The 194,034-nt window shown below is 57.6% G+C and carries 202 protein-coding genes, 3 tRNA genes and 1 riboswitch; of the genes, 85 read left to right on the top strand and 120 right to left on the bottom strand.

Annotation, left to right across the window (positions count from 1 at the left end; genetic code table 11):
• Positions 1-302 precede the first annotated feature (302 nt).
• The 9 genes from tnpB to K5Q35_RS15195 form a co-directional block, all read right to left on the bottom strand.
• Entirely contained in the window at positions 303-515 is a 213-nt protein-coding gene (tnpB, locus tag K5Q35_RS22940; protein WP_374758635.1) for an IS66 family insertion sequence element accessory protein TnpB, read from the bottom strand.
• 473 nt (positions 516-988) lie between these two features.
• On the bottom strand, positions 989-1,111 hold the full coding sequence (locus tag K5Q35_RS22935; RefSeq protein WP_374758634.1) for a hypothetical protein: 123 nt from the start codon (positions 1,109-1,111) through the stop codon (positions 989-991).
• Between the two features lie 305 nt (positions 1,112-1,416).
• Positions 1,417-1,932 carry a chemotaxis protein CheD gene (locus tag K5Q35_RS15225; RefSeq protein ID WP_013962479.1) on the bottom strand — a complete coding sequence of 172 codons (516 nt, stop codon included), beginning with the start codon at positions 1,930-1,932 and terminating at the stop codon, positions 1,417-1,419.
• Positions 1,929-3,062 (bottom strand): chemotaxis-specific protein-glutamate methyltransferase CheB, encoded by a 1,134-nt coding sequence (cheB, locus tag K5Q35_RS15220; protein WP_220800154.1) that lies wholly within the window; start codon positions 3,060-3,062, stop codon positions 1,929-1,931. The genes K5Q35_RS15225 and cheB overlap by 4 nt, the downstream gene beginning before the upstream one ends.
• A gap of 127 nt (positions 3,063-3,189) precedes the next feature.
• The gene (locus tag K5Q35_RS15215) at positions 3,190-4,338 is read right to left on the bottom strand and encodes an acyl-CoA dehydrogenase family protein (protein WP_220800153.1); all 1,149 of its coding nucleotides are present in this window, start codon (positions 4,336-4,338) and stop codon (positions 3,190-3,192) included.
• Between the two features lie 79 nt (positions 4,339-4,417).
• Entirely contained in the window at positions 4,418-5,467 is a 1,050-nt protein-coding gene (locus K5Q35_RS15210) for a lipocalin-like domain-containing protein (protein ID WP_220800152.1), read from the bottom strand.
• The gene (locus K5Q35_RS15205; protein WP_220800151.1) at positions 5,457-7,829 is read right to left on the bottom strand and encodes an ABC transporter permease; all 2,373 of its coding nucleotides are present in this window, start codon (positions 7,827-7,829) and stop codon (positions 5,457-5,459) included. The genes K5Q35_RS15210 and K5Q35_RS15205 overlap by 11 nt, the downstream gene beginning before the upstream one ends.
• Positions 7,826-8,518 (bottom strand): ABC transporter ATP-binding protein, encoded by a 693-nt coding sequence (locus K5Q35_RS15200; protein ID WP_220800150.1) that lies wholly within the window; start codon positions 8,516-8,518, stop codon positions 7,826-7,828. Before K5Q35_RS15200 ends, K5Q35_RS15205 begins: the two co-directional genes overlap by 4 nt.
• A 179-nt stretch (positions 8,519-8,697) precedes the next feature.
• On the bottom strand, positions 8,698-9,669 hold the full coding sequence (locus tag K5Q35_RS15195; protein ID WP_220800149.1) for an NAD(P)/FAD-dependent oxidoreductase: 972 nt from the start codon (positions 9,667-9,669) through the stop codon (positions 8,698-8,700).
• 941 nt (positions 9,670-10,610) lie between these two features.
• On the opposite strand from K5Q35_RS15195, the gene K5Q35_RS15190 reads away from it, so the two are divergent.
• The 5 genes from K5Q35_RS15190 to K5Q35_RS15170 all read left to right on the top strand — a co-directional run bounded on the left by K5Q35_RS15190 (position 10,611) and on the right by K5Q35_RS15170 (position 15,227).
• The gene (locus K5Q35_RS15190) at positions 10,611-11,249 is read left to right on the top strand and encodes a LysE family translocator (RefSeq protein WP_220800148.1); all 639 of its coding nucleotides are present in this window, start codon (positions 10,611-10,613) and stop codon (positions 11,247-11,249) included.
• A gap of 849 nt (positions 11,250-12,098) precedes the next feature.
• Positions 12,099-12,254: a light-harvesting antenna LH1, beta subunit gene (gene pufB / locus K5Q35_RS15185; protein ID WP_011569637.1), complete on the top strand. Its 156-nt coding sequence runs from the start codon at positions 12,099-12,101 to the stop codon at positions 12,252-12,254.
• Positions 12,255-12,266: 12 nt separating this feature from the next.
• Positions 12,267-12,623 (top strand): light-harvesting protein, encoded by a 357-nt coding sequence (locus K5Q35_RS15180; protein WP_013962488.1) that lies wholly within the window; start codon positions 12,267-12,269, stop codon positions 12,621-12,623.
• A 100-nt stretch (positions 12,624-12,723) separates the two neighbouring features.
• The gene (locus K5Q35_RS15175) at positions 12,724-14,181 is read left to right on the top strand and encodes a PucC family protein (RefSeq protein WP_220800147.1); all 1,458 of its coding nucleotides are present in this window, start codon (positions 12,724-12,726) and stop codon (positions 14,179-14,181) included.
• Positions 14,178-15,227 carry a PucR family transcriptional regulator gene (locus K5Q35_RS15170; RefSeq protein ID WP_220800146.1) on the top strand — a complete coding sequence of 350 codons (1,050 nt, stop codon included), beginning with the start codon at positions 14,178-14,180 and terminating at the stop codon, positions 15,225-15,227. Before K5Q35_RS15175 ends, K5Q35_RS15170 begins: the two co-directional genes overlap by 4 nt.
• A gap of 153 nt (positions 15,228-15,380) precedes the next feature.
• On the opposite strand, the gene K5Q35_RS15165 is transcribed toward K5Q35_RS15170, so the two are convergent.
• The 8 genes from K5Q35_RS15165 to K5Q35_RS15130 form a co-directional block, all read right to left on the bottom strand.
• Positions 15,381-15,770, bottom strand: a complete 390-nt coding sequence (locus K5Q35_RS15165) for a Na+/H+ antiporter subunit G (RefSeq protein WP_220800145.1) — start codon at positions 15,768-15,770, stop codon at positions 15,381-15,383.
• A complete protein-coding gene (locus K5Q35_RS15160) occupies positions 15,767-16,054 on the bottom strand; it encodes a K+/H+ antiporter subunit F (protein WP_013962492.1) in 288 nt (95 codons plus the stop codon). Before K5Q35_RS15160 ends, K5Q35_RS15165 begins: the two co-directional genes overlap by 4 nt.
• Positions 16,051-16,551, bottom strand: a complete 501-nt coding sequence (locus tag K5Q35_RS15155; RefSeq protein ID WP_013962493.1) for a Na+/H+ antiporter subunit E — start codon at positions 16,549-16,551, stop codon at positions 16,051-16,053. The genes K5Q35_RS15160 and K5Q35_RS15155 overlap by 4 nt, the downstream gene beginning before the upstream one ends.
• A gap of 1 nt (position 16,552) precedes the next feature.
• A complete protein-coding gene (locus K5Q35_RS15150; RefSeq protein WP_220800144.1) occupies positions 16,553-18,094 on the bottom strand; it encodes a monovalent cation/H+ antiporter subunit D in 1,542 nt (513 codons plus the stop codon).
• Positions 18,091-18,453 carry a Na+/H+ antiporter subunit C gene (locus K5Q35_RS15145; RefSeq protein ID WP_013962495.1) on the bottom strand — a complete coding sequence of 121 codons (363 nt, stop codon included), beginning with the start codon at positions 18,451-18,453 and terminating at the stop codon, positions 18,091-18,093. Before K5Q35_RS15145 ends, K5Q35_RS15150 begins: the two co-directional genes overlap by 4 nt.
• Before the next feature lies 1 nt (position 18,454).
• Positions 18,455-21,328, bottom strand: coding sequence for a monovalent cation/H+ antiporter subunit A (locus K5Q35_RS15140; RefSeq protein WP_220800143.1), 2,874 nt, complete (start codon positions 21,326-21,328; stop codon positions 18,455-18,457).
• A 211-nt stretch (positions 21,329-21,539) separates the two neighbouring features.
• Complete coding sequence (locus tag K5Q35_RS15135) at positions 21,540-21,854, bottom strand: hypothetical protein (RefSeq protein ID WP_245538058.1); 315 nt, start codon at positions 21,852-21,854, stop codon at positions 21,540-21,542.
• A 23-nt stretch (positions 21,855-21,877) separates the two neighbouring features.
• A complete protein-coding gene (locus K5Q35_RS15130; RefSeq protein WP_013962498.1) occupies positions 21,878-22,117 on the bottom strand; it encodes an Lrp/AsnC family transcriptional regulator in 240 nt (79 codons plus the stop codon).
• Positions 22,118-22,261: 144 nt separating this feature from the next.
• Between K5Q35_RS15130 and hisB the strand changes: the two genes are divergently transcribed.
• Together hisB and hisH are read left to right on the top strand one after the other, a co-directional pair.
• Positions 22,262-22,849, top strand: a complete 588-nt coding sequence (gene hisB / locus K5Q35_RS15125; protein WP_220800142.1) for an imidazoleglycerol-phosphate dehydratase HisB — start codon at positions 22,262-22,264, stop codon at positions 22,847-22,849.
• A gap of 2 nt (positions 22,850-22,851) precedes the next feature.
• The gene (gene hisH, locus K5Q35_RS15120) at positions 22,852-23,490 is read left to right on the top strand and encodes an imidazole glycerol phosphate synthase subunit HisH (protein WP_013962500.1); all 639 of its coding nucleotides are present in this window, start codon (positions 22,852-22,854) and stop codon (positions 23,488-23,490) included.
• 24 nt (positions 23,491-23,514) lie between these two features.
• Here the strand turns inward: hisH and K5Q35_RS15115 are convergent, their stop codons facing one another.
• Positions 23,515-24,306 (bottom strand): hypothetical protein, encoded by a 792-nt coding sequence (locus tag K5Q35_RS15115; protein ID WP_013962501.1) that lies wholly within the window; start codon positions 24,304-24,306, stop codon positions 23,515-23,517.
• An 87-nt stretch (positions 24,307-24,393) separates the two neighbouring features.
• Entirely contained in the window at positions 24,394-24,780 is a 387-nt protein-coding gene (locus K5Q35_RS15110) for a DUF2147 domain-containing protein (RefSeq protein WP_013962502.1), read from the bottom strand.
• A gap of 158 nt (positions 24,781-24,938) precedes the next feature.
• On the opposite strand from K5Q35_RS15110, the gene hisA reads away from it, so the two are divergent.
• From hisA to K5Q35_RS15095, 3 genes are all read left to right on the top strand, one after another.
• Positions 24,939-25,658: a 1-(5-phosphoribosyl)-5-[(5-phosphoribosylamino)methylideneamino]imidazole-4-carboxamide isomerase gene (gene hisA, locus K5Q35_RS15105; RefSeq protein ID WP_013962503.1), complete on the top strand. Its 720-nt coding sequence runs from the start codon at positions 24,939-24,941 to the stop codon at positions 25,656-25,658.
• A 75-nt stretch (positions 25,659-25,733) separates the two neighbouring features.
• Complete coding sequence (hisF, locus tag K5Q35_RS15100) at positions 25,734-26,495, top strand: imidazole glycerol phosphate synthase subunit HisF (RefSeq protein ID WP_220800141.1); 762 nt, start codon at positions 25,734-25,736, stop codon at positions 26,493-26,495.
• Entirely contained in the window at positions 26,492-26,809 is a 318-nt protein-coding gene (locus tag K5Q35_RS15095) for a phosphoribosyl-ATP diphosphatase (protein WP_013962505.1), read from the top strand. Before hisF ends, K5Q35_RS15095 begins: the two co-directional genes overlap by 4 nt.
• A 9-nt stretch (positions 26,810-26,818) precedes the next feature.
• Here the strand turns inward: K5Q35_RS15095 and K5Q35_RS15090 are convergent, their stop codons facing one another.
• The 3 genes from K5Q35_RS15090 to rlmB all read right to left on the bottom strand — a co-directional run bounded on the left by K5Q35_RS15090 (position 26,819) and on the right by rlmB (position 28,613).
• A complete protein-coding gene (locus K5Q35_RS15090; protein ID WP_220800140.1) occupies positions 26,819-27,289 on the bottom strand; it encodes a CoA-binding protein in 471 nt (156 codons plus the stop codon).
• Positions 27,290-27,497: 208 nt separating this feature from the next.
• Positions 27,498-27,812, bottom strand: coding sequence for a hypothetical protein (locus K5Q35_RS15085; protein ID WP_013962507.1), 315 nt, complete (start codon positions 27,810-27,812; stop codon positions 27,498-27,500).
• Between the two features lie 27 nt (positions 27,813-27,839).
• On the bottom strand, positions 27,840-28,613 hold the full coding sequence (rlmB, locus tag K5Q35_RS15080) for a 23S rRNA (guanosine(2251)-2'-O)-methyltransferase RlmB (protein ID WP_220800139.1): 774 nt from the start codon (positions 28,611-28,613) through the stop codon (positions 27,840-27,842).
• 111 nt (positions 28,614-28,724) lie between these two features.
• Between rlmB and K5Q35_RS15075 the strand changes: the two genes are divergently transcribed.
• Positions 28,725-28,808: transfer RNA gene (locus tag K5Q35_RS15075), tRNA-Tyr, on the top strand.
• 124 nt (positions 28,809-28,932) lie between these two features.
• On the opposite strand, the gene K5Q35_RS15070 is transcribed toward K5Q35_RS15075, so the two are convergent.
• The 16 genes from K5Q35_RS15070 to K5Q35_RS14995 all read right to left on the bottom strand — a co-directional run bounded on the left by K5Q35_RS15070 (position 28,933) and on the right by K5Q35_RS14995 (position 46,201).
• Complete coding sequence (locus K5Q35_RS15070; RefSeq protein ID WP_220800138.1) at positions 28,933-30,588, bottom strand: Na/Pi cotransporter family protein; 1,656 nt, start codon at positions 30,586-30,588, stop codon at positions 28,933-28,935.
• 28 nt (positions 30,589-30,616) lie between these two features.
• A complete protein-coding gene (locus K5Q35_RS15065) occupies positions 30,617-31,408 on the bottom strand; it encodes a phosphodiesterase (protein WP_220800137.1) in 792 nt (263 codons plus the stop codon).
• Positions 31,405-32,214, bottom strand: a complete 810-nt coding sequence (locus K5Q35_RS15060) for a carbohydrate ABC transporter permease (RefSeq protein WP_011569662.1) — start codon at positions 32,212-32,214, stop codon at positions 31,405-31,407. The genes K5Q35_RS15065 and K5Q35_RS15060 overlap by 4 nt, the downstream gene beginning before the upstream one ends.
• Positions 32,211-33,104, bottom strand: coding sequence for a carbohydrate ABC transporter permease (locus tag K5Q35_RS15055; RefSeq protein ID WP_013962511.1), 894 nt, complete (start codon positions 33,102-33,104; stop codon positions 32,211-32,213). Before K5Q35_RS15055 ends, K5Q35_RS15060 begins: the two co-directional genes overlap by 4 nt.
• Before the next feature lie 64 nt (positions 33,105-33,168).
• Entirely contained in the window at positions 33,169-34,437 is a 1,269-nt protein-coding gene (locus K5Q35_RS15050; protein WP_013962512.1) for an ABC transporter substrate-binding protein, read from the bottom strand.
• Positions 34,438-34,484: 47 nt separating this feature from the next.
• On the bottom strand, positions 34,485-35,504 hold the full coding sequence (locus tag K5Q35_RS15045; RefSeq protein WP_220800136.1) for an ABC transporter ATP-binding protein: 1,020 nt from the start codon (positions 35,502-35,504) through the stop codon (positions 34,485-34,487).
• A complete protein-coding gene (locus K5Q35_RS15040; protein ID WP_220800135.1) occupies positions 35,501-36,280 on the bottom strand; it encodes a DeoR/GlpR family DNA-binding transcription regulator in 780 nt (259 codons plus the stop codon). The genes K5Q35_RS15045 and K5Q35_RS15040 overlap by 4 nt, the downstream gene beginning before the upstream one ends.
• Positions 36,281-36,469: 189 nt before the next feature.
• Entirely contained in the window at positions 36,470-37,270 is an 801-nt protein-coding gene (locus tag K5Q35_RS15035; RefSeq protein ID WP_013962515.1) for an inositol monophosphatase family protein, read from the bottom strand.
• Positions 37,267-38,046: a metallophosphoesterase gene (locus tag K5Q35_RS15030; RefSeq protein ID WP_220800134.1), complete on the bottom strand. Its 780-nt coding sequence runs from the start codon at positions 38,044-38,046 to the stop codon at positions 37,267-37,269. The genes K5Q35_RS15035 and K5Q35_RS15030 overlap by 4 nt, the downstream gene beginning before the upstream one ends.
• Positions 38,047-38,059: 13 nt before the next feature.
• Positions 38,060-38,872: a carbohydrate ABC transporter permease gene (locus K5Q35_RS15025; RefSeq protein WP_013962517.1), complete on the bottom strand. Its 813-nt coding sequence runs from the start codon at positions 38,870-38,872 to the stop codon at positions 38,060-38,062.
• A complete protein-coding gene (locus K5Q35_RS15020) occupies positions 38,869-39,744 on the bottom strand; it encodes a carbohydrate ABC transporter permease (RefSeq protein WP_220800133.1) in 876 nt (291 codons plus the stop codon). Before K5Q35_RS15020 ends, K5Q35_RS15025 begins: the two co-directional genes overlap by 4 nt.
• 72 nt (positions 39,745-39,816) lie before the next feature.
• Positions 39,817-41,097 carry an ABC transporter substrate-binding protein gene (locus tag K5Q35_RS15015; protein ID WP_013962519.1) on the bottom strand — a complete coding sequence of 427 codons (1,281 nt, stop codon included), beginning with the start codon at positions 41,095-41,097 and terminating at the stop codon, positions 39,817-39,819.
• Positions 41,098-41,147: 50 nt separating this feature from the next.
• Entirely contained in the window at positions 41,148-42,206 is a 1,059-nt protein-coding gene (locus K5Q35_RS15010; RefSeq protein ID WP_220800132.1) for an ABC transporter ATP-binding protein, read from the bottom strand.
• Positions 42,203-42,982: a DeoR/GlpR family DNA-binding transcription regulator gene (locus K5Q35_RS15005; RefSeq protein WP_220800131.1), complete on the bottom strand. Its 780-nt coding sequence runs from the start codon at positions 42,980-42,982 to the stop codon at positions 42,203-42,205. Before K5Q35_RS15005 ends, K5Q35_RS15010 begins: the two co-directional genes overlap by 4 nt.
• Before the next feature lie 222 nt (positions 42,983-43,204).
• A complete protein-coding gene (locus tag K5Q35_RS15000; RefSeq protein ID WP_220800130.1) occupies positions 43,205-45,667 on the bottom strand; it encodes a PAS domain-containing hybrid sensor histidine kinase/response regulator in 2,463 nt (820 codons plus the stop codon).
• A gap of 39 nt (positions 45,668-45,706) precedes the next feature.
• Positions 45,707-46,201, bottom strand: a complete 495-nt coding sequence (locus K5Q35_RS14995; RefSeq protein WP_220800129.1) for a molybdopterin-dependent oxidoreductase — start codon at positions 46,199-46,201, stop codon at positions 45,707-45,709.
• Between the two features lie 267 nt (positions 46,202-46,468).
• On the opposite strand from K5Q35_RS14995, the gene K5Q35_RS14990 reads away from it, so the two are divergent.
• The 4 genes from K5Q35_RS14990 (at position 46,469) to K5Q35_RS14975 (ending at position 49,844) form a co-directional block, all read left to right on the top strand.
• Positions 46,469-47,083, top strand: coding sequence for a response regulator transcription factor (locus tag K5Q35_RS14990; RefSeq protein ID WP_220800128.1), 615 nt, complete (start codon positions 46,469-46,471; stop codon positions 47,081-47,083).
• A 163-nt stretch (positions 47,084-47,246) separates the two neighbouring features.
• Entirely contained in the window at positions 47,247-47,810 is a 564-nt protein-coding gene (locus K5Q35_RS14985; protein ID WP_220800127.1) for a hypothetical protein, read from the top strand.
• 237 nt (positions 47,811-48,047) lie between these two features.
• A complete protein-coding gene (locus K5Q35_RS14980) occupies positions 48,048-48,599 on the top strand; it encodes a histidine phosphatase family protein (RefSeq protein ID WP_220800126.1) in 552 nt (183 codons plus the stop codon).
• Between the two features lie 927 nt (positions 48,600-49,526).
• A complete protein-coding gene (locus K5Q35_RS14975) occupies positions 49,527-49,844 on the top strand; it encodes a hypothetical protein (protein ID WP_148264356.1) in 318 nt (105 codons plus the stop codon).
• A 170-nt stretch (positions 49,845-50,014) separates the two neighbouring features.
• On the opposite strand, the gene K5Q35_RS14970 is transcribed toward K5Q35_RS14975, so the two are convergent.
• Complete coding sequence (locus K5Q35_RS14970) at positions 50,015-50,755, bottom strand: GntR family transcriptional regulator (protein ID WP_259650550.1); 741 nt, start codon at positions 50,753-50,755, stop codon at positions 50,015-50,017.
• 208 nt (positions 50,756-50,963) lie between these two features.
• On the opposite strand from K5Q35_RS14970, the gene K5Q35_RS14965 reads away from it, so the two are divergent.
• The 7 genes from K5Q35_RS14965 to K5Q35_RS14935 all read left to right on the top strand — a co-directional run bounded on the left by K5Q35_RS14965 (position 50,964) and on the right by K5Q35_RS14935 (position 57,902).
• Positions 50,964-52,151, top strand: coding sequence for an ABC transporter substrate-binding protein (locus K5Q35_RS14965; protein ID WP_220800125.1), 1,188 nt, complete (start codon positions 50,964-50,966; stop codon positions 52,149-52,151).
• A gap of 92 nt (positions 52,152-52,243) precedes the next feature.
• Positions 52,244-53,113, top strand: a complete 870-nt coding sequence (locus K5Q35_RS14960) for a branched-chain amino acid ABC transporter permease (RefSeq protein ID WP_011567149.1) — start codon at positions 52,244-52,246, stop codon at positions 53,111-53,113.
• A 7-nt stretch (positions 53,114-53,120) separates the two neighbouring features.
• Positions 53,121-54,098, top strand: coding sequence for a branched-chain amino acid ABC transporter permease (locus K5Q35_RS14955; RefSeq protein ID WP_013962532.1), 978 nt, complete (start codon positions 53,121-53,123; stop codon positions 54,096-54,098).
• A complete protein-coding gene (locus tag K5Q35_RS14950) occupies positions 54,095-54,877 on the top strand; it encodes an ABC transporter ATP-binding protein (RefSeq protein ID WP_011567151.1) in 783 nt (260 codons plus the stop codon). The genes K5Q35_RS14955 and K5Q35_RS14950 overlap by 4 nt, the downstream gene beginning before the upstream one ends.
• Positions 54,878-54,889: 12 nt before the next feature.
• Positions 54,890-55,603 (top strand): ABC transporter ATP-binding protein, encoded by a 714-nt coding sequence (locus tag K5Q35_RS14945; RefSeq protein WP_374758633.1) that lies wholly within the window; start codon positions 54,890-54,892, stop codon positions 55,601-55,603.
• Between the two features lie 6 nt (positions 55,604-55,609).
• Positions 55,610-56,293: an aspartate/glutamate racemase family protein gene (locus K5Q35_RS14940; RefSeq protein ID WP_220800124.1), complete on the top strand. Its 684-nt coding sequence runs from the start codon at positions 55,610-55,612 to the stop codon at positions 56,291-56,293.
• A 316-nt stretch (positions 56,294-56,609) separates the two neighbouring features.
• Entirely contained in the window at positions 56,610-57,902 is a 1,293-nt protein-coding gene (locus K5Q35_RS14935) for a sorbosone dehydrogenase family protein (RefSeq protein WP_220800123.1), read from the top strand.
• Between the two features lie 450 nt (positions 57,903-58,352).
• Here K5Q35_RS14935 and K5Q35_RS14930 read toward each other — a convergent pair whose 3' ends face one another.
• Complete coding sequence (locus K5Q35_RS14930) at positions 58,353-58,550, bottom strand: hypothetical protein (RefSeq protein ID WP_148264357.1); 198 nt, start codon at positions 58,548-58,550, stop codon at positions 58,353-58,355.
• A gap of 52 nt (positions 58,551-58,602) precedes the next feature.
• On the opposite strand from K5Q35_RS14930, the gene K5Q35_RS14925 reads away from it, so the two are divergent.
• A complete protein-coding gene (locus tag K5Q35_RS14925) occupies positions 58,603-59,139 on the top strand; it encodes a PA2169 family four-helix-bundle protein (protein WP_259650549.1) in 537 nt (178 codons plus the stop codon).
• 178 nt (positions 59,140-59,317) lie between these two features.
• Positions 59,318-60,295, top strand: a complete 978-nt coding sequence (locus K5Q35_RS14920) for an ABC transporter ATP-binding protein (protein WP_259650548.1) — start codon at positions 59,318-59,320, stop codon at positions 60,293-60,295.
• Between the two features lie 194 nt (positions 60,296-60,489).
• On the opposite strand, the gene K5Q35_RS14915 is transcribed toward K5Q35_RS14920, so the two are convergent.
• Positions 60,490-60,579: transfer RNA gene (locus tag K5Q35_RS14915), tRNA-Ser, on the bottom strand.
• A 196-nt stretch (positions 60,580-60,775) separates the two neighbouring features.
• On the opposite strand from K5Q35_RS14915, the gene K5Q35_RS14910 reads away from it, so the two are divergent.
• From K5Q35_RS14910 to K5Q35_RS14880, 7 genes are read left to right on the top strand one after another with little or no spacing between them, the layout of a single operon-like run.
• On the top strand, positions 60,776-61,618 hold the full coding sequence (locus tag K5Q35_RS14910) for an SPOR domain-containing protein (protein ID WP_220800122.1): 843 nt from the start codon (positions 60,776-60,778) through the stop codon (positions 61,616-61,618).
• Between the two features lie 20 nt (positions 61,619-61,638).
• Positions 61,639-62,808 carry a D-alanyl-D-alanine carboxypeptidase family protein gene (locus K5Q35_RS14905; protein WP_013962540.1) on the top strand — a complete coding sequence of 390 codons (1,170 nt, stop codon included), beginning with the start codon at positions 61,639-61,641 and terminating at the stop codon, positions 62,806-62,808.
• Positions 62,805-63,443, top strand: a complete 639-nt coding sequence (gene tmk / locus K5Q35_RS14900; RefSeq protein WP_220800121.1) for a dTMP kinase — start codon at positions 62,805-62,807, stop codon at positions 63,441-63,443. Before K5Q35_RS14905 ends, tmk begins: the two co-directional genes overlap by 4 nt.
• Positions 63,440-64,546, top strand: a complete 1,107-nt coding sequence (locus tag K5Q35_RS14895) for a DNA polymerase III subunit delta' (protein WP_220800120.1) — start codon at positions 63,440-63,442, stop codon at positions 64,544-64,546. Before tmk ends, K5Q35_RS14895 begins: the two co-directional genes overlap by 4 nt.
• A gap of 33 nt (positions 64,547-64,579) precedes the next feature.
• Positions 64,580-65,386: a TatD family hydrolase gene (locus tag K5Q35_RS14890; protein WP_220800119.1), complete on the top strand. Its 807-nt coding sequence runs from the start codon at positions 64,580-64,582 to the stop codon at positions 65,384-65,386.
• Positions 65,386-66,186: an MBL fold metallo-hydrolase gene (locus K5Q35_RS14885; RefSeq protein WP_220800118.1), complete on the top strand. Its 801-nt coding sequence runs from the start codon at positions 65,386-65,388 to the stop codon at positions 66,184-66,186. Before K5Q35_RS14890 ends, K5Q35_RS14885 begins: the two co-directional genes overlap by 1 nt.
• Before the next feature lie 59 nt (positions 66,187-66,245).
• Positions 66,246-67,181 (top strand): AEC family transporter, encoded by a 936-nt coding sequence (locus K5Q35_RS14880; protein ID WP_220800117.1) that lies wholly within the window; start codon positions 66,246-66,248, stop codon positions 67,179-67,181.
• On the opposite strand, the gene K5Q35_RS14875 is transcribed toward K5Q35_RS14880, so the two are convergent.
• The 3 genes from K5Q35_RS14875 to K5Q35_RS14865 are packed head-to-tail and all read right to left on the bottom strand — an operon-like array spanning position 67,178 to position 70,121.
• Complete coding sequence (locus K5Q35_RS14875) at positions 67,178-67,930, bottom strand: Asp/Glu racemase (protein ID WP_220800116.1); 753 nt, start codon at positions 67,928-67,930, stop codon at positions 67,178-67,180. The genes K5Q35_RS14880 and K5Q35_RS14875 overlap by 4 nt on opposite strands.
• Positions 67,927-69,084 carry a Xaa-Pro peptidase family protein gene (locus K5Q35_RS14870; RefSeq protein ID WP_220800115.1) on the bottom strand — a complete coding sequence of 386 codons (1,158 nt, stop codon included), beginning with the start codon at positions 69,082-69,084 and terminating at the stop codon, positions 67,927-67,929. Before K5Q35_RS14870 ends, K5Q35_RS14875 begins: the two co-directional genes overlap by 4 nt.
• Positions 69,081-70,121 carry a pyridoxal-phosphate dependent enzyme gene (locus tag K5Q35_RS14865; RefSeq protein ID WP_220800114.1) on the bottom strand — a complete coding sequence of 347 codons (1,041 nt, stop codon included), beginning with the start codon at positions 70,119-70,121 and terminating at the stop codon, positions 69,081-69,083. Before K5Q35_RS14865 ends, K5Q35_RS14870 begins: the two co-directional genes overlap by 4 nt.
• A gap of 124 nt (positions 70,122-70,245) precedes the next feature.
• On the opposite strand from K5Q35_RS14865, the gene doeA reads away from it, so the two are divergent.
• Complete coding sequence (gene doeA / locus K5Q35_RS14860) at positions 70,246-71,421, top strand: ectoine hydrolase DoeA (RefSeq protein ID WP_220800113.1); 1,176 nt, start codon at positions 70,246-70,248, stop codon at positions 71,419-71,421.
• 4 nt (positions 71,422-71,425) lie between these two features.
• Positions 71,426-72,421 (top strand): N(2)-acetyl-L-2,4-diaminobutanoate deacetylase DoeB, encoded by a 996-nt coding sequence (doeB, locus tag K5Q35_RS14855; RefSeq protein ID WP_220800112.1) that lies wholly within the window; start codon positions 71,426-71,428, stop codon positions 72,419-72,421.
• Here the strand turns inward: doeB and gph are convergent.
• The 13 genes from gph to K5Q35_RS14790 form a co-directional block, all read right to left on the bottom strand.
• A complete protein-coding gene (gene gph, locus K5Q35_RS14850) occupies positions 72,418-73,077 on the bottom strand; it encodes a phosphoglycolate phosphatase (protein ID WP_220800111.1) in 660 nt (219 codons plus the stop codon). The genes doeB and gph overlap by 4 nt on opposite strands.
• Positions 73,078-73,160: 83 nt before the next feature.
• Positions 73,161-74,624 (bottom strand): mannitol dehydrogenase family protein, encoded by a 1,464-nt coding sequence (locus K5Q35_RS14845; RefSeq protein ID WP_220800110.1) that lies wholly within the window; start codon positions 74,622-74,624, stop codon positions 73,161-73,163.
• Between the two features lie 177 nt (positions 74,625-74,801).
• A complete protein-coding gene (locus K5Q35_RS14840; protein WP_220800109.1) occupies positions 74,802-75,806 on the bottom strand; it encodes an ABC transporter ATP-binding protein in 1,005 nt (334 codons plus the stop codon).
• 11 nt (positions 75,807-75,817) lie between these two features.
• Complete coding sequence (locus K5Q35_RS14835) at positions 75,818-76,648, bottom strand: carbohydrate ABC transporter permease (protein ID WP_013962554.1); 831 nt, start codon at positions 76,646-76,648, stop codon at positions 75,818-75,820.
• A gap of 12 nt (positions 76,649-76,660) precedes the next feature.
• Complete coding sequence (locus K5Q35_RS14830; RefSeq protein WP_013962555.1) at positions 76,661-77,527, bottom strand: carbohydrate ABC transporter permease; 867 nt, start codon at positions 77,525-77,527, stop codon at positions 76,661-76,663.
• Between the two features lie 112 nt (positions 77,528-77,639).
• Positions 77,640-78,953, bottom strand: a complete 1,314-nt coding sequence (locus K5Q35_RS14825; protein ID WP_013962556.1) for a sugar ABC transporter substrate-binding protein — start codon at positions 78,951-78,953, stop codon at positions 77,640-77,642.
• A 94-nt stretch (positions 78,954-79,047) separates the two neighbouring features.
• Positions 79,048-80,079 carry a LacI family DNA-binding transcriptional regulator gene (locus tag K5Q35_RS14820; RefSeq protein WP_220800108.1) on the bottom strand — a complete coding sequence of 344 codons (1,032 nt, stop codon included), beginning with the start codon at positions 80,077-80,079 and terminating at the stop codon, positions 79,048-79,050.
• 80 nt (positions 80,080-80,159) lie between these two features.
• Positions 80,160-80,519, bottom strand: coding sequence for a hypothetical protein (locus K5Q35_RS14815; protein ID WP_220800107.1), 360 nt, complete (start codon positions 80,517-80,519; stop codon positions 80,160-80,162).
• 17 nt (positions 80,520-80,536) lie between these two features.
• A complete protein-coding gene (locus K5Q35_RS14810; RefSeq protein WP_220800106.1) occupies positions 80,537-81,463 on the bottom strand; it encodes a hypothetical protein in 927 nt (308 codons plus the stop codon).
• Positions 81,464-81,860: 397 nt separating this feature from the next.
• A complete protein-coding gene (locus tag K5Q35_RS14805) occupies positions 81,861-82,853 on the bottom strand; it encodes a FecCD family ABC transporter permease (RefSeq protein WP_374758632.1) in 993 nt (330 codons plus the stop codon).
• Positions 82,854-82,912: 59 nt separating this feature from the next.
• Positions 82,913-83,854, bottom strand: a complete 942-nt coding sequence (locus K5Q35_RS14800) for an ABC transporter substrate-binding protein (protein ID WP_220800104.1) — start codon at positions 83,852-83,854, stop codon at positions 82,913-82,915.
• Positions 83,855-83,866: 12 nt separating this feature from the next.
• Positions 83,867-84,649 carry an ABC transporter ATP-binding protein gene (locus K5Q35_RS14795; RefSeq protein ID WP_220800103.1) on the bottom strand — a complete coding sequence of 261 codons (783 nt, stop codon included), beginning with the start codon at positions 84,647-84,649 and terminating at the stop codon, positions 83,867-83,869.
• Complete coding sequence (locus K5Q35_RS14790) at positions 84,646-85,050, bottom strand: DUF1636 domain-containing protein (RefSeq protein ID WP_220800102.1); 405 nt, start codon at positions 85,048-85,050, stop codon at positions 84,646-84,648. Before K5Q35_RS14790 ends, K5Q35_RS14795 begins: the two co-directional genes overlap by 4 nt.
• 103 nt (positions 85,051-85,153) lie before the next feature.
• Positions 85,154-85,374: riboswitch (cobalamin riboswitch) on the bottom strand.
• 159 nt (positions 85,375-85,533) lie between these two features.
• Between K5Q35_RS14790 and K5Q35_RS14785 the strand changes: the two genes are divergently transcribed.
• Positions 85,534-85,959: a hypothetical protein gene (locus K5Q35_RS14785; protein WP_013962564.1), complete on the top strand. Its 426-nt coding sequence runs from the start codon at positions 85,534-85,536 to the stop codon at positions 85,957-85,959.
• On the top strand, positions 85,952-87,187 hold the full coding sequence (locus K5Q35_RS14780; RefSeq protein ID WP_013962565.1) for an HlyD family secretion protein: 1,236 nt from the start codon (positions 85,952-85,954) through the stop codon (positions 87,185-87,187). Before K5Q35_RS14785 ends, K5Q35_RS14780 begins: the two co-directional genes overlap by 8 nt.
• Before the next feature lie 96 nt (positions 87,188-87,283).
• On the opposite strand, the gene K5Q35_RS14775 is transcribed toward K5Q35_RS14780, so the two are convergent.
• The 3 genes from K5Q35_RS14775 to K5Q35_RS14765 all read right to left on the bottom strand — a co-directional run bounded on the left by K5Q35_RS14775 (position 87,284) and on the right by K5Q35_RS14765 (position 89,349).
• Positions 87,284-88,336, bottom strand: a complete 1,053-nt coding sequence (locus K5Q35_RS14775; RefSeq protein WP_220800101.1) for a permease — start codon at positions 88,334-88,336, stop codon at positions 87,284-87,286.
• A 54-nt stretch (positions 88,337-88,390) separates the two neighbouring features.
• Positions 88,391-88,705, bottom strand: a complete 315-nt coding sequence (locus K5Q35_RS14770; RefSeq protein WP_220800100.1) for a helix-turn-helix transcriptional regulator — start codon at positions 88,703-88,705, stop codon at positions 88,391-88,393.
• 269 nt (positions 88,706-88,974) lie between these two features.
• Complete coding sequence (locus K5Q35_RS14765; RefSeq protein WP_013962568.1) at positions 88,975-89,349, bottom strand: hypothetical protein; 375 nt, start codon at positions 89,347-89,349, stop codon at positions 88,975-88,977.
• Between the two features lie 75 nt (positions 89,350-89,424).
• Between K5Q35_RS14765 and K5Q35_RS14760 the strand changes: the two genes are divergently transcribed.
• From K5Q35_RS14760 to K5Q35_RS14740, 5 genes are all read left to right on the top strand, one after another.
• Positions 89,425-90,180, top strand: coding sequence for an alpha/beta fold hydrolase (locus K5Q35_RS14760; RefSeq protein ID WP_220800099.1), 756 nt, complete (start codon positions 89,425-89,427; stop codon positions 90,178-90,180).
• 97 nt (positions 90,181-90,277) lie between these two features.
• The gene (carB, locus tag K5Q35_RS14755; protein WP_220800098.1) at positions 90,278-93,637 is read left to right on the top strand and encodes a carbamoyl-phosphate synthase large subunit; all 3,360 of its coding nucleotides are present in this window, start codon (positions 90,278-90,280) and stop codon (positions 93,635-93,637) included.
• Positions 93,638-93,702: 65 nt separating this feature from the next.
• Positions 93,703-93,879 (top strand): hypothetical protein, encoded by a 177-nt coding sequence (locus K5Q35_RS14750; RefSeq protein WP_220800097.1) that lies wholly within the window; start codon positions 93,703-93,705, stop codon positions 93,877-93,879.
• A 98-nt stretch (positions 93,880-93,977) separates the two neighbouring features.
• On the top strand, positions 93,978-94,280 hold the full coding sequence (locus tag K5Q35_RS14745) for a hypothetical protein (protein WP_013962572.1): 303 nt from the start codon (positions 93,978-93,980) through the stop codon (positions 94,278-94,280).
• 107 nt (positions 94,281-94,387) lie between these two features.
• A complete protein-coding gene (locus tag K5Q35_RS14740) occupies positions 94,388-95,512 on the top strand; it encodes a beta-ketoacyl-ACP synthase III (RefSeq protein ID WP_220800096.1) in 1,125 nt (374 codons plus the stop codon).
• An 18-nt stretch (positions 95,513-95,530) separates the two neighbouring features.
• Here the strand turns inward: K5Q35_RS14740 and K5Q35_RS14735 are convergent, their stop codons facing one another.
• A complete protein-coding gene (locus K5Q35_RS14735) occupies positions 95,531-95,995 on the bottom strand; it encodes a hypothetical protein (protein ID WP_013962574.1) in 465 nt (154 codons plus the stop codon).
• A gap of 281 nt (positions 95,996-96,276) precedes the next feature.
• Here K5Q35_RS14735 and K5Q35_RS14730 point away from each other — a divergent pair, with 281 nt between their 5' ends.
• Positions 96,277-96,858: a thymidine kinase gene (locus tag K5Q35_RS14730; protein WP_220800095.1), complete on the top strand. Its 582-nt coding sequence runs from the start codon at positions 96,277-96,279 to the stop codon at positions 96,856-96,858.
• On the opposite strand, the gene K5Q35_RS14725 is transcribed toward K5Q35_RS14730, so the two are convergent.
• The 5 genes from K5Q35_RS14725 to K5Q35_RS14705 all read right to left on the bottom strand — a co-directional run bounded on the left by K5Q35_RS14725 (position 96,855) and on the right by K5Q35_RS14705 (position 100,066).
• Complete coding sequence (locus K5Q35_RS14725) at positions 96,855-97,793, bottom strand: D-glycerate dehydrogenase (RefSeq protein ID WP_220800094.1); 939 nt, start codon at positions 97,791-97,793, stop codon at positions 96,855-96,857. The genes K5Q35_RS14730 and K5Q35_RS14725 overlap by 4 nt on opposite strands.
• A gap of 11 nt (positions 97,794-97,804) precedes the next feature.
• The gene (locus tag K5Q35_RS14720) at positions 97,805-98,143 is read right to left on the bottom strand and encodes a tRNA-binding protein (RefSeq protein ID WP_220800093.1); all 339 of its coding nucleotides are present in this window, start codon (positions 98,141-98,143) and stop codon (positions 97,805-97,807) included.
• Positions 98,136-98,951, bottom strand: a complete 816-nt coding sequence (proC, locus tag K5Q35_RS14715; RefSeq protein ID WP_220800092.1) for a pyrroline-5-carboxylate reductase — start codon at positions 98,949-98,951, stop codon at positions 98,136-98,138. Before proC ends, K5Q35_RS14720 begins: the two co-directional genes overlap by 8 nt.
• A gap of 41 nt (positions 98,952-98,992) precedes the next feature.
• On the bottom strand, positions 98,993-99,493 hold the full coding sequence (locus K5Q35_RS14710; protein ID WP_013962579.1) for a YbjN domain-containing protein: 501 nt from the start codon (positions 99,491-99,493) through the stop codon (positions 98,993-98,995).
• 330 nt (positions 99,494-99,823) lie between these two features.
• Positions 99,824-100,066 carry an accessory factor UbiK family protein gene (locus tag K5Q35_RS14705; RefSeq protein WP_013962580.1) on the bottom strand — a complete coding sequence of 81 codons (243 nt, stop codon included), beginning with the start codon at positions 100,064-100,066 and terminating at the stop codon, positions 99,824-99,826.
• 93 nt (positions 100,067-100,159) lie between these two features.
• On the opposite strand from K5Q35_RS14705, the gene lgt reads away from it, so the two are divergent.
• From lgt to K5Q35_RS14685, 4 genes are all read left to right on the top strand, one after another.
• Positions 100,160-101,044: a prolipoprotein diacylglyceryl transferase gene (lgt, locus tag K5Q35_RS14700; RefSeq protein WP_220800091.1), complete on the top strand. Its 885-nt coding sequence runs from the start codon at positions 100,160-100,162 to the stop codon at positions 101,042-101,044.
• Entirely contained in the window at positions 101,041-102,099 is a 1,059-nt protein-coding gene (locus K5Q35_RS14695) for a class I SAM-dependent methyltransferase (RefSeq protein ID WP_220800090.1), read from the top strand. The genes lgt and K5Q35_RS14695 overlap by 4 nt, the downstream gene beginning before the upstream one ends.
• The gene (gene pgeF, locus K5Q35_RS14690) at positions 102,096-102,851 is read left to right on the top strand and encodes a peptidoglycan editing factor PgeF (protein ID WP_220800089.1); all 756 of its coding nucleotides are present in this window, start codon (positions 102,096-102,098) and stop codon (positions 102,849-102,851) included. Before K5Q35_RS14695 ends, pgeF begins: the two co-directional genes overlap by 4 nt.
• Positions 102,852-103,117: 266 nt before the next feature.
• Complete coding sequence (locus K5Q35_RS14685; protein ID WP_220800088.1) at positions 103,118-103,861, top strand: Hint domain-containing protein; 744 nt, start codon at positions 103,118-103,120, stop codon at positions 103,859-103,861.
• Positions 103,862-103,873: 12 nt separating this feature from the next.
• Here the strand turns inward: K5Q35_RS14685 and K5Q35_RS14680 are convergent, their stop codons facing one another.
• Positions 103,874-104,371 (bottom strand): Lrp/AsnC family transcriptional regulator, encoded by a 498-nt coding sequence (locus K5Q35_RS14680; RefSeq protein WP_220800087.1) that lies wholly within the window; start codon positions 104,369-104,371, stop codon positions 103,874-103,876.
• Positions 104,372-104,570: 199 nt separating this feature from the next.
• Between K5Q35_RS14680 and trxB the strand changes: the two genes are divergently transcribed.
• The gene (trxB, locus tag K5Q35_RS14675) at positions 104,571-105,551 is read left to right on the top strand and encodes a thioredoxin-disulfide reductase (protein WP_013962586.1); all 981 of its coding nucleotides are present in this window, start codon (positions 104,571-104,573) and stop codon (positions 105,549-105,551) included.
• A gap of 151 nt (positions 105,552-105,702) precedes the next feature.
• Positions 105,703-107,022, top strand: coding sequence for a cytochrome P450 (locus K5Q35_RS14670; protein WP_220800086.1), 1,320 nt, complete (start codon positions 105,703-105,705; stop codon positions 107,020-107,022).
• Between the two features lie 62 nt (positions 107,023-107,084).
• On the opposite strand, the gene K5Q35_RS14665 is transcribed toward K5Q35_RS14670, so the two are convergent.
• On the bottom strand, positions 107,085-107,309 hold the full coding sequence (locus K5Q35_RS14665) for a DUF1150 family protein (RefSeq protein ID WP_013962588.1): 225 nt from the start codon (positions 107,307-107,309) through the stop codon (positions 107,085-107,087).
• Between the two features lie 4 nt (positions 107,310-107,313).
• On the bottom strand, positions 107,314-107,727 hold the full coding sequence (locus tag K5Q35_RS14660; RefSeq protein ID WP_013962589.1) for an Hsp20 family protein: 414 nt from the start codon (positions 107,725-107,727) through the stop codon (positions 107,314-107,316).
• A gap of 159 nt (positions 107,728-107,886) precedes the next feature.
• Here K5Q35_RS14660 and K5Q35_RS14655 point away from each other — a divergent pair, with 159 nt between their 5' ends.
• From K5Q35_RS14655 to K5Q35_RS14645, 3 genes are all read left to right on the top strand, one after another.
• The gene (locus K5Q35_RS14655; RefSeq protein WP_013962590.1) at positions 107,887-108,111 is read left to right on the top strand and encodes a YdcH family protein; all 225 of its coding nucleotides are present in this window, start codon (positions 107,887-107,889) and stop codon (positions 108,109-108,111) included.
• Positions 108,112-108,192: 81 nt separating this feature from the next.
• Positions 108,193-108,681 (top strand): 5-(carboxyamino)imidazole ribonucleotide mutase, encoded by a 489-nt coding sequence (purE, locus tag K5Q35_RS14650; RefSeq protein WP_013962591.1) that lies wholly within the window; start codon positions 108,193-108,195, stop codon positions 108,679-108,681.
• Complete coding sequence (locus tag K5Q35_RS14645) at positions 108,674-109,741, top strand: 5-(carboxyamino)imidazole ribonucleotide synthase (RefSeq protein ID WP_220800085.1); 1,068 nt, start codon at positions 108,674-108,676, stop codon at positions 109,739-109,741. Before purE ends, K5Q35_RS14645 begins: the two co-directional genes overlap by 8 nt.
• Positions 109,742-109,745: 4 nt before the next feature.
• Here the strand turns inward: K5Q35_RS14645 and K5Q35_RS14640 are convergent, their stop codons facing one another.
• Positions 109,746-110,891 carry an alpha-D-ribose 1-methylphosphonate 5-triphosphate diphosphatase gene (locus tag K5Q35_RS14640; protein ID WP_259650547.1) on the bottom strand — a complete coding sequence of 382 codons (1,146 nt, stop codon included), beginning with the start codon at positions 110,889-110,891 and terminating at the stop codon, positions 109,746-109,748.
• Positions 110,878-111,675, bottom strand: coding sequence for an esterase/lipase family protein (locus tag K5Q35_RS14635; protein WP_374758629.1), 798 nt, complete (start codon positions 111,673-111,675; stop codon positions 110,878-110,880). Before K5Q35_RS14635 ends, K5Q35_RS14640 begins: the two co-directional genes overlap by 14 nt.
• Before the next feature lie 72 nt (positions 111,676-111,747).
• Between K5Q35_RS14635 and K5Q35_RS14630 the strand changes: the two genes are divergently transcribed.
• Positions 111,748-112,203 carry an NUDIX domain-containing protein gene (locus tag K5Q35_RS14630; protein WP_220800083.1) on the top strand — a complete coding sequence of 152 codons (456 nt, stop codon included), beginning with the start codon at positions 111,748-111,750 and terminating at the stop codon, positions 112,201-112,203.
• On the opposite strand, the gene K5Q35_RS14625 is transcribed toward K5Q35_RS14630, so the two are convergent.
• The 4 genes from K5Q35_RS14625 to K5Q35_RS14610 all read right to left on the bottom strand — a co-directional run bounded on the left by K5Q35_RS14625 (position 112,169) and on the right by K5Q35_RS14610 (position 116,124).
• A complete protein-coding gene (locus K5Q35_RS14625) occupies positions 112,169-113,017 on the bottom strand; it encodes a DMT family transporter (RefSeq protein ID WP_220800082.1) in 849 nt (282 codons plus the stop codon). The two genes, K5Q35_RS14630 and K5Q35_RS14625, sit on opposite strands and share 35 nt — an antisense overlap.
• Positions 113,018-113,263: 246 nt before the next feature.
• Positions 113,264-114,907 (bottom strand): chaperonin GroEL, encoded by a 1,644-nt coding sequence (groL, locus tag K5Q35_RS14620; protein ID WP_013962597.1) that lies wholly within the window; start codon positions 114,905-114,907, stop codon positions 113,264-113,266.
• A gap of 54 nt (positions 114,908-114,961) precedes the next feature.
• On the bottom strand, positions 114,962-115,273 hold the full coding sequence (locus K5Q35_RS14615) for a co-chaperone GroES (RefSeq protein ID WP_013962598.1): 312 nt from the start codon (positions 115,271-115,273) through the stop codon (positions 114,962-114,964).
• Between the two features lie 182 nt (positions 115,274-115,455).
• The gene (locus K5Q35_RS14610; protein ID WP_013962599.1) at positions 115,456-116,124 is read right to left on the bottom strand and encodes a DUF2161 domain-containing phosphodiesterase; all 669 of its coding nucleotides are present in this window, start codon (positions 116,122-116,124) and stop codon (positions 115,456-115,458) included.
• Between the two features lie 318 nt (positions 116,125-116,442).
• Between K5Q35_RS14610 and K5Q35_RS14605 the strand changes: the two genes are divergently transcribed.
• The 6 genes from K5Q35_RS14605 to K5Q35_RS14580 all read left to right on the top strand — a co-directional run bounded on the left by K5Q35_RS14605 (position 116,443) and on the right by K5Q35_RS14580 (position 121,353).
• Positions 116,443-117,363: a manganese-dependent inorganic pyrophosphatase gene (locus K5Q35_RS14605; RefSeq protein ID WP_220800081.1), complete on the top strand. Its 921-nt coding sequence runs from the start codon at positions 116,443-116,445 to the stop codon at positions 117,361-117,363.
• A gap of 87 nt (positions 117,364-117,450) precedes the next feature.
• Complete coding sequence (locus K5Q35_RS14600; protein ID WP_220800080.1) at positions 117,451-118,323, top strand: TIGR01459 family HAD-type hydrolase; 873 nt, start codon at positions 117,451-117,453, stop codon at positions 118,321-118,323.
• Between the two features lie 89 nt (positions 118,324-118,412).
• A complete protein-coding gene (locus K5Q35_RS14595) occupies positions 118,413-118,856 on the top strand; it encodes a MaoC family dehydratase (protein WP_011569617.1) in 444 nt (147 codons plus the stop codon).
• Between the two features lie 60 nt (positions 118,857-118,916).
• Positions 118,917-119,849 carry a bifunctional riboflavin kinase/FAD synthetase gene (locus K5Q35_RS14590; protein ID WP_220800079.1) on the top strand — a complete coding sequence of 311 codons (933 nt, stop codon included), beginning with the start codon at positions 118,917-118,919 and terminating at the stop codon, positions 119,847-119,849.
• Positions 119,846-120,316, top strand: coding sequence for a YcgN family cysteine cluster protein (locus tag K5Q35_RS14585; RefSeq protein ID WP_220800078.1), 471 nt, complete (start codon positions 119,846-119,848; stop codon positions 120,314-120,316). The genes K5Q35_RS14590 and K5Q35_RS14585 overlap by 4 nt, the downstream gene beginning before the upstream one ends.
• Positions 120,316-121,353: a low specificity L-threonine aldolase gene (locus K5Q35_RS14580; protein ID WP_220800077.1), complete on the top strand. Its 1,038-nt coding sequence runs from the start codon at positions 120,316-120,318 to the stop codon at positions 121,351-121,353. Before K5Q35_RS14585 ends, K5Q35_RS14580 begins: the two co-directional genes overlap by 1 nt.
• Here the strand turns inward: K5Q35_RS14580 and K5Q35_RS14575 are convergent.
• On the bottom strand, positions 121,339-122,121 hold the full coding sequence (locus K5Q35_RS14575) for an alpha/beta fold hydrolase (protein WP_220800076.1): 783 nt from the start codon (positions 122,119-122,121) through the stop codon (positions 121,339-121,341). The two genes, K5Q35_RS14580 and K5Q35_RS14575, sit on opposite strands and share 15 nt — an antisense overlap.
• Positions 122,118-122,717 carry a 2-hydroxychromene-2-carboxylate isomerase gene (locus tag K5Q35_RS14570; RefSeq protein WP_220800075.1) on the bottom strand — a complete coding sequence of 200 codons (600 nt, stop codon included), beginning with the start codon at positions 122,715-122,717 and terminating at the stop codon, positions 122,118-122,120. Before K5Q35_RS14570 ends, K5Q35_RS14575 begins: the two co-directional genes overlap by 4 nt.
• Before the next feature lie 114 nt (positions 122,718-122,831).
• Between K5Q35_RS14570 and K5Q35_RS14565 the strand changes: the two genes are divergently transcribed.
• Positions 122,832-123,851 carry a ribose-phosphate pyrophosphokinase gene (locus tag K5Q35_RS14565; protein WP_013962607.1) on the top strand — a complete coding sequence of 340 codons (1,020 nt, stop codon included), beginning with the start codon at positions 122,832-122,834 and terminating at the stop codon, positions 123,849-123,851.
• Between the two features lie 21 nt (positions 123,852-123,872).
• Here the strand turns inward: K5Q35_RS14565 and K5Q35_RS14560 are convergent, their stop codons facing one another.
• The 8 genes from K5Q35_RS14560 to K5Q35_RS14525 form a co-directional block, all read right to left on the bottom strand.
• Positions 123,873-124,448 (bottom strand): hypothetical protein, encoded by a 576-nt coding sequence (locus K5Q35_RS14560; RefSeq protein WP_220800074.1) that lies wholly within the window; start codon positions 124,446-124,448, stop codon positions 123,873-123,875.
• 185 nt (positions 124,449-124,633) lie between these two features.
• Positions 124,634-125,257 (bottom strand): LysE family translocator, encoded by a 624-nt coding sequence (locus K5Q35_RS14555; RefSeq protein ID WP_220800073.1) that lies wholly within the window; start codon positions 125,255-125,257, stop codon positions 124,634-124,636.
• 188 nt (positions 125,258-125,445) lie between these two features.
• The gene (locus K5Q35_RS14550; protein ID WP_013962610.1) at positions 125,446-125,862 is read right to left on the bottom strand and encodes a F0F1 ATP synthase subunit epsilon; all 417 of its coding nucleotides are present in this window, start codon (positions 125,860-125,862) and stop codon (positions 125,446-125,448) included.
• A gap of 12 nt (positions 125,863-125,874) precedes the next feature.
• Positions 125,875-127,299, bottom strand: a complete 1,425-nt coding sequence (gene atpD, locus K5Q35_RS14545; protein WP_013962611.1) for a F0F1 ATP synthase subunit beta — start codon at positions 127,297-127,299, stop codon at positions 125,875-125,877.
• 19 nt (positions 127,300-127,318) lie between these two features.
• Positions 127,319-128,194, bottom strand: coding sequence for a F0F1 ATP synthase subunit gamma (locus tag K5Q35_RS14540; protein ID WP_220800072.1), 876 nt, complete (start codon positions 128,192-128,194; stop codon positions 127,319-127,321).
• 14 nt (positions 128,195-128,208) lie between these two features.
• Positions 128,209-129,747: a F0F1 ATP synthase subunit alpha gene (gene atpA / locus K5Q35_RS14535; RefSeq protein WP_013962613.1), complete on the bottom strand. Its 1,539-nt coding sequence runs from the start codon at positions 129,745-129,747 to the stop codon at positions 128,209-128,211.
• Positions 129,748-130,308: a F0F1 ATP synthase subunit delta gene (locus tag K5Q35_RS14530; protein ID WP_013962614.1), complete on the bottom strand. Its 561-nt coding sequence runs from the start codon at positions 130,306-130,308 to the stop codon at positions 129,748-129,750.
• A 287-nt stretch (positions 130,309-130,595) separates the two neighbouring features.
• Complete coding sequence (locus K5Q35_RS14525; protein WP_013962615.1) at positions 130,596-131,330, bottom strand: hypothetical protein; 735 nt, start codon at positions 131,328-131,330, stop codon at positions 130,596-130,598.
• Between the two features lie 63 nt (positions 131,331-131,393).
• Between K5Q35_RS14525 and gloB the strand changes: the two genes are divergently transcribed.
• Together gloB and clpA are read left to right on the top strand one after the other, a co-directional pair.
• Entirely contained in the window at positions 131,394-132,161 is a 768-nt protein-coding gene (gene gloB, locus K5Q35_RS14520; RefSeq protein ID WP_220800071.1) for a hydroxyacylglutathione hydrolase, read from the top strand.
• 175 nt (positions 132,162-132,336) lie between these two features.
• Positions 132,337-134,658 carry an ATP-dependent Clp protease ATP-binding subunit ClpA gene (clpA, locus tag K5Q35_RS14515; protein WP_013962617.1) on the top strand — a complete coding sequence of 774 codons (2,322 nt, stop codon included), beginning with the start codon at positions 132,337-132,339 and terminating at the stop codon, positions 134,656-134,658.
• Positions 134,659-135,243: 585 nt separating this feature from the next.
• Here the strand turns inward: clpA and K5Q35_RS14510 are convergent.
• The 3 genes from K5Q35_RS14510 to K5Q35_RS14500 all read right to left on the bottom strand — a co-directional run bounded on the left by K5Q35_RS14510 (position 135,244) and on the right by K5Q35_RS14500 (position 139,013).
• Positions 135,244-137,223, bottom strand: a complete 1,980-nt coding sequence (locus tag K5Q35_RS14510) for a peptidoglycan -binding protein (RefSeq protein ID WP_220800070.1) — start codon at positions 137,221-137,223, stop codon at positions 135,244-135,246.
• Complete coding sequence (locus tag K5Q35_RS14505; protein WP_220800069.1) at positions 137,223-138,407, bottom strand: biopolymer transporter ExbB; 1,185 nt, start codon at positions 138,405-138,407, stop codon at positions 137,223-137,225. Before K5Q35_RS14505 ends, K5Q35_RS14510 begins: the two co-directional genes overlap by 1 nt.
• A 75-nt stretch (positions 138,408-138,482) precedes the next feature.
• Entirely contained in the window at positions 138,483-139,013 is a 531-nt protein-coding gene (locus tag K5Q35_RS14500) for a gamma-glutamylcyclotransferase (RefSeq protein WP_220800068.1), read from the bottom strand.
• A 65-nt stretch (positions 139,014-139,078) separates the two neighbouring features.
• On the opposite strand from K5Q35_RS14500, the gene K5Q35_RS14495 reads away from it, so the two are divergent.
• Positions 139,079-140,083 carry a DUF2125 domain-containing protein gene (locus tag K5Q35_RS14495; RefSeq protein WP_220800067.1) on the top strand — a complete coding sequence of 335 codons (1,005 nt, stop codon included), beginning with the start codon at positions 139,079-139,081 and terminating at the stop codon, positions 140,081-140,083.
• On the opposite strand, the gene K5Q35_RS14490 is transcribed toward K5Q35_RS14495, so the two are convergent.
• Genes K5Q35_RS14490 through hisC form a run of 3 tightly spaced genes read right to left on the bottom strand, consistent with a single transcriptional unit; the run spans position 140,080 to position 142,852 of the window.
• Positions 140,080-140,859, bottom strand: coding sequence for an extensin family protein (locus K5Q35_RS14490; protein ID WP_220800066.1), 780 nt, complete (start codon positions 140,857-140,859; stop codon positions 140,080-140,082). The genes K5Q35_RS14495 and K5Q35_RS14490 overlap by 4 nt on opposite strands.
• Positions 140,856-141,776, bottom strand: coding sequence for a prephenate/arogenate dehydrogenase family protein (locus K5Q35_RS14485; RefSeq protein ID WP_220800065.1), 921 nt, complete (start codon positions 141,774-141,776; stop codon positions 140,856-140,858). Before K5Q35_RS14485 ends, K5Q35_RS14490 begins: the two co-directional genes overlap by 4 nt.
• The gene (gene hisC, locus K5Q35_RS14480; RefSeq protein ID WP_220800157.1) at positions 141,773-142,852 is read right to left on the bottom strand and encodes a histidinol-phosphate transaminase; all 1,080 of its coding nucleotides are present in this window, start codon (positions 142,850-142,852) and stop codon (positions 141,773-141,775) included. Before hisC ends, K5Q35_RS14485 begins: the two co-directional genes overlap by 4 nt.
• A gap of 299 nt (positions 142,853-143,151) precedes the next feature.
• On the opposite strand from hisC, the gene K5Q35_RS22695 reads away from it, so the two are divergent.
• Entirely contained in the window at positions 143,152-144,384 is a 1,233-nt protein-coding gene (locus K5Q35_RS22695) for an acyltransferase (RefSeq protein WP_259650546.1), read from the top strand.
• Positions 144,381-145,118 (top strand): SGNH hydrolase domain-containing protein, encoded by a 738-nt coding sequence (locus K5Q35_RS22690; protein WP_259650545.1) that lies wholly within the window; start codon positions 144,381-144,383, stop codon positions 145,116-145,118. The genes K5Q35_RS22695 and K5Q35_RS22690 overlap by 4 nt, the downstream gene beginning before the upstream one ends.
• Positions 145,119-145,181: 63 nt before the next feature.
• Here the strand turns inward: K5Q35_RS22690 and rpsD are convergent, their stop codons facing one another.
• Both rpsD and K5Q35_RS14465 read right to left on the bottom strand, forming a co-directional pair.
• Complete coding sequence (gene rpsD / locus K5Q35_RS14470; protein ID WP_013962626.1) at positions 145,182-145,802, bottom strand: 30S ribosomal protein S4; 621 nt, start codon at positions 145,800-145,802, stop codon at positions 145,182-145,184.
• 132 nt (positions 145,803-145,934) lie between these two features.
• Positions 145,935-146,507: a DNA-3-methyladenine glycosylase I gene (locus K5Q35_RS14465; RefSeq protein WP_220800064.1), complete on the bottom strand. Its 573-nt coding sequence runs from the start codon at positions 146,505-146,507 to the stop codon at positions 145,935-145,937.
• Between the two features lie 129 nt (positions 146,508-146,636).
• Here K5Q35_RS14465 and K5Q35_RS14460 point away from each other — a divergent pair, with 129 nt between their 5' ends.
• The 4 genes from K5Q35_RS14460 to K5Q35_RS14445 all read left to right on the top strand — a co-directional run bounded on the left by K5Q35_RS14460 (position 146,637) and on the right by K5Q35_RS14445 (position 150,906).
• Complete coding sequence (locus K5Q35_RS14460) at positions 146,637-147,479, top strand: EAL domain-containing protein (RefSeq protein ID WP_220800063.1); 843 nt, start codon at positions 146,637-146,639, stop codon at positions 147,477-147,479.
• A 159-nt stretch (positions 147,480-147,638) separates the two neighbouring features.
• Complete coding sequence (locus K5Q35_RS14455) at positions 147,639-148,814, top strand: acetyl-CoA C-acetyltransferase (RefSeq protein ID WP_220800062.1); 1,176 nt, start codon at positions 147,639-147,641, stop codon at positions 148,812-148,814.
• Positions 148,815-148,932: 118 nt separating this feature from the next.
• Positions 148,933-149,655: an acetoacetyl-CoA reductase gene (gene phbB, locus K5Q35_RS14450; protein ID WP_220800061.1), complete on the top strand. Its 723-nt coding sequence runs from the start codon at positions 148,933-148,935 to the stop codon at positions 149,653-149,655.
• 318 nt (positions 149,656-149,973) lie between these two features.
• Complete coding sequence (locus K5Q35_RS14445; protein ID WP_013962631.1) at positions 149,974-150,906, top strand: transcriptional regulator GcvA; 933 nt, start codon at positions 149,974-149,976, stop codon at positions 150,904-150,906.
• Between the two features lie 54 nt (positions 150,907-150,960).
• Here the strand turns inward: K5Q35_RS14445 and K5Q35_RS14440 are convergent, their stop codons facing one another.
• The 3 genes from K5Q35_RS14440 to K5Q35_RS14430 form a co-directional block, all read right to left on the bottom strand.
• Positions 150,961-151,125: a YdcH family protein gene (locus K5Q35_RS14440; protein WP_083825466.1), complete on the bottom strand. Its 165-nt coding sequence runs from the start codon at positions 151,123-151,125 to the stop codon at positions 150,961-150,963.
• A 111-nt stretch (positions 151,126-151,236) separates the two neighbouring features.
• Complete coding sequence (locus K5Q35_RS14435; protein WP_220800060.1) at positions 151,237-151,977, bottom strand: tRNA1(Val) (adenine(37)-N6)-methyltransferase; 741 nt, start codon at positions 151,975-151,977, stop codon at positions 151,237-151,239.
• On the bottom strand, positions 151,974-152,189 hold the full coding sequence (locus tag K5Q35_RS14430) for a DUF2007 domain-containing protein (RefSeq protein WP_013962633.1): 216 nt from the start codon (positions 152,187-152,189) through the stop codon (positions 151,974-151,976). Before K5Q35_RS14430 ends, K5Q35_RS14435 begins: the two co-directional genes overlap by 4 nt.
• Before the next feature lie 56 nt (positions 152,190-152,245).
• Between K5Q35_RS14430 and K5Q35_RS14425 the strand changes: the two genes are divergently transcribed.
• Positions 152,246-153,247: a polyprenyl synthetase family protein gene (locus K5Q35_RS14425; RefSeq protein WP_220800059.1), complete on the top strand. Its 1,002-nt coding sequence runs from the start codon at positions 152,246-152,248 to the stop codon at positions 153,245-153,247.
• Here the strand turns inward: K5Q35_RS14425 and K5Q35_RS14420 are convergent.
• The 4 genes from K5Q35_RS14420 to soxR all read right to left on the bottom strand — a co-directional run bounded on the left by K5Q35_RS14420 (position 153,240) and on the right by soxR (position 158,259).
• Positions 153,240-154,133, bottom strand: a complete 894-nt coding sequence (locus K5Q35_RS14420) for a 4-(cytidine 5'-diphospho)-2-C-methyl-D-erythritol kinase (RefSeq protein WP_220800058.1) — start codon at positions 154,131-154,133, stop codon at positions 153,240-153,242. The two genes, K5Q35_RS14425 and K5Q35_RS14420, sit on opposite strands and share 8 nt — an antisense overlap.
• Positions 154,134-154,144: 11 nt before the next feature.
• A complete protein-coding gene (locus tag K5Q35_RS14415) occupies positions 154,145-155,854 on the bottom strand; it encodes a tetratricopeptide repeat protein (RefSeq protein ID WP_220800057.1) in 1,710 nt (569 codons plus the stop codon).
• Positions 155,855-155,999: 145 nt separating this feature from the next.
• Positions 156,000-157,649, bottom strand: coding sequence for an electron transfer flavoprotein-ubiquinone oxidoreductase (locus K5Q35_RS14410; RefSeq protein WP_220800056.1), 1,650 nt, complete (start codon positions 157,647-157,649; stop codon positions 156,000-156,002).
• A gap of 163 nt (positions 157,650-157,812) precedes the next feature.
• Positions 157,813-158,259 carry a redox-sensitive transcriptional activator SoxR gene (gene soxR / locus K5Q35_RS14405; RefSeq protein ID WP_013962638.1) on the bottom strand — a complete coding sequence of 149 codons (447 nt, stop codon included), beginning with the start codon at positions 158,257-158,259 and terminating at the stop codon, positions 157,813-157,815.
• A 78-nt stretch (positions 158,260-158,337) separates the two neighbouring features.
• On the opposite strand from soxR, the gene K5Q35_RS14400 reads away from it, so the two are divergent.
• The 3 genes from K5Q35_RS14400 (at position 158,338) to K5Q35_RS14390 (ending at position 160,404) form a co-directional block, all read left to right on the top strand.
• The gene (locus K5Q35_RS14400) at positions 158,338-158,718 is read left to right on the top strand and encodes a VOC family protein (protein WP_220800055.1); all 381 of its coding nucleotides are present in this window, start codon (positions 158,338-158,340) and stop codon (positions 158,716-158,718) included.
• A 154-nt stretch (positions 158,719-158,872) separates the two neighbouring features.
• Positions 158,873-159,343 carry a transcription elongation factor GreA gene (gene greA, locus K5Q35_RS14395; RefSeq protein ID WP_013962640.1) on the top strand — a complete coding sequence of 157 codons (471 nt, stop codon included), beginning with the start codon at positions 158,873-158,875 and terminating at the stop codon, positions 159,341-159,343.
• Between the two features lie 14 nt (positions 159,344-159,357).
• Positions 159,358-160,404 carry a hypothetical protein gene (locus tag K5Q35_RS14390; RefSeq protein ID WP_013962641.1) on the top strand — a complete coding sequence of 349 codons (1,047 nt, stop codon included), beginning with the start codon at positions 159,358-159,360 and terminating at the stop codon, positions 160,402-160,404.
• 5 nt (positions 160,405-160,409) lie between these two features.
• Here K5Q35_RS14390 and glp read toward each other — a convergent pair whose 3' ends face one another.
• The 4 genes from glp to K5Q35_RS14370 are packed head-to-tail and all read right to left on the bottom strand — an operon-like array spanning position 160,410 to position 164,459.
• Positions 160,410-162,479 carry a gephyrin-like molybdotransferase Glp gene (gene glp, locus K5Q35_RS14385; protein ID WP_220800054.1) on the bottom strand — a complete coding sequence of 690 codons (2,070 nt, stop codon included), beginning with the start codon at positions 162,477-162,479 and terminating at the stop codon, positions 160,410-160,412.
• Positions 162,476-162,970, bottom strand: a complete 495-nt coding sequence (mobB, locus tag K5Q35_RS14380; RefSeq protein WP_013962643.1) for a molybdopterin-guanine dinucleotide biosynthesis protein B — start codon at positions 162,968-162,970, stop codon at positions 162,476-162,478. The genes glp and mobB overlap by 4 nt, the downstream gene beginning before the upstream one ends.
• Positions 162,967-163,575, bottom strand: coding sequence for a molybdenum cofactor guanylyltransferase MobA (mobA, locus tag K5Q35_RS14375; RefSeq protein WP_220800053.1), 609 nt, complete (start codon positions 163,573-163,575; stop codon positions 162,967-162,969). Before mobA ends, mobB begins: the two co-directional genes overlap by 4 nt.
• The gene (locus K5Q35_RS14370; RefSeq protein WP_220800052.1) at positions 163,572-164,459 is read right to left on the bottom strand and encodes a formate dehydrogenase accessory sulfurtransferase FdhD; all 888 of its coding nucleotides are present in this window, start codon (positions 164,457-164,459) and stop codon (positions 163,572-163,574) included. The genes mobA and K5Q35_RS14370 overlap by 4 nt, the downstream gene beginning before the upstream one ends.
• Before the next feature lie 50 nt (positions 164,460-164,509).
• Between K5Q35_RS14370 and K5Q35_RS14365 the strand changes: the two genes are divergently transcribed.
• Entirely contained in the window at positions 164,510-165,241 is a 732-nt protein-coding gene (locus tag K5Q35_RS14365; protein WP_220800051.1) for an AzlC family ABC transporter permease, read from the top strand.
• Complete coding sequence (locus K5Q35_RS14360; RefSeq protein WP_220800050.1) at positions 165,238-165,564, top strand: AzlD domain-containing protein; 327 nt, start codon at positions 165,238-165,240, stop codon at positions 165,562-165,564. The genes K5Q35_RS14365 and K5Q35_RS14360 overlap by 4 nt, the downstream gene beginning before the upstream one ends.
• Before the next feature lie 6 nt (positions 165,565-165,570).
• On the opposite strand, the gene K5Q35_RS14355 is transcribed toward K5Q35_RS14360, so the two are convergent.
• The 5 genes from K5Q35_RS14355 to K5Q35_RS14335 all read right to left on the bottom strand — a co-directional run bounded on the left by K5Q35_RS14355 (position 165,571) and on the right by K5Q35_RS14335 (position 169,688).
• Positions 165,571-166,179: a hypothetical protein gene (locus tag K5Q35_RS14355; RefSeq protein ID WP_220800156.1), complete on the bottom strand. Its 609-nt coding sequence runs from the start codon at positions 166,177-166,179 to the stop codon at positions 165,571-165,573.
• 5 nt (positions 166,180-166,184) lie between these two features.
• A complete protein-coding gene (locus tag K5Q35_RS14350) occupies positions 166,185-166,319 on the bottom strand; it encodes an aa3-type cytochrome c oxidase subunit IV (protein ID WP_013962649.1) in 135 nt (44 codons plus the stop codon).
• Between the two features lie 163 nt (positions 166,320-166,482).
• Entirely contained in the window at positions 166,483-166,944 is a 462-nt protein-coding gene (locus K5Q35_RS14345; RefSeq protein ID WP_220800049.1) for a DUF6173 family protein, read from the bottom strand.
• A 3-nt stretch (positions 166,945-166,947) separates the two neighbouring features.
• Complete coding sequence (locus K5Q35_RS14340) at positions 166,948-167,994, bottom strand: MBL fold metallo-hydrolase (protein WP_220800048.1); 1,047 nt, start codon at positions 167,992-167,994, stop codon at positions 166,948-166,950.
• On the bottom strand, positions 167,994-169,688 hold the full coding sequence (locus K5Q35_RS14335) for an acyl-CoA dehydrogenase (protein WP_220800047.1): 1,695 nt from the start codon (positions 169,686-169,688) through the stop codon (positions 167,994-167,996). The genes K5Q35_RS14340 and K5Q35_RS14335 overlap by 1 nt, the downstream gene beginning before the upstream one ends.
• A 120-nt stretch (positions 169,689-169,808) precedes the next feature.
• On the opposite strand from K5Q35_RS14335, the gene K5Q35_RS14330 reads away from it, so the two are divergent.
• Complete coding sequence (locus K5Q35_RS14330) at positions 169,809-170,753, top strand: L-threonylcarbamoyladenylate synthase (protein ID WP_220800046.1); 945 nt, start codon at positions 169,809-169,811, stop codon at positions 170,751-170,753.
• Between the two features lie 107 nt (positions 170,754-170,860).
• Here K5Q35_RS14330 and K5Q35_RS14325 read toward each other — a convergent pair whose 3' ends face one another.
• Complete coding sequence (locus K5Q35_RS14325) at positions 170,861-171,415, bottom strand: YqgE/AlgH family protein (protein WP_013962654.1); 555 nt, start codon at positions 171,413-171,415, stop codon at positions 170,861-170,863.
• A gap of 149 nt (positions 171,416-171,564) precedes the next feature.
• On the opposite strand from K5Q35_RS14325, the gene K5Q35_RS14320 reads away from it, so the two are divergent.
• Complete coding sequence (locus K5Q35_RS14320) at positions 171,565-172,371, top strand: protein-disulfide reductase DsbD domain-containing protein (protein ID WP_220800045.1); 807 nt, start codon at positions 171,565-171,567, stop codon at positions 172,369-172,371.
• Here the strand turns inward: K5Q35_RS14320 and K5Q35_RS14315 are convergent.
• The 5 genes from K5Q35_RS14315 to K5Q35_RS14295 form a co-directional block, all read right to left on the bottom strand.
• The gene (locus K5Q35_RS14315) at positions 172,368-175,757 is read right to left on the bottom strand and encodes an efflux RND transporter permease subunit (protein WP_220800044.1); all 3,390 of its coding nucleotides are present in this window, start codon (positions 175,755-175,757) and stop codon (positions 172,368-172,370) included. The two genes, K5Q35_RS14320 and K5Q35_RS14315, sit on opposite strands and share 4 nt — an antisense overlap.
• A 3-nt stretch (positions 175,758-175,760) precedes the next feature.
• Positions 175,761-177,218, bottom strand: a complete 1,458-nt coding sequence (locus tag K5Q35_RS14310; protein WP_220800043.1) for an efflux RND transporter periplasmic adaptor subunit — start codon at positions 177,216-177,218, stop codon at positions 175,761-175,763.
• A gap of 94 nt (positions 177,219-177,312) precedes the next feature.
• Positions 177,313-177,855 (bottom strand): molybdenum cofactor biosynthesis protein B, encoded by a 543-nt coding sequence (moaB, locus tag K5Q35_RS14305; RefSeq protein WP_013962658.1) that lies wholly within the window; start codon positions 177,853-177,855, stop codon positions 177,313-177,315.
• A gap of 1 nt (position 177,856) precedes the next feature.
• Entirely contained in the window at positions 177,857-178,468 is a 612-nt protein-coding gene (locus K5Q35_RS14300; RefSeq protein WP_220800042.1) for a LysE family translocator, read from the bottom strand.
• On the bottom strand, positions 178,461-179,240 hold the full coding sequence (locus tag K5Q35_RS14295; protein WP_220800041.1) for a uracil-DNA glycosylase family protein: 780 nt from the start codon (positions 179,238-179,240) through the stop codon (positions 178,461-178,463). The genes K5Q35_RS14300 and K5Q35_RS14295 overlap by 8 nt, the downstream gene beginning before the upstream one ends.
• Positions 179,241-179,357: 117 nt before the next feature.
• On the opposite strand from K5Q35_RS14295, the gene K5Q35_RS14290 reads away from it, so the two are divergent.
• The 5 genes from K5Q35_RS14290 to K5Q35_RS14270 are packed head-to-tail and all read left to right on the top strand — an operon-like array spanning position 179,358 to position 183,034.
• Positions 179,358-180,302: an aspartate carbamoyltransferase catalytic subunit gene (locus tag K5Q35_RS14290; protein ID WP_013962661.1), complete on the top strand. Its 945-nt coding sequence runs from the start codon at positions 179,358-179,360 to the stop codon at positions 180,300-180,302.
• On the top strand, positions 180,299-180,868 hold the full coding sequence (locus K5Q35_RS14285; RefSeq protein WP_220800040.1) for a hypothetical protein: 570 nt from the start codon (positions 180,299-180,301) through the stop codon (positions 180,866-180,868). Before K5Q35_RS14290 ends, K5Q35_RS14285 begins: the two co-directional genes overlap by 4 nt.
• Complete coding sequence (gene pyrC, locus K5Q35_RS14280; RefSeq protein WP_220800039.1) at positions 180,868-182,148, top strand: dihydroorotase; 1,281 nt, start codon at positions 180,868-180,870, stop codon at positions 182,146-182,148. Before K5Q35_RS14285 ends, pyrC begins: the two co-directional genes overlap by 1 nt.
• The gene (gene plsY, locus K5Q35_RS14275) at positions 182,148-182,756 is read left to right on the top strand and encodes a glycerol-3-phosphate 1-O-acyltransferase PlsY (RefSeq protein ID WP_220800038.1); all 609 of its coding nucleotides are present in this window, start codon (positions 182,148-182,150) and stop codon (positions 182,754-182,756) included. The genes pyrC and plsY overlap by 1 nt, the downstream gene beginning before the upstream one ends.
• 23 nt (positions 182,757-182,779) lie before the next feature.
• A complete protein-coding gene (locus K5Q35_RS14270) occupies positions 182,780-183,034 on the top strand; it encodes a hypothetical protein (RefSeq protein WP_220800037.1) in 255 nt (84 codons plus the stop codon).
• Here K5Q35_RS14270 and K5Q35_RS14265 read toward each other — a convergent pair.
• On the bottom strand, positions 183,031-183,417 hold the full coding sequence (locus K5Q35_RS14265; protein WP_013962666.1) for an ectoine synthase: 387 nt from the start codon (positions 183,415-183,417) through the stop codon (positions 183,031-183,033). The genes K5Q35_RS14270 and K5Q35_RS14265 overlap by 4 nt on opposite strands.
• A gap of 76 nt (positions 183,418-183,493) precedes the next feature.
• Here K5Q35_RS14265 and K5Q35_RS14260 point away from each other — a divergent pair, with 76 nt between their 5' ends.
• Both K5Q35_RS14260 and K5Q35_RS14255 read left to right on the top strand, forming a co-directional pair.
• A complete protein-coding gene (locus tag K5Q35_RS14260) occupies positions 183,494-184,435 on the top strand; it encodes an aldo/keto reductase (RefSeq protein ID WP_220800036.1) in 942 nt (313 codons plus the stop codon).
• 55 nt (positions 184,436-184,490) lie between these two features.
• Entirely contained in the window at positions 184,491-185,138 is a 648-nt protein-coding gene (locus tag K5Q35_RS14255; protein ID WP_220800035.1) for a DUF938 domain-containing protein, read from the top strand.
• Here the strand turns inward: K5Q35_RS14255 and K5Q35_RS14250 are convergent.
• From K5Q35_RS14250 to K5Q35_RS14235, 4 genes are all read right to left on the bottom strand, one after another.
• Complete coding sequence (locus tag K5Q35_RS14250; RefSeq protein WP_220800034.1) at positions 185,135-187,636, bottom strand: FAD-dependent oxidoreductase; 2,502 nt, start codon at positions 187,634-187,636, stop codon at positions 185,135-185,137. The genes K5Q35_RS14255 and K5Q35_RS14250 overlap by 4 nt on opposite strands.
• A 115-nt stretch (positions 187,637-187,751) precedes the next feature.
• A complete protein-coding gene (locus K5Q35_RS14245) occupies positions 187,752-189,146 on the bottom strand; it encodes an FAD-binding oxidoreductase (RefSeq protein ID WP_220800033.1) in 1,395 nt (464 codons plus the stop codon).
• 30 nt (positions 189,147-189,176) lie between these two features.
• Positions 189,177-190,955 carry a gamma-glutamyltransferase gene (gene ggt, locus K5Q35_RS14240; protein WP_220800032.1) on the bottom strand — a complete coding sequence of 593 codons (1,779 nt, stop codon included), beginning with the start codon at positions 190,953-190,955 and terminating at the stop codon, positions 189,177-189,179.
• A gap of 29 nt (positions 190,956-190,984) precedes the next feature.
• Positions 190,985-191,971, bottom strand: coding sequence for a D-glycerate dehydrogenase (locus K5Q35_RS14235; RefSeq protein ID WP_220800031.1), 987 nt, complete (start codon positions 191,969-191,971; stop codon positions 190,985-190,987).
• 96 nt (positions 191,972-192,067) lie between these two features.
• Between K5Q35_RS14235 and K5Q35_RS14230 the strand changes: the two genes are divergently transcribed.
• The 3 genes from K5Q35_RS14230 to K5Q35_RS14220 all read left to right on the top strand — a co-directional run bounded on the left by K5Q35_RS14230 (position 192,068) and on the right by K5Q35_RS14220 (position 193,843).
• Entirely contained in the window at positions 192,068-192,604 is a 537-nt protein-coding gene (locus K5Q35_RS14230) for an SH3 domain-containing protein (RefSeq protein WP_220800155.1), read from the top strand.
• A gap of 70 nt (positions 192,605-192,674) precedes the next feature.
• Entirely contained in the window at positions 192,675-193,667 is a 993-nt protein-coding gene (locus K5Q35_RS14225) for an NADPH:quinone reductase (protein ID WP_220800030.1), read from the top strand.
• A gap of 101 nt (positions 193,668-193,768) precedes the next feature.
• Positions 193,769-193,843 (top strand) — tRNA-Gln (locus K5Q35_RS14220).
• Positions 193,844-194,034 lie beyond the last annotated feature (191 nt).

Raw genomic sequence — 194,034 nt, 5'->3', positions numbered from 1 at the left:
ACCAAAACCCGAACAGAGCTAACGTAAATTAGCGGACTCAAAGGGGAGCAGGTCAAAGGTTGCATCAGAGAGGCGCGGATGATGACGCAACGTAGGCGTCGCAAATTTCTATGGTGTTCGTTCACACTGCCCCTCATTGATGGGCGTTTCATCTTGTTCGGCCACAGAAACCGGCAGATCTTCGAGCCATAGCTCCTGTCTCTGCATCGCGTTCGATCTTTCCCGAAGGTTTGCTTAATGCCAGTTTCTACAACTTAGTGATCCGCAAACCAAGCGTTTGAGTAGCAAAGAATAAGGTCAGATCACCACGTAAACAATGCGAATGGGGGCGCTAGACCACCCGACATATGCAGGCGGTGCACCCCGTTTAAGACGCTGTCAATGATCCTCTCCCAAAGCATCGAAAGCTGTGGGCAGGTCAGGCGGACAGAGCAATCTTTTGCGCTCGGCCATGAACACCGGCTCCGTTGCAGAACATTATAAATCAGGCAGAAGCCTTGGCCATCCCAATACAGCAGTTTGATTCAATCGCCGCGTTGGCCCAAGGACGCAACTACCGCCCGTTGGCCGGCAACGACACCTACGACCACCAGCCGCTTCTGCGCGAAACTCAATCGTACCACCCAACGAGAAACTCCCTTAATTCCATGAGGAACAAACTCGTAGAAAGCACACGGCTTCGAATGGTGTGGTCTAATCCATGGATACAGCTGTGCGAGAAGCAATAATCTGTCTACAATATCATAGCTTTATGTCGAGGCCTCCGTGGCGAGGGCAGTGTTGGTGAACTTTGCCACCGGGTGTAGCACAGACTAAGCATTCACTACAGTTGACTTGAGACCCAACTCTTCTCGATCGTGGCGGAGACTCCGATTGCTGAACTTCGACCCCATGCGGCCTGCTTTTACAACTTGGTATTGCGCACGAACTCCGCGGGTATGAGATCGCTCAGCGACGGATGCAGCCAGATTTTTTGCTCCTACTTTCATCATGTGATCTTTGATCGGGTTGATGCGAGAGACAAGAAATGGGTCTCGTTCACGTCTGCGTTACGAAAGCTGCCGTTGGAATTCTGAATGAAAGCGTTCTGTGTCAGCTTGCCCGGAACAATATTTTCAATCGATTTTCGTTTTCTGACATCATTTCAGCACCGCTGACCATGCGCTTTCCGCCAGGTTATCACTGACAATTGCTTATGACATTCTGCGCGCCCAAATGACTGCTTTCAGCGCGCGGGTACGTGCACCCGGGACAACAATGTATCTGGAAAAATTGCCATACGCACCCGGCTGAAATCATCCACTACGGTCAGCAGACGGAACCGACATCAACACTCGGTAACATTCGGTTCATGATATCCGTGTCGTTGGTACTGACAGTGCCGGCACCCTTGCCGTTTCCAAGTCGATTGCCAGATCAAAACAGCTCCAAATCGTTTCCGCTCGGCTGGGATTGGACAGGTACTTCTTTGGGTAAAGCCTCATCCGCTCGTACTTTTTGCATGACACGACCCGACGCAGGCCAGAACATGATGTGACGTGCCGAGTCTCCTCCAAGCGAGTGCCCTTCACAGGCAATGCTCTCTTGTCGAAGAAAGTCCAATGTAAACTGACTATTGAGCAACCCGACATCACTGAGCCCGGCCACCATGCGAGCGCCACCAAAGGCTTTCGCGCGCAGCCGACTTCGTGCGCCACCAAGCTTGAGAATATCGTTTATCAGCAGTTCCATGGCGTTGATGCCTGCCAGATTACAAGCACCCGAGCTTCTGGTGCTGACCGTCAAGAGCATGTGGTTCATACCACCTACTTTGGCAACAGGATCCCAAAGACAACACGAGACACAAGATCCCAAAATTGTTGATATCGCCCGCTCAGGATCAGCTGAGACAGCCCACTCACCCTGCGTTATATGTTTGCGGTTTTTTGTCATTGCAAAGGCACCTTGGTCGTTCTGTGGGACGTCTTCGCCGTTCTGTTTTTACTCTCACGAAGCGCGTCACCGATTTTGTGTATTGGTAGTTGATGCTGAACAGCGCCAAGACTGAAGGCCACGCGCGGCATACCGTAAACCACTGACGTTTCTTCATCTTGACCGAATGTAATGGCGCCACCCTCTGCGAGTTCGAGCAGACCTTGCGCGCCGTCCCGACCAAGGCCAGTCAGGATCGCAGCCGAGACATTTTTGGCCTCTGAGGTTGCAGATAAAAACAAGGTGTCAACAGACGGGCAGTGTAAGGCAGCAGGCTCATTCTCGACGAACCGGCACTGCCAGCCATCTACCCTCCTAACGACCTGTGTATGCTTGCCGATCCCCGGCGCAAGGATCACATCTCCTCGACGCAGCGGCACACCTTCTTGGGCGAGTTTTACGTTTTGAGGCAGTTGTCTTTCCAGCCTTTGGGAAAAGCTTTCCAGAAAGTTGCCGGGCATGTGTTGTACGATGACGACGGGCGGCCCGTCGGGTTCAAGCTGGGGCAATACGGCCTCGAGCGCGGAGACACCGCCCGTCGATGCGCCAATCAATATCAGCGAGCCACGGCGACAGCTCTGGCCCAGTGCCGGCGCATGGCGCGCAACAGCCTGTCGACCGGGTTGCACCGCACCCTCCCCAGCGCTTGTGCGGGCGGGGCGCGTGCAGGCCGCCTGAAAAACACGCTCACAAATGTCGCGCGACAGATCCAGATCGTACCCGTCTGTCGGTTTCAAAATACAGTCAATTGCGCCTCTTGAAAGCGCTTGAATGGCGGCGTCGCTGCCTTTGCTTGTCAGACTGGACAACATCACGACGGGCATCGGGCGCGCTCGCATCAGGCGCGTCAGAAATTCCAGACCGCTCATGCCCGGCATTTCAATATCTAGCGTCACGACATCTGCGGCATTGGCCCGTAAAAAATCGCGCGCCTCTACGGCGTCACTTGCCTCTCCCACAACCTCAAGGCGTCTGTCCGAAGCCAATACAGTGCGCAACCACATCCGGATCACCCGCGAATCATCAACGATCAAGACCTTCTTGACCGATTCGTTGGATTGATGCCCGTTCGTATCGCTGTGCAAAACCATGCTCTGTTCCGTTTGGAGACCCGCAGCGCGCCCTACCTCAGACGCGCCTTTCCCAGATATGCCGCACAGATGTAAATTGAGGCTTAATGGCCCACGACCGCTTTTCAAAAAATCGCTGAAGCGAACGTCAGGTGCCGTGCTCGGCGATCATCTGGCGCGAAATAATGACGCGCATGACTTCGTTGGTGCCTTCAAGGATCTGGTGCACACGCAGATCACGCACGATTTTTTCGATACCATAATCGGCCAGATAGCCATATCCGCCATGGAGTTGCAGCGCATCGTTTGCGACATCAAAAGCAACGTCCGTTACATACAATTTTGCCATCGCACAGTATTTAGTAGCGTCCGACGTCTTGTTATCCAGTTTTGAGGCCGCCTGCCGCAGGAATATCCGTGCGGTCTGCAACTTGACTTCCATATCCGCCAATTTGAACTGCAGCGCCTGAAACTGATCCAGCCGTTGCCCGAAAGCCTTGCGCTCAGCGGTATAGGACAGGGCCGCATTCAGGGCCGCCTGCGCGCCACCAAGGGCGGATGCGGCGATGTTCAGTCTGCCTCCATCAAGGCCCGCCATCGCATAGGCAAACCCCTGCCCTTCCTCCCCGACCAGATTGTCCGCCGGGATCGCACAGTCATCAAACTGCACCTGTGCTGTGGGTTGCGCGCGCCAGCCCATCTTGTTTTCAAGAGCGCCAAAGGACAGACCCGCCCGCCCGTTTTCGATCAGCATGGCGGAAATACCCTTGGGGCCTGCATCCCCTGTGCGCACCATCGTCAGATAGGCGTCAGAATATCCGCCACCGGAAATAAACGCCTTCGTGCCGTTCAACACATAGCCTGTGTTACTGCGCTCCGCACGCGTGCGCAGAGCGGCGGCGTCCGACCCTGATCCGGGTTCGGTCAGGCAATAGGAAAACACGGTTTCCATCGCACATAGTTTGGGCAGCCAATGTGTTTTCATGGCGTCAGAGCCATAGGTGTCGATCATTCCGCCGCACATGTTGTGGATCGACAGAAAGGACCCGACCGAAGGGCAGGCCATGGCCAGCGCTTCGAAAACCAGCGTGGCATCGAGCCGGGACAGCCCCGAGCCGCCGTGCTCTTCTGACACATAAATCCCGGCAAGGCCGAGTTCCGCGACCTTGGGCCACAGCGCCTTTGGAATGGTTCCGGCGGTTTCCCATTCTTGGGCAAAGGGTGCGATGTTTTCCTGGCCAAAAGCATAGGCCATGTCGAAAATCGCTTGCTGTTCCTCGGTGAGCGAAAAATCCATTGGCGTCCTCACGTGATCTGCTGGCCTGACGAGACCCTGCAAAGGCATATCATCCCAGTCGGACGCTGCAAGGGGCCGCTCAGTACCCCGTCATCTCAAGATAGCCGCGCCCGCTGTGCGATCCCGTGATCTGAACGGGGCCCTCCCAATAGGGAATGGACGTGGTCATCCATGCCGCGCCGTTCAAAGCCTCCACCGTGACATCGACGCCTTTTTGCGGCAGTTGCGCGCGCCATTTGGTCGGCACGGCCCGACCCGCCACATCCGTGGTGGCCAGCGCGGTTGCCGAAAACGCGCCATCGGGAAAGGCGGTGGTGGTGCCATCCGGTTCGATCCAGGTCGCTTGCGTGTAATCGCTGCCATCCTCGTCATGCAGCGTGAACCCCATGAGGCGGACCCCGTCGTCAAAGACCATCGAGAACCAGTCCCAGCTGACCTGCGTGGCGGCCAAGGGCTGCGAGGCCCATTCGCGGTCCAGCCATGCGGTGCCTGTCACCTCAACCGGACCTTCCGGCAGAAACAGCGTTCCGGCGACGGTATAAAACGGCTGTGAATAGTAGTAACTGGCCCGCCCGCTTGCGGATTTCTGCGAATAGCCCGCCTCGCCATGAAAGATCAGCGGGCCTTGCGCGGTCAGTGTGACCTCATAGCCGAAATCAGGGCCGGAGGCGCGCATCGCAACCTCGTCGAGCGTATCGCCAGACATGTACCAATCATCAATCCATGCGCTGAAGGGTGCGGCGATCACACCCGCCTGCCCGACCCCGCCGCGCGCAATCCGTTCGGTTACGAAATGCGCGTCCTCAGTGGTGAGTGCCGCGTGACCCATCCACAGTTGCGGGCTGGCCCAGCCGGGTTTTTCTTCGGGTGCCATGGCGGATCGGAACAATGTCCATTGCAGCCCCATGTCCCGCCCGGCGGCATCGGTCAGGTTTGCCGTGACATACCACCACTCAATCTGGAAATCCGGATGCGCGCCGTGATCTTCGGGGAAGGAAAACACATATCCGCGCTCGGGTTGGCTGAAGGTGTTGGCGTCCCGCCCCAAACCCGCAAAACCCTGTGCTGCGGCCTGCGCGGCCACCACGATGCCGATGCAAAAGATCGACAACCAAAATCTAACGTTCATTGCTGAATACCTTCAAAAGAGATTGCGGATCGGTGCGCCCAAGCCGGATCGCGGGCCAAAGCGCAGCCAGCAGTGCCGCAACAATCGTCAGCAGGCCCAAGCGCAGATAATCCAGCGGAAAGACATACATCGGCAACCGCCAGCCGAAGGCTTCGACATTGACGACGGCCAGCAAAACCCAGGCCAGCATCAAGCCAACAGGTAATGCCAGCACACCGGTCAGGGTCGCAAGACAGACCGCGCGCACGACCTCAAGCCGAGACAGCGCGCTGCGTGTAAGCCCCAAGGCCCAGACAGGCGCCAGTTGCGGCAAGCGCATCGTCGCCAGTGTCAGCAGGCTGATCAGGATGGCAAGCCCGGCCACAGAAAGCGTCAGCACATTCAGCGCCGCCGTCACGGAAAACGTGCGCTCAAAGACCTGCATGGAAAATTGTTTGAGATCGGCCTGATTGATCAGCGCATCCTCCCCCAGCCCAAAGCGGTCGCGCAAATCGTCGGCCAGCGCCTCGGGCGTGTCCGTGCGCACCCCGAACCGCAGGCGTGGCACATCCGGGTAACGCATCGAGAACAGATCCTCGCCCAGCACCAGTTGGCCCACGGCATTCCCGTAATCGCTGTAGATACCGATCAGACGATCCCCGGTGGGCAATGTATCCCCCACCTGCCAGTCCTGCCGCCGGGCCAGTTGTTCATTGACCAACGCGCCCTGCCCGGCGGCGAGCAAATCCCACACCTCAGGCTGCGCACTCAGCAGCGGCCAGTTTTCGCGGTAGGTGGCATGATCACGGATGCCAAAGACTTCAGCCGGAAGCCCGCCGAGCCGCGTGTCAATCGACACGATTGGCAAGACCGCCTCCGCCTTGTCCTCAAGATAGGCCCCCAAGTCCGCAGCTTGCTCTGTATCCTGCGCATTGACGTAAAGCTCCGAGGCCAGCCGCTGGTCAAGGTAGTCCACGAAGGTCAGCCGAAAACTGGACACCATGGTGGAGACCCCGATATTGGCCGCCATCGCCAACAGCAAAGCCATCAGCGCCATCGACAGCCCCGGCAATTGCTGGCGGCTGTCCGCCCAGAACCACTGCACCAAGGCGCGTTTGCTGTGGCGCTCGGCGAAACTCAGACATTGCGCAAGCAGAAAGGGCAGCAACAGCGCAGAGCCGATGAGCAAACAGGCCAGCAAGGCAAAGCCAGCAACCAGACCCTGCCCTAAAGTGGCAATCGCAACGCCTGCAATGAAAAGCCCAGCCGTGATCAGCGCCAACCACTGCCCGGCGGCGAAAGCCCCGATGCTCATCGCGCGCGGGTGGTTAAATGAGAGCAACGGCATATAGGCCAGCTTTGTCAGGGCCGCTGCCGCCGCAATCGCCGTGCCCCCCAGCGCCATGGCCAGCCCCGACAGCCACCACGCTGCGCGCAATTGCAACTGTCCCGCGACTTCGGCCCCGTAAAGACCGCGCAAGGTCGCCGCCACATCCGGTAACAAGGCCGCCGCGATCACATAGCCCAAAGCCACACCTGCGCCACCAGCCAAGAGGGCGAACACCCCCAACTCCAGAATAAGCAGCAACATCAACCGCCTGAGCGGCATACCCAAAGCGCGCAGGGTCCGGAATACCGCCCGGCGCTGTTCAAAGGCCAGCCCAACCGCGCCGTAGACGATGAAGATCCCCACAGCAAAGGACAACAGACCGAAGGCCGTGAGGTTAAGATGAAAGCTCTGCGTCAGGCGCGCCACATCCGCCTGCACCGAAACCTCGGCAATGCGATAGGCGTCCGGCAAGGCCCCAAGGCCCCAGGGACGCTGGTTACTGACCAGCAGCCGCCTGATGTCCCCCTGTTCGCCCAGCAATCGGTCCGCCTGCGCGATGTCCATGAGGATGTTGCCGCGTGGTCGATTTTCATCCACCCGCAAGGTCATTCCCGGCAGCGTCAGCTCCACATCATCCGGATGGGCAAAACCGACCGGATCATCGCCGATCATGTCAGGAAACCCACCATCCTCCGAAACACTTGCGGGCAAGGCCACAGGAAAGCTCAGCGGGTCGATGCCGACGATGCGCAGTTTAGCACCGGCAATATCAACCGTGCCTTCCAGAACCGGGCTGACCGGCCAGCCAAGCCTGCGCAGAGTCACATACTCCTCGACCGTAAAGCTGCTGCCATCTTGTTTGAGGATGCGGTTTGTGTCGCCCGCCCCCAAGACATCGGAGGCAGAGGCGTAGCTCGCGCGCGCTTCGGCGTTGATCGCCTGCACACCGGACCACAGCGCCGTGGACAGGGCCAACCCGGCCAGCAAGGTCAGCAATTGCCACGGATTGCGCCGCCAGTGGGACCAAAGTGCAAGAAACCCTTGCCGCGTCATGGCACCGCCACGGGTCGCATAGGCGCGTTCGCATCCTGCACAACTCCATGCGACAGACGAATACGCCGTCCCATCCGGGCCGCCTGACGGGGGGAATGCGTGACCATCAACACCGCCGCACCCGCCTCCGCCGCGCTTTCCAGCATCAGGTTCAAAACCGTATCCGCCGTGTCCTCATCCAGATTACCCGTTGGCTCATCCGCGAGGATCAGGCCGGGGCGCGCGGCAAGGGTGCGGGCAATGGCCACACGCTGTTGCTGCCCGCCGGAAAGCGCCTCGGGGTATTTGGTCATATGGTCTGCCAGCCCGATCTGTTCAGCGACATGACGTGCCCATTCCGGGTCGAAGCGTTCGCCAAGTCGGGCATGAAACGCGATATTCGCCCCGACGCTCAGGCTGGGGATCAGGTTGAACTGCTGAAAGATAATCCCGACCGTTGTGCGGCGCAGCTGTGCAGATTTTGCATCCGACAGACCAGCGACCTCTAGCCCGTCCAGCACAATGCTACCGCCCGTTGGCACATCCAGCCCGGCGATCAGGTGCAACACCGTGCTTTTCCCACTGCCGGATTCCCCTTCGAGCGCCAGCGTGCCCGCGCGCGGCACCTCAAAACTCACATCCCGCAGAACCGGCACTGAAATGCCGCCAGTCTCATATTCTTTGGCAAGGTGGCTGACCGTCAAAACCATCGGTGTGTCCCATCAAGACTGCGTTCAGATCAAGAGATGTAGCACCAAGCGCGTATCGCAAGGGCCTATGGGCAAACCATCTGCGAAAATGGAATGAAAGGGTCGGGAAATCAGTCCAGATTATGCAATTACTCTTTATGTTTTGATCCAAGTACGCTGCGCAAATATTTGCTCGCACATCACCTAAGGTTCAGCCCTCGCGCAAGTGCCGTCGCACTGTCAAATCCGGCCTCGACGCGGCCCGCACCGCACCAGTCGCCAAATGCGCCCAGTTTGTTTTCTGTATCCAGCAAGAACGGCTCGTCCGTAGGGCGTTCGACTTTGGCGAAGCGCCATTTGTGCAAGCTGACATATTGTGCCTCTTCAACAACCAGACCTGTGGTCTCCTGCACTGCCTGTGCCAGACTGGCGCGCACCTCGTCGGGGTCCGCCTCAATATGCGCTTGGGCCCAGTCATTGCTGGATTGGCAAAGCACACTGAAACCCGTGCTGCGGTCTGGTTTCGTGCTGTTGACGGCCACCCAGGCCAATGGGCTGTTCAGGACAGTCGCAGCGTCCCAAGCCAAATCCGGCGCAGCGTCAAACCCGAGCATCAAGCTGTAACAGCCAAGCATTCTGGCATGCTCCAACGCCGGCAGATGCGAAAAACAGGCCGGCATCAGCGCGGCAGATTGTTCAGCGGGCGCAGAGGAGAATACCCAATCGTAGGGGCCCAACACCTCACCCGCCACAGACCGAAGCTGCCAATGATCATCTCTACTTTCGAGGCTCGCGACACGGGTTTCGCGCAGCACCTCGATATCGCTGGCCATCGCTTTACACAGCGCGTTCATCCCCGGCACGCCAACATAGCGTGGTGCCGTCCACTGCGGAATAGTTCCCCCAAAACACGTCAATCGAGGACGCCACGCCCTGACAACGCCACGCTCAATATGAGGTGCAATAAAGCGCTGGAAATCCTCGCCCTGTGCTGTGAAATACTGCGCACCGTGGTCAAATTGGAAGCAATCCGCGCGCCGGGTCGACATTCGGCCACCAATCCCGCGTGATTTTTCCAAAACCATTACATCGGCCGTGGGTGATAACAGTTGCGCGAGACGCAGCCCGGAAATGCCAGCGCCTATGATCGCAATACGTGGTCGTGATGTCATGTTCTTGACCTTTTGATCCGCATGACTGGGGATTTAGGTCATGCGATCTGCGTTGCCAACACTCATCGATCCGGGAGTATCGTCGCGGCTGCGATTAAAACGGTATCTGTCATGGGAATTCTATCAAACCGTGTCAGACAGGTGCCATCGGTATCTCACGAGGACCATTGTTCTGGTATCAGGTTTTTCTGAAATTCGTGAATAAACCTCACGAAAACCAGTTGGTTATATCACTCTGAACCCTGCTGAGCCACGTGGCGTCTATGTGCACTTTTCAATCATATCCGCCGTTACGCCTGGCCTGCTTTCTTTCAGCAGATCACACGACCTGTCGTCGTCAATGAGGTCGATGGCAATGGCACGGTCTCGTGTCGCTCCATCATTTGCCGGGCTCGTGAACCTTCCCGCGGCTGTGAATAGCCCTTTGTCAGCTCGACCTTACAACGCCCCTCTGAAGTCTTGAATTTCTTTTGACCCCACGCCCCCTTCCACTTTTTGCACTGGAGGTAGGTTTGGAACGAAACAAGCTTACCGCGTGGCACGCCGACACCATCAAGGCCACTATCACTGGTCTTTCCCCTCACTTCTGAAATCGTAAGCAGCGGACGCCCTTCCGACTGTTGTGCAGTTCAAGCGAAGGCTTCACGAACGTCAGAAAGCCCGCGTCTCTGATCTGCAGGATCACCCCTCTTATGAACCCCTATCGAACGCCGGCTCTGTGGGCGACCGCGTGGGAGCGCTGTGCCGGGCGTCTTTCATGGGCCTTCACCCGCACAGATTAGGCCGATGAACCAAATGCTACCTTTGCTCCGAGGTTCGGTTTCAGCCTAACGTACCGATGCTGCGACTTCTCTGGATGTGAGCTGCCATTGACAGCGCCCTTGCCAAACTAGCGCTGTTCGAAAAAGATGTAGCAAACAGTTTCAAGGAACTTGCTCATCATGTTTTCGATTTATGCATTGACCTGGTTAGGTGTTCTCGCAGCCCAGATTGCTCCCGGCCCCAATCTTGCCGCGGTTGCTTCGGTCGGGTTGGCGCAAGGTCGACGGCCCGCGCTATTCGTGGTGACCGGCATTTCTTCGGGTATGCTTGTTTGGTCGATGGCAACGGCTTTGGGCCTTGGCGTTCTTGTTGAAGCGTTTCCGCTGTCGCTCTTATTTTTGAAGTTTCTGGGTGGTAGTTATCTCCTCTTTCTTGGCATCAAAGCGGCACGCGCGACGCTAAAAGGTGGAGGCAAGACAACATTCGCACCGGATGCCCGACCACTGACAGATGCCCTTGCATGGCGTCGTGGCGTTCTTGTTCTGCTCACCAACCCCAAAGCCGCGTTGATGTGGGCTGCGGTTGCGTCTTTTCTATTCGGTCAAGGGCTGAGCGCATGGCACGTCCTGGCTTTCGGCCCAATGGGCGCTTTGTCGGGGTTGGTTATCTATGGAACATACGCATGGCTGTTCTCCACTGGTGCGGCGATGCGGGGCTACTCGCGTTTCGCCAGGTGGTTCGAAGGGCTCTTTGCTGCGGCGTTTGGAGCCATGGGTGCAAGCCTGATTTGGGCCGGGATACGGGAAGTTCGCAACTGATTTCCCAGTCGGCAAAGCGCCGGAAACCTAACTGAGCAAAGTTTCGAGATCTGCATGTTTTTCTGATGGTCGAGGTGTTGGATGCTGCGCCGCAATGTTTCAAACCGGAAGATCGCGGGGAGTGTGGGGACCGGAATAATCGGTTGAGGCTCAGAGAACGGTTGTCATGTTGAAGCAGTGAATATTGAGGCTCTAACGTCTTAATTTACCAGAAACCCGTCAGTTCCGGTGACTGCATTCAAATCCTTACGGCCAAATCGGGTCTTCCTCGCCGCCGGCTTTCATCGGTGTGCGCCCCAATCGCTGAGCATTAAATCAACCATCTCGGTGTGCTTTTGCCCGGCCGGTATGCTGCCATGGCATCATATCTGCACTTGCCGACGTTCGTCATAGCACCTTCCACGGACATACTGCCCACAGAACCACCGTGGAAACACTGATTTATCCAAGCCCAAGCGACAGCTGGCGATTTCAGGTGACGGCGTTCACCCAGATAAATCCTTAAGTGACAGCAACCCTCTTGACTTGTCCGGGATTCGCCTGCGCCGATCCTCGGCTCGCCGCGTTTCTTGCACCAGCTTCAACGCCGATTTCCAGCGTATTTCACGGCGCTGTACTGTCGCTTTGGGCAAATATGTCAGCGAAATCATGCGTTAAGAGACGATCGCTGCAATGCACGCACAACCAGAAAGTAAAGATAAATTGACACTTGTAATGTCAACATTTTCTGACACAATGGAGGGACGGTCCGAGTGTGCGCGTCGCGACCAATGAGCTGCATAGCAACACCCCGTTTTTAAATCGGATGCTGTCTATGTACTTGGTTAGAAGCTGAATTGGAGAACCATTATGTCCGACGACCCAGACAAAGTTTGGCCGACCGGTCTTACACTACTCGAAGCCGAAGAAGTTCACAGTTACCTGATTGATGGTACCCGTGTCTTTGGTGCAATCGCACTTGTTGCGCACATGCTCGTCGCTGCGTCGACGCCGTGGCTCGGCTAAGGGAGAAAAAACATGAACAATGCAAAAATGTGGCTTGTTGTTTCCCCCTCTGTCGGCGTTCCAGTATTTCTGGGCGCAGTCGCTGTAGGCTCATTCGCAGTACACGTTGCTGTCCTGAGCAATACCACCTGGGTATCTGACTTTTTGTCAGGCAATGAACTTGGAAGCGGCGCTGCACAAGAAGCGTCAGCAAAAATCCTGGAAAACGCAGACAAAGACGTGGCAAACGCCTCTTTCGTTCTTCCATCTGCGGAAGGTGGCCAGCAAGTTCTTGTGGTTATGCCAGACGGCACGACGGCAATGGCGATGTTGCAATCACCGGCTCTCGTACAGGCAAGCGCTACGCAGCCTGTAACGATAGAACAATAACGCAAGGTCCCTCGTCGCTACGGCGAGGGACTTGCGGCACCCATACCTGCGGGGTCATTGCGCCAGTGGGTTCAATTTGAATTAGAATGGCGGGAGGATAATGTTCGAGTATCGCGCATTTGCCTTACGAAAGCTGGTATCGGTCGCCCCGCGTTATTTACCATTCGCGGATGTCGCCACCGAAGAAGTACCGCTTTCCCGCTTACTTCGGCTATCTCTGTTCCAAGTCACCGTTGGCATGGCCATCGTGCTGCTTGTCGGAACTTTAAACCGCGTCATGATCGTCGAACTCAGCGTTCCGGCGACGCTCGTCGCGATGATGCTCGCCCTGCCCTTGCTGTTTGCCCCCTTCCGCACGTTGATCGGCTATAAATCCGATGTGAACGTTTCCGCGCTTGGGCTACGGCGGGTCCCGTTCATCTGGAAAGGGACGCTTTATCAATTCGGTGGTTTTGCCATCATGCCTTTCGCCCTGCTTGTCTTGTCTGGCTACGGTGAGGCGGTCGATGCGCCACGCTGGATGGGGCTGTCGGCGGCAGCGCTGGCGTTTCTGCTGGTTGGGGCCGGTGTGCATATGGTGCAGACCGTGGGCCTTGCGCTGGCCACCGATCTGGTCGCGGACGAAGATCAGCCAAAAGTCGTGGGACTGATGTATGTCATGCTGCTGGTCGGCATGGTGCTCAGCGCGCTGGCTTTTGGCACACTACTGGAAAACTATTCGCCCGGGCGCCTTATTCAGGTCATTCAGGGCGCGGCAGTTGTGACCGTCGCCCTGAACCTTCTGGCGCTTTGGAAGCAAGAGGCCCGCGATCGGGTCCGTGCCCAGAAAATGCAAACAGCGCAGCACGCACCTTTCCGTGAAACACTGGCCGAACTTGTCAAGAAGCCCGGTCGCAAGCGGCTTTTGGTGGTTATTGCGCTTGGCACCTTTGGCTTTGGGGCGGCCGATGTGCTGCTTGAACCTTACGGCGCACAAGCACTTGGTTTTTCCGTGGCCGAGACAACACGGCTGACCGCCCTTCTGGCGGGAGGCACATTGATCGGCTTTGGCATCGCCTCACGCGTTCTGAGCACGAATGGCGCACCGACCCGTCTTGGGCTGATCGGTGCATTAATCGGCATACCGGGGTTTTCCGGGATCATCCTGTCGGCCTTTGGCGGCGGCGCGCCTTTGTTTCTTGCCGGAACGCTTGCAACCGGCATTGGCGCAGGCCTCTTTGGGCACGCCACTTTGACCGCAACCATGCGCTCGGCTGAGCGTGATCAGGTTGGCCTTGCACTGGGCACCTGGGGTGCGGTTCAGGCAACGGCAGCTGGTGTCGGTGTGGCGCTTGCAGGCATTGTGCGCGACGTCATCGTCAACATGTCCGCATATACAGACCTGCCCGCACATACCCCTTACAACGCGGTTTTCCTGATCGAGATTGTTTTCTTGGCGCTGGCATGCGCTACACTTATACCCCTGTGCGGCAAAGCAAACAGTACGCAGCACCCAAATATACACCAACCCAAGCGGTCCATACCGGATTCGCATCCTAAATCGGCGGAGGCATCATGACACAAGTCATTACGCGATATTTTGAAAACGCGGCACAGGCGTCAATGATAAAACGAACGCTCGTAGTGGAACGTTTTCCCGGGCGAGACCTGAAAGTCTATACCGAGCCGAAGTGTCTGGTCGAAGCACTGAGCGCTGAAAACGTCGATCCTGAAACTGCCAAAGCATACAAAAAGAAAATGGCATCCGGCGGCGCGGTTCTGTTGGCCAAAGCAACCTATGTGCCTTTGGGCGCTGCAAGGATGACCCGCGAAATCACTGCCAGAATGGGTGCGGCCGACATGGGCGATTTGACCGAAGAGGTCTACGTCAAGGATCCCCCCGGCAGAACTGCCAGCGTGCTGAGCGGGCACCCTCATATGTTGTCGCGCAGACGCGACCCTGACTCCAAGACCTATCACATGGCAGATTGGCCCATCCCCCTGATCAGCCGTCGCAAGCCCTCCGATGAATTTGCCATTCCGCGGCATGGGCGCATGGCCAATTTTCCCATCCCCCTGCTCAGCAAACGCAAGCCGAAAGACAACTTTGCCTTTTCGCGCCACGCGCGCATGGCCAATTTCCCTATTCCATTGTTGAGCAAACGCAAACCTTGGGAGGGCTTTGCATTTCCGCGCCATGCCCGGATGGCCAATTTCCCAATCCCGCTGCTGAGCAAGCGTAAGCCCTATACCGGATCAATGATCGGGCGTCACCAGCGTATGGCCAACTGGCCCTTCCCCCATCTGATCAACGGAAAAACGGGCACGAACTCCTTAATTCCGGGCGCGCCCCGGATGGCGAATTTTCCCATTCCCCTGCTCAGCAAGCGCAAGCCTGCGGACAAGTTTGCGTTTGACCGTCACGCCCGGATGGCAAATTTCCCGCTGCCACTGCTGAGCAAGCGAAAGCCCGTTGATAAATTCGCGTTCCCGCGTCATGCGCGGATGGCGGATGCGATATTGCCGCTGATCGTGCGACGTGCCGATACCGAAACCACCGAGGCAGATGCCGCGCGTTTCTCATTCTCCAAGCTGTTTGGGTTTCCAACGCTGCTGCGTCGCTGACGCGCCAACCTGTCATCTGCGCGGGCTTGCAGAAGCCTGAGAAACACGCGCATAGCTGTCATTCCCAAACGGTCTGATGCAGCAGAGACTGAAAACAAAAGGGCTGATCCGCGAGGATCAGCCCTTTGCCTTTTCAGCTGCCATCGGACCACATTACGGGTTGGGCCGAACCTCGATGTCTCTGTCACCCTCCGGCACGTCCATGGTCGACCACATCGCGTCTTTTGTGGGAGCATCCGGCATGTCGCACGACCGCTTGTGAATGTTCACCTTGGCAATGAAGTTCGCCGAAATCGGGGCCGTCACAAACAGGAAGGCAAGGATCAACACCTCGTGAAACGAACCCTCTGATGTAGCGAAGGAATAAGACATCGACGCCAGCAGAAAGGACCCGATGCCCAGCGTCGCGGCTTTGGTCGGGGCGTGCAGGCGCGTCATCGGATCACCGAGTTTCAGCAAGCCAATCGCCGCCACCATGGTGAAGACAGCGCCAATCAGTAAAAACGCAACAGTGATGTAGAGTTCAATAACCTCAAAGTTCATTCGATGATGTCCCCCCGCAATACAAACCGCGCCAGCGCCACGGTCGAAACAAAGCCAAGCATTGCGATGATCAGGGTCACTTCGAAATAGACACTTGTGCCCTGCGTGATCCCCAGCAGAACGATCAACCCGATCGCATTCATCACCATCGTATCAAGCGCGAGGATCCGGTCCCCTGTGCTGGGCCCGATCACCAGACGCACCATCGCCATCAGCTGGCTGATGGCCAGAACGGCGAACCCGAGATAGAGGGTCATTTGTATCAGTTCCAGTGCGAAGGTCATTGGAAAATCTCCTTCAGACGACGCTCATAGCGGTTTTTGATTTCATCGCGCACAGCGTTCGCATCCTCTGCATCCAGCGCATGCACCAGCAGGCTGCGGCCCTCGTTGGACAGATCAGCCGACACCGTCCCCGGCGTCAACGTGATTGTCCCTGCAAGGATCGTGATCGCTTCGGGCTGGCGCAGATCAAGCGGCACCTCCACCCATTTCGGCCTCAGCTTGGCATTCGGCTTGGTCAAAATGATCCACGCCACCTCGATATTTGCGATAATGATGTCCCACAAAACGATCAGGCAATAGACCAGAAACTTGCCTGCCCGAATGCCTTCGGGACGGCCCGGCCACCAGACGGCGGTTGCGCGCGGAATGATGATCCCCAGAATGACACCAAAGACAACCATGCCAGCCGAGACTTCATTCTGAAGCATGACCCAGACGATTGTGAGGATGACTGTCAGCAGCGGATGTGGAAAAAGCCAGTGCAATGCACGTCCCATGTCAGTTCCCCTCCTTCGGTTTGCTCAACTTGCCCGGCGTGTCCAGCACGGTTGCGATGTAAGGTGCGGGCGCGAACAGCTGTGCGGCTGTGGTGGTCATATAGCCGTGGATCGGCCCGGCAAATACAGTATGCGCCGTCAATAGCGCCAACAAACCACCCACAGCGACACAGGACAGGGCCGGAGGCTTTTGAGGCGCAGGCGCATCTGCGGCGGGTGCGACGCTTTTTGCTTTCCAGAAAACGATACTGCCCGCCCGCGATAGCCCGACAACATTCACGAGGCTAGCGATCAGGACCGTCGCAAAGACCCAGGTCATCGCATCGGTTGAAAAGGACGCCTGCAGGATCAACAGTTTTCCGATGAAGCCGGATAGGGGCGGCAGCCCCGCCATGGCAATGGCACCTGCGAAAAACAGCGCGGAAACCAGAACCGCCCCGCCGATGGCCGGTGTTGGCGTCAGTTCAAGGTGTGGGCGGCTGGATTTCACCAGATCAACAATCAGGAACAGCGTTGCCGCCGCCAATGTCGAGTGGATGATGTAATACAGCGCCGCCGCGATGCTTTCCGGGGTGAAGAGTGAGATCGTCACCATTACCATCCCCATCGAGCTGATCACCGCAAAGGTCACCATCCGGTCCAGCTTTTGGGCCGCCAAAACCCCAGCGGCACCAAGCGCAAGCGAGAGCAGCGCAAAGGCCAGCAGCCAGTCGCCATGCAGGCCCACGGTCGCCTCAAACTCAGGCGGGAAAACCATCGTGTAGACCCGGATAATCGCATAGGCGCCGACCTTGGTCATGATCGCAAAGAGGGCCGCCACAGGGGCCGGTGCTTCGGCATAACTGGAAGGGAGCCAGAAGTGCAGCGGCACAAGTGCTGCCTTGATGGCAAAGACCAGCAGCAACAGCACGGCGGCCACCCGGATTCCAACCGTTTCAGAGACGTCAATCGCCTGCACCCTCTGGGCAAGGTCTGCCATATTAAGTGTACCGGTTTCGGCATAAATCGCCCCGAGCGCAAAGAGAAACAGCGTCGATCCGATCAGGTTAAAGAGCACGTATTGCACCCCTGCCCGCAATCGCGCGTTGCCGCCCGAGTGGATCATCAACCCATAAGAGGCGATCAGCAAAACTTCGAAGAAAACGAAAAGGTTGAAGAGGTCACCTGTCAGAAAGGCCCCCATAATGCCCATCAGCTGAAACTGAAACAGCGCATGGAAATGACGACCCCGATCGTCCCAGCCCGACCCAATGGCGTAAAGCAAGACCATCAATGCCAGGACGGCAGTCAGCAGCACCATGATCGTCGACAGACGATCCCCCACGAGAACAATGCCGAAGGGTGCTGCCCAATCACCAAGCTGGTATAGCGTGATCGTGCCATCGGATGCCTGCCATGCCAGTCCAGCAGCCACGGCGATCAATGCGAGAACACCAGCGATCGAAAAAACCCGCTGTATGCCGATGTGATAGCGCGCAGCCAGAATGATAAAGGGTGCAACAAGGGCCGGCAGCATCACCGGTAAAATGATCCAATGGCTCATGTCGCGTCCTCCGCGCGTTTGCTCGAAGGCTCAACAGCGTCGTTCACTTTGTCATCATCCCCGCCCAGATATGCGCCCAATGCAATCATCACGACCACCGCCGTCATCCCAAACGAGATCACGATCGCGGTCAGGACAAGCGCCTGCGGCAGAGGGTCGGAATAGATCACGCCCTCCACCCCTTTTTGCAGGATCGGCGGTGCGCCAGTGGACAATCGCCCGGACGCAAAAAGGAAAACGTTCACGGCATAGGTCAGCAGCGAAATACCAAGGATCACCGGAAAGGTGCGCATACGGAACAACAGATAAAGACCCGCAGACGTCAGAACACCGATGGCAGAAGCAACCAGAAACTCCATGTTACAATTCTCCCTTCGCGGTCATACTCGACGGTATATCTTCGCGCGACGGATCAATATCCATCGGATGTTCCGCATCCGGCATCTGCTGTCTGCGCGCCAGTCGTGACAGGCTTTCCAGCGCCAGCATCACCGCGCCCACAACAGCAAGAAACACGCCCAGGTCAAAGAAGGCTGCAGTCGCCAGCTCGAACTCGTTGAACGGGGGAATGCGCACATAGGTGAAATCAGACGTCAGGAACGGTTTGCTCACGAACCACGATCCGATGCCTGTGAGACCAGCGATCAGGACACCCGCCCCGATCACACCGTGGTACGGATAGCGCAGCCGCGCGGTTGTCCAGTTAAAGCCGCTGGCCATATATTGCATCACCACACCAATCGACACGACTAGCCCCGCGATAAAGCCACCGCCGGGTTCGTTGTGACCCCGCAGGAAGATGTAGAAACCGACCAGCATCACGATAGGCATCATCACCCGCGTCAGCACCACCATCATCATCGGATGCATGTCACCGGCCCTTGGCTGATCGGGCTTGCGGTTCAAAAGACGCGCCCGCACCGGCCCGCCGAGCAGCGATTCTGTCAGCGCATAGATCAACAACGCCGCGATCCCCAGAACGATGATTTCGCCATAGGTATCAAAGCCCCGGAAATCGACCAGAATGACGTTGACCATATTGGTCCCGCCACCGCCCTTGTACGAATTCTCGACGTGGAAGGCCGAGATGGTTGGCTGCACCGCATCCCGCAAAAGGTAGTGGTAGGTCAGCGCAAAAGTCGAAAGACCACCAACCACAGCCACTGCGATGTCACGACTGCGTTGAAACGCAGAGCTTTCAATCGGCGATCTGTTGGGCAGGAAATTCAGCGCCAGCAGCAACAGAATAATCGTCACTGCCTCGACGGTGAATTGCGTCATCGCAAGGTCCGGCGCGCTGAAATACACAAAACCAACCGAGACCATCAGCCCGCATATCCCCATCAGGATCAGCGCCAGCAAACGGTTCCTGTGCAGGAAAACCATTGCAATTGCCGCAGCAACAAGCATCAGCCAGCCCGCAATCGGGACGATCCCGGCAGGCTGCATGGTGCGCGTGGCCTCACCGACCGTGCCCGTCATCCAGGCGTAGATGCCTGCGCCCACAATGGCGACTGCGGCGAAAAGCGAATAGCGCGTGAACGAGCCATCATGCAACGGGCGCACCAGCCTTTGGGACAGCGCGACGATGGCCTCAACCAGACCTTCAAAGATCACTTTGGCTTCCGGCCGCGGGGCGGCGTCCCACCCTTTGAGCAGCGGATTGAATATCGCCAGAACGATCAAGCCACCAACGGTCGCAATCACGGACATATAAAGCGCCGGGACCAGCCCGTGCCATATCTTGAAATAGGCTTTTGGCACGTCAACCACGCCGCCCAGAACTGAGGCCGTGACCGTTTTGATAAAGGGTTCGGCCACAAACGGGGCCACGCCGATGACAACAACCAGAACCACCAGAATGGCGGGCGGCATCCACAGCCCGGCACCCGGATCATGCGGCGTGGCCGGATAATCGTCGCGCTTGGGGCCAAGGAAGGTGTGCGCGATCAGCCTGAAGCAGTAGGCCGCTGAGAAAAGCGAGCCCAGAACCGCAAGGCCGGGCACAAGCCAGACCGAGCCGAAGAGTTCCGTGCGGTAGACCTCTTCGAGCATCATTTCCTTTGACAGGAAACCGTTCAGCAACGGAATACCTGCCATGGACAGCGCCCCGAGCGTCGCAATCACAAAGGTAATGGGCATCAGGTGGCGCAAGCCACCGAGCTTGCGAATGTCGCGCGTATGCGTCTCGTGATCCACGATGCCCGCAGACATAAAGAGCGCCGCCTTGAAGGTCGCGTGGTTGAGAATATGAAACATCGCCGCCATGGCACCAAAGGCCGTGCTGGTACCCAGCAGCATCGTGATCAGCCCCAGATGACTGACGGTTGAAAAGGCCAGCAAGGCCTTGAGGTCATGCTTGAACAAAGCAATGACCGCGCCCAGCACCATCGTGATCAACCCCGCCGTCGTCACAATCGCGATCCATTCCGGCGTGCCTGACAAGACCGGCCACATCCGCGCCATCAGGAAGATCCCGGCTTTCACCATGGTGGCCGAGTGCAGATAGGCCGAGACAGGCGTCGGTGCGGCCATCGCGTGGGGCAACCAGAAGTGGAACGGGAACTGTGCAGATTTGGTGAAACAGCCCAGCAGAATAAGCAAAAGCGCCGGCAGATAAAGCGGGCTTTCCTGAATAAGTTCGCGGTTCTGCAGGATAACGCTGAGGTCGTAGCTGCCCGCGATCTGGCCAAGGATCAGCATTCCCCCGATCATCGCCAGACCACCCATACCGGTCACGGTCAGCGCCATACGCGCACCCTGACGACCTTCGGGCAGATGTTTCCAATAGCCGATCAGCAGGAATGACGACAGCGACGTCAGTTCCCAGAAAACAAGCAAAAGCAGGATGTTATCGCTCAGAACGATCCCAACCATCGCGCCCTGAAAGAGCAGCAAGTAGGTAAAGAACTCGCCCATATTATCGTCTCGCGACAGATAAAACCGCGCATATGCAATAATCAGCAGGCCAATACCAAGGATCAGCAAGGCAAAGAAAAAGCCAAGCCCGTCCAGCATCAGGTTGAAATTCAAACCAAGGATCGGCAACCAGTCAACGCCGACGGTCACGACCTCGCCTGCGAGAACTGCAGGCGCATTGGTCAACAGTCCGATGAATGCGGAGAGAGACACCACGAAGGTGATACCTGCGCAGGCCTGACGACCCGCTGAATTCATAAGCCCGGGCAAAAGTGCGCCCAGGAAAGGCAAGGCAACGATAAGGAAGAGGGACACGCGAACTCCTGATCTTTGGGGCCTGAAAAGGTCCCCCCTAATGTGGCAGATTCATCCGAACCTCAAGAGAAACCCGCCAAAATCATCGTCGATATGGTCATTCTTCGCAAATACGCGCGCGAAAACTACGTGACTGCGGCCAGATATCGCATCCGGGTGTCAGATCGCCTTGACAGATCGCATTTGAAACGGCTCCACGCGCGTTTTTCTGTCAGTTGATCGGATACTCACGAAGACATTGTTCCGCCAGCCGTTCAAAATCATCCAGCGTCTCCTGAACACCGCGACGATCACGCACGACTTCGAGGGCTGCTTTCTTTTCGGCCCATGTGCCGGAGACATGCTCCTGCAGGATGAGAAACGAAATACCAATCATCACATCTTTTTCCGGCTCCCCCATCCGGTCGGTGTCCGACAACACGATCGCGGTCAGCGCCATCATGTTTGCACAGCGCAACGCAGCGGCCTCTGCCCCTTCGTAGACGCGTGTTTTGGCATTGGCAGCCGATGCGCAAAAGACAACCAACAAAAGCGCTGAGCAGGCGCGCCTCAAAAGACCTTGAACGTCATGGTCGACATTGACCTTTCGATCCCTTTGATATTCAGCAGGTTTTCGTTGATGAACTTACCCACATCCGCGTCTTTCGGAATGTACATCTTCATCATCAAATCATACTCACCGCTGGTGGAATAGAGTTCGGAATGTATCTCACGCAGGGCGATTTCTTCGGCAACCTTGTATGTGGTGCCGGGCGTGCAACGGATTTGAACAAAGACGCAAGTGGTCATGAAACGGCTCCTTCGGGGCGTCATGCCCATGGCGCAGGCTGGCATATCAGGCACACGGGCCGCAATCCCTGAATGTGGCATCTTTCACTGCTGCGCGAGCCTGCTATAAGGACCGCGACGTTGACAGGTGCGGAGACCCCTTCCATGCGCAGCCATTCCATCACCCGCAGCACAGCGGAAACCGACATCGAGGTGAGCGTTCAACTGGACGGCACCGGGCGCTATGACAATCAGACCGGCGTCGGGTTTTTCGACCACATGCTGGATCAGTTGGCGCGCCATTCACTGATTGACCTGAGTGTCAGGGCCAAAGGCGATCTGCATGTGGATGATCACCACACGGTCGAAGACACAGGCATCGCCATCGGGCAAGCGCTAGCTGGTGCATTGGGCGACAAACGCGGCATCCTGCGTTATGGCTCCTGCCTGTTGCCGATGGATGACGCGCTGGTGCGCTGTGCGCTTGACCTGTCCGCACGGCCCTATCTGATCTGGAACGTCGACATGCCCACGGCCAAGATCGGCACATTCGACACCGAGCTGGTGCGTGAATTCTTTACCGCGCTTGCCACCCATGGCGGCATCACGCTGCACATCGACATGCTGCACGGGATCAATTCCCACCATATCGCCGAGGCCACGTTCAAATCTGTCGCGCGCGCCCTGCGTCAGGCGGTTGAAACGGATCCGCGTAAATCTGACGCGATCCCATCCACCAAAGGCGCACTCTGAGCGTGCTGACGGCGATTATCGACTACGAAAGCGGAAACCTGCATTCCGCGCACAAAGCCTTTGAACGCATGGCCAATGAAACCGGGGGCGGCGACGTGGTTGTGACCGGCGATGCGGATGTGGTGGCGCGTGCAGATCGCATCGTGTTGCCCGGCGACGGGGCATTTCCCGCCTGCATGGCAGCGCTCAAGGGTCACTCCGGGCTCTACGCCGCGATGATCGAAGCGGTGGAGGGCAAAGGCCGCCCCTTCATGGGAATTTGCGTCGGCATGCAGCTGATGGCCACTCTGGGGCGGGAATACCGCAACACGGAGGGGCTGGATTGGGTCAGTGGCGAAGTGATCAAAATCACGCCGCATGATTCGTCGCTGAAAGTGCCCCATATGGGCTGGAACGATCTGATTATCGATGCCCCACATCCTGTTTTTGAAGGGATCACAACCGGGGATCACGCCTATTTCGTCCACAGCTATCATATGGATGTATCAAACGACGCTGAACGGCTGGCACATGTTGATTATTCGGGCGACGTCACAGCTGTGATCGGGCGGGACAACATGATCGGCCTGCAATTCCACCCGGAAAAGAGCCAATCCGCCGGGCTGCGCATGATCGCGAACTTTCTGGCGTGGCGGCCTTGAGAAACCAAGCCACGCAGAACGGCATCAGTTTTCTTTGCTCATCGACGTCAGAAGCTCTTGCATCGGCGTCTGGTCACTTAACAGGAACCCATGCCTTGGATTATCCAAATCCGTGATCAGCGTGATAACGCTCGCGAAGGCAAACACCATGCCCGGCAATAGTTCGGATCGTCTGCCAAAGCTGACACCGAACCGATAGCTTGTCGTGGCAAGTCCGATGGCAGACACCACATAAAGCGCCAGCCATATGGAGGGCGGAATAGCGTAGCGCACACCGACCGCGACGCGCGTTGTATGGATATCAATCACATCATTGATCGCAGTCACAGCCACTGCATGAGTTGGTGTGGGGTTCGCGCGCGCTGCTGCGACGACCGTCTGCCACATGTCAGAGTGCAGCCGCTCTGACGCGCGGATCACTGAAAAATACTCCGCGACCTTTGTTTCAGGCTGGATGATTTCAACGCGGATGCGGGTGTATTCTGCCAGCAATTCGCGCAGCTTCGAGCGGTCTTCTGCTTCAAGAAGGTCAGCCCGCAGGAACGCCGTGCCGATGGAGTTTGCCTCATCCAGAACCACGCCGCGCCGTTCGGAATAATTGGTTGCTGCAATGCCAAAGGTAAAGGCGAGCAAAAAGCTGACCAGCCCAAGAATCGACCCGGTGACAATCCCGGTTGAACCGCTTTCGACAAAATCCGCATGCTCTCGCCGACGCAGGCCAATGCGAAAACCGATTTCGGTAGCCGCAAAGAAAATAGCAAGACTGAGTGCGAATGTGCCCCACAAAGGTAAAACGTCGAAAGTTGAATTGATCATGCTGCTACTGAATTCTGCCGCCTGCCGTTGTGACACGGTAGCAGCACAATTCAGGCAGCGCCAGAACCGCGTTGCAATGGATTTGTCTCAGTTCACACGCGCCCAGCTCTGTTTAGAGCACAAAAGACCGCCCGCGACACAGCCTGACAATCGCATATCATCCCCATCAAGCGCGATTTTACCGCGGTAGATTTTATCGTTGCTGGGGCGCCAGACCTCTCCGGTGTATTTTCCACCGCCCTGAGGGGCCATATCGATGACCAGAGTTTTACCTTTGTTGGGTGAGGTATATTCAGAGCCACCTTTGAACGTCCGCTCGATCGTGCCGCAGAAATTCGCACCACAAGGCGCTATGACAACATATGCATAGGCCCCATCGTCCGGCTCGGTCTGCCATGTTCCCACCAATGGGTCCGCCATGGCCGTACCGCCTGCACATGTCAGTGCCGCAATTGCCAGAATGATACTACGCATCGTTATGCCTCCCTTTTGACGCGAAACTACCCTGCCCTTTACGCTGGCAATCTGGCAAGCATGACCACACGTCGCGTTGCATATCGCCTGCGCGCAGTGCAAAAGCCAAGTTAACACGACGCACCGCGCCAAGGCGCGCCCAGACCGGAACTCACGACATGATCCTATACCCTGCAATTGATCTCAAAGATGGACAAGCTGTCCGGCTGGTACACGGGGACATGGACCGCTCAACGGTCTTTAATGACGACCCGGCGGCTCAGGCCAAATCCTTTGTCGACGCGGGCTGCAGCTGGCTGCATCTCGTCGATTTGAATGGTGCGTTTGCGGGCGAGCCCGTAAATGCAGCTCCGGTAGAGGCGATCCTCAAGGCGTGTCCGGTCCCCGCCCAGCTTGGCGGTGGTATCCGCGACATGGCAACGATTGAACGCTGGCTCGACAAAGGCTTGGCCCGCGTCATTCTTGGCACCGTCGCGGTGGAAAACCCCGGTCTGGTCCGCGAGGCCGCGCGCGCCTTTCCCGATCAGGTGGCTGTGGGCATTGATGCGCGCAACGGATTTGTCGCAACAAAAGGCTGGGCCGAGGAAACCGACGTGCAGGCCACTGATCTGGCAAAGTCGTTCGAAGACGCAGGTGTCGCAGCAATCATCTACACGGACATCCTGCGCGACGGCGCGATGGGGGGCCCAAACACGCAGGCAACGGCAGACCTCGCCCGCGCAGTCAGCATTCCCGTGATCGCTTCAGGTGGGGTTTCCTCGCTTCAGGACCTGCTGGCACTGCGAGCGACTGGCGTGATTTCCGGCGCGATATCAGGTCGCGCGCTCTATGATGGGGCGATTGATCTGGCGCAGGCTCTTGAGGCACTCAAAACGTGATGCAGCAAGCCTCGCGCTGATCACGACAGCACCGACCCACTTGCTCAGCAGCGCATGAAAGCATAGAGGTGTCGCATGTTAAAAACCCGCATCATACCCTGTCTGGACGTGGCTGACGGCCGCGTCGTCAAAGGCGTGAACTTTGTTGACTTACGTGACGCAGGGGACCCGGTCGACGCCGCCATCGCCTATGATGCGGCAGGCGCGGATGAGCTTTGTTTTCTGGATATCACCGCAACACATGAAAACCGGGCGACCATGTTTGATGTCGTCACACGGACAGCCGAACACTGCTATATCCCGCTCACCGTCGGAGGAGGCGTACGCACCGTTTCAGATGTGCGTGCGTTGCTTTTGGCAGGCGCTGACAAGGTGTCTTTCAACTCTGCCGCTGTGGCCGACCCGGACGTCGTTGCACAGGCGGCGGACCAGTTTGGCAGCCAATGCATCGTTGTAGCCATCGACGCCAAGACAGTCTCCCCCGGCAAATGGGAAATCTTTACCCATGGCGGGCGCAAACCGACCGGCATTGATGCCGTGGCCTTCGCGCAAACAGTGACTGCAAAGGGCGCAGGGGAAATCCTGCTGACATCGATGGATCGCGATGGCACGCGCGCGGGTTTCAACCTGCCCCTGACCCGCTCCATTTCCGACGCAGTGGCGGTGCCGGTTATCGCCTCTGGCGGCGTCGGGACGCTCGATCATCTGGTCGAAGGCGTAACAGAGGGCGGCGCATCAGCAGTCTTGGCCGCGTCGATCTTCCACTTTGGAGATTATACGATCGCACAGGCCAAACAGCATATGGCAAATGCTGGTATTCCAATGAGGCTCGCATGACACTCGACGCCCTGTTTGCCACGATTCTGGCACGCAAAACCGCCGATCCCACCAGCAGTTGGACAGCGCAACTACTTTCCAAAGGGCCGGAAAAATGCGCGGAGAAATTCGGGGAAGAGGCGATTGAGGCCATCATTGAGGCCGTCAAGGGCGACAGCGACGCCCTGACTGGTGAGGCCGCGGACGTGCTCTATCATTTGCTGGTCATGCTCGCCGCCTGTGATGTGGATTTGAAAGACGTGCTGGCGGAACTTGAGCGGCGACAAAATACATCTGGGATCGCTGAAAAACAGGCCAGATCCAAGGCGCCGTAACCGTCAGCCTCAGGTCAGGCGCGAGGATATCATGCCAGTCGAAAAACCGCCCATGCGCAGTTCGCCGAACAGCCTTTGATACTCAATCTTGGGACAACGGTTCTGAATGACGGTGATGCCGCGCGTCTGTGCTTTTTGCGCTGCGGCCTCGTGCGATACACCGATTTGCATCCATATGGTTTTGAGATCCGGCAGCGCCGCCAAGGCTTCGTCGACGATCTGCGGCACGGCCTCTGAACGTCGGAAGATGTCGACCATGTCAACCGGTCGATCAATATCGCTCAGCGTCTCGTGCACGACCTCGCCAAACAGTGTCTCGCCCGTGTGCATTGGATTGACGGGCAGCACTTTGAACCCCTTGAGGTTGAGATAGCGCGCAACAAAATAGCTGGGCCGCACAGGGTTCATGGACACACCGACGACAGCGATCGTCTTGGTCTGTTGCAATATGTTTTTGAGCGAAGCGTCCGAATAGTCCATGCGGCACCCTAGCCCAGCATCCCGCTGAAAAAAAGAGCGTCCAGTGCCTGAGGCAAAGGACGCTACAAGGTACGGAACGAGGGACAGTCTAGCTTCAAAAGGCGTTCCGAGCCTTTTGACATGACACAAAGATAGGTGCTCCGCATCGCAGTTCCAGACGGGCTCTCTATTCTGTGAAGAAAGGGTAAATTTGTCGCAGCCGCGCGCATCAATCGAAAATATCTTCGATCACGTCAAAGGCTTCTTCCAAGATATGTCGCATCAACCCCTTGCGCCGCTTCACGGGTTTGCGGCGCTGTGCATAATCCGCCTGATACTTGCGCTTCTTGGATTTTTTTAAGGGTTTTGACGGTACATACCCACGCTCTTGTCTGTCGGTGGAACGTTCTTGTTTTAAACGTTTCATGTCATGCAAAGGGGCACCGCAATTGGCGCAAGTCAGTTCATGGCGGTCTTTGCCAAGCACAAGTGCCGCGCGCGATCCGCAATAACAACAGGTGGCGATTTTAGTCGGATATCCCATTTCAGCCCTTTTCGGTCCGCGCTGTTTTCAGACCCTTCGTGTGGCATATAAGGCGATTGCCGCCGCATTCGATACGTTAAGCGATCCAAATTGGCCTGCCGCATCAATCCGCACGAGAGAATCGACAGTCTCTTTGGTTTTTTCGCGCAATCCCGGCCCTTCTGCCCCCAGAACCAGCGCAATCGGACGGTCCCGCTTGCCTTCAATGGCTTGTTCCAGCGTGTCGCGGGCTTCGCCGTCCAGACCCAGCACGATGTAACCCATGCCCTGTAAAGCACGAATCGTATCCGCCAGATTGCGGACCCGCAAATAGGGCTGCCGTTCCAGAGCCCCACTGGCAGATTTCGCCAAGGCCCCGGTCTCAGGTGCTGAATGGTGACGCGTTCCGATCACGGCAGACGCGCCAAACACTTCGGCAGAGCGCAGGATCGCGCCCACATTGTGCGGGTCCGTCACCCGGTCGAGCAACATGACGCGCGGGTGCTCAGAGCCGACGCACACGTCTTCAAGGCTGCCCCAGTTCAGCGGCTTGACCTCCAGCGCCGCCCCCTGATGCACCGAACCGGGATCGAGCGGTGCATTGAATTTTCGAGGGTCCACCACTTCGGGCACGATTCCGGACGTTTCAATCGCATCGGCCAGCTTGGCCTGCGCATTCAGCGTCACGATCAATTGCAATTTTTCACGCGCAGCATTCTCCAGCGCATCGCGCACAGCATGCAGTCCAAAAAGCCAGATTGTCTCGCGATTTTCCGTTTTTTTGTCCTGCTCCTTGCGCACGACCCATTTTGGTTTTTTCATTGTGGGCTTCCAACTGATTTTAGACGCACAAAAGCGACGGTTTTCGCCTTGACGGCTCAGGACACCGCTTGTAATCACGCCTTCACTGTTTATGCAATGCATGAGCAGAGTGGGCGACAGGCCGCAAGGTGTGGCAGGGGACTGTAACTCCCTCGCGGAGACGCACGCCTGGTTCGATTCCAGGGTCGCCCACCACTTCCTCATCTCTTATGTTTGTGGCGGTAACGTGCTCAGAAGCGTTTAGTGACCAGGCGTGCCTAGACCACGCACAGACCGAGACTTAGTGTTCGATCGATACCGTCCAAGGCAGCCGGGAACGTTAAGCGAGGCGGCTCTTCAGCAAGTCACCGGATTTGAGAAGAATGGGATGCCCGACCATCGAAAAAGCCGTGTTCACCTGTTTCAAGGCTCTGAGCGTTTCCTGATGGATATTGCTCGTCTCGATGCTTTCAGCCAGCCCTTCACGTAGACGGCCGATATGGCTGCGTTGCAGCTTTTGTTCCACCTTGCGCACTTTTTCCTTAGCGGCCACCAGTTCGCGTGCCTCGGCCGGGTTCTGGTTCATCATGACATTCAGCGCCAGCTGCACATTGCTTTGAACCCGGTCCGCAAAATCGCGGATCTCCTCGCGCCCTTGCGGTGAGAATTGCAAACTTTGCTTGTCCAGACGTCTGGCCAGTTCCACCATTATCCGCGCAATCGCATCGGAGGCGGAATCAAGGCTTGATGATATGGATGCCAGTTCCATTGATCGACGGCTCAGGTCTTCGTCCAGACCCGTCTGACCGAGGCGCGCAAGATAGAGCTTGATATCAAGATGCATTGTCTTGGTGGCTTTTTCCTGATCGGCGATCTGCTTTGCCGTCACGCTGTTCCACTGGTCATAAAGGGGTTCGACCGCGATCAGCATTTGTTCGATCTTTTGACCCATGCCAAGCAATTCGCGCGCCGTGCAATCAAGAGCCCGCTGAGGTCGATCCAGCAAAGCCGGATCAAGCGCGCTTGTGACTTCTAATGCACCATTCATGACAGGTTTCTCAGTCATGAGATGTGACAGAGCGGCAGTAATCAGACCCACAAACGGCAGTGCTGCGACTGCCAAAACAAGATTAAAGACCAGATGCAGGTTTATGGTTTGCCGCGCCGGGGTTTCGCCGAGATGGCTTAAAAGTTCCGGCAGGGCAGAAATCAAGACCAAGGCAAGGGCAGCCCCCCCACCGCGCAAGACAAGGTTGGCCATGACCATCCGCCGCGCCGCGGCGGGGGCCGTATAGGTCAGCAGGAATGCGATCAGGCCACCGCCCAGATTGGCACCCAGTATCATCGCTGCTGCGGCATGGATCGGCAGGATGGATTGCCCCGCAAGCGTTACGAACAACAAAACCGCCGCGACGCTTGAATGCACGCCCCAGGCAAATACCGCGCCAATCACGAAGGCAGTTAAAAGGTCACGGCCAAGATAGGTCATCACGACCTGCGTGCCCGGGTTGGATATCATCGGCTCGGTTGCGGCGCGTATCATGTCCAGTGATACAAAGATCAGCGCGAGCCCGATCATGATGCGACCAATCTGGCGCGTGCTGCTGCCTTCACCACGCAGAAACACCATGACGCCGACAAGCAGCAACAGTGGGATCAGGATGGGCTGACGCACCATCAAAAGCTGCGTGACGATGGCGGATCCCACATCCGCCCCCAGCAGGATCGCAAGCCCGGTCGCGGTGGCAAGCCCACCTTTGGACACGAAATTGGACACCAGAACAGCAACTGCAGTAGAGCTTTGCAAGAGCACAGCCGCACCCATGCCGGTGCCAGCAGCAAGCAAACGGTTCTTCGCAGAATGACGCAGCCAAATACGCATTGGGGCTGCAAACCCGCGCTCAACCCCGGTACGCACCAAACGTACGGCCCAGATCAAAAGCGCTGCAGCGCCTGCGATCTGCACGAGGACTTGGAGAATGTGAGGTTCGTTCAACGGGCGGACTTTCGTTCAGGGGACGTCATCAAAAGGGAAAAGGGCCTGCGCCAGCGACTGGCCCAATACGGATCGTTTGAAAGCCCCCGTCCCAGCGATGCAACAGGCAGCCGTCTTCTTGTAACATATACCCCGTCGGGGCGTCAGGGCGACAGTCATAGGCAAAACTACTGCAGGGCGAGGGACATGAGATCGCAATATGCCCCCCCACATCGCTGATCATCATGCTATGGATGTGACCGCACAGCAGGCGCAGCGGTCCGGGGTAGCCCGCCACGATCTCGCTTAGCGCGTTTTTGTTGCTTAGCCCGATGGCGTCCATAAAGCCGATGCCACAGAGAAAGGGTTGATGGTGCAGCGCCAGCAAGACCGGCGCGCCCCTTGCCTGCGACAGGGCGCCTGACAGAAACGACAGGCTCTCAGGCGCAAGCGTACCCCCGCCCTGCCCCTCTACCAATGTATCAAGGCCAATCAGGTGGAGACCGCCAATAGACCGGGTCCAGTTAAGTGAACCGGTCGGCGCAAACTGATCGGCAAAGGCGGCACGCAATGTCGCGCGCCCGTCGTGGTTGCCGGGGATCACATGGATGGGCAAGTCCAGCGGAGCCATCAGCTTTTTGAACCGCGTATAGCTTTCTGCAGTGCCATCATCGCTCAGATCACCACTGACAAGCACCGCGTCCACCGCGCCGAACTGATCGCGGACGCTGTTGATCCGCGCCACCAATCGTTCCAACGCATCCGCAGTATCCAGCCGCCCCGACACAAGCGCGCCCTCCGGCACGATATGGGTGTCCGTGATTTGCAGGATCGTCGTCATTTGATCCCTGCGCGCAAGAATGCCTGAACGAACTGGCGCTGGAATATCAGGAAGGCGATCAGCAAGGGGGCCACCGACATGAGTGTCGCAGCAGAAATGATGCTGATATCAACGCCGTTTTCCGGCGCACCAAAAATCGACAGACCCACGGTCAGGGGCCGCGTATCGGGCGAATTGGTGACGATCAGCGGCCACAGGAAGTTGTTCCAATGGGTAGAGACAGAGACCAGCGCATAGGCCAGATAGGTCGGTTTTGCCAAAGGCACATAGACCCGCCACAAGATACCCAGCAGGCCACAGCCCTCGATGCGCGCCGCCTCATGCAGCTCAATCGGGACCCCTTTGAACGCCTGCCGCATCAGAAAAATGCCGAACGCGCTGGCCATATAGGGCATGCCCACGCCCAGAATGGTGTCAAACAGCCCAAGGCGCGACACCATCGCATAGTTTTCCACGATCAGGACTTCGGGCAGGATAAAGAGCTGCATCAGCACCAGAATGAAGACGAAATCCTTGCCCGGAAACTGCAACTGCGCAAAGGCAAATCCGGCCAGTGTTGTCAGGAAAAACTGCCCGATCAGGATCACCGTCACCAGCAGGAAAGTGTTGAGGAAATACTTCAACCAAGGCGCCCCGGCCCATGCCACGCGAAAATTTTCCAGCGTCCACGGGGAAAACAGGTTCAGGTTGACCGCGTCGGACGTGGAATGCGTGGCGGCCCAGAACGCAAAAAGCAAGGGTGCGACCCAGATGACCGCCAGCAGGATCGCACCGAAACTATCCATGAAGTTGCTCAGGCTCTTCATTGGTAATGCGTCCTTTTATCAAGATAGCTGAACTTGATCGCCGCCACGATGGCCAGCACCACGATGACCATGATGGTCATGGCAGCCGCACTTGGCGCATCAAAGAAGGCAAAGGCCATTTCCCAGATGTAATAGAGCAGCAGTTTGGAGGCGTCCGACGGCCCCCCCTTGGTGAGAATAAACAGATGGTCGATCAGTTTGACCGAATTGATCAGCGCATTGACCGCAATGAACACTGTCGTGGGCATCAGGAGCGGCAACACGATACGCCGCGTATAGGTCCAGCGGCTTGCACCCTCAATGTCTGCGGCTTCTTTCAAATCCTCGGGGATCGTCTGCAATGCCGCGAGGTAGAAGATCATGAAAAACCCCGCCTCCTTCCAGATCGTCACGATGATGATCGCCCAAAGTGCCGTTTCAGGTTGCCCCAGCCAGTTCACTGACGGCAGACCAAACAGGCTGCCGATCTGGTCCAGCACGCCAAGACCGGGGGTGTAGAAGAACAGCCACAGGTTTGCCGCTGCGATCATCGGCAGCACTGTCGGGGTGAAATAGGCGGTGCGCACAAAACCGCGCGCGCGGATTTTTCCGTTTGCCCAAAGCGCCATGGCCAGCGCAATGCCCATCGACACAGGGATCGTGACCCCGGCGTAAATCAGGTTGTTCTTGACCACGAGCCAGAAGGTCGGATCGGCAAATAGGTCAGTATAGTTCTCAAGACCCACATATTCGACGGGTTTGCGGCGTGTGCCGCGCGAAAACAGGCTCGTCCAAAGGGTTGCAATGCTTGGATAAAACGCAAAGGCAGACAGCAGCACCAACGCCGGAGACAGCAACAGCCAGCCATAAATGGCCTGCCTGCGACGTTCAAGGTTGGCATGTTCTGACATCGTGCCGCTCCGCTTTGGGAAAGGTCGGGCCGATGCGCTTTGTGCATCAGCCCGACCGGGGGTGTTATTGGTAGTCGCGCAGCAAACGTTCGGCGGCGGCTTGTGCCTCGGCCAAGGCGGCCACTGGTTCTTTCGCGCCGGTCAATGCGGACTGGATCGCGTTGTTCAGACCATCGCGCACGCGCGCCGTCTCGAAGGTCGAGAACTCGGCCACGGCGTTTTCCAGTTGGTTGCGTGCAACCAGTGCAGGCGGGAATTCTTCTGTGTAGGCCTTGAGCGCCTCGGTCTCATAGGCGGCTGGCGACACACCCATATACCCTGTGCCGATGGACCATGCCGCCGCCTGCTCTGGTGCCGTCATGAACTGCATCAGCTTGAGGGCCGCCGCGCGCTCTTCGTCTGTTGTGTCCTTGAACAGGTAGAAGTTGCCGCCCCCCGTGGGGGACCCTTTGCGCACATTCGCGGGCAATTCGGCCACACCGAAATCAAAGCTCGCGCCATTTTTCACCGCCGTCAGGTTACCGGTTGAGTGCCACATCATTGCTGTCTGACCCTCAAGGAAGGCCTGTCGCAATGTGCCCCATTCGACAGTGCCCGTTGGCATGATCCCATGCTCGGCAGAGAGCGACTTCCAGAACTCCAGCGTTTCCACAACGGTCGGGTCGTCGAAATAGGTGGTCAGACCATCGCCCGACATCACCTCTTTGCCGTTCTGGATCGCGAGGGCCTGAAACATCCAATAAGGATAGCCGGTGGACGGGATCATCAAACCGTAGGTGTCGTCATTCGTCAGGGCCTTGCCCATCTCGATCATCTCGTCCCAGGTGGTGGGTGGTGCTTCGGGATCAAGGCCCGCAGCACGGAACAAATCCTTGTTGTAATAGGCCACGATGGTGGATCGCTGGAACGGGATGCCCCACGTCTGTCCTTCGATTTTGCCATTGGCCATCAGTGCCGGATAAAAACTGTTCAGCCATGCCTGATCCGCCTCGGTGGTAGCGACCTCTTCGAACGGGATGATGAGTTCCTGCTCGATCAGGTCATAGGCGTCGATGGAAAACATCACCGCAAGCTGCGCAGGCTCGCCGGATGCAAGAGCGGACAAGGCGCGCACACGCGTGTCATCATAATTGCCCGAATAGATCGCATTAACCTTGATGTCCGGGTTTGCAGCCTCAAAATCCGCAACGATTCCGTCCACCACTTCGGTCAACGCTCCGCCGACCGCAATCGGGTAGTACATCGTCAGTTCGGTCTCGGCCGTTGCTGGCACGGCAAGCCCCGCCGCCATGGCCGTGGCCAATCCAAGCCCTGTTGTCGAAAAGTGTCTCATTGTTCTCTCCCTTGATTTCACTGGTGAATTTCGCCGTCCGGCAGGTGTTACCCTGCCAGCCGATGGCCTGCCGCGTCAAAAACATGCAGGTTTTGGTCGTCAAACGTAATGTCGATTTCATGGCCCTCCGCCATCATCGAAAGTCCGGGCTTCAGCACGCATAAGCCCGAGGCATCCGCATGATCCAGACCGATCAGGGTCTCTGCCCCCAAAAATTCACTTTCACTGACCCTGCATTGCATCCGGCCTTGCCCTTTTGGCACGATCTGGATGTTTTCGGCCCTGATCCCAATGGTCTTATCCGCGCCAAAACCGCTGAAAACATGCGACGCAATCAGGGCCATGGGCGGCGCGCCGACAAATTCCGCGACGAATGTATTCTTTGGTCTGCTATAGAGGTCTTCGGGCGTGCCGACCTGCTGGATATGGCCATCCTTCATCAGGACGACGGTGTCCGCCATGCTCATCGCTTCGGTCTGATCGTGGGTAACGTATACAACCGTGATGCCCAGATCACGCTGCAGTTTCTTGATGTCCTTGCGCACCGCATTGCGCAGCTTTGCATCAAGGTTCGACAGAGGTTCATCCATCAGACACAACCGTTGCCCCGCCACAATCGCGCGCGCCAAGGCGACGCGCTGGCGCTGGCCGCCGGATAATTCGCCCGGTTTGCGGTCCTCCAGCCCAAGCAACCCGGTGATTTCCAGCGCGTGGTACAGTTTCTCTTGCCGCTCTTTCTTGGGCACGCGCCGCACCTTCAGACCGAAAACCACATTCTCAGCGACCGACAGATGCGGAAACAACGCATAAGACTGAAAGACCATCGACAGGTTCCGGTCAGACGCAGCACTGGTCGTGACGTCCCGGCCGTCAATCCAGATTTTGCCCTCATCAGGCAATTCCAGCCCGGCCAGCAAGCGCAGCGTCGTCGACTTGCCACACCCCGACGGCCCCAGCAGCGCGGTAAAGCTGCCCTGAGCAATATCAAGGCTGATCCCTTCGACCCCAAGCTGACCGTTCCAGCGTTTTGCCACGCCATCGAGTTTCACAAACGGTGATGTCATCATGTTCCATCCCCTCCCGCCACAAGCAGCTTGTCATTGATCCGGGTCAGCAACGGCGCAAATGCATCGCCTGGCCGTCGATCCGTGATGATCTGATCCATGTCTGCAATATTATCGCCCAACGCCGGTGCTTGCCGCCCGAATTTCAGCCAATCGACGACCAGCAAGGCCTGTTGCGCATTTTCCCGAATGACTTGCCGCGCGCGCACTTCGGTCGGGAAAAAGTCGAGCAGCCCGCCATCCTCCGCAACACCAGCCACGCCGAACACCGCATATTCAGCCCTGAAGCGCCCGAAGAAATCCAGCACCTCATTGCCCAAGATATCCCGATCAGGCAGGCGCATTTCCCCTCCGGGTATCAGGATACGGTTGGACACTTCTTCGCTTAGCGCCATGGCAGCGCTGAGGTTATTGGTAATGACCGTCAGCCCTTTGCGCCGTCGCAGAGATTGCGCAACGCGCAAGGGCGTCGAACCGATGGAAATGAAGACGGTTGAATCGTCCGGGATCAGATCCGCCGCGGCCTCGCCAATCATTTGCTTGCCGGGGTTGTTTGTCTCTGTGCGCTGATCAAACGGTGTATTCAGGAACTCGCGGCTCAGCTCAATCCGACCATGTCGCCGGTGCAGCATTTCACCTTCGCACAGCGCATCCACATCGCGGCGGATCGTTTGCATGGAAACGTCAAACCGCTCAGCCAGAGACCCGACAGCCACCGCGCCCCGTTCCAGAACAAGCTCAGAGATCGCCGCCCGCCGTTTGCGCTTCTTCGATGACATCCTGCCTCCCCAAGCTGACTTCCTGATGACGTTAGAACAACAAAAGCAACAAAACAACATTTATGATATAGGGAATTGTGAAGTTTTTCTGACAAACTCCCGTCCCTGTAGTTCTCCGCCCCTAGAACAATTCAAAATATGTTGCTTTGTTGCTTTTTTGCCTTACCCAACCCCTCGCCGTTGGATCGGTTAAAGCGTCGCCCCGAATGGCACGATCGGCGCAACGGCTTCGAGGAATTCTGGCGTGCCGCAAGCGAAACGTATTTTGGCATTGAGCTCGATTGCGCTCCAATCCACAGTGCTGACGATGCCGATCTGTTCAAGGATGGGGAGTGCTGCCATCAGATCCCACGTGGATTCGCCCGTGCCAAGGTATCCATCGACCTGACCCAGCGCGACCTCGATCAGGGAAATCGTCGCCGAACCGCAGCAACGAAACGACATGCGGGCATCCTCCAGTACAAACTGCAGCGTATGTAGACGCTGCGCCACCGGAATGACGGGATGGAAGCCGACGCCGCAGGCCGCCCGATTTTCATCCAGCCCCGCGCGCGCCGCCATTGGCACCCCGTTCAGCGTGGCGGGCACACCGTCGCCCCCCACAAGGGTCTGGTCGCGCACCGGCGCATGGATCACACCAAAGCTGGGCCGCCCACCCTGATACAATCCGATCGAGATCGCCCATTGGTCGCCCCCGCGCACAAAATTGAACGTGCCATCAATCGGATCAATCACCCACGTGCGCCCGCTCGTTCCCTGGTGGGCAGCACCCTCTTCGCCGAAAACGCCATCATCGGGGAAATCGCGGATCAGGCGCTTGGTGATAAATGCCTCCACCTCCTGATCGGCGGCTGTGACCAGATCAAGATGCCCCTTGGATTCGACAGATACCGTTGCCAGTGTCCGGAAATGAGAGAGCGCTAACGCCCCTGCATCCCGCGCCAGGCGTTCGATCTTGCTCGCTTCGTCGTCGGATACGGTCAGGGTCACAGTTCTACATACCTTGTGTGAATGGACACCGATGTTGAGCCGGTCATCCGGTGAATGAAATAGGCATAGGGTTCGCGCACGATACCCGGCTCCGTGGTGTCCGTGCCAAGCGCCAGTTCATGCTGGAACGCGGGGCCACCGCTGACCGCACAAAATGCGCCATGCCACAGGGTTTGAAACGGTCGGTGAATGTGCCCCGCCAAAATCCGCAGCGGCCCGTCATAGGCGGCGATCAACTGCTCGAAGCCATCGCGCCCTTCCTGCAGTGTCATCGCATCCAGCGCCGCCATCTGCGAGGGAAACGCAGGGTGATGCATCAGGATCAGCGTCAGCCCATCGTGACGCTCACCAAGCCGCGCCGCGAGCCAGTCGAGTTGCGCGCTGTCAAGCCGCCCGGCCACATGCCCGTCCCACAGGGTATCCAGCGCGAGGATGCGGATTTCCCCCACCCGCGCCTGATAATTCAGAAACGGCCCCGCCCCGAACGGCAAGGTATCGCCAAAAGCTGCGCGCAGGCCGGGGCGCGCATCGTGATTGCCGGGCACGACGAAAATCGGCACGTCAATCGGCGACAGGATATCCTGCAACAGCGCGTAATCCTCTGCCGACCCACCGTCCGTCAGATCGCCGGTGAACATCACCGCGTCAATCCGGGGCGCGAAACCAGCGACATCGGCCACCACCTTGCGCGCCGCATCCGCCGCATCCGCGCGCACCACCGAGGTTTCCGGCGCCTTGGCGAAAACGTGGAAATCAGAGATATGGGCGATCAGCATTCTGCGCTCCGGCTCATTTGATGCCTGCGCGCATGAAGTTCGCGACAAACTGGCGCTGAAACAGGATGAACGCGATGATCAGCGGCGCGGTTGTCATCAGCGTCGCGGCATTGACCAGCGACCATTCCACACCGCTGTCGACCGTGGCGAAAACGCTCAGGCCCACCGTCAGCGGGCGCACTTCGGGGGAGTTGGTGACGATCAGTGGCCATAGGAAGTTATTCCAGTGAAAGCTGACAGAGACCAGCGAATAGGCCAGATAAACCGGCCACGCGAGGGGTACATAAATGTTCCATAGGATGCGCCATGCACTTGCCCCTTCGATCTGGGCCGCTTCATCCAGTGACTTGGGCACGGTCATAAAGGTCTGGCGCAACAGAAAAATACCAAAGGCCGATGTCAGGTAAGGCAGCGCAATGCCGATGATCGTATCCGTAAGGCCCACGCGCGACAGGATCAGATAGTTTTCGACAATCAGAATTTCGGGCGAGATCAACAACTGCACCATGATGAGCGCAAACAAAATCCCGGCCCAACGGAAGCGGTAGCGCACAAAGGCATAGGCGACGAGCGTGCACAGGATCAGGTTTGCGACCAGAACGATGGTGATCAGGATCAGGGTGTTGGCGAAATACATCGCAAAGGGCGCCGCATGCCAAGCCTCAATGAAATTGACAATTGTCCAGGGCGCGTCCCATTGGAAATTGGCCGCATAGCGTTCGTCGTGAAAGGCCGTCCAGACCGAATAGATGAATGGCAGCCCCCAAAGGGCGGCCGCGACAGATGTCAGCGTGCCCAGCAGAATTTTATTCAGACCCCGGTTCATTGGTAATGCGCCTTTCGGTTCAGCACCCAGAACTGGATGATCGCAAGAAAGCCCAGCAGCACCACCATCAGAACAGTCAGCGTCGCGCCGTAAGCGAAATCGCGTTGCCGGAAGGTAACCTCGTAGATGTAGTAGAGCAGCAGCGCGCTGGAATTATTCGGCCCGCCTTCGGTCATCACCACCACATGGTCAACCAGCCGGAAGGCGTTGATCAGCGCATTGACCGCCACGAAAATCGTCGTCGGGCGCAGGAGCGGCAGCACCACGTCGATGAACACGCGCACGCGGCCGGCCCCTTCGAGTTTTGCCGCATCCTTGAGGTTGGTCGGGACGGATTGAAGGGCCGCGAGGTAAAAGATCATGAACAACCCCGCTTCTTTCCAGATGGCGACGAACATCATTGAGCCCAGCGCGGTTTCCGTCTGCCCCAGAAAGTTGATCGACGGCAGGCCGAACAGCCCCAGAATTTGCGAGGCAAGCCCGATGCCGGGCGCGTAGAAAAACAGCCAGATATTGGCGACCGCGATCATCGGGAGCATCGTGGGCAAAAAGAATGACAGCCGCATGAAGGCCGTCCCCGGCAGCCGTGAATTCACCAAAAGCGCCATGCCAATCGCCAACCCGATGGCCAGTGGCACCGTGCCGACCGCGTAAATCGTGCTGTTGATCAACACCTGCATCAGGCGGTCGTCTTCGAGCATCGCCTGATAATTGTCGGCCCCGACAAAGCGCGAAGGGCGGCGCGAACTTGCGTTATTCCAGAACGAATTTATCAGCGCCATGATGGCCGGATAATGGGTGAACGCCACCAAAATGGCACAAGGGATCACCAGCATGATAATGGCTGGCCCTGTGGTCAGTTTTTTATTCATGTGACTTTACCTTGATGCCGGATGAATGCGCGCGCGCCCCGCGCCAATGACACGCGGGGCGCGCGCGATGGCTTAGTTATATTCGCCAAGCACGTCATCCGCGCCTTCTTGCGCCTTCTTCAGTGCTTCGGCGGGTTCAGCGTTGCCAGTGACGACGCTTTCGATGGCATCCACCAGATATTGCGTGACCTTAGCGCGCTGGAAGGTGGCGAACTCACGCTCGGCATAGGGCAGTTGTTCAAGGGCGACCAGCGCCTGCGGCAAACGCTCAACGTAGGCTTTCATCTCAGGCGTTTCCCATGTGTCTGGGCGCGGAGCGACATACCCTGTTGCGATGCTCCACTTGGCAGCACTGGCGGGGGAGGACATGAATTTGATGAAATCAAGCGCGGCTGCGCGTTCCTCATCTGTGGTGTCCTGGAAGATATAGAAGTTGCCGCCGCCGATGGGCGCGCCCGGCCCGTCACCACCGGGCAGGAACCCGACGCCCCAATCAAATTCGGCGTTTTCCTCGATGAAGGCGAGGTTCCCTGTCGAGGTCCAGATTGATGCCGTCTGCCCTTCGAGGAAAGCCTTGGGCGTGTCGCCCCAGCTGATGCCACCGGGGGCCATCACGCCCTCATTGGCCAGATCCAGCAAAAACTCAAGCGAGGCGACGGTCGCGGGCGTATCCATGCGCGCCTCGGTTCCGGTATCGGTTGTCAGAACATCGCCTTTGGACACAACCAGACCACCAAAGAGCCACGCGCCACCAAGGCCCAGCGTCGGAATGCGCGTGCCCCATTGGGTGACGTTGCCATTGTCGTCCTTGACGGTCAGCTTCTTGCCGACCTCAATCATTTCGTCCCATGTGGTGGGCGGCGCTTCCGGGTCGAGGCCCGCCGCACGAAACGCGTCCTTGTTATAGTAGAACACCGGGGTCGAGCGCTGGAAAGGAATGGCATAGGTTTTCCCCTCAAACTGCGAATCCTTCATGAAACTGGGGTAAAACCCGTCGATCCATGCCTTGTCTTCATCGGATGTGGCGATATCCGAGATCGGCAAAATGACGTCTTCCTCGACCAACGTGAACAGATCAATCGACAACAGAACCGCCACTTGCGGTGGGTCACCGGCATTTGCAGCCGTCAGGGCCTTGGTTGTCGTTTCCTCATAGTTGCCGGCATAGATGGCTTTGACCGTGTGCTGCGGGTTCATCGCGGCCCATTCATCGGTCAACTCCTGAATTGTGGCCACAGCCGGGGCGTTGACTCCAACCGGAAAATAGAACTCTAGGTCGGCAGCACTCAGGGCCGTGGCCCCCATCAATGCGGCGATGCCAAATGGGATCGCTGTCTTTGTTTTAAAGGTCATTTTTCGTTCTCCTCCTGCAAGTATTAAACGGCACGTGGTACACCGTTGCGTTATGGGTCAGGCGCAATGCGCTGGCCGGTCGATTTCGAAAACAAATGGGTTTCGGCGCGGGTCCAGCCCACGGTGATTTCATCGCCCTGGGCAGGCACGTCCTGCCCCGCATAGGACAGGATGAAGGGCGATCCGGAGGGCGACATCAGGTGCACGAGAAACACACTGCCCTCATATTCGACGCTCGCCACATGGCAGGTCACGGACAATGCCATCCCCTGCCCCGGCACGGTCATGGCTTCGGGCCGCACACCGATCAAAACATCCGCCACATCCAGACCCGCCCCGATATCGCCGTTAAGTGCAACGTCAGATGCAGGCAGCAGGTTCATCGGCGGTGTTCCGATGAACCCGGCGGCAAAGACGGTCGCAGGCGCGTCGTATAGCTCTTTGGGGGTGCCGATCTGTTCGGCCCGCCCCGCGTTCATCAAAACCACCGTGTCCGACATCGACAAAGCTTCGCTTTGATCGTGGGTGACATAAACGATGGTGATGCCCAACTTTTTGTTCAGCGCCCTGATTTCGCTGCGAATTTCCACCCGCAACTTGGCATCCAGATTCGAGAGTGGCTCATCCATCAGGACCAACGGACGCTCAGACACCAAGACCCGCGCCAAGGCGACACGCTGTTGCTGCCCGCCCGAAAGCTGCGCAGGTTTACGCTCCAGCAGCGGCCCAAGCGCCATCAGATCAGCGACCCGTGCGACCGACGCGATACGCGTGGCTTTGGCCACTTTACGCACCTTGAGACCGTAGGCGATATTGTCGCGCACGGTCATATGCGGAAACAGCGCGTAGTTTTGAAACACCATCCCTATGTTGCGCTGATCGGCGGGCTGTTGGGTGACCTCCTTGCCCTCGATCAGGATATTGCCGTCACTGACCTCATCAAGACCCGAGATCAGCCGCAAGGCCGTGCTTTTTCCACAGCCCGACGGCCCCAGCAGCGTCAGGAACCCACCCGGCGCAATATTGAAATCGACGCCCCTCAAAACCTCTGTCTGACCCCAGGTTTTGCGCAGGTTTTGTACATCAAGCGAGACGCCGGTTTGTGTCATACCAAGACAAGCTCCAGATCGGCGTCTTTGACATCGGCGATCGTGCCTGCATCAAGTTCGCGGTTGGTAATGATGCCCGTTATCTGATCGAAACATGACGTGCGCATGAAGGCATTGGGTTTGAACTTGCTGGCATCCGCGATGACAAAGCAGCGGCGGGTATTGAGGATGACCTCTTTTTGAACCTGCGCGTAAACTTCGCTGGCGACGCTGATGGACCGTTTGGGAACATCTACCGCCGAGCAGCACAAAAAGGCGATATCAAAAGACAAGGACCGCAAGGCCGATATCGCCAAGGTTCCCGCGAATGAATCGTTCACCGGCTCGTAGGAGCCTCCGATCATGTAGAAATTCACGATCCCCTGCGCTTGCAACTGATTGGCCACGCCCAGCGAAGTCGTGACATAGGTACAGCGTGATTTTTTATGGGCATGGGCCGCCACGGCATGCGCAGTTGTGCCTGCATCCAGAAACACCACCTCATCGTCAGAGAGCATTTCGATTGCAGCCTCGCCGATCCGTCGCTTTTCTGCCGCGCCGACAGCTTTGCGCTCTTCATTCGGCAGATCGACCCGGACGTTGGCGTTCATCAAAACGCCGCCATGTGTCCGCACAACAATGCCTTCATCGTCCAGCGTCTTGAGATCCCGTCGAATTGTTGCCTCTGATACACCGAATTGCAGACCAAGATCACGAATGCCCATGGCGCCACGCGCTCTGACCAGCTCCGCAATTTTGCGCCGTCGCACGGCTGCGAGATCAAAATTTTCTGACATCTACCCCCCCAGCAGACCGGCGCTCGCACCAAGGCTAACGCTCACATCCAATCACATATGGACATAAATGTGCATAACTGATCACAACACGCCGGGCAACACATTTCTTGATGACGCCTTAGCTGACCCGCGCCCTGCGGATTGCCCGCAGGGCGGCCAACAAAGACGTCCTCGCACTAGCCCTACGTTGGGCAAACGACTTTTCTTGCTAAAAACGCGCTGTCAGATACCGCCGGAGGTCTCGAAGAGCTGCACTTTCAATTCAAGCCAAGCCTCTGCATGGCAGTGCTCGATGGCTTGTAAATTTGCGTGCGTCGCGCTTTGTCCCAGAACCGCGGCTGATCCGCTGAGTTTGTGCGCTTTACTGCGAGCTTCGTCCGTCAAAGCGGCCAAGCCTTCAAGCTCTGCATGCAATTCATCCAGCTCGGCTCTGAATGATTTCAGGGCCTCTTGATACTTGACCGCGCCAAACCGCGCCTTGAAATCCGCACCGTTAGTTTCCGACGCCGAAATAGGAGCGTTGCCTTGATCCCGTGCCAACACTGACGCCAGTTTGGCCTGAATTTCTCTTGGGTGAACGGGCTTTACCAAAAGGTCAAGAAATGACGCCTGCATGATCGCATGATGGTCTTTGGGCGCAGCATGGGCCGTTACCGCGATGGCGGGCAGATTGCGCCAGTCCACCTTGAGTTGACGTATGCGGTTCAGGGTTTCGATCCCGTCTATCCCCGGCATGCTGATGTCCAGAAAGACAATATCAAAAGGTTTTTCCGATATGAGGTTTATCGCCTCAATCCCGTCGGCGGCCTCTTCCACGCACAGCCCGGCTTCCTGCAGCATTTCACAAAGGATCATCCTGTTGATTTCGTTGTCATCCACAACGAGGGCGCGATGTTCCTGCGATAGGTTTCTTTGCGTTTTAACCGAGTGTTGTGTCCCTGTGCGGGTCTCAAACGGTACGGCGGGCAATGGGATGCGCAAGGTAAACAAGCTGCCCTCGCCCAGCAGGCTGTCCGCTTCGATTGTGCCCCCCATGATCTCGACGAGGCGTTTGGTAATCGCAAGGCCCAGCCCGGTACCCGCGTTCTGACGGGAGTAGGCCGTGTCGATGGTTACAAACTCGTCAAATATCCGGTCCATGTTTTCCGGTGCAATACCAACGCCAGTGTCCGAAACGCGAATTTCCACAAGATCGCCGCCGTTCAACCGCTCAGCCTCAACCGAGATTTCACCGCTCGCCGTGAACTTGATGGCGTTGCCGAGAAGATTGACCAGGCACTGTTGCAGCGAACGTTTGGCACCGGTGACGCTTGCCAGACCCTCCGACAGACAGGTGAACGACAAGCTGTTGCCCCGCGCCTCGGCATTGGCCATGAGGCTGTCTGTCACTTGCCGCAACAAGTCCGTGATGTCGAAGATCACCTTTTCTCGGGGCGACGTCTCTTTTTCAAGGCTGGACAGATCAAGCACATCATTTACGTGTGACAATAGCAATTCACCAGACACGGAAATCGAATTCAAGAGCCGCTTGTGACGGTCATCAAAGCTGTCCTTGTCGAGCAAAGCGAGAGATCCCAGAATGCCATTGAGCGGCGTTCGCATCTCGTGACTCATGACGGTCAAGAGGTTGGACTTGGCCCTTTCGCCCTCCTGTGCTTTGTCTCGGGCGGCGCGCAATTGCGCCTCTGCCTCCAACTCCCCGGTAATGTCTCGCAGAAAGGATACGAATACCCGTTCACCGTTTACTTCGGAAAGCGAGATAGACAGTTCAACCGGGAAAACCGCGCCGGATTTTCGCAACGCTTCCAATCGGACGCGACCTGCGCCGACGATCTTTTGGTGACCTGTCTCAAGAAAACGCGCCATCCCCTTGCGGTGCATGTCGCGCATGTGTTGCGGTACGATCATCTCGGCCATATCACCGCCCAAGGCTTCGGCACGCGTGTAGCCAAAAACTGTTTCCGCCGCACCGTTGAAGTCTATGATCGAGCCGTCTGTGTCCACAACCAGTACAGCATCAAGTGACGAGGCAATCGCGGCTTCAAAGCGGGATCGCAACACCTCGCTCTCGTGCGCAACTTGCTGTCCCTTGCGGTGCAACTTGAGCAGCGTTGCAAGCGCAAACAAAAGAAACACGATCAATCCAAAGATTGAAGCCGCCAGTTTCACAAGCGTCTGCGAGAATGCCGCACGTCGCTCTGCATCTTCCCTCGCGAAAACCTGTATGCCCGCCAACGACAGGTCCCTGACCTGAGGCCGCAATTCCTCTACCCGGCGCTGGATATCGGGAAGCGCGGCACGCAGGCCCGCATCAGGGCCGTCAACAATCGGCGTTATGCTGTTGATAAAGTCGGTGATCGCTGCCAACCCGATCTGCGCATCCGGGTCCTTTTTTATGACCTTGTAAAATGCGCTTTGCGTCAGCATTCTGACACGGCTGTAATAGATGTCATACCGCTTGCGAAAACTGGAAAGATCGCTGTCATGGCCATGAACCGCGTCATGGGTTGCACTGTCGAGATTGAGCGTCTCAATCTCAAGCTGCGACATGTTCCAACTGATGTCGTCATGGCGCGCCGTGGACAGGGCATCAAGATCGCCCACGACAGTGCGTCCCAGGTAGGTGATGAAGGTAACACCAACCACCAGAAAACACGCAAAGAATATGACGGAAATCCGACCCATCACAGGCGGCTGAGAACGGTTAGCTGTGACATCGTCAGTCTACTTTTCTGTGATGACCTCAATCCGGTCGAGTTGCCAGATACTACGTGAATAATACTCTTCAGACTTATAAATTTCGTTACCATCAAACGGATATATGATCCACAAGGGGCCTTTATTTCGGATCGACATTTCCGATCCATTTTGCGCATAGGCCACCACCGCCCCCCCCGCGACTGCATCAGCCATGGGAATAGACACAGCATAATCATTCAGCGCGACAGCCCGGATTGAACTTCCCGTCGCGCCCACATGCGCCAACAGATCGACCAGAGAGACACCTTCAAAGGTCTGAGTGCCGGTCGTCCAGATTGTCGTTGTTTCGATACGGGCAGCGGGCAACTGCCTGAGAGATGCCATGTCGAAAGTCCACGCCTCCCCTTCAGCTGGCTGTGCAACCGCACCGGTGACGGTCAGAATCGTCTCATCCGCCAAAACCGGCGCGGCAAGTGACATAAAGAAAATGAGCGCCGCGTGGCGAAGAGGGGCAAACATGATGATTTCTCCTTAGAGGGACAGGTTCGTGCAGTATTCCTATCGCATGATCGCGCTTCACCGATCTTGCGCAGGGGTTCAGCCCGCTATACTTTGGTATAGTTTAAATAAACTAAAGCACGTTAACACCTTGCTGGGCGCTATGCCTTAAGACATCGAGGTGACATGATGACAGGGGCGGTGCAAAAAGAAATAATCCCGACGCATCGATCCCGCGCGCGTGCGCTATGTGATGTATACGGTCAAAGAACTTAGCAGGTAACGGTAATGCGGATATTGTTGGCAGATGATCACGGGCTGGTCCGCGACACGATCTCGGCCTATCTGGAGGCGGAAGGGCGCGCGGCTGTAATCGCCGTTGAAGACTATGCCGAAGCGATGAAGGTGCTGAGCAACAAGGGACCCTTCGATCTGGTTCTTCTGGATTTCGGCATGCCCGGCATGAATGGGCTGGATGGTTTGTCCGATGCGATCAAGAAGCATCCAAATCAGTCGTTTGCGATCCTGAGCGGCACCGCCCCGAACCGAATTGCACAACAGGCGGTCGAGCGTGGCGCCATCGGATATCTGCCCAAATCAATGGGCGCAAAATCACTGGTCAATGCGGTGCGGTTTATGATTGCCGGGGAAACTTATGTACCGGCCTCCCTTATGGGAGAGAGCGGCGAGACGCCCGAAACCGAGTTTAGCAGGAAACTGAGCCAGCGGGAAAGACAGGTATTGAGCGGGTTGTGCGCCGGCAAATCAAACAAGGAGATCGCGCGCGATCTGGATCTGCAGGAAGTCACGATCAAGTTGCATGTGCGCACCCTGTGCAAAAAGCTCGACGCAAAGAACCGCACGCAGGCCGCCATGATTGCGCGCAACGCAGGGTTTGAATAAGCCGCCTTCCTGATGGACGAAACTGTCAAACTGCACCTATCCTTTTGGTCATAGTGCACCTCTTTTTTGTGCGTGACCCATCCCTCCGCATGCGGGTGCTGGCCGTCTTGGATCGCTAGATAACATCTCAATTGAAGTTAAGTGACCAGTGATGGAGTCGACGATGAATACCCCCGAGCGCCCAAAAGGCGGCAGTTCCTTTTTGATTGCAAACTGCGTTTTGCTGCTTTGCACTATCACGGTGGCTTTTGTCGCAAGTCTGTTCGTGATCTCGCAAGCTTCTGCCGTGACGCATGTCCAAGCCCCCGTGCCGCCGCTGGTAAAGCTGGACGATCAGATTGCCCATCTTTTGCACGCGGCAAAGAATGAGCTTGTTGAAAAAGACAAGGCCCTCGAAGCGCTGCGCGATGAGCTCAACAATGGGTATGTCGTTGCAAAAGACATCGACGTCACCGAAAGCGATCAAGCCTATTGGCTGTCAGAACCAAAGTTGATGTTGGGCGTGAACCGTCTTTCGGGCGGCAGTCTCCTGATCAGCTTCGCCGATCAGCAGGAGATCATCTCCATCGGTCAGCGCATCGACTTCAAGGTTGACGGCTGCGACTGTTTCCTGCTCCTGAAGTCGAGCACCTTTGGCCATGCCAGCTTTCGATATGCCTGTACTCCGGCCACGCAGGAACCGGTCCGCGATGTGCGAAACACATTCATCGACGCAAAGCTGAACTGAACCTTGACCGGTCCTTTAGAGCGTCTGACGAAATACCAGAAACATGAAGTATCACGTAACGCGTTGAAATCCTTGATTTCAGGCAGCGCTACGTGATTCAGCTTTTTCGCATGACGCTTTAGGCTGCGAGCAACGCGCGTTTCAAAAACCAGACCCTGCATGAATGCATCCGCTTGCGGTTGGAAAACCTGTGGGCTGTGGATATAGATGCAAAGGGCTGGAAACGGAGCGAAGAGCATGCAGACATTTCATTTAATCCGACACGCGCAATCGATGCATAACGCGTTGCAGCAAGCAGGACAGCCTGATCCGATGGTGCATGACGCCGCGCTGACCGAACTGGGTCTGGAACAGGCGCAGCGGCTGGGGACCGAGATCGCGGAGGCACCGGCCTTTGATCTCGTCGTGGTCACGCCCTTCACCCGCGCCTTGCAAACTGCCTTGCGGGTCTTTGGCCAGAGCACGGCCCCGCGCATGATCCTTGATCTGCACCGCGAATATCTGGAAAACTATTGTGACGTGGGCCGCAGCCCCGACCACCTTGGCAAGCTCTTTCCGATGTTCGACTTTGCGCACCTGAGTGACCCTTGGTGGTATGTGGATCACACCTCGGATGCCGTTTACGAAAAAGAGCCTGCATCGATTTCAGCTCAGCGGGTGGAAGATTTCAGCGCATGGCTCAAAGCGAGACCGGAACAAACCATTGGCGTCGTCGGCCATGGCACGTTTCTGCATGCTTTGACCGGCCAAAGGTTCGACAACGCGGAACGCCTGATCACCAGTCTCTGAACCCGTTCTCAGTAGCGGGCAGCAGGTGAAGCCCCGCCCGGTATGTTTCCAATCGACAGTTTTTACCCCAGCTCAATTCCGGCCGCCTCCTGATCCGGCAACAGGGTTTTGACCTCACCCATCGCGAGGTCAAATCTCACTGCGGTTGTCGCGCCGAGGAAGGAAACCGTTGCCACGGTCGCACGAAATCCTTGCCTGGGCAGGCGCAAGATGACGGAGACATCGCCGCCCGGCATGTCCTGACTGTGCTGAAATCCGGCATCATTGAGCGAGGCATCCGCCCCGCTTCAATTACCCTCAAGCACGACCCGCTCCATCCACTTGGCGCGAAACGATCATCACCGACAGGATTAGGATCAACAGCCCAAAGATCAGCACCGTCGCCAGCGCCGTTAGCCCGGCCTCAAAACTGCGCGGTAGTTTCAGGAAGGGCCCCTACGCAGGATTACCTGTGAGCGTTGTGAACCCTTTGGTGCCTAGAATGATCCGGCTTGCGATAAACATCAGCCCGACCAGCACCAGCAGGACAACACTTTAGACTGAGGCCTCGGGCGGCGAATATCACCCGGTCAATTGGGTGCGTTGGCCCAGCAGCGCCAGCGTAAAGCCCAGCATCGTCGCCCCGGGTGCCACGATCAACGCAAACAGAAGGGTCGAGGGCAAGGCGCCACTGCCCCAGATTATGATCCCGACGGCGCATCCCGGAACCGGCGCGTGTATAGGTCGCCATCAGCTTCTTGACGCAGGGCCGCCCATATATAAAGCGCGGCCAATTGATTTACCTTGCCCGCACAGATACCGTCACATCTCATGCACAATCAGCTGCGGAACGCTGCGCAGGCCATGCTTTTTCTGGCAGTTCAATCTGAACGAACACGGCGGTTGCCTGGCTCCGACATTCGCAAGTACTGCGGAAAGGAACGACAAATGAAACTGAAAGCACTCTCCCTTGTTTTCGCAGTATGCGCCTCAAGCGCGGCCGCCGACCTGATTGTCATTAACGACCGATACGTGGTTCCAAAAGAGGATGTGCGCGGATATTTCTACCGTGACCGCGACAGTTTGACGGTTTTTGACATCCGCTGGAGCGACTGGTCGACGCAATACAGATGCGCGGACGAATACGACCGCGCCAGCGTGACAGCGGCGTCGCTGAACCTTGTCGTGCAGATGAAAGACGCCCTGTCCCTCGACTTCGGAGAGTTTCTGGAAAGCGAAGGATTCACCGATTGCCGCAAGTTTTGACGAAACCGTTAAGGCCGATTTGAAGTGCGGGGATCGTCCTGAAATGAGCGACGAGGATGCCGTTCAGAAGCGGCACTTGATACCGGTTTTCTCTAGCGGGTGAGATGTTTGCAGCCGGGCAAGCGTTTTTACAGCCCGGTTTTCGTTTCATGAAGCCACACGGCAGATGATTACACGTCGCCCAGAATAGCTGCCAGATCATCCTGAGGTTCCTGACGCGCCTCCATGTTGAGGCCCGCCTGAATGTGCGTGAGGTGCGATATCAACAGTTGTTCGGCCAGTTCCGGGTTCTGTGACCGGATCGCCTCGAGGATGTTACTGTGTTCGTCATCCGGGCAACTGACTTTTTCTGATGACCCGAACAGGCCGACGATCAGTGACGTTCTTGTGACAAGCTCGCGCATCATGCGAAACACGAATTTGTTGCCGGTCGCCTCGGCCAGCTTTGTGTGGAATTCACCTGACAACCGAATGACTTCGGTACGCTGTTTTTGCGCGCGGGCCTTGTCCTCCAGAGCGATATGTTGGGTGAGCAGCGTCAGATCAATATCACCGGCGTTTTGTGCCAGTTGACGCACCAAGGGCGGTTCGATCAGCAGCCGGGCCGCGAAAACGTCGTTCGCCTCGGATTTATCCGGACAGGCGACATAGGCCCCTCGATTTGACTGCAGCTCTATAAGGCCCTGACTCGACAGCAGCAAAAGCGCCCGTCGGACCCGCATCCGCCCTACCCCAAAAGTTTCACACAAGCGCGCTTCGCTCAACTTTGTGTTCGGGGCCAGCCGTTGCTCCATCACTGCTTTGTAGATGCGCTCAACGATGAAATTCTCATCCGTTCCCGACTTAGGGTCTGATGTTGCACCGCTTTTCTGTTGCGGGCTGGAGGACACAGGATCACTTTCGAGACGCATTCTTTTTACCACTTCGGCTGCTCGCCAACGCTTAAACCTTCATCATTGTTAGGCCAAGCATCAGAACTTGTCGACAGATTTGACAAAAGTGTTGACAATTATTGTTAACAATCGTGAAGTGACGCTGCGGCACGCGTGGAGTTTCCATTCAACTGCCGGCCAAGAACGGCGTGGATCACGCCAAGTTAGATTTCAACGGGAGTTAAGAATGCAACGAAGATCACTAATGAAGGCAGCTGCGACAGCTGCAACTCTGGCAGTATTTGGTGCAACCACAGCCGCGGCCGAGAATCCGGTTTTGAAAATCGGCTTTGTGGGCGTGACCAGTGGCCCAGCTGCTGCATGGGGTATTTCCAACCAACGCTCAATGGAGGCCCGCGCTGCCTGGATCAACGAGACCGGCGGCTACACGATTGGTGATACCACCTACGATATCGAGATCGTGTCGTTTGATGACCAGAAAGACCCCAAGCGCGCCATCGCGGGCATGGAAAAAATGGCCCAAGAGGGTATTCACTATGTCGTTGGGCCAAACGTTGATGATGGCGCGGCCGCTGTTCGCCCCGTCGCCGAAGCAAACGACATCATGTATTTTCCATATGCGTTCCCGAAGGAGTTGTATTCCGCGCCTGCGTCAAACGCCGTGCTGGGTATGATCGCCAACTATCAATCAGGTCCCGCGATTTATAAGCACCTGATGGAGAACGAAGGCGTCAAAACGGTTGCTTTCATTGCCGCCAATGAATCTGATCCACTGAGCCAGCGCGAAAGTGGCGTAGCTGCAGCAAAAGAGCTGGGTCTCGAAGTCGTTTCTGACAACGTCACCTATCAGGTGGACACCACAGACTTCACACCTGTGCTGACGCCGATCCTGCGTGCCCGCCCTGACCTGCTTGTGCTGTCGGGTGTGTCGCCTGCCAACGCGCCACAGCTCATCCGCTCCGCACGTGAGTTGGGTTTTCAAGGCATGATCTCGACCGAAACCGCACAGGATGCAGGCGTTCTGGCCGAAGGTGCCGGTGATCTGGCCAATGGCTTTATCTCGGTAGGTGGCGCGTCCACACCAGAGCTGGCGTCCCCGATGATGAATGAATTCGTCGAGCGCTACACAACCATGTTTGGTGAGTACAACGACGAATCCAACACCAAGGTCTACGCGCTTGAGTATATCCTTGAGACACTCAAAGCCACGCCCGGCGCCATTGAAGATGTGGCTGCATTTCAGGCGTCCATGGACGATTTCTCAGCGCCAAACCCCTATATGAACGGCGACGAGCAACTGACCTATGTGGGCATGACCTCCTTCGGTCAAAAGCGTCAGATCGCTGTGCCCCTTGTTGTCAACGTCTATCAGAACGGTGCGTTTGCAACGATGTTCATCGCGCGCGTCGACTAAACCATCACTCACGATACACTGCTTCCGGCATTGCCCGGAAGCAGTTCCCACCCGACGGATCGTTCGGGGTTAACCACAGAAAGAAAGTGCTCATGGAACAGGTAATGGCCAATGGGGTCTATCTGGGATCTCAGTATGCGATGATCGCACTCGGATTGACCCTGATTTTCGCCTTGATGAATGTTCTCAACTTTGCCCATGGGCAGATGTATGTCATCGGCGGGTTCGTCACATATACATTTTACGGACAATGGGGCGTGCCGTTTGTACTGGCCCTGTTCATGTCCTGCATGACGCTGGCTATCATCGGCGCGCTGATTGAACGATACCTATTCGCCCCGGTGATCAAGGGCTCTGCGCGGGAAGAAAGCACGATGCTGCTCGCGGCGGGTATCGCGTTTTTGCTGGATGCGCTGATACTGTTGATCTTTGGCGAAAAGCAACGCGGTGTTCCCAAGATCGTCGACGGAGTCTTCAACTGGGATTTCCGCCTGATCATGCCCTATGACCGTATATTGATCTGCGTGCTCGCCATTCTCTCAATCGTCGCCTTCATCGCCCTGATGCAATATTCCAAGACGGGCCGCGCGCTGCGAGCGCTGGCGCAAGACCGCACAGCCGCGCAATTGATGGGCGTCAATGTTGACCGCTATTCGATGATCGGTTTCGCGCTTGGTGCCATGCTGGCGGGACTGGTCGGTGGCTTGCTGGTCACGATCACCGGCGTCAACCTTGGCATGGGCGGTCCGACCTCGATCAAAGCCTTCATGATGGTGATGATTGGGGGCGCTGGTGTGATTTCGGGTGCGATCTGGGGCGGGTTCATCCTCGGCTTCATGGAAGCCTTCGGCCTCGCTTACCTGTCGCAATACGGTGACATCACATATCTGCTGATCTTTGTATCGCTGATGATTTTCCTCGCGATCCGGCCTCAGGGCCTGATGGGCAAACCCTGGGGGTGATGGCGTCATGAACTTTTCAAAAATCCAAATCCTCGGCGTTCTGGCCTTTCTGGCTGTGGTCTTCGTGGGCATCCCCATCTTCATCGCAGCAACGGGCCGGTGGGACTTTTACTTCACGCTGACCTCTGTCGCGCTGCTGGCGATTGCAAGTGCGGGCGTCTGGCTGACCTTCTATATCGGCCGGATCAACATCGGACAGGGCGCATTTGCGCTGGTCGGGGCCTATGTCTCTGCGATCCTCGTGGTCAAGGCGGGGTGGTCCTTTTGGATCTCGCTGCCAGCGGCAGGGCTCTTCGCGGCCTTGGTTGCGGTTCTGATTGGCCTGCCGATCCTGCGCCTGCGGGGGGTCTATTTTGCGATGATCACCTTGGTGTTGACGCAGGTGGCGACGTTGACTGCACTGGCCCTGCCCATCACGAACGGGGCCAAGGGCATCACCAATATCCCCCTGCCCGGCGCGATCTCGGTCTTTGGCATTCCGCTGGTTCCTGATTTCGCCACGTTGGAAAACTCCCGGATGGCGTTCTATTTCACGGCAGTCATCCTGATGGTCATCACTTACGCCGCACTTTACCGGCTCGTGAACTCGCGTCTGGGGCACCTGTGTCGCTCCATGCAGCAGAACGAGGAGCTGGCCAGCTCCATCGGGGTGAACATCACCTACATCCGCATCCTGATCTTTGCGATCTCCAGCTTCTTCGGGGGCGTGGGGGGCGCGATGTTCGGGTCGATCTCGCAGTCGGTCTACCCTGCGACCTTCGTGGTCAAGGACTCGGTTGATTTCATGCTGAACTGCTTCCTCGGCGGCCTGGGCTTTGTCTTTGGCCCCATGCTCGGGACACTGGTTCTCTATTTCGGCTGGGACCTGCTGTTTGAATTCGGAAAGTATCAGATGCTGATCTATGCAACGCTGCTGATCCTGATCATCCGGTTTCTGCCAAACGGGTTGCTGAGCCTTCGTTTCGGTAAAGGAGGTGGCAAATGAGCGCGCTTCTTCAGGTCAAGGACGTCACCAAGAAATACGGCGGCCTGATCGCCAACAACGCGATCAGCTTCGATGTGGCGGAAAACGAAATCCTGTCGGTGATCGGGCCAAACGGGGCTGGCAAATCAACCCTGTTCAAGATGATATCTTCGTTCACGCCGACTTCGTCTGGCGAGGTGCTCTATCGGGGCGAGCGTATCTCCAACCTCAAACCCCATATCGTCGCACGCAAGGGCGTGGTGCGGACCTTTCAGGAAACTACGATTTTCAAAAGCATGACCGTGCGCGAAAGCGTTGTCGTGGCCCAGCACCTGCGTGCCAAGGCGTCCCTTGCGGGATACTTCTGGGGCTCGAAAGTCGCCCATGACGATATCACGGCCTTTGAGAAATACGCCGACGAACTCCTCGAATTTCTGGGAATGAGCGAGATCAGCGCCGAACAGGCCAGCAACCTGCCGCAAGGTAGTTTGCGCGCGCTTGGCATTGCAATCGGGCTTGCGACAGACCCAAAGGTCTTGTTGCTTGATGAGCCTTTCGCGGGCATGAACCATGATGAGACCATGCGCATGGTCGATCTGGTGCGCTCCGTGCGCGATGAGCGCGGCGTGACGGTCATGCTGGTCGAACACGACATGCCAGCGGTCATGACCATCTCGGACCGGATTGTCGTGTTGAACTTTGGCGAAAAGATTGCCGAGGGCACACCGTCCGAAATCCAGAACAATGAAAAAGTCATCGAGGCCTATCTGGGCAGCGCCGACGACGAAATCGGGATGTAGACCATGACAGCCATGTTGGATTTCAAAGACGTCGAACTTTACTATGACCATGTCTATGCGCTGAAAGGTGTCTCGCTGACCGTCAATCAGGGTGAAACCATCGCGTTGATCGGCGCCAATGGGGCGGGCAAATCCTCGATCCTGCGCGCCATCACGGGGCTTGCCAAACCGGCCAAAGGTTCGGTGAGTTTTGAGGGCGAGCGTGTCGATGGCACCGACCCCTCCGATATCGTGAAACGCGGCATCGCGATGGTTCCCGAAGGACGCCGTGTCTTTCCCTATATGTCGGTCAAGGACAACCTGATGATGGGGGCCTTTACGCGCAGCGATAAATCCGAAATTCAGGACACGCTCGACAGTATCCTGACCCGTTTTCCCCGCCTCAAAGAGCGGTATTCACAAGCCTCGGGAACGTTGTCCGGCGGTGAGCAGCAGATGATGGTGATCGGACGCGCCCTCATGGCAAAACCCAAGCTGTTGCTGCTGGATGAACCCAGCCTTGGCATCGCGCCCAAACTCGTGCAGGACATTGCGCGCTCGATCGTGGCAATCAACCGGGATGAAGGTGTCTCCGTGTTGCTGGTCGAACAGAACTCGCGCATGGCGCTGAGCATCTCACACCGGGCTTATGCGATGGCGACCGGTAATGTGGTGATCGAAGGCAACTCCAAGGATCTTTTGCATGATGACCGGATCAAAGCCGCATATCTTGGCGGCGAGGTCTGACTGCGCATGAAAATCCTGATTATCAATCCGAATACAACAGCCTCCATGACCAAAAAGATCGGGGTGGCGGCGCGCGCGGTTGCACGCCCGGACACCGAGATTGTCGCGACCAATTCGCAATCCGGTCCTGCCAGCATTCAGGGGTTTCTGGATGTGGCAACCTGTGTGCCGGGGCTGCTCGAAGAGATCGCGCGCCACCCGGATGTCGACGCCATCGTCATCGCCTGTTTTGACGACACCGGGCTTGACGCTGTGCGCACGCAAGTCTCCGTGCCGGTCCTTGGGATCGGCGAGGCCGCTTATCACGCCGCCAGCATGATCGCCAACAAGTTCAGCGTGATTACCACCCTGTCCCGGTCCGTACCCGGCTTGGAAAACAACCTGATGAAATACGGGCTCGCTCAGAAATGCGCGCGTGTTCGGGCAACGGATATCCCCGTGCTCAAGCTCGAAGAAGGCGATCCGGCCACACTGTACAAAATCCGCTCGGAAATCCGTGTGGCCATTGAACAGGACGGCGCAGAGGCGATCGTTCTGGGATGCGCAGGCATGGCGGACCTGATGTCAGATCTGAGCGCTGAGTTCGGCCTGCCCGTTATTGACGGGGTCGCCGCCGGCATCACCTTCGTTGAAGCTTTGGTGAACAACGGGCTCAGCACTTCGAAAATCGGCGCATACGCCAGCATGTAATCGGTATTGGCCTGCGCGTTCCGCGGCGGCCAATACCAGACCCGAAACGTCGCACCCCGACATCAAACCAAGTGCCTGTTGGGGTGTTTTATCTGACGACGTCGTCGCCAACCTCTTGAAGCGTTCGGCGTCGGATTTCGAGCGACCTCACCCCTATAACGTCTTGCTATACCGAGAATTTCTACCAGAGAGGGAGAAATTCATTGACCGTTCGACAGACCGACACCTAAGGTTAACGTCTCGGCGCGTCCGAGCAGAGACTGCTCAGGGAGGGCCTTCCCGGGCAAGCTAAGACTTTAAATTCTGGGAGGAAAAAATGGCTCATTACACATCTATCTCCGCGCTGTCTGTTGGTGCGGCACTTCTCGCGGGAACGGCGCTGCTACCCGCGTCCGCTTTTGCGCAAAACGGCATGAACACCACGAGCCTGCAGTATGAGGTCGTGCTGGAGGGGCTGAACGAGCCATGGGACATGGCCTTCCTTGATGATGGCACAATGCTGTTCACCGAGAAATGCTCGGGCCTGTCGGTGCGCCTGCCCGACGGGTCGGTCAATGCGCTCTACGGTGTGGGTGAGACCGCAGGCTATGCCTCAAATGGCGCGGACCTCTTTTGCGAAGGTCAGGCAGGCATGATGGGCGTCGCCTTCGATCCGGATTTCGCCGACAACCGCCGCATCTATGTCTATTCGACGTCGAATATGTCGGACCCGCACACCAACCGGCTGATGCGTTTCACGCTGAGTGAGGATTTCACGGCAGTTTCGGATCGAACAGACATTGTCGATGACGTGCCGTATAAAATGGCGGCTTCGGATCACCCTTTTGGCGGCCCCGGCGCACATAACGGCGGGCGTGTGCGGTTTGATGCCAATGGTCACCTTTTCCTGACCACGGGCGACACCCACAACGGTGAAGTTCCGCAAAGCCCGACGAAGATGGGCTCGAAAGTTCTGCGCATGGATACGGATGGGAACGCGATCGCTGAAAACAGCCCCCCCGACGGTTTTGACGCACGAACCTACACCTACGGCCATCGCAACGTTCAGGGGATCGCGTTTCACCCCGAAACAGGCACCGCAATCGCAGCTGAACACGGGCCATGGCATTCTGATGAGATCACGGTCCTCGAAAATGGCGGCAATGCTGGCTGGGACCCTCGGCCAAACATGGCAGGCCGTGGCGACTGCCCGGACAACTATTGCGGCTATAGCCCCAATCAGGAAACCGGTATGAACCGCTATGAACGGGCGGCCTCCATGCCAATGACGGATTTCGACACATATCCTGACGCGATGGCGCCGATCTGGAACAACAACGGCTGGTCGCAGGGCACCTCGTCGGCTGCGTTTCTGGAAGGTGAGGCCTGGGGCGACTGGGACGGCGCGATGGTCGTCGGGATCATGGGCATCGGCTTCGGCGGCACCCCCATCGGCCAACGCATCGATGTTATCATGTTCAATGACGACAACACGGATGTTGAGGACGTCACTGAGATGACCCTCCCTATGGAATCGGGACGCTTCCGCTCGGTCGTCATGGGTCCTGATGGCAGCCTTTACACGGCCATCGATGAAGGTGAGATCTACAAGCTGACACCCGGCGGGTAGTACCTCGTGTAACCATGCGGTATCGGCGCATGGTCCAAATTAAGTTGATCAACGCTTCCCCAATGTCGGAGCGTTGATCGCGCCCCCTGTAGAGTAAAAGACCGCTTCACTGCCGGGCACGGTGCGCCTTTAACGCTTGCGAACCGTCGATTTTGCAGAACTGCACGGAGGCCAAGGATGGTGCCTTTCGTGCTCGCAACGCCACTCAAGTCTTCCTTATCGAAAGCACGATCTTGCACCAACGGGGCGTTGAAGCAGGATGAGGATAAAAGCGTTCGGTTCTGCCGATCGGCTGAGTTGCTGGGCCGCTGTATCTTTGCCCAGCAGGGGCCGCTTTGTCGCACACGCTCAGGTGCCGGCGCGCCAGAACGATGGCGAGAGGGGTTTCCAGGGGACGACCCAGACCACCAACTGGGGGTTCAGCGGCACGATGGGCTGGGTCTTCAGACCTTAGGAACGCTTTGTCACGCCATATGGGTCCGTCACAGATTGGTCTGGCTTTAATCTGGGGTCAGGCGTCGTGCGCGCAAGGCTGGAGGGCCGGTCGTTGTCGCTGTCCAACTCACGCTCTGTACGCCATTTGCTCCATAGCGCGAATGCGATGGCGGCACCCAGAGTGGCAAAAGTAAGGATTGGTAATAGTCCCATTGTGTATCTCCTCTTAGCTACATCGTTGCGGTGACAACGCGCCATCCGTTCCATGGTTCCACCGCAGCACGACTATTTTTCTTGGAACGTTTTACCTGTCACTGCGTTGGTCAGCCAAGCAACCAATGGAGGATTTTCGATGAATATCAAATCAAGCAACGGAATTTTCGGAGACGACGCTGAGCGCGCTTTGCAAACTCTTATGACCCGGTTGAAGGACGTAAAGAACGGGTTTGAAAAATTGGTTTCAGAGGCGCAGGAAGACCTCGAACCTATCGCTCGCGAGTTTAAGGCGCTGCACGACAAACACATCGACAAACTGCGCGGCAAGCTGGAAGAACACGGCTACGACGTCAGCGAAGATGGCTCTTTCATGTCGCAGGTAAACGAAGCAGTGATTGCAGCGCGATCTTACTTCGGAACGGTGGATGAGAACGTGATGGCGTCGGTGCGCAATGGTGAGCAGCACGTGATCAACGCCTTCGATGACGCCATTAACAAAGTAGAAAACAGTAAGCTTTGTGACGAACTTGGCGCGATGCGCAGCGAACTGCGCGACTGTGTCGAGCGGACGCGCCATATCGGCTAAGTCTCACCAGATCACCGGGCGGTCCTCGCCCGGCACCCAACCTTGTGAACAGGTTTATCATAACTGGTGCACCTTGTTCGGGGTTGGGCCTTTCCAGCATATTTTTGAATGGTTCGCATACGTCCCCGACGTGGTGAAGGGAACATCGGTCGTTTCAATACGTTGACCGGCTGCATTAATGAAAGCCATTGAAATGATCACATCAGGATTTACGCAAAAACCGCGCGAAGTTGTAAAAACTGGAGATGACAGCGCGGCCTCGTCACTTCTGACCTACGTGCGGCGCATGACCGGATGGCATCAAGTCGCGGTGTGTACTCTGGCAGCCTTCGTTGCGCTCCTCAATCTCGCGCCGATTGAGTTACAACGCCGCATTGTGAACGAAGTGGTTGAAACACGCGATGTTTCGGTTCTGGTGCAATTCGGCATCGCCTACTCCGTGATTATCTTGATGCACCAAGCTTTCAAATACGCCTTGTGGCTTTATCAATCATGGCTCACCGAAAGCACCAACCGGTACACCCGCGCTCACCTTCTCACACTATATGGCGACAAAAGCAGCTCCGCCGAGGACGGCACTGGACGCGCTGTGTCGGTGGTGGGTGCAGAGGTTGAAAAGCTGGGTGGATTTGCAGGCGAAGCGCTTTCGGGTGCCTGCGCCAACGGTGCCATGTTGATTGGTATTGCCGCCTACATGCTCTACGTGGAGCCGCAGATTGCCGTTTTCGCACTTGCATTCCTGATCCCCCAGGTGGTGATCACGCCTTTTTTACAACGTAAACTCAACGTGTTGATCGAAGAGCGTGTCGTGCTGTTGCGCGATCTCGGGGACGGCATCTCAGGCATGAAGACAGACGCAAGCTCGGACCCTGACCATGTTGTGAACAGCATCTTTACAAATCGGATGCGGTTTTTTGTCTTAAAGTTCGCAATGAAATCCGCTTTGAATTTGCTCAACGCTTTAGGACCGTTGACCGTTTTATTGCTCGGCGGGTATCTCGCCATGCAAGGCGACGTTCAGCTTGGCGTCATTGTCGCTTTCATTTCTGGCTTCGAGAAAATCTCATCGCCACTGCGCGAGCTCATCGGGTTCTACCGGATCACGGCTCAGGCGAATGTGCAGCACCGTATGATCGCTAAGTGGATGGCGTCGTAAATCATTATGGGCTCCCTCAATCCGTTGGCCGCCGAGCAAGAAATCGGTGAGCAACGCGGAGCCAAGCGTTGGATTGCGCAGTAGACGCCGAGCAATCGTGGAGTAAATTGTGGAATACTGTGAAGGAGAAGAAAGCACGTAATTCCCTCGCATCCCTTCTACTTGGATTACATCTCTGGAATACCCAAGAAAGATGGCGGAGGAGGTGGGATTCGAACCCACGGTACGCTTTCACGCACGCCGGTTTTCAAGACCGGTGCATTCGACCACTCTGCCACTCCTCCGGTGGCACCCTCCTAGTGGGTGATAACCGATTCTGAAACCATGAATTTTCATTGCTGACGGATCGGGGATTATTGCCAGTTTGCCCTGTTTCACCTTCCCAGAGCGTTGATCCCAAGCTAAGTTAGCCCAAAGACCCTGTTCAAATCGGGGCGATGAGGTAACTCGCCCGTGCGGCAATCAGGCTAGGACAGCAAAATGAGCATATCTCAATTCCCTCCTTTTATGGCGATTTGCGGCCTCAGACTTCCCGCTATGATTGCGCTCAGCGTTTTATTGTCTGGCTGTGACGACGCAGGTTCCTTCGATGTGCAAAGTGTTTTCAAGGCTGGTCAGGATGAGGCGAACACCACCCCTGAACCCACTGCGAATACAGACTTCACAGAAAAAGATGTTGAAGCCCCCGAAGTCTTTTCGGCTCAAGAGGCCGGTTTGTGGGATGGGCGTCCGTCGTTGGGCGGCGTATGGGTCGCGCACCCGGATGTCGCGGAGCCTGAACGCGTGTTGATCCGCAATCAGGTGAATGGGCAATCGGTCGTGGGCGCGCTATTTCGCAGGGAACGTGACATACCGGGCCCGCGCTTGCAGTTGTCGTCTGACGCAGCCGAAGCGCTCGGCGTACTGGCAGGCGCACCGGTTGAGTTGAATGTCGTGGCCTTGCGCAAAGAAAAAGTTGCCGTATCCCCACCCGAACCGCAAACACCACAAACCGAAGAGACGATCACCGAGACGCTGGACCCGATCGCAGTCGCCAGTGCCGCCATTGACGCAGCCGAACCGGTACAATCCAGCTTGCCTGTATCGTCGCTCGACAAACCCTATGTTCAGGTTGGCATCTTCAGCGTCGAGACAAACGCAGAGCGTGTCGCACAACAAATGCGCAGCGCTGGAATGGTGTCATCCGTGCGCGCACAGGAATCCAGCAGTAAAGCGTTTTGGCGGGTGTTGGTCGGGCCGGCCAGCACGGCATCAGAGCGCAAAAAACTGCTCGCACAAATCAAGGCAGAAGGCTATTCAGACGCCTATGCCGTAACAAATTGATCCGTCAGCGAGGAAAAAATATGTTTCGTATCGTTCTTGCCGCTTTTGTTCTGGTCGCATCAACATTGAGCGCAGCCGCCTTTGAAACCAGAGCCGGTGCTGCCTTTGTGATGGATCAGACGACCGGCACCGTGCTGCTCAATAAGAATGCCGACGCGCCCTTGCCGCCGGCCTCCATGTCGAAATTGATGACGCTTTACATGGCATTCGAGGCCGTGCGGCGGGGCAAAGCCGACGGCGGGCTGGACCTGAATGAGCTCTTACCCGTGTCAGAACACGCACAGTCCTATGGCGGTTCCAGCATGTTCTTGCGCTCGGGCGAAACGGTCAGCGTTGAGGATTTGTTGCGCGGTATCATCGTGGTCTCCGGCAACGATGCCTGCGTGGTCATTGCCGAAGCGCTTTCCCCCGATGGAACGGAATACGGGTTTGCACGCATGATGACACAACGGGCACAGCAACTTGGCATGAACAATTCCACCTTCATCAATGCAAGCGGGTGGCCGCAAACCGGGCATGTGATGTCCATGCGCGATCTCGCCATTCTTGCAGACCGGCTGATCACCGATTTCCCTGAGTTCTACCCGATGTTTGCAGAAACCGAGTTTCCATTCGACAACCGCGTGCCCAGCAACAGCCGCAATCGCAACCCGGTCCTGACCATGGGCATTGGGGCGGACGGGCTTAAAACCGGCCACACGCAAGAGGCCGGATACGGTCTTGTCGGGTCGGCCAAGCAGGGCGACCGGCGGGTTATCTTTGTGATCACCGGGTTGGAGACTACAGCGGCGCGTGCGCAGGAAAGTCAGGCCATCGTAAACTGGGCCTTCAGACAGTTCGCCATGCGCGACATTGGCAAGGCAGGTCAGGAATTTGCCAAGGCGGACGTCTGGATGGGCAGCAGCCCACAGGTCGGGCTGGTCGCAGCCGAAGACATGAACGTGTTGATGCCCGCCCTTGCGGATCGTGAAATTGAGGCCGAGGTCGTATTTACCGGACCGATCGAGGCCCCAATTGCCAAAGGCGATCCGCTGGGAGAGCTCGTTTTCACCCCCGAGGGGTTGCCGGAAATGCGCCTGCCGCTTGTGGCCGATCAAGACGTGCCGAGTGGCGGTTTTGTCAGCCGCATGATGACAGCAGCCATGGTTCTGGTCACGACGCTGATACAGGGGCCAGAGGGGCAGTCGTGATATCGCGCGCAGGCGACACCGGACTTTTCATCACCTTTGAGGGCATCGACGGGTCGGGCAAATCCACCCAGTCCAAAAGGCTTGCCGAACACTTGCGCGTCAGGGGCCACGAGGTCGTCGAAACCCGCGAACCGGGTGGCTCTCCGGGGGCGGAGGAAATCCGCGCGCTTGTCTTGCAGGGCGATCCCGACCGCTGGTCCGCTGAAACGGAGATCCTGTTGTTTACAGCCGCACGGCGCGACCACATGGAGAGGTTGATCCTCCCGGCCCTTGCGGATGGGAAAATCGTCATATGTGACCGGTTTGCCGATAGCACGCGCATGTATCAGGGCCTCTCGCGCGGGGATTTGCGACAGGTCGTGGATACGCTGCATGATCTGATGATTGGCCGAGAGCCTGACCTCACCGTACTGATTGATATGGACCCGGCCATTGGACTGTCCCGGGCGCTATCGCGGCAAACAGCCGATGAGCGTTTTGAGGCCTTTGGCGAGGATTTGCAGGCCAAGATGCGCGCCGGTTTTCTGGCACTGGCGCAAGAGTTCAAGGCGCGTTTTCGCCTTGTGGATGGGGGGCGTGATGCGGACAGCGTCACCCAAGACGTGATCAACGTCGTCGATCAGGCGTTGGCATGACAGCCCCGGATCAAATCGAAGGGGCACCGCACCCGCGCGACACGCTGCAGGTTTTTGGTCAGGCGACTGCCGAGCAGACCTTTCTGGATGCCTTTGCCACGGGGCGGCTTCATCACGCGTGGTTGCTGACTGGGCCACGCGGGGTCGGCAAGGCGACACTGGCATGGTCCATTGCGCGGTTCCTGCTGGCCACGCCGCTGCAAGAAGACGATGGCCTTTTCGGTGCACCACCGGCCCCCACATCCCTCGCGATTGACCCCGAGCATCCTGTCGCAAGACGGATTGTAGCGGGCGCAGAACCGGGTCTGAAATCCATCATTAGGTCCGAAAATGAAAAAACCGGGCGGATGCGTGATGTCATTTCTGTCGACGACATCCGCAGCCTGTCTTCGTTCTTTCAACTTTCCGCCACAGATGGCGGGCGGCGGGTGGTCATCGTGGATGCTGCGGATGACATGAACCCACAGGCCGCAAACGCCCTGTTGAAGATGCTTGAGGAACCCCCGGCGCGCGCCACGTTGATCCTGATCAGCCATCAACCCTCCAGTCTTTTGCCCACGATCCGCTCTCGGTGCCGCGTGTTACGCTTGGGCACGCTGCCGCCCGACGACATGCAAAAAGCCTTTACGCAGGCGGGGATTGATCCTGGCGGGAACGCACCTGCATTGGCCGAACTGTCGGGCGGGTCGGTTGGGGCGGCTGTACGACTGTCAAACCTCGATGGCCTAAAGACATATGCCGAGCTTGTTCAACTCATCAACGCGCTGCCACAGTTCGACCGGGTGCGCGCATTGAAACTGGCCGAAGCGGCCGCCGCGCGCGGGGCTGAGACCAAGCGTGATCTGCTGTTCGTGCTGCTCGATTTGCTTATGTCGCGTCTGGCGCGCGCCGGGGCAACTGGCCTGCCCCCTTCGGTCGAGGCCACGCCCGGCGAGGCGGCAACCTTGATGCGGCTCTCGCCAGACCCTGCCGCCGCGCGCGCCTGGGCCGAGATCGCGCAGGAGACCGGCGCACGTGCGCGCCATGGACTTGCAGTGAACCTTGACCCTGCGGCTCTCGTCCTAGATACCCTCATCAAGATCAGCCAAACACGTGTGACCTAGCACACGATGCGCGGTGGCAGTATTGAGCAGACCATGAGCACGCAACCACATATCACCGACAGCCACTGCCATCTGGATTTTCCCGATTTCGAAGGGCGCATCGACGAGGTTGTGGCCAATGCCGCCGAGGCTGGCGTCATGCGCATGGTGACGATCTGCACCAAACTAAAGAACGAACCCGATGTGCGCGCCATCGCAGAGGCACATGCACCGATCTTTTATGCCGCCGGAACGCACCCGATGAGCGCCGCAAGTGAACCGCTGGCGAGCGTTGATGAGCTTATCACGCTTGCGCAGCATCCAAAGTTTGTGGGTATCGGCGAAACCGGACTCGATTACCACTACACCGCCGAGAGTGCGGAGGTGCAGAAAACCTCGCTCCATACCCATATCGATGCGGCGCGGGAAACCGGTTTGCCACTGATCATCCACGCGCGTGATGCGGATGACGATATGGCCCGCATCCTGCGCGCGGAATATAATCGTGGCGCATTCACCTGTGTGATGCATTGCTTTTCATCCTCTGCCGAATTGGCCACAGCAGCGCTTGATCTGGGGTTTTATCTTTCGATGTCGGGCATCACGGCCTTTCCCAAATCTCAGGCCCTGCGCGACATTTTTGCCGCCGCCCCGCTTGATCGCATTCTGGTAGAAACCGACGCGCCTTATCTGGCGCCCCCACCCCATCGGGGCAAGCAAAACGAGCCTGCCTATACCGCCCACACAGCGCGGCGGGCAGCGGAAACCTTCGGGATGGACTACACCGAATTTGCAGCGCAACTTGAGTTGAATTTCGACCGCCTATTCGCCAAGGCCGCAGCCTTTGAGGCCGCCGCATAATGAATGAAATACAATTCACCATATTAGGATGCGGATCATCCGGCGGTGTGCCACGGCTCGGTGGCCTCTGGGGTGATTGTGATCCGAACAATGCCAGAAACCGGCGGCGGCGGTGTTCATTATTGGTCGAACGCATTGGCGCTGATGGCAAAACCACCGTGCTGATTGATACATCCCCTGACGTGCGCGAACAGCTTCTGGGTGAAAACATCGGGCGACTTGACGGCGTTGTCTACACCCACAGTCACGCCGATCATGTACACGGTATCGACGATTTACGCATGATCGTTTTCAACATGCGCGCGCGCCTGCCCGTCTGGGCTGATATCCCGACAAAAGACGCGTTGATGCAGCGCTTCAGCTATGTTTTTGTGCAACCGGAAGGGTCGAATTACCCGCCCATCCTCGATATGAACATTATTGACGGGGATGTGACGATTGACGGTGCCGGGGGCCCTGTGACGCTATCGCCGTTTTTGGTTGGACATGGCGGCATGGACGCGCTGGGGTTTCGGATCGGTGATGTCGCCTATCTGCCGGATGTGGCGCATATTCCGGATGACGTCTGGACCAAATTGGACGGTCTGGACTGCTGGATCGTAGATGCGCTGCGGCGCGACCCGCATCCAACCCATTCCCATCTGGCGCAGACGCTTGAATGGATTGAACGGCTCAAACCGAGGTCTGCCGTGCTCACGAATATGCATATCGACCTTGACTACGAAACGGTGATGGCGGAAACGCCGGATCACATACAACCGGCCTATGATGGCCTGCGGCTGACCTACCCCGTTACCTAGGCGCACCCTTATTTTGACCACCCTCGCCGCCCAGACCCGCAGCGGCATAAAGAGGCACCATGCAAACCCTTCTTGATGTCATCCTGCCCGTCTTTCTCGTAATCGGGTTCGGATATGTCGCCGTGTGGAGAGGGTTCTTTCCGGTATCCGGCATAGACGGTGTCATGCGGTTTACCCAAGGGTTCGCTATCCCCTGCCTGCTGTTCAAGGCCATCGCAGAAATAGACCTGAGCAATTCCTTTGACCCCGGCCTTTTGGTAAGTTTCTACGCCGGGGCCACATTGTGTTTTATTGCAGGCATGGCTGGTGCACGCCTGTTGTTCAAGCGCGACTGGGAAGACTGCGTTGCCATCGGCTTTTGCTGTTTGTTTTCGAACTCGGTGCTGTTGGGCTTGCCGATCACGGAACGCGCCTATGGGGCGGATGCGCTCACCGGGAACTTTGCAATCGTCGCGCTGCATTCGCCCTTTTGTTACGGCCTTGGCATCACCGTGATGGAGATTACCCGCAACCGGGGCAAATCCCCGCTGCTGATGGCCCGTTCGGTGGGTCGTGCGATGTTTCGCAACGGACTGGTCATCGGGATTGCGCTGGGGTTTTTGGTCAATGTCACGGGCACGCCGATACCCGGTGTGGTCAATGACGCGCTATCGCTGATCATTCAGGCGGCGTTGCCTGCGGCCCTTTTCGCCTTGGGCGGCGTTTTGATACAATACAAACCCGAAGGCGATCTGCGCGCCATTGCCATGGTTTGCGTGATCGCTCTGATCCTGCACCCTGCCCTGATGTGGGGGTTTGGCACAACACTGTCGGTGCCGCCGGATGCTTTCCGCTCGGGAGTGCTGACAGCAGCCATGGCACCGGGGTTCAACGCCTATATCTTTGCCAACATGTACGGTCGCGCCCGGCGGATTGCGGCCTCTTCGGTCTTGCTGGCAACACTCGGCTCAATTTTCACGGTATGGGTCTGGTTGATGCTGTTGCAAGGTATCTAGGCGCGCGTCTGGTCAAATAGCCTGCCCGGGGCCTGTGTCGATGCCTGCACACCTGCAAGCTTCATCATATGCCACGCCAGAACCTGATTGCTGCTCAGAACTGGCAGATCAAGGCCGGTTTCAAGCCTTTCAATCACATCCAGCGTGCGCAGGTTTGTGCAGGACAAAAACAAACCATCCACGTCGGCCTGTTCCATCAAGGTCATTGCGGCACTTTCCACGGACGCAGGGTCAATCCGGACGACCGCTGACTCAGTGCTGACCTCGAAACTACCGACCACATCTGTCGTGATACCGCCATTCGACAGGGCCGCGCGCAGCGTCTCTGACACCACCAGCACATAGGGCGACAATAGAGCCAAACGCTTGAGCCCGAGGTATTCGCAGGCTGCAAGCAGGCTTGAGAGAGGCTGCGTTACGGCCCGCGTGTCGATGCTGTCGCAGATACGGGACGCCACGTTGTCCACGCCAATCTGTGCTGTGCCCGACGTACATCCGTAACCCACAGCATCGAAGCTCAAACCAGCGGGCAAGAACCCTGCCGCTGTGCTCAGGTGCGCTTCCATGGACGCGAGCGTATCGCGCGTCACTTCCGGATCTGACGGGACACGGCTGACCATGAGTTGTGCATCTTGCGGCAGCAACCGGCGCATATCGCGTTCAATGGTCTCATCAGATTGCAACACAATCAAACCAAGACGCGCGCCGCTCGGCTCGCTGAGGTCGTAGGGGAAAACCTGCGGGGTCATGCGGGCAGTACCATCATCTCGGGACCTGCAGGCGTTGACAGCCATTCAGCGCAGTCCTCCCGGATCACGATGTTTTCCTCATGCACAAGGATCCGCCCGTCACCCAGATCAATGCCGGGTTCCAGCGTCAGGACCATTCCGGCCTGCAGCACCGTGTGATCCTGCGCGATCAGCGAAGGCGGTTCTGTCAGTTGCAGACCTAGCCCGTGACCAAGCCGCCCCGCATCCGATCCGCCCTGCCCGTCCGTTACGATATCATCCATCACCCTGAAAAGATCAGCGGCGGTGCAGCCAGCTTTGGCCACATCAAAAGCCGCCTGTGTCGCCGCAATCAAGCGTGCATGGGCCGACATAGTGGCAGGCGACGGCGGCCCGATCGAGAAATTACGGTCAAAATCGCAAAAGTACCCATCCCGCACCAATCCTGTGTCCAGCATCAGAACATCGCCTGTTTGCAGAGGGTTGTCAGTCGCGGGCGAGATCACATCGCGCACCCCGCCCGGCCCCGCACCCCCTGCCAGATAGGGCACCCAATCGGCCCCCTCGTCGAGGCACAGCATCTGAAACCGCCGGAAAACATCACGCAAAGACGTGCCTGCCGATGCAATTTCCGGCACACGGGCAAAGGCGCGATCCGCCACGCCACAGGCCTTTGCGATACGCGAGATCTCCGCTTCTGATTTGACCATCCGCTGCGCTGCCATCAGATCGCCGTCACCCACGAACACCCGCCCGGCGGCGGCTGCTTGCAAGCGCTGCCAGTCTTGCAGCGGCATCCGCAACTGCGTTCCGCCGCCACCCGGCACTGCAATGCGCGCGCCCTTGGGAACCGTTTCGCAAAGCGTTTGCGCCAGCAACGTAACGCCGTCATCCTCGTAATTCGGGGCGCGCCAACTGCGAATTTCACTGATCCAAGTGGTTTTCATGAGTGCTTTGCCGATGGACGGGATGACAGCAATCGGAACACCTGTCGCCGGGACAATCACGAACCACGGGCGCGTCGGACTTTCCCAAAATCGCGTCATGAAACCCGTGATATACCGCACATCAGCCTCAGTGGTGAGGAGCAGGGCGGCAATATCCAGCGACGCCATGCGGTTTTGCACCTGCTCTGTGCGCAGCCGGTATTCACTGGTTTCGAACGCCGCGCTCACGCGGGTTCAGGCTCTTCACTCAGGATCAGCAGTACGCGAGACGTCTCGTCCAGCTTTAACGCGCCCGCGCCGGACAAAAGCCCAGCCAACCCAGCTGCCCCCGAAGGCGTCGAGGCAAAGCCCTCTTGTGCGGCGCGCGCAGCGCTCGCCAGCCCTTCGGCTTCGGAAATCGTCATGAAACAATCCGCATCCCGCGAAAGGCTTTTGAGCGCTATCAGCGAAGGCTCCTTGCAATCCAGACGCCCCATCGCTGACACACCACCCTTGGCAACAATCGGGCCGCCCGCTTGGATGGAAGCGCTGAGCGCGGGCGCGCGGTCAGGTTCAACCACCACAATGTGCGGAGCATCCCCCCAAACCTCTCGTGCATGTGCTGCAGCTGCCCCCGCCAATCCGCCGACACCGGCTTGCAAAAAGATATGCGTGGGCACATGGGGGATCTGCGTGACAGCCTCCGCCATCAAAATGAGATACCCCTCCATCAGGCGATGCGGCCGAGTGCTGTAGCCGGGCCATGAACTGTCCGACAATAGAATATAGCCATTGTCGGAAGCGGCTTTTGCAGCAGCCGCCATGCTGTCTTCGTATACTGCCCCCTCGCGGACCACCTGCGCGCCATGGCTGCGCAGCCTTTCGGCAAAGGCCTCGGGAACTGTCTCTGCGATATAGACACAGGCCTTGGCCCCAAAGGCCGCAGCCCCCGCCGCAACCGACAGCCCATGATTGCCCGCACTGGCGGTGACATAGGTTTTGCCCTGTGCGTCACCAGATTGCGCATCAGAGGCAATCACATAAGCGGCCCCAAGTGCTTTGAAGCTGCCCAACCCCATACGCCGCCGTTCGTCCTTGATGTGAACAGATGCAACACCAATGGCCTTGGCCAATGCTGCAGCGTCGCGCAGCGGTGTTTCGGCGGCTTTGGGACAGCGCGCGACCAGATTAACAGGCCGTGCCGCATCCGCAGCAGTCCAAGGCATGTCATCCAGATCGGGGTGCAAAAGACCTGAGCCGCGGTACGGGTTTTGAACAATTTTCATGCGGTCCATTGCTACGGCAATCCCAATCGACGTCAATGCTCTCAAAAACAAACGATCACGCAAAATCGCTGGTGAGTGTGCCAAGTCATGCTAACCTCATCGCAACCGACCCTTTGGAGGGCCTATGCCCAAGCTCCCCTTTAGTCGCGCGGAATATGACGCGCGCCTGACCAAAACACGCAACGAGATGGCGCGCCGGGGTCTCGACGCGCTCTTTGTCACTGATCCGTCGAATATGGGTTGGCTGACGGGATACGATGGTTGGTCTTTCTACGTGCATCAAGGTGTTCTGTTGACGCTGGAGGGAGAGCCGATCTGGTGGGGCCGGGCCATGGACGCCGTCGGGGCTGGCCTGACCACCTATATGACCGCTGAGAATATTCGCGGATACGATGACACATACGTCCAGAACCCGGACAAACACCCGATGGAGGACCTTGCGCATTTGATCCGCGAACAAGGCGCTGAGACCTTTTCCATCGGGCTTGAGTTGGACAATTACTATTTTACCGCAGCGGCTTACCTGACTTTGCAGCAGTCTTTGGGCCGCGCAACATTCAAAGACGCCACGGGTTTGGTGAATTGGCAGCGCGCCGTCAAATCAGATACTGAAATCGAATACATGCGCCGGGCCGCGCGCATTGTTGAGCACATGCACGGCGTGATCCGCGCGCGTGCCGAACCCGGAATGCGCAAAAACGACCTGATTGCAGATATCTATCACGCCGCCATCTCGGGCGCTGAGGGTCATTGGGGCGACTACCCGGCGATTGTGCCCATGGCCCCATCCGGCATGGACGCCACGGCCCCCCATCTGACATGGGACGACAGCCCGCTGCGCGCCGGGGAAAGCACGTTTTTTGAGATTGCCGGAGCGTATAAAAGATATCAATGTCCGCAATCGCGCACGCTGTTTCTGGGCAAGCCACCGCAAAAATATCTCGATGCGGAGAAAGCCGTACTCGATGCCATCTCTGCGGGACTGGAACAGGCAAAACCCGGCAACATGTGCGAGGATATCGCGCATGCGTTCAACCAAACACTCGATAAACACGGGTTCAAAAAGGACAGCCGCTGCGGCTATGCTATCGGCTTGTCCTATCCCCCCGACTGGGGCGAACGCACGATGTCCTTTCGCACCGGCGACAAGAGCGTGTTGGAGCCGGGGATGAGTTTCCATTTTATGCCGGCCCTTTGGCTCGAAGATGGCGGTTTGGAAATAACCGAACCGATTGTGATCACACAAACCGGTGCGGAATGCCTGTGCACCACGCCGCGCGCGCTGGTCATCAAGGAGTAAACGGATGCAGGACACGCAGGTGCATGCCACAATCGATTATGACGCAGACGGCGTGCAGCACGGCTATCTGCGCCTGCCCTATAGCCGCGATGACAGCGCGTGGGGCTCAATCCTGACCCCGATCTGCGTGATCAAAAACGGGGCCGGTCCGACCGCAGTATTGACCGGTGGCAATCACGGCGATGAGTACGAAGGACCGATTGCGCTGCATCATCTGGCACGCGCGCTGGACCCTTTGAAAATATCCGGGCGCGTTATCGCCATTCCGTCAATGAACCACCCGGCCGTTATGGCAGGCACACGCACCTCACCTATTGATGGCGGCAATATGAACCGGTCTTTCCCCGGCCGGGCCGATGGGACCCCGACACAAAAGATGGCCGACTATGTCCAGCGATACCTGCTGCCCATGGCAGATCTGGTGCTGGATTTTCATTCCGGGGGCAAAACGCTGGATTTCCTTCCGTTTGCCGCGTCGCACATTCTCGACGACAAGGCGCAAGAAGCACGTTGCCGGGCAGCCCGCGATGCCTTTAATGCACCCTATAGCATTGAGATGCGCGAAATAGAGTCCCGCGGCATGTATGATCACGCAGCGGAAAGTCTGGGTAAAACCTTTGTCACGACCGAACTGGCCGGGGGCGGAACAGCGACGCCCGACACGGTCATGATTGCGAAAAACGGCATACGCAACCTGCTCATCCACACCGGAATCTTACAAGGAACGCCGACGCGCACTCCCAGCATAACCCTGACACAACCGGATGATGAGTGCTTTCATGTCACCGAAACCGGCGGCTTGGTCGATTTCAAGATACGGCTTGGACAACATGTCACCAAAGGCGATCTGATTGCCGAGATCTGGCACCTTGGCTCGACAGGGCGCGCGCCCTTTCAGGTCTTTGCGCAGCGCCCCGGCCTACTGGTCGCGCGCCATCATCCGGGTCTGATCCAGCCGGGCGATTGTCTGGCTGTTCTGGCGGTAGAAGACGCAGACTAACGCTCCAGTACAAAGTCGACCTGTGCCCAGTCATCGAACCGGTGCGCAGGATCCAGATCAGGCAGCGGCCTGTTCAGATACCCTTGCGTATAAAGCCGAAAAGGCACCTGTGCCGCGCGTGCCGTGTCATAGTCCACCGCGCTGTCGCCTACATAAACCGTGCTTGCCGGATCACCACCCAAGGCGTCGATCACGGCCAAAAGGGGTGCCGGGTCTGGTTTCTTTGGCACATCGGGCAGCGCCCCGCTGATCACACCGAAATACCCATCAAGGCCCATCACCTCGCAAATCTCATTTGCGGGCCCGTGTGGTTTGTTGGTGCAAAGACCCATTGGTATTCCCGCCTCTTTCAGCCGGTCCAGGCATTCGAAAACGCCCGGAAAGGGCCGGGTCAACGTTGTTTTGTCTTTGGCATAAGCCTGCAAGAACAGTTCAAGCGCGCGCGGGTGCAGCTGCGCCTCGGCACCACCGGTGGCCGCAAGACTGCGGGCCACAAGTTTCTCAACGCCATTGCCAATGAACCCGATAACAGTTTTCAGGTCGAGCGGCTGGCGCCCAAGTTCCACCAAAACTACGTTCATCGCGGCCCTCAGATCAGGGGCGCTGTCGATCAATGTTCCATCAAGGTCGAATATTATCTGCTTCAGCTTGGCCATTCGTTTTCCGGTTCAATCCCACAATGCGCGGGTTCACCTATGGCCCTGTTGCTCGTGCAACACAAACAGGTTTCGCACGGACCTCAAGTGGCGAGATATCGATCAAGCGCTGCGCGTGCACCATCGCGCCAGATCAGCGTCAGCCAGTCATCAAATGCCGCTTTGAAAGCCATATCGTCGGCGACACCAGCATAGAAAACGGATTGTTCAAGCCATGCACCAGGGTTACTGCGCGCTTTTACAGCAGCCTCCGTCAGCGCCGTCCAATGCGGATCGTTTGGCTCAATCACACTGCCATCCTCGCGCAGGCCAGCACACATACGCGCCCAAAAGGCCTCAACAAGGGCCAAACCGACGATACTTCCTTTTGCTTCAATCGCATCCTGCAGGATTGGAATAACAAATCCGAAATGGCGTGATGAACCGTCAAACGCGACGCGTCGGGTCGTATCGCGAATTGCGGCATTCGCAAAACGCTTCTCAATCAACGCCAGGTATTTCTGGGGCGACAAGTCGGGTACAGCATCAACGTAAGGAGCGATTTCCTCGGTTTGGACCTTTGAGAAAAACGCGGCGACCTGCGCATCCTGCATACAAGATGATATCGTTGGCAAGCCCAGTATTTCACCTACATTGGCCAAAACCTGATGGCCTGCATTCAGCATTCTGATCTTCATGCTTTCATAAGCATGCACATCCTGCGTGAGCGTAGCGCCTACGTTCTCCCACGGGGGGCGGCCTGCGCAAAAGCGATCTTCGATAACCCACTGACGGTAGTTTTCATGCGTTACGGGCGCGGCATCATCAATGCCGATCTTATGGACAAGGTCGCGTTCCGCCTGCCCGGTTGCTGGCACGATGCAATCGACCATCGCATTTGGAAACGCCGCGTTTTCGTTGATCCAATCCGCGAGGTCCGGGGCGCTGAGTTCTGCAAGACCGATGATCACCTGCCGTAAAATCTCGCCGTTGTTCTGCAAATTGTCACAACACTGACAGGTAAACGGCATAAGACCTCTGTCGCGGCGTGCCTTGAGCGCGGCAATTATAGCGCCAAAGGCCGTTCGTGGGGCGTCCGGGTATGTGGCATCATGGATAATGTCGCCGTGGCTCGTGTCCAACGCACCAGACCCATCCAGGAAATACCCCCCTTCCGTCACCGTCAATGACACGATCCGGATCGCGGGATCCGTCATTGTCGTGATCAGTGTGGCATTGTTTTCTTCGACCGGCAGAAAGTCGATCATGGCGCCGGTGACCTCTGCCGATGTCCCCGATGGGTCAAGTTCGATCAGCGTTGTCAGACAATCCTGCCCCAGTAGTTTGTCGCGCATGGCTGCATCGCCGGGCCGCACGCCTGCCCCGATGATTGCCCAGTCCAACGCCTCGCCTTGCTGCATCAGACGGTGCAAATACCATGCCTGATGCGCGCGGTGAAAATTGCCCAGACCGATGTGAACAATGCCAGCCGTCAGTTTTGACCGATCATAGCGCGGTCGTTCCACGCCTGTTGGCAGTGTTGCCAACGTCTTGTTGCCCAAGCTCATCGGGAGGGATCCTTGCACCAAATCATCCATCAGCTCATCCAGTTTTCGCCATCTGTTCTATACGTCCGCGCCACAGTGTGACCTACGTATTGCGCAACCGGAAAAAACGCCATCGCTGTCATATCTTCCGGCTGCACAACATGTCAAAAAGGGGAGCGGCCCTTGCTGCACGTCGCCTTATTCGATGCGCAGTCCGGTATCGCCAAACTTGTGAATAACATCCGAGCGCGGCGTCATGTAAACCCGGTCCCCGTGGCGGAAACCAACTTCTCCACCCGCGCGCACCGTGATGGTATCAGCCAATCCGCTGTCCTGAATGTGGAAGAATGTATCAGAGCCCAGATGCTCTGACACCCCGACGGTACCCGACCACTGCCCGCTTTCAGCCGAAATCTCGATATGCTCAGGGCGTACGCCGATTGTATGCGCGTTGTGTTTGGCCGCCTCTTCGCCCTCGATCAGGTTCATCTTGGGTGAGCCGATGAAGCCCGCAACAAAGACGTTCCGTGGTGTCTTATACAGCTCCAGCGGTGTGCCGACCTGTTCGACGTGGCCCGCGCGCAGAACGACGATCTTGTCGGCCATCGTCATCGCTTCCACCTGATCATGGGTCACATAAATCATGGTGGTTTTGAGCTTTTCATGCAGTTCCGAGATTTCCATCCGCATGCCCACACGCAGCGCAGCATCAAGGTTGGAAAGCGGTTCATCAAAGAGAAACGCCGATGGCTCACGCACAATGGCACGGCCAATGGCCACCCGTTGTCTCTGACCACCCGACAATTGGCCCGGGCGGCGGTCCAGATAATCGGTGAGGTTCAGTGCTGCGGCGGCCTGCTTGATCCGGCTATCCTGTTCCGCCTGATCAATCCCAGCCATCCGCATCGGAAATGCGATATTCTTGCGCACCGTCATATGCGGATAAAGCGCGTAGGATTGGAACACCATCGCCAGACCGCGCTTGGCAGGCGGCACGTTGGTTGCTTCTTTGCCGTCAATCCGCATGACGCCGGATGACACATCCTCCAGCCCGGCAATCAGGCGCAAAAGTGTGGACTTACCACAACCTGACGGACCTACGAAAACTGTAAACTCGCCATCTTCGATCGTGAGGTCGAGGGGTGGAATGACTTCTGTTGCACCGAAACTCTTGGTGACTTTCTCGAGAGTAATCTGTCCCATGACAATGCTCCTTACTTAACCGCGCCAAACGTGAGGCCGCGTACGAGTTGTTTCTGGCTGAACCAGCCGAGGATGAGAATTGGCGCAATGGCCATGGTGGAAGCTGCCGACAGCTTTGCGTAAAACAATCCTTCCGGACTGGAATAGCTGGCAATAAAGGCCGTCAACGGGGCTGCTTTTGCTGCTGTCAGGTTCAGAGTCCAGAAGGCTTCGTTCCAGGCAAGAATAAAATTCAGCAGCATTGTAGACGCAATCCCCGGCACCGCCATTGGTGTCAGCACATAGAGGATTTCCGATTTCAACCCGGCACCATCCATACGCGCCGCTTCCAGAATTTCGCCCGGAATTTCGCGGAAATACGTATAGAGCATCCAGATGATGATCGGCAGGTTGATCAGCATCAGGATAATCGTCAGACCGATAATGCTGTCAAGCAGACCAAATTGGATGAAGATCAGATAGATCGGATAGAGAACCCCAACCGCCGGCAACATCTTGGTGGAGAGCATCCACAGCAGGATGTCTTTGGTCCGCTTGCTGGGCACAAAGGCCATGGACCAGGCAGCAGGTACAGCCACGAGCAATCCAAGAAGGGTTGAACCCCCTGCGATAATGATGGAGTTCCACAAGAAACGGCCATAGTTGGAGCGTTCCTGAACCACGGTATAGTTCTCAAGCGTCCAGTCGAAAAAGAGGAACACAGGTGGGTCCGCGATTGCCGTGGCTTCGGTCTTGAAGCTGGTCAGAATGGTCCACAGGATCGGAAAGAAGATCAACAGACCAATCGTCCAGGCGATCGCGGTATTGAGCGCTTTGCGGTTGTTTGTAACAGCACGAGCCATATCCGGTCCTCCTTAGTTGTCGAGGTTTTTGCCGACGATGCGCATCAGGAAGATGGCAACGATATTGGCAAGTATGATTGCATAGACACCACCCGCAGACCCAAGGCCGACGTTCTGACTTTCAAGCACGCGCTGGAAAATGAGATAGGACAGTGTTCTGGTGCCGAAGGACCCACCCGTGGTCACAAAGATTTCCGCAAAGATCGACAAAAGAAAGATCGTCTGGATCAGCACGACAATTGTGATTGCGCGGGCAAGATGCGGCAGGATGATATGGATGAACCGGCTATAGAACGGCGCGCCATCCATTTCGGCAGCTTCCAGTTGCTCGCTGTCAAGCGACTGCACGGCGGTGAGCAGGATCAGCGTCGCAAAGGGCAACCACTGCCAGCTGACAATAAGCACAATCGATTCCAGCGGCGCCTGACTGAGCCATTGTATGGGTTCGGCGCCAAAGAACTTCCAAACATGCGCAAAAAGACCGTTCACAGGATCCATGAACATGTTTTTCCAAACAAGTGCGGAAACGGTCGGCATTACGAAGAAGGGCGCGATCACGAGAATGCGCACAATCCCCTGCCCCCACATCGGCTGATCAAGCAACAGGGCCAGAACGACACCGAGCACAATCGTGATAACAAGCACACCACCAACAATGGTCAGTGTTGCCATAACCGAAGGCCAAAAGGCGCTGGAACTCACAAATCGGACATAATTGTCGAAACCAACCCATCCCAGATCACCGCCGCGCAGCGGCAGATACTTCTTGAATGAGAACATCAGCGTCATGGTCAGCGGCACCAGCATCCAGCCCAAAAGCAGGATTACAGCCGGGGCCATCATTATTCTGGCTGCTGATCGGGATTGCTGCGTAGCCATTGGATGTACCTCTCCCGTTAACGGACAAGCCGTTTCAATGCGTGTGAATTATAGAGATTTCAGTGTATCCGGGGGGCATGGCTGCGGCCAGCCCCCCGGCAGAAAGACGCGGTTAGTACCCGGCGGCTTCCATGACATCAGTGGCAATCGCTTGTGCTTTTGCCAGTGCTTCGTCAGCGGTTTGCTGACCGGCAAGAGCTGCTGAGAACTCCTGACCGATTTCTGAACCCATACCGGCCCACTCAGGGATCGCGGCGAACTGTACGCCGATGTATGGGACCGGATCGATTGTTGGGCTGTTCGGATCTGCCGACAGGATGCTCTCCAGTGTCATCTTGGCAAAGGGAACGTCCTGATAGTTCGGGTTCTCATACAACGATGTCCGTGCGCCCGGTGGAACGTTGGCCCAGCCTTCGTTTTCCGCAACAAGCTCTATATAGCTGGTCGAGGTCGCCCATTCGATGAACTCTTTCGCAGCGTCAGCCTTTTCGGTGCCCGCAGGAATTGCCAGCGCCCAGGCCCAAAGCCAGTTGGATCGTTTGCCCAAACCATTGTCCGGTGCCAGCGCAAAGCCGACCTTGTCCGCAACAGTTGAATCGTCCGGGTTGGTCACGAAAGACGCAGCAACTGTCGCGTCAATCCACATGCCGCACTTGCCTTGTTGGAACAGCGACAGGTTTTCATTGAAACCATTTGTCGAAGCACCGGGAGGGCCCGCGTCATTCATCAGATTGATGTAGAAGTTGAGCGTGTTGGACCATGCATCGGAATCGTACTGAGGTACCCAGTTTTCATCCACGATCCGCGCGCCAAAGGAGTTGGACATCGCCGTCAGGAAGGCTGCGTTTTCGCCCCAACCAGCTTTTCCGCGCAGACAAATACCGTATATCTCGTTGTCCTTGTCCGTCATGGCGCGTGCGGCTTCCCCGATGAAGTCCCAAGTGGGCGCGTCGGGCATTTCCATGCCTGCGGCTTCCATCAGGTCGGTACGGTACATGACCATTGACGATTCACCATAAAATGGTGCCGCATAGAGCGTGCCATCGAGCGACAGGCCACCGCGCATTGCGGGCAGAATATCGTCAATGTCGTATTCTGCGGACAGATCATCAAGAGAGATCAGCCAGTCGTTCTTGGCCCAGATGGGCGTTTCGTACATGCCGATGGTCATGATGTCGAACTGACCACCCTTGGTGGTGATGTCCGTTGTTACGCGTTGACGCAGAACGTTTTCCTCCAAGGTGACCCATTCTACCTGATGGCCTGTTTTCTCGGTGAAATCGTCTGTCAGACCCTGCATGCGGATCATGTCGCCATTGTTGACAGTTGCGATGGTGAGTGTGGTTGCATGGCCGTCAGCGAATGCGCTGCTTGCCGTGATGAGCGACATAGCAGTCGCCGCACAAAGTGCGTGTCTCAAAGACATCCGTGTCCTCCCTATGGTTGGATGTTGTCCAATCAAGCTAGTCGCATTGTATACGTCCGGTCAACAAAAAAGTTTACGCGCGTAAACTTTTAACTCACGCTGAGTCGCGAATTATCAGACGCGCGGGAAAAAGCGTTTCCGGTCTCGCCCCCGAATTTCCGCCATTTTCAATACATTGGAACAAAGTCTCGACCGCGTGCTCGGACACAGAAGCATAGTCATGTGCAGCGGTGGTCAGTGACGGGCAGGCAAAACGTGATAGTGGATGATCGTCATGTGACGCCACACGCAGATCACAAGACGCATCTCGTCCGACTCGCACGCCCCGGTCATAGCAAGCGGACAGAAAGCCAATAGCAAGGCGGTCGTTGCTGCACAAAACCGTATCCGTCTTTAGTATCTTTTCATCAAGCAGTTTGAAGCCGCCATTGCGACCGATCTCTTCAAACGCCCAACCCTCTCCGTCAATCTTGATAACCTGTGTTTCCAGACCCAGACGCTCCATCATTTGCAAATAGGCGCGCCGACGTTTGTTGGCGTTCGGGTTTGCAGGCGTCCGCATCTCCAGAAAACATGGCGGCTCTCCGGTTCTGCTAAGGTATTCAACAGTTTGCGACACGAAACTGTAATTGTCAGAACCCACGAAAGCATCGCCTATACCATCAAGATTACTATCGAACAGGACCGTCGGGACATCACGGCAGAACTTCTCAATCATCGACGTGTCGGACAGCCGACCCAGTGGCGCCAGCAAAACGCCCGCCGGTTTCAACGACCGCAATCCATCCAGAATATCGTTTTCCTGCGATGCCTCACCATGAGAATTAAACAGGTTCGGCGCATAGCCCGCCTCAATGCAGCGCCGCTCAATCACGCGCGATATTTCCGAAAAGAAAGGATCGGCCAGATAAGGCACCACGATTCCGATGTTCTTTGTCAGGCGCCGATTCTGGTTGATCGCATAGATGTTCGGGCGATAATCGTGATGCTCCAGCGCTTCTTCGATACGCTTGCGCGTCGTGGCGCGCACGCTTTGCGGGTCGTGGAAGTACTTTGACACCGTCGGCCGTGAAATCCCACTGACCGCCGCGAACTCTTCCATATTTCTGATCTTGGTATTGCTCATCTCTCGTGCGCTACAACTCTCTGTCTGTCAGAGTCGCATTGTACAAATTTTTTTAACGCGCGCAAATTTATGTAGGCAGATTACAGACCGGCGAACAACCCGACCAGTTTCGACAGCTTTTTGACAAGGCGCGTAAGGTCGTCAAGGCGGTCCGTCGCATCTTTGATACGATCGGTTTCTTTCTTGATATCGCGAGATGCCGCCGCGATATCCTCAAGAAGCGTTGAATTCGCTATCTCCAGATCAATCTGGCGCAAACCACTTAAAGCGTGAACCTGCATGCTTTTGAGCAAGTCGTTGATGTTGTCGGAGAACTCTTTTTCCGCTGCTGAACCCGGTGTCTGGCGGTTTCGGGATTCGATATTGTAACCAAGGTTAACCGCAATGGCGTTACGGGTTTGTTGCCAGGAACCCCAGTTGCTTAAACGCGCTTTGGACATCTAACATTCCTTTGTCATCAAAATGGGTCGGCGGACTCCGAAAGGAGCTTGACCAGCTTGGACAACTCCACAATCGAGCCTTGCAAATCCTCTTTGCTGGCGCTGTCTCGGGATGCCTTGGCCAGTTTGGCATGTGTCTGGCCGATATTGGCATATGCATCTCTGGCCGCCGCGCTGCGTTTCAGCGCCGCCACCTCATCGAACAGCCTGTCCTGCAAACGCTGCACATCGCGCGTTGATGCATTGTTGGCATAGGCCGCCGCAAGCGCGCGTTCCGCACGTTCCACACGCTGCAGGGATGTGGTGACTTCGCTCAGGGTCAGCGCTTGCGAGGCAGCACTGAGCACCCCGGTGGCCTGCTGAATTTGCGGATCGACCGCCACGATGATCTCGCGCAGCTTGGAGGTGCGCGCGCCTGCAAATGTTGCGGTGCCAATGCCCCCGAATGCCGCCCCCACCGCTTCGAACTGATCTTTCGTCCCTGCCCCGCCCAGCGCCGAGCTTAGGCCCTCGACGGACACTGCAAGGTTGGTCAACGACGTGTTGAACGCGGCGCCGTCTTGTGCTGCATCGGCCGCAAGGGCCGCAAGGTTCGCGCCATATTCCCCCATGGCCTTGTTGAGCGCCGCGATGGAGGCAAAGCTTTCAGGGTTTTCTATTGGCGCACCGTCGCGCCGCACCACCTTGCAATCCTCAATCGAAGACCCCGGCACGGCAAGCAAGGCACATTCCGGTGCATAGGCCAGAAAAACCCCATCTTGTGCGAGGTCGCCGCGAATGTCGGAAATCTGGTTTTCTGACAATGTACCGAGCCGTTTGGTCTGCGCCTGCGCGGCCGCTTCCGTCGCCTCGCCAAAAGACGCGACAGAGCCGCGGTACACTGGCGATGAACATCCAGCAACAACCGCCAACGCCATCACCGGCCAGATCGATCGAAGTGTCATGATGTGTCCAGTTCTGCAAACTTCATCAAAATGCGCCTTGTCCTTGCGGCCCAAGAAAACCGCAATAAATGCACGAGAAATCAGCGCGGTGGCCCCCTGGCGCCTGCCGTCCACAGGCGCCGGGGCTGGCGCTGAAAAGGTCTTTTTAGTCCAAATTCACTTCTACAATAGCGAGAAGACTAGCAATACAATTTTGATCTGTCGACACGCTATGCTTGAATTTCAGCATTTTTGCCCTGAAGGACCTGACATTTTCCAACAATTACGGCCGGCATCGCCGAGAAAAATAGCCCTTGGGCGTTTCAGCCAAAGGTTTTGATCCATTGCGGTGAATGTCTGAGACGCAGCCAGGTTTGCAGCGCGTCCAAGCGGCCCGGCTATATTTCGGACCGTCCCCTCAGCGCTGTCTGCGGCGCAACAACCAGACAAAAAAGGTGCCGCCTGCAAGACCGGTGACGATACCGATCGGCATGTCCTCAGGGGCCATGACCGTGCGTGCGACAATATCCGCCCAAAGCAGAAATACAGCCCCCAGCAAGGCCGACGCTGGCAAAACGCGCGCGTAATCCCCGCCAACGATCAACCGCACGATGTGGGGCACCATCAGTCCGACAAAACCGATGATGCCGGAAAACGCGACCATCACCCCCGTGATCAACGCGCCGATGAAAAAGATCGACAAGCGAAAGCGTGCCACGTTGAGGCCAAGCGTTGCCGCGGTTTCATCCCCGACTGTCATTGCATTGAGGTTACCCGCATTGATCCGCAGATAGACGCCACAGAAAACCAGAATGATCAGCGGAAAGATAAGCTGGTTCCATTGCGCCAACCCCAGGCCCCCAAGCATCCAGAACACAACCGTATGGGTCGCGCGCGGGTCACCAAGGAAAATCAGCACATTCGCCATCGACATCACGATGAATGATACGGCAACCCCGGCAAGCACAAGCCTGTCCGCACTGGTTGCCGCGGCGAATTGCGAGACTGCCAGCACCAGTAGCGTCGCGCCCAAGGCCCCCGCAAAGGCCAACAGAGGCACCGTCAGCAGTCCAAGGAACAATCCGGTGTGCAACAAGGCAAGAATGGCGCCAAAAGCCCCGCCCGCAGAAATCCCCAACAGATGCGGATCCGCAAGCGGGTTGCGCGTGACGGCCTGCAGACTTGCGCCCACCATCGCCAGCCCCGCGCCGACGAAACAGGCCAGCAAAGCGCGTGGAAACCGGATGTCCCAAACAATTGCTTCGCGTCCTGCTGACCAGTCGCCGACAAAAGACGTGTCAATTGTATTATTCACCACCACCCCCCAGACTGTCGAAAAGGGGATCGAAACAGCGCCAATGCTGACCGCCATCGTCAGCGATAGCAGCAAAAGGATCCAACCGCACATCATTGCGACAGGATAGACCGCAGATTGCCCGGATCGTGCTGCTGCGGTCTTTGCCATAGGGTTCACTCCGCCCGTAAAGCCGCAGCAAGCGTTTTGACGGCGGCGATGTTGCGTGGACCCGGTGTCGCCTCGACATATTCCAGCGTTACGAAACGGTCGTTCCTGACCGCATCAAGCTGTGCAAAAGCAGGATTGGACATCATGAACGCGCGTTTTTGCGCCGCCGTGACATCGCCGTAGTTGACGATAACGATCACTTCGGGGTTGCGCTCGACAACGGTTTCCCATCCAACCGCCGCCCAGCTTTTCTCCAGACCGTTCATGATATTGACCCCACCGGCAGCCTCGATCAGCGCATTCGGCATCGCATAGCGCCCGGCGGTAAAGGGCACGTCTTCGCCGCTGTCATAGACAAATACGCGCGGCGGGGTGCTGAGGGGCGACAATGACGCGGTGAAGCTGTCCAGTTCCGCGCGGTAGCCTGCCACCAGTGCCTCCGCCTTTTCGGATACATCAAAGATCGCGCCGAGGTTCAGCAGATCGGCATACATATCTTCCATGCTGACGGCGGCTTTCTCACCGATGTGAATGCAGCTTTCGGTAAGCTCGTAGACCTTGATGCCAAAGGGCTCCAACGTTTCGGGCGTCACTTCACCGCCCACTTTCATGCCGTAGTTCCAACCTGCAAAGAAGAAATCAGCATCCGCCCCGATCAGCACTTCCTTGCTGGGGTATTTGGCGGATAATTCGGGCAGGGCTTCGACACCCGCCGTCATTTCCGCATCCAGCGTTTTCCAGCCGGAGATACCCGTATAACCCACCATCCGGTCCGCCAGCCCAAGGACCAGCATCATCTCGGTCAGGTTGACGTCGTTGGAAATCGCAGCCTTCGGCGGCGCGTCGAAGGTGACGGTTCGATTGCAGCTTTGCACCGTTGTCTGCGCCAGCGCGCCGGTGCCCATCAGGATCATAAACAGGGAAGAAAGTATACGTGTCGGCTTCATCGTGTGCTTGCCTTAATGCGGAAGGTGGAAGGATAAGTGTTTGGTCTTGCTCGGACTAAGCTGTTCTGCGCGCGCCTCAACCGCAAATACGTTCGAAACACTATGCGCAGTGAGCACCGCATCAGGCGGCCCCACGCCACGCGTATGTCCGTTTTCGAGCAGCAGAATGGTATCACAGACATCCGCCGCGACATTCAAATCGTGCAGAGAGACGATGATCGTCACATCCAGCGCGCGAATGAGGGCGAGCACCTCAAGCTGATGGCGGATGTCCAGATGGTTGGTCGGCTCATCCAGCACCAGCACCTGAGGCTCTTGCGCTAGGGCGCGGGCCACCATGACCCGCTGGCGTTCACCGCCCGACAGGTTGGCGAGGTCCCGATCTGCCAAATCGCTCAGGTTCAGCGTATCAAGTGCGGCCTCAACGATCTGCGCATCTTTTGCGCCTGCGGTGGCAAAACCAAGGCGGTGCGGTGCGCGACCCAGCGTCACGATTTCGCGCACTGTCAGTCCAAAGGACGACGGCTGTTCCTGCAAAACCGCCGCAACCTTTCGCGCAGCGGCGCGCGGTGGGATCGACCAGATGTCGTCTCCACCGATCCTGATTTGGCCACTCAGCGGCGCCTGATACCGGTAGAGCAGACGCAACAGCGTGGATTTACCCGCCCCATTTGGGCCGACAACGCCCATCACGCTGCCGGGTGCGGCGCGAAAACTGGTCGGTTGCAGCAAGAGCGGCTCTTTGCGGCGCGGCGCCCAACTGATGTTCTCTGCGACGAGGTCCGTGGCGTTCATGAGACACGCACATCGCTGTCTTCCAGCGCAATGATGGCCGCAGGCACACGCGCAAGCGTGGATTTACGTAATTTGCCAGGACGATCAACCGACGAACACCACCCGTCCTCCAGCAGTGCGTAATCACGTGCAAAACGGACCAGATCAGCGATATCCGTCTCCGGCTCTATGTCGCCAAAAAGATAGGTCGCCTTGCGCGTCCCATGATAGGCAACCGTGCAGGGGCGATCACAGCCTGCCATACAGGCAACGCCGGAAATCTCGAACTCTTCGGTGACGCTGTCACCCGCAGCAGCAATCGCCGCGCGCAGTCTGGCAATCAGCTCATAGCCCGGTTTACAGTCGGTGGCTTTATGTCGGCAGGATGTGCAGATTGTTATTCTATGTGTCGGTGTTCCCATGTCGCCCTCCGCGATTGCGCAGGGTGCACTTTGGGACATGTACTTTTCAACGGGTTGGCCCGTAAATCCATCATGACCTCCTGTCCGGACACCCCGCCCGGGTTGAAGTTACATCAATGATGGCAGGTCTCCTGACTCGCGGGTCGCAGCTTGCCCGATCCTTCCCGGATGCAGATGCATCCAGTGGTGATCATCGGGGTCGCTCGCCGCTTACAGTTGCGGGGGCAGTCACGGATTTGGCGTCTGCTAAGAACGCCGCACCGTATTCCCTTTTCAGTCCGGTTTGCTTTTGACTTGCCGAACACCATCTCCCAACCCTTCCCCGAGATTCCGACCCGCGTCAAGCTAAACTCTGTGCGGGTTACCGTGTCGTGCGGGCAACCCGAGACGCGGCATTGCAATGCCAGCAGATTTCTCGCTATGTAGGTTCTGGTATCTTGGGCCCGAAGTGGTCTGCGTCTGTGGTACCACTTTGGAGAACGCATGGAACCTGCAACGCTTCACCCCATGGCGACCGGGCATATTCCCAAATATGTAGCGGCGGCTGACGGCAGTGATTACCTTTTTACTTTCATGGTCATTTTTACGGTCGGTGTCGTAATCCTGATCGGTGTGGCCTATTTCACGCTGCATGCGATACCGGAAAAGCTGGCGCATAAATCGAACCACCCGCAGTTCCAACTGGTTGGCATCTTGTCCTTGCTTGCCCTGTTTACGCATAACGGGCTGTTCTGGGTGGCCGCGATCCTTGTGGCCGGTTTCCAGTTTCCCGATTTCAGCAGCCCGCTGCGCGCCATTGCCGATGCGATTGATCGAAACGGGTCGCGCGATGCGGCGCCCAACGCGCAAACATCCCAAAACAGCGAAACGCCGGTGACGCCGACCCCGAAAGAAACCTCTGATGCTTGAGACACTGATCTGCGCGCTGTTCACGATCTTGCCTGATTATCTTTACCGCCGGTTCCGGCAGGGCAAGAGAATAGGCATCGAAATCAACCTCTTCAGTGTCTGGTATGAACTCAGGTGGGGCATAACCGGATGCGCGATCATGGCACTCACCGTGATTACGACGCTGTTTTATTTTCACCCGGCCACAAATTCCGTTGTGTCCTATTTTCGCACCGTCACGATATTGCCGCAGGCCGGGGGCCGGGTATTGGAAATCTACGTCAAGAACAACGAATTGGTGAACCTCGGCCAGCCGATATTCCGGTTGGAAGACCACTCGCAACGCGCACAGGTCGAAGCCGCAAAGGCAATGATTGCTGAGGCTGATGCGTCCTTGAAAGTGGCGCAAACCGATTTGACCGAAGCGATTGCATCCATCGCCGGGGCCACCGCGGCCCTGAGGCAGGCGGAAGAGGAATTAGAGCGCAATGTGACCCTGCGCGATCAGGGTTCGACCGCCGTGCGCCTTGCTGAAATCGACCGCTTTGAAAACCTTGTCGCGCAACGCTCAGCGCAGCGTGATGCCGCCATCGCGCAACAGGCCGAGACGCAGGAACGGATCGATTCCCTGATACCGGCGCAGAAAGACAACGCGCTGGCACAGTTTGATGCGGCCAACGCCGAACTGGAAAAAACCGTGGTCTATGCGGGTGTGACCGGTCGGGTTGAGCAACTCAGCCTGCAGGTTGGCGACTATATCAGCCCGGTCCTGCGACCGGCAGGCGTGCTGGTGCCCGTGACGTCTGGGCGAAGCCGCTTTCAGGCAGGTTTCAACCAAATGGCCGCGCAGGTCATCAAGCCGGGTATGATTGGTGAAATCGGTTGCATGACCAAGCCCTTCACCGTCATTCCGATGGTGGTCGTGGCGGTTCAGGATGTGATCCCGTCCGGGCAGGTCCGACCCAGCGACCGGCTTCTGGATCCACAAAACAACCAGCAGCCGGGCAGCATCATGGTGTATCTGGAACCTCTCTATGACGGGACCGCCGAGGCGCTGCCGCCGGGCAGTAACTGTATCGCAAATGTCTACACGGACAATCATGAACGGCTCGAGGATGAGAGCTTGAGCACCCCGCATAAAATAGCGCTGCATGTAATCGATACCATTGGTGTCGTCCATGCGGCGGGGCTGCGGCTCAGGCTGTTGCTGATGCCGGTGCAGACCCTTGTGTTCAGCGGCGGCCATTGATTCAATTCAGAGCAGGAACAGGCTGCTCTGAGTTGTTTCGTGCTGCCTTTGGCGTTCAGCGCAGCATGCCCTTGCGCCGCCGATGCGCCCGGACCCTTAAAACGATGTCCATATATGAAAGAGCAATCCCGCGACAAAGGACCCGGTCAGCGCGATCCCGACATAAAGGAAGAAGACACGCCGCTTGACCAATGCCCAGACGGCAATGGCCGCCGGTAACGATGTCACCCCACCCGCCACCAGAAAGGCAAGCCCTGCCCCCGGCGCCATACCCTGCTCAATCAGACCGCCCACGAGGGGGAGCGCTGCATAACCGTTGAGATAGGCCGGTACACCAACCACTGTCGCAACCGCGATGGGCGCAAGTCCGGAGCCGCCGAGCGTCTGCGCAACAAGATCCGCAGGAAGCCACGCCAGCATCAGGCTCTCCAGTAAAAACGCAAGTGTCAGCCATTTGGCAAGGAACAGGGTGGTCTTTATCCCCTCCCGCCAGAACTTCGACGTCCGTTCGTCGTCATGCCAGAATTTCCAGACCACGTCTTTTGGTGCGCGCACCGAAGAGCCGCAGCATCCGCCATTCCCGACCCCCTCGCGCAGGGGATTTGTCAGCCCGCCTGCCTTGCTCATGATGATAACTACAGCCCCGCCCGCGATACCCAAGCCCACGGCAGCCATCGTTTTGGCAATCGCGAACTCAAGCCCAATAACGCCCGTTGTCAGCACAAACATCGAAGGGTCCATTACCGGAGACGCCAGCCAGAATGCCATTACCGCCGCAAGTGGCACGCCCATCGCCAAGAGCGCCGCGATCAGCGGGATGACACCGCAGGAACAAAAAGGGGATAGGCCACCGGCAAGTGCGGCAATGACGATCATGACAAGCGGTGACCCGGTGAACGCACGGGCAATCAGACCGTCCGCCCCGGTCGCGCCTGCATAAGCGGCAATCCCAATAGACAAAACAAGGAACGGCGCCACATTGATGAGGTTTTGAGCCGCAAAGGCGGCGCTGGTCGCGCCCTGTTCCGGCGCAATCAGAAACAAAACAGCGAGAAGGCTGGCAGAAACCAACCAAACTCTTTCTTCACCCCACAATCTGTGAACCAAATCAGCTGCCCAGGATCGAACACTCAGCGCAAGTTCAGTCATAGCGATATCCTTAGATTTATCGTTTCTTTTGGGTTTGAAAAATGCTGCCTATTTTCATGCAGCATCCTCCCGGGTGAGTTTGACACCGATGCAGCATTCCGATGTCAGGAAAGACACGATCTGGTGCATGGCATCGTATTTTACGCTGTTCACAATCTGGCGTCCCTGTCGTTCTTGCCTGACCAGTCCCGCATCCACCAAGGCCTTCAGATGATGCGCCAGAGTTGACGGCGCCATGTTCAGATGATGGCCGATTTCGCCGACGTTCAGACCCTCATCACCGGCGCGCACGAGCAGTCGAAACACCGAAAGACGTGTGGCATGGCCCAAGGCCGCAAGAGCGGTGGCGACAGATTCGTTTATATCCATGCACACATCATAACTATAAAACTAGTTTTGTAAATTGGTTTCTCTGTCTTGGTATGCTTTAAGATTCACAAGGTGATGAAAGCAGCCCTTTGCGCGACGACGCGGTGTCCTTGCTGCGCGCGCGCCCAGTGACTTTTAGATACATGGGCGTATTGCATTGATCCCTGTGGGGCGGGCGCAAGATTTTGCACGGTCTTTTCAGTGATACCGAATTCAAAAAGCAAGTTGTGCCACCGCCTGACAGCCAACCCGTGCGATGCGCCGTGTCGTCACACAAGACCTTGCCACCACAGGAACAACAAAGCCAATCCACCAAAGATCAGCAGGTTCAGCACGATACCCGCAAGCATATTCAACAGACGACCCCACCGTTTGTCCGCAAGATCAATGGCCTCCAAATGGTCGGCAAGTTCCACATAAGCGCTGTCCAACGCCCCCATGTCGAGCCGCCGTGCCAGTTTCGGGTTAAGTGCCATGGTCTCGGCTTCGGCCAGCATTTTGGCCTTGGCGCGCAGGCTTTGCGGTAATTGTCGCCGGGCCCGATGCGCAGCTCTTGCCAAGGTCGGCGCTCTGATACCCATGTGTACCCGAAAAAGATCACGCAGCGCTTTGACCTTTTCTGCAATTTGCTCGGCTTCCTGCATCACTCGCCTCTCTGTCGGGGTATCTTACAGGGAATGGTTCTGGCAGAGCGCAACAAAATCCGCTAGCCCTTGGCCATGTTGAACGTGAACGAATTTGGCGCAGCAACCGCCCCCGCCGTGATGATTGTCCATGGCCTTTACGGCTCTGCGCGCAACTGGGGTGTGATCGCCAAACGGCTTTCGGACAGTTTTCGTGTTTATACGGTTGATCTGCGCAACCACGGCTTCAGCCCGCACACGGATACGCACAGCTATCCCGAAATGGCCGCGGATCTTGCCGAAACAATCGATAATCTGGGCGGTCCCATGCAGCTGGTCGGTCACTCAATGGGTGGTAAAGCGGTAATGACGCTGGCGCTGACGCGTCCGGACATTGTGAGCCGCATGATCATCGCCGACATCGCGCCAGTCGCTTACACGCACAGTCAACTGCCGTTTATTCACGCCATGAAAGCGGTCGATCTGACAAAGGTGGCGCGCCGATCGGATGCAGAGGCGCAATTGGCAGAGCTTGGGGTTGAACCGGCGCTATGCAGTTTTTTCACGCAGTCGCTTGATCTGGCCGAAAAAAGATGGCGGCTCAATCTGGAGACGCTGGAAATCGATATGGATAAGATCATGTCTTTCCCGCAGCTTGATGGTCCTTTCGAGAGCCCGACCCTTTTCCTGAGCGGGGCAACGTCGGAGTATGTGCAGCCACAGCACCGTACTTTAATCAAAACACTTTTTCCGCGTGCAAAGTTTGCAAAACTGCGGGGTGCGGGCCACTGGTTGCATGCCGACAAACCGCGTGAATTCGAAGCGGCCGTGCGCAGCTTTTTCGTCGGCTGATCCGCAAACGCCTTTCCCCCTTGCACCGCAGCCCGGCTTGCCTATAACGCAGAACAATTTGAACGCACACGGCGTTCTTGAAACTGGGGGCCCGATCATGCCGAAAAGAACCGACATCAACTCCATCATGATAATCGGTGCCGGCCCTATCGTGATCGGTCAAGCCTGTGAATTCGACTATTCAGGTGCGCAAGCCTGCAAGGCGCTGAAAGAAGAAGGCTACCGCGTCATCCTCGTGAATTCCAACCCCGCGACGATCATGACCGACCCCGAACTGGCGGACGCCACCTACATCGAACCGATCACCCCCGAAATGGTCGCCAAAATCATCGAAAAAGAGCGTCCCGATGCGCTGCTGCCCACCATGGGCGGGCAAACGGGATTGAACACGTCACTGGCGCTCGAAGAAATGGGCGTTTTGGACAAGTTCAACGTCGAGATGATCGGGGCGAAACGCGAAGCCATCGAAATGGCAGAAGACCGCAAGCTGTTCCGCGAGGCGATGGACCGGCTGGGTATCGAAAACCCCAAAGCCGCGATCGTGACCGCCCCAAAGGATGCCAAAGGCAAGAAAGATCTGGCGGAAGGCGTGCGTCTGGCACTTGAAATCCTTGAAGAGGTCGGCCTGCCCGCGATCATCCGCCCCGCCTTTACGATGGGCGGCACAGGCGGCGGCGTGGCGTATAACCGCGACGACTATGAAGCAATCTGCCGTTCGGGCATGGATGCATCACCCGTCGGCCAAATCCTTGTGGACGAAAGCCTTTTGGGCTGGAAAGAGTTCGAGATGGAGGTGGTGCGCGACACTGCCGACAACGCCATCATCGTCTGTTCCATCGAGAATGTGGACCCGATGGGTGTGCACACCGGCGACAGTATCACCGTTGCCCCTGCCCTCACGTTGACGGACAAAGAATACCAGATCATGCGCAACCACTCGATTGCGGTCCTGCGCGAGATCGGGGTCGAGACGGGTGGGTCGAACGTGCAGTGGGCGGTCAACCCTGCGGATGGCCGGATGGTCGTGATCGAAATGAACCCCCGCGTGTCCCGTTCGTCTGCTTTGGCGTCAAAGGCGACAGGTTTTCCGATTGCCAAAATTGCCGCCAAGCTCGCGGTCGGCTACACGCTGGATGAGTTGGACAACGACATCACCAAGGTGACGCCTGCCAGTTTTGAGCCGTCAATTGATTACGTCGTCACCAAAATCCCCAAATTCGCTTTTGAGAAATTCCCCGGCAGCACCCCGAACCTGACCACGGCCATGAAAAGCGTCGGCGAGGCGATGTCCATCGGGCGCACCATTCACGAGAGCATGCAAAAAGCGCTGGCCTCGATGGAAGAGGACCTGACAGGCTTCAACGAGATAGACATTCCCGGTGTTGGTGTCAGTCATTGGGTCGACGAAGGGGCCAATCGTGCCGCAATCGTCAAGGCCATAAGCCAGCAGACCCCACAACGGTTGCGCACAATCGCACAGGCTATGCGCCACGGGCTGTCTGATGAGGACATCCATGATGTGACCATGTTCGACCCGTGGTTCCTTGCGCGCATTCGCGAGATCATCGAGACAGAAAAAGACCTGCGCGCACAAGGGCTTCCTGCGAGCGAAAAAGCGCTGCGCCATCTCAAGATGCTGGGCTTTACCGATGCGCGCCTTGGCGAGTTGACAGACCGCGACGAAACGGACATCCGACGCACCCGCCTGGACCACGGTGTGGTTGCAGTCTTCAAGCGCATTGATACCTGCGCCGCTGAATTCGAAGCGCAAACACCTTACATGTACTCGACCTATGAGGCACCCGTCTTTGGCGAAGCCGAATGCGAGGCCCGCCCGACCAATCGCAAAAAAGTTGTCATCCTTGGCGGCGGCCCGAACCGGATCGGCCAAGGGATCGAATTCGACTATTGCTGTTGTCATGCCTGCTATGCCCTCACCGAAGCGGGCTATGAGACGATCATGATCAACTGCAATCCCGAGACGGTCTCGACAGATTATGACACTTCTGACCGGCTGTATTTTGAGCCGCTGACCTTTGAGCATGTGATGGAAATCATGCGGGTTGAGCAAGAAAACGGCACGTTGCACGGTGTGATTGTGCAGTTTGGCGGCCAAACCCCGCTCAAGCTCGCCAATGCGTTGGAAGAAGCCGGTATTCCGATTCTCGGAACGACCCCGGACGCCATCGATCTGGCCGAAGACCGCGAACGTTTCCAGCAGCTGGTGCAGGGTCTGGGTCTCAAACAGCCGAAAAACGGCATCGCCCACTCTGATGCTGAAGCCTTGGAGATTGCGCAGGAAATCGGCTTTCCACTGGTCATCCGCCCGTCCTATGTGCTGGGCGGTCGCGCGATGGAAATCGTGCGTGATCAGGCCAGTCTTGAGCGCTACATTTCCGAGGCGGTCGTGGTCTCGGGCGACAGCCCCGTGCTGCTCGACAGTTACCTCACAGGCGCGGTTGAGCTTGACGTTGATGCGCTGAGTGATGGCACGGACGTGCACGTGGCCGGCGTGATGCAGCACATCGAAGAGGCGGGCGTGCATTCCGGCGACAGTGCCTGTTCGCTGCCGCCCTATTCGCTAAAATCCGAAATCATTGAGCAGGTCAAAGAGCAGACGTACGCCCTGGCCAAAGCGCTCAATGTGGTCGGACTGATGAATATCCAATTCGCGGTCAAAGACGGCGAGATTTACCTGATTGAGGTCAACCCCCGTGCCTCGCGCACGGTGCCCTTTGTCGCCAAAGCCACGGATTCGGCCATCGCCTCGATCGCCGCGCGCATCATGGCTGGCGAGCCGCTCAGCAATTTCCCGCTGCGCCCCGCCTATGACGCAGATGCGGCCTACGAAGACGTCTTGCCGCTGGGTGATCCCATGACGCTGGCCGACCCGAACATGCCGTGGTTCTCGGTCAAGGAGGCTGTGTTGCCCTTTGCGCGTTTCCCCGGCGTGGACACCATTCTGGGACCGGAGATGCGTTCCACCGGTGAGGTGATGGGTTGGGATCGTGATTTCCCCCGGGCCTTCCTCAAGGCGCAGATGGGCGCTGGCAATCCGCTGCCCTCGGATGGCTGTGCGTTTATCTCGATCAAGGATGCGGACAAGACAGACGACATGCTGAGCGCTGCACGGATTTTGCTCGAGCAGGGCTTCACGCTGGTCGCCACCCGTGGGACCGCAAAATGGCTGAACGAACACGATATGGCCTGCGGCATCGTCAACAAGGTCTATGAGGGTCGCCCCGACGTAACCGATATGATGAAGGATGAGGCGATCCATCTGGTCATGAACTCGACCGAAGGCGCACAAGCCGTGGACGACAGCAAGTCGATCCGGTCAATCGCGCTCTATGACAAGATACCGTATTTCACGACGGCGGCTGGCAGCTATGCAGCAGCCCTCGCCATCCGCGCGCAGGCCGATGGGGATGTGGGCGTCAAAGCACTGCAAGGGTGATAAATCGCACTTCTATGGTGACCAAAATCGCCACCTAAACCTTTGATTATGTGACTTTTCATTGCGTGCGGCACAGTGCCAACCGCTATGGGTCCACAGAACTTTCCCTGACGCCAGATGGCGCTTTGGTAATCGAAACAAACACGGGCTGCGCCTTTGACCTGATGCAGATTGCGACCGGCACGGGGATGCTGACGAAAGAAATTCTTGGGTTTGTCCGCACAGCCGGTGCGAAGATCTGACATGGCTTTGCACGATCTCGTGTTTTAAATACTTGCGCCATCGTGCGTTAGATGATGATCTGAGCGCAAACAGGTCGTCACAAATTTCGAGGTTTTGAATGCGCATTTATATTTGCCTGATCGCCACAGCGTTGGTCTGCGCGTGCGCGCCCTTGATACAGCCTTCGGCGCCATCCGAAACAACCCTGCCCTTTTTTGGCTCAGGATATCCATCTGACGGTGATCCTTGCCGCCGGTTGGGTGAATCCGCTGAAACGATTGATTACCTTGATCATACCGCCGTTCTGGTCGGATGTCCCGTAAACCTGAGCACATTGGATGAATTCGCCCTGAATACGGGCGCAACTGAGGTTTTCCGGCAAGACGGCTTTGTGGTCTACTCCGTCCCGACCGGCCAATAGGCGCGAAAGCCCCCACCGTATCGCACCAACGCTGCGTCTTCTCATGTCGGTATGCTTGACCCAGGTGAATATATCCGGTCTCACTTGGGGACGCGTCGGAGGACCAAATGCACAGACCAGCCATAACCGGAACCGGTGTTTTTACGCCTGAAAATGTCATAACCAACGCGGAACTGGTCGTGGCCTTTAATGCCCATGCGGACCTCTATAACGCGGAAAATGCGGCTGCGATTGCTGCGGGCGAGGTGCCCGCCAAGGAGCATTCATCCGAAGACTTTATCGTCAAGGCATCCGGCATCAAACAGCGCTATGTCATTGACAAAGAAGGTATTCTTGACCCTTCGATCATGCACCCGCTGCTGCGGCAACGCCGTGATGACGAACCCTCGCTGATGGCGGAAATGGGCGTTGATGCGGCGCACAAAGCGCTCTTGCAGGCGGGCAAGGACGCTGGCGGGGTTGATCTCGTTATTTGCGCGGCTTCCAATATGGAACGCGCATACCCCGCAATTGCCGTCGAAATTCAAAGCCTTCTGGGCGCGGGCGGTTTTGCCTTTGACATGAATGTGGCCTGTTCGTCGGCAACCTTCGGCATCCAGACAGCGGCCGATATGATCCGGTCGGGCAGCGTGCGTCGCGCGCTGGTGATCAATCCTGAAATCTGCTCAGCGCATCTGGAATGGCGGGACCGCGACTGCCACTTCATCTTTGGCGATGTGGCCACCGCCACACTGATCGAACGGGCAGATGACGCGACAGCTGGATATTTCGAAGTAAAGTCAACACGCTGCGCGACGGAATTCTCAAACAACATTCGCAATAACAACGGTTATCTGCGCCGGTCCCGCCCTGCGGGAATGGCAGACCGGCGCGACATGCAATTCATGCAAAACGGGCGCAAAGTATTCAAGGAAGTGCTGCCGATGGTGTCTGAACACATCAGTGCGCATCTGACATCCGAGAACGTGGTCGCAGCAGATCTGAAACGCCTTTGGCTACATCAGGCCAACAAGACCATGAATGACTTCATCGGGCGCAAGGTGCTCGGACGCACCCCACAACCGGCAGAGCAGCCGAATATCCTGCAAGACTATGCCAATACCTCATCGGCAGGCTCCATCATCGCATTCTCAAAATACTCGGATGACTTACAGGCGGGTGACCTGGGGCTGATCTGTTCTTTCGGGGCCGGATACTCGGTCGGGTCTGTCCTGCTCAAGCGTCACATTTAACGCGGTTTTCGTCTGCGTTCACGCCCCGCCGTGATCGTTTTCCAGATGCAGCTTCATGTCTATCAGAACCTGTTGCAGCATCGTGGTTTCTTTCAGAAGGCGTTTCGCTTCATTGACCGTGATTTTCCCATCTTCCATGGATTGCTGGTATTCGCCCATCAACATTGCAAACCGTTGGCTGAGGGCAATCACATCCGCATTCACACCGCCCGGACGTTCCTGATTGGGGCGCCGCTCGTCATATTGCAGCGACGATCCTGACAATTCGGCCAAGGCCCCTGTTACATGCGGATAGCTTGCAGCCTTTTCCAAAAGCGCGACAGCCTCGATCGGCATGAACCGATCTGCGTGTTCGTCGTGGTCGGAATAATACCGCCCAAGGGTCGCCTTTGATTTACCCGTGACGATGCAGGCCTGTTCGACGCCGACATCTTTGACCAGCGCTTCAGTATGTTTCTTTAGGTATCTGCCGACAGCTGTCATTTAAGGCTCCTTATCGGTTTCGGTATCTTCCTGCCCCAACGGGGAACACCAAACGGTTTTTACCCATTAATCAGATGTTTGGGAAATGTCATTTATAAAAGCACTCCCAACTGTTCGGGGGATGATGAGTAGCCGGCGCCCCCAACGCCGGTTTTGGTGAGGCCGAATGTGTACCACCGTCAGGGAAACGGTGGGTCAGCATCTGCTGACAGCAGCACATTGGCCCTTTTAGGGCTGCTTTGGTCTATTGCAGCGCAAACCTGCAAAGCCTATCAAACCGCATGGCCAAGCTTTACTTCAACTACTCCACAATGAACGCCGGAAAATCGACCGTTCTGTTACAGGCCGCGCATAACTACAAAGAGCGCGGCATGGTGCCATTCCTGATCACCGCACAAGTGGATGACCGGGCAGGCGACGGTCGTATTGCCTCGCGCATTGGAATCGGTGAGCCAGCGGACACGTTCACGACAGGAGAGAACCTTTTCTCCAAAATCGCAAACCGGCTGAAAGAAGGCCCGGTTGCGTGCGTGTTTGTGGATGAGGCGCAATTTCTCAGCGCAGAACAGGTGTGGCAACTGGCGCGCGCGGTGGATGATCTGGGCGTGCCCGTCATGTGCTTTGGGCTGCGGGTGGATTTTCGCGGCAAACTGTTTCCAGGGTCCGCAACACTGCTGGCGCTGGCAGATGAAATGCGCGAGGTGCGCACCATTTGTCATTGCGGCAAGAAAGCCAGCATGGTCATCCGCAAGGACGAAAACGGGACCGTTCTGCGCGATGGCGCACAAATACAGGTCGGCGGCAACGAGACATATGTATCACTGTGCCGCCGCCATTGGCGCGAAGCTGTCGGCGACCGCTAAACCGCGTTCGGCAACGGGGTGCCTGCAAAAAACGCCTTGAGGTTATCAACACTCATCATCCCCATGTCTTCCCGCACCTCCAACGCTGCGGTACCGAGATGCGGCAAGAGGGCGACGTTTTCCATGGCGATCAGGGCCTTGGGCACTTCGGGCTCGAATTCATAGACATCAAGGCCCGCACCCGCGATCTGCCCCGCCTGCAGCGCTGCAATCAACGCTGATTCCTCGACGACATTGCCACGCGCGATGTTCACGAGATGCGCATGAGGTTGCATCGCGGACAGCACCTCGGCGTTGATCAGGTGATGGGTCTCTGCCCCGCCGGGCACGGCAATCACCAACACGTCGACGCGCGCGGCAAGCTCCAGCAGACTGCCCTTGCACTCAGCCTCGAAATCAAGCTCTTTTGGCGACCGGCTGTGATAGGCAACCCGCATCCCGAAGCCATGGCTGCAGCGGCGTGCAATTGCCTGTCCGATCCGTCCCATGCCGACGATCCCGACCGTTCTGCCACCAAGATGCATCCCCAACAGCTGCGTCGGATGCCAACCTTCCCACTGTCCCGCGCGCAACAGCCGCTCACCTTCACCGGCACGGCGCGCACTCATCAGCATCAGGCACATGGCCGTGTCTGCAGTGGCATCCGTGACCGCACCGGGCGTGTTGCTCACGGCGATCCCGGCCGCCTTTGCCGCCGCGACGTCGATGTGATTGTACCCGACGCCAAAATTCGCCAGCACCTGACACCTTGGCTTGGGCACATCCGCAAAGACCTCAGCGGTGAACATGTCGCCAAGCGTTGGCACAACGCCATCGAACTCAGAAAGCGCCATGCGCATTTCCTCACCCGTCAGCGGGGTGGTGATCTCGCGGACGGTCACATCAAATTGAGCGCGCGCGGCCTCCTGAACACGTTTCGGCAGTGGTCTCGCCATATAAATTCTGGTCAATGCATCCGTCCTCCAGTTGGTACGTCTTGGTCGGGGCTGATCAGAACAACCGCACCCTGTTCATCCGGCACACCCAAAACAAGTACTTCGGATATAAATGGCCCGATCTGGCGCGGCGGAAAGTTCACCACTGCCATAACCCTTTTCCCGACAAGGCTTTCGGGTGTGTAATGAACGGTGATCTGTGCAGATGTTTTTTTCTCACCAATGTCAGGCCCGAAATCGATCCACATCTTGATGGCGGGCTTGCGGGCCTCGGGAAACGGTTCTGCGCGCACAACGACACCAGTACGGATATCCACCTTCATGAAATCGTCGAAAGCAATCTCACTCATTGGCAAGCTCTCGCGATCTGTCTGCCGCTGCTTTGACTGCGCGCGCCATGAGGGATGGGAAACCGGTGCTTTCATCCATCAAGACTTCCAACGCGGCCTGTGTGGTCCCGTTCGGTGACGTCACATTGATCCGCAGCTGTTCCGGTGTCTCTTCGGAGGCCATCGCCAGCGCACCTGCCCCGGCGACCGTCGCCTTGGCCAGCCGCATGGCCGTTTCAGCGTCCAGCCCCTGCGCCTGCCCGGCCTGCGCCAATGTTTCGATCATGTGAAATACATATGCCGGGCCCGAGCCGCTGACACCTGTTACGGCGTCAATCTGGCCCTCATCCGGCAAATGCACGACCTCGCCCACAGCCTGCAACAGGGCCTCAGCCTCACCCAGATGCTGCGCGCTCGCAGCATCGTTGCCCACGATTGCGGTAATGCCCCGCGATATGGCCGCCGGTGTGTTCGGCATGGCGCGCACGATCGGCGTCTGCTCACCCAAAATCTTTTCAAAAGCAGTCAGTGTTATGCCCGCAGCAACGCTGATAAAAAGCGTATCGCCATTTCCCATGCGCTTTAAAAGCGGCAACGCCTGCGCCATCATCTGCGGCTTGACGGCAACCAGAACGAAGGCGGGCGCCTCCGGCAGTGTCCCGCTGAGGTCTACGCCAGTTCCCGACAACCAGTCAGAGGGGTTAGGATCCACCACCCAGACGGAATTTGCGGGCAATCCGGCCTCCAGCCACCCGGCCAGCATCGCCGACCCCATCTTACCACAGCCCAAGAGCACAAGGCCCTCGGTGGCAACCCGACTGTCATGCATGATGTGATCTCCCCCGGAAGTATCTTGTCCCGAGGTGTGTTTTACGCGCGTCCGTAAGCCTCTGCAATGGCGACCTCAAGCGCCTGCTTCGGGCTTTGGTTTCCCCAAACCAGCAATTGCATCGCAGGATAGTAACGCTCCGCACTCATGACGGCAGCGCTGATCATCGTATCTATCTGTTCTGTACTGGCGACGTTACCGCCTGCAAGCACCAGACCGTAGCGATACACCATCAGCTTCTGCTCATCCCAATAGGTGAACGCCCCCGCCCAGCACTGATCATTTACATTGTTCAGCAATTCATAAAGTGCTGCGTGCTTTTCTTCCGGTGGCTCCATATCAAAGGTACACACCATCCGCAGCGTTTCGTCATAGGCCGACCACGCAAGGGTCAGCGAATACGTGCGCCACTGGCCCTCGACGGCCATGGCGATTTGCTCATCAGAAATCCGGTCGAAATCCCAATCGTGATGGGCAGCCAGATGTTCAACTATGTCGATGGGGTGAATGTCGTCTTCAAGATACTGCTCGGACAAGGCCATGGTGTTACCTCTTTTTATCGCTCTAGCGAAGGAGGTCTCAAATAGCCCCCAAGGCTAGGTGCCTGCTCTACAGAGCGGGGCGAGCCCCCGCGTCCATACCAGATATGGTGCGGTGCGAATGCGGCTCTGGCAACCCCTATTCTTGGGGTAACCTACAATAACTTGTGGATACTTTGAATTTGGGCCCAATTTCTTGGCGTCTGTTAACAAATGCCGACGGACGACCGGGTGCGTCAACCGACTGTTAACACACTGCGCCGGTTTCAGGCCCGTTCCTTGGCACATCGCGCCAAATAAAAGATGGAATGGCGCGTCAGCGCCGCCTTTGGATCAGCTTTTGGCTTCAAGCGAATCGAGGCGCGCTTTGAGCGCTTCGTTCTCTTCACGCGCCTTTTGCGCCATCGCGCGCACTGCATCGAACTCCTCACGGGTCACAAAATCGCGATCCGCAAGCCAGCGATCCATCATGCCCTTCACCGCGGTTTCCGCCTCATCGCGCGCGCCTTGGGCCACCCCCATCGCATTTGTCATCAACTGCGAGATATCATCAAAAATCTTATTGCGCGTCTGCATCTGTTTTCTCCGCTTTGCTTACCCTTTATATGGACCCGCCGACCCTGCTCTGCAAGGTTGACTTCCTACAAGTCGCAAGGGCATGCATGCGACATGCGCGCCACCATTCCTTTTCCAGATATTTCACCAGAGATATTTTCGATCTCAGTCTTCGGGTTCGAACTCGCACTGCGCTGGTATGCATTGGCCTACATCGTCGGCATCGTTTTAGGCTGGCGGCTGGTGGTGCGCGCCGTCAAACAACCCGATCTATGGCGCAATGAGCAACCCGCAATGACAGCCGCCCAAATAGAAGACCTGCTCACATGGGTCATTCTGGGCGTGATCCTTGGGGGCCGGCTGGGATATGTATTCTTCTATCAGCCCGGCTACTACTTGCAGAACCCGTCCGAAATTCTGGCCGTCTGGCAGGGGGGCATGGCTTTCCATGGGGGGCTGCTGGGTGTCGTTGTCGCGGGCTTCATCTACACATGGCGGCACAGGATCGCACGGCTCAGTGCTGCAGATATCATGGCGCTTGGTGTGCCGCCGGGACTGCTGCTGGGACGATTGGCCAATTTCATAAACGCCGAGCTTTGGGGCCGACCAACAGATATGCCTTGGGGCGTTGCTTTTCCCGGCGCGGCAGCACAGGATTGCCCCGGCATTGAGGGAATATGCGCACGCCACCCGTCACAGCTTTACGAGGCCGGGCTTGAAGGTCTGATACTGAGCGCTTTGCTGATCTGGATCGTCTGGCGACAGGACGCGTTGAAAACACCGGGCCGCGTTGCAGGTGTCTTCTTTGCCGGATACGGGGTTTCGCGCTTTCTCGTGGAATTCTTCCGACAACCCGATGCCCAATTCATATCCGCCGGTAATCCGCTCGGTCTTGCGTGGCAAATCGACGGCTGGGGGCTCACCATGGGGCAATGTCTGTCCGTTCCGATGATCATTCTCGGGCTTTGGCTTGTGGCTCAAGCCAAGCGACGCCCGTGACCCTTAAGGACCAACTTATCGCGCGGATCACCGCGCATGGGCCGATGTCGGTTGCAGAGTACATGGGCGAGTGCCTGCTCCACCCCACGCTTGGATACTACACGAGCCAGATGCCCTTTGGCAGCGCAGGTGATTTCACCACTGCCCCTGAAATCAGCCAGATGTTTGGTGAGTTGATCGGCCTTTGTCTTGTGCAGACATGGATAGATCAGGGTCAGCCGACGCCTTTTTCCCTCGTGGAACTTGGGCCCGGACGCGGAACACTGATGGCTGATGTTTTACGCGCAGCCTCTCAGGTTCCGGCCTTTTTGCACGCCGCGGAAATCATCCTTGTCGAAGCATCACCAAGGCTGCAGTCTATCCAGTGCGATACCCTCAAAGACCATGACATTGCATTTGTGACTGAAGTATCCACGCTACCGCAACAGCCCTTGTTCGTGATTGCCAATGAGTTCTTTGACGCCCTGCCCGTCCGCCAGTTTGTAAGGTCAGGCGCGCATTGGCGCGAGCGTCAGATCGGGAGCGATGGCGACGAACTCATATTTGGGCTGGGCGCAGAAACACCTCAACCCGCATTGAATGACCGCCTGTCAGACACAAAAGACAACGACGTTGTCGAATACACTCCCGCCGCCGCACCCATTCTTTCGCAGTTGGGTGGCCGCATCGAAGCCGACGGGGGCGTGGGTCTGATCATAGACTACGGCGATTGGCACAGCCTCGGCGATACGCTGCAAGCCGTGCGTCGCCATCAGTTCACAGGCATTCTGGATCACCCGGGCGAAGGCGATCTGACCGCGCATGTAGATTTTGAAGCCCTCGCGCAGGCGGCCCCTTGCGCCTATTCGCGGCTGACACCGCAAGGTGTGTTTCTGGAACGTCTGGGCATTGCACAACGCGCGCAGCACCTTGCGCAAAACCTGTCCAAAGAGCAGCTCGAAATCCACATTCAGGCACATCGCCGCTTGACGCACCCGGCGGAAATGGGAAACCTGTTCAAAGTGCTCGGTCTCTTTCCGCATGGAAAGGCACCCCCCGCGGGATTGGAAATATGACCCTTGAAATACTGACAGCCGATAGCCTCTTCCCAATACAACACGGCTTCTTTACGCGTCGTGGGGGGGCGTCTTCGGGTGTCTTTGCCGGGCTGAATTGTGGGTATGGCAGTTCCGACCAGTCGGAAATCGTAGCGATCAACCGCAAGAGGGTGTCAGATGCACTATCGGTTCCGCCCGATTGCCTGATCGGTGTCCACCAGGTCCATTCAGCTGAGGCGGCAACCATTGACCAGCCTCATCAGGGCACGACCCGCGCCGACGCGCTGGTGACTTCAACACCCGGCATCGCGATTTCAGTTCTGACAGCGGATTGTCAGCCCGTCCTTTTCGCCGACAAGGACGCAGGCGTGATTGCAGCAGCGCATGCGGGCTGGCGCGGCGCTTTGGAAGGCATTTTGGAAGCAACCATTGATGCGATGATTGAACAAGGGGCACGGCGCGACAATATCGTTGCCATTATCGGCCCAAGCATTTCCCAACCCGCCTACGAAGTTGGGCCGGAATTCTTTGATGCATTCATGTGCGAGGATCAGCAGTACGCCCGGTTTTTTGCCGGTGGCGCCGAGGACCGGATGCAATTTGACCTGCCCGGCTTTGGACTGCACCGCCTGCGAGAAGCAGGCGTCGGCCATGCAGAGTGGACCAGACATTGCACCTACGCCGACCCTGAGCGTTTCTATTCCTACCGCCGGTCCACGCATGCCAAAGAGGCTGACTACGGGCGCCTGATCGCTGCGATTCGCCTCTAGCGCGTCACAGTCTTTGATCAGTGCGCTCCGAAGAAAGCGCGTCCCCATTCAATGCAAAATTGCGGCCGCAGGTTCGAGGTTGGTGAAACAAACCGCAGAAGCAGACCTGTTAATACTACGTCGGTGAACAATCCCAGCGATTTTTTGACCGGACCGCTGGCATGTGCGATGCTGAAAGCTCCTGAACGGGAAAGAACTGTAACTGTCCTTTCCGTGCTCGTCGGTGGGGGCCGACACGGGGTGTGACCAAACGCAAGGGTTACCCTATGAAACTGTCGCCTTTCGTGCCGCCTGCGGTAGCCGTCAGCCGGGATTGTGCGCATCACCCCGCGCCATCAGCTAAAATCAGGCCCGATTTCGGCGTTCGCATCGCTGACGTTGCGGCACTGGCTGACGACGGTCGTGTTGTTGCAAGGCAGCGCCGCGTCCCGACGTTGCCAGAATTTGATCGGGTGTTTGCAGCTTTCGCACAGGGCACACTCTTGCAGTCAAAACAGCAATATATCGCGATCGAAGATCTGCGCCCCGGCGATGTGCTGAAAACGGCAGAAGGCACATTTGAGCAGGTCACCTGGATCGGCTCCACCCTCTTTGCGCCCCGAGACAGTGGTGCACGACTGCGTCTCACCCGTATCATGGCGGATAGTTTCGGTATGAACCGCCCGGAAAACTCTGTCTGCCTTGGGCCGGCGGCGCGCGTGTTGCAAACACCGCCGGACCTGCGCAACACAGCATCACCTCAACAACTCATGTCGCCCGTAAACAGGTTTCTCGACGGCGTGAATGTGATCGAGACAATGCCCCCCTCAACTATCCGCCTGTTTCATATCGGACTGCGAAATCATGGGGCCGTGATCGCAAGTGGCCTGCAAATCGAGAGCTTTCACCCGGGCACCGACCCGGTTGCGCATTTTTCACAAACGCTGCGTGATGCCTATCTGTCGCTGTTTCCGCATGTCGAACATCTGAGTGCTTTTGGATCACGCCGATACCCACGCGTGTCGAACTGAACGGCGCGCCTATCAGGCTGTTTCGGCCAGACGTTCCTCAAGGACGTCAAAAGATACACCCGGGTCATCTTTGGCCACCCGGATCACAAGCGAAGTTTTGACGCTCGCCACATTATGCGTCGTCAAGAGGTCACCGGTCAAAAAACGCTGAAAACTGGATAAATCCGGGGCTGCGCATTTCAGGATGAAATCCACCTCACCGTTGAGCATGTGGCACTCGCGCACAAGCGGCCAGGCGCGGCAGCGGTCCTCGAAAGCCGTCAGGTCCGATTCTGCCTGACTGGCCAGACCGACCATCGCAAAAACCTGCACCTCGAAGCCCAGTTCGCGCGCATCAACATCGGCATGATAGCCCTTGATGTAACCGGCTTCTTCCAATGTGCGGACGCGACGCAGACAAGGGGGTGCCGAAATGCCGACACGCTTTGCCAGTTCCACATTCGTCATGCGTCCGTCAGCTTGCAATTCTGCAAGAATTTTACGATCTATCTGATCCAAACGCATTGGCATTCATGCTCCCTCTTTTTTGCGTTTGTTATATCACCGATGCAGCATGCGCAATAATATTTCACAGTTGCGCAAGATTCTTTCCTTCACATCTGAGTAACCGCGCGTGTTTTGCACAGGATGCGGGCAGATGAGGGGTTTAAGACACCCTGATGCATCTATATATCCAAAACCGCTGCAATGAGTGAGATCGGGGATTCTTATGGGCGAAACACGCCACACACGCGTTCTAATCATCGGGTCCGGACCTGCCGGATATACCGCTGGCGTTTATGCCAGCCGCGCGATGCTGGAACCCATTCTGGTGCAGGGCATTGAACCGGGCGGACAGTTGACCACAACCACCGAAGTCGAAAACTGGCCCGGCGACAGCGAAGTTCAGGGGCCGGACCTGATGATCCGCATGCAGGATCACGCAAAGGCCGTGGGCACCGAGATCATCGGCGACATCATTACCGACCTGAACCTTGAGCAGCGCCCGTTTGTCGCAAAGGGCGACAGCGGGACGACCTATATCGCTGACGCTGTCATTCTGGCGACCGGTGCACGGGCGAAATGGCTCGGGTTGCCGTCAGAGGAAAAATTCAAAGGATTTGGCGTTTCCGCTTGTGCGACCTGCGATGGTTTTTTCTACCGTGGCCAAGAGATTGTCGTCATCGGCGGGGGCAATACCGCCGTGGAAGAAGCGCTGTTTTTGACAAACTTCGCCTCCAAGGTGACGCTGGTCCACCGCCGGGATGAATTGCGGGCTGAAAAGATACTGATTGACCGGTTGATGAAAAACCCCAAGATCGAACCCCTGTGGTTCCATGAACTGGATGAAGTCGTCGGCACGGAAAACCCGCTCGGCGTCGAAGCGGTGCGCGTTCGGAACACCAAAACGTCGGAAATCACGGAAATCCCTGCAAAGGGTGTTTTTGTGGCCATCGGACATGCCCCTGCCAACGAACTGGTAAAGGACGTGCTTGAAACGCATATGGGCGGCTATGTCGTGACCAAACCGGACAGCACCGAGACGTCAATTCCCGGCGTCTTTGCAGCGGGCGATTTGACGGACCATATTTACCGCCAGGCTGTCACCTCAGCCGGGATGGGGTGTATGGCGGCGCTTGAAGCGGAAAAGTTCCTCGCTGAAAACGAAACTGTCGCGCGCACCGACGAAAAAGTCGCCGCTGCCGAATAGGCTTTGGCGCCACCAAAGTGCACATGCAGCAGCCCTCTGGGGTGTTGCGTGCGTACGGTGGATTAAGGGCACACTCACCTGCCTTATGGATAACGCTTGATATGCCGCTTTTGTGGCCCGGTCACTTACACCGTTTCAAGCGAGGTCCATCATGCCAACCCGAGCCGCCCTGTCCCATATTCCCGGCCCCCCAACGCCCCCCCTGATCGGCCACACGCTGAAAATCGCCAAGGACAGCTATGGCACGCAGCAAGAATACATCAAGCGTTATGGCTCTGTTTACAAAACCAAAATGCTGGGCGTGTGGCGGGTAAACCTATGCGGACCAGACGCATTGGAACATGTGCTGCTCGACAAGGAAAAGATCTTTTCCTCTGCGGGCGGGTGGGACGCGTTACGGCGCATCTATCCCGGTGGGCTTATCCTTCAGGACTTTGACAAGCACCGACAGGACCGCCGGATTCTGACCGCTGCCTTTCGCGCCTCGGCCATTCGCGATTACCGCGTTCGGATGGGGGCGATCATGCTTGATCTGCTGCAGCACTGGCCCAAGGACGCCCCTTTCGACTTTTACGAGGCCATCAAAGACCTGACGCTGCGCATGGGGGGGGCGGTATTCATGGGTCTGCCGCTGGACGGTGATCTGGCCAAACAGATCAACCGTGCGATCACCGACGAAATCCGCGCCTCGGTCACACCGATCCGGGCTCCGATCCCGTTTACGCCGATGTGGCATGGTGTGCGCGGGCGTGATTTTCTGCGCGAAACCTTTCGCAAACTGATCCCAGAGAGGCGCAAAAACGGGGGCGATGATTTCTTTTCGCAAATGTGCATGGCCACGGACGAAGACGGTAAAGGCTGGAGCGAAGACGAAATTCTGAATCATTTCAATCTGTTGATCATGGCCGCACATGATACCACGGCAACGTCTCTGACGGTGATCATGGCCGCCCTCGGGACGCATGGCGAGTGGCAACAGCGCCTGATCGATGAGGTGAACGCCCTGGGGGATGCAGAGCTGAACGAGGATGCGCTGGGTCAGATGAAAGAGACGGACAAGGTATTCCGCGAAGCCCTGCGTCTGGTGCCGCCGGTCCCGTTTATTCCCCGCATGGCCACACAGGATTTTCACTGGCAAGGCTATGATATCCCGGCCGGGACCTCTCTTGCGCTGAACCCCGGCGTCACAATGCTCTCACCAGAGCTGTTTACAAACCCGACCCAGTTTGACCCCGACCGCTTTGCACCAGACCGGGCGGAGGACCGCATCCATCGCTTTGCCTGGACGCCCTTTGGTGGGGGCGCACACAAGTGCATCGGCATGCATTTTGCTACAATGCAGGTCAAGCTGTTCATCGCCACACTTTTGCGTCAACGCAAAATAGAACTGCCCGGCGGTCCGCCCGAATGGCACAGAATGCCTATTCCGAAGCCAAAGGGCGGGTTACCAATTCTGCTGCCTGCGCGGTAAGGTGGAAAAAGAAAAAGCCGCGGAAATGTCCGCGGCTTTTAAACAAGGTCCATCGCCGTGCGTTAGTGCACAGGCACCGGCGCATAATCATTCTGGCGCGCGAGCACAAAGGCCAGTTTTCTGTCCGCGACAAGCGCCAATTGCTGCCCGTCACTGTCATGAACCGCATAAAGCTGTTCAAGTCCTTCGATCTTGCCCTGCACTTCGGTCGGCAGATCGCTGACATCAACTGCTTTGACGTAAACGATACGGTTGTCCCGTGTTGATGTTTCAAACGGCTCCTGCATGGTCTTACCCCTTTTTGATGTTGATGGTCTGAACGACGGTTGGTGTTTTTTCGCGGCTGAGGTCCAGATGAAGCAGACCGTTTTCCATCACGGCCTCCCCTACATCCACACCTTCCGCCAGCACAAAGCTGCGTTGAAATTGCCGTGCGGCAATGCCTCTGTGCAAGAACACACGCCCTTCGCTGTCATCTGTCTGCCGCCCCCGGATGACCAACTGGCGGTCCTCAACGGTGATCGACAGATCGTTCTCGGAAAAACCGGCAACGGCCAATGTGATGCGGTATGAAAACTCCGACGTCTGTTCGATGTTAAACGGCGGATACCCTTCGTTGCCTGATTTCGCAGTGCGTTCCAGCAAACGTTCCAGTTGTTCAAATCCCAACATATGTGGGTATGAAGCCAGCGTCATTTTTGTCATGCGACACGTCCTTTTAGGATTAAGCGACAGTCAGCGCCGGCCCCTTTAAGGCGACCGACAATAATGAATATGGGAAGGCTTGCCGCGCAAAGCAAGGGCTATGCGCTCAAAGGGTTATCGCTTAATGTGAAATCAGACAATTAACGGAATCACAGCCCTATGAACGCGCCCACCGATCTGTCGATGAAAACGGATGAAGTCCTGCGGGTGGAGCTTGCCGTTTTTCGCCGTGAGCACCGCGATCTAGACGATGCAATTCATGCGCTTGCTGAGCAGGCAACTGCGGATCAGCTGACCCTGCAACGTCTGAAAAAGCGCAAGCTGCTGTTGAAAGATATCATCGCGCGGATCGAAGACCGTCTGACCCCGGATATCATCGCCTGAGGCGCGCCCGGTGCATTGCGCACCCCATCCGTTTGATTATAGTCCGGATCTAGCAATATCAGGCGCAAGGGGCCCTTTCACATGACACTTCCCTCTGTCGGAATAATTATGGGCAGCCAGTCGGATTGGCCGACCCTGCGTGAGGCCGCACTGGTGCTGGATGATCTCGGCGTTGCGTATGAAAAACGTATCGTTTCGGCCCATCGCACACCGGATCGACTGTGGGACTATGGCGTGAACGCTGTGGACCGGGGGTTGCAGGTGATCATCGCCGGTGCCGGTGGTGCGGCCCATTTGCCGGGCATGATGGCGTCAAAAACACGCGTGCCGGTCATCGGTGTCCCCGTGCAGACACAGGCCCTTTCCGGTGTTGATTCGCTCTATTCGATCCTGCAAATGCCGCGCGGCTATCCGGTCGCGACCATGGCCATCGGCGCCGCCGGTGCCAAGAACGCAGGGCTGATGGCCGCTGGAATCCTTGCATTGCATGATGCTGAGCTCGCGGCGCGTCTGGACGCATGGCGCGCTGCACTTTCTGCCTCCATCCCTGAGGAACCTGTTGATGAATGAACCCTTGAAGACCGGATCCACCATCGGAATCCTTGGTGGTGGGCAGCTGGGCCGGATGCTGGCCGTGGCGGCGTCCCGTCTTGGCCTCAAGACGCATATCTTTGAGCCCGGTTCTGAGCCCCCCGCCAGCCACACTGCCCACCGGCTCACAACGGCAGCTTACAGTGACACTGAGGCGTTGATCGCATTTGCCCGCTCGGTCGATGTGGTCACATATGAGTTCGAGAACATCCCGACCGAAGCGCTGGATACGATCGAGGCCATCACCCCGATAAGACCGGGGCGCGAAGCCTTGCGCGTCAGTCAGGACCGCCTGATCGAAAAGGCATATCTTGAGGGTCTGGGCCTGCAGGTAGCACCCTTTGCACCCGTGCATGATGCCGAAAGCCTGCAAAAGGCGGTCCATCAGATCGGCACCCCCTCAATCCTCAAAACATGCCGCTTCGGCTATGATGGTAAAGGACAGGCCAAGCTGAACACGCCCGAGGATCAATCCGCAGCACTGGCGGCGATGGCGGATCAACCTGCCGTGCTCGAAGGGTTTGTAACCTTCAGTCGCGAAGTCTCAGTCATCGCCGCGCGCAGCGTCAATGGTGATGTGGCCTGTTTCGACCCCGGCGAAAACATCCACAAAGACGGCATTCTGCACACGACAACCGTCCCTGCATCCCTTAGCGCAGCACAGCGCACAGACGCGGTGTTGATGGCGGCCAAGATATTGAACGCCCTCGATTATGTTGGCGTGCTGGGGGTTGAGCTTTTTGTGACGCCCCAAGGTCTGATCGTGAATGAAATCGCGCCACGGGTGCATAATTCAGGGCATTGGACGCAAAACGGCTGCGCCATCGACCAGTTTGAGCAGCATATCCGCGCCATCGCAGGCTGGCCTTTGGGCGACGGGACGCGCCATTCGGATGTGGTCATGGAAAACCTGATCGGCGATGATATGGACCGCGTCGCAGAAATTGCACGGGAAAGCGGCGCAGCCTTACATCTTTATGGCAAGGCTGACGTCAAACCGGGGCGCAAAATGGGCCATGTGAACCGTATCGCGTCCTGATCACTCAGGCCGCGAAAAAGCGGGTCGCGACATCGCCTGCCATATGGCTGATCCGCCCTTTGACCAGTGTCGCCGCCACGCGCCGGGTTTCGCTGTCAAGGATCACCAGATCAGCGCGTTTTCCGGGCGACAGCACGCCGCGATCCTCAAGCCCCAGAACCTTTGCGGGACCGGATGACACAAGCCCCCACGCATCGGCAAAAGAGGCAAGCCCGGTTTTCGCAAGCATCAGCGCCGCGCGCCGCGGACTGGGATAATGGTAATCTGACGCGATGGCATCACACAGGCCAAGCGCGATCAGATCAACGGCGCTGGCGTTGCCCTTGTGTGAGCCCCCGCGCACCACATTCGGTGCGCCCAGAACCACAAGGTCACCCTTGGCTTTCGCGGCCTCCGCCGCCTCAAGCGTTTCGGGGAATTCGGCGATATGCGCACCGCGATTATGCCAGTCATCGCGTGTTGGTTTTTGCGCATCGTCATGGCTGCCCATGCGGATACCCTGCGCGCTCAGTTGCGCACAAAGTCCATCCAGCGCCACTGGCACATCGTCTGAGTGCGCATGCAAATCCATCATCATCTGAAAATGCACATCCGGGTTACGCCCGGCCTTGAGCGCCTGCCCGACCATGCGTGGCGGTTGACGACCCTGCGCCAAACGCGCATGCGGCAAGTGATCGTTGAAAACGATGTATTCAACGCCCCACTGCATCATCTTTTCCGGAATATCCGGATAAAGATCGAGCAAATGGGTCTCCAGCCGCAATTGCGCCCGCAGGTCCGTGACCAGCTTGGGCGCCGTCTCCTTTATCGCAAGAAACACCTGATCTGCGAAGGTGAGACCGCGCAAACCGCCCTCCCAACTCACAAATTGCGCCAGTACCCCCGTCGTGATCCCATTGGCGGCCAGTTCGGTTTCCGTGGCAATCAACCCTTCGGCCATTTCCTTCATCGCGCCACGACGCGGCGCGAGGTGACGTTCAAAACCGTCGCCATGCACGTCGATGATACCCGGCAGCACCATATAGCCGCTGAGGTCCACGTCACGGCCCGCCCCTTGCGCGCAGATCATGCCATCACTCACGCAAAGCGGATCAGTATGCATGCCCGCCGGACCCAGCACGTCGCCGCCGACAAATCTAAGGTCTTCCAATCTGATCCCCCACACCCGGCACGCAGCTGCCATCCGGACAGCCCAGTTGATCCAGTATCGTGTCAAACCACGTAATGCTCTGATCAAAAGCGCCTGTGTTCAGAAACGCCATGACCTGTCCAATGACCGTCGGGCTGTTCATCATGAAGGTATGTGTGACAGGCAGAATGATGTGATCCTTCATGCCCGTCACACGCGTTGAATAGACGGCGACCTTGCCGTCATCCGCGCCGGGCAAGAGCGTCGAAAAATACGGGTTGATCGTCTGATCCCCGGCGATGACGCCCAATTCAAACGTCACAGATGGCAAGCTGCGTGGCAGATCATTCGGACCGGTGCCGAGCTGCTCTCCGGCTGGGCCGTTGATCCAGCCAAAGGCCTCGATATCGTCAAAGGCATCGACCACCTCGCTGCCTTGATTGGGCGGGCCAAGCATCACGACGCGGCCAATCCTGTCCGAGCCGACCTCGGCGGCCCATTGGCGCAGCAAAATGCCACCCATCGAATGGGTCACAAAATCGACACGGGGCACATCACCGCAGGCGGCAACCGCATCCGGCAGGGTTCTCGCAACCAGTTCTTCGACAGGTGCTTCGGTTGAGGGGTATCCGGGGCGCACCACGCGGTAGTTTTCTGAGGCGAGGGCCGCCTCCATCAGCGCAAAGGAAAGCTCGGTTCGGGCCAACCCATGCAGCAAGACGACACATCGGTTTTGCACCTGCGCCACGCCGAGCGTCGCCCAAAAGGTTGCCATCACCAAAACAGAAAAGAACACGCGTTTCATAGGCTGTCAGATAGAGCTATTGTGCCCCATTAAAAAGGACGACGTAACGCTATTTGACAGGAAATTGCACGAATGCGACCAAAATCACCAAGAATTGCTGCACGCGCGATCATTACGAAGGACAATCGTATTCTGCTGGTAAACGCCTGGCCTGATGGCAAAAGCACGCTGCTTTGTGCCCCCGGTGGTGGTGTGCATGTGGGAACCTCTCTGCCGCAGAACCTTGCGCGCGAGGTTTACGAGGAAACAGGCTTGCGCATTGAGGTCGGCGCCCCCTGTCTGGTCAACGAGTTTCACGACCCCGATACGGGCTTTCACCAGATCGAGGTGTTCTTTCGGTGCACCTTGTCAGGCAGCGACACGATTGACCCCGACTGGCATGATCCCGAAAACATCGTGTCAAAGTGGGTTTGGGCCTCACAAGCGGACATGAAAAACCACAGGATCAAGCCGGATAGCCTGCCTCAGGTGGCGTTCGGGGGCGAGTTCGCGTTCAGCTACGATCCCTTGGAGACGATTGTTTTGTGACCGCCAGACCAATGCCGGCAACAACAAGCGCCGCCGCCACTGCAATTTCGAGGCTGAGGCGTTCATTCAGCACGAGCGCCCCGGCGAGGATCGCAATGATCGGCACGCTCAGTTGAACGACCGCAGCCACGCTTTGCTGCAGGTTCGGCAAGACACTGTACCACAGCGCATAGCCCAGACCGGAGGTCAGCGCCCCGCATAGGACCGCCAGTAAAACGCCAATGCCCGAAGCCTGTTCGATAAACGCGAAGGTCAGGATAAATAAAAACGGCAGGCAAATCAGAAAGTTCGCAGCCGTCGCTGCCAGCGGGTTGGCTTCGGCTTTGCCGCTGATCGTATAGGCGGCCCAGCCAAGCCCGGCACAGATCATACTGGCAGCCCCCATTATCCCGCCGCTGTCACCCGGTTCCGGCCAGAGCGCGACAACCAGCCCCAGAAAGGCAATCCCCGCGCCAATCAACTGGCGCAGGGTCGGTGTGACGCCATAGACAGCCCCGTAGGTGAACATGGAAATCTGCACTACACCAAAGAGGATGAGCGCGCCAAGACCCGCATCAAGCGTGATATAAGCCACTGAAAAGCCGATCATATAGATGCAAAGACTGGCGGCTCCAATCAGGCGCGCACGGCCGCGTATTGGTACCGACGCCCCTTTCATCAGAACCAGAGCACATAGCAACGCCGCCCCGGCAAGAACCCGGATCAAAGCAAAGCTGACCGGATCAATATACCCCGGTTCAATCGCCATACGCGTCAGGATGGAATTTGAAGCGAATGCGAGCATCGTAAAACTGGTTACAAGAAACAAGCGCATGTCTATTCCTTACTGGTGAACCTGCGGTCCGTTGATGCGCATTTGCATTGGCAACTGCATATATTGGAAGCAAATCAAGGGGAAGAGTGGGAAAGGGTTGCCTGCCGACCAACTGCTGGCGTTTGCACAGAACCCACCATTCACACGCTATTTCGACATAGATCGACCGAACGCATGCGTTGAACAAAAAAGAGGCCCGCCATAACTGGCGAGCCCCGGTAACTCATACCGCAAGGTATGGCATGATTACATCATGCCGCCCATGCCGCCCATGTCGGGCATGCCGCCGCCTGGTGCTGCACCCTCTTTCGCGGGCTTATCTGCAACCATGGCTTCGGTTGTGATCAACAGACCTGCGATAGATGCCGCGTCCTGCAGAGCAGTCCGAACAACTTTCGCCGGGTCAATCACACCAAACGCGAACATGTCACCATATTCTTCAGTCTGGGCGTTGAAGCCGAACTTCAGGTCGTCGCTTTCACGGATTTTGCCTGCAACGACGGAACCGTCGACGCCTGCGTTTTCCGCGATCTGACGCAGAGGTGCTTCGAGCGCCTTGCGCACGATGCTGATGCCAACGTTCTGGTCGTTGTTGTCACCGGTCAGACCCTCAAGGTGCTTGCCAGCCTGAACCAGCGCAACACCACCGCCAACGACGATGCCTTCTTGTACAGCAGCGCGTGTGGCGTTCAGGGCGTCATCGACGCGGTCTTTACGCTCTTTCACTTCTACTTCGGTCATGCCGCCAACGCGGATCACAGCAACACCGCCTGCCAGTTTGGCAACACGTTCCTGCAGCTTTTCACGATCGTAGTCAGATGTGGTTTCTTCGATCTGTGTACGGATCTGGGAAACACGCGCCTGAATTTCGGCCTTCTCACCAGCGCCATCAACGATTGTTGTTTCGTCTTTGGTGATCTGGATCTTCTTGGCAGAACCCAGCATGTCCATTGTGACGGACTCAAGCTTCATGCCCAGATCTTCGGAGATGACCTGACCGCCTGTGAGGATCGCGATGTCCTGCAACATGGCTTTGCGGCGATCGCCGAAACCAGGTGCTTTGACAGCTGCGATTTTCAGACCGCCGCGCAGTTTGTTGACAACAAGAGTTGCCAGCGCTTCGCCTTCCACGTCCTCAGCAATAATGAGGAGCGGTTTTTGCGACTGGATGACCTGCTCGAGCAGGGGAACCATTGGCTGGAGAGACGACAGTTTCTTTTCGTGCAACAGCACGATGCAGTCTTCCAGCTCTGTGGTCATTTTGTCGGCGTTGGTGACAAAGTAAGGGGAGAGGTAGCCACGGTCGAACTGCATGCCCTCGACCACGTCTGTCTCTGTTTCCAGACCTTTGTTTTCCTCGACGGTGATAACACCTTCGTTGCCAACTTTTTGCATCGCATCAGCGATCTGCTGACCGATTTCAGCTTCGCCGTTGGCCGAGATCGTGCCGACCTGTGCAACTTCTGCGCTGTCGCTGACTTCACGCGAGGCTTCTTTGATCGCAGCAACGACTTTGACTGTCGCCAGATCAATACCGCGCTTGAGGTCCATCGGGTTCATGCCAGCGGCAACCGACTTCAGGCCTTCTTTGACGATCGCCTGAGCCAGAACAGTCGCGGTTGTTGTACCGTCGCCTGCTTCGTCGTTGGTGCGGGAAGCGACTTCCTTCACCATCTGTGCGCCCATGTTTTCGAACTTGTCTTCCAGTTCGATTTCTTTCGCCACGGATACACCATCTTTGGTGATGCGCGGTGCGCCGAAAGATTTGTCCAGAACGACGTTACGGCCTTTTGGGCCAAGTGTAACTTTAACCGCGTCGGCCAGGATGTTTACACCCCTGAGCATACGGTTACGGGCATCGGTGTCGAATTTGACGTCCTTAGCAGCCATTTTTGTTCTCCGTTTATAAAATTGTTCAGCGTTGGATCAGACGATCCGGGGCTTTCAGGCCGCCTTGGCTTCTGCCGCGGCTGCGATGATCCCGAGGATGTCGCTCTCTTTCATGATCAACAGTTCTTCCCCATCGAGGGTAACTTCTGTTCCGGACCATTTGCCGAAGAGGATTGTGTCACCTTCGGATACGGCCATCTCGATCAATTCGCCGCTGTCTTTGCGCGCGCCTTCGCCGCAGGCAACAACTACGCCCTCTGCCGGCTTTTCTTTTGCGCTTTCGGGGATGATCAATCCGCCGGAAGTTTTCTCTTCGCTTTCAACGCGGCGCACCAAAACACGGTCATGAAGTGGTTTGAATGTCATCTTTGCAGCTCCTTAAGGCTCAAAGTTTCTCCCAGACGGCATCCTCATTTCTCCGGGGTGCCGCCGTTATCACTCTTTGTGTTCGAGTGCTAACGACGTGTAGTTAGGGACCCGCGCGAGCCGAGTCAACAGCGACATATGCAAAATTTTCTCCAGACCACGCACTTCAGCTTTCTTATAGCTCAGTCGCCCAGAACCCGGGGTGTCAACGCCACGGCCTCCGCCCCAGCAGAGGTCAGGCCATAGACACCTGTGGCGACTTTTTCGAACCAGTGATAGTGGTCGTCCCGCATGATACGCGTTGCATTCACGACCCCTGTTTCCCGCGCAACTTCCGCCCCTTTGGACGCGCCGGCCTCGAACAGATAAAGCGCGATCTTGGTGGCATCCTGACGATAGGCGGTAATCAACCCTGCGCGCGTTTGCCCCCCCTCATTCGGATCACCCTTGCGTTTTGCAAATTCGCGCAGCAATGCGTTTTGGCGCTTCTTCGATTTGCGTGGCTTGTAGGGTCCGGGGTCGCAATGCACCTCAACCAGACCATCAGACAGGCGCACCGTGATGACGCCGAGCGACAAACGCCGCGCCAAGGTAACATTCTCTTTCAGCGATCTGGCAAACCGCTTGCCAGTCAACCTTGGAACCGCAAGGTACACATCATCCGTCACCGCCTGCCGCGCGATGCATTGATGAAATAGCGTCAATGCAAAACCCGTTTTCATTTCCACGACAACTGGTGCTTCACCCCCGCGCAATGCAACCACGTCAACGGCACCGATTTCGGATTTGACCTCATATCCCTGCCCTTCCAGAAAGGATTTTATCGGCGGATACAATTCAGTCTCTCGCATGTTTCTCCTTGCGACACATGACATGCGCCTGCGTACGCCCATCATGGCTGATGGCACCAATACCAGCCACGTCCATCACAGATGGATTGCACACAATACCGCCCCTTTCAACTTTGCGCGACCCGCTGTTGAGTGGTTTCCCTCTGTTTCTGACCCGCGCGCTGCATTTAAACAATCGCGTCACCGTTAAGGCGCTGATCATGCGTGCCGAACATACCCGCCAGCAAAATGCCGCAGCGCAGCACGAACGGGGTGACAAGCCGCCGGACAGTGTTATAAGGCGCGCAACACTCAAATTGCGTATGAATGGATCACCTCATGACAACCCTCGTTTTTGGCCACAAATCCCCTGACACCGACAGCACCGGATCCCCTATCATCTGGTCGTGGTACCTCAACACCATCAAGGGAACAGAGGCCAAGCCGGTTCTGCTGGGGGAACCAAACACCGAAGCGCTCTTTATGTTGGACCACTGGTCGCTCGATAAGCCGGACATCATTTCGGAATTGGCAAGCGATACGCCCGTTGTCATCGTTGACACCAACAACCCCGCTGAGCTGCCTGACAACATTAACGACGCAGATATCACGCAGATCATCGATCACCATAAACTCGTCGGCGGCCTTGAAACCAAGGGTCCGATTGATATCAGAATTGAACCGCTGGCCTGCACCGCGACCCTGATGTGGAAGATGATTGGCAAGGACATGGCCCAGATGCCGACGTCGATCAAAGGCGCGATGCTGTCCTGTATCCTGTCAGACACACTCGAATTCCGCAGCCCCACCACGACGCAGGAAGACAAGGCCATCGCCCATGATCTGGCCAAAGAGCTGGGCGTCGATATCGCGACCTACGCAAGCGAGATGTTCGCCGCGAAATCCGACGTCTCCGCCTTTTCCGAGGCCGAACTGCTGCGTATGGACAGCAAGGAATACGCCGTCGGCGGTAAGCAATTCCGTGTCTCCGTGCTGGAAACCACGTCGCCCGCACAGGTCCTTGATCGCAAGGATGCGCTGATGGCCGCAATGCCCGGTGTCGCCAAAGAGGACAGCGCAGACGAGGTTCTGTTGTTCGTCGTGGACATCCTCAATGAAGAAGCAACGCTTCTGGTCCCGAACGACACAGTGAAAACCGTCGCGGAAAAGAGCTTTGGCGCAACGGTCAATGCGGATACGGTCGTCCTGCCCGGCATCATGAGCCGCAAGAAACAGATCATTCCGAACCTGAAAGTCTGATCACAGGGCCGCGCGCCTTTCACTTGTCGGCCAGCGTCGGTTCGCCCGCGCTGGCCGCCAGTCTTTTTATCTGCAAAGGATCTGACCATGACACGCATTATTTCGGCCCTTTCGGATATATCGGCGCAGTATGACGCGCTTTTCGTCGACCTCTGGGGCTGTGTCCATAACGGTGTGCAGGCCCTGCCCGAAGCGGTCGCGGCCTTGCAGGAATACCGCGCGCAGGGGGGCAAGGTCGTGCTTGTCACCAACTCGCCCCGCCCGCGTGCCGGTGTTCAGAAACAGCTTACCCATTTTGGCGTGCCGGACGATTCCTGGGACACGATCGCGACCTCGGGTGACAGCGCGCGCGCCGCTCTTTATCGCGGTGTCGTGGGTCAGAAGGTCTGGCACATCGGCCCACCCACGGATCTGAAGTTTTTCGAACCACTGCACCTGTCGGAGACCCCGGTCGATATCGAACGCGTCGCGCTTAACGAAGCCGAAGGTATGGTTTGCACCGGCCCCTTCGACAGTCTGGCCGACCCTGCGGTGATGCGCCCGCAGTTTCTGATGGCCAAGCAGCTTGGGCTGAAACTGCTCTGCGCAAACCCCGATATCATTGTTGATCGTGGCGAGACGCGCGAATGGTGTGCCGGGGCGCTCGCCAAGCTGTACGAGGAAATGGGCGGAGAGAGCCTGTATTTCGGCAAACCGCATCCGCCGATCTATGATCTGGCGCGCCGCCGTCTGGCCGAGTTGAACGTCGATATCCCCGACGGTCGCATTCTGGCCATCGGCGATGGCGTTCTGACAGACATCGCGGGGGCCATGGGCGAAGATATTGATTCTCTGTTCATTTCAGGCGGATTGGCAGCGCGGGAAACCAAAACCGTGCAACAGCCCGATGCGCAAGCCCTTGAAACCTACCTGAATAACGAAAAATCCAACCCAACCTTCACAATCGGCTTCCTGCGCTGAAGTCTTTTTGCTTGATTTTCTGCGCGCGCAAAGTAATAAAGTTTCAAGACTTATCGCTTAGCTGTTAGAAAATTACCGGAAGGGTCATCATGTTGGACAATCTGCCACGCGGAACAATCTGCATTGAAGACATTGAAATGGGCATGTCGCGCCACCTGAACAAGGTTGTGACCGATGAAGATATCGAGATGTTCGCGCAGATCTCAACCGACCGTAACCCGGTGCATCTTGATGATGATTACGCCCGCGACACGATTTTCGAGGGTCGCATCGCGCACGGTATGCTGACCGCAGGTCTGATTTCAGCCGTGATCGGGGAACAATTGCCCGGGCACGGCACGGTCTATCTGGGGCAATCGCTCAAGTTCCTCGCGCCCGTGCGTCCCGGCGATATGGTCTACGCAGAGGTCAAGGTCATTGACATCGACCCCGCAAAACGCCGGGTCAAAATGGAGTGTCACTGCGCGGTTGATGGCAAAAAGGTGCTGGTCGGCGAAGCGACCGTGATGGCGCCTTCACGCAAGTTCGACTAAGCATCACGCGCACCCCGCACGGCGCTTGCGTGTTTTCACGCTGCGGGCTACGCAGGGCGCATGAAAATACTGCGCGATTATCAATTTGTTGAACCCGAGCATCGTGGCGCAAGCGCTGCCGTTGGAAATTTTGACGGCGTGCACCTTGGGCATCAATCCGTTATCGACCTTGCGCGCAGCGTCGCGCCGGATGCGCCTTTGGGCATCTTGACGTTTGAGCCACACCCGCGCGCGTTTTTTGCCCCCGACGCACCGCCGTTCAGGCTGATGAGCCGCGAGGCCCGCGCCAGCCGGTTGGACAAGCTCGGTGTGGATATCCTGTACGAAGTGAACTTCAACGCCGCCCTCGCCAGCCTGACCCCGGAAGACTTCGCCGCGCGCGTCATCCATGAGGGGTTCGGGTTGAAACATGTCATCGTCGGCGCGGATTTCTGCTTTGGCAAAGGGCGCAGCGGGACGGCTGATGACCTCAAGCGTTTCGGCCAAAGCTTGGGTTTTGACGTCACGGTTGCACCTTTGATGGCACGTTCCGACATCACCGTGTCCTCGACGGCCATCCGCAGCGCGCTGAGTGCGGGCAAGCCGCGTGAGGCCGCCGAGATGCTTGGCCACTGGCACCGGATCGAAGGCCCTGTGATCGGCGGAGAACAACGCGGCCGTGAACTTGGCTATCCGACCGCGAATATGTCGATTGACGGGCTGCATCCCCCGGCCTTTGGTGTTTATGCTGTGCTGGTTGACGTGCTCGACGGGGCGCATGCGGGCAGCTATCACGGCGTTGCCTCAATGGGCGTGCGCCCCATGTTTGGCGAAAACCGCCCCAATCTGGAAACCTTCATCTTCGACTTTTCGGGCGATCTTTACGGCACGCCCTTGTCGGTTGCATTGGTGGAACATCTGCGGCCCGAACTCAAATTCGACGGGCTGGATGCGCTGATTGCGCAAATGGATCAGGACAGCATCGCCGCGCGCACTATTCTGGGCGCTTTATGAGCGACCCGATTGACCGCAAGGGCCTCAAGGATCGCTATTGGGAGCGCAAGCCGCTGTCCGCGATGAACCAGCGCGAGTGGGAGGCGCTGTGCGATGGATGCGGGAAATGCTGCCTGAACAAACTTGAGGACGAAGACACCGGCGAGGTGGCCCTCACGCGCATTGCCTGCCGTCTGCTGGATGATGACAGCTGCCGCTGCGCGCATTATGAAAACCGGCACCAATTCGTGCCCGACTGCATTGTTCTCAAACCTGACAATCTCGACACCCACGCCTATTGGATGCCCGAAACCTGCGCCTATCGCCTCTTGTGGCAAGGCGATGCGCTGCCTGACTGGCACCCGTTGATCACAGGCACAGCGCAATCCGTCCATGACGCGGGCATCTCAGTGCGCGGCATCACGCTGAGCGAATTCGATGTCCCGCAGGACGAATGGGAAGAACATATCATTGAGGAGCCGTCCTGATGTATCTCGCCTCTGACAACACCGGCCCCGCACACCCGCAGGTGATGGAACATGTCCTGGCCGCCAATGAAGGCTACGCCATGCCCTACGGCGCGGACCCGATCATGGAACGCGTGCGCGACAGGGTGCGCGATGTCTTTGAAGCCCCGGATGCGGCGGTCTATCTGGTCGCCACCGGAACAGCAGCCAATGCGCTGGCGCTGGCGTGCTATGGTCAGCCGTGGCAGACGGTTTTCTGCTCACCGGTGGCGCATATCCACGAGGATGAATGCAACGCGCCTGAATTTTACAGCGCGGGCAGCAAACTCACGCTCGTGCCCGGTTCGGACAAGATGACACCGGATGCGCTGCGCGCATCAATCGAAACAGAGGAAAGCCGCGGCGTGCACGGGCCGCAGCGCGGTCCCGTCTCGATCACACAGGTCACGGAACGCGGCGGTGTCTACACCCTTGATGAGATTAGCGCCCTCACGGATGTTGCAGAACACTATGGTCTACCCGTGCATCTGGACGGCGCACGGTTTGCAAATGCCATGGTGGCGCTGGAATGTTCGGCTGCTGAAATGACGTGGAAACGCGGCGTCGATGTTGTCAGCTTTGGGGGTACGAAAAACGGCTGTATGGGGGTGGAGGCCGTTGTTTTCTTTGACCCTGACAAAGCCTGGGAATTCGAATTGCGCCGAAAACGGGGTGCGCATCTTTTCTCAAAACACCGCTTTTTATCTGCCCAGATGCAGGGGTATCTGAAAAACGATATCTGGCTGGATATGGCGCGCCAATCCAATGCGCGCGCCGCACAGCTCAGCGCGGGGTTGGTGGAAAAAGGCGCGCATTTCCTCCATGCACCTGACGCCAATATGATTTTCGCAAGCTTTCCACGCCAGATACACCAACGCCTGCATGACGCGGGCGCGAAGTATTACATCTGGTCCGGAAATCTGGAGGGGGACGACCCGGACGCGTTGCTCGCCGCCCGCCTCGTCTGTGATTGGTCCCTGAGCGAAGCACACATCACTGAGTTCCTAAGCCACTTTTAGAAACGACAGGAGCGCTTGCCCGACGGCTTCAGGGTGTGTGATCGGCGACATATGCCCGGCCCCTGCAATCGTCACGCTGCGCGCATCGGGCAAACGGTGCGCCAGCGCATCGACGATCGAACCCGCGATTTCCGGACTTTGTGCCCCCTTGATCAGCAACACCGGCATCCGCGCCCGCGCCAAGCGCCCGGGCGCAAGAAGCGCATGGCTATCGTCAAGAATGGCAGCATGCTGTGCAGGGATAAGATGCATACGGTCGGTCATATAGCGCCGGGTCGCAGCTGGAATATCCGCCCACGCAACGCCACTGCCCCAAAGCCGGTTGAACGCACGGGCCGCATCCTCCCAATCGCCCTTGTGCAGCGCCGCTTCATAGGGTTTTGAAACATGCATGAACCGTGCCAGCGCGTCCGGCGCATCCACTTTGGTGACCGCAAAGAAGACGGGTTCGATGAGGGTCAGCGATCTGACCATTTCCGGCCGCGACACAGCCAGCAACAGTGCAACGACAGCCCCGTAGGAATGGCCAATCACATCGACCGGTTCAGTGAGATATGGCGCGGCATCACTGAGCGACAGGGCGGTTAAATCACGTTGCTTGTCCCACGCGAGGCTGGTTCCGTGCCCCGGAAGATCAATCGCGGTCAGGGACAGTTTTTCCCCGATGCCCTGCCCCAAACCCCGCCACGCGCCAGAATGCGCGAGGCTGCAATGGATGGCCAGCGCTTTGCGCGCCCCGTCACCAAAACGTCTTGTACCTGCGCTCACATTTTTCCCGCAAGCACCGCATCCAGATCGTCAATCCGGTCCTGCCCCCAGAAACGCTGATCACGATCCGTGATGTAAAAGGGGGAGCCAAACACGCCCCGTTCCACCGCCTCTTCGAGATTGGCCGCGTATGTTTCGGCCCCCTCAAGCAAGCCGCTGTCCGCAAGAGCTGGGTCAAACCCGGCCTCGGAGAGACAGCTGCGCACCACGCCGTCCTCGGCAATGTCCTTGTTCTCGGCCCAGACGGCACGCGTAATCGCGAACATAAGCTTGCCGAGATCGCCGCCCCCTGCGTTTTGTGCCGCGATGAACGCGTAGGACGACGGCGCACCATTGGTGGGCCAATGCGCAGGCTTGAGGTTGAAGGCAAGATCCAGCTTGGTGGCTTGGCGCACCAGCTCCTGCGCGCGGTATTCCACACGGCTGGCGTGCCGGTCTTTTGGCGCTGTCCCGCCTGTGCGCGCGAAAAGCGCCATAATGTCGAGCGGTTTGTAGGTAATCGTCGCGTTGTGTTTTGCCGCAACCTCTTCGGCGCGATTCCCGGCCAAGTAGGCATAGGGCGACAGTGTTGAGAAAAACAAATCGATATGTGCCATTTTTACGTTTCCTTGTGGCCTTGGGTTCTTTGCCGATTGGTAAGGCCGTGTTAGGTGAAGTCAACATCACGAATCTGTCACAATTCCCTCTTCCTAATCTCGGAAACACCTCCCATGCCACATGTCCAAGAACCCAAGCTGATCTCTGGAAATGCAAATATGCCCCTTGCACAAGGTATCGCGCGACGCATGAGCATGCACCGCGGCGTTCCTGTCGGACTGGTGGACGCTCGGGTTGAGCGGTTCAACGACGGTGAAATTTTTGTCGAAGTGTTCGAGAACGTGCGTGGCGAGGATATGTTCATCCTGCAGTCAACGTCCAACCCAGCCAATGACAACCTGATGGAATTGTTGATCATGGCAGATGCCCTGCGACGCTCTTCAGCGGCGCGGGTCACAGCGGTACTGCCCTATTTCGGCTATGCACGGCAAGACCGCCGCACAAAAGCACGCACACCCATCACCGCCAAACTCGTTGCCAACATGCTGGTCGGGACAGGTATCGAACGGGTCTTGACCATGGATCTGCATGCCGCGCAAATTCAGGGGTTTTTCGATATTCCGGTCGATAACCTTTATGCCTCACCGATTTTCGCCCTTGATATCAAAAGCGAGTTCAAAGGCCGGATGGATGAGCTCATGATCGTATCGCCTGACGTCGGGGGCGTGGCCCGCGCCCGTGAATTGGCCAAACGGATCAATTCCCCCCTCGCGATCGTGGACAAGCGGCGTGAAAAGCCGGGCGAGATTGCAGAAATGAAAGTAATCGGCGACGTTACGGGGAAAACCTGCATCATTGTGGATGATATGTGCGATACGGCCGGTACGCTTTGCAAGGCAGCGCAGGTTCTGATCGAGCATGGCGCGAACGAAGTGCATTCCTATATCACGCATGGCATCATGTCCGGCCCAGCCGTCGAACGTGTGACAAACTCGGTGATGAAATCGCTGGTGATCACAGACACCATCGCCCCCACAGATGCGGTCAAGGCCGCCCCCAACATCAGGATTGTACCAACGGCGCCTGTCTTTGCGCAGGCCATTCTGAATATCTGGAATGGGACATCTGTGTCATCTCTGTTCGAAGCTGAAACGCTTGGCCCGATTTATGATGGGATGTATGCGGCTGAATAAAGCTTCGGGACCGGCGTCGGTTTAATCCGGGGCCGGGCCGCCCTTGCGCTCCAGCTTGGCCTGGTACTTGCGTTCAAGAACAAGCTGCTGCGGCTCCCAGAAATAGCGTTGATCGTCCAGCGTTGGCGACCAATAAAGCAAACCACCCCTGCGCCATGGGTCCAATACGACGCCGTCGTTCATCGTGTCGCCCCGCGCGCTGATGATTGCCGTGCTGTGGTCGATCCGAAGCTCACTACCTTCTGCAATCGCGCGGTGCATTTCAAGTGTCTGAAAACCTTCAGCATTCAAGCGCTTTTGGATATCCTCAGCCCAATGCACGCACAACCCACGCGCGCGCCAACCATTATTGACCTTTGCGTTGTGGATGATCGGGTTGTCGGTGACGTTATACTCTTCGGCCAGCTGCAATGAATAGGTATAGGCAATAAAAGCAGCGCGGTCTGCCTCAGCGGGGTCAACTTCGGGGCTGAGGTTGCGAATCTCACGGGCGAGCATGTTTATATCGTCTTGCGTCACGTCTCTGGGAGCGGGTGAGCAAGCGGCCAGAAGAACAGCCACCCCTATCACAGTTACGAAAGAAAAAACCCGCGTCATGTCTTGCCTCATTGGTCTGAACACAACGACAGGCTACGGTATTCACCGCCAGAGCGCAGCCGCAAAGTGAATATGAGCACGTAGAATTGACCTATCGGTCGCGTGTTCTTTATTGCCTTAGTTAATGGCCATGTTGCGGGACAAAGCCCCCTTTCGCTGCGGGTGCGCCAACAGCTGATTATCGGCTAACTCGATGGGATCGAGCGATAGCCTTTGATCACCATAGCGACGCCGACGCCCGTTAAACCCAAGCCACTAAGAAAATCTCCGCTGAGCCAGCGTGATGTGGTTTTTTTAACGGCGGCGGTCGTTAATAGCGCATAGGTTAGGATGGACAAAGCATCCAAAACGATGAAGATCCCGCCATAAACTGCACCTTGAAGAGAGACGTTGTGTTCCGGTGAAATGAAAGCTGGAAAGAGTGCAACGAAGAATACGATGGCTTTGGGATTGGTCACACATGCAAAGAAACCCGCCCAAAAGGTAGCTTTGTCTGACGGGGTCGGCGCATAATCCGCTGGTTTCCCAATATTCTTAAACGCAGTCCGTGCCATCCAAAGGATGAAAATTCCGCCAAGAATTTGAAGGAACGGCAGGATCAGTTCGGACAATGCAACCAGCGCGGTAAGGCCCACAACCGCCACAGTGACATGAACCATCGTGCCAAGTGCGTCGCCTGCAACCGCCACATAGGCGGCCCTTGGTCCATGTCGGAGGGCCTGCGCGGTGGCAAATGCCACTGAAGGTCCGGGCACCGCCAAAAAGACAAGAGTCGTCGTCAGAAAAGCCAAGAAAAGTATCGGGTCCATAGGTCAAGTCCACTCATCACTGATTGGTTAATCAGCACATTATCAACTGATTGAGCTGTGTCGAGCTTAAACAAACTGCCCTTTGTTCCCTGCCCAGCATCGGTCAAAGTGGGCTAGAAGCTGACCGTCGCGACAAAAAAAAGGCCCCGCAGATCAGCGAGGCCTTTACAGTATTCTACCCGAAGCGATCAGAGTGTGATGTGGTCACCGACTGCGACCATATCCGCCAACAATTTGGCCGCATCATCGACTGGGCCAGGTTCGTTCGAGAAGGCCTCTTTGGCCTTGGCAAGCGCTTCTTCGGCTTCTTTCACCATCGCGTCATGATCCGCCTTGGTGACTTCCGTCTTAGGGATTGCACGCTCGGCCAGAACAGAAATACTGCTTGCGGTGATTTCAGCGAAACCGCCTGTGACGACGTATTCCGACGTACCATCAGGGCCTTCGGTCACCAGCAGGCCGGGGCGCAGGGTGGTGATGGTCGGCGCATGGTCAGGCATCGCTGTCATGTCGCCATCGGCACCCGGAATCTGCACTGCCGTCACCTGCACGGAGGCAAGCAAACGTTCAGGCGAGACGAGGTCGAATTGGACTGTATCTGCCATTGATCAGGCTCCTTAAGCGGCGTCTGCCGCCATTTGTTCAGCTTTCGCTTTCACTTCTTCGATGCCACCGACCATGTAGAACGCACCTTCGGGCAAGTGGTCATACTCGCCAGCCACAACCGCTTTGAAGCTCTCGATTGTCTCGGTCAAAGGAACCTGCTTACCGTCAGAACCGGTAAAGACCTTCGCAACGTCGAACGGCTGGGACAGGAAGCGCTGGATTTTCCGGGCACGGGCCACGGTCAGTTTGTCTTCTTCGCTCAATTCGTCCATGCCAAGGATCGCGATAATGTCCTGAAGCGATTTGTAGCGTTGCAGAATACCCTGCACGTCACGCGCCACATTGTAATGCTCCTCCCCCAAAACCTGCGGGTCCATCAAACGTGATGTGGAATCGAGCGGGTCAACCGCCGGATAGATGCCGAGTTCGGAGATCGCACGCGACAGAACCGTTGTCGCATCAAGGTGCGCAAAGGACGTTGCAGGCGCGGGGTCGGTCAAGTCATCCGCAGGCACGTAAACCGCTTGCACGGAGGTAATCGATCCCGCCTTGGTGGATGTGATGCGTTCCTGCATCTGGCCCATGTCGGTGGCCAGTGTCGGCTGATAGCCCACAGCGGAGGGGATACGACCCAAGAGAGCGGAAACCTCGGAACCCGCTTGCGTAAAGCGGAAGATGTTATCCACGAAGAACAGAACGTCGGTACCGGACTGGTCGCGGAACTGTTCTGCCAAGGTCAGGCCCGTCAAAGCCACACGCATACGCGCACCGGGAGGTTCGTTCATCTGGCCGTAGACCAGCGCCACTTTGGACTCGGTCAGGTTGTCAGGAACAATAACAGCGGATTCGATCATCTCGTGGTAAAGGTCGTTGCCTTCACGGGTCCGCTCCCCCACGCCGGCGAATACGGAAAAGCCCGAGTGCACTTTGGCGATGTTGTTGATGAGTTCCATGATGAGAACGGTTTTACCAACGCCGGCACCCCCGAACAGACCAATCTTACCGCCCTTTGCGTAAGGGGCCAGAAGGTCAATCACCTTGATGCCGGTTTCCAGCACTTCGGAGGATGTGGATTGTTCGGCGAAAGCCGGTGCTTCCTGGTGGATTGAACGTTTCTCGTCCGATTCAACCGGGCCCTTTTCGTCAATGGGCTCGCCCACGACGTTCATGATGCGACCCAAGGTTGCGTTCCCTACCGGGATCGAAATCGGGCCATCGGTGTCGGTCACAGTCTGACCGCGGACCAACCCTTCTGTCGCGTCCATCGCGATGGCACGTACGGTGTTTTCACCAAGGTGCTGTGCCACTTCGAGCACCAGACGGTTGCCATTGTTGTCTGTTTCCAGAGCGTTCAGAATCTCCGGCAGGTGATCCCCGAACTGAACGTCAACGACCGCGCCGATGACTTGTGTGATTTTGCCGACTGCATTTGCCATGTCGTTTCTCCGATTTGTTCTACAGCGCTTCCGCGCCGGAAATGATTTCGATCAACTCGTTTGTGATGACGGCCTGACGTGAACGGTTGTACTCGATGGTCAGGTTGTCGATCATCTCGCCCGCGTTGCGCGTCGCGTTGTCCATTGCAGACATCCTTGCGCCTTGCTCGGATGCGCCGTTTTCGAGCAGTGCCGAGAATATCTGCGTCGCGACACCGCGTGGCAGCAGATCAGCCAGAACGGCCTCTTCATCCGGCTCGTAATCGAACAGTGTCGAGGCCTCATCGCCCTCTTGCTCTTCGAATTTGGCCGGGATGATTTGCTGCGCTGTCGGGATCTGGCTGACAACATTCACGAACTTCGCATAGAAGATCGTCGCCACGTCAAATTCGCCCACATCAAAGCGGTTCAACACATCTTTTGCGATGCCTTGCGCGTCAACATAGCTGACACGCTTGATCTCGGTGAGATCAACGTGCCCAATGAAAAGTGAGCCGAGTTCGCGTTTAAGTTGATCACGCCCTTTTTTGCCGACCGTAAGGATTTTGACTTCCTTACCTTCACCCTGCAGCTTTTGGGCATGCGCACGGGCCAGCTTGGCGATGTTGGTGTTGAAACCACCACACAGTCCGCGCTCGGAGGTCATGACGATCAACAGCTGAACCTTGTCGCTGCCCGTACCGGACAGCAACTTCGGAGCGGAATCAGACCCGCCAACCGAAGACGCCAACCCTGCCATGACCGCGTTGAAGCGCTCGGTGTAGGGACGCGATTGCTCCGCCGCTTCCTGCGCGCGGCGCAGTTTCGCCGCGGCCACCATTTGCATGGCTTTGGTGATCTTGCGGGTCGATTTGACCGACGCGATCCTGTTTTTGAGATCCTTGAGATTAGGCATTGCCTTGGGTCCCCTTACGCGAAGTCAGAGGCGAATTCACTTATCGCAGCTTTAAGCTTGTCTGCCGCATCACCCTTGATCTTGGGATCATCGTTGGTAATCCAATCAAGCACATCGCTCTTCTTGGCGCGCATGAAGTTCAGCAACCCGGTTTCAAAACGGCCCACGTCTTTGACGTCGACTTTGTCGAGGAAGCCATTGGTTCCTGCGAAAATGACGCATACGATCTCGGCGTTTGTCAAAGGCGAATACTGCGACTGCTTCATCAACTCGGTCAGGCGCGCGCCACGGGCAAGCAGCTGCTGAGTAGACGCGTCGAGGTCGGACCCGAACTGCGCGAAGGCCGCCATTTCACGGTACTGAGCCAAGGACAACTTGACCGGTCCAGCAACAGAAGACATCGCCGATGTTTGCGCCGAGGATCCAACCCGCGATACCGAAAGACCGGTGTTCACCGCTGGGCGGATACCCTGATAAAACAGTTCAGTTTCGAGGAAGATCTGACCATCCGTGATCGAAATCACGTTTGTCGGAATAAAGGCCGAAACGTCACCACCTTGGGTTTCGATGATCGGCAGAGCTGTCAGCGAGCCATTGCCCGCCGCATCACCAAGTTTAGCGGACCGTTCAAGCAAACGGGAGTGAAGATAGAAAACATCACCGGGATAAGCTTCACGGCCCGGTGGACGGCGCAGCAACAGGGACATCTGGCGATAGGAAACCGCCTGTTTGCTGAGGTCATCATACACGATCAGCGCGTGGCGGCCATTATCGCGGAAATGCTCAGCCATCGATGTTGCGGAATAAGGCGCAAGGAACTGCATCGGTGCAGGCTCGGAAGCTGTCGCGGCCACAACGATGGAATAGTTGATGGCGCCGGTTTCTTCGAGTTTCTTGACCAACTGCGCAACAGTCGAGCGCTTCTGACCAATCGCAACGTATACGCAGTAGAGTTTCTTGCTCTCGTCGTCGCCCGCAGCGTCATTATAGGACTTCTGGTTCAGGATCGCGTCCAGAGCAACGGCGGTTTTGCCGGTCTGACGGTCACCAATGATCAACTCACGCTGACCACGGCCAATCGGGATCATCGAATCGACGGCCTTGAGACCAGTCGCCATCGGCTCATGCACCGATTTACGCGGGATGATGCCCGGCGCTTTGACGTCCGCAACAGAGGATGTCTTGGCGTTGATCGGACCTTTGCCGTCAATCGGATTGCCGAGGCCATCGACCACACGGCCCAAAAGCTCGTCACCGGTCGGCACGGACACGATCGAGTTCGTGCGCTTGACGGTGTCACCTTCTTTGATGTCCCGGTCGGAGCCGAAAATAACCACACCGACGTTGTCGGACTCAAGGTTCAGCGCCATGCCCTGAATACCACCGGGGAATTCGACCATTTCACCAGCCTGAACATTGTCCAGCCCGTAGACCCGCGCGATCCCGTCACCGACGGAAAGCACACGACCAACCTCGGCCACTTCAGCTTCTTGACCGAAATTCTTGATCTGGTCCTTCAGGATCGCAGAAATTTCTGCTGCTTGGATACCCATTTATCCGACCTCTTTCATTGCATTCTGGAGGGAATTCAGTTTCGAGCGGATTGACGTATCAATCATGCGCGAACCGACTTTAACGACGAGACCGCCGATGAGGCTTTCATCAACGGACGCATTCAATGTGACAGTTTTGCCTGTGGAGGCTTTGAGCGTTTTGGCCAGCTTATCGGCCTGTGTTTTCGTCAGCGCTTTGGCCGAGACCACATCGGCGGTTACTTCGCCTTTATCCTCTGCGATGATCGCACGCAGCGTGGACAGCAGTTGAGGGACAACGAACAGTCTCCGCTTCTGAGCCATCAGGGACAATGTGCTCGCCATTGTCGTGCTCAGCCCCATTTTTGATGCAAGCGCCGTAATAGCGGCTTCCTGCTCTTCTCTGGTGTAGATTGGAGAACTCAACAAAGCACCGAAATCAGCGCTTTCTGAAAGTGCGCTTTGCAAGACGTTTATATCATCTTCCAGCGATTTTACTGATTTTGAGTCTTTTGCAATATCATAGACAGCCGTTGCATAACGCGCAGCAATGCTAGTGGAAATCGAAGCTGGTTCTGACACGTCCACCCTTCCGATGTTCTGGTCCCGACGTACGCGCAACAACCGCGAGGTCTAAGAAGTTGGTGCGGTCAAAGTTGCCTCTAACCGACGAAATCAGCGGTGATGTAGCAGAGGAGGTTCCACCCCGCAACATGTCTTAGCATTTGTTCATTTCAGCGGTTTTCCCATGTTTTCAGGTGCTTGGCTAAAGTGCGACGGTTTGGCCCGGCAAAAAGTTTCGTTTTTGCGAGGTAAAGCAGGTCAGATTGCGATTCTGCAGTGCCGAAACTTTCATCAGTTGATGTAAATCAGACTGGTTTGACGGACGGTTTCAAAACACTAACCGGGGCGACGCGACGTTTTGGTTCAACTTTGCCCTTCGGTGGGTAGACCAGTTTGGTCGCCTCGACCATGAAAGCACCGCTGGCAATAAATGTCGGCATGCGGCGTCCGATTTTCTCAAGTGCCGCGCCTGATTTCATCCACAACCGTTGCGATGATGGCACCTGATAAAGCGCGCCGAGGTGACGTTCAGGTAAAAACTGATGTTTGCGCAGCTGTGTTTCAAGCTGGCTGGTCGAATAGGGTCTTCCATAGCCAAAAGGCGTGCGGTCGCGCCGCGCCCACAACCCCGCTCGGTTCGGCACAATAAATAAGGCGCGCCCGCCGGGACCCAGCACCCTCCAGCATTCCTCTAGCAGATCGGAGGCCCGTTCCGACGTCTCAAGACCGTGCAGCAAAACCAGCTTGTCGACATGACCGGTTTCGATGGGCCAGGCGACTTCTTCGGTCAGCACAGAGACATTGGGCAAGCCCGACGGCCATGGCATGACCCCTTGGGGGCCCGGCATCAAGGCCATCACCCGGCGCGCGTCTTTGAGATAAGGGCGCAACAAGGGCGCAGCAAAACCGAACCCAACCACGGTCTGCCCCTTCGCCTCGGGCCAGATTTCCATCATTCTGCTGCGCAAAGACATCTGCGCCGCCCGCCCCAGAGCACTGCGGTAGTAGAAATTTCGCAGGTCCTGTACGTCCAGATGCATTGCAGGCAGCCTCGTGATCGGTCACTCTTGTAACCAGTGTCGCAAAGCCGGAGGAAAATGACCATGCCCCTTGAGATCCTGACCATTCCCTGCCTGAGCGATAACTACGCTTATCTTGTGCATGATGATGCGACAGGACAAACGGCATTGATTGATGTTCCTGAGGCGGATGCGATCCTCAAGGTGCTGGCGGACAGGCAATGGCACTTGTCCGAGGTCTGGATCACGCACCATCATGCAGACCATGTTCAGGGCCTTGCCGACGTTCTAACTGCGCATCCCGCCAAAGTTCGGGGCGCGGCGGACGATTCGCACCGGTTGCCAGCATTGGACTTTGCGTTGGGCGACGGCGAAAGTTTTGATTTCGCGGGCCACGAGGTAAGGGTGATGGATGTATCCGGCCACACCATCGGACACATTGCGTACTATTGTGCGGACGCCAAGGCTGTGTTCACCGCTGACAGCCTGATGGCGTTGGGCTGTGGGCGCCTGTTTGAGGGTACAGCAGATCAGATGTGGAAAAGCCTGAGCAAACTCGCCGCATTGCCGCCCGATACGCAGATATACTCAGGTCATGAATACACCGCCGCCAACGCTAGGTTTGCGTTAACCATTGACCCGCATAATTCTGACCTTATATCGCGATCACAGGGCATAGCGGCGTCGCGCACGGCGGGAAAGCCCACAGTTCCATCAAGCTTGGCGACAGAAGCCGCGACAAACCCCTTTCTGCGCGCCGCCGACCCGACCATCCGCGCGCACTTGAATATGCAGCACGCGAGCGACAGCGAAGTTTTTGCTGAAATTCGAGCCCGCAAAGACGCATTCTAACGCCCACAACGTGACCGGAACGCAGCCGGAATCGCAAATTGTGAATGGAAAAATGAAGAAAAAACTTGAAGCTGCGCTACGATCAACCAAACTCTAACTTAATGAGGCTATGGTTGGATGATGGGCTGATATCCTTTGGCTCTGATACCGACCCCGATCAGAAGGAGCACACAACGTGCCTTCATTTTCAACGACACTGGAACAGGCAATCCATTCGGCATTGGCACTCGCAAATGCGCGTCGCCACGAATTTGCCACGCTGGAACATTTGTTGCTGGCACTGATTGACGAGCCTGACGCGTCCCGCGTTATGAAAGCCTGCAGCGTGGATACGGACGATCTTCGCAGGACACTCGTTGAGTTTGTCGACGAGGATCTGAGCAATCTGGTCACCGATATAGACGGATCCGAAGCGGTGCCGACCGCCGCGTTTCAGCGCGTCATTCAGCGCGCCGCGATCCATGTGCAATCCTCTGGCCGCACAGAAGTGACCGGCGCGAATGTGCTCGTTGCGATTTTCGCGGAACGGGAAAGCAATGCAGCGTATTTCCTGCAAGAGCAGGATATGACCCGCTATGATGCGGTGAATTTCATCGCGCATGGTGTTGCAAAGGACCCCGCATATGGCGAACCGCGCCCCGTTTCCGGCGCGCCAGAAGCTGAAGAAGAGACGCAGGGTGTTACCGAGGGCGAAAAGAAAGAAAGCGCTCTTGAAAAATACTGCGTGGATTTGAACGCCAAGTCCCGCGAGGGCGATATCGATCCCCTTATCGGGCGCGCCTCCGAAGTGGAGCGTTGCATTCAGGTCTTGTGCCGCAGACGCAAGAACAACCCGCTTCTGGTCGGCGACCCCGGCGTTGGAAAAACGGCAATTGCCGAAGGGTTGGCACGTAAAATCGTTGCTGGCGAGACACCCGAGGTCCTTGCAGAGACGACCATTTACTCGCTCGATATGGGCGCGCTGCTGGCCGGAACACGATATCGTGGCGATTTCGAAGAGCGCTTGAAGTCCGTGGTGTCCGAATTGGAAGATCACAAAGACGCCGTTCTTTTCATTGACGAAATTCACACTGTGATCGGCGCGGGCGCGACGTCAGGCGGCGCGATGGACGCGTCCAACTTACTGAAACCCGCTTTGGCCGGTGGTAAGCTGCGCACGATGGGATCGACCACCTACAAAGAATTCCGTCAGCACTTCGAGAAGGACCGCGCATTGAGCCGTCGTTTCCAGAAAATCGATGTCAATGAGCCTTCTGTTGAAGACGCAGTCAAGATTCTGCGGGGATTGAAGCCCTATTTTGAGGATCACCACTCCGTAAAATACACAGCGGACGCCATCAAGACGAGCGTCGAACTGGCATCACGCTATATCAACGACCGCAAACTACCCGACAGCGCCATTGACGTGATCGACGAAGCCGGCGCTGCACAGCACCTGGTCGTCGCCGCGAAACGTCGCAAAACGATTGGCACGAGAGAAATTGAAAACGTCGTGGCGAAAATCGCGCGTATTCCACCTAAAAATGTGTCGAAAGATGATGCAGAGGTGCTCAAAGACCTCGAGGGGTCGCTGAAACGCGTCGTGTTCGGTCAAAACGCAGCCATTGAAGCCCTGTCATCCGCCATCAAGCTTGCCCGGGCGGGTTTGCGTGAGCCAGAAAAGCCCATCGGTAACTATCTCTTTGCCGGACCAACCGGGGTTGGCAAGACTGAAGTTGCCAAACAACTGGCAGACACGCTGGGCGTGGAGCTTTTACGCTTTGATATGTCCGAATATATGGAGAAACACGCCGTTTCACGACTGATCGGTGCCCCTCCCGGATACGTGGGTTTCGACCAAGGCGGCATGCTGACAGATGGCGTTGACCAACATCCCCACTGCGTCTTGCTGCTGGACGAGATGGAGAAAGCCCACCCGGATGTGTACAACATTCTCTTGCAGGTCATGGATCACGGCAAATTGACGGATCACAATGGCAGAACCGTTGATTTCCGCAACGTTGTATTGATCATGACCTCCAACGCGGGTGCCGCTGAACAGGCGAAAGAAGCAATCGGGTTCGGTCGTGATCGACGTGAAGGCGAAGACACAGCCGCAATTGAACGCACATTCACGCCTGAATTCCGCAACAGACTGGATGCGGTGATCAGCTTCGCTCCATTGCCGAAAGAGGTAATCTTGCGTGTAGTCGAGAAATTCGTGCTGCAACTCGAAGCCCAGTTGATGGACAGAAACGTTACAATCGAATTGACGAAACCCGCAGCAGAATGGCTCGCTGACAAAGGCTACGATTCCAAAATGGGTGCGCGCCCGCTCGGTCGCGTCATACAGGAGTACATCAAGAAGCCGCTGGCAGAGGATTTGCTCTTCGGCAAACTTGCAAAAGGCGGCGTCGTCAAAGTGGGCGTCAAAAATGGCGAAATCGATCTGCAGATCGAAGGGCCTGACAAACCGCGGCTGGCTGGGGATAAACCTCCTCTTCTGACCGCCGAGTAAGGCGTCTTCGTTCGAAACGCTAAATTAAACCTCTCCGCTGTGAACGGAGAGGTTTTTTGCTTTTACAGCATCGGATCAACTAACCCGGGAAAATGGAGTAGCGCTGGTCTGCATGGCATAAATAACGAGCGGTCCGATCTGAAACGGCTCTCAAAAAGCTGGAAATGGATTAGGCAAGTGCTGAAAGCGATCATGCACGTCCGTTTCATGGCGACCTGCACTAACCTTAGAAAGACGTAAGCAAAATCCTGAACACCTGTGTTAAATTCCTCAAACATGAGGCTAATCAGCCGAACCAAGTCGCAGAGTCAGTTCCGCCTCTCAATTTCCCGCTTGGGACATATGTCCAATGATATTTCCGGTTGCTTCGCATTTACTCTCTATTCAACCAATACTGAGGCACCGTTTGCGTTTGGTGTATGACGCCAATGGGCCGGCACGGGGCACCCCATTTTTGATTACTTTGAAACCAAAACCCAGCCACGGGAGCTGGTAAGCGCGCAAACATACTTCAACGTGACAGCCAACCAACGACTGTCACATCCTACCTGAAAGACTACACGCCAAAACCGAACCGCTGGCGTTCTAGCGCTCTGTAAACTTCAACTCGATCCGACGGTTTTGCGCCCGTGCTTGCGGGGTGTTTTCCACTGCCACAGGCTGAAACTCACCAAACCCGTTCGCCGCAAGACGGTTCGGCGGAATACCAAGGCTTTCCACCATGTATTTCACAACGGACAATGCGCGCCCCTGACTTAACTCCCAATTGTCGGCAAACTGTCCGACACCGGAAAGGGGCAAGTTATCAGTATGACCGTCCACGCGAATGATCCAGTCAATTTCCGGTGGAATTTCATCTGCGATGCTTGAAAGAATCCGTGCAACCTTCGCGATTTCCTGCTGACCTTCGGCAGACAAATCCGCGCGCGCGGGCTCGAACAGCACCTCAGAAGAGAAAACGAAACGGTCGCCTTCAATTCGAACGCCTTCTTGCCGCCCCAGCACATCCCTCAACCGTCCAAAAAACTCTGAGCGGTATTGCTCCAGGTTCTTTGTCTCGGCGGTCAGACGCGCGGCCTCAGCCTCAAGGCGCGCCTTTTCTTCCTGCAATCTTAAGCGTTCGGCCTCTTCCAACTCCGCCCTGCGGCGTTCTTCGGCGGCCACACGTGCCAAGGCCGTGTTCAATTCCGAACCGAGCGACTGCAGTTGCACCTGTTGCGCAGTATCACGTTCTTTTGCATCGTCCAGCACCGCCTGCAAATCACCCAACTGAGTCCGCAATGCGGCAACCTGTTGGTTTAGCAGCTCTGTCTGCCGCTGCGCCCGCTCGCTGATCTGTTCCTGTTGCGCTAATTCGTTACGCGCCTGCGCCAAAAGAGATGCGCGACGCTCCGCTTCAGATGAGGTGTCAGCCGCCAGTGTTTCCGCAGCCTGCTTTGCCGCCAGCGCCGCCGCAAGTTGAGCGCGCAGTGCAGCGGCACCAGATTCGGCGTCCTGTTGCGTCTCTAAGGCCAAAGCCTCTACTGCCGCCCGCGCAGCTGCTTCCAACGCAGCCGTCCTCTGCGCGGCATCCAAGTCGGCCAAAACCTGCGCGAGCCGCGCCGCGATCAGGTCTTGCTCTGTTTGCGACGCCCTCAAAGCCTCTTGCACCGCTTGAGCCTCAGCCTCTTGCGCCTCAAACCCGTCGATCGCGAGCAACGCTGCGGCAAGTTCCTCATCCAAGTCCGCTTCTGCCGCCCGTGCCGCGGCCAATAGGGTCAGCGTCTCTTCTGCCTCTTGTCGCTGGCGTTCTAACGCCAAGGTCATTGTGGTGAGTTCAGCGTCCGCATCCTGAAGGCGCGCGCGCAGCAGTTCTGCGGCAGCAGCCTCGGCCAGCCGCCCTGCTTCCTCTTGTGACAACGCCTGAGCCGCGTCATCCACCTGCGCGGTCAATTCCAGAATCTGACCCTGTGCTTGTGTATTCTGCCCTTCGAGGTCCGCCACGAGCGCTTCAAGCGCTTCACGACGGGCCGCGGCCAACCGGGCCTCTTCCGCTTGCAAGTCAACCTCTGAGCGCGAAGCCGCCAGAGCCGAATTCAAAGCGTCCCGTTCACTGGTCAGCTCGGCTTGCGCCGCCTCCAGTGCCGCACGGGCGTCCTCCAATGAGGAAACAGTTCCCAAGGCTGCGTCCCGCTGCGTTATCAATGCCGCGACCTGCGCCTCAAAATCCGTGATCCGTGTCTGTGCTTGCGACAGGGCTTGGGCCTGCGCGTCGCGCGTCGTGGTTAAGGCCGCGATGCGCGCTTGTGCATCACCTAATGTCGCATCCAACTCACCGACACGACCCCTTAGTTGTGCACTCGTCTGCTCTTCCAAACCGAGGGCCTGCGCGAGTGCTGCAACTTCACCGGCCAGTTGGTCCAATTCGGTTTCCTGACCGGTAATGCGCTCGGTCAGGACGAATTGCACTACCATGAAAATGGTCAGAACGAACATCAGCACCAGCAAAAGACCCGTCATAGCGTCGACAAATCCGGGCCAGATCGACGCCTGAAACCGAGCACCTGTTCGCCGCGACAGCGCCATCAGCCGTCTCCGGGTGTGGTTTTACCCAAAGACCTTGGTGCGCGCGGCTTGATCGCTTCGGCGAGGCGATTGATGTCTGCGCGCAACTCGGCAAGGCTCTCTTGGCGTCCGGCAGAAATCTCTTCGAGAATGCGCAGCATCTGCACGTCAATGGACCGCAGCCGCATTCTGCTTTCCGCATCGATCCCATCGCCCTGCCCTTGCATTTCAATCAGAGCAATTAGCCTTTCCTGACCCGCAGCAACCCGTTCGAGCGCTGCACTTGCAGGATCAGACCCTTCCATCCTCTGTGTCAGCTTATCAAGCGAAGCGGCCAAACCACCAAGGGTTTGGTTTACTTCGTTTCGGCCCTGATCTGCGTGCAGGAACATTTGCTGCAGGGCATCCATCTGCTCGGTCATGTGATCGACAACACCCGCAAAGCCATGCTGATCGCCGGACGCCTCATCCCCGGAAGTAAATCCAACCCGTGTGATTGAACTGAGCCACTCTTCGAGCTCGCGGTAAAAACGGTTTTGCCCATGGCCTGCAAAAAGTTCGAGCAGTCCGACAATCAGCGACCCGGCCAGCCCCAACAGGGACGATGCAAAGGCAACGCCCATACCGTCCAGCTGGTCTTGCAGCCCGCTCATCAGCCGGTTGAAGACCTGTACACCACCCTCCCCGTCCTGCGGGGCAAGGCTGCCTATGGTCTCCACAAGGGCGGGCACAGTTGTAGCCAGCCCGTAGAAAGTACCCAAAAGACCAAGGAAAATCAGCATGCTGACGATGTAACGCGTGATTTCACGCACTTCTTCGATCCGCGTCGCTACCGATTCAAGGATGGAGCGGGACGACGAGGCATTGACCTGCATCCGTGCGCCACGCTGACGCAACAGCGACGCGAGCGGCGCCAGAAGTTGCGGTGCCTTCGTGCTGGAATCCAATGTGCCCGTCGCAAACCCTTCGATCCAGCGCACGGAACCGATCAATTGCAATACCTGATAAAAACAGGCCACAACGCCAATGGCGAAAACAAAAATGATGAAGCCGTTCAGGTAGAGATTGGCCTGAAACACGGGCAACACGCTGGGCAGTGCCAGAAAAACACCAAAGCCGGACAGTCCCAGCACAATCAGCATCAAAGAGATTTGTCTTACCGGCTGGGAAAAGACAGGTCTGGTTTCTAGGTCTGGTAACGCCATGCGTCCCCGCTCCTGACCGTTATTGTTCTGCTCTACGCGTAGTTTACACAGAAACGTAAAGGAAGTGCCAAGGATTTATGATGTCAGCGCACGAACCCGCTGACTGAGCCACTCAAGGTCAGGGTCATGCAGCCCGATCTCGGTCAAATGTTGTGCGGTGTTATAAAGGTATTCCGTGTTTGGCCCCATCCCACCGACCGCTGACGAAATGATCTGCGCCTGTTCCTCAAGGGGCAATCCACCGCAGTATTGCACATGGCCCGGATTGATCACATAGGCTACCGCTGTCACCCGGCGGCCATCGATCAGATCGACATCAAGCTCGCGTTCGAGGTAGGCCGAGGAAATCAGCTCACGCTCGCGCAGATAGGCCAGCGTCTCAGCTTCAGTACCCCCTTTGACCGCAAGTGCCACGCCCTCGCAGGCATGCGCAGGCTCTTCGTCCAGCGCCAAGACAAGACCGGGGTGCGTTTCCGAGCCACGATGGTGAATGGAGCGCATACAAAAAGAGCGCGCATAGCCGGGCAAGGTCGCCACAACCTGTTCCGCTACCTCAAAACCCGGGTTCCACAGCAGACTGCCATAGCCAAATACCCACATCGTCATTGCACTGGTTCTCCTTGCCTGCTTTGCGTAAACCCCAAAATGGCAGGAGATAAAAGAGGTATACGATGCGGCGTCTGGTTTGGTTGGGTGTTGTCTTTGCCGTGTTATGGAGCGGATGGTGGTTTTTTGCCGCCTCAGGCTTGCAGTCGGGATTGACGCGCTGGTTCGAAGATCGACGCAGCGATGGCTGGCAGGCCGAAATAGCGGACACAGCGCTTTCCGGGTTCCCTTTGAAACTGGATGTAACGCTGGAGCGGCCCATGCTGGCAGATCCCGAAACCGGCGTCGCCTTTGAGGCCTCCACAGTCATGATCAGCGCGCCGACCTATTGGCCGGGCTATGTGTCGTTGTTTTTCCCGCAAGACGAGATGCTGTTTGCCAGCCCATCTGGTCGCAGTACCTTAACGGCCGATACGGCGGTCGCCAATCTGCGCCTGCATCCGGGTGCTACATTGGAAGTGGAAGAACTGGCGCTGACGTCCGGGCCGTGGCGTCTCGACACGCCTGGCGGCAGCCTGATGTCAGCACAAGGGCTGTCTGTCGGCATGCTGCAGGACGTCGAAAACGCAAACCGGTATGCCGTGACATTGGATGCGCCCTCTTTTCAACCGGGCAGCGTGCCGCGCGCCGCCTTGCGTATCCCCACGGATTGGCCGATCGCCTTTGACAGCCTGACGATGGACATGACCGTCACCTTTGATCGCCCGTTTGACCGCAGCACACTTGAAACACAACGACCGCAGCCGCGCAGAATTGATCTGTCACTGGCACAGGCCGCATGGGGCACGTTGTTGTTGCGCGGGGCCGCAGATCTGGATGTCAGCGCCACAGGCGCCATGACCGGTGAGATTTCTTTGCAGGCAAAAAACTGGCAGGAAATGCTGGTCTTGGCCGAAACTGCGGGTATTTTGCCCCCAGCCCTCAAGCCGCAGGCAGAGAACATTCTGCAGGCACTCGCACGTGGCAGCGGAAATCCGAATTCAATAGATGTTACCCTGTCACTGCGCGACGGGACGATCTTTCTGGGCTTTATACCGTTGGGGCAAGCCCCCCTGCTCATTCTGCGTTAACGGCAGTAGGGGCCACTGCGATACCGGGCTGTGTCAAAGTGAAAGTGATCCCGGTGAAACCGATCTGATTCCGGCCCAAGCACTGTACCGAATGGCCCACATGCGCCCCTGTGCAACTGACGCATTGCTTTCGATGTGGCCGGATCATTCCATCCGCTGCGCACCGTGACCAATGTGCCGTCGCGCATCTGCAAACCTGAAATATCGATGGCGCGCCCTTTACCATGTTCAGAAATGCGCCCACCCGGTCGGTTGTTGCGTGTTCGGCACGCGTAATGCGCCGCCACGCGGATGTTCTTCAACCCGCCCCCTTTGCGCGAAAAAGCAGGTTTGGCCGTATCATCAATCCATGTTTTCAACGCCTTGGCCGTGCCGCAATCCATCACGGAATGTTGGCTCAACGCGATGCCGGACACGGCGCGGATGCGCACGGCATCTGCGACGCCGCATCCCGTCTTTGAACCGGGCACACGGCCCACAACCACGCCCTGAATATCAACATCGCCGCAGACCGCGCCTTTCTTGCGCAGCCGTTCTTGTGCGCGGGCAATGCGGCGAAACTTTCGCGGTCGCACTTCTGGTCGGCGTGACTGAGCAAGCCCGCGTCCACTCCCAACGGCCTCTCGTGCGGCGGCATCTCTTGGGCGGGGGGTGATGGCACCGGACGCCTCCAGTTGCGGTCCCGCGCTGTCTCGTTGAACAGGGCGCAAAGACGTATCCGGCGCCGCAATCGCGCCCCCGGCTAACATCGCAAAGGCAAAGACCAGCGATTTCATGGGCCGGATTTCTTGCGGCCAAAGTCCGGCGCATCCGTGTCCTGCCCCGCTTCGATAATGCCGCGGCGAATGGCCCGCGTTCGCGTAAAATACTCATGCAGATGATCGCCATCCCCGGTGCGGATCGCGCGTTGCAGCGCGAACAGCTCTTCGGTGAAACGTCCGAGTATTTCCAGCGTCGCGTCTTTGTTGGACAAGAAAACATCGCGCCACATGGTCGGATCGCTCGCCGCGATGCGGGTAAAGTCCCGAAAACCGGCAGCGGAGTATTTGATCACCTCCCGGTCGGTCACCCGGCTGAGGTCATCGGCCACGCCCACCATCGTATAGGCGATCAGGTGTGGCGCATGGCTGGTGACGGCGAGGACAAGGTCATGATGGTCTGCCTCCATCTCCTGCACGTTACTGCCAATGCCTTCCCAAAAACTGCGCAATCTATCGACGGCCGCTCGGTCTGAGCCCTCAACCGGGACCAGCAAACACCAGCGTTGGTCAAACAGTTCCGCAAATCCGGATTCAGGGCCGGAGTGTTCGGTTCCCGCCAGCGGATGTCCGGGGATGAAGTGGACGTTTTCAGGCAAATGCGGTCCAACACTGTCGATCACGTCGCGTTTGACCGATCCCACATCCGTCACGGTCGCCCCCGGTTTCAAATGGGGAGCGATTTCAGCGGCAACCTGCCCCATCACCCCGACCGGCACGCAGAGCACCACGAGATCGGCGCCCGCGACGGCGTCAGCCGCGCTGTCGTAGACATGATCACACAGGCCAATACGCCGGGCGGTCTGACGCGTCGCATCAGATCGCGCATAGCCCGTCACTTCACCAGCGAGCCCCTTGCGCTTGATGGCCCAAAACATGGACGACGCAATCAGGCCCAGCCCGATCAAGGCCACCCGGTCGTAAATCACGCTCATGAAACCCCCTTAAAGCGCGCCAAGGCATCGAGCACACGCGTCACATCATCGGAGCGGCCCACGGTGATACGCAACGCTTCGGGAAAACCGTACCCTTTCACGATGCGCACCAGAATGCCCTCGTGCTTGAGATGCGCATCTGCCGCCAATGCTTCGGCCTCGTCAGCAAACCGTGCAAGCACAAAGTTGGCATGGCTTGGATCGCAGGCGATGCCAAGCTGGTTCAACCCGCCCATGAGCCGCACCCGCTGCGCCGCGTTTTCCTGCAGGCATGTCTCAACAAAGGCACGGTCGTTCACCGCAGCCTCGGCCCCTGCCAGCGCGACCGAAGACAGGTTGAACGGACCGCGCACACGGTTGAGCACGTCGATCACCTCTTGCGTGGCATAGGCCCAACCGACACGCAGACCACCAAGGCCATAAAGCTTTGAAAACGTGCGGGTCATCACCACATTGTCGAATTCATCGACCAAAGATGCGCCCCCATTATAGCCCTCGAAAAACTCGGCATATGCACCATCCAGCACCAAAAGACATGTGGGCGGCACCGATTGCGCAAGGCGTCTTAACAAATCCAGTCCAATCGCCGTCCCCGTCGGATTGGCCGGGTTGGCAATATAGACCAGACGTGTGGCCGGGGTCAGCCGGTCGATGATCGCGTCGATATCCACGGTTCTGTCTGCTTCGGGCGCCACAACAGGCGTCGCCCCTGCGGACAAGGCAAAAATGCGGTACATCGAGAACCCATGCTCGGTATAAAGCACTTCATCGCCCGGCCCGGAATAGGCCATCGCGAGCAAGCTCAGCAACTCGTCAGAGCCGACGCCGCAAATAATGCGCTGCGCATCAAGCCCGTGCGACTGCCCGATGGCCATCCGCAGTGCGCTGTGATCCGTTGAGGGGTAGCGGTGCAGATTAAGCGCTGTTTCAGCGACTTTCGCACTGGCTGCCGGACTGCACCCGGATGGGTTTTCATTCGAGCTGAGCTTGAGAGGCTCTGCCTGCCCGTCAATTTTGGATGCCCCGCCCTGATACAGTGCAATATCCATAATACCTGGCTGAGCGGTAATCCTCATCGTCATTGGGTTATCTCCTGTCGCGCTGACAGATGGCGCGTTTGCGGGGCAGATAGCAACTGCAAAAGGGCTTCGCAAATGCAGACAGGGGATGCAATATCCTGAATTCACAACATCAGACAATTTTCCCCCAACGGGTGATGATCCGTTGAAAACCGCACGTCCAGACCACCTGGGATCGACCATCGCTGCGGTGCATCCCAGCTTGATTGTTTTTTCATCACGCTTTTCAACTTTATCGGAGTAGCTCGTGGCACCGGCAGTTGAAATCCCACCCGATTAAGTGAGAGTTGCACGTTATGCAGTATCGCGCCGATATTGATGGTCTTCGCGCCATCGCCGTTTTGCCCATCGTTCTGTTCCACCTGGGCGTTACCTCGCTCTCTGGGGGGTTCGTGGGTGTTGATGTATTCTTTGTGATCAGCGGGTATCTGATCACGTCGCTGGTGCTGAATGATATCGACGCAGGCAGGTTTTCGTTCAAAGCGTTTTATATGAAACGCATTCGAAGGCTGGGGCCCGCGCTGCTTGTGACTTTGCTTGCGACGCTGCTGGTCGGCATTTTTATTCTATCGCCTTCTCTATTAGAGGCATTGGCAGAATCGTCCCTTGCGGCGCTGCTATCGGTATCGAACATTCTATTCTGGTCGGAAGCTGGTTATTTTGACGCCGACGCCATCTATAAGCCTCTGTTGCACACCTGGTCACTTGGGGTGGAAGAGCAGTTCTATGTGGTTTGGCCTGTGCTGCTTTTGCTCGTTTCGCACTTTGGGCGCAAAGCGCTGGGGGCGCTTTTGCTGGCGTTATCTGTCGCCAGCTTGATCGCCTCAGAAATGATGCTCAACACCGCGCCGGAAACCGTATTCTTTCTCGCCCCGTTTCGCATATTTGAATTTGCCTTTGGTGCAGGCCTCGCCCTTTTCCCGGTGCGTAACACAGGCACATCTTTCCTGCGATCCTCAGCGTCCGTCACAGGCCTTATTGCAATCCTTGCATCTGCATTTCTTTATACGAAAGAGACGCGCTTTCCCGGAATTGCAGCCCTTGTGCCTTGCGTTGGCGCAGCACTTATCATCTGGGCCGGTCCGGCGGGTTGGATGAACAAGCGGTTGACGCTCGCACCTTTGGTTTACATTGGCCGGATCAGTTATTCGCTTTATCTGGTCCACTGGCCTGTGGTTGTTAACTATGCGTATTTGTACCAGATGCCTGAAAACCCCACCGAAGTCATCGGCTTGATTGTCTTCGTCCTGGCGCTGGCCAGCGTGATGTATTTCGCGGTCGAGCAGCCCTTTCGGAAAAAACGCCAAGTCGCCGCGAAAGCAACTTTCCGGGTTGGAAACCGCGCAGTGGTCTTTAGTCTCATGGCTGCGAGTGCCACTCTTGTGAGCACGGCAGTTTTTGTGGATCAAAAGGACGGGCTACAGGACTGGTTACCTGCAGAAATGATCGCTTTTGAAGAAACCCTTCGCCTCAAAAAAAAGCACGTCGAAAAGCCATTCGACAGGGGACCTGTCATTTTACAGACATGAGCCGTCAGGAATACGTGGATGCGCTGGACGCCTGCGCACCCGAAGCGCTTGATAATCTGATCGTGGTTTACGGAGACAGCCATGCAGCGGGCATATGGTCGGCCCTGTCCCGCGGCTTGCCCGACCGGAATGTCATGCAGATTACAGCGGCAGGATGTTCTTATGGGGGCCTCAAGAAGACCTCAAAAAAGTGTACGGATTTTGCAGAGATCGCATCAAAGTGGATCATAGATCATGCAGATAATATTGAAGTAGTCGTGTATTCTCAACGTGCCAAAAGCTTGCTTAACGGTGCCCCAGAAGAAAATCTGACGACCTTAACGGTGGCGTCTGGCGCGCTTGAAAACGTACGAAAAAGCCTGGAAGCCATCCAAAATACGGGCACATCTGTGATCTATTGGGGTCCGCGACCCGAATTTCATCCCGCTCTGGGGATTGCACTTGGCACGGTTCAATCGATTGAGCATCTAAAAGCCCGATACGCCTTGCTCGATATGAGTGCATTTTTGGAGCTTGATACCGCGCTCAAGGCTGAGTTCAAAGACTCGCCCGTGACCTACATCTCCAGCTACGATGTGATTTGCGCGCCCACATGCACTTTCCTGAGCGAGGATGGAGGGCCACTGATCGTAGACTACGGCCATTGGACAACGACAGGCGGTGACGAGGTCCTGCGTGCAATGCGCAAAAAGCACAACATCCTTGGCGAATTGCTAAACCAGCAAAAGATGTGAGCGCAAAAAAATGGCCGCGCCGGATTTGCCAGCGCGGCCATTTTTTGATCTCTTCGAAGAACTTTAGTTCTTGGCGTAGAATTCGACCACGAGGTTCGGTTCCATCATCACCGGATAAGGCACATCGCCCAATGCCGGGGTGCGCACGAATTTCGCGTGCATTTTGGAATGATCCGCCTCGATATAATCTGGCACGTCGCGCTCGGCGAGTTGTGTGGCTTCGATCAGCGCGGCCATCTGTTTGGAGCGGTCACGCACTTCGATCACGTCGCCTTCTTTTACGCGGTACGATGGGATGTTCACGATCTGGCCGTTCACACGGACGTGCTTGTGGTTCACGAACTGACGGGCAGCGAAAACGGTTGAGACGAATTTTGCACGGTACACAACGGCGTCAAGACGACGTTCCAGCAGACCGATCAGGTTTTCACCCGTGTCACCTTTTACACGCTCTGCTTCCGCATAGATGCGGCGGAATTGCTTTTCCGTCAGGTCGCCGTAATAGCCCTTGAGCTTTTGCTTGGCGCGCAGCTGGATGCCGAAATCGGAAATTTTACCCTTGCGGCGCTGACCGTGCTGGCCGGGGCCATATTCACGGCGGTTCACGGGGGATTTCGGACGACCCCAGATGTTTTCGCCCATGCGACGGTCAATTTTATGTTTGGCAGACGTGCGTTTGGTCACGGCTGATCTCCTTCTTAAGGGCCCGTTCGGGCGATGAAGGGCGTTGTCCTCTGGCTTGCGCCCGACAGGTCACCCCTCGCGGAGGCCACCAACACCAATGAAGTCGCGCTTATACTTGCCTAATGACCCGTGTCAACGGCCCATTGCCGATACATCTTCATACCGATGACAAGTGACGAGATGATCGTTCACCATTCCCACCGCTTCCATAAAGGCATAGACGATCGTGGGACCGCAAAATTTAAACCCTTCCGCTTTGAGGTCCTTTGAAATCTGCACCGACAATGGCGTTTGGGTCGGCACCTCTGACTGCGTCTGCCACGCGTTCTGCAGCGGTTTGCCATCAACATATTTCCACAAAAAGGTATCGAACCCTTCGCGGGCTTGAATTTCCTGCCAGGCGCGGGCGTTGGAAATCGTGGCTTCAATCTTGCCACGGTGTCGAATGATGCCGGTATCCGTCAGCAGGCGTTCGACGTCCGCCTCCCCCCATTCTGCGATCACATCAGGGTCGAAACCCACGAATGCAGCCCTGAAGTTCTCCCGCTTCTTGAGGATGGTGATCCAGCTCAACCCGGCCTGGAAACCGTCGAGAATCAGTTTCTCCCAAAGGGCGCGACTGTCGTACTCCGGGACCCCCCAATCGGTATCGTGATACTCCAGATATATCTGTTCGGGTCCGGCCCAGTCGCAGCGTGATGTCATTTTTTCTTTTCTTTTCAGTATTCTTAGCTTCTGTAAACCACATCTAAAATTGGAACAAAATGAGAATATTAACCAGCTTTTAGCATATGTGGTGGCAATATGGCACAAACCGAGAACGTTAGGAACAACATGCCTGCTTCAATCAATCGCGTCGTGGCTGACGTCGCTCCGGGAAGCGACAACCCATTGAATTTTGCGCTCACAAAGCGGGATCAAAGGACCATTGATATGGTTGCGGCAGCTGTCAGACAAAAGCAAGTCTTGTTAGCGTATCAGCCGATCATGCAGGCGCGGGATCAAAGCAAGGTTGCCTTTTACGAGGGTCTGATCCGCGTTCTGGATGAGACCGGGCGGGTTATTCCGGCGGGAGCGTTTATGGAGGCGATCGAAAACCTGGAACTCGGGCGCCAATTGGACACGCTGGCGCTGGATGAGGGTCTGCGCGCCTTGCACGAAAATCCGGAATTGCGGTTATCGATCAATATGTCGGCACGTTCCATCGGGTATGAGCCATGGAACCGCGTGCTCGACAAATGGCTCAAGCAGAATGAACTCATCGGCGAGCGATTGATTCTTGAGATCACCGAAAGCAGCGCAATGGGTGTACCTGAACTGGTTGTGGACTTCATGGACCGGCTTCAGCTGAGGGGTATTTGCTTTGCCATGGATGACTTTGGCGCAGGATACACCGCGTTGAGGTACTTCAAGGAATTCTGCTTTGATGTGATCAAGATTGACGGGCAGTTCATCAAAGGCATCGCGGACGACCCCGACAATCAGGCAATGACCTCCGCTATGATCTCCATCGCGAAACACTTCGACATGCTGACGGTGGCAGAATTTGTGGAATGTGAAGCGGATGCGCAAAAACTCGTGAGCCTCGGGGTCGACTGCTTGCAGGGGTATCACTTTGCGGCCGCCACGACCCGCCCCGCTTGGCTGCGCGACAAGCACCTCAGTCAAGCCGTTTAACGATTCAACTTCTTTGTGTTTGCGGTGCTGTGTCACAGCTTTCAGATGTTGCCCGGTTCTTTATGTTACGTTAACAGTTGCCCGTATCGCAGAAGGGGCTAAGTGATAACGGTTTTCCGCGCTTGGTCTTTTCGAGAACTGGCAAAGGATCAAAAAACCATGACGAACGTCGTAATCGCCTCCGCCGCAAGAACTGCCGTCGGCAGCTTTGGCGGGTCATTCGCTACCACTCCGGCTCATGATCTCGGAGCAGCAATGCTCAAAGAAGTCGTGGCGCGCGCGGGCGTCGATCCTTCGGAAGTATCCGAAACGATCCTCGGTCAGGTGCTGACGGCTGCTCAGGGGCAGAACCCGGCGCGGCAGGCGCATATCAACGCGGGTCTGCCACAAGAAAGCTCGGCCTGGACGATCAATCAGGTTTGTGGGTCCGGTTTGCGCACCGTTGCCCTTGCCGCTCAGCACATCCAATTGGGCGATGCCTCGATTGTTGCCGCGGGCGGTCAGGAAAACATGACACTGTCCCCCCATGCCGCCTCGCTGCGCGCAGGCCACAAGATGGGCGACATGAAATATATCGACACGATGATTCGTGACGGGCTGTGGGATGCGTTCAACGGCTACCACATGGGTCAAACCGCCGAAAACGTCGCTGAGAAATGGCAGATCAGCCGTGAGCAGCAGGATGAATTTGCGGTTGCCTCCCAAAACAAGGCAGAGGCAGCTCAAAAGGCCGGTAAATTTGACGACGAAGTTTTCGCCTATACCATCAGCACGCGCAAAGGCGACATCGTCGTCGACAAAGACGAATACATCCGCCATGGCGCCACGATGGAAGCCATGCAAAAGCTGCGCCCTGCCTTTACAAAAGACGGCTCAGTTACCGCGGCGAACGCTTCGGGCCTGAACGATGGCGCAGCCGGTGCGTTGCTTATGTCTGTCGATGAGGCCGCAAAGCGCGGCATCGAACCTCTCGCGCGCGTTGCAAGCTATGCGACTGTGGGCCTCGACCCGTCGATCATGGGCGCAGGACCCATCTTTGCCAGCCGCAAAGCGTTGGAAAAGGCCGGCTGGAAAGCAGAAGACCTAGACCTTGTCGAGGCCAACGAAGCCTTTGCAGCGCAAGCCTGTGCGGTCAACAAAGACATGGGCTGGGACCCTGCCGTGGTAAACGTCAACGGTGGCGCCATCGCCATCGGGCACCCCATCGGTGCATCCGGTGCGCGCATTCTCAACACGCTGCTGTTCGAAATGAAACGCCGCGACGCCAAGAAAGGTCTCGCGACACTGTGCATCGGCGGCGGTATGGGCGTTGCCATGTGCCTTGAGCGCGACTGACCCGGATCAAAGTGGCACCTGCGGGTGCCGCTTTGAAACACAAAACCTATCGTGCTGCGTCTTCGATCCGGCACGTCCAATTTAGATTAGATTACCAAATCACTGGAGGAGACTGAATATGTCCCGTGTTGCACTTGTCACCGGAGGAAGCCGAGGAATCGGATCCGCAATTTCAAACGCGTTGAAAGATGCAGGATACGCCGTCGCAGCAACCTATGCCGGCAATGACGAAGCCGCCGCGAAATTCACTGCCGAAACAGGCATCAAGACATACAAATGGAATGTTGCCGACTACGGGGCGAGCAAGAATGGTATCGCACAAGTCGAAGCTGACCTAGGCCCGATTGACGTGGTGGTCGCGAATGCAGGTATCACCCGCGACGCGCCCTTCCACAAAATGACCCCTGAGCAATGGCAGGAAGTCATCGACACGAACCTCACCGGTGTTTTCAATACCGTGCACCCGGTCTGGCCCGGCATGCGCGAGCGCAAGTTTGGCCGTGTGATCGTGATCAGCTCGATCAATGGCCAGAAGGGTCAGTTTGCACAGGTCAACTACGCCGCAACAAAAGCCGGTGATCTGGGCATTGTTAAATCACTGGCACAGGAAGGCGCACGCGCAGGCATCACCGCCAATGCAATCTGCCCGGGCTACATTGCGACCGAAATGGTCATGGCAATCCCCGAAAAAGTGCGTGACAGCATTATTGCAGGCATTCCGGCTGGACGTTTGGGCGAACCCGAAGAAATTGCGCGCTGCGTGGCGTTCCTCGCATCAGATGATGCAGGCTTCATCAACGGCTCAACCATTTCGGCAAATGGTGCTCAGTTCTTCGTCTGAGCCATCACAGCATTGCAAATCAAAGGGCCGGTTCATGCGAACCGGCCCTTTTTGATCCCGTAAGAACGCTGCAGTCGTTCAGCGGGAAACCGTTGACGGGAACAGCCAGTGCCATGCTTCAACCAGAACCTGGCTGCGTTCGTAATGCGCACGCTCAATCGCTGCGCGGGTTTTTTCATTTGTAGGTGTCTCGATCATCGCCTTGCTCCATCTTGCTTTGCAGCATCAGTGTTTCTGAACTGATACTAAGATGACACTCATAGTAAAAAGCTACAAACGAGACTTTCGCCACCTTCACTTAAGTATTACTTATGTGAAATGAGTGATCGCCTACCTCCCCTCACGGCACTTCGGGCCTTTGATGCAGCGGCAAGACATATGTCTTTTGCCAAGGCCGCCGATGAGCTATCGGTGACGCCCGCCGCCCTGAGTTTTCAGATCAAGTCACTTGAGGCACATCTGGGCGCGCCATTGTTTCGACGCCTCAACCGGGCTGTTGAATTAACCGAGGCCGGGCAGGTGCTTGCGCCTGGTGCGGCTGATGGGTTTGCCACGCTGACTGTGGCGTGGCGTGCGGCGCAACGCCTGCAGGACGAACAGACCCTAACGGTCACTGCAGGCCCCGCCTTCACCGCCAAATGGCTTGCGCCGCGCCTGTATGAATTTGCGCACACGCATCCCGAGGTCGAACTGCGCTTCTCTGCCTCCCTCAAAATCGTGGACTTTGCTCGGGACGCTGTAGATGTTGCTGTGCGTTTTGGTCGGCGGGTTGATCCCGAGCTTTGGGCCCTTCCACTTGCCGAAGAATGGGTTGCACCCGTCATGACACCGGCTTTGGCGCAGAAATACCCAACCCCCGAAAGCCTGACAAAGGCACCTCTGATTTTCGACGACTCGATCAATTTCTTGCAGCCCGCCCCGGATTGGGCGGCATGGTTCCGCACAATGGGCATCGATTACAAGCCAGATCACGGTCCGCGCTTCAGTCAGGCGGATCACGCAATTGATGCCGCTCTGGCGGGTGTTGGAGTGGTCCTGGGGCGTCGCGCGTTGGTGGTAAAGGATATTGACGAAGGTCGGCTGGTATTGCCCTTTCCGCGCGCCGTCAGCACGGGTGCACGGTTTCATTTCCTGTGTACGCGCGGCTCCGAAGACAGGCCGCAAGTACGCGCATTTCGCGAATGGATTGTCGCGGAGATCGCAAAAACCGCATATATAACGCAAGGGTTGGAGATTGTACCCATCTCCTGACGGCAGTTCAGGGCAGCACGGTCATTCAACCGCCTGCCCATCGCACGTACCCGCCTAGCTTGACAGTCGGGTGATTTCTTCTTTGAGACGAAGTTTTTGTTTTTTGAGGTCGGCGACATCAAGATTATCGCTACCTGGTGCACGCTGGGCTGCTTCGACAGCATCACTCAGAGACTCATGTTTCTTTCTCAGCTGTTCAACATGTGCAGTTACGCTCATTCAGTCCTCCTGTTGGTTCGAGTACAATTCGACTTGAGCACATCGGTCGCTTCAAGTCACGCCGCAAGCGCATTATGCCACTGCAAAGTGTTAAGGACAGGTTAATTTCGCCTAGAATGTAAGTGCGGCACCGTCGCGCAAGACTGCTTTAACCCGAGGCACGTAAGTGTCAGCGTCTTTCTCATGACGTGACCCTTCGTGAAGAATCAAAGGCGTGTGCAGTCTGAATGCGCCCCGTCCATTCTTGCGCCCCCGCACGATCACAAGTTCCGGCATCCGGCCCGTGCGCGGCGACAGAGGCAGTACTTCGATAGAGCCAAGGCGCTTCCCCATCTCGGTCAGTATTTCAGGCAGCCGCTCAACCCGGTGAATGAAATGCGCATACCCTTTTGGCGCGAGCCTCTTGGCTGCAATTTTAATCCAGTCTGCCAAAGGTGTTTCTTCCCCCAGCGCGGTTTCGCGATCGGCATCATGTGCTGCGCGACTGTCGCTGCGTTTGTAATAGGGCGGATTGGCAAGAACATGGTCGAACTGGCGTTCCCGGATATGCAGCGGCAGATCAACGATATCCGCTGTGACAACTTCGAACGTGGACCCACCATTGCGCTGCGCCAGATCTGCATAGAGTGGCTGACGCTCAACACCGGTCAGGACAAGCCCCGGAACCCGCGCCCCAAGACAAAGTGCCGCAGCCCCGACGCCACAACCCAGATCCAGAACCCGGTCACCGGCCGTTGCCGCAACCGTGGCCGCCAGCAAAACGGGATCCACACCCGCGCGGTATCCCTTTTTGGGCTGCAAGAGGTGCAATTTCCCGCCCAAAAACGCGTCTCTGGTATGGATTCCGCTCACAATCCCAATGGGATATCGTTATCCGTCAAAACCCGTGTCGCAGCGAAGTGATCGTTTGTGCGCACCATTAATCTGCGTGGGAAAATTCCGATGCCACCTTCAAGAATGCTCATGTTTACGTCCATTTCAAAGCAGTCTATATCCTCCCCTTGTAAGAGGGCGGTCGCGAACGCGATGATGGTCGGGTCTGTGCTGCGCAAAAGCTCTTTCATGCCAAGGATGTAAGGGCAAGCCGGCAGGAATGTCGAGACTTGCAAACAGGAATTTAATGTCAAGAACCGAAAACGCGCAGAAGCCACATGACCGCATGGCGGCCTATCTGGAAAGCGATATGGCAGCGGTGAACACACTTATTCGTGAGCGCATGGCGTCAAAACACGCCCCACGGATTCCCGAGGTCACAGCGCATCTGGTTGATGCCGGTGGCAAACGCCTTCGGCCCATGCTCACGCTGGCGACTGCGCATCTGTGTGGCTATGACGGCCCGTTTCATATCAACCTTGCTGCGACTGTCGAGTTTATCCATACGGCAACGCTTTTGCATGATGATGTGGTCGATGAAAGTGGCCAGCGACGGGGTCGGCCCACGGCGAACCTGCTGTGGGACAATAAATCCTCTGTGCTGGTGGGGGATTATCTGTTTTCCCGCAGTTTTCAGCTGATGGTCGAAACCGGGTCGCTGCGCGTGCTCGACATCCTCGCCAATGCCTCTGCGACGATTGCAGAAGGCGAGGTTTTGCAACTCACCGCCAGCCAGAATCTGGCCACCACCGAAGAGATCTATTTGCAGGTTGTGCGTGGCAAGACGGCCGCGCTGTTTTCGGCGGCAACCGAAGTGGGCGGGGTCATTGCTGGTGTGCCTGACGATCAGGTGGCAGCCCTTTTTGAATATGGCGACGCACTTGGGGTTGCCTTTCAAATCGTTGACGATCTGCTTGATTTTCAAGGGGATGCCGGGGCAATCGGCAAAAACATCGGCGATGATTTCCGCGAGCGTAAACTGACCATGCCACTGATCAAGGCGGTCGCCAAAGCGGATGCAGAGGAGCGCGCCTTTTGGGTGCGCACGATTGAAAAGGGCAAACAGGAAGAGAGCGATCTGCAACACGCAATTGACCTGTTGCACAAGCACGCAGCGCTTATTGACACAAGTGTCGTGGCCCGTGCAGAGGCCGCGCGCGCAAAAGCAGCCCTTGCCCCCTTACCCGCTCATCCGGTCAAGGACATGCTGGTCGATCTGGCCGACTATGTGGTTGAGCGCATCAACTGAAACACGGTGCCGCGCGGTCGCTTTGCGACCCCAGCTGCGCCGCCCTGATCCACCACTGCGGATAGGTACGGGACAGCTCACGGGCCGCCAGTTGTGCCGCCTGCGCGGTTTCAAACAGTCCAAAGCAGGTCGCACCTGAGCCTGACATGCGCGCCAATTGACACGCCCTGTGCCCCTCAAGCGCTGATTGAACGGCTGCGATGGCAGGCTCCAGCGCGGTCGCGGCTTCTTGCATGTCATTGCGTTGCGCGCGCAGCCATTCGATACAGTCGTTCTGCCCGGAAAATACGGGCGGGATATCAGGCATTGGCGGGTTGGTCCGCTGCTTCATCGCTTTGAAAACGGCCGGGGTTGGGACGGCGACGCGGGGGTTGACCAGCACCGCGTGCAAGGTCGGAAGGTGCCCCACGGGGGAGATGATTTCACCTATGCCCTCGATCCGGGCCGTTGTTGACGCCAGACACATCGGAATATCCGCCCCGAGCGCCAGAAGCCGTTCCAGAACATCATCGGCCTTCGGATCATAGCCCGGCGTTGCAGCACTCAGCCCGCGAAAGGCGGCTGCAGCATCCGCGGACCCGCCACCAATACCCGAAGCCACGGGCAGGTTCTTCGTCAGGGTAAAGACAGCCTTTGGCGCCCCCTCAAGCAGCGCCGCAGCTCTCAAGACGAGGTTTTCGGGCCCATCCGGCACGGTCGCGGCTTCGGGCCCTTGGGTTATCATCTCGAAGGCGTCGCCGATTTCGATGCGCAGCACATCCCCCACATCTGCAAAGGTGACCAGACTATCAAGCAGGTGATAACCATCCGCGCGCTGCCCGGTCACATGAAGGGTGAGGTTGATTTTCGCCGGGGCAAAAACCTCAACGACCTGCGGCGTTGCCATGAAATCGGCCTCTAGTCGGTCACAACTTTCAGAGGTTCGGCACCCTCTTCGTCCAGAACCACGTCCAGCCCGACCTCAAGCTTGCGCCGGATACGCTCTGGATCGACGTCTTCAACGGTCTGGGACTTATCAATAAAGGACAAGGCGCGCGACCATTGGAACTCAGCTTCGCGATACCGCCCGACCGCCCAGTAGACATCACCCAGATGGTCATTCACGACCGGGTCCACGGCCATCAGCTCCACTGCACGCTCCATATGCGGCACCGCTTCCTGATAGCGACCCAGACGATACAGCGCCCATCCCAGCGAGTCGATGATATACCCGCTGTCCGGGCTGGCGGCGACCGCCCGCTCAATCATCTCCAACGCTTCATCCAGCTTGATCTGCTTTTCGACCAGGGAGTAGCCAAGATAGTTCAGCACCTGCGGCTGACCGGGGTTTAATTCCAGTGCGGCGCGGAAATCCTGCTCGGCCTGATCCCAAAACCCTTGTCGCTCGTAAGAAATTGCGCGGGCATAGAGCAAGAACCAGTTTGAGGTTCCGTTTGTTTCCTCCACCAAAGCGATTGCCTTGTTGTAGGCCCCGACGGCCTCTTCAAAACGGTCCTGCTGGCGCAAGGCATCCCCAAGGGCGGATTGCACGCTGACCAGATCGCCGTGGCTGCGCGCCAACTGTTCGAGCACTTCAATAGCCGCATCCTGCTTGCCCGAACGCCGCAACGCAGCCGCACGGCCCAGTTCTGCTGCATGGTAGGCCGGGTGAGTGGCCGGAACTTCCTTCAAGACCTCAATCGACGCTTCATATTGCTCCAGATCTTCAAAAAGCTCAGCCGTCAGCAAAATCGCATCCACGTGATCAGACCGCAGAATCCGCGCCGTCTGAGCATAGAGGATCGTGAATTCCGGACCTGTCTCACTGCGCAATGCAGCCGCAACCGTAAAGAATACTTCGGCAAAACCGTCCTGCACCGAATTGACATGCGTAAACGGCATCGGATCATCTTCTGCGAGCGCTGCAATCACCGCATCAATTTCAGGATCCGTCGCACCTGAAAAAGTGGTTTCCAGCAATTCGAGCGCTTCGTCTTCACGTTCCAGCTGCGACAGGATCTCGACGCGGGCAAGAATACCGCGGCGGGTCTGCAACACCGTGCCATTCACATCGGAGGAGAATATCTCATCCGCCGCTTCAAAATCACCGACAGAGGCAACGGCCATGGCTTTGTGGAACATTGCAAATGCCTGCAATCCCTGTTGCGCCGCAATCGCATCAAATCGGTTGAGCGCTTCGCTCACATCGCCCGTGCCAATCAGCGCCCAGGCCTCAATCAGCCCATCCACCAATGGCCCGATCACCTGCGCATCGCCGCGCTCAGTCAGCAGGGCTTCATATTCGCCGTTGATCACCTTGTCAGCGGTCAAGACCAGCTGAGCGACCTGACTGCTTTGATCTGCGCGCTGCATCGCCTGTGCAATCGGTAGCGCCAGTTCCAAACGACCCAGGGCCAGCTGCGCGACAAGCGCACTTTCCATCAGGTAGAGGTTGCTGGGATCACGCGCCAAAGCGCGGGTGTAATAGGATGCGGCCTGTTCAAAATCGCTTTGTATGGCGGCAGAGCGCGCCGCAAGGTAGGGGCCGGCGATCGATTGCGCGGCCACGGGTGCTGCAAGGACCAAAGACAAGCCAAGAGCGGCCAGAGGTGTCAACAATTTGCGCATCACAATCGAGGTTCCTTATGGGCTATCACCTTTGAATGCAGGCTATCAGGTTCGCTTGCAAGCGCAATGGCGCGCCCGCCTGCCACACGATATCTTGTTCGCAGCATGCGGGCGATGCCTTTGACCTTGGATCTTTATGCGCCGCTTACATGTTAGGATAGTTCGGGCCGTCGCCGCCCTGTGGGGTCGTCCAGACGATGTTTTGTGCGGGGTCCTTGATGTCGCAGGTCTTGCAATGCACGCAGTTCTGGAAATTGATCACAAAACGTGTGTCCTTGCCCTCTTCCTCGACGAATTCATAGACACCCGCCGGGCAATATCGCGCCGAAGGGCCTGCGAATTTGGGCAAGTTAACGGACACGGGCACCGCCGCATCCCTCAAGGTCAGATGCGCAGGCTGGCTTTCCTCGTGGTTCGTGAAAGAGAACGCCACATTGGTCAGACGGTCAAATGACAATTTCCCATCCGGTTTGGGGTAATCGATGGGTTTGTGTTTGGACGCTTCCTCGGTGGCTTCAGCGTCCGACTGGCCATGCGCCATGGTGCCGAACAGGGAAAAGCCCATAGTGTTCGTCCACATATCGGCCCCGCCCAACATCAGGCTCGCCATCAGACCGCGCTTGGACCACATGGGTTTGACGTTTCTGACTTTCTTGAGGTCTGCGCCGATTTCGCCTGTGCGCACTTCTTCTTCATAGGCGGTCAGCTCATCGCTTGCACGCCCGGCGGCAATCGCCTCGATCGCGGCCTCAGCGGCGGCAATACCGGACAGCATCGCATTGTGGTTGCCCTTGATCCGCGGCACGTTGACCATCCCGACAGAACAGCCAAGCAGCGCAACACCGGGTGCCACCATTTTCGGCATGGACTGATATCCGCCTTCACTGATGGCGCGCGCGCCGTAAGCCACGCGTTTACCACCCTCCAGCAGGTCCGCCACCATCGGATGATGTTTGAAGCGCTGGAACTCCATATAGGGGAACAAATGCGGGTTTTTGTAGTTCAGGTGCACAACGAAACCGACATAAACCTGATTGTTATCAAGGTGATATATAAAGGAACCGCCGCCCGCATTGCTGCCCAAGGGCCAACCCATCGTATGCGTCACAGTACCTTCTTTGTGCTTGGCCGGGTCGATTTCCCAGATTTCCTTCATGCCCAGACCGTATTTCTGCGGCTCATGCCCGGCACTGAGGTCATATTTGTCGATAACCTGCTTTGCCAGCGACCCACGTACGCCTTCGGACAGGAAAACGTATTTGCCGTGCAGCTCCATACCGGGCTCATAGGCATCACCATGGCTGCCGTCTGCGTTTTTTCCGAACTCACCAGCGACAACACCTTTGACTTCGCCATCATCGCCATAAACCAGCTCGGAACACGCCATGCCGGGGAAGATTTCCACACCCAGTTCTTCGGCCTGCTCCGCCATCCAGCGACAGACATTGCCCATCGAAACGATGTAATTTCCATGGTTGTGCATCAGCGGCGGCATGGGGGCGTTTGGAATGCGAATTTTACCTGCTTCACCAAGGTAATAGAAATTATCCTCGCGCACCGGCACGTTGAGCGGCGCGCCCTTTTCTTTCCAGTCGGGGATCAGCGCGTTCAGACCAATCGGGTCCAGCACAGCCCCGGACAGGATATGCGCCCCGACTTCTGAGCCCTTTTCAAGGACGACGACCTCGCAGTCTGGATTTTGTTGTTTCAGGCGGATCGCGGCGGACAACCCGGCAGGTCCGGCGCCCACAATTACGACGTCATATTCCATTGTTTCGCGTGGCGTGTCGGTCATGGACGATCCCCCTGTCAATTCCGCATATGGCGTTATGCCAAGTAAAATAAACTTCGCGATTGGCTAAACCACGTCTTGGCGCAATGCAATCGCTACACCGCGTCAAAATGTATCTTTGGTCCTGCTTAACGGAATGCACAGGGGTCAAATGCGCAAAATCCGATCACTCGGGGCGGTCGCCCATCAAATACCGTGGGCCGGCACCTTTTGCTGCGGCCTTGTCCACCGGATTGTAAAGCGCGCAGCTTGGCAGGCTCAGGCACCCGCATCCAATACACCCATCAAGATTATCACGCAGCCGGGTCAAAGTGTCGATCTTCTGGTCCAGTGCGGTGCGAAAGCCCTGACTGATCTCGGCCCAATCTGCCTTGGTGGGGGTGCGCCTGCCCGGCAGGCGATCCAGCTCTGCTTTGATCTGTGGCAGGGTGAACCCGAATTGCTGGGCAATCATCACAAAACTCAGCCGCCTGAGGTCCGCACGCGAAAATCGCCGTTGCCCGCCAGCATTACGCCAAGGGCTCAAAAGCCCCTGCGCCTCGTAATAGCGAATGGCCGACACCGCGAGCCCCGTCCGCGCCGCCAGCCTGCCGATTGAAAGACCTTCATCCATATCAAACAAATCCCTTGACCTAAAGTTAGGTTTAGGAATTACGCTATCGTGACATTCGCAATTTCGAAAGGACAAAACATGCCTGCTCAACTTGAACACGCCAATTTTACCGTTTCAGATGCCCATAAGACAGCGCTCTGGATGCAAACCCTCTTTGGATGGGATGTGCGGTGGCAAGGACCAGCGATTGACGGGGGGCTATCGCTGCACACCGGCACCGACACGCAGTACCTCGCGCTTTACCAACCCCGTACAGCCGTCGTTAAAGGTGACAATAGTTACAATACGACGGGTGGGCTCAACCATATCGCTTTAGTGGTCGATGACATCGATGATTTGGAAACCAAGGTCACCGCAGCAGGGTTCAGCGCCATCAATCATGCGGACTACAGCCCCGGACGGCGATTTTATTTCCACGACCATGACGGGATTGAATATGAAATCGTTCAATATGACTGATGTCGCCCTTTACGGGAATTTTTCCGCCTAGCGGCAGCCCTCGGGGGGTCGACTCCCCTTGCAATCTGCCGCGCCTTTGGGTCAGGTAGGACGCAATTGTCACCAGCGGCCCCCGGCATCCCCGGCGGGCCGCAGCATTTCGTGGATACCGCCAATGGATAAGATACCCATGACCCGCAAGGGCCACACTGATCTTGAAGCCGAGCTGAAGAACCTGAAGTCTGTTGAGCGTCCGGCCATCATAAGTGCAATCGCAGAAGCGCGCGAGCACGGTGATCTGTCCGAAAATGCCGAATATCATTCTGCCCGCGAAAAGCACTCGTTCATCGAAGGGCGCATCAAGGAACTCGAAGGGGTTTTGGGTCTGGCCGAGGTGATCGATCCATCAAAGATGTCCGGCACCATCAAATTTGGGGCGACCGTCACTCTTGTCGACGAAGATACCGACGAGGAAAAAACCTGGCAGATCGTCGGCGAGCATGAGGCGAATGTCGAGAAAGGGTTGCTCAACATCAAATCCCCCATAGCGCGCGCGTTGATTGGCAAGGACGAAGGCGACAGCGTCGAAGTGCGCACGCCGGGTGGCGAAAAAGCCTATGAGGTGTTGAAAATCGTCTATGCCTGACAGGACCCTGTGATATGGCCGATGCCACCGAACAAGACCCACAGACAGGCTCGGCGCAGACGCGACCGACGTCTCTTGGCATATATGATCGCCCGAAAACGCAGGTCATCTCTGGTATAGAAGTCATTGCGATCACAATCTCGGCCATCTGGCTTTTTGGGGCTGGTCTGTTTTTCCTGATGCTGCCGAGTGAGGCAATTGAGGGTGGCAATGGTTCGGGGGCTTTGCGGTTCCTGATGACGATCATGGCCATTTTCATGCCCATCGGCATGGTCTGGGTTGCAGCTTCTGCGGCGCGGGCCTCCAAAGTGATGCGCGAGGAAAGCCAGCGGTTGCAGGCCTCACTGGATGCGATCCGACATACCTATATTGCACAAAGCCAGAATGCCGCCACCGGCGTTGAACCTTCATCCGTTGCGAAGAAACTTGATGAAATCGCAGCGGCCACACGCAAAACTGAAACCGTGCTGGCCACATTTTCAACGCGGCGCGAACAAGAGAGGCAACCAGCCCCGCGCGTTCAACCGCCCGCATCGGGAGATCAGCAACAAGCGCTCGCCCTGGGCACGCACGCCGAAGATCTCGCCCCTCCGTTGGACGCAGCCGATTTCATCCGCGCGCTGAATTTCCCCGAAACCGCCGAGGACGCGTTGGGCTTTGCGGCCTTGCGGCGCGCTTTGAAAGACCGCACGTCAGCGCAGCTTATTCAGGCGGCACAGGATGTTCTGACGTTGCTCAGTCAGGATGGGATTTACATGGATGACTTGCTGCCAGACCGGGCGCGTCCCGAAATCTGGCGTCAATTCGGGCAGGGCATCCGGGGTCGTTCCATCGCACCGCTCGGGGGCATTCGGGATCGCTCGTCATTGGCGCTCACGTCAGGACGGATGAAACAGGACCCGATTTTCCGCGATGCCGCGCATCATTTTTTGCGGCTGTTTGACAAGACATTCGCCGAATTCGAGAAGCGTGCAGATGACAGTGATATCGTAGCGCTTGCAGAAACACGCACCGCGCGGGCGTTTATGTTGCTTGGCCGCGTGGCAGGGACTTTCGACTAAGCAGGCTAAAGCCCAAAACTACCAAACGGTATATAGCGCACCGGATCATCCGGTTTGATTGTCGCCGCCTCCTGTGGCAACTCGACCAAGCCTTCGGCCCATGACAACCCCGATATCCGGCCAGATCCTTCGGATGCAAACACTTCCGCCCGGCCCTGCCGGATGCGCGCGCGCAGAAACTCCGAGCGCCCCGGCTTTTTGTTTTTGCTGAAGGCGGCTGGCACTTCGAACCCCTGCGGTTCGGGCCACGCCTCCCCCGCAAGGCGCGCAAGAGAGGGGCGCGCAAAAATCAGCGAGCACACCATGGCTGCCACCGGATTACCCGGCAGGCCAAACACCGGCACACCGTCCCACATCCCCAGGGCGAGCGGCCGCCCCGGTTTGACCGCAATGCGCCACAGGCTCATGCTGCCTGCGTCATTCAGCAGGGCGGATACATGATCTTCATCCCCCGCTGACGCGCCACCACTGGTGATAATCACGTCGGCCTCGCGCGCCGCGCGCGACAGCTGCTGCGCCAGCGATTCCCTGTCATCCGGGACGATGCCGATATCAACCGGGACATGGCCCCAGCCTCTGACCAGTTCGATCAGCATGGGACGATTGGCGTCATATATCTGACCATCACGCGCGGGTTGTCCGGCGTCGACCAGTTCCGCCCCGGTTGAGACGACCGCGACGCGCAACGGCGCGTAAGTCTCGACCGTTTGCACCCCGGTTGCGGCCAGCAAGGCCAAATCTGCCGACTTGATGCGCACACCGGCAGACACCGCCACATCACCAGCCACCACGTCTTCGCCCGCTTTGCGGGTATTGGCCCCCTGCTTGATCGGGCCCTGAAAGGCCACCTGCCCGTCGCTGACGGTCACATCTTCCTGCAAGACAACCGTATCGACACCATGTGGCAGAGCCGCCCCGGTCAGAACACGCATCGCCTGCCCCGCGGGCAGGGTCGCGGGCGCGTCACCCGCCGCCGCGCGCGTTTCAGCCAGCGGCATCCTATGCAGCCCCTCCGCCCGCCCACCGGCAAAGCCATAGCCATCCACAGCCGTATTGGGCAGGGGCGGATTGCTGCGTTGCGCAATGCAATCGCGCGCAGTGACCTGCCCTGCAGCTTCCGCAATCGGTGTTTCTGATATGCCGGTCACAGGTGCCAGCCGTGCTTTCAACGCCTCCAGCGCTTCGGCAACCGGAGTCCAATGCACGCCCGGTGGCAGCGCAAAACAGCTGTTGCTGAGGCGCGGTGGCAGCTTTGCGGCCTCTTTCAGCAGCGCTTCGTGGCCAAGACCGAAAATCCACCCTTCTTCGGGCGCATCAACATCCAGCACCTCGGCCAACTGTTCTGGCGTCATCGCGGATACCGTCCGCGCCACTTCCCGAACCTGCCAGGCGTCCTTTATCATATGCGCAGGGGCTGCCCCCACGGTCAGGGACGGCCAGATTTCAACAAAGGCGACATCGTTGGTCAGTGGTTCAAAAGGCCAGACCTTTGCCCCAAATCGCCTTCGAAAGCGCGACAGCACCGGCAACCCCATGAACACCTGCGAACCGACCGCCCCGGCCCCGGCCATCTGCCAGCAGGTAAAGGCGCCTTTTGCATGCAGGTCAGCTGCACGCCGATCCGGAAATGGGTTCTCGTACACCTCTTTGGTCCGCGGCAACCCCTCGATATCGCGCTTGAGTGCATTGGCCCAAAAGGGACCGGCACCACCGAATTTGCGGTTTATCTCACCGGCAATATCAAAGCGATTGTTGGACTGCGGACTGTCCTCGATGCGATCCTCAAACCACTGCCAAACGGCAAAGGCGGCATCCTGCCCGGTGAGCGCCTGCGCAAATCCTTTGGGATAGCCAAAGGGGAAATCAAACCCCACAATCGTTTTGCGCCCGGCGGTGGTTTCCGTCGTCAGAAATGCCGCGATCCAGTCCTCAGCCACCTGCCGGTTGCGCATATACTGTGGCTCTTCGGCGCGGCCGTCTCTCGCAACGCATAGCCAGATGGCGTCTTTTGTCGGTCGCGCACCCCGGTCGTTGCCACCGGACCAATCCACCATCAGGACGGTGTCGAAGTTCATGCCAGCCCCACCTGCGACAGAATGAAATCCGCGATCTTGCCTGTGTCATTCAGATCAAAGACGGGGCGGTCCAAGTCCAACGGGACATCGCTGGCAACGGCCTTGATGGTGGGGTCATCCGCCGCGATGAGCGCATTGCCAGTCTCGGCGCGAAAGGCTTCGACCTTAGCGTGCGCGTCGCGTTTGTACCCCTCGATCAGAACCAGATCGACCGGTTGCAGCTTGGCCAACAGTGCATCCAGCGCAGGCTCGGCCTCATCGCGCAATTCATGCATCAGCGCAAAGCGTTTGCGCGAGGACAGCAACACTTCGGTGGCCCCCGCAGTCCGGTGGCGATAGCTGTCCTTGCCGGGTTGGTCGACGTCAAAAACATGATGCGCGTGTTTCACGGTCGAGACTGTGAAACCACGCCCGCAAATCTCGGTCACGAGCCGTTCCATCAGCCCCGTTTTGCCCGCGTTTTTCCAGCCGACGACCCCGTAAACTCTCATAGCAAGCTCTCCGCGTGTTTCAGGTCTTCGGGCGTGTTGACGTTGAAGAAGGGATCAAAGGTCGTCACAGGGAACAAGGCCTCGCGACCCTCATGCTGCTCTGTCCATAAAACCACTTTGCGCAACCCCCCGCGCAACGCGTCGCGCAGATCGTCCCGCAAGGCCACGGGCCAGACGCCAAATGTCGGATGGCGCACGCGGCCCCGTTTCGCATCCGGTGTTGTGGCGAGCGCGAGCGGGTGGCTCATGCCCTCACTGGCCAGCAGCAGGCGCGGCACCAGATCGCCCGGAAAAAACGGCGTGTCAGCCGCCGCTGTCACAATCGTATCCGCGCCTTTCTCTGCCGCCCAATCAAGCCCGGCCAACACACCGGCAAGCGGCCCGGCAAAGCCATCAATGCTGTCGGGCAGGACGGGTAAACCATACTGTGCAAAACGCGCCGCATCGCCATTGGCGTTCAGCGCCAGCCCCGCAACCTGAGGCTCCAGACGCTCAATCACATGCGACAGAAGGGTGCCACCCCCAAGGTCCAGCAGCCCCTTGTCGCCCCCGCCCATGCGCGTCGATTGCCCGCCGGCGAGGATCACACCCAACGGTTGCTTCACATCGCCCCCTTGCGTCCAGCGCGACGCGGTTCCTGCGCAATGTCATCGGGGTTTGCATCCCGGATCAGGCGGTCTTCGCCGCTCAGACAGATAAACCGCTGCCCCTTCATCCGGCCAATCAGGGTCAGGCCCACTTCGCGGGCGATCTCGACCCCCCAGGCCGTAAACCCAGAGCGCGAAGCCAGCACAGGGATGCCCATCATCGCCGTTTTGATGACCATTTCAGACGTCAGACGCCCCGTCGTATAAAGCAGCTTGTCCACCGCCTGCACCTTTTCGGACAGCATCCAGCCTGCAATTTTGTCCACGGCATTGTGGCGGCCCACGTCCTCCATATAGACCAGCGGGCGCGCCTCGTGACACAGCACCGTGCCATGGATCGCACCGGCTTCAAGGTAAAGCGAAGGCGTGCGGTTGATCCGCGCGCTCAACGCATAAAGCCAGGAGGTGCGCACAGATGTCGCGGGCAGGCGCACATCCTGCAACCCCTCCATCATGTCGCCAAACACCGTCCCCACCGCGCAGCCACTGGTGCGGGTTTTCTTGCGCATTTTCTCTTCGTAATCGGTCTTGCGGGCGGTGCGAACAATCACCGTTTCGAGGTCTTCGTCATACTCAACGCCGGTGATATCGTCGTCATCGCTGAGCATGCCCTGATTGCGCAAAAAACCCAGCGCAAGGTAGTCCGGATAATCCCCGATGGTCATCGCCGTCACGACTTCCTGCGCGTTCAGGAAAATCGTCAACGGACGTTCCTCGACCACATTCGTGGCGACCTCAGCGCCGGTGTGATCGGTCCCCGTCACAGCACGCGTCAACCGCGCTGCAGATGGGTCGGGCGCGATGAGATATTCGTCCGTATCTTCAAGTCTGGCCAATTGCATCCCCCCCGACACTGATGTAGCTGTCCGCGCACCCTGTATAAAAGCATCCAATGTCCTTCACCACAGCGAAAACACCCGACTTGCATTCCGTCTTCTGGCGCGGGTTCCGCGGTGGCATACCGTTTGTTTTCGTGGTCGGACCCTTTGCCGTGCTCTTTGGCGTGCTGGCGACCGAGGCAGGGCTCAATATTCTGGAAACGCTTGCCTTTTCGGTTGTGGTCATTGCTGGGGCGGCGCAATTCACCGCGCTGCAACTGATGGCGGAAGAGGCCCCGACGATTATCGTTCTCGCATCCGCTCTGGCGGTGAATTTGCGCATGGCGATGTACTCGGCATCGCTGACCCCCTATCTGGGCGCAGCACCTTTGTGGAAACGGGCCTTTCTCGCCTATTTTATCCTCGATCAGTCCTATGCCTGCGCCACGGTCGAGTATGAAGCCAAACCACAGATGACCCTGCCCGAACGGCTGGCGTATTTCTTTGGCTGCGTCGCCCCTGTGGTGCCAGCGTGGTATGTCTGCACCTATATCGGGGCGGTGATCGGTACGCAGGTCCCGGACAGCTGGGCGCTGGATTTCGCGCTCCCGATTACGTTTCTCGCCTTGATGGCGCCCATGCTCAGAACACCCGCGCATCTGGTGGCAGCTTTTGTGTCCATCCTTGTCAGCCTGCTTGCGGCCGGATTGCCCTATTCGATGGGACTGCTGGTGGCCGGGGTACTTGCGATGATGGCGGGCGCACAGGCCGAAGTCATCTTTGACCGCCGGAAGCCAGCCCCATGATCGACAAAAGTGATCTGTGGTTCGTGATCATTGGCCTTGGCGTCGGCAGCTATTTCCTGCGCTTTGCCTTCATTGGGCTGGTCGGGTCGCGGCAAATGCCGCCCTGGCTGCTGCGACACCTGCGCTACACGGCCGTGGCGATCCTGCCTGCTCTGGTCGCGCCGCTGATCGTTTGGCCAGCGGCTACAGATGGCGCGCTGGACCCTGCACGGCTGGCAGCGGCGGCGGTGACGCTCACGGTCGGTCTGATCACGCGCAACGTGTTTGGTGCAATATTCGCCGGAGCCTTGACGCTTTATGCGTTGCTATATCTCTTGGGCTGACGCGCGTCAGATGGGGGCCGCGTTGATTCCGTCCAGCACATCGCCTGCATCGTTTTCATAGTATTTTGATGTCTCGACATCGTCCCGCTTGTCAATTTGGTCCATCAGATTGACCGGAAAGAATGTCACCGATATCTCTTCGAACCCCGGCACCTGACGCAGGATCGAAGAAGTCGCATTGGCGCAGAATGCACTGCCGACCCCCCCGTTGGATTGCACCAACGCAAGGGCGCGTTCCGCCTGTTCTGGTGTGACCGCAATTTCCTGAGATACGACGTGATATGTGTCGCGCGCATGCGCACTTTTGTAGGCCGCCACCCAACCCGGCGACATGCCATACAGCACGTCACCCCGTTCCCTGATCCGTTCGTGTTCGAAAGATCCTGCCGGGTCAAAAATGACCTGCTGGCTGCCTGACACCATAAGCGCCGAATGGCCGCCGTTGCCTGTTCGGTTGTTTACGACGGTGAAAACGGTCAGTTTCGGCGCATCGCGTGGCACATATGCGACCGCCTGCGCCTCCTCAACGGTGGCGTCATTGAAACTACCGCCAGCGCAGCCAGCCAATGTCAAAAGAAGTACCGCGACGCAGGTCAGTCGCGCCGAACGTATCACGCCGCTCAAGTGATAAAGATCGCCATCCAAATGAACAGAACGATAATTGCGATAACCGTCCGCATCGTCCAGCGCATAAACCCGTCAAAGGTCTTTTCTTGTTCTTCAACGTCCATATCACCGTGTTTGTGTTCTGCCATTGCCGCAGTCCTTTGTTTCTTTAAGTTCCGACATTTATCCAAGCCGTACTGGATTCGATGCGTCATGTCACGCGATCCCGCCCCACCTGCGCGGAAAAATCACAGCCCGCAGGGGCATTCGGCCCGGCAGTGGCATCGATCAACCACAACAGGGGTGAAAAACTCAGCCCTGCTTGTCCAACTCCTGCGCCAGTCGAAAGCCAATCCGGTTCGGTTCTGATTTCTCCGCAGGCTTTGGCAGTGCGCGCAGCATGACGTTCAACTGGCTGACGTGCTGCACCATCTGCGTCTTGCTGCCTGCACCATCCACGCCATAGAAGGTTACGATATCCGGCGCAAAATATCCCATGCCTTCGATGCGCAGCACACCGGCATCCCCACCGGTAAACCCCATTGCAACCTCTTGCGAGTTATCCAGCTGCTCTTCGAAATTCTTGAGATAGAGGATGATACGTTCGTAAGCCCACTGCGCTGGCGACTTTTCCACGGCTGGCTTGTCGGTTAGCGCCTTGGGCAGGGGTTTGGCACAGGCGTTTGACGCATCCGGGTCAGCGTGAATCTCATGAAGTCCTGCAAGTGCGGCCGCCTCCAGCACCTCGGCTGCGGTGGTGATACGTTCGCCCATCATTTACTCCTTGCGCTGATACACCCACGCACCATCGCCGCGAAGTGTGCGTGTCGCAAGCCCGGATTGGTAAAGGTGGCTAACGTGTGCGACCGCCTCCACCAGCGCCAGACCATATTCACCATCCCCGATGCTGCGTTTGAACAGTGGCGCAAAACACTCGCCCGCGGCCTTTGGCGTGTCGATAAACGCCAATAGCCTGCTCAGCGCGCCATGGTGATTGTCAATCAGTTGCGACAGGCGCATCGGCAGCCCGGTGAAGGGCAGCTTGTGCCCCCCCAGAACCAGATGATCAGGCCGCGCGATAGCGGCAAAACGTTCGCAGCTTTCGAGCCAGTCGCCGATCGGGTCGGCCATCGGTTCGGTGGCATAAACCCCGATATTGGGGCTGATGGAGGGCAGAATCTGATCGCCCGCAATCACCAGATTGTCGTCCCGACTCCAGAAGGTGGCATGTTCAGGTGCATGGCCATTCCCGGTGTGGATGTCCCACTGACGCCCGCCGAATTCGATCACATCGCCCTGTTTTAGGCGCGTAAAGCCCAAGGGCATGGGGGCCACCACATCTGCAAAGTTGAACGGGCGTTCCACCCGGCGCCGCGCCAGAACCTCCGGGTCCATCCCCGCGCTTTGATAAAAGGCGATGCTCTCGTCCGATGGCACGGCCTGTTCATCCAGCGTGAGCATCCGCGAAAACAGCCATGCGGTCCGTGTGGTCAGCAGCTCAGCCCCAAATCCGGATTGCAGCCACCCCGCAAGACCAACGTGATCAGGGTGATGATGCGTGACAATAACGCGCGTGATCGGCTTGCCTTGCAGCGGGCCGTCCATCAGCGTCCGCCAGATCGCCTTTGTGCGCCGGGAGGCAAAACCAGTATCCACCACCGTCCAGCTATCACCGTCATCCAGCGCATAGATGTTTACGTGGTCCAGTTTCATCGGCAGCGGCAAGCGCATCCAGAGAACGCCGGGGGCAACCTGCGTCGCCGTGCCCTCTTCGGGCGGGTTTTCCCACGGATACCGAAGGCCTTGTGGTGGTTGATCTTTCATCAGGCTGCCAATTCCTCAAGCGTCAGACCATAAAGGTCATCTGCACCAATCTGCGCCTGCGCCAGCAGGGCTATGTGCTCGGGTAATAAACGGCGTATGTACAGACGTGCAAGCGCCTCTCGCGGCCCACCGGGTGCGGCAAGCGCTGCTTTCAGGTGCAGATAGCCGCCCAGAACACGTGCAAAGGCGCGCAGATAGCATGTCGCACCGGCAAAACGCGCATTCATGTCCCGCTCGGACACCAGCCACTCGGTGCTTTCGCGCAGGCTTTCAGAGGCCTGCCAGACCGCTTCGGCAAGCTCCGGCAGGGTGGTTTTTGCATGCTCCGCGCAGGCTTCGATCTCATCCAGCAAACGGTGTGCGGCCTCGCCGTTATCCGCCATCTTGCGCGCGACAAGGTCCATGGCCTGAATACCGTTGGTGCCCTCATAAATCGCGGTCACCCGCACATCGCGGCTGAACTGGGCCGCGCCGGTTTCTTCGACAAAACCCATGCCGCCATGCACTTGAATGCCCGCATCCGCGACGGCAATCCCGGTATCACTGCCAAAGGCTTTGGCGATGGGCGTCAGCAAGGCGGCGCGCGCCTGCCAGTCGGCACTTCCTGTCGCATGCGCCATGTCGATCGCCACCGCGCAGGTCAGCCCGATGGCGCGCGCGGCGTAGATATCAGCCTTCATCGTGCCCAGCATCCGGCGCACATCGGCATGTTCCACGATAGCGCTCTTGCCCTGTTTGCGCTCGCGCGCATAGCTCAGCGCGTGTTGATAGGCGGCCTCGGCCACGCCGGTCCCCTGCCCGCCGACGCCAAGGCGCGCGTTATTCATCATCGTGAACATCGCCGCCATACCGCCTTCTTTCTCACCAATCAGCCAGCCGGTCGCGGCGTCATATTGCATCACAGCCGTGGGCGATCCATGCAGGCCGAGCTTATGCTCAAGGCTCACCACCTTGACGGTGTTCTGCGCGCCAAGCGTGCCATCCGCGTTCGGAATGAACTTGGGCACCAGAAACAGGCTGATCCCCTTGGTGCCCGCCGGTGCATCGGGCAGACGCGCCAGCACAAGGTGGCAGATGTTGTCCGCAACGTCGTGATCGCCCCAGCTGATGTAGATTTTCTGCCCCGTCACCGCATAGGTGCCATCGCCGTTGGGCTGCGCCTTTGAAGACAGCGCACCAACATCCGAGCCCGCCTGTGGTTCGGTCAGGTTCATGGTCGCGGTCCACTCACCCGCGGTCAGTTTGGGCAAGTAAAGCGCCTTGATCTCGTCGCTGGCATGGTGCTGCAACGCTTCGATCTGGCCCTGCGCCATCAACGGTGCGATCTGCAACGACAAACACGCACCACTCATCATCTCGTTCACAGCACTGGTCACCGCCATCGGCAAGGCCATGCCGCCAAATTCGGGATCTGCGGCCATGCCAACCCAGCCCCCTTGCGCGATGGCTTTCCATGCCACGTCAAAGCCGGGGGGCGTTCTGACCACGCCATTTTCAAGCCGCGCCGGATGCATGTCCCCGATGCGCTGCAAGGGGGCGAGCACCTCATCGCACAGCTTGCCCGCCTCAACCAGAACGGCCTGCGTTACATCCGGGGAGGCTGCCTCAAACATCGACGTGGCGGACACTTCATCAAATCCGACCACATTGTTCAGCAGGAAAGAAAATTCTTCGACGGGCGCGCGATATGGCATTGCGGGGTCTCCTCAAACGTACTGCTACCTTGGCAAGAGGCAGCACAGCTTATAAAGCGTCGCTACAGCATGGGCCGCCCGGTCCGGCACAGCAATAGAAACGCGGCGTCACAGGGTTTGATGAACACGACAGAGCCAACATTTCTGACGCCGACAACAGATGGCATAGCGCAAGCAGCCGGTCTGTTGCGCGCGGGCGCGCTCGTCGCCTTTCCAACAGAAACGGTTTACGGCCTAGGGGCGGATGCACGCAATGGGCGCGCTGTTGCCGCTATTTTCGAGGCTAAGGGCAGGCCAAGTTTCAACCCGCTGATTGTGCATGTTCTTGACGCAACGCATGCCCGGCGGTTCTGCCACTGGTCTGACACGGCGGAAAAGCTGGCGTCTGCCTTCTGGCCGGGCCCGTTAAGCCTTGTTCTGCCGCTCACCGAGGGCCATGGACTGTCATCACTTGTGACCGCCGGGTTGTCTACTGTGGCCTTGCGGGTGCCCGCGCATCCCACAGCGCGCGCCTTGCTGAGCGCCTTTGACGGTCCCGTTGCCGCGCCCTCCGCAAACCCATCTGGCAAAATCAGCCCCACGACCGCCCAGCATGTGTCCGACGGGCTGGGTATGAGAGTTGGGGCAATTCTGGATGACGGGCCGTGCCGTGTAGGGCTGGAAAGCACAATCGTGGGTCTTGACGGGCCTGCCAGTCTCTTGCGGCCCGGCGGCCTGCCTGCCGAAGAGATTGAGCGCGTGCTGGCTCAAACACTGTCGCGCGAAACAGAAGGCAAGATTTCCGCACCCGGACAGCTTATGTCACATTACGCCCCAAATGGCCGCGTGCGCCTGAATGCACAGAGGGCGCACGATGGTGAGGTCTTTTTGGGTTTTGGCGAGATGACATGCGATCTGAACCTCTCACCCAGCGGGGATTTGACCGAAGCGGCCAGCGTTCTTTTTGACTGCCTGCACCAGCTGGACGCCACAGGCAGCGCCATCGCAGTGGCACCCATCCCCCGACAGGGTCTCGGTGCCGCCATCAACGATCGTTTGCAACGCGCGGCCGCACCACGCCCCTAAAGCGTCATGCGAAAAACCTGAATCACATAACGCTGCCTGAAATCAAAGATTTCAACGCGTTACGTGACACCCGATGTTTCAGGTATTTCGTCAGACGCTCTAGTTGTTCAGGCGTGACCTGCCGCTGGCGACAGGTTGATCGGGTCAACGCCAAGGCTGTGCAAGGCCTCAGACCATTTGCGCGCAGCTGGCAAGCCAAAGACCAGCTCGCTGGAAGCATTTGTCGTCAACCATCCGTTCTGTGCGATTTCGTTTTCCAACTGCCCTCCGCCCCACCCGGCGTAGCCGAGCATCATCAATGCGTCGGATGGCCCGCGCCCTTCGGCGATCTCCTCCAGAATATCCAGCGTCGCGGTCATACCGAACGCACCGTCGACCACCAGAGTATTCAGGCTGGAGGTATAGTCGGTTGAATGCAGAACAAACCCGCGCCCTGTCTCAACCGGTCCGCCAAAATGCACCACCATGTCACGCCCCTTTTGGGATGACAGTATATCCAGTTGGTCCAGCACGTCGCTCATGCGGATTTCGGGGGTGGGTTTGTTGATGATCAGACCCATCGCACCTTTGGCCGAATGCGCGCAGATCAGCACAACCGCATTTTCAAAACGCGGATCGCCCATTGAAGGCATCGCCACAAGCAGTTTACCTCCCAGATCCAAGTGCCATCCTTTGCAACATGTAAATACTCTGCCCTTCAAGATGGCGCGCCCATGGGCATGGTGCAAGACCAAAGAACCGATGATCCGCGAAACATGGCTGACCCGAACGTGACTTGGCTTTTTGTTGCCGGTGCCGCATAGAATACCGCATGACGCGAAACCTCTCAATTCTGGCACTTTTTGTGCTGCTCGCCAGCCCTGCATCCTCACAGGACCGATTTGAAAATCCGGTAACGGCCGAAATCCTGCCGGGCTGGGTGCAATCGGATGGCAGCCGTATGGCCGCTTTGCGTCTCACACTGGCACCGGGATGGAAGACCTATTGGCGCGCACCGGGCGATGCGGGCATTCCGCCCCGTTTTGACTGGTCTTATTCGCGCAACCTTGAAGCAGTAGGTATTTCATGGCCCACGCCAAAGGTGTTTGACCAAAACGGCATGCGGTCGGTCGGCTATGACAACACGCTGGTCATTCCACTGCGCATCGAACCAAAGCACGCGAACCGGTCGGTCCGCCTGAATGCCAAGATGGAACTTGGCATATGTTCCGACATCTGTATCCCGCATGAGCTGGAGCTCACCGGGGAGATCCCCGGAGATACGCCCAAACCCACGCCCGCTATCGCGGCGGCGCTGGCACAACAACCCTATAGCGCCAAAGAAGCCGGTGTGCGTGCCACGGAATGCAGCATCAGCCCCACATCAGACGGGCTGCAGATCGAGGCGCGGGTGACCATGCCGTCTGCGGGGGATCCCGAATACATCGTGATTGAACCCGGACCGGGCGATATCTGGGTGAGCGAAGCCAAAACCAAGCGTCGGGGCGGCACCATCGTGGCCACGTCGGATATGGTGAATGTGAACGGCGGGCCAATCGCGTTGGATCGATCCGCCATCCGGATTACCGTCTTGGGGTCAAAATATGCGGTTGATATCCGCGGCTGCACCGCCGGTTAAGCCTCCAGCTGGCCTTTGAGGAGCAACCGCAGCGCCAACACTATATACCCGATCAGTGCCAGCAGACCCGCCCCGGCGATAAACAGCGCCAGCGCACCGAACATCGCGTTGCCCTCTGCCGCAAACCCGAACGTCGCGCGCAGGGGGGCATAGATTTCCCCCTGCCACCACGCCCAGCCAAGCGTCACCGCCAACCACAGGGCGATCACGGACCAGAGCGCGTAAAACCCGGCACGCATGGGCGAGGACACCGCGCGCCGCGTTGCGGTGAGTTGGCGGGCAAAATCGTGCTGCACCGCGATCAAAGCAGGCACCACCAGAAGCACCAGCAGCATTCCGAACCCCAGACCATAGACCAAAGTAATCACCGTCGGTTTGAGAAACTGCGCTTGCTGGCTGGTCTCATAAAGCAGCGGCATCATGCCAAGAACCGTTGTCAGCGTGGTCAGCAACACAGGCCGCAGGCGGTCCGCAGCCCCATCAATGATGGACGGGATCAGCCCACGATCCTGCGCGTATTCGTCAATAGTCGTGACCAGAACGATTGAATCGTTTATGATGATCCCGGTCATGCCCAACAGGCCCACGACCGTAAACATACTGAGGGGGACGTCCCACACCCAATGGCCATAAATCGCTCCGACGAGGCCAAAGGGGATGATCGCCATGACGACGATGGGCCGCGTCCAACTGGCAAAAACCCAGGCCAGCACAAGGTATATCCCCGTCAGACAGAGGATCAGCCCGGTAAAGGCGTCGCTGAGAAAGGAGTTCTCTTCTTCGGCAAGCCCGGCCATCTGCCAGTCCAGTTGATAGGTGCTGGCGATGTCGGGCAGAATCTCCTCGCGCAACGCTGTCTCGATTTCTGTCGCACGCACCGGATCATCTTCTGAGATGTCCCCCGTGACGGAGATGACACGCAATCCGTTTTCGCGCCGCACGGAGTTGAACGCGGTTCGCCGCTCCACACTGACGATATCCGCAAGCAGCACATAGGCCCCCGTCGGGCTGCGCAACTGTGTGCGTTCGAGAAAGTCAGCCGTCAGCTCCCCTTCGGGCAGTTCAACGCGGATTTCCGCACTGCGCGGCCCTTCGGGATAGGTCGCCGCTTCGATGCCGCCGAGGCGATTGCGCAAACTGCGGCCCAGATCATCAATCTTGAAGCCCAGTGCCTGCCCTTGCGGCGTCAGATCAAGGATCAATTCCTCCTTGTCATAGGCCAGCGTATCTTCGAGCGCGCTGACCTCGGGGTAGCGCAACAAGGCGTCCTGCAAGGCTAAACTGGCCGCCTTGAGTTGATCCGTTTCAGCGCCGTAAAGGCGGACATTCAGCGAATCGCCCCCCGGCCCGGACCGCCCGCCGCGAAACGCGACGGTTTCGACAAGCGGATGGTTTTCAACACGCTCCTGCAGGTCCGCCACAAATGCGAAACTGGAATAGGGCCGCAGTTCTGCGTCAATCAGCTCAATCGCGATGCCGCCCAGCAAGTCCTTGTCTTTTGAGCCAGACCCGCTCAACCCGCGCCCGGTGTGCCCGCCCACGACCGACAGCACATAATCAACGGGGCTTGCGCCGTAGCGTTCCTCGTATTCGGCGGCAAGCTCGTTGGTCGCGCCCTGCATCACGCGCATCATCTCCATCGAATCCTCGCGCGTCGCGCCTTCAACCATCGCAAAGTTGCCAGAGACTGATCCGCGTTCCGGCGCGTTGAAAAACCGCCACTGCACATCCCCCCGAACAAACAATGCCAGCTGGCTTGCGAGGATCAAAACCACCCCCGCCAACACCACATACCGCGCCGTGATGACGCCCGCGATAAAGGGGCGGAACAGGGTTTCGCGCAGATGCCGGAACCCTTTATTGACTTGCCGGCTGGGCCAGTCATACCAGCGTTCCTTGGCCTTGGCCGCAAGCGCGTGGGCCATATGGTTTGGCAGGATCAAGAAGCATTCAATCAGCGAGGCGATCAAAACGGCGATCACCGTCAGCGGGATATCCTGAATCAATGTGCCAAAACGCCCACCCACGGCCATCAGGCCGAAAAAGGCGATGACAGTCGTGAGCGTGGCCGCCAATACGGGCATGGCCATGCGGCGGGCGGCATTCTCGGCGGCTTGCATCGGAGGTTCATTCAGGTGCCGCGCCCGGTGATCCGCATGTTCGCCGACGACGATGGCGTCATCGACAACGATGCCCAGCGTAATGATCAGGCCGAACAGCGATATCATGTTCAGCGTCAAACCGGCGGCATACATGATCGCAATCGCCGCCATCATCGCCACCGGGATGCCTGCCGCGACCCAAAACGCCGTGCGCGCATTCAGAAAGAGAAACAGCAGACAGACAACCAGCGCCAGCCCGGTCAATCCGTTCTCAACCAGAATGCTCAACCGGCTTGAGATCGCCTCAGCCCTGGTGCGCACAAGATCAACAGTCACGCCTTCGGGCAGTGTCGATTGCAGCTCTTCAGCGACGCGTTCAACCGTGCGCTGGATTTCGATGGCATCGCCCTGCGCCGATCTGTTGACGCGCAGCGACACCGCTGGATTGTCACCAACAAAATAGCTTTGCCCCCGGTCAGACCCCTGCCGCGAGATCGTCGCCACATCCCCGATGGTCAGCTTGGAGCCATCCGGGTTGGAGCGCAAAACAATCGAGGCGATCTGTTCTGGGTCCCGCTTTTCGGACCCGGTCGTCACACGCGCATTCGCGCCAGATACATCGCCAGCGGGGTCGGTATCCACCTCTGCGCGAATGGCTGCGGCGATTTCCGCCATCGTGATGTCATTGGCGATCAGCTCGACCGAGGGCACCTCGACCAGCGTTTGCGGCGCGGCCACCCCTTGTAAACTCGTCCGTGTCACGCCTGCCGCAAAAAGGCGCACGACCAATTCATCCGCGAAAAGCGCCAATTGGTCCGGCCCAACGGGCCCGGTGATGACAACATCCGTCACCCGGTCCGTCCACGACCTCTGGAAAACGCGCGGCTCTTCCATTTCAGTGGGAAACCCATCGATCCCGTCAACCGCGTTCTGCACATCCGCCAGCGCGCGCATCATATCCCAGTCGGGTTCAAAATTGACGCGCGTTGACGCCCAGCCTTCGCCGGTAAAGGAAATGGTGCCTTCCACGCCATCCAGCGCCAGAACCGCCGGTTCAAGCAGTTGCAGGATGGCGCGGTCCATGTCCTCCGCGCTGGCATTGTCCCAGTTTATATTGACCCGGATTTCTTCGAGCACCACGTCCGGAAAGAACTGCGTGCGCATGTTCGGGATCGCCGCCAGACCGGAAACAAGCAACAGAACAAACAACAGGTTCGCCAGTGTGCGATGGCGGGTGAAATAGGAAAGCAAACCACCTGCCGCAGACGGGATCTGGCGTGCCACGGGCTAGCCTCCCATCCGGCTTTCCAGGCGCGCAACGGTATGCGCCGGAACCGCCTGTTGGGACAGCTGGGCCAGCGCTTGCGTTTTGTCTGCCTCGGGCATCTGGGTATCGTTCTGCACGAAAGCGACCAACCGCGCGCGACGATCCGCGCTGAGGTCCAAAAGCTGTGGCATTGCGCGCGCCTCTTCGGCGTCAGAGCGCAAGGGGCGCACAGCAATACCCACGCCCAGCAACGGCGAACGCTCGCGCACGACCTCCCGACCCACGAGGTCGGTGGCGCGTACCAAAACATCATCGCCCTGACGTCGTACGACCTGAACGTCTACAGCGTCCAGCCGATCATCTTGGCCCAGAACAAGAACCTCACCATTTGATCCCACAGCCGAAGCAGGCAGCCGGATCACATCCTCAAGTGTGGGTTCCTGAACCATGACGGTCACGAAATCACCGGGACGAAATCCGGCCGCCGCCCCCAGCCGGGCAAAAACCAGACGTCCGGTCTGTGCCTCGCCAGTGTCCCCGCTGACACGGTTGATCCGGCCCGTCGCCGTCAGATCCGATCCGTTGGCATCCAGCCGGACCGCAACGGGCGCATCAATCAACACGCCCTGTTCATCCAGAAGCCGCGCATATTGGGTCGTAGAAACTCGGAAAGCGACCTCAAGATCGCTGGGGTCAATCAGATCGGCAAGCCGCTCGTTTGCGGCCACCAAGCCACCTTCAACGGCAGCGGTGTTGCTCAATGTGCCGCTGAAGGGCGCATCGACGACTGTGTCGGCTAGGTTGCGCGCGGCCTCGGCAAGGGCGATCTCGGCGCGTGCAACACGGGTTGCGGCCTGATCGATGCGGGCCTGCGCCTGCGCGACGGCTTGCCTGCGCGCAATGACCACGGCCTGCGCCGCTGCGGAGGCCAGCTCCGCAGTTTCAACGGAGGCCGCAGACCCCACGCCCCGCGCGGCCAGATCGACCTGACGCGCAAATGCCTGTTCACGCAGAACCGCTTGCTGTTGTGCTGCGCGCTCTTCCTGCTGGGCCAGATCAAGCCCCCGGTCCGCATCGCGCACCTCGGCCTTTGCGTCGGCCAGATCGGCCGCAAGACGATCATAGGCCGACTGCATATCCGCCGGATCAATTGACACAATCACCTCACCGGCCATGACCGTGCCGCCTTCTGCAAAGGCCGGGGAAAGGTTGATGATCCGGCCCGCAATTGCTGCACGCAGTTCTAAGCGGCGCCTTGAACTGACCTCCCCGAAGGTTTCAAGAACAGGGGTTTGCGGTCCTTCTACTGCTGTTACGAGGTTGACGACGAACACGCGTTCGCGCGCTTCCGTGGGCTGGCGTTCATTGTTCAGGCTGTATTGAACCGCGCTGCTGACCAATTGTGCGGCGTAAACAAGCAGGCCCAGCGCCACCGACGCAAGGAACAGTCCGATCATGCTTTGCCGCAGGAAGCGCATTGCACTCCAATCCTTTGAATGCTTTCAAATGTAAGCGAAAATGTAGCGCACCGCCAGTTAATACCAACCCCTGACCAAGCGTTGGGTGTTCGGGCTATTTGCGTCTTTGGTGTTCGTCCAGCCGTGGCAGGATTTCGACGAAGTTGCAGGGCCGGTGGCGGTAGTCAAGTTGACGCGCCAGAATTTCATCCCATGCATCCTTACAGGCCCCCGGACTGCCCGGCAGCGCAAATAGATAGGTGCCCATGGCAACACCCGCCGTTGCCCGGCTTTGCACGGCACTGGTGCCGATTTTCTGCATGGACACGATCGTGAAGACAGTTCCAAAGGCATCGATTTCTTTTTCGTAAACGTCGCGGTGCGCTTCTACCGAGATATCGCGCCCGGTCAGCCCGGTGCCACCGGTTGAAATCACCACATCGATGCTGCTGTCCTTGCACCATATGCGCAATTGATCGGCAATCTGGTCCCGTTCATCAGGCAAAATACGCCGGTCGGCCAGTTCATGCCCGGCCTCAAGCAGGCGCTGGACCAGAACATCGCCGGATTTGTCCTGAGACAGATCGCGTGTGTCCGACACGGTCAAAATCGCAATTCGGATGGCGATGAAGTCTTTGGATTGATCGATACGGCTCATGTCAACTTACCTCCAGAATGGCTAAACGCGCAGCAAGCGCCGAGAAAATTCCCGCGGTGAGGAAGTCCAGCACCCGGCTACCGCGTTTAAACCGCTGCGCCAATACGTCGGCCCATGTCCCGACCACACCGTTCACCACGAAACCACCCAGCCCGATGACACATCCAAAAACCATGAACTGCCCAAGAACCGACCCGGCCGACGGCACGACGAATTGCGGCACGAAGGCAAGAACGAACAGGATGACCTTTGGATTGGCCAGATTGATCAACAGCCCCCCGCGAAATGCATGGCCTGAACCGGACGGCGCGGTTTGCTCTGGCGCGGCCTGTTTGCGCAGCGCATTTACCGCCAGCCAGACCAGATAGGCGACCCCTATCCAACGGATAATATCAAATGCCACCGGCCAAGCTGTCAAAATCGCACTCAGCCCTGCACCGGCAATAAAGACATGCACCAAGCCACCGATGGCGATCCCCGCGCTGGCAGCCCAAGCGGCTCTTGCGCCTCTGCGCGCGCCCTGCGCGAGACAAAACAGCATATCAGCGCCCGGCGTCAGGTTCAAAGCCAGCGCAGCAGGCACAAAAGCGATCAGCGTGAGCGGCTCAACCATTCTGCAATCGCGCCTGCAAGCTCAGCAAATCCGCCCATGCTTCGCGTTTTGCGGTGGGTGTGCGCAGCAGATAGGCGGGGTGGAACATAGGCAATGCCGGTACGCCAAAGGCCTCAACCCAGTGCCCGCGCAACCTTGTAATGCCCCTTTTGCCCAACAAGGTTTGCGCCGAGATATTGCCCATGATCACCAGCACCTGCGGTTTTGCCAAGGCGATGTGGCGTTCGACAAATGGGCGCATCATGGCGATTTCTTCCGAACTTGGGTCCCGGTTCTGTGGCGGGCGCCAAGGGAGAACGTTGGTGATATAGACCGGGTCGCTTTGATGCTCGCGCCCCATGTCGATGGCCGCCAGCATGCGGTCCAGCAGCTGCCCGGCCCGCCCCACAAAGGGACGCCCCTGCATGTCTTCCTCGCGCCCCGGCGCTTCGCCGATGATCATGACCTTGGCACCTGCCACCCCGTCGCTGAACACCAGATTGCGCGCGCCACGTTTTAGATCGCAATGATCAAATGCTGCCAATGCCGCGCGCAACTGCTCAAGGTCCTGCGCCCCAAGCGCTGCTTTACGCGCAGCCTCAACGCCATCAATTTTTTCTTCCACCGTTGCCGCGCCGGGTGTCATCACCGCGCTGCCCGGTTTCTTTTGCACCTTTGCTTTATCAGGCAATTCGTACCGGTTGACGGGCGTCTCACCAATCGCCTCGGTCGCACCGAGTTCGATTTGCCAGTCCAGCAAAGCCAAAGCGTGATGAAAGTCGGATGATTCCATGGCCATACTCTACGCGTCGCATCACACGAACTAAACAGCGAGTTGCACATTGGCGTCAGCACCTTGCCGATGACACAGCCCCTGCCTATAAGGTTGGAAATCACGATAGGGTAGCTCATGACGTTTCCGCACCGACACCTGCTTGGTATCGAAGCTCTCCGCCCGGAAGAGATCAATACATTGCTTGATCTTGCGGATAGCTACGCAGCTCTCAACCGACAGCCCGACAAACATGCCGATGCCCTTAAGGGTCTGACCCAAATCAATATGTTCTTCGAAAACTCGACCCGCACGCAAGCGAGCTTTGAGATCGCAGGCAAGCGGCTGGGTGCGGATGTGATGAACATGGCGATGCAGGCCAGTTCGGTCAAAAAGGGCGAGACGCTGATTGATACAGCGCTTACCCTGAATGCGATGCACCCTGATTTGCTGGTGGTACGGCACCCGCAATCCGGCGCTGTCGATCTATTGGCGCAAAAAGTGAATTGTGCGGTGTTGAATGCGGGCGATGGGCGTCATGAACACCCGACACAGGCCCTGCTGGATGCGCTGACGATCCGGCGCGCCAAGGGGCGTTTGCACCGGCTATCCATCGCGATCTGTGGTGATATCGCGCACAGCCGTGTGGCGCGATCCAACATCATGCTGCTGGGCAAGATGGAAAACCGCATACGTCTGATCGGCCCGCCCACGCTGATGCCTGCGGGGATTTCAGAGTTCGGCGTTGAGGTTTTCAACGATATGAATGAGGGCCTGAAAGACGTCGATGTGGTGATGATGCTGCGGCTTCAGAAAGAACGCATGGATGGCGGCTTTATTCCGTCGGAGCGTGAATACTACCACCGCTTCGGGCTGGATGCCGACAAACTGTCCAATGCCAAACCGGATGCGATCATCATGCATCCCGGCCCCATGAACAGAGGCGTGGAAATTGACGGCACGCTCGCCGATGACATCAACCGCAGCGTCATTCAGGATCAGGTCGAAATGGGTGTCGCTGTGCGTATGGCCGCGATGGATTTGCTGTCTCAAAACCTAAGGCTCACACGAGGTGCTGAATGATTACCACTATATCTGTTCCTGCTCTTGAAAGCGGTGTGATCCGGGTGTTCGCCCTGTCCTTGAGCGAAGCCGACGCCAAAACGTTGCGCGACAGTGCAAGTTCGGAAGAGACCCAAAGCGCTCTGAACGACGCTTTGGGTGCCAAGAAACTGGACCTTCAGCATGTCGAGGTTTTTGCCATTGCAGACCTCTCCGAAATGGCACTGGCCGATTACCTATTGGAAGGCGCTGGAGCGACCCCGTCCTCGCTCGAGAAAGACCGCGGCAAACTGTCGGCGCTCGATGGCTGGGTCATGGTCGTCTATTCCTCTGCTTTTGGCGGCGTTGCACAAGAAATTACGCCCGCACCAGAGTTGACGCTGATCGGGTCCTACCCGCAGGAAGGGGCCGACTGGACCGGCGGGGTAGACCTGCGCACACCCTCGGCAGCACCAAATCAGGACCCGCCAGAAGATCCGCCCGTCAAAAAACGCCCCTCCGACGCCGCCATGTCCGGACGAATTGCAACGGTTGCACTGCTCGTCGCCTTTGGCGTGGTCGGCTTGATGCTGTGGGTCGGAAGCTGATGATGAAACCGCTCAACCTTGTAAATGCACGGCTGGTTGACCCCGAAACAGGCACCATCTCAATTGGTGGCCTGCGGATCGAAAACGGCAGGATTACCGAGCGGCTCGACAAGAATGCGCGACCCGATGGCGAAACGGTTGATTGCAACCTCAAACACCTCGCTCCGGGGATTGTCGATATCGGTGTCAAGGTCTGTGAACCCGGTGAGCGTCACAAGGAAAGCTATCGCTCCGCCGGACGTGCGGCAGCGGCGGGTGGCGTGACAACCATGGTCACGCGACCCGACACGACACCGGCCATCGACAGCCCCGAGACGCTTGAATTCGTGACCCGGCGGGCCAATCAGGCAGCCGCCGTGAACGTCTTGCCGATGGCCGCCCTGACCAAGGGGCGTGCGGGCCGCGAGATGACCGAAATCGGCTTTCTGATGGACGCAGGTGCGGTTGCCTTTACAGACTGCGACCGCGTGGTGACCGACACCAAAGTTCTGTCGCGTGCGCTCAGCTATGCGCGTTCCCTCGGGGCCTTGGTCATCGCACACCCGCAAGACCCCGGCCTCAGTGCCGGAGCGGTGGCAACATCCGGCAAATTCGCCTCTCTCAGAGGGTTGCCAGCGGTTTCGCCCATGGCAGAGCGTATGGCGCTGGACCGGGACATCGCCTTGGTCGAGATGACGGGCGCGCGATACCATGCGGATCAGATCACCTGCGCGCGCGCGCTTCCTGCGCTGGAGCGGGCCAAGCAGAACGGTCATGATGTGACCGCTGGCACCTCGATCCACCACCTGACGCTGAATGCGCTGGATGTGGCGGATTACCGGACGTTCTTCAAACTGAAACCGCCGCTGCGCGATGAGACGGATCGCCTCGCTGTGGCTGATGCCGTGCGCAGCGGGTTGATTGACGTGATCTCTTCGATGCACACTCCGCAGGACGAGGAAAGTAAGCGCCTGCCCTTTGAAGAAGCCGCGTCAGGGGCGGTGGCTCTTGAAACGCTCTTGCCTGCGGCAATGCGGCTTTATCATGCGGATCTGATCGACCTGCCGACCCTGTGGCGCGCCATGTCGCTCAACCCCGCAAAACGGCTGGGTCTCGACAGCGGGCGTCTGGCAGCAGGCGCACCTGCAGACCTTGTGCTGTTTGACCCCGATGCACCGTTTTTGATGGACCGCACGACGCTACGCTCAAAATCCCGCAACACGCCATTTGACGGCTCGCGCATGCAGGGCCGCGTGCTCGCGACCTATGTCGCAGGCCAGCGTGTCTATGAAAGAAGCTGATGCCGTTGATTGATAGCACCCTGCCCGCACTCGCTCTTTGGGGCGTCATTGGTTACCTATTGGGGTCGATCCCGTTTGGTATGGTGCTGGCCAAGGTCATGGGGCTGGGCAATCTGCGCGATATCGGGTCTGGAAACATCGGCGCGACCAACGTCCTGCGGACCGGGAATAAACTTGCCGCAGCACTCACACTTGTTCTGGACGGGGGCAAGGGAGTCGTGGCCGTTCTGGCCGCGCGCGCCGCAGGGGGGGAAGACCTCGCGCAGATCGCGGGGCTGATGGCCATGATCGGTCACTGCTATCCGGTCTGGTTGCGATTCGCGGGCGGCAAAGGGGTCGCGACTTTTCTGGGCATCGTACTCGCGCTGGCCTTCCCGGTCGGGGTCGGATGCTGTCTGGCTTGGCTTGCGGGCGCATTTGCAACGCGCATTTCGTCCATGGGCGCGCTGGTCGCTTCAGTTGCTGCCGTGCCGCTGGCGTTCCTGCTCGGGTTTCCCGGTGCAGTGAGTTTGCTGATCCTGTTGGGCGCGCTTATCTTCTGGCGCCATCGCGGCAATATCGCGCGGATCAGAACGGGGACTGAGCCCAAAATCGGCCAGAAAAAGTGACGCAAGGCGACCTCGCAGCTTTTATGCGCGCGTTGGATCGGTTTCCGAAAGGCACATGTTACGGCACTTTTGAGGGGCGGCGCTATGTCACCACCAAATCGGTTTTCAGCGCAGGCAAGTCTCTGAAACTGGTTGCCGAAGAATTGGGCGGCGCAGATTATATCAGCCTCAACCTCTACAATCCTGCGTCGGGCCCCAAACTGCGCCCTTGCGAAATGAGCGACGTCAAAGTGACCGCCTTTGTAACGGGTTTTGTCCCAGATCATCCGCCCGATTAACTACTGGCATAGCTGCCATCCGGCCCATGCACCTCATCCCCCTGCAAGGCAGGCGAAAACACGCAGATGAGGTGAAAGGGCACATCCCCTTCGACGATGACCTGATGCGCATCATGTGCGTTGGGCGCATAAAGAACACCCGGCGTAATCACATGCTCCACCCCGGTATCCGTTTCGACGATGCGACCGCTGCCCGAAAGGCAATAACACGCCTCAATGTGGTGCTTGTATTCGAGGTCCAGAACCGTGCCCGGCATCACTTTGGTCTCGGTCATGGAAAATCCCATACCGTCAGATTTCACCAAAAGCCGCAGGCTGCTCCAGCCCGGACCCGCCGCATCGCGCGCAGTCCCAAGCAGGTCTTTTTTATCGACAACAATCATTTTTCGCCCCTGTTTGCGTTTATCTCTTCACGTTTGAACGTTGCATGCGCGCAGTCTGCGTGCCACTTCTTTTGACATGAAAAATCACCTGACCAGCCCGAACGGCACCCCCGCCAGTCGCCTCGCCTTTGGCACCATGCAATTTGGCGGCGCTGCAGATGCCACAGCCTCGCGGGACATGTTTGATGCCTGCCGCGCGAAGGGCATCACTCATTTCGACACCGCACATCTTTATACGGGGGGTGCATCGGAAAAACTGCTGGGCGAGATGATCGCCGATCAGCGCGATGATCTGATCATCGCGACCAAAGTCGCCTATGCGGGCGGGGCCGGGCGCGACAATATTCTGAGCAGCTTTGATGTCTCACGCCAGCGCTTGAACCTCGATATGGTTGATGTGCTTTATCTGCACCGATTTGACCCGGACACCGACCTGAACGAAAGTTTCGAGACGCTGGCGGAGATCAAGGCCAAAGGACACATCCGCTACATCGGCGTGTCAAATTTTGCGGCATGGCAAGTGATGAAGGCCATCGGCGTGGCCGCGCAGTTCGATCTGACGGTGGATATTCTGCAACCCATGTACAGCCTTGTGAAACGTCAGGCGGAGGTTGAAATCCTGCCGATGTGCGCCGATCAGGCTGTTGCCTGCGCACCCTATTCTCCGCTTGGCGGCGGGTTGCTGACGGGCAAATACAGCAGCGGCGGTTCAGGTCGGTTAAGCGAGGATGAACGCTATGCCACGCGATATGGTGTGGACTGGATGCACAGCGCCGCGCAGGAGCTCGGCAGGATCGCTGACGCCGAGGGGATGCATCCCGCGACGCTTGCGGTTGCCTGGGCTGCCGCCCATCCGATGGGACCGACGCCAATCATCTCGGCACGGTCCACGGCGCAACTCGTGCCGTCGCTTGCGGCGACTGACACCACACTGACCGCCGAACTCTACAACCGGATGAGCGCGCTCACCCCGACACCGCCCCCCGCGACCGACAGGATCGAGGAACAGCAGGCATGAAGGGGTTTGCGCGCTCGATTGACACAAGCGATACGCCTGCGATCCGCCGAACACCATGATGAAAAAACTGCCCGCCACTGCCAGTGTCGCGACGCCCGCGTCTGGCGCAAAACTGCACGCCCCCGCCGCTGGGCGCAACGCGCAAGCCTTGGGCGATTTGCTGCACGATCACGCGCCCGAGACGGGGCATGCGTTGGAAATCGCCAGTGGCACCGGACAGCATATCATCCATTTTGCGCAGCGCTTTCCCGGTTTGATCTGGCATCCAAGTGAGGTGGACGCCGAGCGGATCGCCAGCATTTCCGCCTATGCGCGCGAGGCTGGGTTGCCCAATCTGCGCACGCCGCGCCATCTTGATGTCACGCGCGCAGATTGGGCGGACGCGGTGGGCGGCAAGGAGCTTGTCGTGCTCATCAACCTGCTGCATCTGATCGACGACGCAGCCGCGCAAATGGCCGTTGCGGGCGCGCTTGCAGCACTGGTGCCCGGTGGACGCTTCGTCCTTTACGGCCCGTTCAAAAGAAACGGTGCCCTGATCAGTGACGGCGATGCCCGCTTTCACCACCAACTGAGTACAGCGGACCCCCACATCGGCTATAAGAACGACGCCAATGTAGAGCACTGGCTGACCTGCGCGGGTGCGACTTCTGTGACGCGTGTCGAGATGCCCGCCAATAACCTCGCGTTTATCGCCGAGGTTTAACCGTCCATACGGATGCGTTCGTTTCGGGGGTCATAGGGGCTGTCTTCGGTGATCTCAGCATCCCACAGCTGGTCCAGCATCTTCACCTTGAGCCGGGTGCCGGGCACGGCCAGATCGGGGCTGACATAGCCCATGCCGATGGATTTACCGAAAGCCACCGAATGGCCGCCAGACGTGAGACGCCCCACACGTGTTTCCCCATGATAAAGCACCTCCCGCCCCCATGGGTCCGCATCCGGCGGACCATCAATCAGCAAGGTGACGCATTTTGAGCGTACGCCGGTTTCTTCAAGGCGCGCCTTACCATGGAAATCCTTGCTCAGGTCGATGAAACGCGGCAGGTCCGCCTCCAGCGGGGTGGCGTCGCGGCCAAGCTCTGTCCCAAAGGCACGATAGGATTTTTCCTGCCGCAGCCAGTTTTGCGCCCGCGCGCCCACCAGTTTCATACCATGCTTTTCACCCGCCTTTTCAAGCTGATCAAACAGGTAATTCTGCATCTCGATCGGGTGGTGCAGCTCCCAGCCCAATTCCCCGGTATAAGCGACGCGGATTGCGCGCACCGGGCACATGCCCAGCTCAATGTTGCGCATGCGCAGCCACGGAAAGCGCTTGTTGGACAGCACCGTGGACGGCTCCGCGTCCCTGACCAGCGCGCTCAACACATCGCGTGATTTCGGCCCGGCGATGGCAAAAACACCCCACTGCGTGGTCACGTCATGGCATTCGATATAGCCAAACTCGGGCGCTTTATCCTCAATCGCCTTGCACAGGTAATCCGCGTCATAGGCCGTCCAGGCCCCTGCGGAGACGAGGTAATATTCATCCTCAGCCAAACGCACGATGGTATATTCCGTGCGCGTTGTCCCGTGCCCGGTCAGCGCATAGGTCAGGTTGATCCGCCCCACTTTGGGCAATTTGTTGCAGGTGAACCAATCAAGGAATTGCGTGGCCCCCGGCCCTTTGAGCAGATGTTTGGTAAAGGCGGTGGCATCAATCAGGCCCACGCCCTCGCGGATCGCCTTGGCCTCGTCCACGGCGTATTGCCACCAGCCACCCCGCCGGAATGACCGCGCATCGTGGTCGAAACTTTCAGGTGCATCCAGCGGGCCGAAATAGTTCGGGCGCTCCCATCCGTTTACCCAACCGAATTGCGCGCCGCGCGCGGCTTGCCGGTCGTACGCGGGCGAGGTGCGCAAGGGGCGACAGGCCGGGCGTTCTTCATCCGGGTGGTGAAGGATATAGACGTGGCTGTAGCATTCTTCGTTCTTTCGGGCGGCAAATTCCGTGGTCATCCAGTCGCCGTAGCGTTTGGGATCAAGGCTCGCCATGTCGATCTCAGCCTCGCCCTCGACCATCAACTGCGCAAGGTAATAGCCCGTGCCACCCGCCGCCGTGATCCCGAACGAAAACCCTTCGGCCAGCCACATGTTGCGCAAACCCGGCGCGGGTCCGACCAGCGGGTTGCCATCCGGGGTGTAGCAGATCGGGCCGTTGAAATCATCCTTGAGACCACTTTCTTCGCAGGACGGAATGCGGTGGATCATGGCAAGGTATTGCTCTTCGATCCGCTCAAGGTCGAGCTGAAACAGATCCGCCCGGAAGCTGTCGGGCACGCCATATTCAAAGCGCGCAGGCGCGTTTTGCTCGTACACGCCCAAAATCCAGCCGCCGCGTTCCTCACGCACATAGGATTGCGCATCCGCATCACGGATCACCGGGTGTTCGACATGCCCCTCGGCGCGGAATTTCACCAGATCGGGGTCCTGATCCATGACGATAAACTGATGCTCAACGGGGATCGCGGGGATCTTGATGCCGAGCATTTGTGCCGTGCGCTGCGCATGGTTGCCCGAAGCCGTCACCACATGTTCTGCGGTGATCACGACCTGTTCGTCCGAGGGCACGAGATTTCCGCCCTTTTCCACCATCTTGGTAGCGGTCACTTCCCAATGGGTGCCGGTCCAGTGAAAGGCATCCGCCTGCCATTTGCGTTCAATCGCGACGCCCCGTTGGCGCGCGCCCTTGGCCATCGCCATCGTCACATCGGCAGGGTTAATGTAACCATCCGTGTGGTGATACAGCGCGCCCTTGAGGTCTTCGGTACGGATCAGCGGCCATTTGGCCTTGATCTCATCCGGGGTCATCCACTGGTAAGGCACGCCACAGGTTTCAGCGGTGGAGGCATAGAGCATGTATTCATCCATCCGCTCCTCCGTCTGCGCCATGCGCAGGTTGCCCACCACGGCAAAGCCTGCGTTCAAGCCGGTCTCTTCCTCAAGTGTCTTATAAAACCGGATGGAATAATCATGAATATGGGTCGTGGCAAAGGACATGTTGAAATAGGGCAAGAGGCCCGCTGCATGCCATGTCGAGCCTGAGGTCAGCTCGTCACGCTCCAGCAGCATGACATCGTCCCAGCCTGCGTGGGCCAGATGATAGGCGATGGACGTGCCGACGGCACCGCCCCCAACAACGAGTGCTTTGACTTGGGTTTTCATGACGCGCGACTCCCTGCTGTCGATCTGGCGACAGGTGTACAGCCTGCGCGAAAGCAGCGCCAAACACCCCCGACCGGAAATCGCGGGAAAGCGACATTCCCGTCGCGCGCGGGTGCTAAAATATCTTGCCGGGGTTCATGATGCCCTTGGGGTCAAGGGCCCGCTTGATGTCGGACATGAAATCCGTGGCCTCCCCCAGTTCCTTGACAAGATAGGGCATCTTACCCTGCCCGATCCCGTGCTCACCGGTACAGGTGCCATCCATCGAAATCGCCAGTTCATTCAACCACGACACAAATCGCGCCGCGCGGTCGACCTCATCCGGGTCGGACATATCGACCAAAGGTGTGGCGTGAAAATTTCCGTCGCCCACATGGCCGACAATAGGCACGATCAGACCCAGTTCCGACGCGCGCGTCTGCGATGCCCGCACACATTCCGCCAGTTTGGAGATGGGCACGCAGACATCCGTGGCAACACCATGCGTCCCCGGGCGATATTGCAACATGGCCCAATAGGCTTCGTGCCGTGCCTTCCATAACCTGTTGCGCTCCTCGGTTGTCTCGGTCGCCTTATATCCGTTGCCACCATGCTCTTCTGAAAGAGCCGCAAAAATCTCGGACTGTTCGACAACGCTTGCCTCAGTGCCGTGGAATTCCAACAGCAGAAGAGGCGTTTCCGGCAGGCCAAGCTGCGCGTAAGGGTTAATGGCCTTGACCATCACCTCATCAAGCAATTCGATCCGCGCAACCGGCAGCCCGTACTGGATGACCGCCATGACAGTCTGACAAGCAGCGTCAACGCTTGGAAAGGAGCAATAGGCTGAGCTGATCGCTTCAGGAATACCCTGTAACTGCAGCGTGATTTCGGTAATGATGCAAAGCGTCCCTTCGGAGCCGACCAGCAGCCGCGTCAGATCATAGCCCGCCGAGGATTTGCGCGCCCGTGTCGCGGTTCTGATAATGCGGCCATCCGCCATGACCGCCTCAAGCGACAACACGTTGTCCTTCATCGTGCCGTAACGCACCGCATTGGTGCCCGACGCATTGGTCGCAGCCATCCCCCCCAGCGAGGCATTGGCCCCCGGATCAATCGGAAAGAACAGCCCCCTGTCGCGCAGATACGTATTGAGGTCTTCTCGTGTGACGCCGGGTTGTACGCGACAATCCAGATCGCCCGCGTTGACCGCCAGAACCTTATCCATCTGGCTGACGTCAATCGAAATGCCACCGGCTGGCGCATTCAGGTGCCCCTCAAGCGAAGTGCCCGTGCCATAAGCAATAACAGGAACCTCATGCGCGCTGCAGATCGTGACAATATCGGCAACCTCGGCTGTGGAGTGGGCAAAGACCACGCCATCAGGCGGCTGGTTTTCGATCCATGTGGTTGTGTGACCGTGTTGCTCGCAAATGGACGTCCCGGTCTGAACCCGTTCTCCGAATTTCTGCTTCAGGACGGCCAGAACCGTCTGAATACCCTGCTCGTTACGGGGCAGTTTTACGTGTTGCATATCAGCTTGCCTCTTCTGTCAGCGGCTGCATCATTGTCCCAGCGCGATGCCTTCGCGGCGCGGGTCCGCCCCGCCCAGCAAAGAGGGTCCGATGGAGATGGCGTGCAGGCCAGAGGTCAGCGCGCGTGTGCCGACCTCGAAGCCAAGGGCTGCGAGCGGGTCGCTTAACCCTTCGGCGGCGGTTCCTTCTTCGAGATCGTAGGTTCCGAAACGGTTCACGGCATGCGGCACAGAGACCGCCTGCTGCACATCCATGCCCCAGTCGAGATGGGCAATGATGCTTTGTGCGACATAGCCGATGATCCGGCTGCCCCCCGGGCTGCCGATGGCGAGGACCGGTGCGCCGTCCCGCATAACGATGGTCGGGGCCATGGATGATCGTGGCCGTTTGCCCGGTTCCACGCGATTGGCAATCGGCACGCCGTCCACATGGCTGCGAAAGGAGAAATCTGTCAGCTCATTGTTCAACAGAAACCCGCGCACCATCAGCCTGCTGCCAAATCCGTTTTCGATTGTTGTGGTCATGGACGCCACATTGCCGTGCGTGTCCACGATCACGAAATGCGATGTGGAGGGCAGTTCGAGGGACGCGTCATCCGCCCAATTCAGAGCGTGGTCAAATTCGGGCGTGCCCGGGGCGACATCGCTCAGCGCCATATCACCGTCCAGAAGGGCGGCGCGCGATGCGAGATATTCAGGCGCAACAAGGCCCGCAACGGGGACAGGCACATAATCACTATCGGCCATGTAACGGCCCCGATCGGCAAAGGCGAGGCGCGAGGCGTCACCAATCAACCGCCGCACGGTCACATCGTCGGGGCCTGCGCTGAGATCATACGCTTGCAGCATGCCCAGAATTTGCCCGACCGTCAGCGCCCCCGACGAGGGTGGCCCCATCCCGCAGACGTCATGCGCGCGGTATTCGACACAGACCGGCGCACGTTCCTTGACGGTATAGATGCTGAGATCAAGCGTGGATAACACACCGGGATTGCCCGGCGCGTTTTGCACCGTTTGCACGATATCCGCTGCAATGCTGCCGGTATAAAATGCCCCTGCCCCGCCGGTGGCCATTTCGCGCAGGGTGTCTGCGTAATCGGGGTTGATGAGCGTCTCGCCCACGGCAATCGGTGTACCGCCGGGCAGGAAATAGCTGGCCGTCGCTTCAAAGCGCGCCAAGCGTTCCTTGTCCGCCTCAACAAGCCCGGCAAGGCGCGGCGAAACCGGGAACCCCTGATCGGCCAGATCAATCGCCGGGGCCAGAAGATCCGCCCATAGCAGCGAACCCCAACGCGCATGCGCTTCCTGCATCAACGCAGGCGTGCCCGGCGTCCCGACAGACAAGCCGCCCACCACCGCGTCGAAAAAGCCCAGCGGCTCCCCGGCGTCATCCTGAAAAAGCCTAGGTGTGGCGTCCAGAGGCGCGGTTTCGCGGCCATCCAATGTGGTCAGACTGCCAGACGCCGCGTCGTAATAGACCAGAAACGCCCCGCCCCCCAATCCCGAGGATTGAGGTTCAACCAGCCCCAGCATCGCCTGAACCGCGACCAGCGCATCGGCAGCCGTGCCACCGCGCGCAAGAACATCGGCACCTGCTTGCACGGCCCACGGATTGGCCGCTGCCACCATCCAGTTGGACGCTTCTACCGGGCGTCTCTCGGCCTTGGCCTTAAAGGCTGCGCTGATTTCGGGGGACATCGCCGCAAAAGCGCCCTGCGTTGCAGCCTCGGGTGCCACCGCATCAGCGGCTTGCTGAGCGGATACGCTGGTGGCGCATCCCAAAGCGATTGCAAAGATCACAGGTTTCATAGCAGTCCTCCCGACGCTGAACATAGCCCCTATAGCATGGAAGGCACGACCTGATCCGGCGGACGGTGCCCATCGTCAAAGGTTTTAATATTTATGATGACCTTTTCGCCCATCTCGGCACGCCCTTCGCGGGTGGCGGAGCCCATATGAGGCAACAGCACGACATTGTTCAACTCGCGCAGACGCGGGTTAACCTGTGTCCCACGTTCGTAGACATCCAGCCCCGCCCCGGCAATCGCATCGCTGCGCAACATCCGTGTGAGGGCATTTTCGTCGATGACCTCCCCGCGCGAGGTATTCACGATGACAGCCTCTGGTTTCAAAAGTTGCAGGCGACGCGCGTTCATCAGGTGGAAAGTGGACGGCGTGGCGGGGCAATTGACCGAGATCACGTCCATGCGCGCAACCATCTGATCCAGACTTTCCCAATATGTCGCCTGCAAGTCCGCTTCAACCTCTGGCCTCAACCGTCGCCGGTTGTGGTAATGGACCTGCATGCCAAAAGCCACAGCACGGCGCGCTACGGCCTGTCCGATCCGCCCCATGCCGAGAATGCCAAGACGCCGCCCCCCGACACGCCCGCCCAGAAAGGCATTGGGCGCCCAGCCGTCCCACGCACCGCTTTGCATGACCGACAGACCCTCAGGCATGCGCCGCAGCACCGCCAGTATAAGAGCCATCGTCATATCAGCAGTATCATCGGCCAAAACACCCGGCGTGTTCGACACTAAAATGCCGCGCTGCCGTGCGGTCGCAACATCGATATGGTCAACCCCCGCGCCATAATTTGCAATCAGCTTGAGCCTGTCCCCCGCATTCGCAATCAGCGCAGAGTCAATATCATCAGTCACGGTGGGCACGAGCACATCCGCGGTTTTGATCGCCTCGACCAGTTCGCTGCGCTCCATCGGCTTGTCATCCTGACGCAACTGGACATCAAAAAGCTCGCACAGTCGCGTTTCAACCTCTTCGGGTAAGCGTCGTGTAACGACAACACTCAGTTTGGGCTTTGACATTTTTGATCTCCACGGACTTGGCGCAGGGCCTTTTTTTTGTCATGGTGGCGGAACTGACGACAAGGCACAAGAACCTGTCGCAAGCAAATGAGCAAAATGCAGAATTCAGGCCGAACCTTTACCGAAATATTGCGTATCATCTGCATTGTTCTGCTGTGCGCCAGCGTCAGCGCGTCGATTGCCAGCGCGACTGAGCCAGTTAAGACGACAACCGGGCCCATTACGAATTTACCGATGCCGCGTTATGTCTCGATGAAAGCTTCCGAAGCAAACGTCAGGCGCGGCCCCTCGCTGACCCACCGCATCGACTGGGTGTTCAAGCGCCGCGATATGCCCTTGCTGATCGTGGCGGAGCATGGCCATTGGCGCCGGGTCGAAGATCGCGACGGACAAGGCGGATGGATACATTATTCCCTGTTGTCTGGGGTGCGCACCGTCATCGTCGAAGAAACGCTTAATATTCACAGCCGACCAAACACCGATTCTCCGGTAAACGCGATGCTGGAGGCGGGCGTGATTGCGCGGCTGGGAAAATGCGAACCGGACTGGTGCCAAGTGCGCTCAGGAGGTTTTCGCGGATGGACCCCCAAGACGTTGCTTTGGGGTGTTTTGCCGGATGAGGTGCGCGATTAGGTCAGACATGGGCTTGCAGCCCGCTCTGCGACACGGCATCGTCTCGCGCAAGCTCACCAAGGGGATGAAGATGCGCGCCATTACATACAACCGTTACGGACCCGCCGGTGAGGTCCTTGCGTTGACCGACGTGCCTGTCCAGCCGCCAGGCCCCGGCGAAGTGCAGGTCGAACTGGCCTATTCAGCCGTAAACCCGTCAGACGTAAAACGGCGGGCAGGTGCGCGCCCGGGTGAAACCAAACTGCCGTATGACCAAATCTGTCCGCATAATGACGGGTCAGGTACCATTGTCGCCGTCGGCGAGGGCGTGAATCCTGCGCGCATCGCAGAGCCCGTTTGGATATGGAACGGGCAGTTCAACCGGGCTTGGGGCACCGCCGCCGAGGTCATAACGATAGCATCGCATCAGGCCGTCGCCCTGCCCAAAGGCGTAGACCTGAAAACCGGCGCAAGCTTGGGAATACCCGGTCTGACTGCCGCCCATACCGTGTTTGGCGGCGGCAACATCCGCGGACAGTCGCTTTTGATCCATGGGGCAAACGGCACAGTTGGCCATATCGCCGTGCAGCTGGCGAAATGGGGCGGGGCCAAGGTTATCGCAACAGCGAGCCCTTCGGGTTTTGAACGATGCCTTAAGGCCGGTGCCGACAGCGTTCTGGATTATAACGCGCCGAATCTTGCGCAGGACTTACTGGCCGTGAATGCCGGGCAGGAATATCACCGGATCATTGATGTGGAATTCGGAGAGAATATCGAAACGAACGCGAAAATCATTGCGGAGAACGGCACCTTATCGGTTTATGGGTCAGCAAAAAACATGACACCGGCGATCCCCTTCGGAGCACTGCTGTTCAAGGCTGTCACAATTGATATCGCCCTGATCTACATTTTAAGGTCTGAAGAACGCGAAAAAGCGACCAATTACCTGCACGATGCGTTGTCAGCCGGCGCAGTGATCTGTCCAACCAAAGAAATCTTTACGCTCACACAAACCGCCCGCGCGCATCAGGCCGTCGAAGCGGGCGGACGCGATGGGGCGATCCTCATCGACGTCACAACCTGATGCGAAACGCTGCGCGAGGACAGGAATTAACAGATCACTTCAATTTTTGTCAAAAACGGGACTTGCGTGTCGCCCAGCATCGTTTTAATTACCGCTGACGTTGGGATGTAGCCAAGTGGTAAGGCAACTGTTTTTGGTACAGTGTACCGTAGGTTCGAATCCTACCATCCCAGCCACCAAGCTCTAAGTTATTGATTTAATGAATAAAAGTAAAATTCTGCGGGCGCTTTAGGCCATTTCAGAGGTGTCATCTCACCCCAGACCGACAAATCGTCGAAATCTTGCCCGTTTCCCTGAAAAGTCTGGAATCACTGACCTGCTCCCCTTTGAGTCCGCTAATTTACGTTAGCTCTGTTCGGGTTTTGGT

It is taken from the genome of Roseobacter sp. OBYS 0001, assembly GCF_019654895.1.
Classification (GTDB): domain Bacteria; phylum Pseudomonadota; class Alphaproteobacteria; order Rhodobacterales; family Rhodobacteraceae; genus Roseobacter; species Roseobacter litoralis.
This window is presented reverse-complemented; position numbering and strand designations above follow the sequence as displayed.

Coding starts and splice junctions, on each gene's coding strand:
- K5Q35_RS15225 (WP_013962479.1), bottom strand. CDS start 1,932: ATGACAAAAAACCGCAAACATATAACGCAGGGTGAGTGGGCTGTCTCA.
- cheB (WP_220800154.1), bottom strand. CDS start 3,062: ATGGTTTTGCACAGCGATACGAACGGGCATCAATCCAACGAATCGGTC.
- K5Q35_RS15215 (WP_220800153.1), bottom strand. CDS start 4,338: ATGGATTTTTCGCTCACCGAGGAACAGCAAGCGATTTTCGACATGGCC.
- K5Q35_RS15210 (WP_220800152.1), bottom strand. CDS start 5,467: ATGAACGTTAGATTTTGGTTGTCGATCTTTTGCATCGGCATCGTGGTG.
- K5Q35_RS15205 (WP_220800151.1), bottom strand. CDS start 7,829: ATGACGCGGCAAGGGTTTCTTGCACTTTGGTCCCACTGGCGGCGCAAT.
- K5Q35_RS15200 (WP_220800150.1), bottom strand. CDS start 8,518: ATGGTTTTGACGGTCAGCCACCTTGCCAAAGAATATGAGACTGGCGGC.
- K5Q35_RS15195 (WP_220800149.1), bottom strand. CDS start 9,669: ATGACATCACGACCACGTATTGCGATCATAGGCGCTGGCATTTCCGGG.
- K5Q35_RS15190 (WP_220800148.1), top strand. CDS start 10,611: ATGTTTTCGATTTATGCATTGACCTGGTTAGGTGTTCTCGCAGCCCAG.
- pufB (WP_011569637.1), top strand. CDS start 12,099: ATGTCCGACGACCCAGACAAAGTTTGGCCGACCGGTCTTACACTACTC.
- K5Q35_RS15180 (WP_013962488.1), top strand. CDS start 12,267: ATGAACAATGCAAAAATGTGGCTTGTTGTTTCCCCCTCTGTCGGCGTT.
- K5Q35_RS15175 (WP_220800147.1), top strand. CDS start 12,724: ATGTTCGAGTATCGCGCATTTGCCTTACGAAAGCTGGTATCGGTCGCC.
- K5Q35_RS15170 (WP_220800146.1), top strand. CDS start 14,178: ATGACACAAGTCATTACGCGATATTTTGAAAACGCGGCACAGGCGTCA.
- K5Q35_RS15165 (WP_220800145.1), bottom strand. CDS start 15,770: ATGAACTTTGAGGTTATTGAACTCTACATCACTGTTGCGTTTTTACTG.
- K5Q35_RS15160 (WP_013962492.1), bottom strand. CDS start 16,054: ATGACCTTCGCACTGGAACTGATACAAATGACCCTCTATCTCGGGTTC.
- K5Q35_RS15155 (WP_013962493.1), bottom strand. CDS start 16,551: ATGGGACGTGCATTGCACTGGCTTTTTCCACATCCGCTGCTGACAGTC.
- K5Q35_RS15150 (WP_220800144.1), bottom strand. CDS start 18,094: ATGAGCCATTGGATCATTTTACCGGTGATGCTGCCGGCCCTTGTTGCA.
- K5Q35_RS15145 (WP_013962495.1), bottom strand. CDS start 18,453: ATGGAGTTTCTGGTTGCTTCTGCCATCGGTGTTCTGACGTCTGCGGGT.
- K5Q35_RS15130 (WP_013962498.1), bottom strand. CDS start 22,117: ATGACCACTTGCGTCTTTGTTCAAATCCGTTGCACGCCCGGCACCACA.
- hisB (WP_220800142.1), top strand. CDS start 22,262: ATGCGCAGCCATTCCATCACCCGCAGCACAGCGGAAACCGACATCGAG.
- K5Q35_RS15115 (WP_013962501.1), bottom strand. CDS start 24,306: ATGATCAATTCAACTTTCGACGTTTTACCTTTGTGGGGCACATTCGCA.
- K5Q35_RS15110 (WP_013962502.1), bottom strand. CDS start 24,780: ATGCGTAGTATCATTCTGGCAATTGCGGCACTGACATGTGCAGGCGGT.
- hisA (WP_013962503.1), top strand. CDS start 24,939: ATGATCCTATACCCTGCAATTGATCTCAAAGATGGACAAGCTGTCCGG.
- hisF (WP_220800141.1), top strand. CDS start 25,734: ATGTTAAAAACCCGCATCATACCCTGTCTGGACGTGGCTGACGGCCGC.
- K5Q35_RS15095 (WP_013962505.1), top strand. CDS start 26,492: ATGACACTCGACGCCCTGTTTGCCACGATTCTGGCACGCAAAACCGCC.
- K5Q35_RS15090 (WP_220800140.1), bottom strand. CDS start 27,289: ATGGACTATTCGGACGCTTCGCTCAAAAACATATTGCAACAGACCAAG.
- K5Q35_RS15085 (WP_013962507.1), bottom strand. CDS start 27,812: ATGGGATATCCGACTAAAATCGCCACCTGTTGTTATTGCGGATCGCGC.
- rlmB (WP_220800139.1), bottom strand. CDS start 28,613: ATGAAAAAACCAAAATGGGTCGTGCGCAAGGAGCAGGACAAAAAAACG.
- K5Q35_RS15065 (WP_220800137.1), bottom strand. CDS start 31,408: ATGACGACGATCCTGCAAATCACGGACACCCATATCGTGCCGGAGGGC.
- K5Q35_RS15060 (WP_011569662.1), bottom strand. CDS start 32,214: ATGAAGAGCCTGAGCAACTTCATGGATAGTTTCGGTGCGATCCTGCTG.
- K5Q35_RS15055 (WP_013962511.1), bottom strand. CDS start 33,104: ATGTCAGAACATGCCAACCTTGAACGTCGCAGGCAGGCCATTTATGGC.
- K5Q35_RS15050 (WP_013962512.1), bottom strand. CDS start 34,437: ATGAGACACTTTTCGACAACAGGGCTTGGATTGGCCACGGCCATGGCG.
- K5Q35_RS15045 (WP_220800136.1), bottom strand. CDS start 35,504: ATGATGACATCACCGTTTGTGAAACTCGATGGCGTGGCAAAACGCTGG.
- K5Q35_RS15040 (WP_220800135.1), bottom strand. CDS start 36,280: ATGTCATCGAAGAAGCGCAAACGGCGGGCGGCGATCTCTGAGCTTGTT.
- K5Q35_RS15030 (WP_220800134.1), bottom strand. CDS start 38,046: ATGCTGATCGCCCATATCTCTGATTTCCACGTTTTCGCCAAGGCGCCG.
- K5Q35_RS15025 (WP_013962517.1), bottom strand. CDS start 38,872: ATGAACCGGGGTCTGAATAAAATTCTGCTGGGCACGCTGACATCTGTC.
- K5Q35_RS15020 (WP_220800133.1), bottom strand. CDS start 39,744: ATGAATAAAAAACTGACCACAGGGCCAGCCATTATCATGCTGGTGATC.
- K5Q35_RS15015 (WP_013962519.1), bottom strand. CDS start 41,097: ATGACCTTTAAAACAAAGACAGCGATCCCATTTGGCATCGCCGCATTG.
- K5Q35_RS15010 (WP_220800132.1), bottom strand. CDS start 42,206: ATGACACAAACCGGCGTCTCGCTTGATGTACAAAACCTGCGCAAAACC.
- K5Q35_RS15005 (WP_220800131.1), bottom strand. CDS start 42,982: ATGTCAGAAAATTTTGATCTCGCAGCCGTGCGACGGCGCAAAATTGCG.
- K5Q35_RS15000 (WP_220800130.1), bottom strand. CDS start 45,667: ATGGGTCGGATTTCCGTCATATTCTTTGCGTGTTTTCTGGTGGTTGGT.
- K5Q35_RS14995 (WP_220800129.1), bottom strand. CDS start 46,201: ATGTTTGCCCCTCTTCGCCACGCGGCGCTCATTTTCTTTATGTCACTT.
- K5Q35_RS14990 (WP_220800128.1), top strand. CDS start 46,469: ATGCGGATATTGTTGGCAGATGATCACGGGCTGGTCCGCGACACGATC.
- K5Q35_RS14985 (WP_220800127.1), top strand. CDS start 47,247: ATGAATACCCCCGAGCGCCCAAAAGGCGGCAGTTCCTTTTTGATTGCA.
- K5Q35_RS14980 (WP_220800126.1), top strand. CDS start 48,048: ATGCAGACATTTCATTTAATCCGACACGCGCAATCGATGCATAACGCG.
- K5Q35_RS14975 (WP_148264356.1), top strand. CDS start 49,527: ATGAAACTGAAAGCACTCTCCCTTGTTTTCGCAGTATGCGCCTCAAGC.
- K5Q35_RS14970 (WP_259650550.1), bottom strand. CDS start 50,755: ATGCGTCTCGAAAGTGATCCTGTGTCCTCCAGCCCGCAACAGAAAAGC.
- K5Q35_RS14965 (WP_220800125.1), top strand. CDS start 50,964: ATGCAACGAAGATCACTAATGAAGGCAGCTGCGACAGCTGCAACTCTG.
- K5Q35_RS14960 (WP_011567149.1), top strand. CDS start 52,244: ATGGAACAGGTAATGGCCAATGGGGTCTATCTGGGATCTCAGTATGCG.
- K5Q35_RS14955 (WP_013962532.1), top strand. CDS start 53,121: ATGAACTTTTCAAAAATCCAAATCCTCGGCGTTCTGGCCTTTCTGGCT.
- K5Q35_RS14950 (WP_011567151.1), top strand. CDS start 54,095: ATGAGCGCGCTTCTTCAGGTCAAGGACGTCACCAAGAAATACGGCGGC.
- K5Q35_RS14945 (WP_374758633.1), top strand. CDS start 54,890: ATGTTGGATTTCAAAGACGTCGAACTTTACTATGACCATGTCTATGCG.
- K5Q35_RS14940 (WP_220800124.1), top strand. CDS start 55,610: ATGAAAATCCTGATTATCAATCCGAATACAACAGCCTCCATGACCAAA.
- K5Q35_RS14935 (WP_220800123.1), top strand. CDS start 56,610: ATGGCTCATTACACATCTATCTCCGCGCTGTCTGTTGGTGCGGCACTT.
- K5Q35_RS14930 (WP_148264357.1), bottom strand. CDS start 58,550: ATGGGACTATTACCAATCCTTACTTTTGCCACTCTGGGTGCCGCCATC.
- K5Q35_RS14925 (WP_259650549.1), top strand. CDS start 58,603: ATGGTTCCACCGCAGCACGACTATTTTTCTTGGAACGTTTTACCTGTC.
- K5Q35_RS14920 (WP_259650548.1), top strand. CDS start 59,318: ATGAAAGCCATTGAAATGATCACATCAGGATTTACGCAAAAACCGCGC.
- K5Q35_RS14910 (WP_220800122.1), top strand. CDS start 60,776: ATGAGCATATCTCAATTCCCTCCTTTTATGGCGATTTGCGGCCTCAGA.
- K5Q35_RS14905 (WP_013962540.1), top strand. CDS start 61,639: ATGTTTCGTATCGTTCTTGCCGCTTTTGTTCTGGTCGCATCAACATTG.
- K5Q35_RS14895 (WP_220800120.1), top strand. CDS start 63,440: ATGACAGCCCCGGATCAAATCGAAGGGGCACCGCACCCGCGCGACACG.
- K5Q35_RS14890 (WP_220800119.1), top strand. CDS start 64,580: ATGAGCACGCAACCACATATCACCGACAGCCACTGCCATCTGGATTTT.
- K5Q35_RS14885 (WP_220800118.1), top strand. CDS start 65,386: ATGAATGAAATACAATTCACCATATTAGGATGCGGATCATCCGGCGGT.
- K5Q35_RS14880 (WP_220800117.1), top strand. CDS start 66,246: ATGCAAACCCTTCTTGATGTCATCCTGCCCGTCTTTCTCGTAATCGGG.
- K5Q35_RS14875 (WP_220800116.1), bottom strand. CDS start 67,930: ATGACCCCGCAGGTTTTCCCCTACGACCTCAGCGAGCCGAGCGGCGCG.
- K5Q35_RS14865 (WP_220800114.1), bottom strand. CDS start 70,121: ATGAAAATTGTTCAAAACCCGTACCGCGGCTCAGGTCTTTTGCACCCC.
- doeA (WP_220800113.1), top strand. CDS start 70,246: ATGCCCAAGCTCCCCTTTAGTCGCGCGGAATATGACGCGCGCCTGACC.
- doeB (WP_220800112.1), top strand. CDS start 71,426: ATGCAGGACACGCAGGTGCATGCCACAATCGATTATGACGCAGACGGC.
- gph (WP_220800111.1), bottom strand. CDS start 73,077: ATGGCCAAGCTGAAGCAGATAATATTCGACCTTGATGGAACATTGATC.
- K5Q35_RS14845 (WP_220800110.1), bottom strand. CDS start 74,624: ATGAGCTTGGGCAACAAGACGTTGGCAACACTGCCAACAGGCGTGGAA.
- K5Q35_RS14840 (WP_220800109.1), bottom strand. CDS start 75,806: ATGGGACAGATTACTCTCGAGAAAGTCACCAAGAGTTTCGGTGCAACA.
- K5Q35_RS14835 (WP_013962554.1), bottom strand. CDS start 76,648: ATGGCTCGTGCTGTTACAAACAACCGCAAAGCGCTCAATACCGCGATC.
- K5Q35_RS14830 (WP_013962555.1), bottom strand. CDS start 77,527: ATGGCTACGCAGCAATCCCGATCAGCAGCCAGAATAATGATGGCCCCG.
- K5Q35_RS14825 (WP_013962556.1), bottom strand. CDS start 78,953: ATGTCTTTGAGACACGCACTTTGTGCGGCGACTGCTATGTCGCTCATC.
- K5Q35_RS14820 (WP_220800108.1), bottom strand. CDS start 80,079: ATGAGCAATACCAAGATCAGAAATATGGAAGAGTTCGCGGCGGTCAGT.
- K5Q35_RS14815 (WP_220800107.1), bottom strand. CDS start 80,519: ATGTCCAAAGCGCGTTTAAGCAACTGGGGTTCCTGGCAACAAACCCGT.
- K5Q35_RS14810 (WP_220800106.1), bottom strand. CDS start 81,463: ATGACACTTCGATCGATCTGGCCGGTGATGGCGTTGGCGGTTGTTGCT.
- K5Q35_RS14805 (WP_374758632.1), bottom strand. CDS start 82,853: ATGATGTGCGGTTGGATCCTTTTGCTGCTATCGCTGACGATGGCGGTC.
- K5Q35_RS14800 (WP_220800104.1), bottom strand. CDS start 83,854: ATGAAGCCGACACGTATACTTTCTTCCCTGTTTATGATCCTGATGGGC.
- K5Q35_RS14795 (WP_220800103.1), bottom strand. CDS start 84,649: ATGAACGCCACGGACCTCGTCGCAGAGAACATCAGTTGGGCGCCGCGC.
- K5Q35_RS14790 (WP_220800102.1), bottom strand. CDS start 85,050: ATGGGAACACCGACACATAGAATAACAATCTGCACATCCTGCCGACAT.
- K5Q35_RS14785 (WP_013962564.1), top strand. CDS start 85,534: ATGGAACCTGCAACGCTTCACCCCATGGCGACCGGGCATATTCCCAAA.
- K5Q35_RS14780 (WP_013962565.1), top strand. CDS start 85,952: ATGCTTGAGACACTGATCTGCGCGCTGTTCACGATCTTGCCTGATTAT.
- K5Q35_RS14775 (WP_220800101.1), bottom strand. CDS start 88,336: ATGACTGAACTTGCGCTGAGTGTTCGATCCTGGGCAGCTGATTTGGTT.
- K5Q35_RS14770 (WP_220800100.1), bottom strand. CDS start 88,705: ATGGATATAAACGAATCTGTCGCCACCGCTCTTGCGGCCTTGGGCCAT.
- K5Q35_RS14765 (WP_013962568.1), bottom strand. CDS start 89,349: ATGCAGGAAGCCGAGCAAATTGCAGAAAAGGTCAAAGCGCTGCGTGAT.
- K5Q35_RS14760 (WP_220800099.1), top strand. CDS start 89,425: ATGTTGAACGTGAACGAATTTGGCGCAGCAACCGCCCCCGCCGTGATG.
- carB (WP_220800098.1), top strand. CDS start 90,278: ATGCCGAAAAGAACCGACATCAACTCCATCATGATAATCGGTGCCGGC.
- K5Q35_RS14745 (WP_013962572.1), top strand. CDS start 93,978: ATGCGCATTTATATTTGCCTGATCGCCACAGCGTTGGTCTGCGCGTGC.
- K5Q35_RS14740 (WP_220800096.1), top strand. CDS start 94,388: ATGCACAGACCAGCCATAACCGGAACCGGTGTTTTTACGCCTGAAAAT.
- K5Q35_RS14735 (WP_013962574.1), bottom strand. CDS start 95,995: ATGACAGCTGTCGGCAGATACCTAAAGAAACATACTGAAGCGCTGGTC.
- K5Q35_RS14730 (WP_220800095.1), top strand. CDS start 96,277: ATGGCCAAGCTTTACTTCAACTACTCCACAATGAACGCCGGAAAATCG.
- K5Q35_RS14725 (WP_220800094.1), bottom strand. CDS start 97,793: ATGGCGAGACCACTGCCGAAACGTGTTCAGGAGGCCGCGCGCGCTCAA.
- K5Q35_RS14720 (WP_220800093.1), bottom strand. CDS start 98,143: ATGAGTGAGATTGCTTTCGACGATTTCATGAAGGTGGATATCCGTACT.
- proC (WP_220800092.1), bottom strand. CDS start 98,951: ATGCATGACAGTCGGGTTGCCACCGAGGGCCTTGTGCTCTTGGGCTGT.
- K5Q35_RS14710 (WP_013962579.1), bottom strand. CDS start 99,493: ATGGCCTTGTCCGAGCAGTATCTTGAAGACGACATTCACCCCATCGAC.
- K5Q35_RS14705 (WP_013962580.1), bottom strand. CDS start 100,066: ATGCAGACGCGCAATAAGATTTTTGATGATATCTCGCAGTTGATGACA.
- lgt (WP_220800091.1), top strand. CDS start 100,160: ATGCGCGCCACCATTCCTTTTCCAGATATTTCACCAGAGATATTTTCG.
- pgeF (WP_220800089.1), top strand. CDS start 102,096: ATGACCCTTGAAATACTGACAGCCGATAGCCTCTTCCCAATACAACAC.
- K5Q35_RS14685 (WP_220800088.1), top strand. CDS start 103,118: ATGAAACTGTCGCCTTTCGTGCCGCCTGCGGTAGCCGTCAGCCGGGAT.
- K5Q35_RS14680 (WP_220800087.1), bottom strand. CDS start 104,371: ATGCCAATGCGTTTGGATCAGATAGATCGTAAAATTCTTGCAGAATTG.
- trxB (WP_013962586.1), top strand. CDS start 104,571: ATGGGCGAAACACGCCACACACGCGTTCTAATCATCGGGTCCGGACCT.
- K5Q35_RS14670 (WP_220800086.1), top strand. CDS start 105,703: ATGCCAACCCGAGCCGCCCTGTCCCATATTCCCGGCCCCCCAACGCCC.
- K5Q35_RS14665 (WP_013962588.1), bottom strand. CDS start 107,309: ATGCAGGAGCCGTTTGAAACATCAACACGGGACAACCGTATCGTTTAC.
- K5Q35_RS14660 (WP_013962589.1), bottom strand. CDS start 107,727: ATGACAAAAATGACGCTGGCTTCATACCCACATATGTTGGGATTTGAA.
- K5Q35_RS14655 (WP_013962590.1), top strand. CDS start 107,887: ATGAACGCGCCCACCGATCTGTCGATGAAAACGGATGAAGTCCTGCGG.
- purE (WP_013962591.1), top strand. CDS start 108,193: ATGACACTTCCCTCTGTCGGAATAATTATGGGCAGCCAGTCGGATTGG.
- K5Q35_RS14645 (WP_220800085.1), top strand. CDS start 108,674: ATGAATGAACCCTTGAAGACCGGATCCACCATCGGAATCCTTGGTGGT.
- K5Q35_RS14635 (WP_374758629.1), bottom strand. CDS start 111,675: ATGAAACGCGTGTTCTTTTCTGTTTTGGTGATGGCAACCTTTTGGGCG.
- K5Q35_RS14630 (WP_220800083.1), top strand. CDS start 111,748: ATGCGACCAAAATCACCAAGAATTGCTGCACGCGCGATCATTACGAAG.
- K5Q35_RS14625 (WP_220800082.1), bottom strand. CDS start 113,017: ATGCGCTTGTTTCTTGTAACCAGTTTTACGATGCTCGCATTCGCTTCA.
- groL (WP_013962597.1), bottom strand. CDS start 114,907: ATGGCTGCTAAGGACGTCAAATTCGACACCGATGCCCGTAACCGTATG.
- K5Q35_RS14615 (WP_013962598.1), bottom strand. CDS start 115,273: ATGACATTCAAACCACTTCATGACCGTGTTTTGGTGCGCCGCGTTGAA.
- K5Q35_RS14610 (WP_013962599.1), bottom strand. CDS start 116,124: ATGCGAGAGACTGAATTGTATCCGCCGATAAAATCCTTTCTGGAAGGG.
- K5Q35_RS14605 (WP_220800081.1), top strand. CDS start 116,443: ATGACAACCCTCGTTTTTGGCCACAAATCCCCTGACACCGACAGCACC.
- K5Q35_RS14600 (WP_220800080.1), top strand. CDS start 117,451: ATGACACGCATTATTTCGGCCCTTTCGGATATATCGGCGCAGTATGAC.
- K5Q35_RS14595 (WP_011569617.1), top strand. CDS start 118,413: ATGTTGGACAATCTGCCACGCGGAACAATCTGCATTGAAGACATTGAA.
- K5Q35_RS14590 (WP_220800079.1), top strand. CDS start 118,917: ATGAAAATACTGCGCGATTATCAATTTGTTGAACCCGAGCATCGTGGC.
- K5Q35_RS14585 (WP_220800078.1), top strand. CDS start 119,846: ATGAGCGACCCGATTGACCGCAAGGGCCTCAAGGATCGCTATTGGGAG.
- K5Q35_RS14580 (WP_220800077.1), top strand. CDS start 120,316: ATGTATCTCGCCTCTGACAACACCGGCCCCGCACACCCGCAGGTGATG.
- K5Q35_RS14570 (WP_220800075.1), bottom strand. CDS start 122,717: ATGGCACATATCGATTTGTTTTTCTCAACACTGTCGCCCTATGCCTAC.
- K5Q35_RS14565 (WP_013962607.1), top strand. CDS start 122,832: ATGCCACATGTCCAAGAACCCAAGCTGATCTCTGGAAATGCAAATATG.
- K5Q35_RS14560 (WP_220800074.1), bottom strand. CDS start 124,448: ATGACGCGGGTTTTTTCTTTCGTAACTGTGATAGGGGTGGCTGTTCTT.
- K5Q35_RS14555 (WP_220800073.1), bottom strand. CDS start 125,257: ATGGACCCGATACTTTTCTTGGCTTTTCTGACGACGACTCTTGTCTTT.
- K5Q35_RS14550 (WP_013962610.1), bottom strand. CDS start 125,862: ATGGCAGATACAGTCCAATTCGACCTCGTCTCGCCTGAACGTTTGCTT.
- atpD (WP_013962611.1), bottom strand. CDS start 127,299: ATGGCAAATGCAGTCGGCAAAATCACACAAGTCATCGGCGCGGTCGTT.
- K5Q35_RS14540 (WP_220800072.1), bottom strand. CDS start 128,194: ATGCCTAATCTCAAGGATCTCAAAAACAGGATCGCGTCGGTCAAATCG.
- atpA (WP_013962613.1), bottom strand. CDS start 129,747: ATGGGTATCCAAGCAGCAGAAATTTCTGCGATCCTGAAGGACCAGATC.
- K5Q35_RS14525 (WP_013962615.1), bottom strand. CDS start 131,330: ATGCATCTGGACGTACAGGACCTGCGAAATTTCTACTACCGCAGTGCT.
- gloB (WP_220800071.1), top strand. CDS start 131,394: ATGCCCCTTGAGATCCTGACCATTCCCTGCCTGAGCGATAACTACGCT.
- K5Q35_RS14510 (WP_220800070.1), bottom strand. CDS start 137,223: ATGGCGCTGTCGCGGCGAACAGGTGCTCGGTTTCAGGCGTCGATCTGG.
- K5Q35_RS14505 (WP_220800069.1), bottom strand. CDS start 138,407: ATGGCGTTACCAGACCTAGAAACCAGACCTGTCTTTTCCCAGCCGGTA.
- K5Q35_RS14500 (WP_220800068.1), bottom strand. CDS start 139,013: ATGACGATGTGGGTATTTGGCTATGGCAGTCTGCTGTGGAACCCGGGT.
- K5Q35_RS14495 (WP_220800067.1), top strand. CDS start 139,079: ATGCGGCGTCTGGTTTGGTTGGGTGTTGTCTTTGCCGTGTTATGGAGC.
- K5Q35_RS14490 (WP_220800066.1), bottom strand. CDS start 140,859: ATGAAATCGCTGGTCTTTGCCTTTGCGATGTTAGCCGGGGGCGCGATT.
- K5Q35_RS14485 (WP_220800065.1), bottom strand. CDS start 141,776: ATGAGCGTGATTTACGACCGGGTGGCCTTGATCGGGCTGGGCCTGATT.
- hisC (WP_220800157.1), bottom strand. CDS start 142,852: ATGAGGATTACCGCTCAGCCAGGTATTATGGATATTGCACTGTATCAG.
- K5Q35_RS22695 (WP_259650546.1), top strand. CDS start 143,152: ATGCAGTATCGCGCCGATATTGATGGTCTTCGCGCCATCGCCGTTTTG.
- K5Q35_RS22690 (WP_259650545.1), top strand. CDS start 144,381: ATGAGCCGTCAGGAATACGTGGATGCGCTGGACGCCTGCGCACCCGAA.
- K5Q35_RS14465 (WP_220800064.1), bottom strand. CDS start 146,507: ATGACATCACGCTGCGACTGGGCCGGACCCGAACAGATATATCTGGAG.
- K5Q35_RS14460 (WP_220800063.1), top strand. CDS start 146,637: ATGCCTGCTTCAATCAATCGCGTCGTGGCTGACGTCGCTCCGGGAAGC.
- K5Q35_RS14455 (WP_220800062.1), top strand. CDS start 147,639: ATGACGAACGTCGTAATCGCCTCCGCCGCAAGAACTGCCGTCGGCAGC.
- phbB (WP_220800061.1), top strand. CDS start 148,933: ATGTCCCGTGTTGCACTTGTCACCGGAGGAAGCCGAGGAATCGGATCC.
- K5Q35_RS14445 (WP_013962631.1), top strand. CDS start 149,974: ATGAGTGATCGCCTACCTCCCCTCACGGCACTTCGGGCCTTTGATGCA.
- K5Q35_RS14440 (WP_083825466.1), bottom strand. CDS start 151,125: ATGAGCGTAACTGCACATGTTGAACAGCTGAGAAAGAAACATGAGTCT.
- K5Q35_RS14430 (WP_013962633.1), bottom strand. CDS start 152,189: ATGAAAGAGCTTTTGCGCAGCACAGACCCGACCATCATCGCGTTCGCG.
- K5Q35_RS14425 (WP_220800059.1), top strand. CDS start 152,246: ATGTCAAGAACCGAAAACGCGCAGAAGCCACATGACCGCATGGCGGCC.
- K5Q35_RS14420 (WP_220800058.1), bottom strand. CDS start 154,133: ATGGCAACGCCGCAGGTCGTTGAGGTTTTTGCCCCGGCGAAAATCAAC.
- K5Q35_RS14415 (WP_220800057.1), bottom strand. CDS start 155,854: ATGCGCAAATTGTTGACACCTCTGGCCGCTCTTGGCTTGTCTTTGGTC.
- K5Q35_RS14410 (WP_220800056.1), bottom strand. CDS start 157,649: ATGACCGACACGCCACGCGAAACAATGGAATATGACGTCGTAATTGTG.
- soxR (WP_013962638.1), bottom strand. CDS start 158,259: ATGGATGAAGGTCTTTCAATCGGCAGGCTGGCGGCGCGGACGGGGCTC.
- K5Q35_RS14400 (WP_220800055.1), top strand. CDS start 158,338: ATGCCTGCTCAACTTGAACACGCCAATTTTACCGTTTCAGATGCCCAT.
- greA (WP_013962640.1), top strand. CDS start 158,873: ATGGATAAGATACCCATGACCCGCAAGGGCCACACTGATCTTGAAGCC.
- K5Q35_RS14390 (WP_013962641.1), top strand. CDS start 159,358: ATGGCCGATGCCACCGAACAAGACCCACAGACAGGCTCGGCGCAGACG.
- glp (WP_220800054.1), bottom strand. CDS start 162,479: ATGAACTTCGACACCGTCCTGATGGTGGATTGGTCCGGTGGCAACGAC.
- mobB (WP_013962643.1), bottom strand. CDS start 162,970: ATGAGAGTTTACGGGGTCGTCGGCTGGAAAAACGCGGGCAAAACGGGG.
- K5Q35_RS14370 (WP_220800052.1), bottom strand. CDS start 164,459: ATGCAATTGGCCAGACTTGAAGATACGGACGAATATCTCATCGCGCCC.
- K5Q35_RS14365 (WP_220800051.1), top strand. CDS start 164,510: ATGTCCTTCACCACAGCGAAAACACCCGACTTGCATTCCGTCTTCTGG.
- K5Q35_RS14360 (WP_220800050.1), top strand. CDS start 165,238: ATGATCGACAAAAGTGATCTGTGGTTCGTGATCATTGGCCTTGGCGTC.
- K5Q35_RS14350 (WP_013962649.1), bottom strand. CDS start 166,319: ATGGCAGAACACAAACACGGTGATATGGACGTTGAAGAACAAGAAAAG.
- K5Q35_RS14345 (WP_220800049.1), bottom strand. CDS start 166,944: ATGGGCGAACGTATCACCACCGCAGCCGAGGTGCTGGAGGCGGCCGCA.
- K5Q35_RS14340 (WP_220800048.1), bottom strand. CDS start 167,994: ATGAAAGATCAACCACCACAAGGCCTTCGGTATCCGTGGGAAAACCCG.
- K5Q35_RS14335 (WP_220800047.1), bottom strand. CDS start 169,688: ATGCCATATCGCGCGCCCGTCGAAGAATTTTCTTTCCTGCTGAACAAT.
- K5Q35_RS14330 (WP_220800046.1), top strand. CDS start 169,809: ATGAACACGACAGAGCCAACATTTCTGACGCCGACAACAGATGGCATA.
- K5Q35_RS14320 (WP_220800045.1), top strand. CDS start 171,565: ATGACGCGAAACCTCTCAATTCTGGCACTTTTTGTGCTGCTCGCCAGC.
- K5Q35_RS14310 (WP_220800043.1), bottom strand. CDS start 177,218: ATGCGCTTCCTGCGGCAAAGCATGATCGGACTGTTCCTTGCGTCGGTG.
- moaB (WP_013962658.1), bottom strand. CDS start 177,855: ATGAGCCGTATCGATCAATCCAAAGACTTCATCGCCATCCGAATTGCG.
- K5Q35_RS14300 (WP_220800042.1), bottom strand. CDS start 178,468: ATGGTTGAGCCGCTCACGCTGATCGCTTTTGTGCCTGCTGCGCTGGCT.
- K5Q35_RS14295 (WP_220800041.1), bottom strand. CDS start 179,240: ATGGAATCATCCGACTTTCATCACGCTTTGGCTTTGCTGGACTGGCAA.
- K5Q35_RS14290 (WP_013962661.1), top strand. CDS start 179,358: ATGACGTTTCCGCACCGACACCTGCTTGGTATCGAAGCTCTCCGCCCG.
- K5Q35_RS14285 (WP_220800040.1), top strand. CDS start 180,299: ATGATTACCACTATATCTGTTCCTGCTCTTGAAAGCGGTGTGATCCGG.
- pyrC (WP_220800039.1), top strand. CDS start 180,868: ATGATGAAACCGCTCAACCTTGTAAATGCACGGCTGGTTGACCCCGAA.
- plsY (WP_220800038.1), top strand. CDS start 182,148: ATGCCGTTGATTGATAGCACCCTGCCCGCACTCGCTCTTTGGGGCGTC.
- K5Q35_RS14270 (WP_220800037.1), top strand. CDS start 182,780: ATGCGCGCGTTGGATCGGTTTCCGAAAGGCACATGTTACGGCACTTTT.
- K5Q35_RS14265 (WP_013962666.1), bottom strand. CDS start 183,417: ATGATTGTTGTCGATAAAAAAGACCTGCTTGGGACTGCGCGCGATGCG.
- K5Q35_RS14260 (WP_220800036.1), top strand. CDS start 183,494: ATGAAAAATCACCTGACCAGCCCGAACGGCACCCCCGCCAGTCGCCTC.
- K5Q35_RS14255 (WP_220800035.1), top strand. CDS start 184,491: ATGATGAAAAAACTGCCCGCCACTGCCAGTGTCGCGACGCCCGCGTCT.
- K5Q35_RS14250 (WP_220800034.1), bottom strand. CDS start 187,636: ATGAAAACCCAAGTCAAAGCACTCGTTGTTGGGGGCGGTGCCGTCGGC.
- K5Q35_RS14245 (WP_220800033.1), bottom strand. CDS start 189,146: ATGCAACACGTAAAACTGCCCCGTAACGAGCAGGGTATTCAGACGGTT.
- ggt (WP_220800032.1), bottom strand. CDS start 190,955: ATGAAACCTGTGATCTTTGCAATCGCTTTGGGATGCGCCACCAGCGTA.
- K5Q35_RS14235 (WP_220800031.1), bottom strand. CDS start 191,971: ATGTCAAAGCCCAAACTGAGTGTTGTCGTTACACGACGCTTACCCGAA.
- K5Q35_RS14230 (WP_220800155.1), top strand. CDS start 192,068: ATGCAGAATTCAGGCCGAACCTTTACCGAAATATTGCGTATCATCTGC.
- K5Q35_RS14225 (WP_220800030.1), top strand. CDS start 192,675: ATGCGCGCCATTACATACAACCGTTACGGACCCGCCGGTGAGGTCCTT.